Origin of the sequence: Paenibacillus sp. SSG-1, from assembly GCF_002224835.1 — a bacterium.
Classification (GTDB): Bacteria; Bacillota; Bacilli; order Paenibacillales; family Paenibacillaceae; genus Paenibacillus_AQ; species Paenibacillus_AQ favisporus.
The window spans coordinates 1,098,689-1,288,814 of record NZ_MBRK01000001.1 but is presented as its reverse complement, the minus strand read 5'-3'; the positions used below and the strand labels follow the sequence as shown (position 1 = coordinate 1,288,814).

The window sequence follows — 190,126 nt, the reverse complement described above, 5'->3', positions numbered from 1 at the left end:
GACGAGGTTTTCAACCCCGCCGTAATGGGCCGGTATTCCTTTGGAACCGATAATGAACACATGGGTTGTCATCTGACCTACCTCTTTTACAAAAAAATTTATCGGGATAAAAAAAAGGACCCGCTGGGGTCCCTCTAGCATCGTCCATCCTAGAAATTTCTCGATATCTCCATGATCTGAGACCCGTATACCAGCAGCGTCATACTGGAATCAGCCGGAAAAGATACATAAGATCCCGAGCCTTTCAGCTTCACGCCAGGAATTTGGCGCGAAATTCTTAAATTACTCGTATAGGAATAAATAACGATCATCCGCGGCAGGGATTGCGACAGATTTTCTTTCGTCAACTGCGTGACAACGGTGGGTTTGCTGCACGCGAAGACCGCCAACGTCAGATTGGACAGATCAACCGCCGTTTCGTTATTGGTAAAAGCCCGATATTCCTCGGACAAGACCCCTTTTAGGGGCACGGCTGGCAAGCCCTCGGTGTTTCCGCTGAGATAGTTCGTACTGACCGGTGTATCCGAGTAGTATCCCTGATTGAGCGTTCCCTGCGGATAATTCGTAAATTGGTTGGACGTTACGCTGACGGAGGTGCATGTCGCCGGGCTGTTGATGAGTAGCGGCTGGTTTTTCCCATACTGGCTGCGGGCATTATTGCCGGTTATATTGATAAACGAGCTGTCCTTGATTTGGATAGCATATATGCCGGGGAAAAACAGGTTGTTATTCGATATATTTCCGATAAAATAGGGGCTGTTCTCAATATAGACACCGGTCGATGCAATGTCTTCACCGGATTTCCAGGTAAGGTTATTTCCGTTGATCACGCCGCCGACAATGGCGGAGAGGAATATGCCGTATTTTTGGGCCCATGCCACATTGTTGTTCGCAACGACGAGATTAAATCCGTCACGTGCGATCACCGCGCTGTCGACCGCTTCAAAGAGATGGTTTCCTTCGATAACCACCCAGTTGAAGTTTTCAATATATATATTGCTTTTCTCCATTCCAGTATGGCCGAAGAAGAAGGTGTTCCCTTTGCAAATGAGGCCGTCAATGCCTTTAGCCCAAATATGATACATATTTCCGAAAGCGCCACGGACGTTCGTTCTAGATTCATACATATTGTTGGAGAAATTCACGTCCCCCACGACATGGTTTCCACCGTCATCCGGAGGCGAATAATCCACATACAGGCCGTAATTGCAATCGATCAGTTGATTGCTCGTAATTGTGTATCGGGAGGAATGTTGGGTTTTGTTCACCTTTTCAAAATAGATCGCTTTCAGACATTGAATAAATCGGACATTGGTAATCAGCACACCGTAATACCATCTGATATTAACCCCGTTGCGGACTTTGTCCCCCAGAATGGTAATGCCGTCGATCTTCACGTTGCCAGTCCCGGTGAACCGGTCGTTTGTCGTCGGGGTCCCATACAGATTAATGCAGCCGTTAAGAGTGCCGGTGCCCGTAATATAAATATTGGACGTTCTGATCGTGATGTTGGCCTTATACACTCCATCGGGAATAAGGATCGTTCCCCCGGTCTGCGAAATGCTGCTGATCGCCTGCTGGATCGCCGGTGTGTCATCCGTCACGCCGTCGCCTTTGGCTCCGAATAGCCTGACATTGATTCCCGCCCCCAGGGAAGGATCAGCGAATGAAGCGGACAATGGCTTGCTTGGATCCCCGTTTTCTCCTCCGGACATCATAAACGCCTCCCTGATCGATGATGGTTATACCCCCTCGTTCACTAGCATTATATTGGCGGCCGGATTTCTTTGATTCGGGCAGTTTGACGCCTCCATTGGTCCATTTTGTCTGCGGTTAATGCCCCTCCTGGCAAAAACGAAGCCGAAGGCGATGATAAAAAAGGTATAAACGCAGAGGCTGTAATATTGATTCGGATTAAAATTGGCGACGATAAAATTTCCGATAAACAAACAAAGTGGAAACCACCTCTCCCCTTTATACAAGCGAAGGCTCCACAAGAAGAGCAAGACGTATGTGGTGAAAAATAGAATCCCGCCAATCGTTCCGAGTTCTACAAAGGCATTCAAAAACTGGGAGTGCAGGGCGATGTCGTTAACCCCATGATGAATCTGCATATACGGGATATATTGACCTGCGCCAAGGCCGATTCCCATGTGCTCCTTCATGATCCCAAACGCTTCGTAAAACTGGACAAAACGGTGCGATTCGGTATTGCCCCGGTCGAGAAACAAGATCTGATTCAGCTGGTCGAAATACATCTGATAGATGATCAACCCGGCCAAAGCCGCAAACATCACAATACCGAGCTTCTTCAGTAGCTGATACTGCACGCCGATTTTACCGGTAAGTAAAAAGACTAGGAACTGCACGCACACAGACAAGTAACCGATCCTTGTGAATGTAAGGAATAAAAAGAGCAGATTCAGGAGAAGTGCGGCCGCACCGAAAAACGTTCTCTTGTTCAGAAAATACATCAATAGGACCGGAAACAACACCGCTGCCAGGTTCCCTGCGCCGTTGCTTGCTCCGACAAACCCGACGACCCGCTTCGCGACCTTGACGCCTTCATAGTAATTGATCGAATCTTCGGCTGCGAACAGCAAATATGAACGGTTCGTAACATATTGAAGAATGCCGAGCAGGGAGTTGGCCAGGGAATAGACGACGATGAGCTGCAGCAGCCAAGAAGCGTTCAGCTGCATCCTTGCCAACATATACAGCAGGGATGCCATCAGGAGTATATTTACATACACATTCAGATGATACACGTACAGTCCGGATTCGTAGATTTCCGAAACAAACCCTTGGAATACGAGCACCAGCAGAAGGAGCACGATGAAGATGGATACGGTCTGCAGTCTGGCGAGGCCGGAACTATCGTTTCCCAAGCGATGAATTCGCCTGCGGAGCATGAGATGCACTATCAGGGACAAATCCGCTGCCATCAAGACGAAAAAAGTCAGATCCACGTGAACGTCACGGAAGCCTGCACTCAGTTGAATCCCGCTGACCGCGGCCAGAAGCACCATGCCGATGGCCAGTGCGATCATCCCTTTTGCCGGAATAATGTGGACCGCTACCAGAAAGCCTAATACCAGAACGGGAATGATAAGCAAGAGCACCATCATGGCAACGGTCTCGGGGCCCGAAAAGTCCGTTCCCCTTGTGCGACCCGGCTGATGTCCCCAATAAAATCAAGCAGGCATTGGGCCTGCCGGCTTCTGGAATACCTTCCCCGATCCGAAAAGTCATAGTGACCGTCGATCACTCGGTTCATCCCCGAAGCCACTGCTTCTGCATCATGGGCACAGCATTCGCCATAACGCCCGTCTACGAGGGAGATCAGCTCCGGATCCCGGGTGACCGCCAGGATAGGCTTGCATGCCCCGATATATTCGAAGGTCTTTCCCGGAATCGCATAATCACTCCCCCGAGGGTGCGTGAGGATCACGGCAATATCGGCCTCCTTCAGACGCTGGACTGCCTTCTCGTGATCCATGCTGCCGAGTACCCGGACATTCACCCCGATGCCGGTAAGGTCTACGCTATGAAGGTCCTCATACGCCTGCTGATCGAGCAGTCCGATCAAATCGAAGCGGATCCGTACGCCGGACTGCAGGTGATACGCCCGGAGACCCTCAATCAAACTTTTCAAATTTCTTCCTTTATAAATAGATCCGAGATGAACCAGACTCAATGACTCGGGCGGTCCGCTTGTAAAAGGCAAGTACCGGCAGTCTGTGAATTGCGTATCGTCAAAACCGTTTTTGATCAGCACTACTGGAATTCTGTCCGTACCGGATTGATAATGACGCACAATCCCTTGAGAGACGGCCACTACACCGTCAGCCAGCCTGGCCAGCTTCGCCTCCGCGAGGCGGTAAGTCAGGCGGGGATGGCCTTCGCCGATACTGTGATTAATAATGTCGCGAATTTCAATAATCGCCGGAACCCCGGGGCACTTGGCCTTAATGTAGTCCAGAATATAAAGACCGTAAACGTCAGGCACCGTGACAAACACCGCCTGGATCTCTTGCTGCTCCATAAGTTGGTCCAGCTGCCTGAACAAGGCGGGATTGATTCGGACGAATTTGAACCGGCTGTACCTGTAATTTCTCCAGGCCGACAATACCCACTTGTTCCGCAGCAGTTTCTCTGCCCGATCTTTCAAAGGATGCTTGCGGACGGCGTTCTCGCCGTCCTTCAATGTCTGGGTGAACGAGCTGACCGGCGATGCGTACGCCAAGTGGATATTGGAGAACCGGCTTGGCCGGGCTCCGTGCTTGCCGTCGCTGATCACGACCAGCCGGTATTGCTCTTGAAAGTGGCGCATTAGCCCCTCAAACCGGACCGACGCCACTACTGGTTCTCCCTCTGTATAATCGGAAATGACGATCATGGTGTTCTTCATCCTCTGTTTACCTCCCGCACACGTTATCCTAACAGCTGACGGTATCCTTCCACCGTTTTCTCCGCCGCCTTCTCCCAAGTATAGTGAGCAGCAATTCTACGCTGAAGCTGCTCATTTCCGGGCGATTGGAAAGCCTGCATGACGGCACGCTGAATACTCTCGACACTGCCCGGTTCACAGTAGAAGGCGTCATCCCGAAAGTATTCCCGAGTCGTTCCCCTCGTCGTCGCAACGATATTGCAACCGCTGACAGCCGCTTCCAGGGAAACAAGCCCGGGCGTGTCGTACCAGCTGGGTAGAACATGAACTTTGGCTCTTCGGTACCATGCTTTTAAATCATCATGTTCCATTTCGGGAACGATCTGCACGTTGCTGTTTCCAATGGCTTTTTTCATCGCGTCAAAATATTTCTGCTGCGTTCTGTGCGCCGTTCCTGCAAGCACCAGCTTGTAAGGAAGGCCGCGAAACGCCTTGATCAGGTTCAGCTGATTTTTGCGCGGCTCGAACCGGCCGACGCAGAGCACCAGATCCCGATCCGGCAGCGGCTCACACCAAAACAAACCGGCGTCAATGGCATTCGGCACAACCAGATATCGGATCGGTTTGCCGGGCTTCAGCACGTTCCGGATGAGCTCAATCTCGCCTTCTCCATTGGGAAGCAGAAGATCGACCTGATCGAGAATGTCCCTTTGCAGACGGGTGTATCCCCGGCGGATCAACTGCTTTGTGCCATCGTGCTTCTCGCCGTCGAGGTAGTACCTGTACAAAGCTCTGATTTTTTCCATTCCGTCGTAATCGATCAGCCGGTTGATCATCCTCCTCAATCCGAATTGGCCCTGCTTCTCAAACTCGGGGCTCCGCCAATAGATCGTAGATAGAACCGTTTTTTTGTTTTGGGCTTTGGCATTTTGCACGAACAGGCTTGTTTCCTGCGGACGGAGTAAATTGAAAATATGGACCAGGTCGTAACCCGATACGTCCACCGATGGATCGCTGTTAATATCAATCCGGATGTCCGGATATTTTCGTTCAATAAACTCTTTGGTCTTGACGATTTGGACGGTGTCCCCGCCTTTTCGGGTGAACAGATTGAATCTTGTCTGGAACAGCACCTTCACTGGCTCTTCCCCTTTCCGGGCTCTCCTCGCCCAATGGTGTCATGACGGTATACTCTCCCGGGAGTACCGGAATATTAACGACGCCGTTTACAGCCTGCACCGATGTTCCATCGGGTAGCCGCAGCCGGAAGGAAGGCAGATCCCGGGACCTGAGCGACAATGTCCGTCCCCGGTGTTCCATTTCATGCCTTAGCTTAAAACGGCCGTCCGCCATATGTTCGATGACGGAATGGTCTCTGGTATTCACGTAATCCGCCAGCTCCGAACCGGTGCAGTACCAGACATTTTTGCCCTTCAAATAGCTGAACAGCTGGATCAGGCTCGCACTGTCGTCGAAAATGTTGGGACTCTGCCGTTTACCGTCATCACGCGAAGGGGCGATATGCTCCTGGATGCTGATAACCAATTGGTGCTCCATAAGCGCATCCACGCTGCGCAGCTTCTGCCGGATATAGGTCTTCCTGAGCATACGCTTCACCGCTCCTTTAGGGGACCGGACCGATCCGAACGCACCGTTCAGCAGCGCGCCATTCACGGTGGATGGAATGTCAATAACTCCGCGGCTCCCAAAACGCTTGATATCGTAATTGGTCAGGGGATCGGGGTCCGTCCCGAAAGTCGGATCGGAGATGCCGGACTCCAATCCGCGGTTCCAGTATCTGCACCACCAGGTGAAGCCGGAGCTGTTAATACTTTCGTCGGAAAATTCGTTGCTGGTATATCCGCAGTATTTTCCCCCTAGAGGTCTTGCGCCCGCCGCATCTTCAAAGATGTGCAATCCCTCACCTATACGTTGCAGGGCCTCGTCCAGACTGCCGAAAGAAGCCCATTCCTGGCGGAAATCCGCAGCAAGCCTTCCAGGAACTCCATGAGTTGTTCCATGATATGCGAGCTCGTAGTTCGGATGGTGGTGAATGAACCTAAAAAACGCCCTGCTGTCTTCCGTCGCATTGATGGGTTCGGAAACCATGGTTAGCTGAGGTTCAATCACCATCCCCACTCTGCAGCCGACCGGAACAAAAAAGGTCACCTTGACGTCCGGATATTCGCGTAATATCCGCTCCTCCAAAAAGCGGAACGAGGATTGGTCTTCATTTCTGAAAAAACCCCAATCCTCGCCCCATTCCACTTTTCCGTTGCTATTCGTATCCACCCAGGCGTTCGCAAGATCATCAATCATGAACAATACCGGCGAAGCCGCACCGTTATACCATTTGCACAGTTCGATTCGCATCATTTTGTCTCCTTACCGATAATCCTGCGCTCCCGTTTCCCCTCGAACAAGGATTTGATTTGTTCCTTGTTGACCTGCAATAAACTAAGTGCCCTTAGCAGGCTGCTGCGCCGGTCCCGTTTGACCAAACGGTATTGGTAATGGATTCTGGCCGAGTCAGACCAATAAAATTTGTATTCCTGCACGCCATGCATAAAATCGATCTCCCTAATGCCCTCACGGGAATAATGTTTCATCATCCGGTTGACCAGGATGAGACCGGCGCCGTACTCGGCGTAAGCCTTAGAGAACGCGGTCAAATACATATATACCTTACTGTTATAGCGAACCGTCATCCAGGCCGAAGCCATGCATCCTTCCACTTCCAGATAAGAGAAGTTAACCCGGTCCGTACCCTGGTATTTTGATATGATGTCCCGATAGAAGGCCATCATCTTATTTTCATGAAACATGCTGTCCGTCCACCTCTGCTTGTGCAGCGCCGTGAAACGATCCCAGACAGCGGAATCAAACGGTACATCAATCACGATTCGTGCTTCGCGGTCCTGATGAAGTTTTCGCTCTTTCCGTTCAATCGCCTTGATTCGGCTGTTCTCCAGCTTGTGCGGGTTGTACAGTTTTAAATTGATATAAGGAGCCACGGATCTCGGCTTTATGTACAGCTCTGCCCAGTCTCCGAAAGCCTGGCCCAGCAGCCCAGCCACTGGATGATGGGCGTGAAGATTGTATAAGTCCATACAATCCCATTCGTGCCGGTGCTCCCGTAAACACTCCGATATTTCCTTCATCATCCTGGCGTAATTATACTCCTTATGTAATAGGATGCTTCCGGATTCACCGGTTCCGTGTATGATAAAGCGAAGAGATCTCATTCGCATCCCATGCCATTTTTGCCCTAGGATATACAGCGGTGCAATCGCAATGCATTGGTCCCGATCGGTTACGGCCACAATAAACAGCTCCTGATCCGGTTTGGACAAATGCCGTATGTACGCCTCCAGCCACTCCCAGGTATCATACACCTCGGCAGCTTCCATATGGTTCACGAGCTCCCGCCAGCGCCCTTCCCATGCCGGAAGCTCTTCTCTGCTTCGAATCACCTGCGTCTTCATGCTAGTTCACTCCATCTTCATTGGCTTAGTGGGCGTTTCTGATTTGCTTGACGGCCCGAAGAAGCTCCCGGTAACGTACCAGCATGCGCAGCAGCCTCGATTGGCGGCTGGACTCGTTCCACATGGCGAAGGTATAGCTGACTGAAAACTGGTTTGTCCAGCGGAATTTCCAGGGATAGGTACCGGCACCAAAGTCAATCTGGTCGGCCCGGTCATCCTCAAAGAGACTTCGGATCATTTCCATCAAAAGCACGTCGGAAATACCATGGTAATGGGAAAATTTAGGCGAATAACCGGTGTTCCATCCATACAAAACCCCTTGATATAGGTAACAGCATTTATAAATGATGATTTCACCGTCTCCCGACTCCAGGTAAAACAACAAAATGTGGTCGTTATCCTCAAATAAGCGCCGAAGAAACCGCTCCATACCTCTATCCTCGAACAGGCTGCGGCGTTCCTTCCTCCCCTTCATTTCCTGTAGATACTTTTTTTCCAATTGATGCACTTGGGCAATTTGTTCATAGATGTCCCGGGTTTGGCCACCGCTAACGCAGCGGAATCTGTATCCTGTTTCCCTGAGCAGCTTGATGCGCTTATGTTTCATTTTGGTATCGACCATTTCTTTTTCAAATTGTTCATACGAGTCAAATCCGTCGCGATTGATCCTCGAACAGGAGGTCAGATATTCGGTATATTGGCTGTACCGGTCGTGCCGCAGCAAATAGCGCAGCAGCTTGGTATCCATCTGCAAATGTGTCAGCTCGATTTTGTCCCATTTGGAGGAATGCTGCTCGATGGTACGGAACAGCTCCTTCATTAGAATGGAAGATTTAAACCGGCTGGAATCGGTGATAAAGCTGAAATAATCGCCTTTCCCCAAAAAACACAGCACGTTGCACTTAGCGATCTTTTTATCGATTTGCCGGATCATGAGAGGGGCGATCGCGACGAGCTCCCGATCCCGGTAATGACAGACGATGAACAGCTCCTTGCCTGGGTCCTGACCAAAAGTCAGCCACCACGTATAATTAAATTCAAATGTACTGTAATACGTTGCATCCGGATCAATTTTCGTCAGCTTCTCCCAATCTTCACGGAGTTTGAGAAAACCGTCCGTGTCAGTCACAATTTTGGTCATCATGTTTCAGACTGAACCCCTTCCATGATGATGGTTTCGGATCTGCGCCGTACAAACCTGCGCCAATCCCCCATCAGCTCTTTGCGGGTCATAAACTTAAAAAGCATGCTCAAAACGATGAATCCGGTAATGAGCAGCGTATTCAGCGCAATTTCAACCCAAATGGCATCCACAAACGGCATGTAGGCCCTGTAAATACCATATATTGGCAAGTAGATGATCAGGTATTTGTAGGGAAACCAGACACCGAGATGGAGCGGATAATATTTGGAACCGTAATGATGAAAAACGATGTTGGTCACCGCGTAGGAGATCACCGTTGCCAGGGCCGAGCCGTATATCCCGAACCATGGTATCAAAACGATATTGCATGCGACATTCAGTACGGCGGCCAGCATCGTGATCAAATAATTGATCCGCATTTTGTTCGCGATGTGCAGTCCAAGGGAGTAAAATGCGATGCTCCCTGACAGGAAGTAAGAAAATGAAATGATGGGAATGACATCGGCCGCCGCCTCATAATTCCCGGGGGCGACCAGTTGAACCGCCACATTGGCAAACAGGGACAGGCCGAGAACGCACAGCCAGCCGAGAAAATTATACATGCGGAACATGCCGCGAATCTTCTCCGCTCCGTCCGCCTCCTTATAAGCCCTGAATTTAAATGCCGTAAACACGGACATAAACGGATTGATAAAAACCGGGTTCATCAGCATGCCAATCTTATAGCCGATCGAGTACACCGCAACCGAAGAAAGATTCATATATCCCTTTATCAGGAACCGGTCGCTCAGTCCGAGCACCCAAGCCGAAATATCCCCAAGCAGCAGGCCGGTCCCATAATTCAGCATCCGGCGAAGCGGTTCAGGACGGAGCATAAACCGGAAACGCCGGATATTAACGCAGAATAGTACGGCGAGGACTAGCGCGTTGGCTAACAACTGCGCCCGCAAAATGCCGATCACGCCCATGTCCAGCCGAATAAACAGAAGCAAGACAAACAGCAGCGTTAAGATGAGGACTGCAAACGGAATGCTGCTTGACCGCAGCGCTTTAAACTGCATGGAGTAGTAACTGGAGTAGATCAAGTTCAGGCAGCTGAAGACCGAAATCATGACTACATAAGGAATGTACTGGCTAGCAGTGTCCGCCTGCCCGAAAATCAGGCCGGACACCCACGGGCTAACGCCCCAAGCCGCCGCGATACAGAGGCCGCCCCATAGCAACCCGAACGTAAGCGCGGTGTTCCGAAGCCCTTCTTTATCGTCGAACTCGTTAAAAAAGCGGATCATACCCGAGTGGACGCCGAGAGCGATCATTAGAGACAGCAGCAACTGCATGCTGAGGATCAAATCGTACTGGCCGTACATTTCCTGTGATAAGTGATGGGTATATAAAGGAATCAGCAGCAGATTGACGAGCTGGGTCATCAGGGAAGATGCAAAGTAGACAAACCCGCTCGACAACATTTTCCGGTTATCCGTTGACATGCGGGATCACTTGGCTTTCTTCTGGAATGTCCTTCACAATCCTTCGGTACCATTCAATCAGATCCGGGCCGTAGTCAACGGGCTTCAACTTTGCGGTCTCTTCTTTATACGACCTGTAGCGGTTCATGATATCCAGAACTTTATCCGTCAGCTCACCGACATTTCCGGAGTTGAACAGTACGGTCCCCTCCGGCCGCCTGCACACGTTACTTGCGACCGCGGGGATCTGAAACCGCAGCGCTTCGGCTATGGAAACGCCGTATCCGTCCGTAAGGGTCGGCCGGATGAATAAATGGCTTTTCTTCAAGATCGGATACAGCTCGGTTTGCTCAGCCTCATACCAGGAGAAGGAGTCGTCCAGTCCATATCCACGGACCCTGTTCCGCAATTGTTCATAGTAAAGACGCTCTTCGGCGCTCTGTCCGGCAGATCCCAGGACGGCGAACAGGCAGCGCACCGCGAGTCCCCGAGACTTCAGCTCCCGCATCACCTCGATAAGAAGATTCACGCCGTACGCATCCCCTTCGGGAAGCTGCCGAATAAATCCGTTAGCGCTGATCACAAACCCCCTACCGTCCAGGAAAGCATGCACCTCCGCGGGAATGGCCCGAGCATCCTCCTCACAGTCTTCAGGATGGATGTAAGCCGGTATCGTCTTGACTCGATCAGAATGGAATCCCTGATCCAGAAGCATCTGCGTAGTCGCTGGATTGACGCATACAATCCCGTTTAGAGACTTCAAGCTGCGAAGCAGCATGCGCCTCATGAGCGGGCTCGACTCTTTCAGCTGCTGCGCCAGGCTTTCGCCGTGAACCGTCAGCATGATTTTTTTGCCAAGCAGCCTGTATACTCCCAAGAGCAGCCGCAGGCGCTTATCAATCGTATGAAAATGAATCAAATCACCCTGGATAAAAGGAATCTGCAGCAAAAAACGTCTATAGCTCAACATCGGCACTACATTCAAGCTATCTCCCCGGTGACCGGACTCATTGTAAACAATGCACTCCATGCCCTGGCGTTGCAGCAGCCGGGACAACCTGCGGATATGGACGGAGATTCCGCCGATTGGGGGAGGCAGCGGCCCAACAATGACAATTTTCATAACGTCACCTGTCCCTCTCCGATCCGGACCTCGACATTCTTGAACTTGCCCGTTGCCGACCTTGGAATATAAGTCACGATCGAGCTTGTAAAATGCATATCCGGAGTAAACAGAGATTGAAGCTTGCCGATCATCATAGCGATGTCCGGGCGTACAGCTTCCTCGGGCAGACTCGATTCGACGAGGATCTCGATGTGGTCGTAGTTGTGCTGGATCAGCTTGCATGCGCTGAAGGTCGTCGTCCCCCTCAAGGCGATGGCCATCAGCGGAGAGGGAAGCATGTCGCCATTAGGCTTATACATGATCTCTCCCATCCTTCCGTCGATCGTATCGATCACCGGAAACAGATGATCTGCCCCGCTGCGCGGCTCTTCGATCAGCGGCGACGCCGCATCGGTCAGTTCATACCGGATGAGAGGCATCACGTCATTCAGCAGCGAGGTTCCGATGATGGCACCGTTATCCGGGTTCTGCTCTACATAGCTGTACAAGGGGAGAAAATAGTAGGCTCTCGTCTCATCCAGCCATCCGGCTAGGGCGGCCTTTTCGGTCTGACCGTAGTGGGCAAACAGCTGCGCTTCATGAAATACGTTGTGTATAAAATGAACCTGATAATCATGAACCATTTCGCAGGCGAGCAGGATGGCTTTGGGCTTCACTTCATGCTGCTTCCCAGCCTGAACGGCCAGTTTTGCAAACAAGGCGATGGCCGATGGAAAGCCATACAGGTACCGATACCCCGTATCCCGGATGGCCTGGACGATTTCCGGCACATTTCGCTCATGGATCGCCGTCGTATTGATTTTAAGCGTTCGGGAATACCTATCCAGCCGGTATACCTGATGATCCGGCAATGCTCCCCTAAACTCCACGCGTCCCTCGCCGGGCTTATAACCGACCCTTGCCCATTGAAAGCAGATGGCCGCCCATTCCCTTTGCTCCACCGTACGATTTGAATACAGCGTCAAGGAGACTCCCGTCGTCCCGCTCGTTCCAAGCTTCTTCAGCTTCCGCCCGCGGTAGCGGTTGACGATCATATCCTCTCCGTGGCTGCGGATGTCTTCCTTGCGGATCACCGGTATCCGAGCAATATCACCTGCATCTTGGAGCATGGACGGATGGAATCCCTGCTTGTCGTATAACTGCTTATAGAACACCGTCTCTTCATAGGCGAGCGTTACCATTCGCTTTAGTGTTTCCAACTGGGCGGCGCGGATCTCTCCGGGGCTCATTTGCATCGTCTGCTCGAACTTGTACAGCCACAGATGAAATTCCCTGCCGACATTCACGTATCGGTACGGTAAATAGGACAAAATGCGCTTTGCAACCTCTCTGGTCATCCCCATTGGCTATTCATTCCCCCGGTTAAAAATCCCTCTACCTCCAGTGCCATGTCCGTGGCCTGCACCTGCTGCCACAGCGGTATCGGCCAGGTTCCGCCTTTCTGGATTGCATGGGCGAATCGCTCCAACGCTTCCCGCTGTCCCTTGTCGCTGATCTTGGTCTCCAGACCTTTGGCACGGCTGCCGGCAACCACCAATTTCCGGTAGTCGTCCAAAAAAATGTTCTTCCCATCCACGTAGATGTCCATCTGTTCTTTGGCGTATTCCTTGGAACCTAATGATGTATAGGTGACGGAAGCCACGGACCCGTCGGCAAAATGAAACGTAGCCACGAAATTATCGGTATGCGAATAATAGTTCGTCGCCGGCTTCAAATGATTCACCTGGGTATCAATCACCCGACTGCCTGTCAAATAAGTAAACAAATCATAAATATGGCAGCATTCGCCCAGGTTCCGGCCGCCGCCTTCTTCCGTCTGCGTCCAATGATCCAGAGGTAAATAGCCAGCGTTCATGCGGTAATTGATTATCATCGGATTGCTCCGGTCATGAACTATTTCCTTGATGCGTGAGCCGTATTTGGAGAATCTCCGGTTAAAACCGGTCATCAAAAGCGGCGCAGATTGTCCCGCCTCTTCGTGTTCCTGATAAAACTGCTTAATGAACAGCAGCTCATCTGCCGTCAATGCCAGAGGCTTCTCTACAAACACATGCTTGCCTGCCATCAAAGCATCAAGCACCATCGGACCATGTGTGTCGTGACGGGTTGTAATCAGTACGGCGTCTATATCGGGATCTTCCAGGATCACCGGGAGACTGGTGGCTGCATAAACTGCTCCGAATTGCCTAGCCGTCGCGGCAGCGTTATGACCTGTCTGGCTCATCACTGCTTGAAGCGTAAACTGATCGGACAGCGACTTCAGATTGGGCAAATGCATGGTTTTCGCAAAGTCGCCCGCTCCTACCAGCCCCACTCGGATCCGCACTTGTTTCCGCTTCGGCGGCTGAACCTCGGGCTGGATGATCACTTTATGGATGGGCTTCATGCCGGCGGCACTTTGCGGGTATGACAGAAGTACCATCATCGGTTTGGTATTCTGCTGGATATAAGCATAAGCTTCGGGGGCTTCGTCAAGCCGGTATACCCGAGAGATCAGCGGTTTAACGTTTACTCGTTCTTCAGCCAGCAATTTCAGGTATTCGCCCATGTTGCGGTTCTCAGTCCACCTGACATAGCCGACAGGGTAATCCCTGCCTTTCTCCTCGTAGTTGTAGTCATACCTTCCGGGTCCATAGGAAGTGGAAATATAGAAGTCCAGTTCCTTTTCATAGATATCCGCACGGTTGATATGAAGACCGACATCGCCGACCACCACAACCCTTCCTTTTTTTCGGGTCATCTTGAACGCCTCCGAGAGGATCGTGTTGGATTTGGCCGCTGCCGTAATGATGACACCGTCCGCGCCGATGCCGTCTGTCAACCGGTGTACCACATCCATCGCGCTGCCCCCGGACGGATCGATTGCATCGTCCATCCCGAGCTGACGGGCGAGGGTGATCCGGCCCGGGTCCAGGTCTGTTCCAATGACGCGGCAACCGTTTGTTTTCAGAAATTGAACCGTCAGCTGGCCGAGTATACCCAGACCGATGACGACAAAGGTCTCTCCTAATGTCGGCTGAGCCCTGCGTACGCCCTGCATGGCAATAGCGCCCAGCGTAACTGTGCTTGCCTCAGCAAGGTCCAGCCCGTCCGGGACCGGCACCACCAAGTTCCTCGGCACGCGAATGACCTCCGCGTGATGGGCAAATTGCGCTCCGGCACACGCCACTCGGTCGCCTGGTCTAATATCCGTGACTTCTTCACCCACCTCAATCACTGTACCCGCGGCGGAATAACCTGTCGGTTCAGCCGTTCCGACTTTGACCTGAAGCAAGGCCCGTGTGCGAGATATTCCCTGCGCGGCAACCATCCGCATAACCTTTTTCACCTTGTCGGGCTGCTGCACCGCACGCTTCCAGAGAGGAACGCCGCTTGAACGCAGTCCGCTGATTTCGGTCCCGCTTGAAATGCAGGAGTGGTCTACCCGCACCAGGACGGTCCCTTTCAAAACCACCGGCTCCGGAATGTTCTCCACCACCGCCGCGCCCTGTCTGATTAACACTTGATTCATACTGTTCCTCCATTCTATGTCCAGCGAAACAAGGCGCGCAGTCCTTGTCCGCTTCCCCGAACGCATAATTTCAAACTTGACTCGCGTACGCCGTATCGGGGTGATACCCAGGCTTCCTGGAGCCCGGCTTCATCCGCTCCCTGTAAGATCAGTTCCAACCGGACAGCTCCGCATTGAAGCTCCCAGGTTCCTCCCATGGAAACGGCCAGAGTACCCGGCGGAAGCACAAAACAAGCCGTGTAATCCACGGCGGCTGCTGACTCTTGACCCGACAGCTCCAGCCTGTCCACGACCTCCAGCTCGCCGCTTCGCAGATAGAAATCACGCCTGTGGATCACACCGCACTTCTCTGTGTAGCCGAAGTGACTGCCAGAGAAATATTCCCCCGTGAAGGCGTCGCATTTGGCAAACGTCTGTTCGCGCATAAGAAACAGTTCGTGCTCGCCAAAGTCATTCTGTTCATGTCTTCCTACCTTTATGGTGCTGTGCATTCCGGTGCTCCGGAAAAGGTTCCGCTGATGAAAGTCCGCAGAATATACATAAGTTCCGGGATCAACGATAACATCCTGCCCTTCCACCTGAAGCTCAAAGCTCAGCTGATCATTGTGGCTGTGAGCTCCATGCCCGTGAAAGGACAGCTCGCCGCAGCGAATCAAGCAGTACGCCTTATGATTCCGCATCACATAAAATCCGCCGTGCGGGAACGCGGCCGGATCGGTATTCCGCGCGTCTAGCAACTGTACCATCGATGGTGGACCTGTCAACCATAGGGCATCCTCACACATGGAACGACCAGCCTGCCGGAAATCCTCTCGTCCGAAAAATTCGCCTGCTGCCGCGAGCAGAAAGCGAAAATCGCAACGTTCCCAACTGCCATAACGGGCCGTGATCAAATACCTTCCGTCGTCCGCATCGCCGAACATGGGTGTCCTTCCGTCCGGCTTCATCACGGACAGCATGAAATCATGCATCTCCTCGAGCCGCTTCATGAATCGGGCAGAGAAGAAAATGCCGTTGCGGGCACACCATATGGCACTGACAAGCAGCAGTTCCGCTACAAGCCGGTGGTACGAGGTAGACGCCTCATAGCTAGCACCATCCTCGTGAACCTGGACAAACATCTCCTTCTCCATTTCACGGACACCGAAATCCAGCCATTCCTTCGGTCCACTCCGGCATTTACCAGGAGCAGTGACTACAAATTCCCCGAAGTACAAACCTAATCCAATCAATCCGGCGAGATTGGACATGTAATGATTTCCCGTATGTTCATCCGTATTTTCTAAATTGTTCATAATGAACTGGCCATGCAAATACAGAGAAGCGTTAAGACGATTCCAGAATGCATTGTCAAGCAAAGGGCTATCCCGGAAGAAATAAACCGCCGAGATCCAGTTGACGGCACGAATAGCCACATCCATTGCGCATGTCCAGTTGACCGACATCGCAGGAGGGTTCTCCCGGAGCCAATCCTCTGCCTGGGCTTGAAATTCTAAGGCATACTTCTCGTTGCCGGTCAGCCAGTACGCCTTCCCGAGCGTGAAGGCATGCTGAAAACGCGAAAGCTCCCAGGGAACCTTCACGTCAGCTCTACTGAATAGATCCACAGTCCGGATCTTTTTGTAATATCGGGGCTCCCACCGGTATCCCGACTTAAAATCAACATGCCAAGGTAGGTTTGCCCCCAAATCGGTCATTCCTGAGCCCAGCAGATCAAACTGATGGGCGCAGACGATATCCGCCTGCCGTATGATTTCCGCATCCAGGCCTTCATTTCGCAGAAACGCGATATACCGATCCTTATTCATTGAATCGAACAGAAATCGACCAGCCACAGTAAATCCTTCGAAGTGGAATGGATCCAGTACAATCGGGGCGAAACGTATCCGAAGGCTCATGTACGTATTACGCGTTTCATCCAGGACTTTAGACGCCACTTTCAGTACTGCTTCATGCGGTGTCATCCGCCTGAGCTTCTTAACTTTCATAAGCAGGGAGGACATATCTACACGCCTACCTGGACACGGGGCGATTCGCTGAAGAAGCCGCGCGTATCCATTACGATTTTTTCCTGAAGCAGATTCCGATCAATCGGGTAAAAAGCATCATGGTTCACGAGAAGCAGCACGATATCCGCCTTGCGTACAGCTTCCTCAATCCCCATTAATTGGACCCCCGCCTGCTGCAGAGACTCAGGCAGAACCCGAATATGCGGCTCAACAGCAAGGAGGGTTCCGATTTCCAATTTGGACAGGTGCTCAACGATCGCAGCGGCAGGGCTCTCACGCAAATCGTCTATGTTTGCCTTGAAAGACAGTCCCAAGCAGGCAATTATCGGCGATTTGAGCCGTTTGGCCCGCTCCGCCACTTTTTCTACGACATAACCCGGCTTAAAGTCATTGACCACTCTGGCAGTATGAATGAGTTTTGCCTGCTCGGGGGCGGCATCGACAAGGAACCAAGGATCCACAGCGATACAGTGACCCCCAACTCCCGGACCAGGCTGCAAGATGTTAACTCGTGGATGATGGTTCGCAAGACGGATCAACTCCCATACGTTGATACCCAAATGGTCACAAATCAAAGAAAGCTCATTAGCAAACGCGATATTGACATCCCGGAACGAGTTTTCCGCCAGTTTGGCCATCTCAGCCGTTTTGGCATTCGTCTCCAATATTTTTCCGCTAACGAATTGTCTGTAAAAGGCTACGGCCCGTTGAGTGGATTCCAAATCAATGCCACCAATAATCCTGTCGTTCTCAACCAGCTCCCTTAGAATCTGTCCTGGCATGACCCTCTCGGGACAATGGGCTACATAAATCCGCCGGGAGGCCTGATGAACCGAACCAGATACGCTCAAATCGGTCCTTGCTTCCATTAACCATTCTGTGGCCGTCTCCGTGGTCCCAACGGGACTCGTGGATTCGAGGATTACGATATTGCCAGGACGTAAATAGGGAACAACGGCGAGGACAGCCTGCTTAACATAGGATAAATCCGGTTTCTGATTCTCCTGAAAAGGAGTCGGTACCGCCAAGATAAAGACGTCAGCTTCCTCCGGCTCCTCCGACACGTGCAGTCTTCCGCTCTGCACAGCAGCCTTCACCATAATGTCCAGATCGGGTTCCACAATATGAACCTCGCCTTGGTTGATTAGATCTATAGTCTGCCTATTTACGTCAACGCCATGAACATCGAATCCCTTAATCGCCAGCAGGCTCGCTGTCGGAAGCCCAATATAACCGAGCCCGATGACACATACCTTATTAACCATATTCGCCCCTACCTTGCTTTTATATTTGAATTAATTAGCGCTTCCTTAATTAACGGGGAATTGCATTCTTACGACCTGGGTTCAACTCTTTCCAGCTTCATGATCCGCTCCAACTCCTCAAGAAGCGGAAGTTTCAGCTCGCTCTGCTGCAAAGCAAACTGAACGGATGTCAGAATATAGCCCAGCTTTTCTCCGACATCAAACCGCTCGCCTTGAAATTCATAACCAAGGCATCCCTGCTTCGCGATCAGCTGCGAAATGGCGTCGGTTAGCTGGATTTCTCCGCCATAGCCCGCCTTCTGATATTCCAGGATACCGAATATGTCCGGTGTAAGGACGTAACGCCCCATAATCCCCAGATGAGACGGAGCTTCCCCCGGAGCCGGCTTTTCCACCACGCCGCGCAGCTCATAGGCCCGGGGGTTTGTATCCAATCTGGAGCTTGGATCAATAATGCCGTAACGCTGCGTTTGGTCGGGAGCTACCGGACCTACGCCCACTATCGGTCGTCCATATTTTTCGTACTGCTGCACAAGCTGTCCGATGCATGGAGTTTCCGCTCTAACGATGTCATCACCGAGAAGAACGGCAAAAGGCTCATTGCCGATAAAATTGCGTGCGCACCAAATTGCATGTCCCAGGCCCTTGGCCTCCTTTTGGCGGATGTAATGAATTTCAACCACCGAGGAACGCCTGACCATTTCAAGCACATCCAGTTTTCCTCTTTCAAGTAGGTTCAGCTCTAATTCGAATGAGTAGTCGAAGTGGTCCTCAATGGCCCGCTTCCCCTTGCCGGTTACAATGATGATATCTTCGATTCCTGCCTCGATCGCTTCCTCCACAATGTATTGGATGGTTGGCTTGTCGACGATCGGCAGCATCTCCTTGGGCATCGCTTTGGTCGCCGGCAGGAACCGGGTACCAAGTCCCGCCGCTGGGATAATTGCCTTCTTTACTTTTTTCATTGTACTGCCCCCATTTCTAATCCTTCTATCCCTGGTGTCATACCAGCTTCTGTCTCTCTGGATGAAAGTATGAGCTATATTGTCATTAACAACATAGCTCATACTTCGATCACGAAGCATGAATAAAATCGGGCATTTAACCCGGCCTCACGTCACACTTTCGACGATAAACGTCTAAGGTACTCTCATACCCACAGCATGACCGAGTGCCTACCATGATAAAGGTACAGTAGACATAACCTTTGGGACCGGACTCATTCAAGCCCTGGCTCAGACTTGATTTATTGGTGATAATAGCGGTACTGATTCGCTTCTGATTTGCTGTACTTTTTTTGATTTAACACGACTCCCAGAATTGACGCCTTTGCATGCTCTAACTTCTCTTTCGCTTTCTGGATATATTCCCGCTTTACTTTTCCGGCCAGAATCACGATGACGGCACCATCAGCCAAAGAAGACACAATTAATCCGTCAGCTACAGCCATCACTGGTGCGGTATCAAGCAGAATAATGTCATAGCATTCTTTCCAAGCCGCAATCACTTCCGGTAATTTGTCTGATGACAATAGCTCGGTCGGATTAGGCGGGACAGGACCTGCCGTTACGAGTGACAGGTTTTCAACCACTGTACTATGGACGATATCCCCATAAGAGCATTGGTCGGCAAGCAGATTTGATAAGCCTACACGGTTCGATAAGTTAAAAATACTATGCTGGGAAGGGTGTCTCAGATCTGCATCGATTATAAGTACGTTCTTCCCTTCCTGAGCATAAGCAACGGCCAAATTGCTGATTGTGGTCGATTTGCCTTCACCCGCCTGTGTTGACGTTACAGCGATAACCCGAAGATTTTGATTCCAACCAGAAAACTGGATATTAGTGCGAATGTTCCTATAACCTTCGGAAATCGAGGATCTTCGGTTTACATTCATGATCAACTTGTTCCTATTGGCTGACTGACGCATATTTTTCACCTGCCTGCTTTTTGGATCGGTCTGTGGAACGCGAACGCAAATCCTTTTTCTTCATTTTCCGGACTGAGCCCAGCGTTGTCAGTTCCAGGTACCGCTCCACATCCTCTTCGGATTTGATCGTGTCGTCCAAATATTCCAGAAACAACACAAGGCATACAGCTGCCATCAACGAAATCACGAAAGCTGTAGCGGTGTACAGTTTTACATTCGGAACCACCGGCTTAGGCGAACTTTTCGGCGCGGCGTTGTCCAGAATGGAGATGTTGTCTACCTTCATGATTAAAGGGATTTCATCCTTGAACACCCTCGATACGGCATTTACAATGTTCATCGCCTGTTCATATGAGGCGTCCCTGACTTTGAGTTCGATAATTTGGGAGTTTTGGGCGGTTTCAACACTGACCCGATCCCTCAAATCCTGGGTGGTCACGTTTAGAGAGGGGTATTGACGAACAACTTTGTCCATGACGGATGCCGATGTGATAATGACCTTATAGGAGTTGATCAGCATAATGTTAGAATTGATTTCATTAATATCGAGCGTCGGTTTTCCCTCGCTGTCCAAATTGGACTTATTGACGATCATCGTGCTGCTTGCTTCATAAACCGGCTTCATGACATAGATGCTGTAGGCACCGGTGCCGGCCGAGCACAAAACGACCACCAATACGATCAGCCAAAGACGCTTTCTTAACATTTGCAGCAGCAGCTTGAATTCCATAATCCTTCCCCCCAATTTCATCGAATGGTTGCCTCCGCTCTAGACGGTGGGCTGATGAAACGTTCCGATCTCCTTTCCGCTGATGAGCTGCACCGCATGTTCCTCCAGGCTCCTCCGAAAGCCTGCTCCACACAGCTTGTCGATGATGCCAAGCCCTTCCTGTGCGTAAAATTTCCGCCGGACCGTGTTGTGCGCATCCGTTCCTATCAAATGGACCAACCGGTGTTTGCACAAGTAAGCAGCTGTGCTCTGTACCGATTCCCCAAAAAATCCGGCAAGAGATTGGGTCGTCACCTGCAGCAGGACGCCGAAGTCCCGAATCCATCCCGCCACTTGATCGGGCTGATCGATAATCCCCAAATTCCGTTCCGGATGGGCAATGACGACCCGAAGATCGGCCCGCTTCATGAAGGCAAGAAAATCTGTAAAATACCCGGGCACCTTGCGGGAGGGAAGCTCTACGAGTAAATAGCGGCTGCCGGCAAGCGTCTGGATCCGGCCGCGCCGGAATTCGGTGGGATAACGTTCGGTAAGGTGGTACTCCTGTCCAGGGAGCACCTTCAGGGGGATCCCGGCGCGTTTGAGCCTGGCGTTAAACAGCTTCACGCGGCGGTTGATTTTTTTGGCGGAGTTCAAATAATGTCTCTCTCGGTGGTGCGGGGTGGCGATGATCGTCGTAATCCCTTCTTCCACTGCAGCCGCAGCCAAGCGAAGTGCTCCATCGATCGTTTTCGGCCCGTCGTCCACAGCCGGCAGGATATGGCAGTGTGTATCGATCATACGTATCAGCATCCATCCCTTTGATTTTTGAAAAACAGCGCAACATTATGTATCATTAAATACGGAAGCTCGACAGAATATGCACTGGTTCCGGCTTCCTGGTGTAACAGATGGTGACGAATTGCGTCTTTATTCCTGGTATTGGATTAATCTATGAATAAAGATTGACTTTCCAAGAGGAGAATGAACCTGTTTTTTTGGGTAAATCGGTTCAAAAACAGCTTGCACTATTGACGACACTGTTAATTTACGATACATTTTGTATCATGTCAAGCGTTATTTAGCAGGTCCAATTGCTCACGCATACCCGGGTATCCAAGGGGGGAAAGAAATGAATTACGGCAACCGAATATCAGAGCTTAGGGAGCAGAAGAAATTGACTCAAGAGGCATTGTCCATAACCCTTGGGATCAGCCGGGCGGCCTTGTCCCACTATGAGAAGAACCGCAGGAAACCGGATTTTGATACGCTGTCGAAACTGGCTGATTATTTTCAAGTCTCCATAGATTATTTGCTTGGACGGACAGAGGCAGCCGCGGCGGACGAAAATTCGGATACAGCCAATCCGGCTGATTAACGGACCTGATGGTAACACGAACTTTAGTCCTATCCTCTCTGACAGGCATATACACGTGACACCAAAACGTGTATAATACGATAGCAAACATATGTTTGCCTGCAATCATCCTGATGTCAGTCAGAGGAGGAGAAATGAAGGGTTCGACACATCTCGCTATAGGCGTAGTGATCGGTGCTGCCGCCGCAGCCCATTATCCGTTTACGCTGAAGCATGCAGCGATGTACATCGCGGTTTCCGCCTTATCAGCGCTCAGCGCAGACCTCGACGGCCCCAGCATGCTCAGTTCTACCCTCGGCCGGTTCTCGAAATGGCTCAGAGAATGGCTGTACTGGTCCGGGCTGCTGCTCGTGATCGTCCTGGGGTACCTGTATATTGCTAAGGGGAGCTTTTATCTCGAATATTCCATTTTGGCGCTCGTCCTGTTTCTGCTCGGACTGATCATTAAAGACGGCATGATTCGTAACGTGCTCGTCAGCCTGATTGGCTGCATATTGATTTACGCCGGAATACATAACGCCATGGTCTGGATGTCCGGACTGGGTGGATTTGTGGGTATCGCCCCTTGGCTCAAACACCGCGGCATGACCCATACCGTCTGGGCGGTTTGGCTCTGGGCATGGATCAGTTCCGGACTGGAGGCATACCTCAATCTGGAAGGGATCATGCTCGTATCCACCGCCGGGTACTTGTCCCATCTGATCGCCGATTCGATGACGCCAAGCGGTGTAAAGTGGCTGTATCCGCTCTACAGGAAATCCTTTAAACTTCCGTTTAAATAGCCTCCGCAGTTAGACGATCCAGCCTTGTACCGGAAAGCTTCTGTTTCATCAACCAAGCAGCGTCAATTTAGGCCTCATAGCCGTCATAAAGCCTCCTGTTATTTGTCCGCCTCCTGCACCTCTTTTTATGCGGGTAAGACAAATGTCACGGGAGGCTTTTGTTCTGTCGCTTGAGCCGGAAAGTGGGAATATGATGTATACGATTCCACCTTTTTCCGAATACTTTTAACTCGGAGGACTCCCGAGGCGCGATATTGTCGTGTCATGCGGGGGTTATCTTTGTCCGCGAGGCATGTTTTGGCGTAATAAGAAATGTTTATTTTTGGTTATATAAAAAGAAATAAACCCAAGAATAGAGCGAGGAGACTGGAGTCCGTGGCCAGCAAATCAATATTGGCGGTATGGGTCAGCCTCATCAGCAACGTCTTGCTGACCCTTCTCAAAATCATCGTCGGGCTGTTATTCGGCAGTAAGGTTCTCGTAGCCGACGGGATTCATAATGCAGGCGATGTCGTGGCGACGATCGCGGCACTTACCTCGGCCATGGTATCCCGCAAGCCGGCGGATGAAGATCATCCCTACGGGCATGGGAAAGCCGAAGCGATCGCATCGGGCATCGTGGCGATCATTCTCGTCATGGCGGCGCTGCTGATGGTGTATAAATCAATCGAATCGCTGTTCGTTCCTCCAGCTGAAGCCAGCTGGATCGCGCTTGCGGCCGCGCTGGTTTCCCTGATCTGGAAGCAGATCCTGTACATGTACTGCATCCGGATCGGTAAGGCCGAGAACAGCCGCAGCCTGATCGCCACGGCCTATGACCATATCGCGGACGTCTACGCTTCCGCAGCCGCGTCCATCGGGATCGGCATTTCGCTGATTGGCGAAGCCTATCATATCCCCTATACGGAATACGGCGACCCGGTGGCCGGGATTATCGTATCGTACCTGGTGATCCGGCTCGGGTACAAAATGGGACGGGAGTCCGTCGACATTCTGATGGACAAAAACATCACGAACGAGCAGCTCGCCATGCTGAGCTCGATCATCTACTCCGTTCCCAACGTGAAGCGCGTCGACAGCATTCGAGCCCGGGAGCTCGGCAACGCCATCATCGTCGACGTCAAGGTCAGCGTCCCCAACCATCTCACCGTACAGGAAGGGCATGACGTCAGCCGGGAAGTGAAAAAAACGATCATGGAGCGCATGAAGCAGGTGGCCGACGTCATGGTGCACCTGAACCCATGGTACGATGACGGACAAGAGGCTGTCCCCGCCAGGCCGAAGTAGCCTGGGGGACAGCCTCTTGGTTTGTGACAACCACGGTTCCGTCATCCCGTGCTTAATGTCCAAGCGCATGGTCGATTCGGCCATGCCCGCCGCTCCAAATCCGCTTGGACGTCCACTCGGCTTCGCCCTGCCAGAACGGATCGTTCTCCGGCAGCGCGAGAGGCAGCAGGACGGTCGCGCATAGATACAAGCTGCCCGTAGAAATATAACCCTCGCCCAGCTCCGGCTGATGACCACTGAGGCCAATGCGCAGCCAGCCTTCGGCGTCGTACGTTCCGGCCGGCTCAAAGCAGCGCTTCATGACGGCCGTCAGCGCGCCGCGCACCTGCGCCGCGTCCAGCCCTTCCGGCAGCCGCCGCTGCCAGGCCAATTGGGCCAGCAGATGGAAGGCGCCCGTCCGGTAGCTGATGGACCGGCCGACCACCGGAAAGCTGCCGTCCGGGGCGATCATGCGCTCCAGCTGCTCCGCGTAACGCTGCGCCCGGACGAGCGCAAGTCCCTTGTGCGCCTCCCAGTCCGGCTGCAGCGCGCCGGCGTGATCCAGCACGTCCAGCAGCATCGGGTGGATGACAAAGCTGTTGTAGTAGTCGGCGTGGTACGCCGGCCCGTCGCCGTACACTCCGTCACCGGCGTACCACTGTTCCAGTTGCTTCAAGGCGTAATCGATCCGCATCGGATCCCAGTCCCGGTCGCCAAACCGGGCCAGAGCCGTCTCGATGACCGCCGAGAACAGCAGCCAGTTGTTGAAGAACGGCTTGCGCGTGCGGGTCAGCTTCCAGGTGGATAGCCATCTCTGCTTTTGCTCGTCCGTTAACGGATCCCATAAAACATGGGGCGCACGGAGAAAAGCTTGGCACAAGAAGGCCGTGTCCACGATGGGCTGATGCCCTTCGCCAAAATTCAGCACGTCCGGGGAGGCCGGGTCGCTGGCCTGCTCCAGCGCTTGATGCGTCAGCCCCAGCAGCTCTGTGCGCAGCCGCTGCTCCTCCGCGCTTCCACCCTCGGCTCCGAGCCAAGGGGCGATGCCGTCCAGCAGGCGGCCAAAGGCCTCCAGATGGGTGTAAGCCTCCCGGCCATCCCCGCTGCTCTCCACCGGCATCTCTGCGCGCAGCCTTCCCTCCGCAAGCCGCGTCAGCACCGGACGCGCCCAGCGTTCCAAATGATGAAGCCAATACAGCCGCTCTTCCCTGCCAGCATGTTCTGTTCGTTCCGACATTACTCTGTCTCCTCTCCCGGCTTCACGGCCGGCCCTAAGTTGAATGAAATCGCCGCATTCGCGCAGGCTTACATAAGCCCCCTCCACTCGTTACTGGCAGCGGTTCATGAACTCCACCATGCGGGTGTATGCGATTTTTTCGTTGGCCTTTTTGGTCATGCCATGACCCTCGTCCTCGAACACGATATACTCAACGTCGCGGCCCTTGGCCTGGAGCGCTTCCACGATCTGGTCGGACTCCGCCTTGACCACCCGCGGATCGTTGGCCCCTTGAATGATCAGCATCGGGTTGACCATCTGATCCAGATACGTTATCGGCGAATCCTTGACGAACCGTTCGCGGTCGCGTTCCGGATCGCCGAGCCAGCGCTCCATGATCGACTTCCAGTGGTCCGGCACGGAATGGTAGAACGTAAACAGATTGCTTACGCCGAAAATATCCACGGCCGCCCGGAAATACTCGGGATTGCGACCGGCCAAGAGCAGGGTCATATATCCGCCGTAGCTGCCACCGACCACGAACAGCTTATCCCTTGAGGAAATGCCTTGCTCAAACATCCACTCCATCCCTGCCAGGCAGTCCTTGCGCGGCCCTTCGCCCCAGTCCTGCTCCACCAGCTTCACAAACGAGCTGCCATAGCCTGTGCTGCCGCGGAAGTTCGGGCAGAATATATTGTAGCCCTGCGCGATGATATATTGGAACATCGACCGGAACTGCTTCCGCTCCGCGGCCTGCGGCCCGCCGTGCGGCCAGAATACCGTATACCCGTTGGCCGCGTCCGCCTTCGCCCGGTACAAGAGCGCCTCGATCTTCATCCCGTCAAAAGAGGAATAGGACACCACTTCGGGCGCGGACAAATCCTCCTCGGTCAGTCCCGTCAGCACGTTTTTCGTCAGCATCGTCCACTGTCCGTCCGCGTAACGGTACACATTCAGCGGCTTGACAGCGCCGCGCGCAAGCACGTACAGGTTCCCTGACCGGGTTACGGTCAGCTGGTGTACGATATCGGCGGGCAGCGGAATCGGCGTCAGCTCGCCAGTGTCCAGCGCATACGCGTACAGCCGGTCCTCGACCCCGCGGTCCGTCACCAGATACGCCGTCCGCGATTCCCGGTGCAGACGGATCAGCTCCACACTTTCCCGCTCGATGTGCAGCCGTTGTTCAAACGTGCCGGTTGCCAGATCGAAGGAAGCCAAATAAGCAAATTCAGCATCATAATCGGTGGCAAAGACCACCTCCCCATCATTTAGAAAATGAACCTCACCGGCATTATGGACCCGCCCGGGATCCGGCGTCAGGCACTGATCCGCCTCGTCCCCTACCCAGCGTAAATAACTGACGTTGTATGTATTGGCGTAGCTCTTGGTGTATGCGAAGGTCTGCTCATCCGGGCTGACGGCTGTAAGACTGGTCGTCGTTTCTTCGCCCTGCAGGAGCAGCCGGTCCTCTCCCGTATCCAGGCGGTACACCCGGGAATTCAGAAACATCGGGTTATCCCGGGAGGTGCTGTAATACAGGCGGTTGCCATCTTCGGACAGATGGACAAAGTAATGCTTTTCATCCGGAGAACTCTCAGGAAACAGCGGCAGCGGCTGTCCGCCGTTCCACTTCAGCGCATGGAATTGGTAGTTTTCGTCGCCGTCGCGGTCAAACGCCGTCAGCAAATGCCTTCCCTCCGGGTCCGGCTTAACGAAGCTGGCCATTTGATCGTTGTACGTCAGCGGGTAAGGATACGATGTATCCCCTTTCAAATCCATGGCCCACACATTGAATTTCCCGCTCAGGCTGGCGCTGAACACAAGCCTCGACTCGTCGGCGCTCACTCCGAAGCTGCTGATGACATAGCTCTGAAAAAACTGCTCCACATCCGGTTTTGGAAATGATATCATGCCTTCGCCTCCTTTGATTAGGTGTGATTAGGCGCTTATATACTTGCTGCTGCAGTGCTGCTTCGTGTTGGCTGCGCCTGTACGCTTTCTTACCCATTATATCGAAAAAACGGCCTGCGGAAGGGCGATCATCCCTACTTTTTTTCCGCCAAAAAACCAAAAAAGCCGCACTCCCAAGGCCCATGCATCCCATTGCATTCCTTCCTTGAGCGTACAGCTTTTTCCCGTTACAGCTTTCCAGCTTCATTAAATGTTCGTATCCCTTGAATCATGCTTTACGGAGCAGTTGTCTCCCGCCAAGATGGCCCAGCATATCCTTCGTCATGGCATCCAGGTCGTAACGCGCCCGGAATCCCCATTCGGCCTTCGCCGCCGAAGCGTCGATGGAGTGCGGCCAGCTGTCTGCAATCGCCTGCCGCTTCGGATCGACATCGTAGTCCAGCGTGAAGCCTGGGATTTCTTTGCGGATCGCCGCGGCGATCGCTTCGGGATCTACGCTCATCGCCGTTACGTTAAAGGAATTGCGGTGCGTCAGCCGCGACGAGTCGGCTTCCATCAGATCAATAATGGCGGTCAGGGCGTCCGGCATGTACATCATATCCATGTTGGTGCCCTTAGCGATATAAGACGTGTACTTGCCTTGAGTGACGGCCGCATAATAAATCTCCACCGCATAATCCGTCGTTCCTCCGCCGGGAGGCGTCACATAGGAAATCAGCCCGGGAAAACGGAGGCCCCGCGTATCGAGCCCATATTTATGGAAATAGTAATCGCACAGCAGCTCACCGGACACCTTATTCACACCGTACATCGTGTTGGGGCGCTGAATCGTGTCCTGCGGCGTGTTGTCCTTCGGCGTCGACGGCCCGAACGCCCCGATGGAGCTTGGCGTAAAGAACTGGCATTTCAGCTCTCTGGCCACTTCCAGCGCATTCATCAGCCCGCCCATGTTCAGATTCCAGGCCAGGAGCGGCTTCTCCTCGGCTGTTGCCGACAGCAGCGCCGCCAAATGAATGATCGTATCGACCTGATATCGCTTGGCAATTTCGTGCATCGCCTTGTCATTGGTTACGTCCAGCAGCTCGAAAGGACCCGTCCGGGTAATTTCGTGGGCGGATGAACGCAGATCTGTCGCAACGACCGCGTCGTTGCCGTATATTTCACGCAGCTTGGCAACCAGCTCGGAGCCGATTTGCCCAAGCGCCCCTGTCACCAGAATCCTTTTCACGCGTCATTCCTCCTTGGAAAATTCACTAAAAATTTACCCGATCAGGTTCATTTCTTTGCCGACCTTTTCGTATACACCGATGACCTGCTCCAGCATTTCCTTCGTATGAGCGGCTGTCGGCATGTTGCGAATCCGGCCCGTTCCCTTCGGCACCGTAGGGAATACGATTGATTTTGCATAGACGCCTTCCTCAATCAGCCGCTTGCTGAACTGCTGCGTCTTCACTTCGTCCCCGATGATGCAAGGGGTGATCGGCGTTTCGCTGTGCCCGATGTCATATCCGAGCGCGCGCAGACCGTCTTTCAGGAAACGGCCGTTCTCCCACAGCTTGTCGATGAGATCTTTGTCGTTCATCAGAATGTCCACCGCCGCGATGCAGGCTGCAATGACCGCCGGCGGCTGGGAGGTCGAGAACAGGAACGGACGGCTTCTCAGCTTCAGCCACTCGATCAGCTGCTTCGAACCGGCGACATAGCCCCCTACAACGCCAATCGCTTTCGATAACGTACCGATTTGAAAATCGATCCGGTCGGACAGGCCGAAATGCTTGACGGTTCCCGCTCCTTCGCCCAAAACGCCGGAGCCGTGAGCATCGTCAACATACGTAATGAGGTCGAATTCCTCGGCAATCTTTACGATTTCCGGCAGCTTGGCGATATCGCCGTCCATCGAGAACACGCCGTCCGTGATCACCATAATTTTGTTGTACAAGCCGGATTCCTTGGCTGCTTTCGCCTGGCTTCTCAGATCTTCCATGTCCGAATGCTTGTAGCGGATCACTTTCGCCTTCGAAAGACGGCAGCCGTCGATAATGGAAGCGTGGTTCAGCTCATCGGACAAGATGGCGTCGTTTGCGTCCATTACCGCAGAAATGGCGGCCATGTTGCAGTTAAAGCCCGATTGGTACACGATGACGGCTTCCGTGTGCTTGAACCCGGCCAGCTTCTCCTCCAGCTGGTTATGCAAATCCAGCGTTCCGTTGATCGTTCTGACGGCGCCGGCACCCGCACCGTGCGTCTTGGCTGCCTGCACCGCCGCGTCGACCAGCCGGGAATCGGTGGCAAGACCCAGGTAGTTGTTGGAGGAAAGGTTAATCAAGGACTTTCCGTCAATTTGGATCACCGGGCCGTTCGGTCCCTGCACCGTATCAATCACGTTATACAATCCCTTGGCTTTCAGATCCTCAATGTTCGTGCTTAGAAACAAGTCCAATGCCTGACTTGCCATATCAATCCCTCCTCAATATACATATGTCCTCTCATGATAGACATTTAAAATCCGTTATATCCCTTGTCATTAAAGGATTTATTTAATTTTTAATGTATCACCTTTTATTCGATTTGTACATCCACTGAGGACAAAAATATTTTGGATTTTTTACGGGGCACAGCACCTTCCGGGCTGATGAACAGCGGAAATGAAAAACAACTAAACCCGAGGCATTCGGAGTTTAGTTGTTTTCTGGGCGTGCCGTTCCACTGGCAAACAGGACAGCGACGTCTTGTTTGCGCCCGCTCGCTTCATCGCCCTATTTCGGCTGCTCGGCCGTTTGCTTCCTGGTCGTCCATGCTTTTGCAAATTCATTCAAATCGATCGATTTTCCTTGATGAAGCCGCGATTCCTCTGCCGCAAACGCCATCAGATGGCTGCGCACCGATGCGCTTGCCGACGTCAGGCTTTCCTGGCCGTTGTAGCCGCGGACTTCCTTAAGGAAGCTGCGGACGATGCCGCTGTCCCCGCCGCCGTGGCCGCTCGCCTGGGACGGGATGGCGATTTCCGTCTGCTGATGGGTCAGAAAATCGAATACGGTGACCTTTCCTTCCTCGCCGCGAAGCTCGCCGCGCGTGCCCATGATCTGAATCCGGCGCTCCTGTTCAAAGGTAAAGCCGCACATGCTGAACATCGCCGTAGCTCCGCCTTCAAATTCCATGTTGACCACCTGGTGGTCAACGACGTTGTTGTCGCTGCGGTAGACGCAGCGGCCGTAGTCCGTCTCGCGCAGGCCCTGGATGATTCTCGCCTTCGTCAGCTCCGGCGTGAAATGTCCAGCCCAGCCTTTGTATTGGTCGCTGAGGTAGAACCTCGGCGCTGAATACGGGCAGTCCGGCTCGACGGCACAGTCCAAGCAGCGATCCGCTGAGCCTTCCGGCGCACGGCCTTCATGGAAGTGCATCAGCGAGCCGTACGAGCTCACCCGCATGCATTGTTTATCCATAAGCCAGGACAGCACATCCATGTCGTGGCAGGATTTGGCCAGAATCATCGGGCTGGCCTTGTCCGAGTGATTCCAGTTGCCGCGGACGAAGCTGTGGGCGATATGCCAGTAGCCCACGTTCTCGTTCAGCTGGATCGACGCGATTTCGCCGATCGCCCCGCTGTCGATCACCCGCTTGATCGTGCTCCAGAACGGCGTGTACCGCAGTACATGGCAGATCGTCAACAGCCGGTCATGGTCCCTGGCCGCCTGCTCCATGTCCAGGCATTCGCCGGGATCCGGGGACATCGGCTTCTCCAGCAGGACATGATACTTTTGCCTCAATGCCTGCATGGTGGGGCCGTAATGCATCCGGTCCTGCGTGCAGATGACGGCGATGTCCGCCATCCGCTCCGCGGCGAGCAGCGGCTCCCAGGATTCGTAGCACTGCTCCGGCTCAATGCCGTGCTTCTCGGCAAAACGGAGCCGCCGCACCGGGTCCGCCTCGGCCACGGCCACGAATTCCAGCTCATGCGGATAGTCCAGCGCGTATGGGGCATAACCTCCGGCTCCGCGGGCGCCAGCGCCGATCAGAATCGCTTTCAGTTGCGTCATATCTTGTTCGCTCCTTTGAAGTCTCTATATAAGTTGAACAATTGAACTGGGTTCAACCTATACATTGCAATTATTTGGAATAACGGTCCGCCGCCGACTGATAGATGGCGATGTAGCGGTCCAGGCCCATTTTTTGCAGCGTGGACACGTACGCATCCCACTCGTCAAAGGAGGCGTTGCCGGATATGAATTTGTCGCGCATTTCGTCGACATAGGTCGTAATATCCGTCTGGATGCCCGTCAGGTCGGCCTGCTCCTCAGCAGTGAAGTTGAACGGCGGCCAGATTTGATCCTGCGGAACGACATGTGACTCCGCTTTTTTGGCATTGTCCACGGACGTCGGCAGTCCTTCGGCTCCTTTGAAGTACTTCTGAGTGACGAAGCCGGGATAATAACCGCCTGGCCAAATCAGGTACTGCCCCACCGCCTGGTCCAGATTCAGGCCGTTCGGGTTGTTTTTGATGTCGTCTACGTAATCCACGCTGCCGTCCGCGTTTTCTTTATAGGTCTCATCTTTCCAGCCCATGAAGAACATCTTGATGCCTTCGTCGCCGTAAAAATAGTCCATCCAGCGCATCAACGCCTCCGGATTTTTCGCTTTATCGGTCAGTACAAACATCCCGATGTTGCCGAGCGGCGATCCGGTCGCGCTGAACATTTGGTCGCCATGCGGCCCTTTAAGCACCGGCAGCCCGACATAGCCCTTCTGGTTGTAAATCGCCACCGGGTCAACGTTATCCACTACCCCGATCAGCCCTTCCATCCCTTTTGCATCGACTTCGGTGCTCTTGACCGACATGATGTCCTGTTCCAGCAGGCCGTCCTTGTAGAGCTTGTTGACGTACTGCAGCAGCTCTTTGTAGCGCGGATCGGTCGGGATAAATCGGACTTTGCCGCTGTCTGGATCGGTATCGACATAAATATTTGACGTTCCGTGGTTGTTCAGGCCGAAAGAGCCGCGCAGGTAGTTGACCAGGCCAGCCGCTCCGACCGCACCCCATGCGATTTCGTCCTTCTGTCCGTTACCGTTCGGATCATTCTCCTTAAACGCCTTCAGCATGTTATAAAACTCATCCAGCGTCTGCGGCTCCTTCAAGCCCAGCTTGGTGAGCCACTCGCTTTTCACCCATGGCGTCCCGTACAGCACGGACTTGAATTCCGGATCGTACAGCGTCGGCAGACCGTAAATGTTGCCGTCCGGCATCGTGATGCCTTTTTCGATGATCGGGTACTTCTCCATCAGCGCTTTAAAGTTGGGCGCATATTTGTCGATCAGGTCGTTCAGCGGAAGAAATGCGCCCTGTTTGCCGTATTTGAGCAGGTCGGCCCGGGGAAACGCGGAAGCGTAGAACATTTCCGGGTAATCGCCGCCAGCCAGCAGCAGATTGCGCTTCTCCGCCAGATTATCCTTCTGGACCGTGTCCCACTGGACGTGAATGTTGGTCATTTTCTCGTATTCCTGCCACAGCTTGATGTTGTTCCAGTCGGCATTGGCGAAAAACTTGCCGGCAAAAGCGTTCACCGTCAGCTTGTCGGTTACAATCGGCATCCCGGTCTCATTAACCTGTCCCCCGGCCGATCCCCCGCCCTTCGATTCCGCGGCTGCGCCGCCTTCCTTGTCCCCCGAGCTGCAGCCCGCCGCCAGCGATACCGTCAGCACGCAGGTCAGCAGCAGACTCCCCCATTGCTTCAGCTTCATCCAAGATTCCTCCCTTTGTTCTGATTCCAACCACGATTCCATCATTTATCCATGCAAGGAATTATCCTTTGATGGCTCCGATCATGACGCCTTTGACAAAATAACGCTGCAAAAAAGGGTACAGCACGAGCACCGGAATGTTGGCCACCACCAGCACGGCGTATTTGATGCCTTCCACCTCGCGCTGCTGCTTGATCGCCGATTCGGTCGACATTTTGACCATGTCGTTCGTCTGCCCCTGGATCAAAATTTCGCGGAGCACCAGCTGCAGCGGGAACTTGTCCTTGTCCGTCAGGTAGAGCAGCGCGTTAAAAAACGCGTTCCAATGGCCAACCGCATAAAACAAGATCGTAACCGCGATGATCGGCATCGAGAGCGGCAGTATAATGCGCGTCAGAATCTGAATGTTGGAGCAGCCGTCGATCGTCGCCGCCTCCTGCAGCTCATGCGGGATGGACTGCTGGAAGAAGGTCCGCATAATGATGATGTTCCAAATGGAGACGGCGTTCGGAATGATCATGACCCAGAGGGTGTTCAGCATGCCGAGGTTTTTGATCAGCAGGTATGTAGGGATCAGGCCGCCGCTGAAAAACATCGTGAACACCAGCAGCGCCATAATGCCGTTTCGTCCCACAAAGTCTCGCCGGGACAACGGATAGGCCGCCAAAATCGTCATGACGAGATTGATCGCCGTCCCCAGCGTCGTGTAAATAAGCGTGTTGGTAAAGCCGCTGATGATGTCCTTGTTCTGGAAAATTTTCTCGTATGAGTTCAGGTTGATGCCCTTGGGCCACAGCAGCATTTCGCCGCGCAGCACCGTCTGCGGGTCGCTGAACGAAGCGCTGAGCACAAACACGAGCGGGTACAGCACCACCAGCGTAACCAGGATCAGAACGACGTAGTTGATGAAGTTAAAAATGCGGTCTCCCTTGGATTCGATAAGCATGCCTCATGCCTCCCCTACCATAGACTTGTCTCGCTGATGCGCCGGGAAATCTGATTCACGACGACCAGCAGCACGAAGTTGATGACGGAATTGAACAAACCGATCGCGGCGGAAAAGCTGTATTCGGCATTCTGGATCCCGCTGCGGTACACATAGGTGGCGATGATGTCGGAGGACTCCAGATTCAGATTGTTCTGCATCAGCAGCACCTTCTCAAACCCGACGCCCATGATGCTGCCGATGTTCAAAATGAGCAGGATGACGATCGTCGGCATAATGCCGGGGATGTTGATATGCCAGATCCGCTGGAGCCGGGTGGCGCCATCGACGCGGGCCGCTTCATGCAGCTGGTTGTCAATCCCGGCCAGGGCGGCCAAATAAATGATCGAGCTCCAGCCCATCGTCTGCCATACGTCGGAGAGCACATACAGCGATTTGAACCAGGCGGGCTCGGTCATGAAATTGATCGACTGGCCCCCGAACAGCTGAATGGCATGGTTGACCATCCCGTAGCGCGGCGACAGAAAAATCATCATCATGCCGACGACGACGACGGTAGACAGGAAATGCGGCGCGTAGGTAACGGTCTGTACGAATTTTTTGAATTTCTCGGCCCTTACCTCGTTCATCAGGAGAGCGAGGATGATCGGGATCGGAAAACCGACGGCCAGGCTGTACAGGCCGATGCCCAGCGTATTTTTCATCAGCCGCCAGAAAAAGTAGCTGTGAAAGAAACGCTCAAAGTGGTCAAAACCGACCCATGGGCTGCCCCAAATGCCTTTGGTCGCAATAAAGTCCTTGAAGGCGATTTGGATGCCGTACATCGGAACGTATTGGAACAGGATGTAATAAGCGATCACCGGGGAAATCAGCAAATAGAGCTGCCAGTTCCGGTAGATCCGGTTCCACTTCAACGCCTTGCGTTTTTTGCCGGCTGCCGCCTGCACGGCGGGTTGTACTTGAATGTCAGCCATACGACATCACCTCGAATGAAGGATAGGATAAGCGCAAACCCTGTCATGACTGGGGATCGCAAACAAACGGCCCCGTTTATATGTAATATAAAATGACATAACAACAATGGGAACTGAGTTTGGAGATGTGTCGCTTACTGGAATAGAGTGGTTTGGATTATTTTTGGATAAAAATTCGGATTTTATTTGGATTAATTTTGGATATAAACAATCATCTATAGGACAAAACCGGGATATCCCGGGAAGTTATCGTTAATGGGAGGAATGACCTCATTTTCATAATTCCTTTATTTAAAGTAAATGAAAACGCAATCATATAGCATATGGTTCGCGGAAAATTTGGATATCGATTACTCCAAAAGGATGAAAACCAATCCAAATGTTGTTTAATTTTTCCTCATCATAATATAGCTTTTTGGGGATGTCAAACATTATTTTGGATTGTTTTGGTTTCAAAACCGCTCAAATTTTGCTTAAAAATGCAAAAAAGCATCCGCCGGAACCTGCTCCCAGCCGATGCTGCTCACAAAAACGCGTTATTATTATGTAACATTATCGAACATAAAAAGTCATTTTCTGCTATAACTGGACGACTCTCTGACGATCAATGAACAGGACAGCAAAATCTTGGTCCCTGCCGGATAGTGCCCGTCCAAATAGTCGACAATCGATTTGGCGGCAACCCGGCCGATTTCGTGCTTGGGCACCGAAACTGAAGTTAACGGAGGCGTTGTATATTGGGCGACATCAATATTGTCCATGCCTACGATAGCGATATCCTGCGGGATCCGGCCTTCACGCTCCACAACGGCCCGCATCGCCGGGATCGCCAGCATGTCGCTGGCGCAGAAGATCGCCGTCGGCCATTCCGCTTTCGGAAGCCGGCTCAGCAAATCGCTCACCCCGCTGTAGCTGCGGTCCACGTTCCAGTCCGTATTGATCAGCCAGTCCTGGCGCAGGGCAAGTCCCTCCTCCAGCATGGCGAATTTATACCCGACAAAACGCTCCTCGCTCTCCATCTGCCTGGAATAGGCAGGACCACCAACAAATCCGATCCGCGTATGTCCCTGTTCGATCAAGTGGCGCACGGCCGCCCGTGAGGAGAAGATCCGGTCACAGTCCACGACAGGCACCGACAGTCTATCGTCGTTCAGGCTCACACCCAGGATGGCGATCCCTTCCTTCTGAATCAGCCCGAACAGCTCCTCGTCATACCAGCTGATGGCCACGACGCCCTGCGCCCCGGTTTCCCTCAGCATCTGCTTCAGCCTCTCGGCATCTGACATTTCCTCCGATGTGCGGACCATCGCCGGCGGCTGTCCCATCTCTTCCATCTTTTCATGGAAGCCGGCCAGCACCTTGGAGAAATACGGATGATCGTCCATCAGATGCTGGGGAACGATACAGGCGATCCGCTTGGTCTCGACAACCTGCTGCGGCGCGCCTTTCTGCGATCCGTGCCATTTGTACCCCAGCTCTTGGGCCGCTTCCCGGATTTTCTGCTTCGTTTCCTCACTGACCGGCCGGCTGGTGTCATTGCTGATCGCCCGGGAGACGGTGGAAATGGACACGCCCACCCGTTCGGCGATATCTTTTAGCTTCGCCAATCCAAGTCCCTCCTCTGCAAATTTTGGCTCCAAATTTTACAACTGCAAACTGATCATATCATAAACCTGCAAATGCGTGGCGTCAAAATTCTACGCGGCGGTGGCTCCCCCAAAAATGAACCAAATGCAAAAAAGCTGTTCCGAAAAACGGATGAATCCGCTTCGAGAACAGCCCGTAATGCCGCTACCTGTCGTAGGTGACCACATAATTTTGAAGGCCGGTATGATAGTAACCGATGCTGTATTCGATCACCTGGCCCAGCTCGTCATAGGAGTAACGCAGCCTTTTGAGAACCGGGGTACCCCCGTCCAGGCCGAGCGTCTTCTGCACATGTTCCGGCGGGACGGCCACCGTAAACTCATCCCGCAAATTGCCGAGGGGAATATCCCGCCCTTCGAGCCATTCGTACAGGGACATAGCGTTTAGATCGTCCATATCCACCTCGCCGGCATCCGGGGTCACATAATGCGTGTAATAAATGTACGGCCGGTCATCCAGGAAATACACCCGTTCCAGCAGCAGGCTGGTCTCTCCCAGCAGCCGCCAAGCTTCCGACGATTCGTCATTGGTCACGCGCTTGACCTGAAGCCACAGCTTCCGGATCTGATGCCCTTCCTCCACCAGCACTTCCGTGAAATGCTTCCACTTGGCCAGCTTGGATACCGAGGTATTGCGGATCACCTTCGTCCCCCGGCCGCTGCCCTTCTCCAGAAAGCCCTCGCTGACCAGCTCCGAAACGGCGGCCCGGATCGTAATTTTGCTGACCGCAAATTCCTTCTCCAGCTGCGGCTCCGAAGGGATATTTTCGCCTTTGGGGTACACGCCGTGCAAAATCCGTTCCTTCAAAATATGCTTGATTTGTATGTACAACGGCCTATCTTTGCGGGATAAGCTCACAGCAGCTCCACTACCTTTCTACGTCACCTGCGGATGCCGTCATCGCCTTGAGAATGTCCTGTGCGGTGGACATCGGCGTATCGCCCGCCACCGTATGGGCCAGCATGCCGGCGGCCGCCGCATAACGCACCGTCGTCTCCGGCGGCAGGCCTTCCAGCTCGCCATGGATGATTCCGCTGGCAAAAGCATCTCCTGCCCCTATTCTATCATAGACGGCGAACGTCAGCAGGTCCGAATACGCAAATTGTCCGCTGGTGAACATAAATCCTTGCAGCGAATGGGAATTGTCACCGTTCACGAAGCGGTGGGTCCCGGCGACGGTGCGAATCCCGAACGTCCGCGCGGCCTGCGGGATCAGCTCTTCCAGCTGCTCCCGGCGGGTTTCCTTCTCCGTACGGAAGCCAAGCGTCAGCATGGCGTCCCGCTCGTTCATCAGGACGACGTCCGCCAGGCGGAGCATCTCTTCATAATGCGGCCTTGCCCGGTCATATCCGTCTTCCCCCCACAGGGATGGACGGTAGTTGCAGTCAAATATGACCGTGCCGCCCTGCTGCTTCACCGCCCGGGCGAGCGCCTTCATATGGGCGCGCACCCCGTCGTTCATAGCCAGGGCGATCCCGCAGAAGTGAACGGCGTCCACCCGGCCCGCAATGCCGGTGAAGTCGTACGTTCCCTCCGGAGCGGTGTTAAAGCTGCTCTCCAGCCGGTTCGTATATGTGACCCGGCTCGGGCGGACGCCGAAGCCGTTCTCGAGAAAGTACATCCCGAGGTACTTTCCGCCGCGGCCGGCAAAGGAGAGGTCGATGCCGAGCTTACGGAGATAGGCTGCCGCCGCATCGCCCAGCGGATTGTCCGGCAGGCGGGTCACGAGCATCCCTTCGTGGCCCATGCGTGACAGTGCGGAAGCCACGTTGACTCCTGTGCCGGAGAACGTGTAATGCAGCGTCCCGGACTGGGACAGCAGTTCAACCCCCGGAACCGTCAGGCGCATCATCACTTCCCCGAAAGCCGCGATGCGCTTAGGCATAATCGTCCGCCAGCTTCTTCATGATTCCGGTCAGCGTCCGGACGTGCATGATGTTGGTATTGCCCGTATCTTTGTCGATGATGGAAGAATACACATGCGGAATAACCTGAGGCACACCGCCTTCCAGCGCGATGCGGAGAATGGCTTCGAAATTGTCCATGTCGATGCCGCCGGTCGGCTCCAGGGCAAAGCCTTCCGCAGCGCATGCCTTCACGACTTCACGGTACTCATCCTCGCGCGAAAGCCCCTGCATCGGGAAATACTTGAGCGCATTCCCGCCCATATCGCGCACCAGCGCAATCGCTGCCGCTACAGGAATGATGGCAGGATCGGACTGCGCCGCGCTGAATGGGCCGGTCGAAATGTTAACATAGCCCGGACGGCCGCATGGCGATACAAGGCTGTTGATCCAGCTGTCCTTCGCCCCGAGGTTCGCCCGGGTCGCGCCGACCGCCGGGAAAACCTGATTGATGTGGCTTCCGGGGTAATGCTTGGCGATTTCCGCCACCACTGCGGCCTGGCGGTTGTCCCCGGCCCCAAGCCCGATCGACACCGCCTCGTCGATCGCCTCGCCGTACTGCTTCATCGCCGCCACAGCTTCTTCCACGCTGGCGTAGTCCTTCGACAGGACGCCGACAAGCACATGGCCTTCGGCCGCTTCAAAAATCTCCTTGGCGTTCGCGATATCCTTCGCCAGCACGTTCAGGGCGACGCGGCCCTTATACCATCTCTTCTCTATGTGGGACATATTATTTTCCTCCTGTCAATTCACGGATTCGCGATTCAATCACCGTCATGTCATCGCCCATCAACGGCCTTGGATCGATGTCAAAATACCCCTGTCTTACGCCGTAATCCCGGGTATATATCGCAATGGCGCCCTGTCTCAAGCCGTCGTTCACATCCTTGGCGGTCGTTCCCGCCTGCTGCGGATCGATCTGCACCCGCGCCCGGTAAATGGCCCGGCCGGCCTCATCCTGCACGATCGTTACCCGGACCCCGGGAATGTCGTTCAGCGGCATCAGCGCCTGCAGCGATGCCTTCTCCTCCTCGCTCCGATCGACTTTGACCATATATTCGTCCAGCGCCTGCAGCAGGCCGAACGACGTTTCCTTGCCCACCTTCATGCTTCGTCCGATACCATGCAGCTGGACCTTCACCCACTCGATATATTCCCGTTTGCCCGCCACAATGCCGGAGGTCGGTCCTTCGATCGCCTTGGAGCCGCTGTAGATGGCCAGATCCGAGCACTTCACGTACTTCTGGAGGTCTTCTTCCGCCGCAGCGTCGACGATCAGCGGTACGCCTACCCGCTTGGCAGCTTCCCACGCTTCTTCAACGGAGATCATGTTCTTTTGTACGGCATGATGTGATTTCACGTACAAGATGGCAGCCGTCTTGTCTGTGACCGCGTCTTCGATATGCTCCGTGCGCCCCTCATTGGCATATCCGACCTCGACCAGCTTTCCGCCGCCGAGGTAGACCATCGTTTCCACCGGAGCGCCGTACTGCACGTTATGACCTTTAAGAATGATAATTTCGTTTTTCGCGATCGGCTCTTTATGCAGCTGTTCGCTCCGGCGGCGGTTTCCCTGCGTAACGATACCGGCCACCGACAAGGCGATGCCGCTGGACGCCGAGTTGACGATGACCGCCGCCTCCGAGCCGAGAACTCCGGCAATGTAATCGCCCGCCTTATCCACCAGGTCGGCGATTTCCACATAGCTCTGCCCGCCCTGCTTCATCGCTTCCATGACCGTGTCCGTCGGCGCGGAAACGCCGAGAATGCTCATCCGTCCGCTGGCATTGATGACCCGCTTGAGCCCATACTTAGAAAACAATGAATTCCCCATGAATGACCACTCCTTTGGTAGTAATGACTTGCCCGGCCGTTCTGTGCACACCCTCGGAATCTACAAGCTGCGCGGATTCGCCGCTCACCGTAAAGAGGCTCAAATTCGCCGCATCCCCGACCTGTATCCGCCCGAGCTCGGGTCTGCCAAGCCACTGCGCCGCACGGACCGTGACTCTGCTGATCGTTTCCTCTAGAGAATACCCCAGGCTGAGGAACTTGGAAAGTACATTTGCCAAGCTGTACACGGGACCGTTCAGCCGGTTGCCCCGGTAAATATCCGTACTGATCGTATCCGGATGAATGCCGTGCCGTTTCGCGTCTTCAGCCACCCGGAAGGAAAAGCTTGCCGTCCCATGCCCAACGTCCAGATGGACGCCGCGCCGCACGGCATCGGTGAGCACTTTCAGCGGACGGCCGTCTGCATCAAACAGATTGTTGCTCTTGCCGTTTAAATAGTGTGTGATGATGTCGCCCTTCTCCAGAAGGGGAATCACGTCCCGGATATCCGGCGGCGCCGAACCGATATGCACCATCAGCGGCAGGCCGGTATCGGCCGACAAACCCCGGGCAAGGCGCAGCGGCTCGAGCCCGCTCTCCTTGACGACGCTCCGGCTGATGCGCGCCTTCAGCCCAACGATCAGCTCCGGATACGTCTGCGCCGCCTCGATCGCTTTGCCGCGGTCGATCCATTCCAGCCGGGACAGCTCATCCACCCGTTGCAAGCCGATCCGCGAAATGTTCATGAAGGCGAGCAGATTCGTCTTGGCTGCACGTCCGCTGGCGGCCAGATCGGCAATCCGGTCGGCCCCGCAGCTTCCCGCGTCGACGATCGTCGTGACGCCCTGCTTGACGCCGATTTCGTCAATGTCATCGCCGTAAGGGTCAAATTCGGGAAAGGCGTGGACGTGCATATCGATCCAGCCGCTCGACACGTAAGTGCCCCGGCCGTCCCATACGGCGTCGCCCTTCCCCTCGCCGGCAGCCGTTATGCCGGAGATGACACCCTTGGTTATGACGATGTCGATTTCTTCTCCGCTCACAAGCTTCACTTGGCGGAGTACGGTCGTTTGCTCCATGTCATCACCTGTCTTTTTATTATAACGTTATAATGTTTAAGATAGCACGGAACTACCCGCAAGTAAATATAACGTTATAATGTTTCAAGGAAGCAGCGTTATCAAAAAATCAGAATGAAAGGTTATAGTTCCGCAGCCCGCCGTCATAGATAATAGGATTAGACATACGACGATCGATGACGTGCATTCTAAGAAGCAGCCCCCGATATGTAGGTATTTTTTATTACTATACAAGGTAGCCAGTCATAAAACGAAGCAATTCCGATGAAACCGCCGTAATAAACTCCGTACGATACGGAAAGGGGTAACGGCCATGAAGCTGACCTTGGTAAGACTTACCGCCTACGGGCTGGATTTTATTATGCTTGCGCTTGTGCTCGTCGGTCTGCAGCTGGCGGCCTATCATCTGACCGGGGGATTCCCGTTTGACAGACTGGACAAGGGCTATCAGATCGAATGCTGGGTGCTCGCCACGATGTCCTTCCCCGTCTGGTTGTATTTTATCGTGTCGGAGTATTTTTTTGGCGCGACGTTAGGCAAAAAGCTGCTGCGGCTCTCGGTGACCCGCAGGGACGGAGGGCGTATTTCCTTCATCCAGGCCGCCGGCCGGACCTGCCTCAAGCTGCTGCCGTGGGAGCTGACCCATCTGATCGTCTTGGTGCCGGACCCATGGTGGAGCATCCAGGAGCCGCCGTATCCCGCATTGGTTCTGATTCCGAACGGGATGTTGCTGCTGTACATCTTGTTCCTGCTGTTTAACCGGGGAAAGCGCTCGCTTCATGATATTCCCGCAGGCACTTCCGTCCGCCACCGATGATAGAACTGCACGGCTCCACCGAATCGTTAATAATCTCAAAAAAAAAAACGGACCACGCCCATCGGCATGATCCGTCTTCCTTAATCGTTATATTTTTGCCGGCGTGCCTGCAATCGTTCGGCCCACTTGCGTCAAGATGTCGGACATGGACCGCTCGTCGTGCACATCATAATCCTCGATGTTCAGGCGCAGCACCGGGCAGGCATGAAATCCGTTAATCCAGTCGGTATATCGTTCATGCATTTCCTCCCAATAAGACACGTCGGTCTGGATTTCCATCTCGCGGCCGCGTTCCCGGATTCGGGACAGAATGGACGGCAGGCTCCCTTCGATATAAATCAGGACGTCCGGATGCGGAAAATAAGGCGTCATTACCATCGCCTCGAAGAGGCTGGTATATGTACGGAAGTCCGTTTCCGACATCGTCCCTTTATCCGCATGCATTTTGGCGAAAATCCCGGTATCCTCATAGATGGAACGGTCCTGGATAAAGCCACCGCCGAGTTCGAACATGCGCTTCTGCTCTTTAAACCGCTCGGCCAGGAAATAGATTTGAAGATGGAAACTCCAGCGCTCAAAATCGTGATAGAACTTCTCCAGGTATGGATTGTCGTCCACCTGCTCCAGCGAGGTTTTAAAGCCGAGCGAACCGGCCAGCGCCGCCGTCAGCGTCGATTTGCCGACACCCACCGTGCCCGCCACCGTAATGACCGCATTATCCGGGATATTATATGGATTCATACACAAGCTCCTTTATTTGCGAGGCTATCGTTTCAAATTGTTCCTCATTCTTGACGAAATCAACTTCGTCCCCATTAATCGTCAGCAGTACCGTCGATGTGCCGTCTGTGCCGTCACTGAGCTTGCCCATCGCGGCATCATAGTCCTCGATCAGCTGTTTGAGATAGGCGGGATCCATTCCTTCTTCAAAAGGGCGGCCCCGCCGGGCGATCCGTTGCAGCAGCGTATCCATGCTGGCCCGGATATAGATAATGATGTTCGGCTTCGGCAGATCGCCGGTCAGCACCTGATAGATTTGCCGGTACTTCTCCCGCTCGACGCCATGCAGCGTTCTTTCGCTGAAAATTAAATTTTTATACATATGATAATCGGAGATAACCGGCTGTCCCTTGCCGATGTAACCGTTCACCGTATGGGTGAGCTGCTTGTACCGGCTGCACAAAAAGAACATTTCGAGCTGAAAGCTCCAGTCCTCCATATTCTCGTAAAATGACTCGATGAACGGATTTTCCTCCACAATTTCCTTCACCACCGGAAAGCCCAGTCTGTTAGCCAGCATCGCAGCCAGCGTGGTTTTCCCCGCTCCAATGGGCCCTTCCACGGCGATAAACGGCACCTGTTTCATGAATGGTGTGACTCCCTCCCTACGGTATGCCAAAAAAAACGACTTACCTATTGTATCACAGCATCGTCCGTTTGCTAGAAGAACTTTTCTTGAAATCATATCCTTTAGCTGCGCAGGTTATGCAGGCGTTGAAGGCCTGAAGAGCCAGTGCTCCGGTCCTGGTTGACGGGCATACCGACATAACACTATAATTTGTAGTGTAAAGGGAGTGCGCTGTATGAAGATGAATAAGTTCAATTATCAAGGACGGGGATTGGAGCGATTCTTCGGCCCGCTTGAAGCCAAGGTCATGGACGTGATCTGGAGCCGCCTGGAGGCGGTGACCATCAAGGAAGTGAACGCCAAGATCAGCGAGGACAAGCCCATGAGCTTCAACACGATCATGACGGTCATGAACAGGCTTGTTGACAAGGGAATTCTGCAGAAGAAGCTTCAGGGGAAATCTTACGTGTACAGCCCCGTTCTGACGAAGGAACAGTTTCTGGAGGAACAATCGAAAGAGCTGTCCTACGATCTGGTTAAGGAGTTCGGTTCCCGGGCCGTCGCCCATATGATCGATGCGATGGAACAGGTGGACCCCGACCTGCTCGACCAGCTGGAGAAGCAAATCAAACAATGGAAAAAGGATCGGTAAGCCATGTGGGAAAAGCGATCGAAAGGGATGCTCGCCTTTGTCATGCTGACGGCCGGCTTGGTCTACGTGCAGATGACGCTGTTTGTGGTTCAGTTTATTTTCCATGTCCATATGCCGGCGAACCTCTTTAATGTCTGCATTGAATTTTTGCGATTCATCGGGTTCCCGGTCCGGATCAATGTCATGCTGTTTTTGCTGCTTACCTCGCTCCTGCTGTCGCTTGCCGTCTGGCTCCGGGAAGGCATCGCTTCGTTCCGCTGGAGGAAGCTTCTGCACCGCTGCCTGGATCCCGACTTATCGCAGGCGATCGGCGAAGAACACGGTCTTGGTCCCCAGGCTTTAACTGTGATCGATCATCCGGATCAGGTCGCCATGACGGTGGGACTGCTGCGGCCCCGCATCGTCCTGTCGACAGGCCTCATATGCGAGCTGAGCGAGAGCGAACTCGCCGCCGTCATGGCTCACGAGAAGTACCATTTGAGCGAGAGGCATCCGCTTAAAATTTTTCTGCTGACGCTGGTCGGCACCACGTTCTGGTACATACCGATCTACCGCTGGCTGATCGGCAAATACAAAATGCTGATCGAGCTGATGGCCGACCGGCAGGCCGTTCGCGCCACCGGGAGCGTTGCCGATCTCGGCAGTGCCCTGCTCGTGATGCTGAAGCGGGGGACATCCGCCACGCTGGTACCAAGCAGCGCGCCGTTTGCCGACAATGCGATCAATCTGCGCTTGAAGCTGCTGGTGGATCCGCACTTTAAGCCGCCGCTGCGTCCGCCGCTTATCCCCTGCATCGTCTCACTGATCGCATTCGTATTCGTCGTATTTGGCATTGGATAATGCGGTAAAACAACGCCTTGCCGTTTCATATCAGGCAGCGGCGTTTTTTCGGAAACTAAAAACTACGTTATGTAGTGTTAATTGAACTTGAGGAGGAATAGTGATGAATTATTTATGGGATAACAAGCATTTTATCATTACGCATTTTCCGATCGTGCTCCTGCTGTTCAGTTTGCTGTTTGATCTGGCTGCACTGATCTGGAAAAAACGGGAGTGGAATTCCGCAGCCCTCATCTGCCTCATCATCGGCACGGTCAGCACGGCCGCTGCGGTACTGACCGGACCGAAAATGATGCGTAATCCGAACGTAGAAACTCATGCCATGTACGGCGTCTATACGATGTATTTGGCGATCGCGCTGTGCATCGTCCGCGGAGCGATTGGGCTCTGGAAGAAGCGGGATATCGGCAGAAACCCGCTGTACCTCGTGGTGACCCTCGCAGCCGTCGTCCTGGTGATGTACACCGCTCACCTCGGAGGAGAGATGGTGCACCGTCCATTCGAGCCCGGGCAGTTCCCTCAAGGACAGATGGGCGGCGGTCAGGGCCAAGGCGCCTCAGCCGGGATGCCAGGCGGGCAGGGTGTGCCCGGGGACCAGGGCGGCCAGCCGCCGGCAGACGGAAGCGCCGGCGCTTCCGGTACGGATTCGGCGGAGTAAGTTCCTATTAACGCCAGGCTGCACTCCCCTTAACGGCAAAACAGCGGTCCCCTGTGCATCCGTTGGGGCCGCTGTTTTTTGGTATGACGATCCATGCCGTTGAAAGGTCCGCTTACCGTGCCGGATGATCCGCTGCAGGCTGCTTGATGCGCTCTTTGCTTCCGTCCTTCCCCGCTTTTCCGTTTGGACTCGGCTTGGCACGGGGGCCGGCTGGCCCATCATTGCCCGCCTGCTTTTCACCCGGCTTTGCTCCCGGCCCGGTTTCCGCTTTAGGCGGCGCTTTGGCCCCCGCAGGCTCCTGCTTCGACTGGGATTCCAGCTTGACGCCGGGTCTGGCGGGCAGACGCTTCACGTACCGGTCCGACAGCCCCATCCGCTTTTGAATAAATTCAAAGTCCGGTCGATACCGCTCGACGTTCTGCACCGGCAGCAGCGTTCGGAGATCGTATGCTTTTCCGTCCTCAAATCCGTTTTTTCCAGCGACAAACACGATGTCGTCATTAAAAAAGGAGCCGGCCGGCATGTAATACCGCGATCCGACAATATTGTGACCGACGTTGGCCAAATCGTGGCCGAATGCGGTAAATTTCTCCTGTTTCAAATCAATGCCCATCACATTGGCCACTGTGGGCAAAATATCGATCTGCCCTCCGGTCCGCTCGATCCTCTTGCCTTCGTGCTGGCCTGGCAGGTGGATGATCAGCGGCACGTTGTACGTGCTGATGTGCTTATGGTACGGAATGCCGAGCGCTTTGCTGACGGTGGCGGGGCGATGATACCTTTTATGAAGGCCGAAATGGTCTCCATAGATCACGACTACGCTGGTATCCCAGAGCCCCGATCTTTTCAGCTTGTCGATAAAGGTTCCCAAGGCATAATCGGTATAGTTGACGGCCGTCAAGTAGTCCCCGAGGCGCCCATCGGCGAAGTCGTCAGGAAGGTGAAGACGCTTGTCGGCTTCTTTGATTTTATAGGGAGAATGGCTCGTCACGGTAACGAATTGGGCGTAGAACCGCTTGTCCAGCTTTCGCATCGTTTTCATTTTACGGATACCGACCCGGAACAATTCCTCATCCGACGCCCCGAACCGACTGAATTTGACCTTGCTGAAATAGGGCTTGTCATAATACGCGTGAAACCCCAGCGCCGGATACATTTGGTCCCGGTTCCAGAAGGTCACGTCATTGACATGAAACGTCGCCGTAACGTAATTATTCCTGCCCAACAGCTTGGCAAGGCTCGGCAGCTTTCGGTCGGCATACGTAGTAGACATGGCTGAAAACCCGATGGGGTAGATCGACGTGCTGGCGGCAAACTCGGCGTCTGACGTATTGCCTACTCCGATTTGCTGGAATATGTATGGAAAATACAAGCTTTCTTTGGACAACTGTTTCAATACCGGCGCTACCTGCTGCCCCTGAACCGATGCATTCAGCACAAAATTTTGAAAGGATTCCAGCTGAACGACAATGAGATTTTTGCCCTTTCCGGCCCCCCAATAGGTTCTGGCACTGCCCTCGGGAGGCTCCCCAAACGGATAAGTCCGGTCGAGCTCTTCAAGTTTTTCGGGAATCGTTTTTTCGCGCTGGGGCTTAACCTCTTTTTTTGTCAACGAATGCGGCTTGGTTTCGGGCTGCAGCTTGGCCGGAAGGTTCCGGTAGAGCAGGACCGCGCCTGCAATCAATGCAGTCGACAGGGCGGCGGCAATATAACGGGCATAACGAGACTTGAATCGGTTCATCAGCTCTTTAACCACTCCAAGAAGCATAATATGGCGGTCAATCCTGGACCTGTTATAGGGTGTCCCATCCTGCCCGAATGATTCCCGGTTCTGCGAAAAAAAGCAAAAAAACCCTTGGCATTCAAGGGTTTGGATTTCCATATCGCGTCGATTCTAAAGATAACATTTACAGCGTTTCGGCAGCCTGGCTGAGCCAAGCCGACAACTGGCCGGCATCACACGAGTCCCCTTTGCGCAGCTTCATCGTTTTTCTTTCCGCCGGTCCCTCAAACATGCCTTCCGGAAGGTCCAGCCCGTCCGCATTAAAGATCGTAAAGCTGACCGCATCCTTCGAGGCGGAGATGACGGCAGCGTATTTTCCGTTTTTCAAAAAATGGGGTTTCTTGTACTGGATGCGCTCGCTCACGTCCGGCAGGGCCTGATGGACCACTTCACGCAGACGGGTGGACAGCTCGTTTTGCCACGGTTCTTTCAACGCCTCAATATAATCGACGACTTCCTGACTCATTTATGATTCGCTCCTTTGTCAACGATGAATGGGTTGCTTATAAAAATTTCTGCATCTGATCCAGCATACGGACCTGCTCCTGCAGGTCCGCTTCCAGGGCCAACACCCTTGGATTTCGGTCTTCCTGTGCCCATTCCCTGAGCTCGCGGACATCTACTTCGCTGCCCTCACAGCCTTCGGGTACCGGCATCTTCATAGCCCATTCCACCGCCTCGTCCGCCGTTGCCGACTCGATGACTACGTATCCCGCGATGAGCCGATGATCCAACGGGAATGGACCGGGGCAGACTTCCGGACTAGAGTTCCGGCCGGTAAGCCGGATTCGGACCCCGCTTGAACTGGGCTGGAGCTCCTCGGCAGCAAGGAGCTTGCCTGCCTGTGCCAACACCTTGCGATATTCGGCCATCCCTTCTTCGAACCGGCGCGTGTGTAAAATACCTGCTTCCGACAACCTGTTTGCCCTGACGATCAACATAAATCTCATGAACGTTTCCCTCCTTGTTGGAGGAAGACCGAAGGCTGCGATTTCCTGCCCTTCTTATTCTTCCACCTGCTATGACGACGAATGGGAACGTCCTTCATCGACATGCAGGAGCAAAATAATTAATTTGTTGAACCGCCGCACTCCGCGGCCCGCTTCAAGAGCAGCTGCTGCTCACGGCTGTTGCGGGTCATGGCGGCCGCCCGTTCGAATTCGGAGCGGGCTTCGTCCATCCTTCCGAGCTTGGCCAAAAGGTCGCCGCGGACGCTCGGCAGCAGGTGATACTCTTTCAGGGCGGGTTCGCGCATCAGCTCATCGACGAGCTGCAGTCCGAATGCCGGACCGAAGGCCATCGAAATGGCCACCGCCCGGTTCAGCTCGACGATCGGGGAGGGCGCCACCCTGGACAGCGCCTCGTAGAGGGCAGCGATGCGGGCCCAATCCGTATCCGCTGCAGTTGGCGCCTGCGCATGACAGGCGGATATCGCCGCCTGAAGCGCGTAAGGACCGAGCGGGCGGCCCAGCTTCCGGCACCGTTCCAGCGCCGCCAGCCCGCGGCGGATAAGCAGCCTGTCCCACTGCGCCCGATTCTGGTCCATCAGCAGCACCGGCTCGCCGGAAGCGCTGACCCGGGTCTTGAAACGGGAGGACTGGATTTCCATCAAAGCCACCAATCCGTGAACCTCCGGCTCCTCCGGGGCAATCTCGGCCAGAACGCGTCCAAGCCGCAGCGCTTCTTGGCAGAGCTGCGGGCGGAGCCAATGGTCTCCGGTCGTCGCCGAGTATCCTTCATTAAACATCAAATAGATGACTTCAAGCACGGCGCTCAAGCGCTCCTGCAGCTCCTCTCCTTCCGGAACCTCAAAAGGAACCTTCCGGCTGCTTAAGGTTCGTTTGGCGCGGACGATCCGCTGGGCGATGGTCGATTCTGCCGTCAGAAAGGAACGGGCGATTTCATCCGTGGTCAGGCCGCATAACAGGCGAAGCGTCAGCGCAACCCTGGCATCCTGCGACAGCACCGGATGGCAGGTCATAAAGATCAGACGGAGGAGATCGTCGCCGATCTCCCCGTCCATATTCCGCTCCAGGTCATCTTCGGTATACAATTCCGTTGTCTGTGCCATCTCCGCGTATTTCTCATCCCGAAGCTTGTTTCTGCGGAGCAGGTCGATGGCCCGCCGTTTGGCCGCCGTCATCAGCCAGGCGCCGGGATTGTCAGGAATACCGGTTTCCGGCCACCGCTGAAGAGCGATCACCAGCGCGTCCTGGGCCAAATCTTCAGCCAGGCCCACATCCCGGACCATTCGCGTAAGGCCGGCGATCAGCTTCGGGGATTCAATCCGCCAGATGGCGTCAATGGTCCGGTGCGTTTGGGATAAAGTCACGCTTTTCTTTGCTCCTCCAGCTGTTGTCTGAGCGCGTTCTCCTTGGCGATCGCCTCCGGATTATCCGTCAGGTCTTCCACCTCAAACACCTGTCTCAGCTCAATTTGACCCTGGCCAAAACCGTGGGGATCCGGCATCCGCAGCGCCCACTCGATCGCTTCCTCTCTTGATTTGACTTCGATCAGGGTGTATCCCGCGATCATCTCCTTGGCTTCGGTGAACGGCCCGTCGACCACTTTCGGTTTGCCGCCGGGCTCCGGATAAGAAATGCGGATTGCACTGGAGCTCGGATGAAGGCCATCGCCTCCCAGCAGGACGCCGGCTCTGGCCAGCTCCTCGTTGTAGCGGTGCATAGCTTCGATGAGCTCAGGACTTGGCAAAACTCCCGCCTCGGAATCCGTTGTAGCTTTGACGATCATCATAAATCTCATGTTTTATTCCTCCTTGGATTGGATGAAGCCGCCGCCGTGCTCTTCACAGCTTCCCTAATTCAGCTTCTATCATTTCGACGAACGGGGAGAGACTGAAATCGACATTCGCGCTTCATTTTTTAAAATTTTTTTTATTTCTTTTGGTCTGGATCGTTCAAACATGCCTTTACAAGCCGGATGCCTGCGCCTTGTCTGAAAAAAATGCGGACAGCTCCGCCGCAATTTTGGGAGCGTCCAGCTTTTTCGTATGGCCGAGCCCCTTCTTACTCAGCAGGATGGCGTTAGGCAGCCCTTGAGCCAGCGCACCGGCAGCATGGCGGAGGGAGACCGGACTATCCGGCCCTTCCAGAACAAGCGTCGGCATCGTCACGCGGCTCCACTGTTCAACAGGCAGCGGCTTTCCGTCCCAGTAACCGTCAAGCAGCGCGGCATCATAGGGCAGCGTGTGGGCCACCGCCATCAGGTTCGCCCACACCTTCGGCATCATTCGCATCATGCTGACGACGAACCCGGGGGCTCCCATCCCTTTGGTCATAAAATACTTGATCGCCTCGGCGCGCCGCCCGCTGCGGATCAGCTCCGTCACCTGCGGTAAAAAGTCCTGCGGCGGCTTCCGGTCCGAGGCATCGACCACAAACGGCGGTTCATGGAGGGCAAGCTTCGTGATAGCCGCCCCTCCGGCGGCTGCCTGAAGAGCCAGTACGGCTCCCGAGGACAGCCCCCAGACATGCGCGGAGCCTCCTGCGGCTTCGATGACCGCTTCCAAATCCTCGATCTCGCGTTCCACGGCGTAAGGCTGGGAATCCCCGCTGTCTCCCCGCCCGCGGCGGTCGTAGTTATATACGGTAAACTGACTGGACAGCAGCTGGGCCAGCTGGACCTGCGCCGGAAATTTGCGGTAGCTGAACGCTCCCGCCACCAGGACGAGCGCAGGCCCCTTCCCGGTCCGGTCGTAAGCGATCTTGGTTCCGTCTTTTGAAAGGACAGTGTGCATGAGAATAATCTCCTTTTTCATGGTTTCTATATAGACGACGAACGGACGAAACCCGGATCGACATATCTTAAAAAAAGTTTTCAACAAGCTGTTCAGTGCTTCCTTCCCTTTCCGGATGTAATCAGCCATCGGTTGGTTCTTGGACGCCTAATTGTTTTCGGCAGCGAATGCCCGATTTCCTCCCTGTTTTCGGAGTGCTGCCGATTCCTAGAACCTTAGGGAATCTTTTTTTGTGCACGCTAAAGCGGCCGCCGGGAAAATCCCTTGAGCCGCTTTTTTGATCCATATTTGCAAAACGATCTGGTGTGGTTTGGTTCCTTAAACAACTAGGAGGATGAAAATTCGATGTCGAATAACAAAATCATAGAAACTGAATGAGGGGGGAAGTGAACATGGCAGAGGACAATACCCGGTACGAACAGGTGAAAATGATTTGTGCAGAAGATTGCGGAAACGCACCCAAAAAAGAGTTCCTCAGAGCGTTTAATGCTGCCTTTGTTTGCAACGATATTGACTTTATTAATGAGAAGACGATAGAAGATATCCAATGGAATATTGTCGGCCATAATACATTGCAAGGTAAGGATCAGGTTTTCGAAATGCTCAGAAAGCTGATGGACAAAACGCCAACGGAGTTAATCATTAGCAATATCATCACGCACGGATATTCCGGTTCTTTAAATGGCATACTCAACCTCGAAAATAATATGAGCTGCGCTTTCTGTAATATTTATCGTTTCAACAGCAGTTTAAACAAAACAAAAATTAAGGAAATTACTTCTTATATCATCGACATTTCAAAATAACAAACGACAAATAAGCCGCCTTTAATCCTCTCAGGCGGCTTTTGTTCATTTAACTGCGAACCTTCAAACCATTTGCGGCAGTGCCAGCGGTTCTAACGCATGGGTTTCATGGATAAAGACGAATGCATCGTAACGCATCGGCATACGCGAGGGAACGTAATTCCCAAGCTCATACCCGGGGTCATAGACGACGCCGATCGCCCGGTGACCGAATACTTCCCGCAGCTCCGGCTGGGCATCGGCGTCGAACAGCAATAGCATGTTCTCGCCTCCGCCTGCACGGGCCAGCAGGTCTTCCCAACTGCCCCGGATGGCGGCCGGAACTTCCATGACCTCCACGGGGGCACCCCAGGCCGAGCCTGCCAGCACATGCCCGTGATGGGTGCCGAAGCCGACGCTGAACGTCTGGGCCGGTCGGTAATATTCGCGGACGAGCTGACCGACGTTGACCATGCCGTCAGCCGCCATGTCCGTTGCGCGGGCGTCCCCGATATGGGTATTATGCTCCCACAGCACAGCCTGGGCATCCGGCCCGTGATAATCGAGCAGCTGCCGGAGCGCCCGAACCATATGACGGTCCCGGACGTTCCAGGAATCGGGTCCTCCGCGAACCATGGTCCGGTAATAGTGCTCCGCGTCGGCGGCCGCCATCGTATTCATCATGGCGTTCAGCTCCGATTCGCTCTGCGGATAGCCAAGCCTCGTGCGCTGCATTTCATGCAGCAGCGCCACGATCTCCTCCTCACAGCCTTCCCCGATCAGTCCGGCAGAAATGCCATAGGACTGTGAGTCGTCCCCATAAGGCTCAAAGCAGCCGAACGCCTGCAGCGCCGTATCCAGGAGCGGCGACTCCGTTTGCTTCAAATAATCGACGATATACTGCATGGATTCCCACAGGCTGTATACGTCGAGGCCGTAAAAGCCGATCCGTTCCCCGGCGGGCCGCCCCAAGTTATAGCTTCTGAACCATTCGATGAACGCTTCCATTTCCCGGTTGGCCCACATCCAGGACGGCCATCTGTGAAATGCCCGCAGCGCCTCTGCCGCCGATTTGGCTTCGTTATCCTCCAAATCCTTGACGTACTTGTTGACTTCGTAGCAGGAAGGCCAGTCCCCTTCCACAGCTATAAACCGGATCGCCTTGCTTGCGATCAGCCTTTTCGTTATTTCGGCGCGGGTCGTATAAAATTCGGACGTCCCATGCGAAGCCTCGCCGAGCAATACTAACCTCGCATCCTTGGCGGCTTCGACCACCCGGTTTAAATCTTCCGGGCTGTGGTAAGGCATGGCCTCGCGGCGGATTCGCCGGGCTGAAGATTCCGATTGCAGCAGTTGTTCCATATTTCATCCCCCTTTAGGACAGATACGGATAGGGTCTCCACCTCCGCAGCGGGATTATGTGCATATCCCAATGAAATCTTCGCCTAGGCCGGCTTCCGCTTCTTTTTGCCAATCAGCATCGCAATGACCAGGATCCCGGGAATCACCAGCTGCGTAATCGGCATCAGCTGCTCTACGGTCAGCTTGAGACCTGCCCTGAAATATTCCGTAAACGTGGGTGATAAATACGTGAGGCCAAATACGATCAATCCCAGCGGGATGATCCACAGCTTGTAGCGGATTCCGGTGAGGCGCTGAAGGCCGATGCCGGCCCCAATCAGTAAGAAATTAGCCTTCATGCCGATGCCCATGAACAAGAGCAGGACAAACAGCGCGTCGGCTCTCTCAATCACGTTGGCCACCTCCATCATCTGTACGACCATAAACAGCGGATACGTGCCGATGGTGGCAATCTCGGGCCCGAGAACGAGAATAACCAGCTGGTTTAGAACGGTCAAAAAAACAGCTGTAGTCAGAAAGGATACGATGGTGAGCCTGCCGAGATGTTTGCCCCTCTGAGCATATTTAAAATAAACCAGAAACAGGACGGTTTGCCCGAAAGGAAACGATACGATGTTAGGCATGGCCGCCCGCCACACTGGAGCGAATCCGTTCTCCAGGACAGGAAACATGAATTTAGTGTGCAGCAGCCCCGTCAAAGGGACCATGACTAAGATCAATACATATCCGAACGCCATGACATAGGCATAAATCACGCTCAGTCTGAAAGCCGCCCGTGGCCCAAGATAGGTGATGTACGACCCGATAAGCACCGAAATGAAAATAATGATCGACATCGGTGTCCGGTTCAGCATCGTTTGAACGGCCAATTCGCCGATATCGCGAAAATTCCGGGAGGCTTCATAAGCAAAATAAGCGGTAAGCGCAAACGCTGCAATCCAGCCGAATATGCTGCCCAAGTAATGCCGACACATCTCGAACAGATCCCTTTCCGCATCCAGGCGGTACATCAGCAAATAAACCAGAAGCAGCATCAGCCCTGCCCCGGCGCCAAGAAGCATGGCGATCCAGGCGTCCTGCTTCGCCTCTCCCCCTAACAGGAACAGGGTAGTGCTTCCTACTTCAAACAGTGATAACGATATGGCAATTTCAGAAGCACGGGTCGTTCGGATCATAGGATACTCCTTCATCGTACTCAGTTCTCTTGGGCTGCCCGGAGACAACTATTACTTCATCAGCTGTATCGTCTTCTGGATAAGTCCCGGCCGGCGGATCGTTGCCTTGACCTGGACCTGAATATCCATGCGTTTAAATTGTTCCGGCCATGTGGCCTGCATCTTCCTCCACTCTTTGGGAAAACTGCGGTGAATGATGTCGGCGTAACCGGTCACGTCAATTCCCATCTGACGCACGGCATCCCAACCGGTAGACATCTGATCACGGACTTCCGCTTCGATACTCTTCTCCATTTCACGGATGACCTCCGGTTTGGACAAGTCCTTGCTGCACGTGGATTCCATTAAATTCCCATTCAGTTTGACGTTAACCAGCATCGTATAGTGCGTGCCGGCATGGACGGGCCTGAGCTTCGTTTTCGCAGAGGTGATGATGATCGAATTATGCTTGTTTTTCGCTTGGGGACAAGGAAAAGATAACTCGGTCCCCTTCACTTGATCGGTCAGCCACGACAGCCCCATGCTTTCTCTGCCGCTCAGATATCCGGTCAATCGGTCCCCGCTGAATACGCCAAGCCGGGTCAGCCTCAAGGAAAGCGGAGGTGAGGTTTCTTTTAGGACATCGAGCGAATGCAGCTTCTCCTTATTCTCCTCCGTGTCCTCACCCACAAATGTAGCTACCGGTATACCGATACTTTTGGCATCCGAATGCAGGCTGAGCGCCAAATCAAAGATCGTTTTTTTCGGAAAAATCGATATGAATCTTGACTCTTTTCCCATAATATCGCTGTAGCTTGAACCTGGCAGCTTTTCAGGAGGAACCATTTTCTTCAACAGATCCTTCGCCGTTCCGTCGGTGAGCAGCAGCTCTACGGTTTCACGGGATTCCGAATTGCGCAGAAACAAATCAACCAGCTCGCCAAGCCCCCGCTCTGCCGCTTCCCTGCCGACCACAATCACTTTGGCGTGTGCGACATACAGCTTCCGGGAGGCTTCCAAATTACTCTTCATTCGGGCCCCGAAAATAGTATCGGAAACCATGGAAAACACATAAATGGCCGGCTGTGAGCTCATCCCGGCCGAGCCGCCCGTCCCGGAGGCCATGGAGGACGGGATGATCGTCTGATAGCTGATTTCCCATTTGTCCCCTACTCGGTCGATGCCGCCGGCTACCGTAATTCTCAGATCGTTCAGCTCAGCCCGGTTCCAGCAGCCTGTCGTAAGCAGTAGGCAAGCCAACAGCACCAAGCAGGCAATCCCTCTCTTCATCTCCATCCCCCTTCCTAGGCCAATGGATCCCTTGGACGCCCGACCTCACGTTCTGCGAACGACTTCTTGTCTTTCGGCTGGCGCATCCGGTTCTGGTACCCGATGCCTATTGGACGCGTGCGCAGCTTCCACCAGGGCGCCCGAATCATCTGGTCCTTTTGGTTCGTTTTGTTAAAAGGCGATGACGGCATGAGATAAGGTACGCCAAACGATTCGAGTGAGGCCAGATGCGCCATCAGCGGAATCAATACCCCAAGCACCCCAACCAGCCCGAAGCTTCCGGAAAATATCATCAGTACAAATCGGAGAAGGCGGACGGACGAAGCAAAATTAATCGCCGGAAGTGCAAAATTGGAAATCGCTGTAAAGGAGACGACAATCACGACGGCTGCCGATACCAGTCCCGCCTGGACCGCGGCTTGACCGAGCACTAATGCGCCCACGATAGAAATGGCCGGGCCGATCGCTCTCGGCATCCGGACGCCTGCTTCACGAATGACTTCAAAGGTCAGCTCCATCAGCAGCGCTTCGACCAGCGTCGGCAGCGGCGTAATTTCCCGCTGTGCGGCCAATGAAATCAAAAGCGGCATGGGAAGCAGTTCCTGATGGAAGGTGGTTAAGGAAATAAAAATCGATGGGAGAAGCAGGGCGGTGAAAAACGAGATCATCCGGACAATGCGAAGAAAGGAAGAAATATCGAATCGTTGATAATAATCTTCGCTGGAGGTCAGGAAACGGTAAAAAGTGACGGGAGCCACTAAAACAAAAGGCGTGCCGTCCACAAAGACGGCGACCAGTCCCTCCAGCAGCCCGCCTGCGACCGTGTCGGGCCGCTCGGTATTATATATGGTTGGGAATGGCGACTGAACGCCGTCCTGTATCATTTCCTCAATGTACCCGCTCTCCAGAATCCCGTCGATTTCAATACTTTGGATCCGCGATGTCATTTCCTTGACGACCTCCGGGTTTGCGATCCCTTCGATATAGGCGATGGATACGTTGGTGCGCGTATAGGTTCCGATAACATACGATTCAATGGTCAAATGCGGCGATTTGATTTTTCGCCGGAGCAGGGCGATATTGGTCGTGATATCTTCCGTAAACCCTTCTTTCGGACCCCGGATCACCGTCTGGGAAGAAGGCTCCTCTACTGATCGCCGGGAACCTCCATCGATATATACGGCGAAGGCTTCCCGCATGCCTTGAACGACAATAACGGCCCTACCGTCTAGGACCGAATGGATTAAATCTTCCTGCGTGCAGATGACCCGAACATTCCCTATGGCCAGCTGGTTTTTGAGCCAATCGGCAGATGCCTTGTCCGCCCGAAGCAAATTATCCAACTTCAAGCGATTCAGGTTTTCCAGCAATTTGGAAAGGAGCAGCGGATCTACCAGGCCGTCGATAAAGCTGACGATGACTTTATAGTCCGATTCTTGATCCGCTGCGAGATGATGGATGACAAAATCCGTATTTTTGCCCATGGATTGTTGGAGCAGCTCCAGACTGTCGGATAGTTCTTCGCTCAGGGGCTTCCCCTTAGGAGAATCCTGATGTTCTTGCTCCCGCTCAGGCCGGGGATAGGTATACAGAAACTTTTTCAGCCGCTGAATAAACAATGGGAAAACTCCTTCGAGAAATGATTACCATTATTTTGCTGTTTCCCCTGGTTTTTATGCATCGGGCTCCCTTGCCCGGTAACACCTCCGATATCCGAAAATGCAAAACCGCCCCCTAACGGGAGCGGTCACGGTCATTGTGTGCATTTTTACCTCGATGATTGGGGCCGACCCGAGTACGAATCATGCCCTGTGTTGTTAAATCTTAGAATCACGCTTCAGTTCTGTCGGTATGTAAGCAAAGATCCGGTCAGAGCCCAAGAACGATTTCTGCTTAAAATGCGGCTGTTGGCCCTGGGGGAACCGGCGGATTGTACAGCTGGTAAGTCGTCTTGCTGGAATAGCCCCAAACCATCCACAGAATCACATATACCGGGGACAGGAAAATGGCAAAAAGAACGTAGGCCCCGTTCTTGCCGAACGCGTTCAGCAGCTTCACCTGCCAGATAATGGCGAACACGATATTGGCAATCGGCACCAGTGTGATCAGGATCCACCATGCACTCTCCTTGATCAGCTTCAACTGGAGAATATAATTCAAAATCGGGACAAACGCAAACCACGCGATGTCGTCCCTGCCCGCCTTTTTGGCAAGCTGGAAATACGCGCCGCAAATGGCGATATATATGGCTAGGTACAGCACAATCATGACAACGATCATTAAACATCCTCCTGAAATTTGGGTATAGAGGTAAAAATGCACTTCTCTTTATTCGATGCGTTTCACCAAATCCCTTCTTTAATTGTGCTTTTTTCGACATAAAACTACGTCCCGGGACCGATGCGTTTTCGGAGCACTCCGATTTCAGCCGGGCCTTTTATAACTTATTGCCTGCCTGCGGTTTTATGACATCCAGCGATTCGCCGAAATAAATAAATTTCCTTCTCCCTGTCCGGCGGGATACGGAGCATGAGCTGGAACACATTGGAAAGATTCGTTACAATAAGGAATGGAGAACAGTACAGCGATAGGAGAAGAGGAACATGACGAGTGAGGTAACTCAGGAAGAACAAAGCTTTGGCTTCTCGCGGGTATATGCAGTCGAACTGAAATATCGGCACAAGCCGGAAATCGACCGAAGCCGTTTGTTTGCAAGCATGGAGCGTTACACCGGCTCCACCCAGCAAGCCGGAGAACGCGAACATGCCGGCCTTGCGGTGTGGGAGCCGGATGAGTCCGGTCCGGATGATCTGCTGCACTTTTTTCACCTGGATTATAAGGTTGCCTATTCGGAAGGCGAGATGCCGGCGCAAACCAGCCTGATGCCGGTCCAAAACCGCCCGGTAGACGAATATGCCACCGCCGTTCAGCAGTCCTGGCACTGGAGAGAAGCCGGAGAAGTCGTCAGCGGATGCGGTTATACGCTGCTGCTCACCGACCTGATGGCTTCGGGCCTTATGCCCCAAGACAGATTGCAGCTGATGACCGGCGCCCTGCGGGCCGTGCTGGAGGCGGCTCCATGCGACGCCGTCTATTTCCGGGCCAGCGACAAGCTTGTCGAGCCGCAGGCGTACCTGGCGGCGGTGGAACAAGGCGAGCTGCTGTACGGCGCGATGAACATCCGCTTTTATAACGTGGAAGGGACCGGGAGCGGGCGCAATGAAGGGCTGATGGATTCGCTTGGGCTGGCGGCGCTCGGGATTCCCGACGTCCAATGCCACTTCTTTGACCTCGACCCTTCCGAGCTGGCCGGCCAGATGATGGATGTGGCGTACTATTTATTCCGGCAGGGAGACGTGATCGAAGACGGCGAAACGATCGGCTTCACCGAAGAGATGCGCTGGCGCTGCGAGCATCAATATGCGCTGGCCGAGCCGCAGCGCGTCGTGCTCGACATCGATCCAGGCGCCCCCTACTACGCCGGACGGCAGGAGAACAGCCGCTAAATCTAAATGGCCCGAACCCGAGCGAATATGAACTTTTGATAACATCCGAATAACGCTTGATCATGCTTAACAGGCGGAGCGCAGAAGCACTCCGCCTGTCTTATTAGCGTGAAGAAGGAATTTGTTTGATGCGGGTTTTCCCGCCTTCCTGCACCACAATCAGTCTCCCTCCGCCCTTTCTGCGAGAAGCGGCGATCCGGTTCACCAGCAGGATGAGCACCGTCACGCCGGTCACCGCATAGAGCCCAATCACGGGAGCCTGCCGGCTGTCCGTTCCCAGCATGATCCCGTGGACCAGCGCCATCAAATAGGTGGGCATCGCCAGAAAGTGAATGAAGCGCCATACCTTTTTGCCGAGCTTCTTCATCAGATCCGAGCTGATGATCAGCAGCAGCATCAAGTACAGCGACACAATCCCCAGCCCCATCCATAACCGGTCGCCGCTCGCCTTAAAGGGGATCAAAAGATCCGCCAAGGAATACCCGACATACCGGTCGAACAGGAGAACGAGTCCGTGAACCATGCCAAATAACAGACCGACCCAGCCGCACCATTGATGCAGCATGTTCAGCTTCGCTTTCACCGGCCCTCTCGCCCACGCCCCTCCCTGCAGCAGTCCTGCCGCAACAGAAGCGAAGAGGAGCATATAAGAGGTCAGCCCCGCCGCCCTCGTCGTCACCCACACCGATAAAATTTGACTGATGCCGCTGCCGAAATGATGAAAGACCGCCATCATCCCGCCTCCTTTCCATTCTTCTGTCGATATGCTTCGATGAATCCCGCCGTACAGACGGAACCGTCTTCGCAGACGAGCACCGCCGCCGCGGCGGGATGTTTGCGTTCAAGCCATGCCGCCCCGGCCTGCAGGCCAAGGATCAGCAGGCATTTGGCATAGACCTCGGCCGCCGTCAGCGACGGATGGATGACCGTCGCCTGCACCACATCTGTCAAGCTAGGCATCATGGTGCGAGGATCGAGGATGTGATGCCGCTCCTGTCCCTCTCCGTCCAGCCATTTCCGCTTTAGCCGGCTGCTTGTGGCAACGCCCGCGTTCCTGCGGATGACGAGCGAATCCATGTCGCGGTCCAAAGCGAATGGATCCGCTATATTAACGTGCTGCGGACGGTCCTCCCCGCCCCACAGCATCATGTCCCCGCCGGCGCTGACCGCCCCGTGTGCAATACCCTTTCTGCGCATCATGCCCGCGAGCTTCTCGGCGCTCCAGCCCTTGGCGATGCCGCCGAGATCCACCGACCATGCCGGAGGCAGCTCGATGCTGCGAAGCAGCGGGTTCAGCTTGGCCCCGATCTCCGGGCCAAAAGCGCCCAGCAGCCTTGGATTAGCCTCCGTTCGGTCGGGTGCCTGTGAAGAAACCTCCTCTTCCGCGGCTGTCTCTCCGAAACTTCGGCCGTAGCCTAGATCAGTCAGGAGCTGTCCGAGAAAAGGGTTAAACAACCCGTCGGCCCTATGGTAATAATCCACCGCCACACTGACGGCTTCGAACAGGATCGGCGTCGCCATAAACGGCCTGCCTGCCGAACGATTCAGCCGGGACAGCTCGCTGCCCGGGTCGAAGCGGGTCAAATGCTTTTCTACAAAAGCAAACCAGGACTCCGCTTCCCTCTGCTCCGCCTCAGGCAGTCCCTGCGTGACGAATTCGGTGTTCATCGCTCTGAATGTATGCATCTTCAATCACCTCCGTCCAGCATCTGCCGCTAGGAAGCGTGGGTGCGCATGGAGCCTTCCCCGCTGCTGCTTTGCCCGGAGCCGAAGTCCATGCCCGACCGGGAGCGGCCGCCCATAAATCCGCGTTCCTGCCCGGAGAACCCTGCGTCCCCGCCGGAAGCTTCGTCCCGCCATTGGTTCTCGACGTCGCCGCTTGAGTCGTCTTGTCCCGCTCCGAAGATCGGGGAAGCGCTCGCCACATTCCCTGCAGCAGTGTCGGCCGGATTAAATTTGGAGATATATCCTACGAAACCTGTAAACATGACCACACCCGCCATGCCTGCCGTCCATTTGATCCATTTGGAATTTGCCATATACAGACCACCTTGTTTCAAGTATGTTCATTCCCGTTATGCTGTCATTGTACGGGGCGATGGTGAAAAGATGGTGAAAAGCCAATGTCTCACCATAAAGTCTAGCGTTCAGGCAGAAGATTGCTAAAAAAAAAGATGACCCCTGTCCTTGCAGGGATCATCGATGGCCGGCGGCTCTAAACCACCTCATATCCAAATGCTGATTGTCTCACGATATCGCACACCGCCTGTTCCGCGGTCAATTCCATACTTTCTCGGTCGTAACCGGCTCTAACCGGGCTTCAATGTCACCGCGCTGCGGTTCAAACCATTCCGGCAGCATCAGCTTGCGTCCCAGCGCATCCGGGGCTTCGTCCCGGGCGAATCCGGGAGGATCCGTCGCAATCTCAAACAGGATTCCGCCGTGTTCCCTGAAATAGATGGCTATAAAATACTGGCGATCCTTAATCGGAGTGACGTCAAAGCCATTGACCGACACGCGTTCCCTCCACGCTTCATGCTCCGCGTTATCACTTGCCCGCCAGGCGATGTGATGTACGGTTCCGGCAGTGCCATGTCCCGCTTCCATGTCCTCCATACGGACATCGATCAGGTTGCCGATCTCAGCCGTCGCTTGAAAACGGGCGTATCCGGCGTCTTCCCCGATTTTGGCCAGTCCGAGAAGGTTCTCCAGCACGTCGATCGTGTCGGCATAAGCCTCGCTGAACAGAACCGCACCGCCTAATCCCTTGATGGCCTGGTCATCCGGAATGCTTTCAAGCGGGCTTGCGCCCCCGGCTCCGTCTTCCCGCTCCACCAGTTCCAGGCGCAGTCCGTCCGGATCCGAGAACTGCAGATAGCTCTCGCCAAACCGCTTGCTGCTTGCTGCATCCCGTCCGAACCAAGCCAGCCGTTCCTGCCAAAAATCGATGGAGCCGGGCGGAATGACAAAGGTCACGATGCCCACCTGACCGCCCCCAATCTGCCCTTGCCGGGCCCGTGGATAAGGAAAAAAGGTCAGAATCGTTCCCGGAGACCCCGCCGGGTCACCGAAATACAGGTGATACACCGTAGGATCATCGAAGTTGACCGTCTTCTTCACTAAGCTGAGTCCGAGGATGCCGCTGTAGAAATCAATCGTTTCCTGGGGATTTCTTGAAAATGCCGTAATGTGATGAATACCTGCCGTGCGTGTGAACATCTGTATCGCTCCTTTAGGATTTTTGGATCCGGATTTTTATTTCGAATTTATTTATCTTAAATTAAAGATAAATGATGTTCTTCTCCTTGTCAATCCATTTTTTCGGAGCGAATCCGACCCTTCCCTTTCTCAAGCAAATTAGGGCCGCCGGCACTCACCGGCAGCCCCTGTCCTTTTGTATCTGCAATCCTATTTCATCCTATTTCCCTGCCAAATAAGCAGCAACTTCCGCCAATCTGGAGGCATAACCCCATTCGTTATCGTACCAGGTGGCGACGGACAGCATTTCCCCCTGCACCTGGGTTAACGGCAGGTCGATAATCGAGGAATGCGGATCGGCAACGATGCGTGACGATGCCCATTCCCCTTCCAAAACGTCGAGCACACCCTTCAGATCGCCTTCGCTTGCGGCCCGCCGGAACATATCATTGATCTCCTGAACGGTACAAGGCTTCTCCGTGATCAGGTTCAGCTCGGCAATGCTGCCTGTACGCGTCGGAATGCGGTACGCTTTGCCGGTAATCTGCAGATCGTTCCAGATGAACTTGAGCGCTTTGGCGGCGCCGGAAGACGACGGAATGATGTTTTCGGCCGCAGCCCAGGAATCCCGGCGGTCCTTCATCGGCTGATCGGTTAACGATTGCGTGTTCGTATACGAGTGTACCGTGGAGAATAAGCCGTATTTGATACCGTAGTTTTCCCGGACCAATTTGACGACCGGTGCCAGCGCATTCGTCGTGCAGCTCGCCATACTGATGATTTTATGCTTTTCCGGATCGAAGCTGTCGAGGTTGATTCCTTTCAGCAGAACGGCGTCGCAGTCATCAAGCGTTTTGCTTGGTCCGCTGACCAGCACCCGTTTGGCTCCCCGCTCCAGGTGCTGTTCGGCCACAGGCCGCGTCACGGCCCGCCCGGTGCAGTCGACGACCAGGTCGACGCCGAGCTCACCCCAATGAGGCACTTCCTTGGCCGAATTCAAATAACGGATATCCCGGCCGCCGATCACGATCGCGCCCTCGCCGCCCGATACGTTCTCAGGCCAGCGCTTGTAGTTGGTGTCCACTTCAAACAGCGCCGCCAGCGTCGCTTCATCTTTGATATCGGAGATGGAATAAGGAACAAACAAACTTTGTTCCAACGCCGCCCGAAGCAGCTGTCTTCCGATCCGACCGAATCCATAAATTGCTATGTTACCCATAATAGCCTCAGCTCCTGATTAAGATGGTTATTGCCCGTTCATCTGCTGTACCTGATCGACCCATTGGATGAACGACCGCACGTAACGCTGTACATACCTGCGGGTCGTTTCATCGGTCAGCTTACCGCTCTCCGGATCAACCTTCTCCATCGCCTGCGATATATACATTTTTTGAAACGGCATCACATAAGACTGAACGGCGTCCAAGGTTTGCCGGATTTGCTGCTGCGACAAAATCGTCCCTTTAACGCCCGGCGTCGCACCGATGACCCCGGCCGGTTTATGAATGAGAACCGCGGTTTTGGTCGGGGTTGAGGCCCAGTCCAGCGCATTTTTGAGCACACCCGGGATGCCCGAGTTATATTCCGGGCTCACGATGATGATTCCGTCCACCTGTTGAACCGCTTCGCGGTAGCGTTTGACCGGCTCCGGGCTTTCCTCCAGGTCCAAATCCGCGTTGTACAAGGGAAGATCCGCAATCGAGATGAATTCATATTGTGCGGAATCTACAAGCTCCGGGATCGTATCCGCAATCATCCGGTTATACGAATGCTCCCTTAAACTCCCCACCATAATGCCTATGGTTGTCGCCATTTGCTATTTTCACCGCCCCTGCTATTCTTTGAGCCAAGCGTTCGCCAGCGCGATCGCGCCTCTAGCCGCTGCGGTATCCGCAAGAGCATTCAGCATGACGAAGTCATGAATGGCCCCCTGGAAACGGGCAGCGGTCACCCGGACGCCGGCTTCGCGCAGTTTGTTGGCATAAGCTTCGCCTTCATCGCGAAGAACGTCCGCTTCAGCAGTAATGACCAGTGCAGGAGGCAAGCCTTCGAGCTGCTCGCGCGTTGCCCGCAGCGGGGAAGCATAGATCTCCTCTTTATCGCTCGGCTTCGCAATATACTGCTCCCAGAACCAGGCCATGGCGTCCCGGCGCAGGAAATAACCTTCCGCAAACTGATGATAGGACTCCGTGTCGTTGCCCGAGTCCGTCACCGGGTAGAACAGCAACTGTTTATGAATGGCGGGTCCCTTACGTTCTTTCGCCATCAGCGTAATCGCAGCGGTCATATTTCCCCCAACGCTGTCCCCAGCCACGGTAAGGCGGTCCGCATCCAGACCGTATGCCTCGCCATGTTCCGCAATCCAGGTCAGAACCGCGTAGATTTCTTCGATCGCCGTCGGATATTTTGCTTCCGGAGACAGGCTGTAATTCGGGAAAACGACGCAGGCCTCGGCACCGACCGCAAGCTCCCGGATCAGGCGATCATGGGTATGCGCATTTCCGAACACCCAGCCGGCGCCATGGATATAAAGAATGACCGGCAGCTTATTTGTAACGTTTTCGGGACGAAGCAGTCTGACCGAAACCTGTCCGCTCGGCCCTCCCTCAACGGTGATATCCTGAATTTCAACCGGGAGCTTCGGGACGTCGCCCGATTGAACCTCGTCTACGGCTTCGCGCCCTTTTTCCGGTCCAAGATCAAACAAATACGGCGGATTGGCGGTATCTTGTGCAAATTTCAAAGCAGCGGGTTCCAAAACAACCTTCTTTGTCATATGTATTCCCTCCCATAATTTATACTACAATGCGTAGTTTCAAAAAGCATGAAATCACCCGGTAAGGGCCACGGCATCCCATGATGCCCGTCCATCAGGCTAAGGACCTTCCAATGTTGATCCGGTGCTCCGTGCAGCCAAGAAGCGTAGTGGGAATCGACAAACATGCTTGACGCATAACATCCCTTTGGCAACGTTAGAATAGCACATAATGTTTTTCGTGTATATAAAATTATATTAACTATGTTTTTCTCTCTAATGTACAAAAAATCAGTAAAAAAGGCCGTTGCATTTACCCCTGCTTAACAATCCGGGACTTCGGTTACAGTCAGCAGTCCTATTTCCGAAAATGTAGTAGACCGGGATTTGAAAATTGATATAATAAATTGATTCTTCGGATGAGCGGCGGATTCGCTTGTGACTCATTTGACGGCATTCATCACATCAAGGAGGAGATCTATAAGGCTATGATTGAAAAAAAGGTGACTTGGCTGGAGCTGTTTTACGATCTTCTCTTAGTCGCAGCCGTGTCCAAAGCAACGCATGTCCTGCTGCATGCGGAACACGGGACCATTCCCTTGGAGTACCTGAGCAAATTCGTGTTGATTTTTATCCCGATCTGGTGGGGTTGGGTAGGACAAACACTCTTTGTGAACCGGTTCGGCCAGGATATTTTAATTCACAGGATCTTCATGATCCTTCAGCTGTTGTTCGTTCTCGTCATGACGGCGAGTTTGTCGCCTGACTTTGACCAATACTATGTTCCCTTCTTCGTAGGATACATAGGCTCCAGGGCGCTGACGGCTCTGCAGTATCTTCTGGTCCATCGGGCCAAAGCGGCGCATCAGCAAGTGACCGCCTCCTATTTGGGCACCCACTTTTTGATCGGCATCCTGATCTCGGCCTGCTCGCTGTTCTTCGACTCCTGGATCCGGTATGCCGTCTTGTACGCGGGAATCGCCGTAGATATTCTGCTTCCCTTATTGGGGCGCCGGCATTTGGTCAAAACGCCCATCAATACGCACCACTTGCTCGAACGCTTCGCCCTGTTTACCTTGATTCTTCTAGGCGAATCGGTCGTCAGTATCCTGGCCGTGCTGCAATTTAATCACTGGGACCTGCCGTCCGTCCTGTTCGTAGCCTTTACCAGCCTGCTGGTCATCGCCATGTGGTGGCAGTACTTTGATAACATCGACAAAAAGGTAAGCCGGGAAATCCACACCGCCGGCCAAATGATTATTTACGGTCACTTATTCGTGTATTTGTCGATGAGTATGATCGCGGCAGCCATTCAGCTGTTATACAAAGACCAGATGGATTACTCCTTCATGCTGGCATTCGTGTTTGGGTCTGTGCTCCTGTATTTCTTATCGACCTCTGTGGTGTTCCACCGGTACAGACACAAACATTTGCGGCTGAAGCCCTATCATCTGGCTATTATGCTGGGGATTCTTGCCTGCTGCTTCGTGATTGACCTGATCTTCCCCGTCCCCAATTACGCCATCGTCGGAGAAGTCATGATTTTCTTCATCGTCTACGCGAAGTTAACGACATGACCCGTTTTATCAAAAAGGCACATCTCCCAGTTATATTACGGGGTATGCCGCTTCTTCATCAGCCCCAAACCTTCAAGAGCTCCAAAGCCTTGGGTTTTGGGGCTTTTGTGATATACGTAGTCCTCAACATCGTGCGCAGCCGCCAAACGATTGCTTGTACCACGCTGAAAAGAAAGGTTGGAGCATTGGCCTGCCCTGATTCTTGACTCGGTTTGTCCGCCGGAAGTATGCTCTTATTAAACTTGAACTCCGGCACTATTACAGGAGCTAGATCGAATGAACTAAAGAAATTAACGGATAAGCTGTATTAGGCTTTTATAACAGGAAGCTCGATGCAATTTATATAGATGCGGGAAAGGATCGGATATGGATGAAAATATTGCTGGCAGAAGACGATATGCGGCTTGGGGAGTTGGTTGTGCACATGCTGAAGAAAAAAGGCGGCCATACCGCGGATTGGGTCACTACCGGCAGGGAAGCCTGCGAGTATGCCGAGGCCACCAATTACGACGTCCTGATTCTCGATTGGATGATGCCGGAAGGTGACGGCGTCTGGGCTTGCCGGCAGCTGCGGAAGGAAGGATACATGGGCGCCATCCTGATGCTGACCGCCAAGGACGGACTGCAGGACCGGATCAATGGACTGGACGCGGGCGCAGACGACTATTTGGTCAAGCCGTTTGAAATCGAGGAGCTGCTCGCCCGGCTCCGCGCCCTGTCGCGGCGGAATTTTGCGCCCATTCAAGGTGAGGAAGTTCAGGTCCCCGGCCTCATCCTGAACCGGACCAACCAGACGGCAAGCATCGCGGGAGAGCTCGTCCAGCTGACGCCGCGGGAGTTTCAGCTGCTGGACCTGCTGATCCAGAACAAGGGCATCGCTTTGACCCGGGAAGTCATTTTGGACCGGATTTGGGGACTCGACGCCGATGTCGGCCCCAAAGCGATCGACGCCATGATCAAGCTGCTCCGCAAGAAGCTCAGCGGACTGAATCAAGAGCTGATTCAGAGCATCCGGGGGGTCGGCTATAAAATTGAAGCCTAAATGGAAAGTTCCCTTCGCCTGGCCCCGGCAGGGGAGTGACCTGTTCAAAAGAACCCAGAACCGGTTGACGCTGCAGTATACCGCAGTGCTTATCGCTTTCCTCGCCCTGTTCATCGGAACGGTGTACGGGCTGCTGTATTTTCTGCTGATCAACGACCAGAAAAATCAGCTGAACGACTGGATTCAAGATATGTCCTATGCGTTTCATGAATCGATGGAGCATACCGGCTCCTATAATATTGAAGGCAATCTCGGCAGCAGCTATCCATCGTTAGCGAACCAGACGGTGGGCTGCTTCAAGGACCCTCAAGGGAATTTTCTGTACGAAGCACAGCAGCGGATGGGACTGAGCGCAGCGGTCGGCAGCGCGGTGGCGGAGTGGACGCCCGAAGGCGATCAGACGGAGTACAAGACCGTTACGATCAAGGAAACCGGCCGGGATGGAGGGCCGCCAAGACACGGAAACGATCCCCGCAAGGCGGCTCCCGGAAATGTCCGCATGCTTCTTGCCGGCAAGGCCGTTTACGATAACGGGGTCTTTATAGGCACGCTGTACGTGGCCAAGGAGGTAGGCAGCCAGTACCGGCTGTTCGGCTGGCTCCTGCTCGTGCTGATCGGGCTCGCGCTGCTGTTCTGCGTCCTGGCCGTGTTTCTCAGCCGGAACATGTCGGTCAAGGCGATGGTTCCGATCGCCCGCTCGTATACGAGGCAGCGCGAGTTCGTCGCGGACGCCTCGCATGAGCTGCGCACGCCGCTCAGCGTCATCCTGTCCTCCATTGAGGTGCTCGAAATGGAAAACAGCCTGAAGGACGATCCGTTCAGCCGGAGGGTGCTGGACAACATGCGGGAAGAAGCTAAGCGGATGACCGACCTTTCCAGCCACCTTCTGACGCTGGCACGCTCCGACTCGGATGAGGTTCAGCTGATCATGACCGACTTTGATCTGGCGGCCGAAGCCTCGCGGACGATAGCATCCCTGCTTTCTTTGGCGCAGGCCAAGCAAATTACACTGAAGCTGCATGCGGAAGACGGCATGACGGTTCATGGCGATGCCCAGCGCCTGCAGCAGCTGATGGTCATCCTACTGGACAATGCCATCAAATATACGCCGGTGGGCGGCACCGTCTCCCTTGCCCTGAAGATCCGGGAGGACAAACGGAGAATGCTGCACATGACCGTCAGCGATAACGGAATCGGCATACCGCTGGAGGAACAGCCGCACATCTTCGAACGTTTTTACCGCGTGGACAAATCCCGCGCCCGGGAGCTGGGCGGCCACGGCCTTGGGCTGTCCATCGGCAGATGGATTGCCGAAGCCCACGGCGGCACTTTGAGCGTGCAAAGCACGCCCGGCCAAGGCAGCACCTTCACCGCTGTCATTCCTTGCTAAGTCTTCCGTCATATGAAAAAAGGACATGCTCAACCTGTCGATGACAGGGAGCATGTCCTTTTTTCACATCAACTTCCGCATATTTAGGTTACAGCTCTCGGGTCATAAAAGTACTGTAGGGATCGAGCGTATAGTCCGCAAATGGGTCGCACTCCTCAAATCCGAAGGCTGCGTACAGCCGTCTGGCCGGCTCGAACGACGCCATTGAGCCTGTCTCCAGGCTCAGCCGCCGGTATCCCCGCCTACGGGCCTCCTCAATGATGTGCGCCAGGATGGATCGGGCCACGCCTTTACGCAAGTGGGCGGATGCGGTCCGCATCGACTTGATCTCGCCGTGGCCGGGATCAAGCTCCTTCAGCGCCCCGCAGCCTAGCAGCTCTCCCTGTTCCCATGCGCTCCAGAATGTCACATCCGGACGCCGCAGCCCGTCCAGATCTAGGGCGTGTATGCTCTCCGGCGGCGACTCCTCTGCCATGCCTTGAAGATGCTCGCGGATCAACGCGGCTATTTCCGCCCCGCTTAAATCGTCCAGCATAATTTTCATACCGTTCACCTTCACTCCGTTGGTAAGTTTATCTCATGTACTACTGTGATCATTGTACAGCCGGGCGAGCCCTTAGAAAAAGGTAATCTTTACGGGAATCCTTTCCCCTTTGGTCAGATGTCATGTTTTCCCGTACCGTAATCGCGGTTGATCTCCTGCTGTTAACCTTCCCCTTTAAACCAGATGTCTTTAAAATCCACCCACCCGGCGGCATTCAACCGAACGCCCTGCTGGGCCGGATGGGACAGCACCCGGGCTTCGTTGTAGGTCAAATAGACGGCCGTGCTGCGGTCGATCAACCAGGATTCCAGCCGCTGAAACGCCTCGTCCCGGACTTCCGGTTCCGCCTCTTGAAGGAGCTGCCCCACAAGCCGGTCTACTTCCGCCTGCGTTCCGGGATCCAGCATGCTGCGAATGAAGCTGTACCGGGACAGCAAATATTCGATCTGCCGGAGCAGCCCCTCGCTCAGCAGCGCCTCAAACAGGATCAGGTCCGCCTCCTGGATCCGCTCTTCCTTCATTAATTCCTCCCAGGGCAGAATATGAACATCCAGCCGGATTCCGGCCTGGCCATATTGCTGCTGAAGCCAGTAAGCCGCCTGCTCATGGCGACGGTACGCATACAGCTTCAGCGCCTCTCCGCCGTACCCGGACCGTTTCAATTCCCTGGATGCCTCTTCCGGATCATACAGCGGATCAGCGGCAGCCGGCTGCGGCTCAAGATGAAAACCGAGGCAAGGGGAAGCATGCGGGTAGCCCAGCTCCCGGACCATACGGCTCCGGTCAACCGCAAGTGCAAGCGCCCTGCGGAAGGAACCGGTTTGCAAAATCCCCGGTTTTGCAAGGTTTATCGTCAGCATACTGCATCCGGTGACGAGACGGCTGCGCCGCCATGTCTTCAGCTCTTGACGGCGCGCTTCTCCCGTCTCGACGACCAGTACGCCCGGATTGGTCTCCACCGCCCATTCTCCGCCGGTGTCCGGGATGATCATCACTTCGATTCGATCGATCAGGCCCCGGGCTGCATAATAATCCGGGAAAACCTCCAGCACGCACATTCCCGGCGTAAGCTTAGCGATCCGGTAAGGCCCTGTCCCGACGGGCAGGCTGCCTGGAATCGTTCCGGCCCCGGACTCCCCGCTGGCGCGGGAAAGGATGGCTGCCGCCGTATGCGACATAAATAACGCAAACAGGACGTTAGGCTGACGCAGCTCCATGCGGATGGTGTAACGCGATTCCACGCAGATTTCAACGATGTTCCTGCACAGCCAGGAATGATTGTTGGATTCCTGCTGCACGCGCAGCAGGCTGTATTTGACGTCATCGGCCGTAAGCTCCGCGCCGTCGTGAAATGTCACGCCTTTTCGCAAATAAAACGTCCAACAACAGGCATCAGCACTAGATTCCCAATGATGTGCGACGCCCGGGATAACCTTGCCGGTGTCCATTTCCAGCTGGACCAGCGTCGCATGGATTTGGCGGATCAGATGGGTATCGAAAGCATACATTGCGTCCACCGGGTCCAGCGTCACGATCGGCCGGTATACCGGCAGGCGGAGCGTCTCCACCATACGTCCCTCCCCGGTCGTTTCCGTCCGGTATCCGAAATAGCCGGTGAGCCAGTCCACAAACCGCTGCATCACTTCGGGTTCGCCCGCCTGCTCTTTTACCCATAGAAGCGCGCCCTGCACGTCTCCCTGCTTCACGTACTGCTGCGCTTCCCGGATGACGAGCTCCCGCTTGTCCGCCAGAAACGTCAGCTCCGACCGATGGCCTCTGCCCTGCCCGGCTGCATAGCGGATCAGGCCGGCGTCCGTCATTTTGCGCAGGATCAGCCTGGCGTTACGGGGCGTGCAGTACAGGGCCTCGGCCAGCCCGTCGATCGTCACCCGGAACGGCTCCCTTTCCTTTTCACCGGAATAAGCGCTGCGCAGCCGAAGGTAATCTTCTGCCAATTTCACCGGACATAGCCCCTTTTGTTCAGTTGAAAAAATGGTATGCATCCAACATACAAATTTTGCTGGCGCATTTCAATCCCACTGGCCGGGCTTTTCTGAAGGGAACAAAAAGGCAGCCTTCGGGCCCCTTCAGCCTTCAGACTGCCTGTCTGTATATTTTTCGGTTGTACGCGTTTGTTACGCCAACTACTTCAGCAGCTCCACCGCCTGCGTATCCTGAATCGGCATCCATATCTGCTTCACCTTAATGGTCAGCGGCTGCGGATAGTCTACCGCATCCTTGCCGAAGTTGTAATCGTAATCGTCTCCCATCGTGTCTTTCTTGTTGGACCAGCTATGTCCACCTTGGGAATATCCTTCAGGAGACTGCCTTTTGTGGACGTTGCCGTCGGCATCGGTGAAGCTGTCCTCCAGCGACAACGACAGGCTCTCGCCGGCATAGGCGTGTTCGAGCTCGCGGTGAATCAGCACCTCGCCGGGGCCAGCCGTCCGGGTGTATGAAATCAGGGTAAACCGGTCGTCCGGCGCTTCCACAATCTGCTTCTTCTTCAGGTCGATCACGATTTGCAGCTGGTCCTTGTCCACCGCAGCCGTGCCCTCCGTCTTGAGCCTGATGGAATCATACTCAGCGTATTTCTGGCCGCTGCCGTACATCAGCATCGCGTCCGTCCCCTCCGTGAGGGACTCCGAATTGTCCCGAGAGTACCACTTCGGATAATACAGCTTTTCGATTTCGTCCCCGACTTTCCCGATGAGCACCGGACTGAGCAGCCGGAATACTTGTTTCCCATTCGCCTGATCATAGTCCAGGTCGACATACGTGTGCAGCGGCGTATAGATGACCTGAGTCACACGAACCCTCTGGCCGTCTACTGTCAGGGTCCGGTCTGGGTGCAGCACCCGCTCTTTGTCCTTGAACATGGCGGGATCGAGCTCAAACGAAATGTCGAACGCCGTGCGGTATTTATTGGAGCTGGACATCAGCGCTTCATTTGACGTTTCCGTCAAGGTCACATGAAACTTGGCATCCTTGGTATATTGAACGGACGGGTTCAGGGGCACGGTGTAAATAAAATGATTGGCTCCATTCGCCGAAATTCTGTTGGTGTTGCTTCCCGCCAATTCCACCGACGCCCCTTTGGACGGGGCTTCCACGCCGCCAAGTTCAAGGGCTACGTCCGCGTTGATGACCTCTTTATCCGTTTGGTTCCGGACACCGAACAGCACATAAGCCATCCGGCCATCCGTGACGGCACCGTCCACCTCTACGCGATACCCTTTTTGTTCGACGCTTTCGGCAATCGGCTTGACGAGCCCCCGGTCCATTGCGCTCGCTAGACCCTCCAGATAGGTAGAGCGGTACGGATCTAAGGCGGACTGACTTGGTATCCCCGCCGTCTGCTTCGGCGCCGGCTCCGCCCGATGGGCCAAGCTGCCGATCGAGTAATTGATAATTAGCAGGGCCGCCGCTAGCGCCATAACCGTCCCCGTACTCCAAAAATAGAAACGCCGCTTCTCACGCATTTTTCCTCTCTCCATTCCTTTGCGCATAGCCAAAGTCAATTTCATCTCAGGCAACGTTTCCGCATGCTTGTTTACTTCATAGGCATCCTGCAACAGGATGCGCTGTTCTTTTTCGGGCATAACCTGTCCCTCCCTTCTGCTCAGCCTCTACATATATTTCCGGAGCTGCTTCAGGCCTTCCCGCAGCCATGTCTTGATCGTTCCTTCCGGCTTGCCCAGCACCTTCGCGATTTCAACGGACGTCATGTCCTGGTAATATTTCAGCATGACGACATGCCGGTACTTCGGCTTCATCCGCTCCAGCGCGCGCTGCAGGTCGATCCGCTCGCTGCTTTTCATCTCCTGCACGGCCCCTTCCTGCGGCACCTCCACCGGAAACACCCGTTTCTTCCGCCGCAGCTCGTCCATGCAGCAGTTGATCGTGATGCGGATGAGCCACGGGGTGAAGGACTGCGGGTCCTTCAGCTTCTTCCGCTTCACCCACGCCCGGTATGACGCCTCCTGCACAGCTTCCAGCGCGTCGGCTTCACTGCGCAAATAGCTGTAGGCGATGGAATACAATTTTCGCTGCTCGGCGGTCAGACGCTCAAAAAACGCTTCTGCTTCCGTCAGCGTGGTTCTATTCATATGGATCTCGCTCCATGTACTATCAGCATTCAGCGTCCCCACTCCCCCCTCTGTATCTCTACAACCCGTTCACCGACGGGCCTCTTGGCGGCCGCTCTATAATATAGACGCGCGAGATCGGAAAATCGATTGAAATATTTTTTAAGTAACGGAATTCTCGTAAGCATGTCCCGCTCCAGTACGACGAAGTCTTGGCTCGAATGAAGCATGCGCGTCCGTTACGTACGATTTCTTTTCAAAAAACAGTTGCTCATTACGTAACGTCATGTGATGTAATGAGTATGGAGGTGTGATGCATGCATAATGACGACACAACTTATTGGGTCGGAGAAATATCCGCAGCTACCGGCGTAACGGTACGGACCCTTCAGCACTATGACAATATCGGGCTGCTGCCCACAACCGGCCGTACGGCAGGCGGACGGCGGTATTATACGAAGGATGACCTCCTCTGCTTGGAGCAGATCATTTTTTACAAATCTCTAGGGCTCTCTCTTCAAGAAATCCGCGACAAAGTCATCCAGCGTCCCGACTCATCGCAGATCGAACAAATTCTGCAAGAGCAGGAACTGGCGCTTTACCGAAAAATAGAAGAAGCACATGCAGGCATTGCCGCGATCGAAGCCCACCGAACGGCGGTCGCGGCCGGGAATGATGCGCCGTGGCAGCTTTTGGCCTTTTTTATCCGGTGTTTCAACAACAGCAGCTTGGTCGATTGGAAACAATATGCTTTTAGCGAAACCCAAAAAGAAATTTTCGGCAGACGATTTGCCAAGGAACAAAGTGCATTCGATTTGTATCATACCTGGAGACGGCTGGCTTTAAAAGCCGTTACGCTGGAGCTGGCAGGCGCAGGGCCGGAAGAGTCCGCTGCACAAGAGGTGGCCAAGGCTTGGTGCACCATGGTGCAAGAGGCAACCGGCGGAGAAAGCGAACAAGCGGATGCGTTTGTACAAATGCAAGGTGAACGGGCATCCTGGCCGGAGGGCGACCGGGAACTTTTCGAGGTATCCCAAGCTTTTATCGACAAGGCGGTAAATCATTATTTATCGGGTCAATCATCAGGCGACAAGGACGGTGGAAACAGCCGTGAATCATAAAAATTACGAGCCCACCCGGGAATCCCTCAACGGTCACCCGCTTCCGCAATGGTTTGACGAAGCAAAATTCGGCATCTTTATACACTGGGGTCCCTATTCCGTACCTGGTTTTGCACCCGTAGGTAACTTTGCGGATACTTTAAAGTCCGATTATGAACGGGCAATGCTCGTCTACCCGTACGCTGAAGGCTACTGGAATGCGATCAAAGACCAGACCACACCGTCTGCGCGTTATCATCAAGCCGTATATGGCAGCATGCCCTACCAAGGATTTAAACCGCTGTTCATGGACGGAGTGAAACAATGGGACCCCATAGCTTGGGCCAAAATTTTCAGGAATGCCGGTGCAAAATACGTCGTGATCGTCTCGAAGCACCATGACGGATTTTGCCTATGGCCAACGAAGGTGACCAACCCGCATGAGCCGCACTGGTTTAGCGAGCGCGACATCATCGGCGAATTAGCAGACGCTGTACGCAGCGAAGGCCTGCGCTTTGGCATCTACTATTCGGGTGGGATCGACTGGACTTTTCGGAGAAGGATTTCAAGAACGTTTATGGACTACTCCTTTTCCACACCCGGGGGCGGTTATGCAGCATACGCCGACGCCCAGATCCGCGAACTGATTTCCCGGTACCGCCCTGATATTCTGTGGAACGATATATGCTGGCCAGGGAACGAAGACTCCCTTTTTCGATTGTTCGCCTACTATTATAACGCTGTACCCGAAGGCGTGGTCAATGACCGCTGGAAGCATTCAACTTCCGCTAACAAGTTGTTAAGTCTCAAACCTGTACGCGCAGTGATGGACATAATGATCAAACGGATGATCATGAACGATCCGGATATTCATTCTGCCCTGGCGCAGCCTGCGATCCCCCATAGCGATTTTTTGACTCCGGAATATACCAAATACAAGGAAATACAACCTGGAAAATGGGAGATGACACGCGGAATCGGCCATTCATTCGGCTACAACCGCAATGAGCAGGATGCAGACTATTCATCCTTTGAAACATTGCTTTACGATTTTATAGATGCCCTGTCTAAAAACGGAAACCTGCTGCTGAATGTAGGTCCGCGCGGCGAGGATGCTCAAATTCCTCCCGAGCAGTTAAGCCGGTTGTCCAAATTCGGGGATTGGTTACAACGGAATGGGGAGGCCGTATATGGTACGCGTCCCTGGATCCGTGCGGAATCGGAAACAGAGACCGGTGAAACGATCCGGTTTACGCGAAAGGACAACCGGCTGTACCTGATCATTTTGGGGCGACCTAACGGAATAACCGTCAAGGTAAAGAAATTTTTCTGTGAAGGCACAGCAAATCTGCTAACGGATGGCAGTCCTGTTCAACTGAAGCGGGAAGGCGAGGATATGAGCCTCATTTTCAAACATCGGCTTGAACATATTTTCGTTCCTGTCATCGTAATAGAAGGAGAGCATGACGATGGAACGCAATGATTGCGCTTGTTGGTGCTGCGGGCGCGGACCTTGCAGGCAGTGTGGGATGAATGGAAACGAATCTGCGTTTTAGAAATATCCTTTTAGCTGAACGTGTGTCAACAAGTTTAAGTTTTAAAAGTAGCAGACGAGTGTTTGAATTGGTGAGCCACTTTGGCTTTGCGCGCAGCGCAAAACAAGAGAGCGAAGCAAGTCAAACAGGAGTTGGTAAAGTCCAACTCACAAATAAGCAACTCTTTATGAGTGCGTAAGGCTGTCGGGAACATGCCCAACAGCCTTTTCAACCATATTATTAAAAGCGACACTCCCTCATATTCTTCAAAACAAACATATCATCAATCACTCGTAACCTCATTACCTCTCTTCATCCATTCCACCATCTCCAAATAGTGCCGGTTATACATAATCCCCAGCACGTTACCGAAAGGGTCCGTCACCGAAGCCGTAACAAATCCCTCGCCACGCGGCGTAATTGGTTCGTATTGCTTCGCGCCCATCTCCAGCAATTTCGTAAACGCGGCTTCCACATCATCAACATGCCAGTACATGATGGCACCGCCTGGACCCGGCACCGCTTGCGAAGGAGCATAACGGCGGCTGATCAGACCCAGCTCATGCTGGTAGTCCCCAACGCGGAACTCGGCATAGGCAAGCTCGCCAGACGGTCCGGTGCGTTTGAAGTACGGGGAGATGCAGAGCACCTCCGAATACCACGACACCGCTGCCTCCATATCGTCTGCCCAATAATTAATCGTCGCCATGCCTCTTAACGTTTGTTTTTCGCTCATATTCATTTTCCTCCTTCGTTTGTTCCCTCATCTTCTAAGGCCATTATAGGAGGCAAAAGCTGACAACTGTACGTCATGGTTTTAATAAAGCAAAAAACACCTCCAGGTGATGTCCATATCTCACGACATGGCTGTCATCACGTGAAGGTGTCACGCTGCGCCTCGGGGATTCTCATAAAAACCCGGTCAGCTTTTCATAGATTTTCAGCAGCTGCTGCCTTTCTTCCTCGGTCAATTTTTCAAAAAGATTTCTGCGCAAAATTTGCCCGTCCTGATTCGCCTTTTGAACGATGTCGAGACCCTTGTCCGTAATCCCCAAATAGATGATACGGCGATCCTTCTCATCGACGATTCGAACGGCTAACTGCTTCTGCACGAGTTTTTCCGATAGATGGGTCAGCGTCGGCGGGGTCAGCCCCAGAGCCTTGGCGATATCCGAAGGCCGGCTGTTCCCATGGTGCTGCAGGTGAGCCAGAACGAGAATATGGGAAATTCCAAGATCCTCGTTGAACAATTTCCCCCACTGGATGATGAGGTTGTTCGTCACTTTATCCATATTGTGAATGATTTCAAAAATCGTCTGTTCTTCCATCAGGCAAATCCCCGCTTTCTGCAAGTCAAAGCCTCTAATCTGCATTAGAGGCCTTCATTATCATACATGCTTTTCAGCCGGGAATCCACTGTTCCTGGCAGCCCGTGAAGCCTGCGGCGCAGGACGAATCCCACTTTTAACGCAATTTAATGGAGCCCCCGTCCACCATAAAGGTTTGACCTGTGATATAGTCGGCGTCGCTGCTGGCCAGAAACACCGCGACACGGCCGATGTCCTGCTCGGGATCGCCGAGCCGGCGCAGAGGAATTTTATTCAGCATCGCCTCGTATAGCTCCGGAGCATTCTCGCGCCACTGTTCCACGCCCGGCGTCAGTGCGATCGGGGAGATCAGATTGACGTTAATTCCTTCCGGACCCCATTCATTGGCCGCAACACGCGACACGCCCCGGATCGCTTCTTTAGCGGCAGCATACGACGTCTGCGTGACCTGCCCGTCAATGCCCGCACCGGATGCAAAGTTGATGACCTTGCCTTTCGTTTTCTTCAGTTCCGGATACGCCGCCTGCATGAAATGAACGGTAGGATAAAAGCCTGTTCCAAAGGATAAATCAAAAAGCTCCTGCGTTGTTTCCATAAAAGGGGCCTGTCTCGATACATGTGCATTATTCACCAGAATATCCAGCTTGCCGAAGCGCTTGACCACGTCGGCCACGATTTCATGCGCGCTCTCCTGCTTGGAAATATCCTTGATGAACAGCATTCCCTCTGTATATTGGTTGATCTCGGCGCGCGTCTCCTTCCCTTTCGCCTCATTCACGTCGACGATCGCGATATGCGCGCCTTCCTTAGCCATAGCCAGCGCCATGCCTTTGCCGATGCCTGATGCACTGCCGGTAATGATACCGACCTTCCCTTGTAATTTCATCCTGCTTCCTCTTTTCATTATATATTTAGTCATCTAAATATTTCATATCTAAATAATAACAAACCTCAGAGTGGCCTGCAAGTTGGTAGAAACTGCATCGCTTATAAAAAAGTCTATCGCGTAATGTCATAGAAGGCTGACCGCCTTTTATCAGGAGTTATTGTGGCGGTTATAGAATGTTTCCCTCTGCTGAAAATCTATTAATCTAGAGAACAAAGCAACCGCACCCCGTACAACGGGTTGCGGTTGCTAGATGGAACATCAGCTCAGCGTTGCCTCTATTTGCGCTGTCTGTTCAGCGGGCATCCAGAAGCCCTTTTGCTGCATTTTATTTTTCCGGATGAAGATCGGCATCCGGCTGGACCTTCCAGCGCTGCCGCGGCTCGCCAGCAGCCGGGTCGCCCAGCTGCAGCTTTGTCCCATCGGCTGATACCTCCAGCGCCTGTCCGTTATGCACGGAGAATACCGTGACGACAGCGTCTTCTTGGTACTCCACTCGCCAGCGCTGGTTGTTGTAGCCGAGGTAGTCGTACAGCTGCAGCCGGCCCTGCCCCGTGTCGAGGTCCAGCGCTTTGCCCGCTTGGGTCCGGATAGACCATGTCCCGTCCCCGTTAGGAACGAAAATCCACGCCTGCGGAGAAGTCCCTTCAGGGCCGCCCACCGTTACCGGTTCGCCATTTTTCGATTCCGCAGCAAACAGTGCAAGGCCGGAGGCTGCATTCACCAGCGTCGTTTCGGCCAGCTTGGCATCAGCCATTCCGCTGACCGTCACCTGCTGGTAAAACGCCTGCCCGCCGAACACGTTCACGCCGAAGTGCCCCTCAGCAAACGTGCCGTCCTTCACGTCGAAGACTTGCACCCCGTCCACTTCCGCCCGGATCTGCGGCCCCTTCGCCTCAATGCGGATATGGTACGTCCTCCCCGGCTGGATGAACCTGGGGACCTTGGCCAGCACCTGCCTGTCCTCAAACCGCCCGTCTACTTTATAGAAGAGTCGAATGGCCTTCAGGTTCGGATCGAGATTGAAATAATACCCGCTGCGGCCGTCAGCGCTCGCCCGGAACAGGATCGAGCCCGCGCCTCCTGTCTCGCTCAGCGTCATGTCGGCTTCCAAGGCAAAATCCCCAGCCTGCTCCTGCGCCATGTAGTTCGCATCGCTTGTATAGCTGCCCCGGATGCCGCGTTCGGTCACGACCCACCGCGATGCCGACAGATCCGGCTTCCAGCCTGTCAGATTCGTCGTAAACGTCCCGTCGGTGACATTTACCACACAGCGGGCCGAAGCCTTCCCGTTCGGCGACACGGCCGTAATGACGGCCGTTCCCGCCTTATTCGCCCAAAGCACCGCTATCCCCGGAGATTCCCCCTGATTGGAGGAAGTCACCTGCACGATGCCGGGATTGCTGGACTTCCATACCAGCGGCGGATGGCTTGCTCCAGAGGATTCCAAGTAAGATGCATACAATTTCTCCTCATCCCCCTTAGACAATTCCAGCTCTTTCCGGTCCAGGATGATCGAGGAGCCCGTTTTCCGCCCTTCACGCCATACATTGTCCAGCGCATGCACCTGCAAGGACGCGAGCTTCACTTTACCTCCCTTGGTATAGAAGCTCATGCCCCGCCGGGCCGGATCCGGAAAAATCAAGTCGGAAAAGACGACCCTGCCGTCATTGCCGAACACTTCCACCGAGGATTCATCCACAAGGATCCGCAGGCGGATGCGGCTGCCGTCCGGCTGGAGCGCGGCCTCATGCCTCGTTTGCAGCAGGCTTGAGTAATCGGTAACGCCGGATGACGAGCGGTCCACAAATAGTTTCTGCTCGGCAGTCTTGTACCCGATCATCGTCTTCTGCCCGCCGCCTTCGCGGACCGTAAATCCGAATTCAGCTGCGGCTCCGCTTTGCGGCAGCTCGATATCGGCTTCAATTTCATAGGCGCCTGCTGAAATTCCTCCAAGCACGTTCGCTGCCGATTCGCTAACCTCACGGTTTTTCACGCTGAACAAGGTGCTGCGCAGCCCGGCAAGCTCCCGGACCGGCGACTGGAACAGCCGGATGCCGTTGCCCGTCGTATGCAGCGTGACCTCCCGCGGTACGGTCATTTGCCCCTTCCAGCCTTCCGTCGGGAAGCTGAACGGATAATCCCAGTTCGTCATCCAGGCCAGCAGAATCCGCCGCCCGTCCGGCGTGCCGGAGAAAGACATGGAGGCATAAAATTCTTTGCCCCAATCCGTCTTCAGCACGGTTCCCGCCGGATTGTCGTTCATGAATTTCCCTTCCGGTGTCAGCTCCCCGATAAAATACTCCGCGTCCGAGCCCTGCGTTTTCGGATTCGCGCCGGTGCTGATCATCAGCACCCATTTGCGCCGGTCCGTGCCGTCTACCGGAAGCTGAAACAGGTCCGGGCACTCCCACACCCCGCCGCGTACGTACTCCCCGTATCCGAAATTGTCGGTCAGCGTCCAGTCGATCAAATTGCGGGAGGTAAAAAAACGGATGTGATCGCCGCCGGAGACGACCATCACCCAGCGGCCGTTCGCCTCATCCCGGACGACCTTCGGATCGCGGAAGTCCCAGCCGCCCGGGTCGGCGCCGTTTTTGCCGGGATTATCGATCACGACCGGGTGCTCCGCCGAGTACTGCCAGGTCCGTCCCTGATCGGTGCTGTAGGCCAGCCCGATCTTTTGGTTGCCGTTCGGCAGATCCGGCGAATAGGAAGTATAGTATGCGATCAGCCCCTTGCCGCCTGAGCTTCCGAACAATCCGGAAGCGTTCGTCGTGTCCGCCACGGCCGAGCCTGACCAGACATGCCCCAGATCGTTCCAGGGCAGGGCGATCGGCAGCTGCTTCCAGTGCAGCAGGTCACGGCTGACGGCATGCGCCCACTGTCCTCCATCCTGATGGAACAGATGGTATTCTCCTTCAAAATAAACGAGACCGTTCGGGTCGCTTGCCGACCCCCGGATCGGGCTGTAATGGTACTCCGGCCGATACGTTTCCGTATAGTATTCGGAGTCAAGCGTGACATAGGCATCCTGGACGTATGCCGTGCCTTCTCTTACAACCAGTCCGGTATATCCGGCCGAATAACTGTCGTCTGTCACGTCTACGGCGGCGGGAGCATATCCGTCCACAAACACCTGAATCCTCGGCCCGACGGCCTGAATCTCCAAATGATGCTTGGCGTTTGGCGAATCGGGGTAAACGCTAGTCGAGGCGCTGATGAGAGATCCGTCCATTTTCCGCAGCAGTACTTGTACCCCGCTTCCTTGGTGCCGCAGCACAGCTTCATATCCTGCGGTTCCCTCCGCATTTGTCCGAATCAGCAGGCCCGCGGATGAGGCTTCACCCAGTGTAACGTTGCCTTCATAGACGGCGTCCGCAGCAATGTTCCGGTATACCCGTAACGCGGCTTGTCCGGTCGTTCCCGTTCCTTTAAGCCCTTTGAGATCGGGCTGCCAGCTTCCGGTTGAAGCGAGCATGCCGTCCAGATTGCCTGCAAGGCTTCCGACCTTCACATTCTGAAATACGGCGGAACCGTTCCACACATGAAGCCCAAGATATCCGGAAGCATAGGCGGTATCGACTGCACGGATGACCGGCTGATATTGGCTGCCCCAATACACCTGCAAGCTCGTTCCCTCAGCCTTCACTTTCAGGTGATAGATTTCGCCGACCTTCAGCGGCACCTGCCGTTCTTCCTGGAAACCTCCTTCAGCTGCGTTTTTCAAGCGGATGATGCCCGACGACGGCACGATTTGCAGCATGTATGAAAACCAGCCGTCGCTGCTAGCGCGGAAAAGCAGCGAAGCATCGGCCTCGGCGTTTTGGATCATGACATCGGCTTCGTAGATAAAATCGTCCGCCTTCGTGCTGGAGACCGCCATCACGTTCTCCTGCGGATCGGAAGCCAGCTTCAGCCCCTCCGCCGTCTGCTCAAGCTCGCCCTTGCCCTGGACCTGCCAGCCTTCCAGGTTCGTATTGACGCTCGCTGCCATCCTGTCCGCCTCCTTCGTTAATGTAGCTGCCGCGCCGTTAACTTTAACTTCGGAATCTGCAGGCATCGCCCATCCCCGGCCTTCGTCAGACCCATACAGCAGGATGGACGCACATGCCAAAATTCCGGCCAGGCACGCGGACAGCATCTTTTTTGCTGATCTCATCAACACTCCTCCTTATCATCAGAACAATGTAAGAATGACATATAAACGAAGACAAGCTTATACATGAAACAAATCTGTGCATGAAAACAAATCTGCTCATGAAAATAAACCTGTGCATGAAGACAAGCCTGATACATGAAAAAACAAAACATTATTGTAACCGCTTACACAATGCGGCGTTAAACTGGCGTTTTCCTTATAAACAAACAGTGCAATGCACTCAAATCGAACATGAACGATGTCTGAACTGAGCTAGGCTGGACTTAGGTTAGAGAGAAACCGAACAGGATATGCCGAGTAAATTCAAGGTTAGCCCTTGGCTTGTCCTTGGCTTGTCCTTGGCTTGTCCTTGGCTTGTCCTTGGCTTGTCCTTGGCTTGTCCTTGGCTTGTCCTTGTCCCTGTCTCACCAAACCCTGTCCAGCATCATCTCAGTTGTTCCTCCCAGCCTAATTCGGCTCAGCACGAGATATGTACCGTTTGTACCCTCGCCCGCTTTCGGGCAGCCGGCCTGTACTGCGGCTGGCTGCCCCCAAGCGAAGGCGGGATTGAACCAAAGTTTTGCTGCAGGCTTCTACACCTTCTGCCCGGATGCCTCCAGCGCCTGAAGCCCCAGCGCAAGTGCGCCGTATAATCCGGCTTGGCCGCCGAGTCCGGGCGGAACGATGTAACCATCGATTCCGACCGTAAGCTCCAAGGCGTCCACGTAGCCGTTCAGGCTCCGCTGGACCTCTTGGCGGATCAGCGGGAAGAGCTGCGGCTGCTGCATGACGCCCCCGCCCAGGATGACCTTCTCCGGCGAGAGCATCAGGACCGCCGCCGTGACCGCCTGGGCGACATAATACGCCTCAAAGGTCCAGGCTGCGTGATCTGCGGGCAGCTGCGGCCCCTTCACTCCCCACCGCGCTTCCAGCGCCGGCCCGGCGGCCATCCCCTCCAGGCAGTCCCCGTGATACGGGCACGCGCCCGGGAAGCCGTCCTCCGGATGACGGCGGACCGGAATATGCCCGCCTTCCGGATGGACGAGCCCGTGAACGGGCCGGCCGCCAGCATACACGCCGACACCGACGCCGGTGCCGATCGTGAAGTACGCGCAGCTGCCCAGCCCGCGGGCCGCTCCCCACAGCGCCTCGCCGCAGGCGGCGGCATTCACGTCCGTGTCCCATCCATAGGGGACGTCGAAGTGCCGCTTCATCTCCGCGAGCAAGGGATAATGCGCCCATCCCGGCTTAGGGGTGGTCGTGATGCTTCCATACCCCGGGCTGCCGGGGTGAAGGTCGATCGGGCCAAACGATCCGATCCCGATCGCTTCCGGCTGGCGATCTTTGAAATAAGCGATGACCCGGGGCATCGTTTCCTCAGGCCGTTCCGTCGGAAAGCTGATGCTCTCGCTGATTTGCCCGTGTTCGTTTCCGATGCCGCAGACGAATTTCGTCCCGCCCGCTTCAATGGCTCCGATGCGCATGATGATGTGCCTCTCTTTTCCAATTTTTTATCGGTCGATGAATTAGGGTTCTCCATTGGATCAAGGTTCGTATTTAAAAGTAGTTATTAAAAGGTTGTTATTTAAATAGAAAGATCGTAAATGTCGAGCGATTCGACGAGCGCATCCTCATCGTCTGCCATGAGGGACAACCCGGTGGATGCCTGATCCGGATAGATCAGGTCGGTAAGAACCGCACGGCCGCCGCCCGCGAACACTTCCACTGAAGACCGGTCGATCAGGATTCGCAGTTCCACCGTTCCGTCCGCCGCATCGAGAGCTGCCGCATGCCTGCCGGCAAACAGCGGATGAAAGTCCGCCGCTCCTGCCCGGGTCCGGTCTATATAAACTTCGCCTGCCTCACCACTGTAACCGATCACCGTCTCCTGCCCGCGGCCTGCCCGCACCTTCAGCTCCAGCGATTGGCCGGATCCTAAGCGGATCCGAATCTCTCCGCTCTCCAGCTGTAAATCGGCCAGCTGCGCGGAGGCCTGAGCAGCCGCTACCCGCTTCAGGGACAGAAGCTCCTTGCGGTATCCCTCCAATTCCCGGGCAGGCTGCTGGATCAGCTCGGCCGAACCTTGGCGCAGCTCCAGCTTGAGCTCCCGCGGCACGGTCATCGCGCCCCGCCACACGCCGGTCGGCGTCTGATTGGCATATTTCCAGTTGCTCATCCAGCCGACGAACAGGCGCCTGCCGTCCTCGGCCGGCACGTCCGACCAGCTGACGCCGGCGTAGTTGTCGCGGCCATAATCGATCCATCTCACGCGGGTCTGCGATACGGCATCCGGCGTAAAGCGTTCCCCGTCGAAGTCTCCGGTAAAATATTGCGTGCGCGACCCCTCCGCCAACTCCGGATGGTCGCCGATGCTGACGAGCATCACCCACTTCGTCAGGCCCGGGTCCCCGTCCACCGGCAGCGGAAACAGGTCGGGACACTCCCACACGCCGTCATGGCTGCCGATGCCTTCCCCGAATTCGCTGGACAGCGTCCAGTCGATCAGGTTCGGCGAACGGTACAGACAGACGGTCTGGCCGCAGGCAACAATCATCACCCACTGTGAGGAAGCCTCATGCCAGAATACTTTCGGATCGCGGAAGTCCACGAAGGTGTCATGCGACAGCACCGGGTTGCCGGCATACTTCGTCCAGGTCCGTCCCGCATCCGTGCTGTATGCCAGGCTCTGGCGCTGCACCGGCGCTTCGCCCTCCGGTCCTTCGGCATGCTGCGTAAAAATGGCGACAAGCCCCGGCTCCCCGCCGAAAAAGCCGGTCGTGTTATTCCAGTCGACCACGGCGCTGCCGGAGAAAATCGTGCCAAACTCGTCCGGCGCCAAGGCGATCGGAAGTTCTTCCCAGACGACCAGGTCCCGGCTGACCGCGTGTCCCCAATGCATCGGTCCCCAGGTGTTCCCGAAGGGATGATGCTGGTAAAACAGGTGGTATTCCCCCTGGAAATAGACCATTCCGTTGGGGTCGTTCATCCAGTGCTCTTTCGGGGAAAAGTGATACCCCCCGCGGTAGTTGTGCGATATGAATGTGGACATTAGCTGTGCTCCTTTGAATTACAAGTTTTATTTGCAGCGGACCCGGCCGCATTTTTGCCCAAAGGCATCTGGCGGCCGCATCCGGATTCTGCACTGCTAACGTTTATGCGCCAAGCAAGTGCGGATATGTTGTTTTTGATGTTTTATTCAACCTTTATTGCGCGCTGCGGTCATACCCCGCCTGCTTGATCTTCAGCCAATCCTGCAGCCCCAGCCGGTTCAGCTCTTTGAGGTAGGCATCCCACTCCTGATCGACTTTGCCGTTCTGGTACCACTCGGTGCGCTTCCGCTCGAGATAGGCGAACATGTCGGTCTGGATGGTGGACAGCCGGTCCAGCTCATCGATGGAGAAGAAGACGTTCGGATACGTATTTTTCGCCTTCATGTGCGGCACCATCACATCCTTCAGCAGTTTAAGACGCCATGCCGCGTCGTCCGGCATCGTCGTATACTTGCCGTAATACTCGTCGAGGATGGCCAACGGACCGGCGATGCTCGTCTTTTGCCGGAGCTCCACAGGGGCTGTGCCTTCCAGCGGCAGATGCTTCAGCATGCCCTTGGCTTCGTCGAATTCGAAAATGTTCTGCTGCGTCTGATCCCCGTACGTCCCCCAGTTATCCTGGACGGACTGCAGCGGATCGTAGAGCTGATCGACCCATTTGGCTGTCTCCTCCAAATGTTTGTTGCTGCTTGTGATGACCATGCGCCCGCGGTCCAGGCCGATGCCGTTCGTGCGGGTCACGTTGACTTCGCCGCTTGGTCCTGCCAGCGGAGGCATCACGTCATACGTATCGTTCATGCCGGTGATGTTGGCCTTATCCCATGTAAAATACAGTCCGTACCGGTTATCCTTGCCTTTCGCCAAATAGGTGTTCCAGTCCTGCTGGAAGGACTCGATATCGATCAGCCCCTCCTGGTACAGCTCGTGAATGTACTTGATCGCTTCCTTATAACCTTCTTCCGCTGCGGTGAAGACAACCTTGCCGTCATCAGTTACCACGGTGTGGTCCCAGTTCTCCCCGAGCCCGAAAGAACCGAACAGGAAGGCCAGGTCTTCCCCGCCCGGCTTGTTGATAAAGGAGAGCGGAATTTCGTCCGCCTTGCCGTTGCCGTTCGGGTCCTGCGTTTTGAAGGCGATCAGCACCTTCTTCAGCTCCTCGGTGGTCTTCGGCATGGACAGTCCCAGCTTTTTCAGCCACTCCACATTGATCCACGGCAGGTCGTCCACGGACTGAATCCGTTCCTTGCCGGAGCCCAGCTCTTCAATCCAAGGGAAAGAATAGATGTGGCCGTCAGGCGCGGTAATCATCTTTTTATATTCCGGCGCCTGCTCCAGCACCTTTTTGAAGTTCGGCATATGCTGCTCGATCAGATCGTCGAGGGGAATGATGACCCCGTCTTTGGCCAGCTTCAGCAGATCATAGTCGCCATACCCGGCGTCAAAAATCGCATCCGGCAGATCGCCGCTCGCCACGGCCAGGTTTCTTTTCTCCGCAAAAACGTCGTTCGTGTAATTTTTCCAATTGATATGAATGCCGGTCTTCTCTTCCAGCCGCTTATTGATGAGCTTGTCGTTCGGGTCCGCGGGTGCCAGCGGCGAGCTCTGCGTCAGAAAATTGAGGGTGACTTTCCCGTCAGGCGACTCCTTGGCGTCTCCGCCGCTTCCTCCGCAGCCGGACAGGAGCAGCAGCGCCGCGAGCGCTGAGACGGATGCCGTCATGGCGGCAGCCTTGCGATTTCTCTTTTTGTTCATCGTTATGACCTCCAAAGGATTAGAATGGATCAGTGCCATGTATGTTCAGGCCGTCCTATTTCAGGGAACCGACCATCACACCTTTTTCGAAATACTTTTGGAAAAACGGATACATTACGAGCAGCGGCAGACTGGAAATGACGATCGCCGAGTATTTGATCATTTCCGAGAGCCGCTTGAGCTCGTTCATCGCCAGCTGGTCGCTTATCATGCCCGGCGCCGCCTGGTTCTGGATCAGGATCGAGCGCAGCACGAGCTGCAGCGGATGAAGCTTTGCATCCTCGAGGTAAATCATCGCGTCGAAATAGGAATTCCACTGCCCGACAAAAGCATAGAGAGCCAGCACAAAAACAATCGGTTTGGAGAGCGGCAGCACGATCCGGAAAAAAATGCCCGCCTCCGTCGCGCCGTCGACGTTGGCCGCCTCCCTCAGCTCATTCGGCACGCCTTTGAAAAAGGTCCGGGACAGGATGATGTTCCAGACATTGACCGCACCCGGAATGATGATGGCCCACACCGTATCCAGCATGCCAAGCTGCTTGACGAGCAGATATGTAGGAATCAGGCCCCCGCCGAAAAACATCGTGATCACAAACAGCGTCATAAAAATTTTCCGGCCCGCCAGCCGCGAATCAGACAAGGCATAGCCTGCGCATACCGATACAGTCACGGTAACGAGGGCAAATGCAGCGGAGTAAAATACGGAATTGCCGAAGCCCCGCAGCATAGCCGGGTTGGACAATATTTTCCGGTAGCCCTCCAGGCTCCAGTCCGAAATGCGAAACGACAGGCCCTGATTCAGCAGCACGGTCGGATCCATAAATGACGCCACGACGACGTAAACGAGCGGCACGACGATCAGCAGCACCGCCACCGTCAGGAACAGGCCGTTCAGAATCAGCAGAAACCGGTCGAACGGCGAATGTTTAACAGCCATAGTTGATAAGCTCCTTCCTAATAAAGTCCTTCGCCCTCATTAAGCCTCTTGACGATAAAGTTGACCGTGAGCAGCAGCACGACGTTGATCACCGAGTTGAACAGGCCGACCGCCGCGGAATACGCATAGTCGCCGGACTGCAAACCGACCTTGTACACATAGGTGGCGATGATCTCGGAAGCCGGAAGGTTCATCGAGGTCTGCATCAGGTACGCTTTTTCAAACCCGATCGACATGATGCCTCCCGCCGCCAGAATGAACACGATGGCCATGATCGGCCGGATCGTCGGCAAGTCGATGTGGCGGATGCGCTGAAGCAGGTTCGCCCCGTCCAGGCTTGCCGCATTGTGAAGCTCCGGGTCGACGTTCGCCAGCGCAGCTACGTAAATGATCGATGCCCAGCCGGCGCCCTGCCAGATGTCGGAGAGGATGTAGATCCAGCGGAAATATTTCGGCTCGGACATAAACATCAGCGGCTCTCCCGTGATCCATGTCAACAGATGGTTGACCGGTCCCGTCGGGGACAAAAAGATAAACAGCATGCCCACGATGACAACCGCCGAAATGAAGTTCGGCGCGTACAGAAACAGCTGAACGTTCTTCTTCACGCCCGCCCTCCGGACCTGATTGAGCATGAGCGCCAGCAGGATCGGCACGGGAAAGCTGAAAATCAGGCCGAAGAAACTGAGTTTAAGCGTATTCATAAATATCACGTCGAAATTAGGCGAGGAGAGAAACTTCTCAAAATGCTTCAGTCCGGCCCATTCGCTGCCCATGATGCCCTTGATCGGGCTGAAATCCTTAAAGGCGATAATCGCCCCGTACATCGGGACATATTTGAAAATCAGGGTCAGAATAAGCGCCGGAGCCAACAGCACGTACAGAAAATAATGCTTTCTGACCGTCTGCAACACCCGCCCCGCAGAGCTCTTCCTCCTCACTGCCGCCGCCCTTGGATCCACTTCTACCGTATTTTCCAAAACCGTGACCTCCGTTCTTTGCACAAAAAGTTTACACGCCGGATACCGTAAGGGCTTACATTCGCACCTGCACCGTATCGCTGCTTTTACAATTTAGCAGACGATGTAATGTTCGTCAATAACTTTTGTAAATATTTATTTGTGCAATTGACCAATATAATTTGTTCATAGAGGTTCATTATTTTGCTAAAATGTCACTTTTTCCGTCCATTTAGGACCAACTATATCTTTTCAAAGCGTGGTCTGTCGGTTCGGATTCTGCTGTGTGTATAATAATTGCCTATGTAAAGTCATCCATCTGTGTTGCATGTCATTTTGCACAATGAAGGCATTATATATTTGTGCATTTGTAAAGTTAACATTGCTATTTGAAGCAATCTGGTATACATTGGTCATAGGATACCTGAGATCGAATGCATGCAGGTTTATGAGGAGGAACTTGCTTCCGTACTAATAATCGTTAGAGGTGAACATCGAATACATGGGGAAAGAGAAAGTCACCATTCAAGATATCGCCGATGCGCTGGGCATTTCCCGGAACACGGCGTCTAAAGCGTTGAACGGCAGCGACAGCATACCGGGCGAGACCCGCAACCGGGTGATCAAGAAAGCAATCGAGCTGAAGTACAAGCAGTTCGCATATATGGAAACCGAAAGCCTGATGCCGAAAAACCCCGGCAATATCGCCCTGCTGACGCAAAACATGCCCAGCATGTCGCATTTCGGGGCCAAGCTGATCAGCGGACTGGAGAAACGCATCAGCGGCGAAGGCTACAATTTGTCTATCCATATCGTAAGGGACATCGAGCGAAGCTCCCTCCAGCTTCCGAACAATTTTGAAGCGTCCAAGGTGGACGGTATCATCTGCATCGAACTGTTCGACATGGAATACACCAAGCTCATCACGAGCCTGGGGCTCCCGACCATATTCATTGACTGCGCGGCGGACATGTCTTATCCCGACCTTGAAGCCGACCTGCTTCTGATGGAAAACGAACACAGCACCTATTTCATGACCAAACGGCTTATCGAGGACGGCTGCGGCTCGCTCGGTTTTATCGGCGACTACAACCACTGTAAAAGCTTCAACGAGCGCTGGGCCGGCTTTAATCGGGCCCTTGTAGAAGCGGGAATTCCGCTGGACCGCAGGCAGTGCGTTCTGGAACCGGACCGCGAATTTTTCTCGGAGTCCGACTGGATGGAGCAGCGCTTGGACAAGATGCAAGGCACGCCCTCGGGCTTTGTATGCGCGAATGACTTTATCGCGGTCAACGTGATGAAGGCTTTGAAGAACCGCCAGATCGCCATTCCGGAGGACATCGTCGTGGCCGGATTCGACGACGCGCCCGAGTCGCGCATTGTCGAGCCTCGTTTGACGACCGTGCACATCTATAGTGACGAGATGGGCATCACCGCCGCCAATATGCTGCTCTCCCGCATCAAGGAGCCGGAGCAGCCTTACCAGGTCACGCATATCCAGACCAAGCCGCTGTTCCGGGAGTCGACGCAAGCCGCCCGATAATCCAGGCTCCAGGCAGCATGGCATAAGAACGGGCCAAGAGAGCAGTCTGTTTCTCCTGAATGCCGCAATCGAAGAACCAATCCGGTTACATCATACGAATATCCGCAGTCCGGCGCTTTGCAGTACAGCAGCCGGGCTTTTTTTTCGGTGAAAGCCATTCATTTGATCCTACCGGCAGCTGGGCTATCCAAAGACCGCACAAAAGAACAGGCGGAACGGACTCGATTGAGATAACGTAACAGGTGAAGGATTTTTCAAACATGAATTCATGAAAAGGAGACACTAATATGGTTAAAGAAACGAAACCGTTTTGGTTTAAGCGGCTGCCGGTCCTTGCATCGCATCCTGCGGTATGGGCTTCCCATATCGCCCAGCACTGGAATTTGGATGCATTCCGTCCCCAGAACCCCATGGATCCCGAGAAAGTACGGCTTGCTCTTCGTCATTTCATGCCCGAACTGCTCCCCGAATACGAGGCCTTGCTGTCCGTTTCACCAGACCGTCCCGGCGAAGCACAACTACTAGCCATGTATATCCTCCCTCCCTTCTTCTCCGGCTGCAGCAACTCGATCTCCCACCGATTAGGCCATCATACTTTAATCCGAAATTACGACTTCAGCTTGGACGGGTTCAGCGGCGTATTCCGTTACGAGCCATTGCCTGATGGAGGGTGGATCATAGGTTCCGCCGAAGGCGGCTGGGGCTATCTCGATGGCCTGAACCATCACGGTCTCGCAGCGGCTATTACGTTTGGCGGGGACTTCTCGGTAGGCAACGGTTTCAGCATTCCGCTCATTGTCCGCTATCTCTTGGCCACTTCGGCAACGGTTCCTGAGGCAGTGGAACGGCTGTACTCGATCCCCCACAGGCTTGTTCAAAACATCTCACTTTTGGATCGAGAAGGCCGTTTCAGCGTCGTCTACACCTCGCCGGAAGGCGTGAGCGAAGCTGACGGTCTCATTTGCTGCACGAATCATCAGAGACAAGTTCAGAATTCCGCTCACGACGAACACCGGACCGTGGAGCGGTTCGACCATCTTCTCAGAATGGGCCGTGCCGTATCGCCTCAGGATTTTCATAAAGAGCCGTTGTATCATCGCAAGTTTTCGAATCATTTCGGCACGCTTTATACCGTCGAAATCGATCCTTTAACGGAAACGGTTCATTATCACTGGCCTGAAGGACAGCAGCTTCTCGCCACGCCGGCGTCGCCGGAGACTGAGATTAACATACTATTGTCCGAGAATTAGACGGGTAGGATATAGCATTTCTCTCAAGGAGGTATATAAGCGAAACTAAATAGCCAGCCGCCGATTCATGATCGACGACTGGCTGCTTAAACGTGAAAGGTGTTTTGATCCCTGCCTTAAACGGGGTCATTCCCCTTGTATGGTTGCTTTTTTGAGAAATCTACCAGCGATCTTCCGGATGATACCAAACTTGTTATTTCGCTTCCCTTTTCTCCGTTAAGAAGTAGAGCAAAGCCAGCACCGGAAAAAGAACGCCAAGCCATATGGCCGCTTCCCATCCACCTTGTGCATACGCCCATCCGCCTACTGCGGAACCAATAGCCCCGCCGGCGAAAAAGATAGCCATGAACAAGCCGTTCAGCCGGCTGCGCAGCTCTGCACCCAGTGCGAAAATGGAGCGCTGCCCGAGCACCAGATTGGCGGAAACGGCCATATCCAGTACAATGGCGGCCACGACCAGGCTGATGATCGATAGCAGGGAACCGCCATGGATCACAATAGGCAGGAGCATGGAAACGACCGCGAGTCCAAGGGCGATCCCTGTACCGGGGCGGATCCACCCTTTATCGGCAAGGCGGCCAGCAACCGGTGCAGCCGCTGCTCCGGCTACCCCTACCAAGGCGAACAGGGCGACCCCTGTCTGGGAAAAATGAAATGCCGGGCTGACCAGGAGCATAGGAACCGTTGTCCAAAACAGGCTGAAGGAAGCAAACAGAAACGCGTGGTAAAGTGCTCTGCGCCGCAAAATCGGCGTCGTCTTCAGCAGCTTCAGCATCGACGAAAGGATCTCCGGGTAGCTGATGGATGTTTGCGGGCGTCTTGCCGGAAGCGCCTTGGCCAGCACCAGCGCAAGCACCAGAATCAGAACGGCGGACAGAATAAAGATGGCGTGCCATCCAAGGAAGTCTTCCACCAAGCTGGCAGCCGGACGGGCGAGCATAATGCCAAGGAGCAGGCCGCTCATGACATTCCCCACATTGCGTCCCCGCGTTGCCTCAGGAGACAGATGAGCTGCGTACGGAACCAGGATCTGGGCGGCAACGGACCCTACGCCGATAAACAGCGATGCCGCAAGAAACAAAGCCGCGTTACGGACTTCAGCAGCGAGGAGAAGCACGACCACGTTAAAGATCAGCAGGGTAACCACCAGCTTGCGGTTTTCAAGCAAATCCCCTAGAGGCACGATCAATAATAGGCCGATTCCGTAACCGATTTGTGTTAAGGTGACGATCAATCCCGCAGCTCCGGAGGATAATCCCAGAGCTGAGCTGATCGATCCTACGAGAGGCTGGGCATAATACAGGTTGGCCGCGATGATGCCGCAAGCGACGGCAAGGATCAGGTTGATCCAGGATGAAACGGCAGCGGCGTGAGGCTTTTCTTTTGCGATGGTACTCATAACATTTCTCCTTTGTTTGTAAGGCATCCCTTTTTCCGGAACAATCGTTCCAGTTTAGGAACAGTCCGCCTATTGTTTTTTAACATAAAATATTTTTTCTCAGAAATTCATTTTTCGGAACAGTCGTTCCAGTATGACTAAAAAAGATGCCTGCCGACGTTTCTTCGCAGAAGTCAGACCGCTAGCGGAAGTTTTTGTTGCCGAATCAGGAGCGGAGGCTCGTTACAGCATGCCCAGCACCATTTCCATCATCTCCCGCGCCTTGGTGCTGTCCTGCTGAATTTTCGCCATCACGTTAACGCTGTGGTTGAGATTGAGCAGCATGAACGATAGGAGACGAATGTCTTTGTCGGGAGAAATTTCTCCGGTCTCTTGTCCTCGCTTTAATTTTTCGTAAAACAGCCGTTCCAGTTCATCAAAGCTCTTCTTGACTATGTTCTGCAGCGGTTCGTCCATGGCGTCGATACTAAGAGCTGCGTTCGTAATCATGCATCCATTGGGAAGGACTTCCTCCTGCGCGGCAAAAGCGCTCGTGATATGGATCTCGAAATACTGCCGGATGCCCTCAATGGTGGTAGGAGCGGCGATTAACACATCCCGCTTTCTTTGCGACATCTTTTTGTAGTGCTGGATCGCCTCGTAATACAGGGACTGCTTATCCTGGAACGTTTCATACAAACTGGAACGGCTAAGACCCATCGCTTCCAGCAAATCCGGTATGCTCGTCGCTTCGTAACCTTTCTCCCAGAACACCGTCATCGCTTTGCGGAGCACTTGATCCCGGTCAAATTCTTTGGTGCGGCCCATCGGCGCCACCTCCCTTTGAGCACAAGTATATACGAACTGGAACGAGTAGTCCAGTATTTTTTATTTGTGTCCATAAAACATACAGCAGGCCGCCGGTGCTTCGGCGGCCTGCTGCATTCTACAGGTCATTTTTCCAAGGGATCTGCGATGCGGACCCCCTGGATGATGTATTTTTACGGCTGCTTAACCGTCTCCGCAGCCCACTCTTCCCCGCCTGCTACTCTTGCCTTCACCGGATGATCCAGCGAGGCTTCTGCGATATCCTTATATGCCCAAATATTCAGCAGGCACATCGCTCCAAGGCAGCGCCGCCGTTCCATAGAGCGGTCCGCGGCCGAGCGCGCGGTTCAGTGCCGTTACTGCCTCCGCGCGCGTCAGCGCGTTGGAAGGGCGGAATAAGCCGTCCGGGTAGCCGTTCAGAATGCCGGCTCCCTGCGCCTTCGCGATAGCGCTCTCCGCCCAGTGGCCCGCGGTATCGCGGAAGCCGCTGCCCGCCGCGGAAGGACCCAACTTCAGCCGGCTGGCCAGCGTGGCCATTTCGGCGCGCGTGATGGCCTGATCCGGCTTGAAGGTGCCGTCTTCATAGCCCTTCATCAGGCCCGCCGCCGTTACGGCAGCGATAGCCTTCCCGGCCCAGAAGCCGTCCTTCACGTCGCGAAACGCGCTGGCTGCCGTACCGGCCGTATCGCCTGCCGCTTGTGGAGCCGCCTTGGACAGAATAACCGCCATCTCGGCACGCGTAACTGGCTTATCCGGCCGGAAGGTGCCGTCCGGATATCCCTGAATATATACGGGATGCCGCTCATTCAGAGTATCGTCCTGAGCTCCGGGTTCAGGTGTGGACGGAGGTGCTGCCGCTCCTGACGATGATCCCCCCGCGCTTGATCCCGGGCCAGGTGCTGTTGGACCGGACGGCCCTGTTGGCGGGTTCGGCGCGCCGGGATCTACCGGGCCTGTGCCCGCCGCAGGCACGGTGAATTTCAGCTGGTCCACGAGCATCAGATCTCCCGATTTTTTCATCGCCCTCAACGTATGTGTTCCGTCACTCAAACCGGAAATACGGTATAAAGGCTGTGATACGAGGCGCTGATCGCTGTGGGCACTGACGGTCTTCTTCAGCACGCCATCCACGTACACGTCGATGTCTCCCAGAGCCGGCCCAACGGGACCCACCAGCTCCACGCCCGTCCCTTTGAACGTATAGGCGAGTTCATCACCATTCGCTGCCGTATAATGCACGTCGTTCTGATAATCCCCGCTGAACCCGAACGCCAGCTGCAGCGTTCCGGCCGGCTGGGCGGCCAGATAAGCTTTGCTTAGAATCACCCGGCTGCCTTCAACCGTATAATCGGTTCCTTCGACGAGCCGGTTCTTTCCGTTCGCTATGCCGCTGAACAATTGCGGCTGCTGCAGCAAGGTGACCGCCACATCCTCCTGGTTAACCGCTGACTTGTCAAACACGGCCGATACCGGGCTGATCAAGTCGGGGATTTCGACCTTGAGCATATCCACCAGCATGAAGCGGCCGGATTTCTTCACAACTTTCAGCGTATGAAACCCTTCCTTCAGCCCGCTCACGCTGTACAGCTTCTGCTGCGGCTGGCGCTGCTCGCTGTATGAGCTGACGGTTTTCTGAAACTCGCCGTCCAGGTAAATATCCATGTCTCCCTGCGACGGGTCGATCTCGGTAAAAAACTGGATGCCCGTTCCCCGGAACGTATGCTCAAAGGAATCGCCGTTGGCTTCCGTATAGTGCACATCGTCCTTGTAGTCACCGAAATTCCTTCCGGTGCTGCGGTTCCAGGCTCCATGATAAACAATACCCGGATCGTCATCGTTCAGAGCCGTATAGCGCACCGTCTCTGCCCCGGTCATATGGACGGTCAGCGTTTGGGGATCGCCAGCGCTGAACATAAATTTGAGCATGATGTCGCCGTCCGGCAGCCCCGCCAAAAATTCCTTTTTGATCGTCACCGTGTCCTGATCGACGGCATACTCATTCTCCGTCAAAGGCTGCCCCTCGTATTCTACGGCGGTCAAGGTGTTGCCGTTAAGCCCCAGCTTCACGGACAAGTCCTGCTGCTGGCCGGCGCTTTTGTCGAAGCTGGCCTCCTTCGGGTCAATCGAGCTGTTCTGCGCCGCTTTGCCGCGGATGTCCACGCTCAGCACCTCGCTGTCTCCACCTTCAAACATAAAGCTCAGCGACGCCGGACCCTCCGGCTGCTTGGCAAGATAAGCTTTGCTGATGGTTACCGTGCCGCCGCTTACCGTATAATCGCTGCCGTTCTTCAGCACATCGGCGCCGTTCCGAATGCCCGTAAGCGAACCGCTCCCGAGCGTCAAATTCACGGTCAGGTCGGACGGATTGGCGCTCTCCCTGTCATAGCTGGCGGATACCGGGTCGATCAGATGGCTTGCCGTCACCTTCAGCGCGTCCAGCAGCATATATTTGCCCGTTTTTTTGACCGCCTTGATGGTATGCGGACCTTCCGGAAGTCCCGATACGGTGTACACCACCTGCTGCGCCTGTTTGCTGCCTTCCGTATACGTGCTGACCGTTTCCGGTTCAGCCGCTCCGTCCAAGTAGACGTCTACCTCCCCTTGCTCCGGATCCTTTTCCGTAATCAGGTCAATGCCGCTGCCGTTAAAGGCATACTCGAAGAAGTCGCCGTCCGTTTCGGTAAAATGAACATCCCCTTTATAATCACCCGCAGACCGGCCTCCCTGTGACGACCAGCTGCCGCTGTATGTAATTCCAGGATCATTATCGTTGATATACACCGAATGAGTGACCGTCGCTTCTGCGGAAGCAGGGACATCCGCTGCGCTCTTGTCCGCGGAGCTGGAAATCGCCTCGCCGGAGTCAGAAGTCTGGCTGCCCGCAGCTGCATCAGGCTGCTCGGCAACGGATTGGCCGAAGCCATCCGGCTGAATATCACTCGCTGCATCCAACTGAACGCCGCCTGTGTCTTGCTCGGACCCTGCGCCCTGTATAGATGCGGAGTCTTTAATCGTCACAGCCAGATTTTGTACGGCAGGCGTCTGCTCGTAGCCGCCGTTCCGCTGCCAGTCCCCGGTATATCGGATGCCCGTATCGTCGTCATTGACCGCCGACGTTCCTTGGACAGCCGTTACCTTGAACATTCGGGAAGCATGCGGCTCCAATACGGCTGCGTATCCGTCATCAAAAGTTCCCAGCTCCGAATGGCTCCACAAGTCCCTTACCTTGGCCGAGCCGGTCAGACCGATGTCCTTCCAGTTGACCTTGACTTCAGCACTGCGGCTGCCCAGGTTGAACAAGGCGACGCTGTAGGTACCGTCACCGTTGTTGGCGTACCACACCTGCTGCTGGGTGTCCATCGACACCGGGTGAGCCGGGCGGCCCGCCTGATTGACGGCGATTACCTCGTCGTTGGTCAGCAGCTTGAGCCCGTAGTCATCAAGCCGGGTCATATCGTTGCCGATATAGAGCGGCGCCGCCGATATCGCCCAGAAGGTCATGGCCGTCTGGCGTTCGTCTTTGGTCAAGCCGTCCATCGAGCCGTTGCCGACGTTCAGGGAGTCAAAGTCGTTCCAGCCGGTGGCCGGCCCGGCGTCCCTCCACCATACGGCCGCATCCGGGAACAGGCGGGCGATATTGGCCCACTGCGTCAGCCCGACATTGCTGTCATAGGCTTCCACATCCCATTGAATGCGCCAGCCGTTGGCATACTTTTTCCAAAAGTCCACGTAGTTGTGGTCCAGCGCCCACGAGATCTCGAACCAAATGTCGTGGCGTGCCAGCGCCTCGGACCAGGCCTTCACGTCCCCGCGGGAGTCGAGGTTCAGGTTGTTGTTGCCCGATCCCGGCGTGACGCTGTCGAATTTGACGAAATCGATCCCCCAATCCCCCAGCATGTCGGCAATGGAGTCTACATACTTTTGTGCACACGGGTTGCTGAAGTCGATTTTGTACGTGTACGAGTTCCAGGCATCGACGATCTTGAGCGGCTGTGCCGCAATGTCGCGCACCCGGCAGGCACCGCCCGTCCCATAAACTTCGAGATCCTTTTTATAGGCATCAATCGACAGGCCGGGGATCAGATAAATACCGATTTTCTGCCCGTTATGATGCACGTAATCGATGACTTCCTGAAATCCGTTCGGATACAGTTTCGTGCTTGGAATCGGCCTGCCGTATTCGTCCATGTCTCCGTTCCAGCCCGCATCAATATTGATGTAGTTGTATCCGTGGGACTGCAGCTTGTCGCGCATCGCGTCGGACTGCTTCTTAATGCTCTCCGCCGACGTCCAGTTGCCCGCAGAATCATACACCTGCATACTGTAGCTGCTCCAGCCCATGTACGGCTTTTGGGCCAGCTCCTTGTTAGCCGCTTCGGCTACGTTCAGCTTTTGTCCAGCCCATCCGGTCTGCACCAGTACCAGCATCACCAGCAGGATAAGCCCCATCTTCCTTCCCAACCGCTTCATCATGATTCCATCATCTCCTCCCAGCATGAAAAACTTAGAGGCGCCTTCGCGTTTTACGGATGACCTTATTTCGGACCGCTTGACGGATGCTGGCTTCCAGGACGCTGACGCCACAGACGGCCGGCCATCGAACACAAAATGATAGCGCTTTCTATACTGCTGATGATAGGGACTTCCTCATTTTCTGAACAGGTACATCTGGGTGTTCCGGCGTACACTTTTCCCAAAAAACTGGTGTTTTGTCCGGCAAGCAAAGGATTTTTTCAGTTATGGGTATTCAAAAAAAACAGCACTTTCCCAATTCTTCACAGGGTACAGGGTACCGGCTGCCTCGAACCAAAGGGGAGTCCCCCCGGTTTCCATGGCACCTGCATTTAAATTGTCCAGTGACCGATTTATTTAGAAACGATTAACGGGAAGTATATCCAAAGCCGATGGGGATCGTCGTTCCCTGTTTGAGCATCTGCTGACGCCCATCCTTCATGCACAAAGCTGTGCCCGTCAAATCTACTGAGATCAGCCGGTCCCAGTATGACTCGTCAAAATCGGCGGCCGGCTTGTCATCCGCTGGATTAAGGAAGATTTTCCGGAGTCTCCGGATTAAACGTCCAAGCAAATCGTCGAGATTACGGTGACGTCTACCGAAGTGTTTTATGTAAAAAACAAGCATGCTCCCAAGAAACCTTGAAGCGGCCGCTGGTCTTTAAGGTTTTTTGGTATACGCTCATTCGCTGAACTCAAGTTAATTCTATTATGAAATAAAGTCGAGCAGTTCGCTTGGTTTAAATCCTTTTTTTGGAACCTCACTCAAACTTGATACAAAAAAGAAAAAACCCACTAAATTCCTCGACATTACAATGGCCTAGCAAACATTCTGCGGCCGATATCCCAATCCCCGGTTACTACCCGCTTCACTTTCATTTCGATATCTTCCAGCCTATTTTCAAATAAGTTAATTTCATTTTGGATAAAAGATGTTATAATACAGTCAGAATTTAACTCGAGGTGACGTGTTGTGCAAACTGACAAGACATCGAAAGCGTACCTGCTGCTTCAATTGTTTTGGATTTTTTTCAAAATCGGTCCGGCGACATTTGGCGGCGGATACGCCATGATGCCGATGATCGAGAAGGAATTCGTCGATAAACGCAAATGGATGGACCGCCAGGAAATGAGCGATTTAATGTCGCTCGCGGGCTCGGCGCCCGGCGGCGTCGGGGTGAACGCTTCGGCCTTTCTGGGTTATCGGCTTGGCAAAATCCCCGGCGCCCTTGCGGCCACGCTGGGCATAACGCTCCCTACGTTTATCATCGTTTTTCTGCTGAGCGTGTTCTACTCGATGTTCCGCGAGGAGCCCAAAGTCCAGGCCGCCTTCAAAGGCATTCACGGCGCTGTCATCGGACTGATCGCAGTCGCCGCGTTCAAAATGGGCAAAAATGCGCTGTTTGACCGGACGACCGTCATCACCGCCGCAGGCTCCCTGGCCCTGCTTTTGCTGACCGGACTGAACCCCATGGTTCTGATAGCGGTCGGGCTGGTGCTCGGCATCACCGTCATCCGGCTGAAGAAGCGGCTGGGGCTTCCGGTTCACACCGAGAGGGCACGCGAGGAGAACGAGTCCGTCATCGAATATTACATCTAGGAGGCGTCCCATGCTGTTCTGGCAGTTATTTGTCTCATTTTTAAAAATCGGGTTCCTCTCCTTCGGCGGCGGTTATGCGGTTATCCCGATGATCCAGTACGAAGTACAGCAGCACGGGTGGCTGAGCACCGGGGAATTTCAGCGGACGGTATCGATCGCGGGCATGTCGCCCGGCCCGATCGCCACCAACAGCGCGACACTGATCGGTTACCAGACCGCGGGCCTGGCTGGAGCCGTTACCGCTACCGCCGGTATCGTTCTGCCTTCCCTGCTCATTGTGATCCTGATTGCGGCTTTCTTTTATCGAATGAATGCTAACCCCTGGGTCAAATCCTCCTTTTACGGCCTTCGGCCGATCATTACCGGACTTATCGTCTATGCGGCCATCCACTTCGGTTTCCCCAATCCGTCGGAAGCCATCTATCACTGGACGACCTTCGCCACGCTGCTGATCGGCGTGCTGGCGTTTATCGCGATCACCAGATACAAACTGCATCCGGTGACCGTCATCGTATGCTCGGGCGTTGCGGGAATCGTGCTGTTTTAATTGGGTGAAATTAAATTTCCTATGCCTTTACGGGGACGTTAAATTATAATAGAATGAACTTTCAAAAATAAACTGGGGGAACTTCTATGACTACACCACCTAAAAACCCAGCGGCATCAGGAAAAAAAGACCAGTTTTCATCCGCAGGCTTTATCCTGGCCGCCATCGGGAGCTCTGTGGGTCTCGGGAATATGTGGAAATTTCCGTACATCACCGGACAAAACGGCGGCGCAGCCTTCTTTCTGCTCTTTATCGTGTGCTTGATCGTCATTGGTTTACCTGTTTTGCTCGCTGAGCTTGCCATCGGACGCGCAGGCAGAGGCAGTGCGGCCACTTCGTTTGTGAAAGCGGGCGGCAGCAAAGTGTTCGGCCGTCTCGGCCTGCTGCAGGTTATCGCGCCTTTTCTGATTCTGACCTTCTACGTCATCGTCGCAGGTTGGACGCTGCATTACGCCGTGCAGTCTTTCAGCGGACACCTGTACAGCAATCCGGATTTCAAAGGACAGTTCAATTCGTTTATCGGCGGCTACATGCCGATCGTATGGCAAGCTGTCGCCATCCTGATTACCGGCTTTGTCGTGGTCAAAGGGATTTCCGGCGGCATCGAAAAGTTCAACAAAGTGCTGATCCCGGGATTGATCATCCTGCTCATCGTCCTGATGATTCGTGCCGTATCCCTGCCTGGCGCGGGGGAAGGCGTATCGTTTTTCTTGAATCCCGACTTCTCCAAGCTGACCCCGGAATCGGCGCTAGTCGCTTTGGGACATGCCTTTTTCTCCCTTTCGTTGGGGATGGGCATTCTGCTTACGTATGGTGCTTATGTGGACAAGCGCCAGTCTCTGGGGTCTGCCACGATCGCCATCGGCGTCGGTGACCTGATCTATGCGTTCGTTGCTGGGCTGATCATTTTCCCGACGACCGCTTCGTTCGGGATCGAGCCCGACTCCGGGCCAAGTCTGGTATTCATCGCCCTGCCGGCCGCCTTCTCGGCCATGCCGTTTGGTGCGTTCTTCGGCGGGCTGTTCTTCGTCCTGCTGGCAATCGCCGCCTTGACGTCGGCGGTATCGCTGCTGGAAGTGCCGGTAACATACCTGATGGACCGCTGGAAGTGGGGCCGTACGAAATCGGTTGTCATCATCAGCGTGCTCGTGCTGCTGATCGGCCTTCCGTCTGCGCTCTCCTTCGGCATCGTGCCGGGGCTGTCGGAAATGGGCAGCAAAAACTTCTTTGACTGGCTCGACTTCATTACATCCAACATTTTGCTGCCGGTCGGCGGGCTGATCACCACCATTTTCGCCGGGTACTTCTGGAAAGGCGCTGCCGAAGCGGCCGGCCTCAAATCGGGATGGTTCCGGGTATGGCTGTTCATGCTCCGCTACGTGGCGCCGATTCTGGTACTGCTCGTGCTGCTTGACACAACGGGCATTCTGAAGCTGAAATAACGACGAAACTACAACAAAAGCAATCTCCGGGGCTGTTCACGACAGCGCTGTGGAGATTGCTTTTTTATTATTCCAACACGAACCACGGCTGCCGGGACGGCCCGTCATACATCAGCCTGACCTGCCCGGGGGGCCTGCCTTCCTCATCGAACAGAAGCAGCTCATTTTCTTCCCGCAGCCACTCCGCCGGAACTTTGTAATCCTCCTGGGGACCGATCTGCCAGAAGCGTCCCAGATCATGCCCGTTTAGTACGATAAGCCCCTTGCTCATGCCCGTTAACCTCAGCTTCAAGCGAATGTTGTATCCGCTTGGCCACAACGGTCGGCGGAATCGCCACCGGTACCAACCCGGCCCTCCTGCCGTAGCCATTTCCGCGTCTGCATCGCCCGCCTTCCAGGCACCCGGTCCAAGCAAGCCGGCTCCGGCCATGAACCAGTCCTCCAAGCGTTCCGCATTCCGGAACATGATCAGTTCCAAACGGTTCAACGGAGAGGATGCATAAGGCATCTCGATCACATTGACTTCCCCCGGCTTTACATACTTGGAGATGTCGACGGTGCAAAACGCGAACCAGTCATGGTAACCTTCCAGCTCAACCAGCGTACCGTTGATGCGCAGCCCTTGGCTGACCGCGCCGACAATGATGGCCCGGTCCATGGCGCCGGGCTCGAATTCCTTCCGCAGCAGGGGGGCGCCGGACGGATGGCTCACTTCGTCCAGGTGGACGGCTGCCCCGTCTTCGCCGCGCCAATCCCGGCGAAGGTCAAATACGCGGCCGCCCCGATACACCGGGCCGGTGAGCCCTTTAGTCTCGCCCAGATAAGGCGAGAAGTTTAGCCGTCCCATGTGCTGCACCAGAATCTGCAGCCGGTTGGTCCCTTGAACCGTCTTCAACGGGACGGCCGCAGCCCCGACCTGGCGGACCAACGCCTGTTCCGCGCCGTTGATGTACACCCGCGCCGTGTCCTGAAGGTCCGGCAGGATCAGGCAGTCTTCGCCGGCCTGTTCGCTGTCAAAATCGCAGGCATACAGCAGGTACCCGTAATCCTGCCCAAACCGTCCAAAATCCTGCGGATCTCCCGTAAGGACAGCGCCCTCCCCCGCCATCACCGCCTGCAGCTCAATCGGCGAACTCTCCCATACAGCAGCAGGGAGCCGGGGTAGCCCGGGCCCGGACGGCTCCCGCGTCTGGAGCTCACCGGCGGTGACGCAGCGCTCGCCTCCGGTCCAATGCCCCAGCAGCAGCACGCTGCGGTCCGGATCGGCAGCAGTGCCTTGAACCCGGCCGTCCTTGCCAACATCGATATCGTCAAGTCCAACGGCATAACGAACACCTTCGCCGGAAAGCCCCTCGATCCGCCACGTCCGGTTGAGTGCATCGCCGGTCAACACGACAAAGCGGATGCTTTGTTCCCCCGCCGAGATGCGGATGATGCCAGGCTCTTCGAAATGGCACATATCGAGCCGCAGCCCTCTGCCGTCGGCAGTGCTTTCGCTAAGGGCGTTAGCACCGTTATCCGTGATAGCGACGGGTTCGGCCGCCTCAATCACGACACAGGAGCGCTGCCCCCGGTCCGCCGCAACGAATAACGTCAGCTCTTTCCCTACGATTTCGTTTCCTATGAGGAGGGAACCCGACGTGAGTTGAATCCCCTCGCCAATCGGGATCCGGTCAAGCACCGGGGCGATTTCTCCGGGATGGACCGCAACCGGGACAGTGACGCCTCCATCCAGCGTCATATGTACCGTTTCCCGCTCTACCTGATGGCTTTCCACAAACCACATGTTCCCCTTGCCGGAGCCCCGTCCCCGAACCGAATACCCGCCGGGATGCCGCGGAAACGGAACCTCCTGTTCCGTCAATGCTTCGGCCTGCAGCAGAAATGCGCGGAAGGCGTGCAAAAAGTAAGACAGCTTTTTGACCGAGGCATACTTCTCCGTGATTCTACCGTACTCATTCAGCGAAGCGTCATAGTCGTACGAAGTGACCATATAAATATCGCTGGCGCCTACCGTTCTTCCGCCATATCCGCCGAAGTTGGTTCCGCCGAAAAACATGTAATGGCTGATTCCAGTAAAGCCGGCACGGATAATTTCCATCATCCGCCTTTCGAGCAGCGGCGCGGTTTTTTGCGTGGCCGACGGCCCGCCCCAATGCTCGAACCAGCCTGTCCAAAACTCCGTCACCAGCTTCGGTGTATCGGGCTGCTTGGCCCGCAGTTCCGCATAATGCCGGTCCGCTCCCGACCAGAAATTGGCTCCCTCGATTGTGCCTTCCGCCCCGCCCACGCAGGTGATCAGCGGTACGTCTATGCCCCGTTTGAGCAGGCCATTGCGCAAATACTGCATGTATCCCCCAGCCTGCTCATCGTCCGCCAGGTAGCCGTATTCATTCTCCACCTGCACCAGAATCACCGTTCCGCCGCGGCTGATCTGACGGTCCCGGATGACCGGTACGATGCGGTCGAAGTACAGGTCGGTGTAGTGCAAATAGGTTTCGTTAACCTGGCGGAACCTTATCCCTTCCTTCGTGCCGAGCCACCACGGATATCCGCCGAAGTCCCATTCGGCGCAAATAAAAGGACCCGGCCGTGCAATGACCCACAGTCCAAGCTCGGCGCACAGGTCCAAAAACGCCCCGCAGTCGCGGTCGCCCGCAAAATCCCATACCCCTTCCTGCGGCTCGTGCACATTCCAGGCGAAATACGTATCGATGCAGTTCATGCCGGCGAGCTTTGCCTTCATTAGCACCTCCCGCCATTCGCTGCGGGGCATGCGGAAATAATGCACGGACGCGCTGTTTAGAAAAATCCTCTCTCTGTTCAGAATAAAACTGCGGCGGTCATACGCCAGCTCCGGCGCGGCCGCTTCGCGGCGAGCATCGGTTAACCATGCGCTTGATTGTTCTGCCACCATAAACCCCTTCTTTCTTCTAGCTTCTCTTCTATAGATGCTGTTGCTGTTCTGACGCTAGCCGGGTCTCTTTTCGCATGACGAAGGCCCCCGGCATCCTCCGCGGCAAATTCGTTCGGGCCGGAAATATCCGTTACGGGTTCAGCTTGGGTGAAACGCCGTCGATCACGACGGTGGTGACGGAATTATCCGCTGCGGTGATTTCCAGACCGGCGGCTGATGTCTTCAGGTCATCAAGCCGCTCCAAATTTCGGTCCGCCGAGGTTTGGTATACTTCCGCCACCGCTGATGCCGGATAGGAGTATCCGCTCAAGTCAAACGCTACTTTCTTCTCCGAAAGCTCGTTGCGGATAACAAGCACCAGCCTGCCGCGCTCAGCGTCGTAGGCAGCCAGCGTCCGGCCGTCATCCGTCGGAATGATCGTTGCCCCCGGCCGGATAAACTTGCTGAATTGGGCCATGCCATAATACTGCTTGGTCATGGCATACTGCTCTTCGCCGGTGAAGCCCGCATGGATAAATCCCCAGTTGTTGCCCGCCCCTTCGTCTTCGACCGCCTGCCAATACACCCAGGCCGCAGGCTTCATCACTTTCAAGTCGAACATGATGCGCTCCGCCAGCTCCTGCACCGAAGACATATCCTCATGGTTGTGCGGCTCGCTGCCCCCGGTCCCGTATTCGGACATCCATAGCGGTTTGCCCAGCTTGCCGGCAAGCTCCCGCAGCTCCTCCATCCGGCTCCCGTTATAGGAATGGGTGTTGATCTGCGAGATGGCGTCCAGCGTCTCATGATCATAGGCCAGCAGATTCTCTACCGTTTCGTCGATGCTGTTGTCATCGGCGGCGCTGACGCCGGTCCCGGTCAGCCCTTTGCTTGCCAGGGACGCTGCGACTTTGACGATGAGCAGCGCGTGCTTGTCGGTTGAGAAATGGGCGCCTTCCTGAATATTTCCTTTTTTCCACCAGTTCGAGGATGGCTCGTTCAGCGGATCGAGCGTCCGGAACGTAATGCCCCACTCGTCGCGGTACCTTTTCACCACTTCGGTCAGATAGTCCGCAAAGGCGTCGTACTGATCATCCTTCAGATTATTGCCCCCGTCGACGGCTCCGGTCACCGATCCGCTGACCGTCATCCAGTAAGGCGGCGAATTGGAGAACGCCTCGGCGATGGTCACCCCGCGCTTCAGCGCTCCCTGCAGCACCGATCGCTGGTTGGCGTCGGCCTCCCAGTCCCACCGCCCCTTTTCCGGCTGAAAACCGGGCACGTCGCCCCCGGGGCGGAGCTCCTTCAGTTCAGGGTTCTCTCCGCCGCCGATGTTATAACGAACGATTGTGAGGCCAAGCCCCCGATTCGGATCGAAGAGCAGGTCCATCACCTCGTTCTCCTTCTGTTTGTCCTTCCAGCCGCCGAGCACGTTGGCCCACCAGGCCAGCGACGTTCCCCAGCCTTCAAAACCTTCGTATGCTTCCTCCGGCATCAGATGCACCGGCTCGCTTTCAAACGCTGCCGGCTGCGTGCCGCCGATTTCCTTAGCCGACTTCATCAGCATGCCTCCTCCCGCGATGACAGCCAGCACCAGGCCGGCGGCTGCCAATCCTATCATTCGTTTACTTTTCCTGCCGGGCTGTGGCACACGCCTTCCCCCTTACTTGATGCCGCTGCTGCCGCCGCTGATGTTGGCCTCGTACACGAACCGCTGGCCGAACAAGTACACCAGCACCATCGGAATCGTCAGAAACAGCGAGGCGACCATGACCAGGTTCCACGGCGGCATCTGCCCGCCGCCAACCGTCGTCAGCAGCTGCACGCCCAGCGCGAGCGGCATTTTTTCCGGATCGTTGATATAAATGAGCGGACCCATGAAATTTCCCCAGTTCCAGGAGAAAGAGAAAATGGCGATGGCCGCCAGAATCGGGTAGGTCAGCGGCATAATGATTTTCCAGTAGATGCCCGGATGGCCCATACCGTCGATCATCGCCGCTTCGTCCAGCGATTTGGGAATGCCCATCACGAACTGCCGGATCAGGAACACATTAAACGCCCCGGCGAAAAAGCTCGGTACGATCAGCGGATAGAACGTGTTGACCCAGCCCAGGTTGCGGAAAATGATAAACTGCGGAACCATCGTCACTTCTCCCGGAATCATCATCGTGCTCAGCAGCACCACGAACAGGATTTTACTGCCCTTCGCCTTGATCCGCGCAAAGCCGTAAGACACGACCGAGGCGGACAGCACCGAGCCGATGATCGTAATGACCGTAATGATGAGGGAGTTTTTCAGATACAGGCCCAGATTGTTATTGGAAAAGATCGTCACGAAGTTCGACCATTCGAACTCGGCCGGAACGAACGTAAAAGCCGATTTGACCGTCGTCTCGTCACTCGCCAGCGCAATCGAGATCATGTACAGAAACGGAGAGGCCAGCAGCACGCCCACAACGATCAGAAAAACGTAGGCTATCGCTTTTTCAACATGGGATGTCTTACTCATTGGCTTTCCCCTCCTCGTAATGCACCCACAGCGCCGATGAGCGGAAAACGAGCAGCGTCAGCGCCATGATCATAATAAACAGCACCCAGGCGATGGACGAAGCGTAGCCCATTTTGTAGAACTGAAAGGCGTTCTGGAACAGGTACGGCACCACCATTTGGCTTGAGTTGTCCGGTCCCCCGGCGGTCGTGATAAACACCTGGGCAAAGGTCTGCAGCGCCCCGATGATCCCGGTCACCAGGTTGAAGAAAATCACCGGCGTCAGCATGGGGAACGTAATGTGGAAAAAGGACTGCGTGCTGCGCGCCCCGTCGATCGCGGCCGCCTCGTACAGCTCCTGGGGCACTCCTTTCATGCCAGCCAGCAGCAGCACCACGCCGCCGCCCACGCCCCACAGCGACATCACGATCAGCGCGGGCTTAACCCAATGCGGATCCAGCAGCCAAGCCGGTCCGTGGATGCCGAAGATCGCCAGCCCTTTGTTGATCAACCCTTCGGTCGGCGCAAGCAGATGAATGAAGAGCAGCGAGCTCGCTACCACCGGCACGACGGACGGGAGATAGAACAAGATGCGGAAGAACGTAATGCCTTTCAGCTTTTTGTTGAGGTAATAAGCAATCCACAGCGAGATGGCCATCCCGACCGGAATCGAGATCAGCGCATAGAAGAAGGTGTTCCCTACCGATTTCCAGAACAGCGGATCGTCGGTCAGCAGCGTCTTGTAGTTGCCGAAACCGATAAAATGCGGCGACTGGAACAGGTCCCAATCCGTGAAGCTCATGTAAATGGAAAATAAAATCGGGCCCAAGGTAAGTCCGATGAACCCGATCAGCCATGGCGAAATGAACAGGTAAAACCATTTTCCTTCCCGTTTTCCCACGTCAAGCCCTCCTGTGATGAAGGGAGAAGGCCGCCCCGGCGGCTGCCGGAACTTGCCTGCTCCCCAGCTGTCTTCCTACTTGTAAATTTTCTCAAGGCCGCTTTGAATTGAGGTCACCGTGTCGTCCAGCGAAGCTTTGTCGTTGAAGTACACGCCCAGCTTGTCGTTAATGACCTTCATCATTTCGTTCCACTGCGGATTGAGAGGCTCCGCATAAATTTTGGATTCACTGAAGGCCGCCATGTTGATCTTCTTGCCGCCGTATTCGGCGTTCAGGAATTTGTCGCTGGACAGTCCCGCCTTCGTAGCCGGAGCATCCTGGCCTTTTTCGATCATCGGCATTTGCGCGTCGAGCGTGGTCAGCGCCTCGATTACTTTGAAGGCTTCTTCCTTATGCTTGGATGCGTTCGTGATCGTAAAGCCATTGAAGAAGGCGTTGGTCTCGCCCCAGATCGGCGCGATATCCCAGTTGATGCCCTGCACCTTGGCAAGGGAGCCGATGTTCCAGAACCCGGTCGTTTCCATGGCGATTTTGCCTTGAGCGAATAGCGGGTCTGCACCGATGTTGCCCATGTCAGCGATCTCGGTCGGCGTCGGGCCGGCGCCGTACTTGAAGGTCAGGTCATTCAGGAATTGCAGCGCCTTGCGTACCGGTTCGGTGTCAAAGGTCGGCTTGTTTTCGGCATCCAGCAGCGAGCCTCCATTCTGGTAAATCAGCTGCATCCACTGCGGCCACCAGGAGCCCGGGTAGTAGCCCCACTGCACGGTTTTGCCGTTTTCCTTGATGGTCAGCTTCTGGGCGGCATTCAGGAGGTCTTCCTGTTTCCAATCCTTCGTTGGATAAGAGACGCCGGCTTTATCAAACATGTCTTTGTTGTAAAAGAGAACCATGGCCCCTGCCCGGTCCGGCATGCCGTACTGCTTGCCGTCGTATTTCATCAGGTTCGCAATATCGTCCGTGTACCGCTCGGACATATTGACGTTGTTTTTCTGAATCAGCTCATCCAGAGGAATGATTTGATTCTTGGAGGCATAGGCCTGGTAGTTCTCCGCGATCATCATGATGTCCGGTGCGGTTCCGCCCGCAATCATCGTCTGCACCTTCTGGTCGTAATCCCCGGCCACGAGGTTCAGCTTGACGTTAATGTCGGGATAGGTTTTCTTCACGATATCGAGGCGTTCCTGATAAATCTTCTTCTCATCCTCGGAGCCCCAGATCGTCATGGACAGATCGACCTTCTTGCCGCTTGTCCCAGCCCCGCCCTCCGCCGAAGTCCCGCTGTCCTTGCTTCCGCACGCGGTCAGACCGATCAGCATCGACAACACCAGTAAAGAAATGATTCCAAAGCTTCTTCTTTTCACCCGTTACTCCCCCTCAAATAAAGTTCAACGACAACAGACGAAACAAATGATCATATTGAAACCCATTTCATGAAATGGGTTTCATAAAGCCGGAATAGAAAACCCGATCCATTTAATGAAAGGGGTTTCATTCCTCGATCATTATATTCCAGCATTTCCCCGAATGTCAACGCTTTCTTTTTGAGGGCCATGCGCAAGCGTTACCGGCGGGCCGGCCCGGTGCTTTGTCTGACGATCAGTTCCGGCTGAAGCGCTGTCTGCTTTTTGGTCTTACCTCCGCCTATGAGGTCATGAAGCACATCGACCGCCAGCTTGCCCAGCTGATACGTGTTTTGGGAGACGGTTGTCAGCTCGGGGATGACGGCGCTCGCCAGCGGCGTGTCGTCATATCCGACGATGGATATGTCGTTCGGGATGGACAGCCCGTGCTCAATCGTCGCCTTGATCGCCCCGATCGCTGTATAGTCGTTGACGCAAATGACCGCCGTCGGCGGATTTTGCTGCTCCAGCAGCCTGGCCATTTGCTCTTTTCCCGAATCGATGGAAAAGTCGCCCAGCAGCAGCCGCTCTTTCGGGATTTCCAGCCCGTGCTCCTTCAGCTTTTTCTGGATAGCCTTCACTTTGACCATGGTGGTGGCCATTTCCTTCAGCCCGCCCACAAAGGCGATTTCCCGGTGCCCGAGGTCAAGCAGGTGCTGGGTGGCCAGGACGGCTCCAGCCGCTTCGTCGGTGTATATACGGTGCAGGCCGCTCTTGGCAATGTTTCCGTTCACGAGCACGATCGGCAGATGCTTGCCGGCTTCGATCAATTCCTGCGCCATCTCTTCAGGACAGTGCTGCAAATTGATCCTGCCGCCGAGAAAGATAATGCCGTCGACCCGCTTTTCCCGGAGAATCGTCAAATACTCAGATTCCCTGCTGTGATCCCCGCCGGTATTGCACAGGAAGAACGTATACCCCTTGTCCCGCGCCTCGTTCTCCGCTCCCCAGAACACTTCCGGAAAAAACGGGTTCGTGATGTCTGGCAGGATGATCGCAATCGTTCCGGTCTCTTTCTTGATCAAGCTGCGGGCAAGCGCGTTCGGCTGAAACTGATGCTTCTCGATGATCGCCATCACCTTTTCCCGTGTGCTGGCACGCACCGGCGCGGTATCGTTAAGCACCCGGGATACGGTGGATACCGATACGTTGGCTTCTTTGGCGATATCGTAAATGGTGATAGGTGTCATATGCGAACCTTCCTCTTTCTGAAATAGTCAATGCTAGATAGAATGAACTAAAGAAATGAATGATTATTGTCCGTAATGGTCAGTTACCAAAGGGAAGCTCAATGCTTAACTTTAGTTCAATCTATGTAATCATAACAGATCCATGACACCGATGAAACGGATTTCATCAACATCCCTGAACCCGACCGCCAGGGCTCCCTGCAATGCAAAAAAGGCCGAATCTCCGAACCTATCGGGAATATCGGCCTTGATTTTAATCTTGAATGTCGTTATTGGTCCGTCTTGGACCCTATATTCGCAGCAAGCCCAAAGCAGACTTTCTTAGACCAGTTCGAGCACAGTCACCGACTTGGAAGGCAGCTCGACGACCAGGTGTGTCCCATCCGTCTTGAACGCATCGAACGGCTTCGGCGCGATCCGGTCGGGCTGTTCAAACGTGTTATGCGCATCCAGCTCCTCCGAGGTCAGCGTCGTTCCGGTCACCGTCAGCGATGCCGCCGAAATGCCGCGCAGATCGATCGTTACGGTCGAAGCGCTCTCGTCGTTCAAATTGCACAAGCTGATATGGATTTTTCCTTCGGCGTCCCGCGAGGCGGTTCCCGTCACTTCCGGAATGGACCGGCCGAAGGCGCTGTATGTACCGCTTTCCAGATTCAGATCCAGCAGCTCCGCATCCTGATGCACTTTATACATATCAAACACATGGTACGTCGGGGTCAGGGCGATTTTTTCGCCTTCGGTCAAAATGACTGCCTGCAGCACGTTGATCGTCTGGGCGATGTTGGCCATCCGCACCCGGTTGCAGTGCTTATGGAAAATGTTCAGGGTCAATCCCGCCACGAGCGCGTCCCGCAGCGAGTTTTGCTGATACAGGAATCCCGGATTGGTTCCCGGTTCCACGTCATACCACGTTCCCCATTCGTCGACGATCAGTCCGATCCGTTGGTCAGGGTCATATTTGTCCATAATCGTGCTGTGCTTGGTGATGAGCTCATCCATAAACAGCGCCTTTTCCAGCGTGGTGAACCATTCTTCGCGGCTGAATCCGGTAGCCGGCCCCTTGTTCCCCCATGTTCCCGGGACGGTATAATAGTGCAGCGTAATGGAATCCATATACCGTGCGGCCTCACGCATCAGCACGTCCATCCAGTTGTAATCGTCCGAGTTCGGGCCGCAGGCGATGCGGTGAATCCGGTTGTCCCCGTAGTTGCGGACATACGTCTGGTACTGGCGGTACAAATCCGCATAGTATTCCGGCCGCATGTTGCCGCCGCAGCCCCAGTTTTCATTGCCTACGCCAAAATAGGTGACCGACCAAGGCTGTTCGCGCCCGTTCTCTTCGCGCAGCTCTGCCATCGGCGATACGCCTCCGAAGGTCAGGTACTCCACCCATTCCGACATTTCCTGCACGGTACCGCTTCCAACATTGCCGTTAATATAAGGCTCACAGCCGATTTGGGCACATAATTCCATGAATTCATGCGTACCGAAGTGATTGTTCTCCACCACGCCGCCCCAGTGGGTATTAATCATCCGTTTGCGGTTTTCCCGCGGTCCGATGCCGTCCTTCCAATGGTACTCGTCCGCAAAACAGCCGCCCGGCCAGCGCAGCACCGGTACCCGGATTTGCTTTAGCGCCTCCACGACGTCATTGCGAATGCCGTTCGTGTTCGGAATCGGCGAATCCTCCCCGACCCAGATGCCTTCGTAAATGCACCGCCCCAAATGCTCCGAGAAGTGTCCGTAAATGTTTTTATTGATTTTGCCTTTAATCGTATCCGCGTTTAATACGCTGCTCATCCAATAGCCTCCTCTTTCCCGGTTTTCTCCCACACAGTATAGTAGCTTGTACGTTATGCCACAATGATTTATACTGGCCAAAAACTGACCTATCGTGCTTTTTATGGAGGAGGAATTTATGATTCAATTAGTCAGCTGCGGGCACAACTTCGTTCACTCGGACGGGATCCGGATCGACCGCAGCAGCGGGGCCGGGAATTACGCTTTTGTCCTTTTTCGGAGCAAGGCGGAAGTGGTGATTGACGGCACGGCTTACACCGTTGATAACAATGCCTACATCTTGATGCAGCCCAGCACGCCTTACATGTACCGGGACTTGGAGAAGCCCTTCGTCAACGACTGGTTCCATTGTGAAGGAACGGAGCTTGGCGCATATCTGCAGCAGCTTCAGCTTCCGCTTGACCGTCCGGCCGAAGCGGCTTACCCGGCGTCCGTGTCCCGGGGCATCATGGAGCTTCAAAACGTGAACTGGCTGGGCGGGCCCCACCGTTTGGAAATTATCGACCTGGACCTGCGCAGCCTGCTGATGAAGCTCGCCAATTGGCGGCACCTGCCCCCTGCCCAGGGAAATGCCGGCCGGTATTTGCACCAGCTGTCGGAAATCCGCAGCGAGCTGTACCGTTCACCGCAGGCCTCCTACTCCCTGGACGAGCTCGCGGCAAGCGTCAACCTGAGCAAATCTTATTTTCAGCATCTGTACAAGGATTTGTTCGGATGCTCGGTCTCGTCAGATATGATCAACAGCAGGCTGGAGTACGCGAAGTATTTGCTGGATAACAGCTCCCTCTCCATCGGCGGCATCGCCAAGATGTGCGGATATGAGAACGAAACCCACTTCATGCGGCAGTTCAAAAAATTCGTATCGGCCACCCCGAGCGGCTACCGAAAAAGAAAGTAGCGCACCTGCCTTGCGAGTTTACTCCCCTGATTCCATGGGAACAATAGCAGCAACAATAAGTAAATTGGGGCTGCACAACGAATGAGTGACAATCTATGGAATACGATCAAAAACAGCGGTGTCGTCTGGAAAATGCCGCTGGCTGCGGCGCTGTCATGGGAGGCTGCGAAGTGGGCGGGCTCATCACATCCTTATCTCGCCCCGCTGACCGCGATATTGTCCGTACAGGCCACGGTCAGTCAATCGATGCAGTTCGCCTGGCAGCGTGTCTTGGGAACGGTTGCCGGCGTCCTCCTGACGCTCTGTGTAACGCCCTGGCTCCCCCTGAACGGATGGAGCATCGGAGCGTGCCTGTTGGTCGCCACCTTTGCCATCCAGCGCCTGAAGCTGGACCACACCATGGTGACACAGGTGGCCCTCAGCATTCTGCTCGTGCTGTTCTTTCAGCACAAAATGCCCAGCTATTCGCTCGACCGGATCCGGGATACAATCATCGGCGCCGTATTAGCGGTACTGGTGCAGTCGCTGCTGTTCCCGCCGGATTCCATCCCATCCGCCAAGCAAAAAATGACCCGCTTCGCGGACCATTTGGCAAGTCATTTTATCAAGGCCGGGCAATGGGTGGAGCAGGGATGTCCTCCAAGTGAAGCGCAAACGCTGAAATGGACTTGGCAGGCGCTGTTTCAGGAGCTGCACCAAGCGACCACCGAGCTGGACAAGGCGGCCCAGAGCTTACGGTACCACCCTTTTGCCGCCAAGAAGCGCGATCTGCTGAACCGCCTGACCCGGCAGATGGAGCAGCTGCGTTCGGGCTACGCCAATTTGTCGGATATGATCCGGGTGCTGGGGCAGTGGTCGCAGACCGGCCATTTTACCCGGGAACAGCAGCAGCAATGGGCCGACCACCTGCAAGAACTCGCCCAGGTGATCAAGCGGTGGCATACCGGCCCCGGCATCTCCACAGAAGTCAGCGCCGGCAAGTTCAGCCTGAGCCTTCACGCTCCGGCGCATTGGGAGCAGGAGCAGTACCCTCTCGCCTTGTATATGAATGCCGGGCAGCTGCTTCAGGATTTTGGCGGGGAATCCGCGTTCTCCTTGTCCCGCAGCAGCCCGTAGTCCTCCGGTGTGTCCACGTCGAGGAACAGATCCGGCGATTCGAAAGGGACAGAGATTCCCGGCCTTCCGTGACGGATCAGCTGCCGGGCTCCCTGGTCCCCTTGCAGCCGGAGCAGCTCCGGAAACATCCGCCGGTGGCAAATGACCGGCGGTCTCGCCAGACCGCCGAACTCCGCGGCGGCGAAATGAATCTTTTCCCGTTCCGATGCCTGATAGTAGCGGCAGAGCAGTTCGTTGATCATTGCAGATGTGACGCCGGGCTGGTCGGCGAGCAAAATCATGACCGCTTCGGCCCCCGCGGTCATCGCCGCCTCCACCCCGCACCGGATCGAATGCGCCTGTCCTGAATGCGCATCCGGACAGCGGACAAGCGTCCACTTTGGTCTAAAGCGGTCGCTGCCAAGGGCTGCGTCCATCCAATCCGCCTTCCCTTCGGTGGTCACGATCCATATATGCGCCAGTCCGGCTTCCAGAGCGGCAAGCAGAGCATGATTGCCAAGCGCAATTCCCCTCAGCGGCAGACCAAGCTTATTCGTTCCCATCCGGCTGCTTTGTCCCGCCGCCAAATAAATGCCATGGACACTATGTCGCTTCATAAGATAAGCGCCTCTTTCGGGAAGCTCGGTACACCTGGATTAATTCGGCCACGATGCTGAAGGCGATCTCCTCCGGACCTTCTGCTCCGATTGGCAAACCTACGGGGGCGTGCCAATGGTCCGGCAATGAGCCGCTTTCGAGAAGCCGCTGCGTTCTGCGTTTCGAGCCCAGGAGGCCGACATATGCCAGGTTATGGCCAGAGAGGATCCGGATGAGCTCCCGGTCCCTCCGGAAGTGATGCGTCATGATGACCACGTAATCGTTTGGCGTCCACCGCATCCGTCCGGCCGTTTCCTCCGGGAAGCCGTCAAGCAGCGTGTGGGCATCCGGAAAAAAGCTTCGGTCGCACAGGGCTGCCCTCCAATCGGCGACGGTAACCGTGAATCCGGCGGCGGCCGCAAAGGAGGCCAAAGGCCTGGCATCCGGCCCGGCACCGAACAGGGTCAGCCGGGGTTTAGGGAAATACGTGTGGACGAATACTTCTTCCGCCTCTCCCGGCACGATCTGCATCCCGCTCCGCCGCCCCATCCGGGCAGCAGCCCAATCCAGCAGTGCCTCGGGAAACGCTCCCGGCCATTCGCCAAACCGGAGCCTGGAACTGGTGACAAAGCTGTATCCGGCAGCCAGGGGGTCCGCGCTATTTTTTAGAATCAGCATGACTTCAGTCTGATCGTCCAAATAATCCTTCAGCATCAGCAGATGCCTCCGCAGCGAGTCGCCGACGCCCACAGCCGTAACCTGAATCACGCCTCCGCATCCCGGCCCTTCCCCCCAGGATAGCGGATCGGCAGCGTCCAGGTCGAAGGTAAAGGTGTGCGGAACCCCGGCTGCCAGCAGCTCCGGCACGCGGGCTGCGATATCCGCTTCCAGGCAGCCGGTGCTCAGCACGCCGACCTGCGTTCCGTCCTCGAACAGCAGCATGGATGCGCCCTCTTTACGGTAGGCGCTGCCCTCCACCCGGGTAATGGTCGCCAGCACGCTGCGCTGTCCGCACTGCTGAAGTGCTTCCAGAATCCGATGAATGTCTTCCAAGCGTGTTCCTCCTTTTAGCTGCTGCCGTCTGCCGGGCCGCCTTCCTTGTTCGCTGCCAGCGCCGCCATGATTGCCCCGTGAATTTCTTCATACGAGGTGCAGCGGCATATGTTCGATTCCAGCCACAGCCGGATCGTCTCCGGATCCGCGTCCGGATGCGCGCTCAGCAGCCCGTGACCGTTCATGATAAATCCCGACGTGCAGTAGCCGCATTGGAATGCCTGCTTCAAGACAAATTGTTCCTGGACCGGCGAATGCTTCAGCCCTTCAATCGTGGTGATGCGCTGTCCGTCCGCCTCTACGGCGAGCATCAGGCAGGACTTCATCGGCAGACCGTTCAGGATAACGGTACAGGCGCCGCAGTCCCCATTCTCGCAGCCGGGCTTGCACCCGGTTAAGCCAAGGTGGTCCCGGAGGGTATGCAGCAGCGTCTCCGCCGCCCGGACCCAGAGCCACCTGCGCTCCCCGTTGACCTCCAGCTCCAGCGGGTAGATCGCATTCGAGTTCGAGCTTGCGCTTTCCAGGACGTTCACCTTCCTTCCAAAGCATGAATGGCGTCTTTGATGGTTTGCTTAAATAAAAAGAGCCGGTAATCGGCCGTGCCTTCCGTATTGGTCAGCGGCGGTGCCGGGAGCCGTCCGGCTGCCTGGCGGGCCCGCTCTTCCGCCGATAGCCCGGGGGTATTCAGCACCTGCTCGATGGAGGCCGAACGGAACGGGAACCCGCAAATCCCGCTGAATGCCGCGCGGATGCGGCTTCCCTTTTTCACGGCAACCAAGGTCACCAACGGGTAACCGACATTACCGATCTGCCGCTTCTTCACATGAACGGACGGCAGAGATACGAATTCACGGTCCGTCACGGTCTGCAGCAGAAATTCTCCGGGTTCCAGACGGATCTGCCCGCGAAAGACTTCGTGGATCGCAGCCTCCCTGACGCCGCCTTTCCCTGCGATGACCAGGCGGCTGTCAGCCACAAGCAGCGGGAGAACCGCTTCCCTGTAATAGATTCGGCCGCACAGGTTGCCGCCGAGCGTAATTTTGTTGCGGGACGTCTGGTCGGCGACGCCTTGGGCCGCCCTGCCGAGCAGCGGGAAGAGGTTCGATCCGGTAATGGCGGACAACGTGACACAGCCGCCGATGATCAGGTCATTTTCGCGGTATTCCATGACATTGCATTCGGGGATCGCCTTTAAATCGACGACCGCACCCGGGCGATCCTCGTTCAGCCTGGCCATCGTAATGATTTCCGTCCCTCCGGACCAATACATCGGATGCTTGCCCTGGGCTTGCAGCGCCTGATAGGCATCGGCTGCCTCTTTCACCGAAGACGGCCGGTAATATTCAAAGTCAAAGGGTATCATGGGCCGTCCTCCAGATCCGCTCCGGGGTAAGCGGAAGCCGATTTAGCGCGATGCCCGTTGCTGCCGACAAAGCGTTGGCTAGTGCAGCAGGCATGCCGATAATGCCATGCTCGCCGATGCCCCGCAGGCCGAATGGCGCCTCCACATTCGGCGTTTCGACGAAATCGACGAAATACGCCGGCTGCTCTCCGTAACGCAACATGTGATAAGTCCGGAACTGCGGATTCAGCACCTGGGCCTCTTCATTGAGCGCAAAGGCCTCCCTGCTGGCAAGGCCCAGTCCCATGCTCATGCCTCCGGTGATTTGGCCGCGGGCGAAAACCGGATTGATCACCCTGCCGGCATCAATAACGGTTGCCGCCTGCAGGATCCGATAGCTATAATCCCTCGTATCCAGCTCCACCTCCACCATCTGTGCGCCGACCGTCCATTCCGGGCCCGGTTTTCCTTTGCCGGTCATCGGGTCCAGCTCCTTAATATCCCGCATCGCATAGCTGCCGCGTCCGATGACCTGGCTTCCAATCGTCCCCCCCTCCGGAAGTTTGTATCCAAGGGCAATCTTGGTGATCTCTATGCCGATCCCCGGATCCCGCTTACTGTAAACCCTTCCGCCTCCGATTTCCAGCTCGGCCGGCGGGAGCTGAAGTACACGGGCAGCCGTGTTCTTCAGCTGTACGATGGCATCGTGCGCCGCCGCCCGAATCGCGTTGCCGACCAGAAAAGTGCTGCGGCTTGCAACGGTTTTCCACAGCTGCGGCTCGGTCTCCGTATTGACGTCAGTGCTGATCGATACTTTATGCACATCCATTCGGAGCAGCTCGGCTACCATTTGGGTGAGGGACGTCCGCGTGCCCTGCCCGATCTCCACAGCACCGCAAAGCAAATTCACGCTGCCATCGGCATTAAAAATGATGACCGCCCCCGCACCGGCATCGGCGGGGGTATTGGAATTTTTCCACATACAGCATACGCCCCTGGCTTTGACAAAGTGGCCTTTTGCTTCAATCAAGGGCTGCTCATCCCATCGGATCATATCTTTCAGCTTGGCGATACACATCGGGAGATTGCCTACCGTACTCCGGTCCAGCAGCGTTTGCGTCGGCGTCGTGTCACCGGGCCCGATCGCATTCAGAAAGCGGAACTCCATCGGATCCATGCTGAGGCGTGCGGCCATGACATCCATTGCCCGCTCGATGGCAAACGTCAGCTCGGGATGTCCAAACCCGCGAAATGAAGTGGAATACGGGTGATTCGTATACATGCAGAGCGAGTCGCACTGCAGATTGTCGATTCGGTACGGACCCGAGCAGTCGCTGGCTCCGGCCTTGCTCATGATCGGTCCCCGGTCCGAGTAGGCTCCTCCGTCAAACCAGTGCGTAATTTCCGCGGCAGCGATTTTTCCATCGGCGGCACAGCCCAGCTTGACTCTCGATTCCAGCCCGATATGCACCGGGGAAGAGACCATGTCGCGCTCCCTTGAATTGACCAGCTTGACCGCTTTTCCCCCTACGGCCCTTGAAGCCAGAAAAGCGAGAAACTCCAGCTGAACGGCCGCCTTCCCGCCAAACCCACCGCCAACGAGCGGGGTGTGAACGATGATTTGCTGCAGCGGGATATGAAAGTATCTGTTGATTTGGCTGCGGATAATGTAGGGGGACTGCGAGGCGGAATGGATGACGGCTTTGCCGTTCGGCAGCAGCTCCGCCGTACTGCAGCGCGGTTCCATCGCGGCATGATCCGATTGCGGCATGCTCACCCGGACCTCGATCGTGTGGATGCTGCGGCTCCATCCTTCCTCCATGTTTCCTTTGCGGATCCGGTTGCGGCTTGCAACGTTGGTGCCGGGCCCCGGATACACCTCCTCATAATGCTTATACTCGGCCAAATTTTCATGTATGAGCGGCGCGTCCGGCTTATAGGCCTCCAGCGGGGACTGAACAAGCGGCAGCGTTTCGTATTCCACGCGGACCTGCAGCGCCGCCATTTCCGCGATATATTCCGCATCCGCCACCACCACGGCAACCGGCTCGCCGAAATACCTCACCTTGTCTATGGCCAGCGGCGGCCGGTCTTCCAGCGGAGAACCGGTGAGCACCGGGAAGTCCTCTCCTGTGATGACCGCACGGACGCCCGGAATACTCCGGGCCGCGGAGGTATCGATCGACAGCATCCGGGCATGGGCATGCGGGCTGACAGCCAAGGCGGCGTGCAGCAGGCCGGGTTTCGAGGTATCTCCCGTGTAACGGGCCGCCCCGGTTACTTTCTGCCCGGATTCTTTTCTCAGAACTTCTTTTCCGATGGACGAGGCGATATCGGCTCCCTCCTTTCATCCCCATCGTTGTGATAGATGCACATCCTCTACTGCCTATTTATATGGGAAATGCATTGTCCCTAGTATTCGGGTTTATACGCGAGCCCCATAAAAACGTCTATTGATGTACATTCAATGTAGACAATCGGTAGTTTCTCTGGGGAATTAAGGAAGCCAAGCCGCTAAAGCTTTTACCACTCTTATACCTAAAAAAACTGCCCGGCGGACATGTATCCTGTCCGTCGGGCAGCGGGTTCATTCCCATCCCTGTGTACCGTGACCTGCTTTCAGTTCAGAGCTCCGCCATCGAAGCCTTTTCATCCGCTCCAAGGCTTTTCTCGGCCCCAGCTATATTTGACGAATCGCCGTACTGATCATGCGGCACCGTGACGGTAACCGTACAGGCCGTTTGATTGCCCGCTTGATCGGACGCCGTGTACGTAACGGTATACATGCGTGACTTTTCGGCGCGCAGGCGGAATGACGTGGCTGCCGAGCCGATTTCGGCTTCGACAAGCTTAACGCCCGAGCGAGGACTGCACCGTGCCGTGCAGCCGCAGCTCCGCCATATTGCCAAACCAGGTGCCGGCGTTGTACATCCGGATGTAGCGGTAGGCTTCCTTTCCGTTGATCGGCAGCACCTGCCAGTCTGCGGTAGATTGCGCCGGCGATGTCAACGCCGTCCACTCCGTCAGATCGTTGGACCCTTGGACGACCGTCCCTTTGATCCGTGAAAAATAACTGTCCTGCCTTGCCATCAGCTCCACGCCTGTGAGCTGTGCTTGATGGCCCTCTTTCAAGTCAAAAACGATATATCCGCCGGCCCCGCCCCCGTTCAGGCGGAAGTCGGAAATGGTACCGGCATCGGCATCGAACAGATTCGCGACATTTTTAAGGGTGTCCGCCGCCGCCCGCCCGGTTGAATCGATGAAATCGGCCGCTTGCAGGACATCGATGACGTCATCGTTCCGGCTGACGAACAGCTTCGAGTTATCCGTCGTCAATACCTGCGGTGTTCCCGGCGTTCCGTCTGCCTTGGTATAGGTAATGTTAAACTTGACGTTCCCGGTGGGTGCGTCATCCGATAATACGGTGTCCGCCGTCCAATGACGCTGATCATCCGTACGGACTTCGGCCTCCTCACCCTGGATACTGACCCTCACTTGGCTGATCGTCTCCTTGGAAGTAAAAGATAGCTGAACCGGGTCGCCGGGAACGATCCGCTGCTTCAGGGCATGTTCCGATGCAATCGACACCGAGTCCAGATCGTTGTGGATTTCGTGGCGCTGTCCCTCGATCCGGAATTCGCTCACTTCAAGCATGGTGCTCTGCGGTACGATCATCTGCATCTTCAAATAGCGGAACGGCTCCTGCCGGTAAGCCTCGTCGACCTCTAGCCTTTGCATGTCCTCCGTGAGCCCGGTCGACCCGGACGTTAAGCGGGTCCAGGTCTCGCCGTCATTGGAACCGAACACCACGATGCCCGCAATCCGCTCCGGAAAGCTTCGCCGTCCCTGGATCTGGAAGGCGTCTGCGGACACTTTGAAGCTGCTGCCGAAATCGATCGTGTGGAACAGATCGGCAGCCAGTCCATAGGCCGCAAAAGTATTATCGTCCCCATCCGTCAGACTGCTCAGGTAATCACCGAAGGAGGAAGCCACCACGACCCCCGCCGTATAATCCAGGCTTCCGTCGGAAAGATGCGGGGTTAACGGCTCAAGTTCCTTCGCCGCCCGCAGAACGTCGGACAGCTTGCGGTCAAAGAGCTCGTCGCTTGCTTCCCCGATGGAAGCCAAGGCATCAGCATAGGTCTGCTTAAAGTGTTCCAGGGACGAAGACACGTAACCTGTGTTGGAGTCATAATTTGCTGCCGCGGCATCCACGGCAGACTTCCTGTCTTCTGTCACGTCGAAGCGGACGTTCCGTGTCGCGACGGTCGTTCCGTCGGTGGCTGTGACGGTGAAGGCGTAAGTGCCGGCCTGCTCAGGCTTATAACGGAACGCGCCGGTATCCGGATCCAGCTCGGCGCCCGCCGGCAGCCCCTCCGTCTCGTAGGTCACGCGATCGTTTGAACCCGGATCGGTGGCGGAAAAATCATAAGACGTTGCGGCACCCACAGAAGTGACCCGCTCCAGATCGCCGCTTCCCGCCTTAAATACCGGTGGCGTCAGCTGCTCCCCTGCCTTGACGTTCAGGCTGTCGATACTTACTTTTGTTCCGGGGCCGGTCACCTTCCAGTACACGATGCTGTGGTTGGGGTCGACCTGACTGTACGTCACATGATCGATGCCCATATCATAAGTGATGTACCTCCACTCGCCCTTGGTATCCGGCAGCGTCAGCGTATGATAAGGCGCGGAGCCCATCGCCCTGCTCATCGCTAGCTGCGCCGGGCCGTTCGTCCGGAACCTCAAGCCGACCAGGAGCGGCTTCGAGCGGTCGCCGTAAGCCACGTTCAGCGGCGCCAGCCAGCTGCCGTTCTCCGTGGCTTTGACCTCGATATACGAAACGTCCCCGTCCTTCCGTGTCGCTGCATTTTTGTCAAATGCCGTATAGCGCTCCTCAACGTCGATCCGCGCGCTGTCTTGCTGCGCTTTGGGAACAAGCTTATTCCCTTCGGCACCGGCCTTTTTCGGAATGTACAGCCAGAAGTCCCCGCCTCCGTCGACGTTGTCCCACGCCTGTTCCAGATTGCCTTTGTAATAATAGTTGGATGGCGGGCGCTTCTCGAACATTTCGGTCAGATAAGGAGCTTCCTTCTTCAGGTTCAAGCCCTCGGTGTACTTGTAATAGAAGTAGATGTCCCAAAAATTCGTCGTGACCATTCTCCCCCGGTACATTTCGGACAGCTGCTTGTAGATGATGAGCGGCTTGCCGTCCGGATCCGTACTCGCGGCCACCGGGGTCCACGGGGTATCGTAGCCCAGCATGTAACGGCTGAAATAATCGGCCGCGCTCAAGATCCGGTTATTCAAAAATTCATATGAGTTCACAGCGTTGTTGGCGGTTGAAACCGTGCCTTTGACAGGGTCCACCTTCGTTCCCTGTGCCAGCAGCAGCCGCGACAGAATGGCCGCATTGTTCAGATCGCCGCCGCCATGGGCTTGGTCCCTTCCCATTTCGACATGCTGTACGCGCGGGGTTGTGAGCTTTTCACCCGTCACGGCATCGGTATCCACCAAGCGAAAGAGCGCTTGGATGGAGCCGTTAATGCCCTGATTTACAGCGGTTTTGTTGACGGTGAACCATTCGACGCCCTCATTGTACCGATCACGGTTGTCAGTAAAAATATAGCCCGCCATCGCCCCGAGCAGTGGATACGTATGCTGATTCATGAAATGGTTGTTGTCATGCTGGAAGGTCTCGATCACCGGTGTGATCAGATGGTTCGTAAAATCGGCCGTATCCTGCTCCGTCCACTTCAGGCTCTCTGTACGGTAACTGGTATATCTCAGAATTTCCGCCGCGGTCACCATCCGGTTCAGCGGAATTCCCGTGTGGATGTGGGCATCCTGAAAATACTTGTATTTAGCCGGATCCATCTGGGACCAGATTCGGATGATGTGCAGCGCATTTCCGCGGTATGTCTCGTCTCCAGTAATATAGTACAGCAGCGCTTGCGTGTAAGCTTTCAGCCCGTCGGCAATAAATCTGGAGTTGATCCCCTGGCTGTCGAATGCGTCGCTGCCCGGCTTGGACGGATCGGCCGCACTCTGATTGCTGGAGGTGACATCCTTCGCTGCGGACGAGGAGATAAGCATCGCTTGGTAATAGGAATACCAGGGCTCCTTTTTTTCCAGGACCTGAGTCCGCACGTTCTCCAGAATCTCTTTCGTCAATCCGACGCCGGGGTGCTTGAATCCGCTGCTGACGGTTTCATGAATTTCCACCCTGTAGTCTGTCATTGCAGCATCCCCATTACCGGATGCAGTCTCTGCCGCCGCCCGGTTTGAAGGGAACAGCGGGATCAGCAGTGAGATCGTCAGCAGCACGATGCCCGCACGCCTCCAAACCTGACTGAACGGAGCCTTATGCTTCACTTCCATGATCATCTTCCTTTCCTTCTGAAAATGTACTGCCGTTTAAGTCAATCCGCTCTGCGAGCTTTCCTCCTCGGCTCCAGCACTTTCGGCTGGAATACTTGCCTGCATCCCTCCTTTTTATAAATGATTTGATTTGATGAATCCGCTTACAATTAACTCTTATAAAAAACGGTTCCCTATCTATCTTAGAAAATGACCGCCATGCCTGGTATGCAGTTTCTTTAGGCCGATGTGCCGCTTTTTTTGGCAGTTGAATAAAGACCCCGCCAACAGGTGGACAGGGTCTTTCGGTTTCTTATTTAGAGATCGGCATTCGGACTGGGTTCGCCCACCCGTTCACCAGATCAGGAAATCCATTCCTTTCAGACGGAGCACCGCTTCGATCAGAAAATAGTCCCCATAGATGATCGGCACGGCGTAATCCCCGTTGCGGCCGTGGTACGAACCGGTTCCGCCGCCCACGATGGCGTCTTCAGCCGGATTCCAATTGCAGAAGCGCTCGTCCGTGGCCTGCAGGATGCGAAGCGCTGCATTTACGTACAGTGGCTTCTCCAGGGCCGGCAGGGCCTCGGCGATTTCCAGCAAGCCACAGGCCGCGCACATGCCGGCGGTCGTGTCCCAAGCCACCGGCTCGTCCGGAGCCCGGAAGTCGACCAGCGGGACATAGCCCGTCGCCGCCACGTTCGCGATGAAATAATGCGCGACCCGCTTGGCCGCCTCGAGGTACCGGGCTTCACCCGTATGACGGTGGCTCAGCGCGAAGCCGTACAGCGCCCACGCCTGCCCGCGGGACCAGGCGGAGCCGGTCCCGTATCCCTGGCCTCCCGGCGCTTCCACAAACGAACCGTCCTCCGGGCTGAGGATGACGATGTGGTTGCACGAGCCGTCCGGACGGACGACGTTCGTCAGCGTCGTGTCGGCATGCTGCCGTGCGATAACATCGAAGCGCGGATCGCCCGTCTCGCGGCTTGCCCAATACAGCAGCGGGATGTTCATCATGCAGTCGACGATGATCCACCCGGTGCAGTCGTCGTTCCAGGCGCGGATGAACCGGCCCGCCGGGTTGTAGCGTCCGGCGAGCAAATTCGCTGCATGCATGCCGCGTGTTTTGGCGCGGGCGCTGCCGGTCAGGCGGTAATTGGCGACCGCCGAATGCAGCCACATAAAGCCGACGTCATGATGAAGGCCGTCGTAGCCCTCCAGCGCGGCGTCCAGCTTGCGCTCGACGCTTTCGGCCGCCGCCCGGTACTTCGCTTCCCCTGTGGCGTGATACATCTGCCAGAGCATCCCCGGCCAGAACCCGTTGGTCCACCAGTATATATCCGTCTCGGCCTTATCTTCGCGATATGCGCCGTTCTCCGGAATATACGGAATCCGGTCGCCGATCCGGTCCACTTCGGCCAACATTTTCACCTGCAGCTTATCCCATACGTCATCCAGCCACTGCCGCTCCTCCGCCGTCACTCCGGCCGGCGTCGCCGGCTTTTTCACATTGTTCTTAACCATCTATGACTCACCCCTTGATTGCGCCGGACACGAGGCCCTTTACAAAGTACTTTTGCAGGAAAATAAACACGATCAGCACCGGCACGATCGACATCGTCGTCCCGGCAAAAATCATATCCCAGCGCGACGAAAACTCGCCGACGTAATAGAAGATTTCCACGATCATCGTTTTAGGCTGTCCGGAAGGCAGCACCAGCATCGGCATCAGGAAGTCGTTCCAGATCCCCAGCCCCTGCAGCACGACCATGCTTGCAGTACACGGACCGAGCAGCGGGAAAACGATGCGCCAGAAGATGCCGTACCGCGAACACCCGTCGATGGCGGCGGACTCCTCAATTTCGCGCGGAACCCCTTTGAGGAAGCTGGTGTACAGCAGACAGCCGAAGCCCACCGAGCCGGACACATAAATGGCGATCGGCCCGATCAGGTTGCCGTACATGCCGAGCATTTTCAGTTCCTTAAAGAGCGGAATCATGTACGCCTGGAACGGAATCATCATCCCGGCCAGGTAGAAGACGAACACGAAACCCGTCCAGCGCTTGTTATGGCGCTCGATCGCATAGCCCGCCATCGGGATGATCAGCACCATGAACAGGATCGAGAGCACGGTCAGCAGAACGCTGTTGATCATCGCTTTCGGGTAGTCCGTTTCAGTCAGCAGGTACTTAAAGCTCTCCAAATAGAGCGACTTGGGAAAGGCGATGGCGTCCCGCATAATTTCCGGATTGCTCTTGAAGGCGGACATGAGGTTAAAGAAAATCGGAAAGAAAAAGATGACGGCCAGAATCAAGGTCACGATAAACATCAGCACGTCGTTCCATTTGCGCCGCTGTTCCATCATTACAGCTGCACCTCCCTTTTCCGCAAAAACTTCACCTGGATGACCGTAATAACCAGGATCAGCAGGAACAGCACCATCGCCATGGCGGTTCCGAATCCCTGCCGCATTTCGCCGAAACCGACTTTATAAATGATGTAGGTTAGCGTTTCGGTAGCAAATCCGGGCCCACCGTCGGTCATCACCGCGATTTGGTCGAAAATTTTCAGCGAGCTGATCATGGACAATACCGAGCATACGGTCATCGATCCGGCGAGCAGCGGAAACGTCACGTGCCGGAACTGCTGCCACCGGTTCGCCCCGTCTATGGAGGCGGCCTCCGTCAGATCGGCGGAAATGCTCTGCAGGCCGGCGAGGTAAATGATCATATAATAGCCTGCCGATTTCCAGACTGTGGACAAAATGATCGATACCATTGCGTATTTCGGACTTCCCAGCCAATCGACCATAAGCGAGGACAGTCCAATTTTATCCAATATTTGATTGAAGACGCCGAAATTGTAATTCAGTATGATCGTCCAGATAAACCCCATGACCACCCCGCTCATCAGGACGGGAAAATAAAAGATGCTGCGGAACAGATTGCGGAACCAGCGCACCTGATCCACCAGCACCGCCAGCAGCAGGGCGGCCACGTTCTCGAGGACGACGAGCGACACCGTCAGAATCAGCGTGTTCTTCAGCGCATTGTGCACCCGATCGCTGTGCCAGATCTCCACGAAGTTGGCCAATCCGATGTAGTGAACGTCACTGCTTACGCCATCCCAGGAGGTAAAGCTGAGATAGACGCTGCTTGCCGTCGGCACGATCACGAAGAGCGTATACAAGATGAGCGACGGCAGAATAAACAGCAGGGCGTAGAGCTGCACCTTTCGCTTTTTCTTCGGAATCGGCATGGTCTGAATCTGGTTATGGCTGTCGGGATAAGGCATTGCCATGCTGTGATCCTCCTTTGCTTGAGATGCGCCTTACTGCTTGTTGGCCGCGACTTCCGTATCGTACTCGGCGTCCGCCTTCTTCATATATTCCGCAACGTCGCCGTTCTTCAGAACCATTTCCTGCATCAGCTTGTAATACCAGTTGCGGAATTGCGGCGGGATCTGATTCTCTCCCCACCAATTGTTGATCGCCAGCGATTTGGTCACCGATTCGTCTTTCATCAGGTCAAGAACGGTTTGCATCTGCTCGGTCGCCTGGTATTCCACAGGTTCCTTAGTGGATGGAATGCCGTTGACCGTGGACAGATACTTCGCATACTGCTCTTTGGAGAAGAAAAACCGGATAAACGATTTCATGGCGTCCACTTTCGCCTGATCTTTGGCCGCATCAGCGGACAAGGTCCAGCCGGCCGGGGACGGCAGACCGATAACATTTCGTTTGCCTTCACGGTCCGGCAGTGCATAGAAGCCGAATGCAAAGTTCGGGTCCGCCTGCTGGATTTGTGTGAACATCCATGGACCCGAGAACAGCTGCGCGGCTTTGCCGGCCACCAAGATGGACGCCGTCTGGTTGTCGGCCGTGCTCAGCCAGCCCTTGTCCACATATTTGGAGAACAGCTCCTTATAATTGGTCATCGCCTGAACCACGTTGGCGTCGGTAAAGCTCACCTGTTTGGCCGTGCGTTTGGAGTTCCAGTCCGGGTCTTTGGCATACACATCATCGATCAGAAACTTGTTCAGCCAGAAGCCCATATGGAAAATATCCTTGCCGCCGACGACGATCGGGGTAATGCCGCTCGCCTTCAGCTTCTCCTGGTCGGCCAAAAACTCGTCGTACGTCTTCGGCTCTTCGGTAATGCCGGCCTTCTCGTACGCCTGCTTGCTGTAGATAATGCCCTGCGGGGCGTTCAGCGTCAGCGGAGCGTTATACACCTTGCCGCCGACTTCCGGCAGTGTGCTGAACAGATCGTGCAGGTCGGACGGGAGCTCCACGATTTTGCCGGCCTTCAGAAAGACCTCGGTATCGCGCATTTCCACCAGATCAGGAAATTCGCCGACCGCGTCCTTCGTCTTCAGCCAGTCGAGATAAGAGGAAGTCGTCCCTTCGCTGACGTCCTTGATTTCGACGTTCGGATTGGCTTCAGTAAACGCCTTAATTGCGTCGGATATCGCTTGCTTGGATGCCGGGTCGCCGGTGGCATAGCCGATCGTAAACGAGGTTTTCGCCGCCTGGCCTTCTCCGTCCGAAGCGCCTTCTCCGCTTGTTCCGGATGCGCCTGATTCCATGCCGCCATTGCCGCATGCGGACAGAACGAGCACGAGCGCCAGCAGCAGGCTGAGCATGTGAAATTTGGATTTGTGAGCCATCTGATGTGTTGCCTCCCTTTTTGTGAATGGTACGGTTCGAATCGTGCGGATCGGCGGGTTCCATGCCGCCCGGATGACTGCGCCGCGCGCGTCCGGCCCGATCCTTGGTCTTAGGTTATCAAAATGCGGAAACCTCTAGAATGAACTTTTTCGAGTTCGAGGTGAGGCATTTTCGAGTACTTCCTGAAGAAACATCCCCAAACTGGAGCCTATACTTCGGTGCACATTCCAAAATACTTTGCGGGGACTCCCAAAAGTTATAAATTCTATAATGCAGAAAAAAAAACGCCTGACGGCGTTTTAAACCGGCGGGCCGGAGGGTGGTCTGCATCTTATGGCAGGGTAGATGGATGACTTGGGCAGCTTTCGGTCAAGCTTTTCTTTTCTTGTCCTGACGGTAATCGTTCGGGAGGCTTCCGTACGTTTTGCGGAAAATGTCGCTGAAATGGCGGGCGTTGTTATATCCCACCGCCTCGGCAATTTCATACACCATCAGATCGGTATGCAGGAGCAGCCGCACCGCGTGTTTCATCCGGATGCCGGTCACGTACTGCTTGAAATTGATCCCGGTCTGCTTTTTGAAAAAAAAGCTGAAGTAGCTTGGATTCATGAACGTAATGCCGGCCGCCGACTCCAGCGTGATTTCCTCCGGATAGTGCTCCTCAATATACTGCTTCACCTTGGCCAACAGCGCTTTGTCCTTATTGCCGGATTCCGCTCCGGCCATCCGGAACAACCTCTCGACTGTCTCCGTTATGTCGCGCCGCAGTTCGGCGAACGAGCCGCACTGCTCCAGCTTCCGCTGAACATCATGCGCATCCAGGCTGGCTTCAGGCAGAGACAGGCCTGATTTCCCCAGTTCCTGCGCCAGCAAAAGGACGGACGAAAACGCCGTCGAAACCGCCAGCGACCGGCTCCCGTAGGCGCTGACGCTGATGTAGGAGAGCAAGCGGTCCAACCCTTCTGCAACCGCTTCCCAATTGTCGTCCGTAAAGCCGTTCACCACCGCCAGCTGACGCCGGTACAGCTCATCCTGCTTCGGCTTGTTGTCCATAACCCGGTAGGTATAAATCCGGTTCGGTCCGTCAAAATACTTCAGGCCAAGTGCCTGCTCCGCCTGCCGGCAAGCCTCCGGAAGGCTCCCGAAATCGGCCGCCGCCGGACTGGTCCCGATCGTCACGCTCAGCTTCAGATAGGTACGGATGCTGCGCTGCACGTCCTGTGCCAGTTCTAACGCTCCCTCGGGACCCTCATGGCAGGCGACGTAGCAGAACCGGCCGGATCGGACAAACCCATGGCCGGATCCCGACCGGCGGACGACTTCCTGCAAAATGTTGCCGACGGCAAACTCCACGAGCTTCGTCTCCCTGTCATTCCACTTATCGCTGTCGCCGGGAAGCTGCTCGGCCAAGACCACCCCGGTGCTGTACAACGGGCCAGGCAGCTCGCACGCAAGATGTCGGTAAGGCGCGGAACCGGGCTGGAGCGTTCCCTCCATCAGCTGCGCCAGCCACGACTCCAGCTCGCCCTGACGGATTTTGTGCTCAAGCTGCTGCAGCTTTCCTTTGCGGATCGCTTCCTCCTGATGCTCGTTGATGAGGGATGCCGCCTTGTATAGCACCGATTCGAGCTGCTGCTTGATAATGGGCTTCACCAAGTAATCGAGCGCCCCGTAAGCCACCGCATCCCGTGCGTAGGTAAACTCCTGGAAAGCACTGATAAAGATTACCTTGATCGGCAGCCCTTCTTCATGGATGCGGCGGATCATGTCGATCCCGGTAAAATGCGGCATGCTGATATCGCTGATGATCACGTCGGGCTTCAGGGCTTCCATGAGCTCCATTAACTCCCGGCCGTCGCAGGCATTTCCGATAATGTCAAAGCCAAGCGCATTCCAGTCGATCAATTTCCGCAATCCCTTGAGGATCATCGGCTCATCGTCCGCGAGCAGAACCCGAATCATCGTCATGCACCTCCTTGATAGGCAGTTCGATCGTTACGGATGTGCCGATATGGGGCCGGCTGGTCACCGACAGCCCGAATTCCGGACCGCACAGCGAACGGATCCGCTCCTGGACGTTTTTCATCCCCACGTGGCCGGATGGTGCGCCCTCCTCGGCAAGCCTGGCCGTGATCCGCTCGACCTCCTCTTTTTCCATTCCGACCCCGTCATCAACAATGACGATGGCCAAGCGGTCCTCCTGTTCGCGGATGGAAATACCGACCGTTCCTTTGCCCTGCGGCCGCAGGCCGTGCTGCACGGCATTTTCCACAAGCGGCTGCAGGGAGAGCTTCGGCACGCCCCATGACAGGCGCACATCGTCCGCAATGTGCGTCCGCAGCTCGTAACGGTACTCAAACCGGACTTCGATAATGTAAAAATAGTCCCGGAGATGATCGAGCTCCTGCTGCAGCGGTACCCATTCCTCACCGTAATCGATGACGTACTTAAGCTGGTTGGACAGCGACAGAATCATGTCGCCAACCTCCGGCACGTCGCTGTGCACGGCATTCATCCGGATCACCTCCAGCGTGTTATATAAATAGTGCGGGCGGATCTGGCTTTTGAGCGCATTCAGTTCGGTCTGCTTCTGCTTGATCTCGGCCACATAGGCTTCGTCGATAAAAGCCTGCAGCCGTTCGACCATCCGGTTAAAGCCATGGCCCAAACGGCCGATTTCATCCTGGCTCCGGACTTCAACATGCGTGTCCAGATTTCCCGATTCCACGGTGACCATCTTCTGAATCACCTGGCGGATCGGCGCCGCCAGCCGCCGTGAGAACCAGACGCCCATCACGATCAAAACAACCGCGCAAATCACGATCGCGATATACACGGCCGTGCGGGTCGTCGCGAGCTGACGGTACAGCTCCTCTTTGGACAGGCGGGTCACGATGCGGCCCTGCAGAGCGGTAATCGGTTCACTTAGAGCCAGCATCTGACCGTCGGATGGATCGGATACCGTGACGGTCTTCCCGGTGTTATTCCGATGACCGAAATAGACGCGCCCCTGTCCGTCCAGCACATACAGCTCGTCCTTCCCGTTTAATTTCATTTCGGAAAAAAATTGGTTAAACATGTCCGTACTTACGTCAAAAAACAGCGTTCCGACCACATGCGGCTCCTTCTCAAGCGGCAGCGAGATATCGATCAGGTTTCGCCCGATCGTGACGACTTGTTTGTCCGAACGGGCCAAATAGGTCTCGTCATGCGCAGCGAAATAGGCGATGTTCCGCGGACGCTCCTTCATAACGCTGAGCCAGTCTTGTAATGGCAGCGCTTCCGGAATCAGCACCGAATTGGTCCGCAGCTGGTAATACAGCTTCATGTCCGAGGACCTGACAAAATACACGTTGCGGATAAAGGGATCGCTGTACAAAATCGTTTTGAGAAAGCTTTCGATCGGGACCGAATTGATCTGCTCCAGTTCGTTGACTTTGCGGGTCTGGTTCTCGTCCGATCCTTCGACGTAACCGTCATACCGGCCGGTGTACATCAGCTTGGAAATGTCGTCGTATTTGGTCAGCGCCGAGTTGACGTTGTAGCTCATGTACAGCACCATCTGCCGAAGGTTGTTGGTCGTATACCGCTCCACATGCGACGTGAACGACTGCACGGCATAGTAGCTGAGCAGGGATAACGGCACAAGTCCCACCAGAATAAAGGAAGCCGAAAATTTAAAGAAAAGGCTTTGCGTTAGCTGTTTCCATCTGAGCATGAATGTCAGGTCCCTCCTCTTTCCCCTATATTAGCACAGACCGCAGGCACGTCAGGTGTACATTTTTCAAGCCGAAGGTGAGAGGTTTTCGAGGATATTGCTGCTGAAGAGATCCGGCCTGGAAGTCGTGCACGAATTCGGTATAAAATGGTTGATGTGTGCTTTTTGCACACAGTTACTGGTTGTTTTTTACATGTGGGAGGAGAATCGTTGTGAAGAATTGTGCGCTGTACAGCTCAACCTTCGATCTGGATCAGATCGTGGACCTGATGAAGGCGATCGACCCGAATGGAAAAATGAGCGTCAATGAGAGCAAAACCCGGATTGAAATCGTCAGCAAGGGCTGGCTTCGCCGAAAGGCTACCGCTTTTAACATCATGACCAGCAAAACGCACCCGGATGAGTTTGCAAGCATGCGAAGCGGCATGGAGCAATTTTTTGCCCAGATCCCGGCGGAGAACGAGCCGCTGCAGCAAAAGCTGCTGATCAAGATCAGCACGCTCAATATGGTCATCGGCGTCGAAACGGAGGACGACATTTCGGAGTCCTTGTTCACCCGGCTGCTGTCAATGATCAGGACGCTGGACGGGCTAATGTTCTGGGGCGGCGGGCAGCTGCTGAATCCGGAAGGACGGCTGCTGCTGGGTACGGACGGCCGCTCGGAAGTAGACGATTACACCGTCACCGCCCATACGAGCTTCCTCCATGGCGAGGAGCCGGAGACAGCTTCCGGTACGGAGCGCAAAGCGCGGTCCGAAGCGGTTCTGTCGGCGCAAGGCTTCCAGAAGATGCCTCCGATGCCCGGACGGCTCGGCGATGAAGCCGCGGGACGAATCCGGACGATTGCGGAAACCGCACAGCGCGCCGTCGCCCTCTGCATTACCGCCGTCAAGGGCGAATGCATCGGTGCGGGCGAAAGCCCCGAGGATACCCGGGAGCTGATCTCGAGAATTACGGCCCAGTACGGGGCGGACGGCTTCTTTTCCCCCGAGGAGAAGGCGTTTATCCAAAACGGTCAAGCGGATGAATCCGAAGCGGTCCCGTTCTCCTGGCGGTATGAAGGCTTTTGGGTGCTGCTGTGGGCCTTAGGCCATGTGGACGCCTTGGGGAGCCCGACAGATATTTGCGATGTCCCCGAAGCCGTCTCCAAGCTGCAGCAGTATGATTCGTTTGATGCCTTTTTAGCGGGCTCACGGCTGCGGAGCAGTAAGGAAATTCTCGACGCTGCCGATTTGATCTACCGCTACGACTGGCTCTGCGTCGACAGCCGGATTCAAGGACAGCCGGCTCCCGGCGGCCTCAACGCAGGCGTCGTGTATGAGCGTCACCGTGCCTTAAACTGGCTGACTGGATATATGGGCCAGGAATGGGACGATGTGCGGACGGATACGTAGGATGAAGGGAATATGGGTTACTACTTTCCGGAGGGTAAGCAGCGGGATCCGAACAACGGCATATTTGCCGAGGGTTAAGCAGAGGGACCGAACAATGACCTACTCGAGGAGGGTTCCGTAAAGAAGCGGCAAAGTTGCTTACGTGTACATACATGATGATATATGGAAGATCTTCGTTTTTTCAGATGGACGCAGGGGTGACCTGAGCATGGGCACTTAAAGGAGGATGCAAGTATGAGTAACGAACGGATTGTAGAGCTTCAAAGCGCCTTGCAGCGCACGGCGACCCTTTTTCAAACAGGTGGAAGCAGGCCTAGCCTCTCGGTGGAGCAGTGCTGGATCGGACAAGTCAACCTGGCATTGCCCGATGAGGAACTGCCCGTCGATGTGGACGGAGAGGCGATGGCTCCCATCCTTCAGCTATATCTGCCCGCGCTGCCCTATGTTCCGGACGAACTGAAGGAAACCGAACTGCTGACCGTATTTTTGTCACCTAACGTCCTGGATCACGATGATATGAGCGGATATATGTGCATCCGAGAGTACAGCGATACCGGGAAATTGGTCTCGAAAGACTTCGGGCCTGCTTTTATGTCGATCAAACCTTTCCCGCTGTTCCCAGAGCTTTGTCAAGATGACTCCCCGCAATGGGACAGCGATGATATACCCGAAGCGTACAGACAAGAGATTCTGCGACTGGAAGAGCTGGAAGGGCTGAATTATTTCGAGGATATTGCCGGGAAAATATATCGTGTTCACAAGCTTGGCGGATATGCCGCCTTCACCCAGCCTGGCATTGACTTTGGAGATGGATACGCTTTTGTCCTCCAAATCGCCTCAGACGCCAAAGCCGGGCTCAACATCGTGGATGACGGCAATTTTTATTTTGCCAAGCATAAAAAGGACGGCACCTGGCGCGGCTACTTCGATTTTTATTAAAGGATCTATAGGGAGTGAAACTTGATGGATGTGCTGGACCAAGCCATGGCATCTTTTCTAAAATGGCAGGATCAATATAACGAGGCATACGGACTTTTCAAAGAGCAGGACATCTGCCCGTTGGCGGAGTTGTGTGACCCCGGCGTGGATGATCGGATTCCGCTTTCGCCGGAACTGCAGCATTTTTACACCAGATATGAAATAAGAAGTGGTTCTGATCATATAACATCGCTCGGAATGAAAAGCGCCGCCGTGGAAATCGGAGATGCGGCCGTTCTTTTCTTTCCGAAGCCGGAGCATTTGTTTCGCCAGCAGTTGGGATACCGTTGGCTGGGAACGGGGGAGCCGTACCAAGCATCCCCTTCGTGGCCTCCGGAGCATGTGGTCATTGCCAATTACAACGATGACCCGCTGATCGTCGACACCGCCTCGCCGTCATCCCCGGTGTATGGGCGGATCGATGGATCCGGAGCATTTCCCCTTGCAGACTCGCTGGCCGACTTTTTTTCGGCCCTGGCGCTCTTGATCGAAGCCGCTGTCACAATGGAGGGGAATGTAACCAACGAAGAAACGTTTGAAATCGAGGCTGCTTTTGTGGAGGAAGTCAGGCCGAAGCTGATGCAGCTGCTGGGCGAGGAGAAGGCGGAGAATATAATGAAGTATTTGTCGTTTTACTAGAGAACATCCCGGATTCATCCGCTGAACACAGTCATTGAGAGTTAACCCTCAAGATATGAGTCTTGCAATAAAAAATGCGATTCCGGCGGCCGCTCCGCCTACAATGGTTGTTTGCCAGGCACTGCGGAACGGACGGGTACCGGTGAACCTTCCTTTAACGTAGCCAAACACGAATAAGGCAATCAGCGTGACGATCACCGAAACGGATAAAGCTGTGCCCGACTGCCTGATCAGCATGTAAGGGGACAGCGGAATGACACCCCCTATAATGTAGGACAGTCCGATCGTGAGCGAGCTGTTGCGCGCCCTCTTAGGCTCGGGTTCTTCGAGCCCGAGCTCATATTTCATCATAAATTGAACCCATCGGTCCGAGTCCCGGCAGATGGCATCCACCGCCGATTCCACAATTTCTTCGGGAAAATGCCACTCTCTCAGGATATCGGCCACTTCCTCCCTTTCCTGATCCGGTATTTCCCTGATTTCCTCCTGCTCCCGCACGAGTTCGGATGCATAATGCTCCCGGTCCGTCCGGGCGGCAAGATATCCGCCGAGCCCCATTGCGATAGCACCCGCAGCGATTTCAGCCATCCCCGCCACAACGACCAGGCTCGTATTCGGTACGGTCCCGGACAAGCCGGCGGCAAGGGCAAACGGAACCGTTAAACCGTCCGACATTCCGATCACAATATCCCTGATCAAATCCGATGCGTTAAAATGCTTTTCCTCATGCCTTTCCACAGTCATCATTCCCCCACCCTGCGAGCAGCTTCTGCCTTGATTCCCTTAATATGGGTGTTTTCCGTTAAAATATACCTGAATGAGCCTGCGCGGGCTGTGCTCCATTCGGGAGATATCAGCAAAAACTCCCGGCGTCATAGAACCGGCCGGGAGTTTGTTGCCGCTGGAAGTGTTCATTGTGATTCTCTGGAATGTGTAATCTGGGAGCAGCTTACAGAACGCTTCGATTTGAATGCGATGCCCCGGCAAAGCCTTGCCTCGTTACGTCCAATAACGTCGGGAGACGCAGTGCTCGTCAGCAAGCTTATACCCTTTCAGCGGAATCAGCTCCACCGAGCTGGCCGAATCCGGCGAATGGATCATGTGCCCGTCCCCGGCGTAGATGCCGACATGATGGACGCGTCCCTTGCCCTGCTCATAGGCAAAGAACAGAAGATCCCCCGGCTGCAGCTCCTCCGGCGGAATGCTGGCTCCGTGCAGCGCCTGGACAGAGGCGTCCCTTGGGATGACGATGCCGCAGGCGAGATGCATGGAGTGGGCAAACCCGGAGCAGTCGTAGCCCCAGGCCGACATGCCTCCCCACAAGTAAGGCAGTCCCAGAAAGCGCTTGGCCTGCGCCACGATGGCCTTGCCCCTATTCTGTTCATCCGCACGAGAGCCCGGGTATTCCCCTGGCTCAGCCACCACCTGTACGTCTGCCCGTCTGATCCGGGCAAGACCGTGCGGGGTCTGCACGACGACAAAAGCATCCCCACGATAATCTGCACCTGCCCCAACGCCATCTCTCGGAACACTCCCTGCTTGGGGAAAAGCTCCAGCAGCGGGTCCCGCTACCGTTTCGGCTTGTAAACCCTTTACGGCTTGAACTCCATCGCCGGGTTCTACCTCAGGCACCGTCCCCCGCTCCTCCTCGGTCGCCAGCGGCAGCCTTGTCAGGAAGCTGATACGCAGCTTCGCCGATGAGGACAACAGCTCCAAGTCCGTCGTAGGTGCCGTAACGATCGCAGAAGCTGGAGCAGCAGCGGCGCCGGGAACGTTTCCGCCGCTGTCCAGCAGCCGATGCGCTTTCTCCTCACTCAATGGCAGCAGCTGCTCCGTCGGAATCCAGCCGGGATATCCGTTCTCATCCTTGGGCGAGATCTGGCCCGGGATGGCGACCCGGCTCCATCCGTCCTGCTCCTCATAGACGAGGACGGGCGTGCCGTACAGCGCCTGGGTCTGCACGCGGTTGGCCGCGCACAGGTCGAGCTTATCCGGTACCGTCATGGCGGCGAGCCATGGCTCGATGCCGCTCCCCCGCGCAATCGCCGGATCGGTTTCCATCTCCAACGGGTTCCCTGAATCAGATGGATCCGTGGCCTCCCGTTTGCCACTCCCAGGTTCGCTAGGGGCGAACCCGGCCAGAGCCGGCGCATCCAGCGCCCGCGGAGAGGACGGACTGGTCCAGACGGTGGCTACCGGAACGCTGACCACCCGCCATGCCGGGAATACGGCCTGATCGTCTCGATCCGCCATCACCATACCCCCACTTCGTCCGTCGTGCGTACGTCGGTTATGCCCAGACCCGGCGCATCCGAGAAGGTCATCACCCGGCCGTCGTACATGACGCCGCCGACGACATCATCCTGGTGCAGCATCAGCGGCGCGTCGAAGTCGTAGCGGGTGACGTTCTTTTTGCTCGCGGCGAAATGGGCAGCGGCGGTCACCGCCAATCGGGATTCGATCATGCTGCCCACCATGCACTCGACGCCGTATTCTTCAGCCAGCTGGTTGATCAGCTGCGCCTTGTAAATGCCGCCCGCCTTCATCAGCTTGATGTTGATCAGGTCGGCCGCGTGCCGCTGCAGCACCTCCAGCGCCTGCACCGGAGAAAAGACGCTTTCGTCGGCCATAATCAGGGTGTCCACCGCGGCGGTCACCTGCTGCAGCCCGTAAATATCCCCGGCCCGGACCGGCTGCTCCACCAGTTCGATGTTCAGCCCCATGTCCTCCATCTTCCGGATGGAGCGAATCGCCTCCTTGGCCTGCCAACCCTGGTTGGCGTCCAGGCGGATCTTGACGTCGCTGCCGATGCGCTGCCGGATTTCCCGGATGCGGCGGATGTCATGCTCGATGTCATCCTTGCCGACCTTGATCTTCAGTACGGTAAATCCAGCCTGAACATATTGGGCCGCATCTTCTCCCATTTCCTCGGGCGAGTTGACGCTGACCGTAAAGTCCGTTTCGATCCGGTCGCGGTACCCGCCGAGAAATTGGTACAGCGGCATACGCCCGTGCTGGGCCACCAAGTCATAAACGGCCATGTCGATGGCCGCTTTGGCACTGGTACAGCCGACCATCGCCTGGTGGAGCGACTGCAGGATCTGCTCGTAGGCGAGCAGGCTTTGGCCGATCAGCAGCGGCTTGAACGTATGCTCAATGGCGGACTGGATCGCCTCAAGGCTGTCGCCTGTGATAACGACGGTGGCCGGCGCCTCGCCCCAGCCCACTTTTCCGTCGTCGGCCGTCATTTTCACCACAATCGATTCGGCTTGATGAACCGTGCGCAGCGCCGTCTTGAACGGTTTGGTCAGCGGCGTGTACTTGCGCAGCACTTCGATATCATGTATTCGCATTTGCCGGTTGCCTCCTCTATATAATGGCTGACTCCAGCGCTTCCACCTTTTTGTCAGCCGTGCTCAGCTCGGCTTCCATCCCGTGCGGAACGGCGACGTTGGGCGAGCCGTGCCCGATCCCAAAGCCCATCAGGGAAGGTCTGCCCGCTTCGGTCACATAATGCCGGATGACCTCCTCTAAGGTAAAGGAGACCGGGCGCTTGACCGGCTCGCAATCGCGAAAGTCGCCCACCAGGATACCGGCTGCCTGCTCCAGCTTGCCTGCCATCCGCAGCTGGTTCAGCATACGGTCGATCCGGTACGGCTCCTCCCCGATATCCTCGATAAACAGGAGGCAGCCCCGGGTATCGATCTCAAACGGCGTTCCGAGCGTACTCGTCAGCAAAGTCAGGTTGCCTCCGACGAGCGGGCCCTTAGCTTTGCCCTCCACCAAGGTATGCAGCGGGGTGATGTCCTCGGTGTAGCGGAACGGCTCGGGCCGGACCAGCTGGGCGAAGCTCTGCCGGGTCAACGGGTGGACATCCTTGTCTCCCAGGCAAATCATCATCGGCCCATGCACCGTGATCAATCCGGTCATCTTCCAGATGGCGGCATGCAAGAAGGTGATGTCGCTGTAGCCCCACAAAATTTTGGGATGCCGGCGGATCTGATCGTAATCGAGCTTCTCCGCAATCCTGGCGGTGCCATAGCCTCCACGGGCGCAAACGATGGCCTGAATGCCGGGATCCGCAAACATGGCGTTCAGCTCGGCGGCCCGCTCCGCGTCGGTTCCGGCGAGGTAGCCGTGGCCGCGGTTCAGCGAATCGCCAAACCGGACCTTCAGGCCAAGCTCTTCGAACACTTCGGCCGAACGGCGGATCGCCTCCGCGTCCCCGCGGCTCGCCGGGGCGGTGATGCCCACCGTGTCCCCCGGCTTCAACCGGGCCGGCCGGATCGGCCTTTTCCCGGCACCGGCCTGCACCCCTTCGATGCCCGAATCGGCAGCATGCATGAACGGTCTCAGCCTTCTCATTTCAAATCAGCCCACTTAAAGTCCATGTAGCCGTACGGATGGCGCACCACGTCGACGAGCTTGTCGCTTTGCAGATAAGCCGAATCATAGAAATACATCGGCATGATCGGCGCCTCGTCCATCAGGATTTTTTCGGCCTGATGCATCAGGTCATAGCGCTTCGCCTCGTCCGTCTCTTGGTAAGCGGCCTGGATCAGCTTGTCGTATTCGGCATTGCTCCAGCCCGTACGGTTGTTCGGACTTTTGCTTTCGAAAATATCCAGGAAGTTGATCGGATCGGCGAAATCCGGCAGCCAGGACGACCGGGAAAACTGCAGCTGAAGCTGCTTCTGTTCCGCGGTGAGGACTTTGCCTTCTTTGCCCGCGAGCTTGACGTCGACACCCAGGTTTTCCTTGAACATGGCCTGCAGCGTTTCGGCGATTTTCTGATGTAAATCGTTTGTATTGTAAGTCAGCGTCACTTCGGGAAGCGTGCTGTATCCCGCTTCCTTCATGCCTTCCGCAAGCAGGCTCTTGGCCTGCGCTGCGTCAAATGTAATCAGGTCGCCGCCCACCTCGCGGAAATCACGTCCGTCCGGCTCCTTGAGTCCGTAGGATACGAAACCCCCGGCCGGTTTTTGCTTCTGCTTGACCACCAGGTCCACGATTTTCTGACGGTCCACCGCGAGCGCAAAGGCTTTGCGGATTTTGGCGTTGTCAAACGGCTTCATGGTCGTATTGAAGCGGTAAAAATACGTACCTGCCGAATCCTGAACGTTCACCTTGCCTTCCGAGAACAGCTGGTCGCTCATATCGGCGGGAACGCCGGCAATGTGCAGCTCGCCGCTTTGGTACAGCTGGTATTCCGTGTTGGAATCGTTGATCATTTTGAACGTGACGCCGTCCAGCTTCACGTTCGCCGCATCCCAATATTTATCGTTTTTCACCATTTTCAGCTCGGAATCGTGATTCCACTGGGAGATGCGGAACGGGCCGTTGCTGACGAACGTATCGGCCTCCGCCGTCCAGTTCGGATTGGACTCCACAGTCTTTTGCGGCACCGGGAAGAAGGCCGGATTCGCCAGCATGCTCAGCAGCCAGGGGGCCGGCTGGGCCAGCGTCACTTCCAGCGTCTTGTCGTCAGTGGCTTTGACCTGCACGTCGTCCGCCGTCCCTTTGCCGGAGTTAAAAGCCTCCGCTCCTTTAAATACATAGGCCAGCGTCGCGGCAGAAGACGCCGTTTTCGGATCGAGCATTCTTTTCCAGGCAAACTCGAAGTCACTCGCCTTTACCGGCTCGCCATTGCTCCACTGTACGCCGTCGCGCAGCGTGAACGTGTATTTGAGTCCGTCTTCGGATACCTTCCACTCGGAAGCCATAGCCGGCTCCGGAGACTGGTCCTTGCCGAGACGCGTCATGCCCTCCATCGCATTGTTCAAAATGTCATAGGAAACCTGGTCGAAGCCGATCGGCGGATCGAGCGAAGTGGGCTCGCGAACGTTGTTGTACAGGAGAATTTTACTTCCGGTATCTCCTCCACCACCGCTTGCTCCTTCGGTTCCGCCGCCGCATGCGGCCAGCAGCAGACTGAGCAGCATGCACGTCAGCAGCGCCAGTATTAACCTTCTTTTCACAGCCTTGTTCACGACAGCCTTTTCCATGAGACCCTCTCCCTTAATCCCGAATTGGTTGGTTGCTGCAAATACAAGCTATTCCATTATTCATGAGCTTGCGCTATTCAAGACGCTGATCTATGGTCAAGTCCTAAGGCTTGCAGAGCAAACCTGAAGCAGGATCCTGTTCCCGCAAAATGATAAAACTGTGCTCTTCATGCCTTATCCCTGGCTGGCCGATGCGGTTTCAACCTGCGCCGGCCCTTGCGGCGGCATCGTTCTGGCCCGGGCGTCCTGCAGCCAGCAAGCTACGGTGTGCTCTCCGTCCAGCTTCACGCTGTCCGGCGGGAACAGGCCGCATACCTCCATCGCGTGAGGACACCGGGCGGCAAACGCACATCCCTTCGGAGGTGCGAACAGGTCCGGCGGCGTGCCCGGGATCGCGTCGAGCTTCGCCCCTCTTGGCCGGTCCAGGCGCGGGATGGAATCGAGCAGCCCCCGCGTATACGGATGCTGCGGATTCCGGAACAGCTCCTTGACCGGTGCGGATTCCACAACCTGCCCCGCATACATGACATTGACGCGGTCGGCGATGCTGGCGACGACGCCGAGGTCGTGCGTAATCATGATCAGCGAAGCCTGGGTCGTGCGCTGCAGCATGCGGAACAGATCCAGGATTTGCGCCTGGATCGTGACGTCCAGCGCGGTGGTCGGTTCGTCCGCGATCAGGACGGCGGGATTGCAGATCGCCGCCATCGCGATCATGATCCGCTGCCTCATGCCCCCGCTGAACTGATGCAGGTGCTGCTTCAGCCGGAGCTCCGGGTCGCGGATGCCCACAAACTGCAGCATCTCGACCGCCCGCTTCCTCGCCTCCGTCCGGGACAGCCGCTGGTGGCGGATGACGCCCTCCATCAGCTGCTCCCCGATCGTCATGGTCGGATTCAGCGCGGTCATCGCGTCCTGAAAGATGATCGCGATGTCCGAGCCGCGCACGTCACGCATCTGCTTTTCGCTCAAACGCGTCAGCTCGCGTCCGTTAAAACGGATGCTGCCCTCCGTAATTTTCGAGTTGTTCTTGGGCAGGAGCCGCATGATGCTGCGGGCGGTGACGCTTTTGCCGCAGCCGGATTCGCCGACGATCGCCAGCGTCTCTCCCCGGTGCAGGCGGAGGCTGACGCCCCTGACGGCCTTTACCTCCCCGCCGTAGGTGGAGAACGAAACATGCAAATTGTCCACTTCGAGCAGCGCGTCGTTGTTCATCTTCCGTTACCTCCTTTGCTTCGGATTAAAGGCGTTCAAGAGTCCATCTCCCAACAGGTTGAAGGCGAGCATCGTCACCGAAATGAAAAAGGCCGGGAAGAACAGCCGCCACCAGTTGCCGGACAGAATGGTCGGCAGGGCATCGTTGGCCATCGTTCCCCAGCTCGCCAGCGGCGGCTGGATGCCGAGACCGAGGAAGCTGAGGAAGGCTTCGGCGAAAATGGCCGAAGGCACGGAAAACGTCACCTGCACGATAATGACCCCGACGGCGTTGGGAAGCATATGCCTGCGGATGATGTACCACGACCCGGCCCCCAAGGTCCGGGCGGCCAGAACGTACTCCGACGATTTCAGCTGAAGCACCTGCCCGCGGACGATCCGCGCCATCCCGATCCACCCCGTCGCCGTCAATGCCAATATAATGGTCAGCAGCCCGGGGCCCATTACGACCATGAGCAGAATGACTACAAGCAGATAAGGAATGCCGTACAGCATATCGACGAAACGCATCATCGCGTTATCGACGCGCCCTCCGAAATATCCGGCGATGCCGCCGTAAATGATACCAATGAAAAAATCGATCAAGGCGGCGGCCAAACCGACCGTAAGCGAGATGCGCGAACCGTACAAAATCCGGGCGAAGACGTCCCGCCCAAGGTCATCCGTTCCGAACCAGTGCGCGCCGGACGGAGGTTGGTTCGCGCTGAGCAGATTCTGGCCGGAGTAGCTCTGATCCGTCAGCAGCGGGCCGAACACGGCCAGCAGTGCCAGCAGCACGATCAGGGCGAGTCCGCAGCAGGCCAGCTTGTTGCGGAGCAAACTGCGGACGGCCTGCTGCCATAACGACAGGCGCGGCCTGACGATCCGCTCCTGTTCTCCGGCCGTTCTGTACATTGGGGTAAACAAATGGTCCGGTACCTGCATGCGTCAGGCCCCCTTTCTATGCAGCTTGATACGGGGATCGATGAACCCGTACACGATATCCACAATAAACATCATGAAGATGAGGAGTGCGCTGTAAAAGACCGTCGTGCCCATGATGACGGCGTAATCCCGATTGTTGATGCCGTCCACGAAATATTTTCCCATGCCGGGGATCGCGAATATTTTTTCGATGACGAAGCTCCCCGTCAGCACGTTGGCCAGCAGCGCGCCGAGCAGCGTCACCACGGGTAGCACCGCATTGCGCAGCGCATGCTTGACGATCATCCTCGCCGGCGACAGCCCTTTGGAGCGGGCCGTCTCCATATAGTCCTGGGTCAGCACCTCAATCAGATTGGCCCTGGTCAGGCGCGCGATCGTGGCGATGGGCCCAACCGAGAGAGCGAAGGCCGGAAGCACGACATGCTTCCACGTTCCCCACGAAGCGACCGGCAGCAGCCCCCATTTGACGGCGACATATTTGATCAGGAGCGGAGCGATAACGAAGCTTGGCACCGCGATACCGATGACGGCCAGCACCATGGCGATATAGTCGATGATGCCGTTCTGCTTCAGGGCGGCCACCGTACCTAATGCTATTCCGGCTGCAATCGCCAGCAGAATGGCTGCCGCGCCGAGCTGGAAGGATACCGGGAAGCCGCGGTCGATCATCGTGTTCACCGTTGTCGGGTAATGGGATATCGATGGCCCGAGATCGAAGGTCAGCAGCGATTTGAGATACAGCAAATACTGGACGCCCAGCGGCTTGTCCAGATGGTAGAACGACATCATGTTCTGCACGACCGCTGCGCTTGCTTCCTTCCCGTCGCGGTCAAACGGAGAGCCGGGAATCGAGTGCATCAGGAAAAAGGTGACTGTGACGATCAGCCACAGCGTGACCAGCATGGATAAGAAACGCTTCAAAATGTATTGCGCCATGAATCTCACCCTCTCTTTACTCGGCATATGGTGCATTCTTTCAGGCCCATCCACCTCGGATAAACCTGACAGCGTATTTTCGGAAAACAGGCGGCCTTCGTCAGCAGAAGGATGTTCGCATAGCCAGTTCAGTCATGACCAGCATAGCCTGGTACGCTTCAAGAATATCTTTGGCCTGGAACGAGACGACAGGCGATCCCTGTTCGATCGTGGTGCCTGGCATCAGATGGGCCCATTCCGCCTGCCCGTAATTCGCGAATTCGATCGTCAGCTGCGGGCGTTCCGACGGAACGAGCGGCTTGACGCGGTCGCGCCCGGCAATCGCTTCAGCCATCTTCTGGCGGAGCAGCCGTCCGCTCTTCTCCGGTGACAGGCACAGCGCCGACGTGCGGGAAATACGCTCCTTGACGATCGCCGTCGTCACGCCGGGCAGCAGACTTTCGGCCTCGATAGCCGTCTCGTCGTCACCGGCCACCATCAGTACCGGCACGCCGTAATGTCCCGCCACGTAAGCGTTAAATCCCAATTCGCCTACGGAGACGTCGTTGATATACATGTTCCGGACGCCGAAAATCATCGTATGGCTGAGGACGCCCTTCCGGGCAGCCATCGCGTGATAGCCGAGAAAGACGGCTCCCGCATAACTTCCGTCAAGCCCCTGCATCATCGAAAACGGTTTGACGTCGCCGGAAATCAGTTTGCTGTCCGGGTGGAGATTTTCGATGATCAGATTGTTCATTTTCGAGTGGCTGTCGTTGACGATCACCTCGCTGAACCCTTCTTCAAAAGCGGTTTCGATGACGTGATTCGCCTCGGCCGTCATGATATGCTGGCCCCGGGTGTAGTTGTAGCGGCTGGAATCGACGAATGTCGCGTCCACCAGACCGGTAATGCCCTCCATATCAATGGATATGTACAATTTCATCTTCAAGTCCCTCCGATTGTCGTATTTGGGTAAAAGAAAAACGTCTATCGACGTACCTTCAAAGAAGACAGACCGCGTTTAAAGGTAATTTTTCTTGCAATATCAGGAGGCTATGGCTCTGGAGCTTATCCTTTCTGATATTATAAAAAAACCCGGCAAACGTCATATGCCTGCGCTGCCCGGGCGTGCATATGTCATTTGCTGGGTTTTATTTACGCGTATGTCGCCATACTGATAAACAAAGCAGCGGTATGCAATTGATGAATCACGGAAAAACACGGTTATAAATCGTTTCGAATAGCTGCTGCTCTTGAATCCGGCGAAGTTTCCCTCGACGAAAGCGCCGATTTGTACTTCTTCTGCGCATCCTTGAACGCCACGATGATCGCCTTCTGCGAAGAGCCGTAATACCTCGTCCGGATCTCTTCCGCCACCGGCTCCAGGGAGAGCATGCTCTTCCCCAGAAAAATAGAGCGTACAAACTGCGACGTGAGTGGAATCGTGGAGGAACAGGCGGCATCCACGATTTTGTGGCTGACGGTGTCCACGACCAGTCCGATAAAAAAAGCGCTGTACTGCTGGGTTATCGGATTATTCACCGAGGTTTGTGCATCGCCGACGATGTAGATCGTGTCCTTATCGTACAATTGACGCATCCCCTGTCTCCTCGCTTCTCCTGCTGAACCCATAGGGATGTTCGATGGGCGGCATCGGACGACCTATAAGCCGCAAGGACAAGCTGATTTGTTATTTATTCTAACAAGGGATTCGCGATTTTGTAAATACAAAGTTCATGCAAGCGCTTAATATTTTTCGACACGTCAGAAAACATCACATATACTAACCTTTCATATCTCCGGATCCCGACGCACTGGCCTTCCCGGCACGGTTCGAACCCAGCAGCCAAGGCCAGGAACGTCTAGCCAAATGCACCGACAACCCGAACAGCAGCAGCGCATCCACTGCATGAAGTGCACGCAGCGAACCTGTCACATTGTGAATGGTGATGTGCTGCAGCGCAGTCAAGGCGAACAGCGCGAGCGGCCACCATCTTAGACCACCCCGGATATCCCCCAAGAAGGACAGGACTAACATTACAATAGGAACGAACTCAAAAACGTTCGCAAAGACGCGATGCAGCTGCAAATCGCCGGGATCCACCAAAATGCCGAGGCCGGCTAAAAACACCTGCACAACAACACAGGCGAGGTAACCCGCCGCCAACAATCCGTAGATCCAACTTACGGTTCGGATCCGGACCGGCATCGTTGCAGCTCCTGCATCACCGGAGTTAAACTGCCGCCCAGGCTCCGATTTCGTACCGAAACCTCCTTTTACTTCATTTTTCCCCTGCTTTTCGTTCCTGCCACCCATTCCTTACCGCTCCCTTTCATCTTTTAACATGGAGTCTTGCTTTGTCCCGCCGTGCTCCCCACGGTTTGAATACCGAAATGATAAATAACCCTGCCAGCGAAACGATCTGCAGAATGATCCCGGTCCACAGCTGTACGTTGTTCACCGTAAATTCCGGGCTGAGGATACCCTGCATTCCCGGCTCGGAGACGTATTGGACCGCTTGCAGCGTCCAGTAATACATGCCGACGGGCCCGAGAATGACCAGAAGCAGCGTCAGGATTTCCTTGACGATGATCCAGTAATATTTGAACAATCCCCACGGCGTCCAGACCGACAGCATGATGCCGGTTACGAGCGTTGCGATCGTGGACACGCGCACCGTCTTTTCGGACAGCATATGCATGATGCTGTAGCATGCGCGAAATACGCCCTCATCCTCTGTGACGGCTGCCGTAATGCTCAAGAACAAGAAAATAACAGCCGTGCCCAGCATAACGGCAGAAAACAGCAAGTGCAGGGTCAGCAGCCATTTCCGCTGCTTCACCGTCATTTTTTTCATCCGATTCACCTCCTTCTTCAGCATAGATCCCGATTCTAAACCGGCTCTAAACCGAATCTAAAAAAAGTATAAAAACACGCTCGGGCCTCCAAGCTCCGAAAACGCAAAAAGGCCTTTACCGACAGTAAAGGCCTTCCCAAAAACGTTTATTAGGATCAAATGCGTATCTTCATCTATACATTAAAGCGGTAACCCACACCCCAGATCGTCTCGATATATTGCGGCTTGGAGGGGTTCGCTTCGATTTTCTCCCTTAATTTGCTGATATACACGGTGACGGTGGCGTTATCCCCCAAAGCATCGAGTCCCCAAATTCGTTCGAACAGGTCGTCCTTGCTGAACACCCGGTTCGGGTGCGTGCACAGGAACAGCAGCAGATCATACTCTTTGGAGGTCAGCAGCACCTCCTGTTCGTTCACGAACACCTTGCGGGACAGCTGGTCAATCCGGATTCCCCGCAGCCGCAGCTCGCTCTTCGGCTCCCGCCGATGCTCCGACGTCAGCCGGTCATAGCGGGACAGATGCGCTTTGACGCGTGCTACAAGCTCGCCTACGCTGAAGGGCTTCGTAATATAATCGTCCGCACCGAGGCCGAGTCCCCGGATTTTATCGATGTCCTCCTTGCGGGCGGTCACCATCAGGATCGGAATGTTCCTCGCCTCGCGGACCTGGCGGCAGATTTCGAATCCGTCCACCTTCGGCAGCATCAAATCGAGGATGATCAAATCGTACTCTTCTTCCAGCGCCTTCTTCAGGCCGGCATCCCCGCTTGCCGCGACGTCGACGGCATATCCGCCCGCCTCCAAATAATCCTTTTCCACTTCCGCAATGACCAGTTCATCCTCAATAATCAAAATGCGCTTCACGCCCGCTCACCGCCATCTCCTGTCATCTTTGGCAACGCAAAATAAATGCTCGTTCCTTCACCGGTACGGCTCTCCGCCCAGACTCTGCCTCCCATGCCCTCGATCATTTGCTTAACGATCGCAAGCCCGAGGCCGCTCCCGCCGGTATCCGTATTTCGCGACGGCTCAGCGCGGTAGAACCGGTCGAAAATATGCGGCAGCGCCGCCTCTTCAATCCCGGAGCCGTTATCCTTGATCCGGATCACAGCCTCATCCGGCCCGTCGCTCAGGTTTACGGTCAGTTCCTTGTCCGCCTTATCCAAATACTTCAGACTGTTGTCGATAATATTCAGGATCACTCTGCGCAGCTTCTCCCGGTCCGCCATCACCTGGACGCGCTCCCTATCAGGCAGTTCACACGCGATCTTCACGCCGGACATCCGGGGATCGAGCTGCAGCTCCTGAACACAGTCCGCTACATATCCCTTCAGATCGGTCGGCTCCATATGAAAAGGCAGCTTCTTCAAATCCAGCTTCGAGAACAGCAGCAGTTCTTCAATCAGCCGGTCCATATCCTCCGTCTTTTTCGCGATCATCCCCATATACTTATCCCGCATCGCCTCGGTATCGGCAATCCCGTCCTGAAGGCCCTCCACACAAGCCTTGATGCCGGTAATCGGCGTCTTGAGATCATGGGAAATGCTCGCGATCAGCTCCTTGCGGTTATCCTCGTACTGCAGCTGCAGGCGGATCGATTCGCTCAGGCGGCTCCGCATTTCTTCAAACGCCTCTCCCAGCTCCCCGATCTCATCCTTGCGCTTCAGCGCGATTTCGTGGCTCAGATCCCCGTCCTTGATCTGCTCTGCGGCATGCTTTAATGCATACAGCGGCTTGATCAGGCTCCGGGAGACCAGAAAGGTCAGTATTCCGTTGGTTAACCCGATGACCAGAAGCAGGGATAGTATCATCAGCGGGAATAACTTTTTGGCTTCCGCAAAAAATGTGCTCATATCCGTCAAGACGTAGACCGCCCCCGTATGCTGGCCGCTGAACGCGACATCGAATTTCTCCACGGAGAACCGGCCGCTTCCTTTCGCTCCCCAGCGGTGCCAGGACATCGCCGGCTGCCACTTCTGGATTTCCTTCTCCACATCGACGCCGCGGAGCAGATCGGAGGCATACGTGATCCGGCCGTCTTCCGTTACGACGATCCCCGCATCCAATCGGGTCAGCTGTTCGTCCGCTTTGGCCACGAAGGAGGGATCGGCGAACCGATCGGGTTCGGTCTGGATCATAAACTTGAGGCCGGCGGCCATTTCGCCGCGAAGGCTTGCTTTTTCCCAAATGGCAGGGGTGCCGCGGCCTTCCCCGATGTTTTTGAACAATACGGTATACAGCCCTCCGGCAATCACAGCGAACAGAACGACCGGGATGAAGGTCATCGCAATATAAGAAAGCAAAAGTCTTGTTTTGATGGACATGGGCCAATCTCCTTAGAGCTGTTTTCTCGCGAACATCATGAGTCCCGCCGCATAAGCCATTATAATATAAGACAGCAGCAGGAGAAACGTATTGAGCAGTGTACCCGCCGGCGCCCCGCTGCCGGTCCACAGCACATCCCAGCGTGTGTAGGAAAAGACGGACCAGGCAGACAGCTGCGGCAGCAGTAAAGGCAGCGCTTTGGCCGCGGCATAGATCAGCACGATGGTCATTAAGGCGCTGGTTCCGGACGAAAACAGCTGCGCAATAAATACGCACACCAGGCCGATGGCCATCATTGGCACTAAGGAAGCGGCGTACGCCTTCAGGCTGTCCGCCATGCCGCCTGCCGGTCCCCCGACCGCCCACGCCGATACGGTTGAGGCGATCCAGAGCACGCCAAGGCATAGGGCGGCAAACACCGCGATGGCGATCACTTTAGACGCGTATGCCCGGGCACGCGTAACCGGCCGCAGCAGAACCAGCTTCATCGTGCGGGCCGCCACTTCCCCGGCAAACGAGTGGGCTGCCGCAGCCGCCATGTAGAGCGGAATGATCGCAAAGGTGAACAAGTGAAGCATGGCCACCGGGAGGCTTCCCTCCAGTCCAAACAGCATGCCTGCCCTCATCTTCAGAAGGCTGGACAGCAGCACGGTAACGGCCGGAAGGATCAAAGCCAACAGCAGGAATCCCTTCGTCCGGCGCTGCCGCCAGAGCTTCTCTGTTTCATTCAGCAGATTGGCGTATAAGCTGTGCATCGCGCTCCCCCTCCTTGGACTCCAGCAATTTAAAAGTGACGTATTGTTCCAGCGACAGGCCTGCCCCGTTCCATTCGTCATCCCTTCCCAGGCTGATCAGACGACCCTCACGCATCACGCCGACGCGGTCCGCGATCAAGCTCAGATCGTGGATCAAGTGGCTGGAAATGAGGAAGGTGATTCCTTGGTCTGCTAGCTGCCGGACCGTGCTGCGAAAATCGGCCATCCCTTCGATATCCAGCCCGTTCGTCGGTTCGTCGAGAAGCACCAGCCGCGGAGCGGACAGCAGCGCCGAAGCCAGCCCCAGCCGCTGCTTCATTCCCAGCGAAAAGCCGCGCACCCGTTCATGGCGGTATGGCTTGAGACCGACCTTCTCCAATACTTCGTCAATCCGGCTTGCCGGCAGATCCTTGTAAAACCGTGCCGACAGCTTCAAATTATCGCGGGCGCTCATGTATTCATAAGCTTCCGGGGTCTCAATGATACACCCCGTATGGCTGATGGCCTGTTCAAAACGCTCCGCGATATCATGCCCCATGATCCGGACGTTTCCCCGATCCGGCCGGATTAAGCCCGTTATGATTTTGAGCACCGTCGTCTTGCCCGCGCCGTTGGGCCCAATGAATCCGAATACTTCGCCCTCCGAGGCGGTAAATGACACATCCTTGACCCCGCGGTGGTTACGGAATAGCTTGGTGATTCCCTCCACTTCAAGTACGCTGTTCATTTATTCTAGCCCTCCTTCTAAAAAAGGGCGGCCGGACCTTCTCCTGTCCGGCCGCCTTCCTGCTTAGTGACGATTCCAGCCGTTTCGTTCCCATCGGTTATCGACCTTCTCGGTCTGTTTACCCGCGAGATCGACCCGGTCGGGCGTCGTTGCGTCATACCCCGAGAAGCCGGCGTTCAGTTGGAAGGTAAGCTCATGCGCTGCTCCTGCCGCATCCTTCCCCGTAACCCGGATTTCCGCCGATTGGTTTTCCAAGGCAGCGTTTTTGCCGATTTTGGCATCCAGATCGACCTGCTCCACCTTGATCTCATCCGTCAGCTTCGGCAGACTCACCTTCCATTCCGAATGTCCGGCCGGCAGATGTCCCTGAACCGCCGCACCGTGATTCCAGCCATCCGCGCTGCCGGCCTTGGAAGCGATGAGTGAGCCTACAGCATTCACCACGGCCGGAATCTGGCTGCCCGATAGATGGAGCTCCGCCTCCTTCGTACCGTCGCTGCCCGTCTCCACTGTCGCCAAATCCTTGATGTTCCCCATCAGCGCTTCCATTACCTGCTCCGCGGCTTGCGGCATTTGGGCCGCTTTACCGTCATGCTGCCACTCTGGCGCCTGGTCCATCACCCGATATACTTCCGAATCACTGCTCTTTAGAATCATCTTGCCGTCCTGTCTATATGTCTGCATCGTATGTGTCCGTGTACCGTCGTCTACCACCGCCGTCATGCTCATCGCCTGTTTGGCGTGATTGACCTTCATGTCCGCCGTACCGGACAGCACCTTCTTACCGTTATCGCTCAAACTCCATACGACATGGGAAGCCATGCTGTCAGCGCCCTTCGTATGCGTAAACGCTGATTTGTAAGCTTCATATCCGGATGTGTTCGCCATGACGGAATACCCGCTTGCGAACAGCATAACCGCGCCCAGCCCGACAACCGCTCCTGCCGACAACCATTTTTTTCTCATCATATCCTCCATTGTTTCGTGAATTAGAAAGGCCGGGTCCCGGAATGGCAGCTGCCGTCCGCCTTCGGAGCGGACTCGCCCTGGCCCTCTAATCACCATCTTATCCCCCATCTCTAAAACGCCTCTAAACCAAATCTAAAAAAAGTATAAAAATGCGCCCGGTCATCGCTGTCCGGGCACGATGCGGGAAAACCTTCCCGGCCGGGCGTCCGTACGTTTCCAAACGCCTGCGTACCGCATTAAGCTGTATCATCGGTTATTTATGGCCAGATTCTATGAACGATGGAGGGAGTGCGCTGCGATGAACCGGCAAGTCATTATCAATGCCGACGATTTTGGCCTGTCACCTGCCGTGAACCGCGGCATTATTGAGGCATACCGGGCCGGTGGAATCACCAGCACCTCGATGATGGTCAATATGCCCGGTTTGGCGGACGCTGTGCATGCAGCACGCTCGCTGCCCGGTCTCGGCGTCGGGCTGCATTTTAACCTGACATATGGACGGCCCTTGTCGGACCCGGCTGCCGTCCCTTCGCTGGTGAGAGAGAACGGGGTATTTCTTGATGGTAAAATCAGACGCAGCCGGAATGCCGCCGATGTTGCCGCCGAGCTGGATGCCCAGTGGAACCGGTTCCTGGAGACCTCCCTGTTCCCCACACACCTGGATTCACATCAGCTGCTGCATCAGGACGACCCTGTGATCTACCGAGTGATGGCTGAGCTGGCGTGCAGGCACCGGATCCCGCTTCGGAGATCGCAGATTGAACATTCTCATCTTTCCCCGCCTGCTCTGAAAATGACAGACCGAGTCCTTCTGGACACCTATGGCGACAGCGAAGGCCTGCAGCGGCTGCTGCGCTATATCCGCTCTGCTCCGGATGGATTGACCGAGATTATGTGCCATCCCGGTTACGTGGATGACGTGCTGCGCGGCTTGTCTGAATGGACTGAGATCCGGGAGCGCGAGCTTCGGGTATTTACCAATCCCGAAATTGCTTGGACGATGCAAGCATGTTCCATTGAACCGGTGAACTTTAACGCCGTCAGGGAGCGCCCCGTTTTATCCGATGACGGAGTTTCATCCGCAGCCCCGCTTAAAAAAACCACCGTCCCGCGAAGCTCTTTAGCGAAAAGGAGATCGCGCTCGCCGATCACGCAAACCGGCAGGCACGCAAACCTTAAGCGCCGGCGCAGACGTTCCGTAACCCCCTCCGGGAAGCCTTCCCTGCCGTAACATGCCGAAAGCCCTCCGTGTGGAGGGCTTTCCATCGCATGATAAACTTCAGCGCCTTCGCAAAAGGATTCAGCAGTTCATTCCTGCATTCTCTTGGAACGACTCACTGCTGCGGGTGGACGTCCACCGTCACAAACGCGTCGTTTCCTGCGCTGAAGGTCAGCCGGAGCGGCTGCGGCCCGTCGGGAAGCTGCGACAGATAAGCCTTTTGCAGCACAAGGGTCGATCCTTCAAGTGTGTAATCCGTCTCTTTACGTAACTTCCCGGATTCATCCTGGACCGATACCAGCCGGTTGCCGTTCAGGCTCATCTGAAATTCAGTCTGGTCTCCGCCCCGGACGTAAGTCGCGGTCGCTGCCGATACAGCCGACTGCGCCGGAGGGAGGCCTGATGCCTGAAGCCCCATTTCGCCAAATGGAATGCCTTTAAGCTCCGGAATCCGGCTGAGCGCCTTGGCATTCCGCTTCAGCTGCAGGCCGCCTGCCGTTCCGTCCACCGGAACCAGTTCGGTCAGCTTGCCGACTGAGATGTTGTTCTCAAATGTTCCCAGTGCCATGTTCTGCTCGACCTCCCCCGTGATTGGACCGCTGCCCACAAAAACATTATTCCGCACCACGTTCCGCTTCGGAAGGAGCGGCTCGTCGTTCAAGATGTCCGGGAGCGTCGGGTAGCGTTTGCTCCAGATCTCGCCTTGATAAGGGACCTGATCGAACTTGCCCATCAACGAGTCGTAATTCTTTTCTCCCGGCTTATAGTTCCGTGCCATAAATGCAATCACATTTCCGGCATGGATGACAAGGTTGTTTTCGACGACGTTTTCCCGTCCATTGGCCAGCTTGAACGCCTGCTTGCCGATATCGGTGATGACGTTGCCGCGCATTTCCACACCGCTCATATAGTCGTCCAGATAAATAGCCGCGGTGGAGACCCGCAGATTGCTGGCCTTGATGTCGTGGATGTAATTGTAATTGATGGCATTGCCGCGCCATACGAAGCTTCTGCCCGAGTAAATGGCTGAGGCGTCGGCTGTTTCCTTGACCACATCGTAAATCTCGTTGTACGCGATCGTATGGTCGTTCCCCCGGAACTGAATGGCAAAATGGGGAGCATTATGCATCTTGTTATGCGTCACGCGGTTGCCGACTCCGTTGATTTCCACGGCCGAGGCGTACGTCAATTTGATCCGCGCATAGTTGCTGATGTCGTTGTTGTCCGCATAATTCCCGGCAGCCGTCAACGTTGCGGCATCTCCCCCGTTCAGGATCACACCCCCGTTCCCCATGCTGTAAATGCTGCAGCCGGATACGCCGTTGTTTTGTCCGCCGTCGATTTTGACCGCATAGCCGCCCATTTTGCTGATCTCCATATTGGAGATGAGGTTGCTGCCGCCGCCGGTCATCGTGATCGCGTTGCCCCGGCTTACTTCCAGGGCCATCCCTCTTAACGTCACGTTCGATACGTGATCCATCCGAATCATGTCCTGCGTGAAAGCGGATAGCTGGATTGTGATGCTATTCAGTGGGGCCGGAGGATACAGGTACAGCATGCCGTTCTCCCGGTTCAAATACCATTCGCCCGGCCGGTCGAGCTCTTCGAGGACGTTGTAGAAATAAAAACGCTGTCCGGCTTTCATCGCATAGCTGCTGCCCTTGAACGTTTCGATCCGCTTCTGCGCCTGGTCGATCGACTTGATCTGAAGGTCGTTGGTGAACCAGTCATTCCCCCAATACCCAAGCATCCAGGCATCCCGGAACGACTGCCAGGCATGCGGCATCTCATCCTTGAACGTAAAGGTGTAGCCCTTGCCGGCCGCTTCGTCCGCTTTGTCCACGACCTGATCGACTGTAGTGAAACCTGCGTTCGGCCACCGCGCCAGCGTCATGGCATTGCCGTTCACCCATAATTCCGGGGCGACGGCGAGGTTGTTCCCCAGCTCACCGTAGTCCGTAATGCCAAGGGACTTCAGGTCCAGCTGGACGATTTTGCCCCGGCCCTCCTGCGGAATTCTGCCCAGCACCTCAGGATCGGATACCGGGCGAAACTCCGACGGATTCAGCGTATCTCCGCCGACGAGGCTCACCTTCTCGCCATTGTAGGCCTGGTACGTAATCGGACCATCCTTCGTCCCCGAATCCTGCTCGTTCAGCTCGAATGTCCGGCTGAGACGGTATTCGCCGCCGCGGATCAGGACAGAAGCCCCGCCTGCGGGGAGCGTGTGATTCCGGATCATTCCGCGGATGACATCCCTGGCTTTTTCCAATGTTGCAAAAGGCTTCTGCTTCGATCCGTCATTGGCATCGCTGCCATTTTGGGCCACATACAGCATGGCCGGATGCTTCGCAGGAGCAGGGGCAGCTGCCGTATGTACCGAGGGAACAGACAAGCCGCTGCCGAACATCACGCCAATCGCCATCATCATTTTCAAGCCGGCGACCATTCTCATGAACTCCACCTCACATTTGCCCGGATTCCGCCGGTTGCCGGCGGTTCTCCTCATCATACAGCGCTTACAAGAGGGGCCGAAAGGGATTAGCCTAACCTGAATTGTTCTCAAACAAACAACTTGGTTCGAGCATAGGCTGTGCTTCAGGCATGAGGTTGGCATGGCCGTTCATCAGCAGATTCCGGTATTCGGAAGGGGAAGCGCCGTACTTTTTTTTGAAGGCCGCGGAAAAGTGGGACAAATCCTTAAAGCCGCTCTGGCCGGCGATTTCGGTAATCGCCAAATCCGGCGTCTCCAGCAGCTGCTGCGCATGCTCCAGCCTTCGCTCCTGAATATAACGCATCGGCGTCATGCCGAGATGCCTTTTGAACATCCGGATAAAATAGTTGGGGTGGAAATGCGCCTGCCGGGACAGCTCTTCGATCGTAAGATCCCCGGACAGATGCAGGTCGATAAAATGGAGCGTCTCCATCAGTTCCTTGGGTGAGACGGAAGCGTATTTCGCCCGTTGAAACCGCAGGGCCCGTTCGATAAAAAAGGCGATGATCGACAGCAGCGCGGATTGAATCCGGAGCGGTCCGGCGGGACCAGGATTCGCCCGGTGCTCTACCAGTTCTTGAAATCGGCTGCTCAGGTCGGCGGAATCCCCTGCCCAAACGGCATGCGGAAGGCCGTACAAATGGAACAAACGCCTCAAAGGGACATTGGAGCGAAAATGGCACCAATATTTCGTATACGGCGGTCCGGCGGTCACGGAATACGATTGCTCCAATCCGCCCGGGATCAGCACCAGCTCCCCCGCCTTGGGCCGAAGCTGCTTGTGGCCGACCTGCAACCATCCTTCCCCGTTGCATATGTAATACAGCTTGTCGTACGTTGGGGTAAACCGGAGCCGCTGCCAACCGGCATGGCAGACAGACCTCTTGGCGAGGAGCAGCTGAACGCGCAGCTGGGCCAGCTGCCGGCTCATGAATTGCTGGTGAATCGGATCCATGCTCATCCCCCTTCATCCGTAGGTTTAAGGTTCGTTTAATAGCATAAACCCGCTTCTGGGGACGATACAGGTGTTTTGTTATGGATTTGGAAGGAACGGCAAAAAAGGAGAAGAAAACAGCTTCTTCTCCTTAGTCCACGGCGGTAAACCGAACGAATCGGCAGTAGATATGCAATGAATCGGCTGCAATCGGTGCATGGTACTTCCCGTGCACCGATGCAGTGCCAAGCATGCCGGTGCAATGACGGCTAAGCTTCGTGGACTGCCTTGGCGAGGTTTTGAGCCGCGTACCGGTTGGCCGGGACCGGCAGCCCGAGATTCCCGCGCAGCGTATCGCTTTCGTACTCCGTCCGGTACAGGCCCCGCGCCTGAAGGATCGGCACCACGAGATCGACGAAATCGGCCAGACCGTTCGGCACCACGGTCCGGACATTGAAGCCGTCGGCCGCCCCTTCTTCAAACCATTCCTGAATCAGGTCAGAGACCCGCTCCGGCGTACCGATAAATGAGGTGCGCGGGGTCGAAGCCCGCAGCGCCACTTCGCGGAGCGTGAGCCCCTGCTCCCTGGCTTCCTGCTTGATTTTGTCCGTCGTGCTGCGGAAGCTGTTGCTGCCCAAATCACCGATGTCCGGGAACGGCTCGTCCAAGGGGAATTGCGAAAAGTCGAAATGGTCGAAATAACGTCCCAAGTAATTCAGCGCCTGATCGATCGAAACGAGCTCCGCAATCTCGCGGTATTTCCGCTCCGCCTCCTCCTCAGTGCGCCCGACGATCGGCCCGATTCCCGGGAAGATCAGCAGCTCCTCCGGCTTGCGGCCGTACGATGCGGCTCGCCCTTTGACGTCCTGGTAGAAAGCGCGTGCTTCCTCCAGCGTCTCGTGCGCGGTATAAATCGCGTCCGCGGTGCGGGCCGCCAAATCCCTGCCGGACTCGGAGGATCCGGCTTGAAAGATGACCGGATGCCCCTGCTTTGACCGTGCGATGTTGAGCGGCCCCTGCACGGAAAAGTGCTTGCCTTGATGGTGCAGCGTATGCAGCTTGGACGGGTCGAAAAATACCCCTGCCGCCTTATCCCCGACAAACGCGTCATCCTCCCAGGAATCCCACAGTCCTTTGACAACCTCCACATGTTCCTCGGCGATTTCGTACCGCAGGGAATGCTGGGGGTGCTCTCCCTTGCCGAAATTGAGCGCAGAGCCCTCCAGCGGCGAGGTGACCACATTCCAACCCGCTCTGCCCCCGCTTAATTTATCGATAGAAGCGAACTGCCGGGCCACGGTGAACGGCTCGCTGTAGGACGTGGACAGGGTGGCTACGAGGCCGATATTCGTCGTCACGGCCGACAGGGCGGACAACAGGGTCAGCGGCTCGAACCGGTTCAGAAAATGAGGATTGGACTTCTCGTTAATGTACAAACCGTCTGCGATGAACAGCAAATCGAATTTCCCCTCTTCCGCCTTCAGCGCCTGCTGCTTGTAAAACTCCAGGCTTACGCTAGCGTCGGTGGGAATAGAGGGATGCCTCCAGAAAGAAATGCTGTTGCCGACGCCATTGAGATTTGCACCCAGCTTTAATTGCCTTATGGTCATCGTACAGCCTCCTCCGGCCGGCTGAGGACCAGCTCGCCTTCGATCGCCTGGGGATCACGGAGCAAATTGAAAATCGGGCAGACCCGTTCGACAGCCTCGTGCAGCGCCTGCAGCGTCTCCTCGCTTTCGTCTGATTCAATGATCAGCCGGTAGCGGATGTCATGCGGGTAGATAGGAATATGCTCGTATCCGGGTCTTCCCGCCAGCGGATGCATCTGCGCCTCCACTTCAACTTCCAAGCTGTGCAGGGACACCTCGCGTTCCGCGGCTTGAATGAGCGTAATATGCGTCAGGCAGCTGCCGAGCACGCCGAGCTGAAGTTCAGGTGACGAAGGCCCCAGGTCATAGCCGGCAAAGTCAGGCGGACTATCGCTGATCACCCGGTAATCCCGGATCCGGATTTCGCGCACCCCGCTTCTTCCCTTGGCCGACACTTTGGCACGCAGCGTGTTGACGGCCTGCGCCGGCTCCGCTTCGGCCTTTGCTCGCCGGAGCAGCAGCGCATTCCTCTTTTGCTTCAAATACTCATTCAGATCAGCCATATTGGACTTCGCCTCCCACTGATTTTTTCCGCCATGCCACCAACGGAATTTTCTATAAATCCTATAAGAAAAGTAGTAATTATAAATATAGGGGAACTCCAGCGGCTTGTGTAATAGAAAAATCCAATTCGCGCATGCAAAATTTAAATCCAAACAAAAAAGGCCGCCGTAAACGACGACCCAATGATCTAGCCTATTTGGGACAAACCTTAATTTTGTAGCGATAGCTTTCTCACGGTGTTCACCCGCCATGCTCGGCCTAAAGTGCGTATTCCTTCAAAAGCTTTTCCGTCGTTTCCGCATCCGGCTGCTCTTCAACACCTGTATGCTGCGCCTTCCAGCAGGCCAGGCATTGCTCCTCGGTCGTGCACTCGTAAGCTTTCGGACAGGTATAGCAGCAGTGGATCATAAATGTCGTCAGGTCGCGGAGTTGATTGATCTCGGTCATCACCGTTCACCTCTTCTCGTGATAGGACTGCTCATCCAGGTCATGATGCGAAAGACTGCCAGAGTTGTGAAACACTTCACATCATCAGGCGGAAGAGGGCCGGGCCTCCAAAGTTATAATGCTTGAAAGTCCGGCATGCATGCTCTTTTCGGCTTCCCCCTGCAGTTTCATTATATATCCGAACACAAACTGAAACTGTGACCTATTTTACACTTGCGGCGTTCAAACGCTATTTTTCGAAAAATAACCGGATTTCCCTGCGCGCATGCTCCGGCGAATCGGATCCGTGGATGACATTCTCTTCAACGGCCAGCCCGAAGTCGCCACGGATCGTGCCGGGAGGCGCCTCAGCCGGATTGGTGGGACCGATGAGGGAACGCGCGTTAGCCACCGCTTCCTTCCCTTCCACGATCATGGCAAAAACCGGTCCGGACGTAATGTAATCGACCAGTTCTTCAAAGAACGGCTTGTCCTGAAGATGGCCGTAATGCACGCGCGCCGTTTCCCGGGAAATTTCCATGATCTCGCCGCGCAGCAGACGGAGTCCCTTCTTCTCAAAGCGGCTGACGATTTCGCCGACCAGCCCCCGCCGGACGCCGTCGGGTTTAATCATGACGAATGCTTTTTCGCTCATCGTTGTCATCTCCTTCTTGCCCCCATCTTACGGGTTAAGCCGGAAAAAAGAAGTGAGATTTCTCACAGTTTCGCCGTTGATTTCGGCAGCGTCAACGTTACTGTCGTTCCGCTTCCCGGCGCGGAGTCGATCCGGAGACGGCCGCCGGCTATCCGTGCCCGCTCCGCCATACTGAAGCGTCCCACTCCTTGGGTTGGCAGAGACGGCTCGAAACCGGCCCCCTGGTCGCTGATGCGCACGGCAACCTCCTCTTCTTGCTCCCAGATCTCCACCTCAGCCTCGGAAACGTCGGCATACTTGGCGATATTGGTCAGCGCCTCCTGAATGACCCGGTAGATCACGGTTTCCTTCTGGATATCCAGACGCTTGCGCAAATTGCATTCAAAAGCAACCTTGATCCCATAATGGGATGCATAGTTTTCGATATAAGTCCGGATCGCAGGGACGATGCCGAGGTCATCCAAAACGGACGGCCGCAGTTCCCAGGCGAGCCCCCGGACTTCCTCGATGACCCCCGCGACATGCTCGCGGATCCCGCGAAGATCCTCTTTCTCAGGCTCAGGGGAGGCAATGGCCCGGTCCAGCTGGATCAGCAGGGAAAACAAGCTCTGCCCGATGCCGTCATGGAGCTCGCGCGAAAATTTGCGCCGCTCTTCTTCCTGAATGGTCATGACCTTGGCCAGCGTTTCCTGCAGCTCTTCCTCCACCTTTTTCAGGCGGGTGACTTCGTTGCGGATGGCCAAATATTGATAAGGCGTCCCGTCCTCGCCTATGAACGGGACGATCGTCGTGTTCACCCAATAATAAGTCCCGTCTTTGGCCCGGTTCCGGATATCTCCGGTCCAGACCCGCCCGGAGGAGATGGTGCTCCACAAGTCGCGCATAAACGCTTTGGAATGCGTCCCCGAGTTGATGATCCGGTGGTCCTGGCCCAAGAGCTCGGAGCGGTCATATTTCGAGATTTCGCAAAATTTATCGTTGACGTATTGGATCCTCCCCCGGTGATCGGTCACCGCCACGATCGACGACTCGTCCAGGGCGAATTTGACGTCCGCCAGCTGTTTCAGCGATTCCCGCAAGTCCGTGCGGAACCGGGATTCCGGGAGCTGCTCATCGAGCTGGGACAGAAGCGACTCAACATGCTCGGCGATGATCTTACTGCCGGGTTCCGGTTGTTTATTCAAATTGCAGCAGCCCCTTCTTCATGGCGTATTTGATCAGCTCCGGCCGGGTTTTGAGCCCCAGCTTCTCCATCAGATTGCTCTTATGCGTCTCGACGGTCTTGACGCTGATCACGAGCTGCTCGGCGATTTCTTTGTTGGCATAGCCCATGGCCGTCAGCGACAAGACCTCCTTCTCGCGTTCCGAGAGGCCGTCGAACAGATCGGTGCTCTCGCCCCTCCGCATCTGCTCCACATACTCGTTCATCAGCCGCTTCGTCGCCGTCGGGTACAAATAGGCGTCGCCTCCGGCGACCGTGCGGATCGCGGTAAGCAGCTCTTCATGGGGCGCGCTCTTGAGCACATAGCCCGCGGCGCCGGCATGAATCGCCCGGAACAAGTATTCGTCGTCGTCATGCATGGTCAGAATGAGAACCGCCACGTCCGGCAGCTGCTGCTTCAGCTCGGTCGCCGCCGTTAACCCGTCCTTCCCGTGAGGCATGCTTAAGTCCATCAGGACAACGTTCGGCTGATGCTCAAGGGCCATGCGGATGCCTTCGTCCCCTTCGGATGCTTCAGCCGCCACTTCAATGTCGGGCGCCGCGCTCAGCAGCATGCGAAGCCCGGACCGGACCATGGCATGGTCGTCCACAATGATAATGTTGATCATAGCGTCCTCCTTTTGCTCTTATGATCTAATCATATCATTTCTTGCCGGGTTCACAGGAACTTCTTCCGGATAACGCGGACTTGATCCACGCCGTCTCCGTCTTGGCATATGCCCTGCCATCCCGTCTCCCTAGCAATAGAATACCGCTGCTGGCAGTGGAATGGCCAGTGGTTACCGGAAAAGCCATGCCGGAGAGCAGCTTTTCGGCGAGCATGACCGGACATTCTTCACGCATGAACGGATTCTCCTCTTCGTGAGCCGTATATACCGTCCCATGGCGCATCACCATGCCGCCCAAACCAACGCCGGGCTTGATCGTCATCTGCCGCACCCGGACATTGCTGCCCCCCAGGATGCGGTCCCATCCCATCCTGCGGGAGCTGCCGGCCGGCTGCGCGTAAGCGATGAAATCGCTTCCGCTTTTCAGGCGAATCCATTCCAGCCGGCGGTCAAATTCGTCGTCTGTCCCTGCCCTTTCCATGCATATCCCCCTCTATCGAGTCGTGCGCTTCATGAACATCGATATTCCTATTTTCCCAATAGTTCTAGTTCTATTGAAAATAGAAACGTCTAGCGACATACATTCTATGAATCCAGACCGTGTTTAGTTGAAGTTTTTTTGCGAGATCAGGATGCTTAGCCTCGTAAGTTTATATTTTCTGATTTCTAATAAAAAGCCCGCTTGTTTGTATGTAAGGGGACCCCCCGATTCCCGCTCAGGGAGCTGCCACCTACATATGCAAAACGGCCGGCCAGCTTGGTTTGTAATTGGCGCTCACTCCTTACGGAATGCCTGCTGTGCAGCAAAAGGAAGACCAGGCAGCAGCTGCCCGGTCTTCCCCACTCCGGTCCGGATTACATACGGCATATTTCTTTCGGACAGTTCTCGCACCGGCAAATATCCCGCAGATAGTGAAGGTCCTTGATGATAATATGGCCGTCCTCGGTTTCGATCACGTCTTCCTTTTTCAAATCGCTCAGCATCCGGTTCACGCTTTCGCGCGTGGCCCCGATCATGTCGGCCATTTCGGAATTGTTGATTTTCAAATCGATATAGACGCCTTCTTCCCGCTCTGTTCCATACGAATTCCCAAGCCGAATCAGCAGCGAACAGAGCGCTCCCGTCTTGCCGAACATCATTAGATCGCGGAATTTGGTTTGCGTCAAACGATGCATCAGACCCATCCATTTCATGAACTCAACGGCCAGATCGCCGTGCTGCCAGAGCAGAACCTCCAGGTCTTTACGCTGAATGACCCCGACTTTGGCATCCTCCATGACCTCGGCGCTGAAGCTATGCACCGAATCCTGGAACGGATCCATCTGTCCGACCAGATCCCCTTCATGATGAAGGTACAGCGTCAACGCCCGCCCGCTGTCCGAGGTCTTCGTCGTTCTCACCCGGCCCTCGATGATGAAATACAGCTTGCCGGCCGGATCGCCTTCCCAGAACAGGCAGCTGCCCTTTTCCACGCTGCGCTTATACATGATGCTTTCCAGCTTCTCGAAGCTCTCTTGCGACAGCAGCGGCTCCAAACCCTCCCGGCGATGCTTCGCCTGTGTCCCCGTCACGGTCTGCCCCATCGTTCATTTCCCCTTCCGCACATCTTTGCCTTTATCATAACCCGTCAGGATGGATTAACCTATCGGGGGATGCACTGATTTTTCATAGGGGTGACTCCCCTAGATCCTATGAGAAAAATCACAGCCTAACTCGGTAAGTCGCTTAGGGCAGCCCCGTCAACGGAACGTCGCAGCGCTGAGGAAATATCCGGACGGATTCGGATGGAACCGTGGGACAGAGAAGATTCCGGCGAACGATTCGGAAATAGGGCCGGGGCTAAGGGTTGCCGCATCCTGTTCCGGACTCTCTGCTCCCTATTATGGCCGGGACGCCGCAACCCTCCGCGCCGCCTCGATCAGCTCTCTTGCACGCTCCACCTCGCGGTCCGTTGGCGTAGGCACGCCGTCCAACGCGTACGGGCGGCCTAACTGCTGCCATTTGTATACGCCCATCCGGTGATAGGGCAGCAGCTCGACTTTCTCCACATTGCGCAGGTGTCCGATAAATTCCCCCAGCAGCGTCAGATCTCCTGCCTGATCGGTGATGCCCGGAATCAGAACATGTCTAATCCATACCGGTTTTCCGATGGCGGACAGCCATGCCGCAAATTTCAGGATCCGGTCATTCGGCTGGGAGGTCAGCCGCTCATGCTTCTCATTGTTCAGCTGCTTCAGATCGAGCAGGACCAGATCCGTATACTGCATCAGCTCGCCTGCATGAGACGGTTCGCAGAAACCCGAGCTGTCGAGCGCCGTATGCAGGCCGAACCGCTCCTTGCAAGCCTTGAACAGCTGCGCCACAAAAGGCGCCTGAAGCGTCGGTTCGCCTCCCGTCACCGTGATGCCGCCACCCGAGCTTTTATAGTAAGGCACATAGGGTTCGATTTCCCGGAGAATATCCTCGACGGTAACCTGGCGTCCTCCCTTCGTATCCCATGTATCGGGGTTATGGCAAAATTGGCACTGCAGCGCGCAGCCCTGCATGAACAGGACGAAGCGGATGCCCGGTCCGTCCACCGTACCGAAGGTGTCCATGGAATGTATTCTGCCTTTCATGCGGGCCACGCTCCTCTCTTGATGACAACTTTTGATTTCATTGCTTTATTGCTCTGCGAATCGTAACGGCCGTTCAGATCTCTCCGTGGAACGTCCGGCTGATGACATCCAGCTGCTGCTCCCGCGTCAGCTTGATGAAGTTGACCGCATACCCGGATACCCGGATGGTCAGCTGCGGATAGTTCTCCGGATGCTCCATTGCATCCAGCAGCTGCTCGCGGTTAAAGACGTTGACATTCAGATGATGTCCGCCGCTTGCGGTATAGCCGTCCAGCAGCGCCGCCAGGTTGCTGTGTCTGGCCGCGTCCTCTTTGCCGAGCGCCTTCGGAATGATCGAGAATGTATTGGAAATGCCGTCCAGGCTGTGCTCATAAGGGATTTTGGCGACCGAAGCCAGCGAAGCGAGCGCGCCTTTGCGGTCGCGTCCGTGCATCGGGTTCGCGCCCGGTGCAAACGGCTGTCCGGCCTTGCGGCCGTCCGGCGTGCTGCCTGTCTTCTTGCCGTATACGACGTTTGACGTAATCGTCAGAACCGACATGGTCGGAATCGCGCCGCGGTACGTCTTATGCTTGCGCAGCCGGTTCATGAACCCTTCCGCCAGCTCCACGGCGAGCTGGTCGACCCGGTCGTCGTTGTTGCCGTATTGCGGATACTCGCCTTCGATTTCAAAATCGACCGCGATCCCTTTTTCGTTGCGAATCGGGCGAACCTTCGCGTAACGAATGGCGCTCAGGCTGTCGGCCACGACCGACAGGCCGGCGATGCCGCAGGCCATCGTCCGGACAATATCCCGGTCATGAAGGGCCATTTCAATGCGCTCGTAGCAGTATTTGTCATGCATATAATGGATCACGTTCAGCGTGTTGATGTACAATTTCGCCAGCCAATCCTGGATGACGTCGAACTTTGCTTTCACTTCCTCATAGTCCAGCACCTCGGACGTGATCGGCGCGATGGCCGGTCCGACCTGGGCGCCGCTCTTCTCGTCGACGCCGCCGTTGACGGCATACAAGAGCGCCTTGGCCAGATTGGCCCGGGCTCCGAAGAACTGCATCTGCTTGCCGATCCGCATCGCGGATACGCAGCAGGCGATGCCGTAATCGTCGCCGAAGTGCGGACGCATCAGGTCGTCGTTTTCGTACTGGATCGAACTGGTCTCGGCCGACACTTTGGCGCAGAACTTCTTGAAGTTCTCCGGCAGCTGCGCCGACCACAGCACCGTCAAGTTCGGCTCGGGCGCAGGTCCCAGGTTGTAGAGGGTATGCAGGAAGCGGAAGGAGTTCCGCGTCACGCGCGTTTTGCCGTCAAGCCCCATGCCGCCGACCGACTCGGTCACCCATGTCGGATCGCCGCTGAACAGCTCGTTGTAATCCGGCGTGCGCAAAAATTTGACGATCCGCAGCTTCATGACGAAATGGTCGACGATCTCCTGCGCCAGGCTCTCCGTCAGCGTGCCTTCCGCGAGGTCGCGTTCGATATATATGTCCAGGAAGCTGGATACCCGGCCAAGGCTCATCGCCGCTCCGTTCTGCTCCTTAATGGCTGCCAGATAAGCGAAGTAGAGCCACTGCACCGCCTCTTTGGCGTTCATCGCGGGTCTCGAGATATCATGTCCGTAAGATGCGGCCATCGCCTTCAGCTCGCCGAGGCTTCGGATCTGTTCGGACAGCTCTTCGCGCAGCCGGATGACGTCTTCGCTCATCGCATCGACTTCGAGCTGGAGCAGCTCCTCCTTCTTGCCTTGGATGAGGCGGTCGACGCCATACAGCGCCACGCGGCGGTAGTCGCCGATAATCCGGCCCCGTCCGTAGGCATCCGGAAGGCCCGTGATAATGCCGGCCTTGCGGGCTGCGCGCATCTCGGACGTATAGGCGTCGAACACGCCTTGGTTATGCGTCTTGCGCAGATCGGTAAAAATACGCTCCAGTTCCGGGTTCAATTGATACCCGTACGCATTGCAGGCATCGACGACCATCCGGATGCCGCCGAACGGCTGAACGGCACGCTTAAGCGGTGCGTCGGTCTGCAATCCGACGATGGTTTCCTTGTCCTGGTCGATGTATCCCGCTGCATGCGAGGTTATGGTGGAGACCGTGTTCACGTCCACGTCGTGAATGCCGCCCCGCTCCCGCTCTTCCTTTAACAGCTGGCTGACCTGCTTCCACAGATCCAGCGTGTTCTCCGTTGGCGGCGCAAGGAACTGCTCATCGCCCTCATACGGTGTGAGATTGCGCCCGATAAATGAATTGACGTCAATATTTTTCTGCCAGCTGCCTCCCGCAAAACCGCGCCATGCCTCCTCGAATCCAGCCCGGTTCTTTACTTCGCTTTCTTTCATCGCCATGATCAAGCACCTCCGTTTTCTATGCTTTCATGTTACTTTTTTCACAGGTTAAAGACAGTGATTTTTCTCACTCTTTTTACTTTTCTCACCATCTTCGCTGCCGTTATTTTTATTTGAACGATCTAGATGCTTTCCCTTCGTCAGCCAAAAATTCGGTCAGCGCATCTCCCCAAGCATCTTCGAGTGTGCGAACAAAGCCGCCGTCCATGCCTTGATACCCGAAATCCGTTTCCGCAACCGTCAGATAACGAAGCTGGCGAACCAGACCATCAGCTTCCGTATGGCCGCTCTCCAGAAACTGCCCAAAATACACGGCGCAGGAGCGATCATAAATACCGTGAAGCGGATGGAGCCTGCCGCCGATCATCGGCAGGACGGCGTCGAGCCCGTCCTCCAGCCTCAGCGCCATCAGCTCAGCGGCGTCGGCCGAGGGATACGGCATGTGGCAGCCGATAATCCACACGGCCCGGTGTTTAGACAGGGAGAGGCCCGCGTGCATGCCGCCAAGCATTCCTTTTCCGACATAATAATCCGTAATGATCCGGATATCCCGGTCCACCTGGCGAAGCAGCGGCCGGGGATCGTCCGTCACGATCGTAATCTCGCCGCAGCACTTCCGCATTTCACGGATCTGCCGCTGCAGCAGCGTTTCTCCTTGAATCATCCGGAATAGGGTAGGTGCGCCTTTCGTAGAACCATGATTGCCGCCTGCCAAAATAACGCCGGACAGCATATGAATCACTCCTTTCCACTGCGATCAACGCACATCACGATTCTGAGACAAGAAGGCTGCCGACGCTTTCGGTCGGCAGCCGGCTGGATCATGCGGTGCAGCTCCTAGAATTTGCCGTAGAAGGCGTTCCGGTAAACGTCCGCCAGTTCACTGACCAGCGGCATCCGCGGGTTGGCCGTCGTGCACTGATCTTCGAACGCACGGTCGGCCAAATAATCCACTTTAGCCTCGAAATCGGCCGGGTCAAAGCCGAGATCCTGGAATTTCTCAGGAATGCCCAGCGACTGGTTCAACTTGCGCACCGCCTCGATCAGGCTGTTGACACCTTCCTCCGTATTCCGGGACGGCAGGCCGAGCATCCGGGCGATTTCCGCATAGCGCAGGTCGGCCACGAAATGGTTGTATTTCGGGAAGGACGCGAACTTCGTCGGTTTCTGCGCATTGTACCGGATGACATGCGGCATCAGGATCGCATTCGTCCGCCCGTGGGCCGTATGGTACTGGCCGCCCCACTTGTGGGCCAGGCTGTGGTTGATGCCGAGGAAGGCGTTGGCAAACGCCATGCCGGCAATCGTCGACGCGTTATGCATCTTCTCCCTGGCCAGCGGATCCGCCGTGTGGAAGGACTTTTCCAGATTTTCAAACACCAGCCGGATCGCATGAAGCGCAAGCCCGTCAGTGTAATCGCTCGCCATGACGGAAACGTACGCCTCGATGGCATGCGTGAGGACGTCCATGCCGGTGTCGGCCACCGCCGTTTTCGGCAGGCTGTACACGAATTGCGGGTCGATGATCGCCACGTCCGGCGTCAGCTCGTAATCGGCGAGCGGATACTTCGTATTCCCTTCCTTCTTGTCCGTGATGACCGCAAAAGAAGTCACTTCCGAGCCGGTGCCCGAAGTGGTCGGGATCGCGACAAACTGTGCCTTTTCGCCAAGCCGCGGATACTTATAGACCCGCTTGCGGATATCCATGAACTTCTGCTTCAGCGAGTGGAAGCTGGTGTCCGGATATTCGTAGAAGAGCCACATCGCCTTGGCCGCATCCATCGGGGAGCCGCCGCCAAGTGCGATAATGCAGTCGGGCTTAAAGCTCTCCATCAGTCTCGTGCCGCGCTCTACCGTCTCGACGGACGGATCTGGCTCCACGTCGGAGAACACTTCGATCGCTACCGGATTGACGCGTTTGCGCAGGTAGTACTCCACCTTCTCGACGTATCCCAGCTTGACCATCATCTCGTCGGTGACGACCAGCACACGGGAAATGTTCGGCATTTTCTCAAGGTACTGCGTCGCGCCCTTCTCAAAATAGACCTTCGGCGGAACCTTGAACCACTGCATGTTGACCGTCCGGTAAGCCACGCGTTTCACGTTGATCAGGTTCACCGACGTGACGTTGGACGTCGTCGAGTTGTGTCCGTACGAACCGCAGCCGAGCGTCAGGGACGGCAGGTTCGTGTTGTAGATGTCGCCGATCGCCCCGTGCGTCGAAGGCGAGTTGACGATCACGCGCCCGGTCTGCAGGCGGTTGGCGAACGCCTGGATGACGGCATCATCGTTCGAATGGATGACGGACGAGTGTCCCATGCCGCCGAATTGGACCACTTCGGCCGCGCGCTCGATGCCCTGCGCCGCCGTCTTGACCTTATAGCAGGCAAGCACCGGGCTCAGCTTCTCTGCGGACAGCGGGTAGGCCGGACCGACGCCTGCCAGCTCGGCCACGAGGATTTTGGTATCCTGCGGCACCTGAATGCCGGACATTTCAGCGATTTTTACCGCCGGCTGGCCGACGATGACCCCGTTTACCGCGCACTTCTCGCTGTTGATGACCAGCTTGGACACGGCCTCGGTTTCAGCCTTGTTCAGGAAGTAGCAGCCGCTGTCCTTCATCAGCTTCCGGACCTGGTCGTACACCGGCTCCTCGATAATGACGGCCTGCTCGGAAGCGCAGATCATGCCGTTGTCGAACGTCTTTGAGAGAATCAAGTCGGTGACGGCCTGCTTTAAATCCGCAGACTGCTCAATGAAGCAGGGAACGTTGCCCGGTCCGACGCCAAGCGCAGGTTTGCCCGTGCTGTATGCGGATTTCACCATCGCCGAGCCTCCGGTTGCCAGCACGAGCGCCACGTCGGGGTGGTTCATCAGCAGCTGCGTCGCTTCCAGGGACGGCGTTTCAATCCACTGCACGCAGTGCTCCGGCGCGCCGGCCGCGATTCCGGCGTCACGCAGCGTGCGGGCCGCTTCTGCGCTGCACTTTTGGGCGGAAGGGTGGAAGGCAAAGATGATCGGATTGCGCGTCTTCGTTGCGATCAGCGTCTTGAACATGGTCGTGGACGTCGGGTTCGTCACCGGGGTAACACCGGCGATGATGCCGACCGGCTCGGCGACCTTCTTGTAGCTCTCAAACGCGTTCTCCTCGATAACGCCGACCGTCTTGTCATGCTTGATGCTGTGATAGATGTATTCCGTCGCGAATATATTCTTGGTGATTTTGTCCTCGTAGACGCCCCGGCCGGTCTCCTCGACCGCCATCTTCGCGAGCGGCATGTGCCGGTCCAAACCGGCCAGCGCCATCGCCTGTACGATTTCGTCAATTTCCTCTTGATTCATGTTCAGGTACGCTTCCTGCGCCTTCCTGGCGCGGGCAACCAATCGGTTCACTTCTTCTTGGGCGGAGTTCTTTGTTTCCAGCTTGCTTTCTTTAACAGCCATCGTTTTCTCCTCCTTGGAGACCTTTGCCGGTCCCTCATCTCCTTGATGAGTTCATCCTACTGGAACCCCAGGGGGGCTAACTATGACATTACTCACATCGATCTATAAATTTTTTACGGCCCGAAAAATGCGGTGCTTAGGCGCTTTTCCCGAAATTCTATCGTCTAGACAAAAAAATACCGAATGGAGTTATGGCTCTCCATTCGGCGCAAAGGAATAGCAGTTAGGAGTCATCAATACTTGAAGACAACAAACCTGGCTTAATCAGCAAAGAGGTGCCCGTAAGTGCCGTCCGCCCTGCGGTAAACGACTTCCTCACGGTTGGTATCCCGGTTCAAGAACAGATGGAAGCTGTGGTCCAGCAAATTCATCTGCAGCACGGCCTCCTGCAGATCCACCGGCTTCATCACGAGCCGCTTTTCTTTTGCAATGACAAAGGCTTCCTCCGGCGCTTCCGGTTCCGGCTGTCCGCCGTCCTGAATGCCGGCGCCGACCGCGCGTCCGTGGCTGCGCAGTTTGCGGCGCGCCCGCTCCTTGTACTTGCGGAGCTTGCGGTCCAGCTTATCCGCGGCCTGGTCAATGGCGGCATACATGTCCGCATCCTTCACTTCGACCCGAAAGACCATGCCGTGATAGGGAATGGTAGCTTCAACGACATGCTCCTGTTTCCGGGCCTGCAGCAGCAGGGTGACGTGAATGGTCACCGTCTCGTCAAACCAGGATTGAGCCGAACCGATCTTCTGCTCGGTATACGCCTGGAGTGCCGGTGTCACTTCAAAATGTTTGCCATGAATGTGTGTAGCCATGGGATCTGCCTCCTTCAACGGGAAAGGACTCTTGCATGACTATATTGTAAAACGCCTGGGCACCCTGCGCTGTGAAAAATATCACACCAACACGGAAACGTCATGCGTCCCCGCGCATGACTGATCCATGACGCAAGTCGGCCATTTACACGTGCTTGGTCTGTTTTCGCGGCAGCCGGTGCATGTGCTGGTTTTTTTGCACTTTCTCCCTCACCATGAGCAGCGCAAACGAGCCGGCAAACCAGCCTATAAGTCCCAGCATCAGGCTGGGCCACCAGGCGCCGGTTATTTTCAGGGCATACCAGACCGTCACGACGCAGACAGCACAGCCGGTCATCCCGTATACCGAACCTCTGGCCACCGCGGCCGCCTTTTCCGAGCCCTGGCTGAGGCCCACCATCAGCACGGCGACGACCATCACCGCGGGAAACGCCGCAAAAATACCGCCAAGGGCCTTCCACGGCAGCAAGACCGACGCCACATAGCTCAATACGACCGCCAGGCCGCCCAACACGAACCGAAGCAGCAGCTCCCGTAATTTCATTTCCTGTTTCCCCCTTTACAAGCTGAATAGCACATAGGATATCGTGAACGAAACGAGCAGCCAGCCGCCTACGGACAAGGTCAGCCCCTTCTTCCATCCTTTGCTGGTGCACAAGTAGCCTGCCGCCGCGGCGCACGCCACATTAATCGCCATCCCGATTAAAGCGCCTTGGGACAGATCGATGGAATGGGCGACCAGTTCACGGGAACCGTAATCGAACCTCATCGTCAGCAGCGCTGCCAGAAAAACGGCGGGAAACGCGGCAAAAATGCCGCCGACAGCTCCTCCTGCGCGTTTGGCAATAAGCGATGCCGCCACCACGGCTGCACCTCCCAGAAGGAACCGCAGCAAAATGCCTATCAGCGATAGATGAGCCAGAGCCATGTCCAATCTCCCCCGTCTGTTTTTGTGAAAATAATCACTAACTCAACCGAACCCATCATAGCACAGGGCCGGATCAGGTTCTGTAATCTGCATCACAGCCATGCCCAGGACAGGAATAAAATGCATGTCCATGCCAGCAGCTCTTGAATACGGAAGCTGGCGCCGAAATCGCCGATGCTCTGCCGCGGATCTGCTTCGGGCTGCTCGAGACCGTAGGCCTCCCTTAGCCGCTTCGCTTCCTCATCCGAAAGCTTAGGGGATACAGCCGGACTTGTGACGACGGATATGGGGGGATGTTTCGTAAGTATCGCCCCTTCCCAGGACGATAAACCCGAAGCTAGAACTACACCCGAATTTGCCGGTAACCAAAGGGCGCAAATCAGCATCAAGGCAAAGATTTTTGGGATCATGACAACTCTCCATTTACACAAGGTTAACGTCAGCGACGGCTGCAAGCCGCCATCTTGAAACTATTATAATCGTAGACGAGCTCTGTGGCACACGGATTCTATGAAAAAAATCGAACCCATCAGCTTTACCCCCGAACGGCCGCCGTATTGCCGGCATAAGCACTAAAAAGATCCTTGGCATGATTGCCAGGATCTTTTTATCCACTGCTCCCACGGGGTTTCACAGGTTCAGCAGATTTTCGCTTGTTAAAGGCTTATCGAACTAGAGACAATCCTCATTTCATTGTGGTAACATTTAACAAAAATAGAATCGGAGGAACTCACTAATCTATGCTAAAGTACATCGCTTTACCTATCATCTTTGCCGTTTGTTTTGTTCTGATCCAAACCGGCATTCAGACAGGCCTCGGCATGTATATGACCCAAAAACATACGGCGAACATGATGGCCGCCTATGATCCAAACGGTGCGGAACCCCTGCCGTCCACGGTTGAATTCGGGTCCGACCGTCCGTGGATTACACCGCAAAAAATAACGGTATGGTTGATCTCTCTCGTGATTTCGGCCGCCGCTGTGTTCCTGTTTCACCGGCTTGTGTTCAAAACATGATGGCGGCCTCGGCCGCGCTGACGATCAGGATCGCGCAATAGAATCGGCAAGCTGATCCTTCATCAAACGCAGCTCTTCATCGTCCGGATCCAGCGCTAACGCCAAATCAACGATGGCCGCGGCTCCGTCCGGTTCGCTCTGATTACAGGCGAGCAGGAAACCGAATAACAACATCGATGCCATCGTTAATGGAAATTTCCTCATGTCGCTCTTTCCTGCTGCCGCCCGGCCGATTCTGAATCCGCCAATCCGTCATGTTCAACCGTAGATAACAGCTCTTCATTTCGGACCTCTAATAGATACTCCTTATACACGCGGTCCCTGCCGCCATGCTGGTCGTACCAGTTCTGTATCCGCTGTACGTGTTCCTTGTCGCTTCTTATTTTAGCCTCAATTTCTTCATACTGATCGCGGCTGTCATATTCCCAAATCGCAAAAATTTCGGTTGTGAATTCATCACGAGGCACCATCCATCTTCCGATCAGGCGGGTGCCGTGCTTCATTTGATTCGGTAAATTGGTTTCATTAAAATGGCGGTTGAAAACGTCCACAAATTCATTTTTCACAATGTAAAATTTTCTGCGGTAAAACATCCGTTCACTTCCTTCCAGATTATTCAACCCAAACTTTTCGATCCTCAAAATACTGAAATTCGATCCAAAGCCGATCATACTACTTTTTTAGCTCTTCTCGCTGCATACTGTCTCGTAATAAGGCCATTCTCTCGCCTCCTTCGACTCGTCTATGATTATAAACGCCTACCGGAGTGCAAACGTTATGTTTTTGCTGGGGCATGCCTTTTATTTATGGTAAAATAAAACATTATCGTTCAAGAAACGGAGGGCCAGGACTTATGGAAAAGCGGCTGGATAAGTTATAACGTGCCTCAGGCCGAGAGTGCTGTTCCCTTCGGATTCGCGGACCGCCTTCCTTCAAGGATGACAATGCAGAACTAGAATATAGGGGAGGTTGAGGGCAAAATGCGAAGTGAGCAAGAAATGATGAAGCTGCTTTTGGATTATGCAAAACACGATGACCGGGTTCGATTGGTGACCCTGGAAGGATCGCGCACCAACACAAATATCCCTTCGGATGCATTCCAGGATTACGACATTTCTTATTTTGTAACCGAGATGGATTCGTTCAAGGAGCATGACGGGTGGCTAGATTTTTTGGGAAACCGCATCATGATGCAAAAACCTGAGGATATGGAGCTGTTTCCGCCGGAACTGGGCAATTGGTTTTCCTATCTAATTCATCTGGAAGACGGCAATAAAGTCGACTTGACCCTGATTCCAATCAATGAGGTGGAGAACTATTTCACCCAAAGCGACGGTTTGGTCGAAGTGTTGCTGGATAAGGATGCTCTCATTACAAATGAGGTGATCGCGGATGACCGCCAGTATTGGATTAAGAAGCCTACGGCCAGGGAGTTCGATGATTGCTGCAATGAGTTCTGGATGGGATCAACTTACGTGGTCAAAGGATTGGCGCGAAAAGAAATCCTGTTTGCCATCGACCACTTGAACGAGATCGCCCGGCCCAATTTGCTGAGAATGATGGCTTGGCAAATTGGCTCAGAGCACGGGTTTACCTTTAGCGTAGGAAAAAATTATAAATTTATCGACCGTTACCTTCCCGATGAAGATTGGGAGACTCTGCTGTCAACCTACGCGGAGAACGGTTACGAGCACATGTGGAAGTCTTTATTCACTTGTTACGGGCTTTTCAGAAAATATTCCAAAGCGGTGGCTAGCCGTCTCGGATATCCGTATCCCGATTACGACGAAGCCATTTCAAAGTATACGGAAAATGTTTATTCTACAATAAAGTAAACGTACCCGTCCCTGATTCATTACACCCCTTCAAAGTATACGGAAAATGTTTATTCTGCATGGAAGTAAACGAAGACGAACCGCTATTAAAAAAGGCTGGCATCCGGGGGATGCCAGCCTTTTCCGTTAAGCCGCTTCCAAACGATCACTTCAGAAAAGTCACTTTCTTCTTATTATATATATCGAAGGCTACGGCCGCCAACAGGACAAGACCCTTAATCCCCTGCTGCCAGTCGACCCCCAGACCGATGAGCGACATCCCGTTGTTGAGCACGCCCATGACGAGGCCGCCGATAATGGCGCCGAAGACCGTTCCGATACCGCCCGTCGCCGATGCCCCACCGATGAAGCTTGCGGCGATCGCGTCCAGCTCAAAGTTGGTGCCGGCTCTAGGCGTGGCCGCGTTCAGGCGTGCCGCAAAGATGAGGCCCGAGATGGCGGCCAGCACGCCCATATTGACGAAGACCCAGAACGTCACCTTTTTTGTCTTCACGCCGGACAGGTCCGCCGCTTTCTCGTTGCCGCCGAGAGCGTAAATATGGCGTCCCATCACGGTTTTGTTCATGACGAACGAGTAGATAATAATGAGCACCAGCAGCAGAATCAGAATGTTCGGCAGCCCGGCGTAGATCGCAAGCATAAAGGTAAATGCGTTGATGATGGCCGCAATGACGACGAGCTTCAGGATGAACAGTCCGCCGGAAACCACTTCAAAGTTATACTTCTTTTGCGCTCTGCGGTCGCGGAGCTCGTTGACGATATAGATGACGGTGAATAGAATACCCGCCAGCACCGCCACGATATTCGTTCCGGCACTGCCGAAATCCGGAATGAAGCCGGAGCTGATCTTCTGAAATCCGTTCGGAAACGGCGCGATGGACTGCCCTTTCAGCACGATCATCGTCAGACCGCGGAACAGCAGCATGCCGGCCAGCGTAACGATAAACGCCGGGATTTTTACATAAGCGACCCAAAAGCCCTGCCAAGCGCCGATCAGCGCACCGACAACGAGGGAGGCGATCACGGCGACAACCGGATGCCAGTGCAGGTCAACCATCATAATGGCGGCCACCGCACCGACGAACGCGGCGATCGAGCCGACCGACAGGTCGATATGCCCGGTAATAATGACCAGCACCATCCCGATCGCCAGAACGAGAATGTAGCTGTTTTGCAAAATCAGATTGGTAATGTTAATCGGCTTGAGCAGCAGGCCGCCCGTAATGATTTCGAACAAAATCATGATGACGACAAGGGCGATGATCATCCCGTACTGCCGGATATTATTTTTAAACAATTTAACCAACGTTTCCATGCTTGGCCCCTCCAGTCTTGGTCATATATCTCATCAGCGTCTCCTGCGAAGCTTCTTCACGGCTCACTTCGCCCGTGATCCGGCCAGCGTTCATCACATAAATGCGGTCGCAGATCCCTAGAATTTCCGGGAGCTCGGAAGAAATAACGAGGACGCCTTTGCCCTCATCGGCCAGCTGATTGATAATCGTATAAATTTCGTATTTGGCCCCCACGTCGATTCCGCGCGTCGGTTCATCGAGAATGAGGATATCCGGCTCGGAAAAAATCCATTTGCTCAGCACCACCTTCTGCTGGTTTCCTCCACTGAGATTCCCCGTTTTCTGCAAAATGTTCGGCGTCTTAATCTTCAGCTTCTTCCGCATTTCCTCCGCCACCAGAACCTCCTGCTTATCGTCGATCACCGTGCCCTTGGCCAGCTTGGGCAGGCCCGTCAGCGAAATGTTGCGCTTGATATCGTCGATCAGGATCAGGCCGTAATGCTTGCGGTCCTCTGTCACGTACGCAAAGCCGTTGTTGATCGCCTGCGTGATCGTGTTGTTCTGGATCGGCTTTCCGTCCTTGATCAGCGTCCCGGAAATGTTGCGCCCATAAGCTTTGCCGAAAATGCTCATCGCCAGCTCCGTCCGCCCGGCCCCCATCAGCCCGGCAATGCCGACGATCTCCCCGCGCCGGATATGAAGATTGATCTGATCCAGCATTTTGCGGTCGCTCCGCTGTTCGTCGTACACGGTCCAGTCCTTGACCTCCAGAATCGTATCGCCGATCTTCGGCGTGCGCTCCGGATACCGGTTCGTCAAGTCCCGTCCGACCATGCCGCGGATAATCCGGTCCTCGTTCACGTCCCCGCCCTTCATGTCAAGCGTCTCGATCGTTTGGCCGTCCCGCAAAATCGTGATCGAATCGGATACTTTCGACACTTCGTTCAGCTTGTGGGAGATGAGAATGCAGGAGATGCCCTGCCGCTTGAATTCCAGCATCAGCTGGAGCAGGTTTTCGCTGTCGTCCTCGTTAAGGGCCGCGGTCGGCTCATCCAGGATGAGCAGCTTGACCTTTTTGGAGAGCGCTTTCGCAATTTCGACCAGCTGCTGCTTGCCGACCCCGATATTGCCCACGGGCGTGTTCGGGTTTTCCTTCAGTCCCACTTTGTCCAGCAGCTCTTTCGCTCCCGTGATCGTTTCATTCCAGTTCATGATGCCGCGGCTCGACCGTTCATTGCCGAGGAATATATTTTCTGCAATCGACAGATACGGGATCAGCGCGAGCTCCTGGTGGATGATAACGATGCCGAGCTCCTCGCTGTGCTTGATATTTTTAAATTCGCAGGTTTTCCCTTTGAATAAAATCTCTCCGTCATAGGTACCGTGCGGATAGACCCCGCTCAGCACCTTCATCAGCGTCGATTTGCCCGCCCCGTTCTCCCCGCACAGGGAGTGAATTTCGCCTTCCCGGATTTTAAGGTTCACGTTGCTCAGCGCCTTGACGCCGGGAAACTCCTTCGTAATGTTCCGCATTTCCAAAATGTATTCCGACATGTGAGCTTCACCTTCCCCTCGCTTCGCTTATGTTGATTCCGAACTTCGGACTACTTCAGGCCGATTTCCGCCTTGGTGTAGTAACCGGATTCCACCATCTCTTTCTCGACGTTCGTCGCATCGACCGATACCGGCGGCAGCAGATAAGCCGGCACGACTTGGATGCCGTTATCGTAAGACTTCGTATCGTTGACTTCCGCCTTCTGGCCCTTCAGGATGCTCTCAGCCATCTTGACCGCCTGCTCCGCCAGCTTGCGGGTGTCTTTGAACACCGTCTGCGTCTGCTCCCCGGCGACGATGGACTTGATGGAAGCAAGCTCGCCGTCCTGGCCGGTGATGATCGGCATCGGCTTTTTGGCCGTGCCGTAGCCGACGCCCTTCAGCGAAGAAATGATCCCGATGCTGATGCCGTCGTACGGCGACAGCACCGCGTCCAGGTTCGCGTTCGAGTAGTTCGCGCTGAGCAGGTTATCCATCCGGGATTGCGCCAAGGCGCCGTCCCAGCGGAGGGTCGCGATCTGCGCCATCGTCGTCTGCTTGCTGCGGACGACCAGCTTGCCGGAGTCGATATACGGCTTCAAAATGGACATCGCGCCGTCGTAGAAGAAATAGGAGTTGTTGTCGTCCGGCGACCCGCCGAACAGCTCAATATTGAAGGGGCCTTTGCCTTCTTTAAGACCGAGCTTCTGCTCGATGTAAGAAGCCTGAAGCACGCCGACTTTGAAATTGTCGAACGTCGCGTAGTAGGACAGATACGGCGTGTTCCGGATCAGCCGGTCATAGGAGATGACTTTAATCCCCTGATCATGCGCCTTCTTGATGACGTCGGTCAGCGTATTTCCGTCAATCGAGGCGACGACAATGACGTCAACCCCCTTGGTAATCATGTTCTCGATTTGCGAAATCTGGTTCTCGACCACATCCTCCGCAAACTGCAAATCGGTCTTGTAGCCTTTTTCCTGGAACAGCCGCTCCATGTTTTTGCCGTCGTTCACCCAGCGCTCGGACGATTTGGTCGGCATCGCCAGCCCGACATAGCCCTTGCTTTTATCACCGGCTCCGCTCTCGGCCAGATTGCAGGCCGTCAGGGCCATCAGCATCGCGACCATCAGGAGCGCTAACATCGCTTTCTTCATCGGTACGTTCTCCTTTCCGGTATGCCCAAGGTCGAGAGCGCTTACATCCAATGGATCGTAAAGCCTCTCTGTACTTCAAAGGATACATGCTGACCCGCGCCGGGGTCTTTCCACGGATCGAACCTTTTTTATAAATTTCAAACCTTTGTTGGGATCGTTGCCGGAGGTGCATGCCAGGGTAAGACGCGGGGGGATGGCTATAAGGGCAAATAAAAAACGACCGAAAAATTTCGGTCGTCGGTCGTTAGGTTTATTATGATGCCGCCTGTTCGCTCCTCCCGGGCCTCTACACTTCCTGATACGCGTCGCCGCGCCGGTACCGGTTGGGAGAGACGCCCATCACCTTCTTGAACGCTGTGCTGAAGTAATGCTGGCTGTCGTAGCCGACCTGCTCGGCAATTTCGTAGATGGTCAGGTTCGTCGCGTTCAGCAGTTGGATCGCTTTGCGGATCCTCGTCTGCGTCAGGAAGCCGACGAAGGAAGTCCCCAGCTCCTTTTTCAGCATCCGGCTCAAATAAACCGGCGATACCTGCAGGCTCTCCGCAAACGACTCCAGCGTAAGTTCGGGCCGGTCGTAATTGTCGTGGATGAGCTGCCGGGCCCGCCGCACCAGCGGGGACAGCTGCGCGTCCCGGAACACCGCCTCCCGGCAGGCGTCATACGCGGCCGCCATAGCACCCGGGCCTTCCGGCACCGCCTCGATCTGGCAGTGGACGGTGATTTTCAAATATTGCTGCACCGCCGATTCAATATTCGCTGCCATTTCCAGCGGCGCGTTATTCCACAAGCAGATGCCGATCAATTCCGTATGCTCGCGGAATACCTGATGGGGCGTATCCTGCAGCAGCTCCGAGACGATGTTCTCGATCGCGAACAAATACAGCTGTCTCTCGCTCTCTTTCATCAGCGTCTGGTTTGAGGCCGTCTCCGGCCATCTGACAATCCCCAGCTCTACCGGGAAACCGGCAGGCAGGCCGAGAAATTCCAGCTGCTCAAGCGCATTACCGTCATCCACCAGCCCCTGAATCCACTCCTGGCAGAAGCGCTGCCGCAGGAGGGGGATGTTCCGCTCAATCTGCTCAGAGGCCTGCTTCAGATAGTGGCTCTGCACCTGCTGCTCATCAAGCTCCTGCTTGACGCTCTGCAGCACCTCTTGCAAATGGCCGCTGTTGACCGGCTTCAAAATATAATCCTTGACGCCGAGGCGGATAGCTTCCTGCGCGTAGGCAAATTCGTCATGTCCGGTAATGATGACAAACCGGCACGCCGGGCGTTCGGCCTTCAGCCGCTTCATCAGCGTCAATCCATCCATGATCGGCATATTCATGTCGACCAGAACGATGTCGACCGCTTCGCGCAGGGCGAATTCAAGCGCTTCCTCCCCGTCCTCCGCTTCGCCGGCGACCTCCATGCCAAGCGTCTCCCAATCCACCGAATCCATGATGCCTTCCCGGATAATCGGTTCATCGTCCGCAATCAGCACTTGATATCGCTTCTTCATTAACGATCTCTCCCATCTTGTACACGTTGCGCCGGGACCGTATGCAGCAGCGGATGCTCGATCATCACGCTCGTGCCCGTGCCTTCCGTACTCTCGATGCTAATTCCGTATTTTTCCCCAAAAGTCAGCGCAAGCCGCGCCTGGACGTTCAGCATGCCGTAGCTGCGGCTGGCCGGTCCACCTTCTTCCGGTGGATGATCCATGGCCGCCAAAGGATCTTGAAGCTGGCGGCGGAGCGCATCCAGCCGCTCCTGGGACATCCCCGCCCCGTTGTCCTTAACAATGAGGCGCAGGACGCCGCCCTCCACCTCAGCGGATACCCGTATGATGCCCGGGCCTCGGCGTGCCTTAATGCCGTGATAGATGGCGTTTTCAACGATTGGCTGAAGCACAAGCTTTAGAACGTACAACCCTTCCGCTTCCTTGGGCAGATCCAGCTCGTAGGTGAGCCGGTCCCGGTAGCGCGTCTTTTGAATCTGCAAATAGCTGGAGATATGCGTCCATTCGTCGGTCATCGGAATGATGTCATCCCCTTTGCTGAGCCCGATCCGGAACAGCCTGGACAGCGACTCCACCATATCGGACACATCGTCGGCCCCTTTTTTCTTAGCCATCCAATGGATCGTATCCAGGGTATTGTATAAAAAATGCGGCTTGATATGCGCCTGCAGGCTGCGCAGCTCCGCTTCGCGCTTCTGCCGTTCCCGAAGCTCGCTCAGCTTCAGCAGCTTGCGGATTTCGGCCAGCATCCGGTTAAAGCTGCGGCCCAGCATACCAACCTCGTCCTGCCTTCCGCCCCAATACCGGATCGTCAAATCCCCGGATTCGGCCTTCTGCATAAAGGCCATCAGCTGGCGGATCGGCCGGGACACGGACTGCGACAGCGTATACGAGGCCGTCAGGCCGAACATGCAGACGACAAACAGGAAGCAGATGACGTAGAAGCGGATCTCCCGCACTTCGCGGACCGCTTCGCCGCTGTCGAATACGCCGATGGTCCGCCAGCCTGTAAAAGACGAGGTGCCGTAAATAAACTGCAGCCGCCTGCCGTCGACCTCATGCCTGAACATGCCGCTGTCTTCCCGGGGAATCCAGGATGAAGGAATGTCCCGAACCAACGGTTCGTCCGGGGTGTAAATGGCCGAGCCGCCGGCATCGGTTACCATCAAATACCCGTTTTTACCGAGGGTGACGTTCCGGACCGTGCTGGCCACCGCCCGCAGTTTCAGGTCGATCAGCACGGCTCCGGTGACTTTACGCGTATCCGGATCGACAAAGGACCGCACGACCGAGATCAGCTCATCGTTGGCATAATGCACATGCGTCGTGACGTTTCGCTCAGAAGGATGCCCCAGCACTGTAAAAATCCCTTCGTGTCCCGCGGCCTCCTCATACCACGTATCCCGGGTCAAATTGGCCGGCGTCCGGGCATACATTTCGTTGCTGATGTAATCGCCGTTTTGGTTCACGACCAGGATGGCGGCAATTTCCGGATACAGCGTCGTGAAGCCCTGCAGATACTTCTTCAAGGCGTACACTTCCCCGTTTTGGTCATTAATCTGCGGGCGCTGCGCTTGTCCGGCAACTCCTCCGGTGGCACCCGCCCCTTCAGCGGCGATCTGCCCATTCAGGAACCGGTTGATAGCCGGGTCAAAGCCGATCAAATACGTAATGTTCTGCAAGTTTTCGATATCGTTATCAAGCGTCTGATTGACTTTGCCGATGAGCTGCACCGTGTTCGCCGTGACCTGCCCGTCGACGATCCGGTTGACCGTCCAGTTGACCAATGCGCCGAGCGCAATCGACGGAAGGATGCCTACCATCAGAAAAAGGATAATCAGCTTGTACCGCAGAGGCAGATCGCCGAACCGGGTCCACTGCAGCAGACGCTGCCGCCAATTGTTACGCAGTTTATTTCGCATAATAATCCTTCACATTCTCGCGGGTAACGATCGTAATGCCGGTATCCACCCTCGGAGGCAGAGGGGATACGTCGTTGCCCAGCGTCGGTGCAGGAACGGTCAGTCCATGATGAAGATGGAATAAATACTGCAGCGACCAGTAGCCCATATTCCACGTCCCCTGTGCAATCGTCGCTGAAATCGTGCCGTCGGATATCCGGTCCAGCGTCTCTTTATTGGTATCAAACCCGATGATCTTCACCTTCCCGGTCCGATTCGCTGCGATCACCGCGTCGGCCGCTCCGGTGCCGCCGCTGGCTTCCGTCACGAAAATGCCTTTAAGGTCCGGATGCTTACCCAGCATGTCCGCGGCCGCAGCCTTGGCGATCATGGCGTCGCCTTTTCCTTCCTTCACCTCAACCACCGACATCGCCGGATACCGGCTCGCGATCGTTTCCTTGAAACCTGATGTGCGGTCGCTGTGGTTTTGCTGGCCGGACTGCGTGATGATGCCGACCTCGCCCTGCCGTCCGACGATTTGCGCCATTTTATCGGCAGCCGCCACACCCGCATCGTAGTTATTGGTCGCAAGAAAAGAGTACGCCTTGCTGTCCGGTGCGTCCGAGTCGAACAGGACGACAGGAATGCCCGCATCTACTGCCTTGTTGATCGTCGCGGTCAAAGCGTCGGAATCGATGGCCGACAGCGCGATGCCGGCAGGCTTTTTGGCAATGACCTGCTCAAGGACGGTGATCTGCTCCTGCACGTCGTACTGGGTGGCTCCGTGGTATTCGACGGACACGCCGAGGGCGTCGCCTCCATCCTCGAAGCCTTTCACAATATTTTTCCAATATTCCATTCCGGATTGGAAGGTCACCATCACATAGTTCTCCCCGATGCTGCCGTGAAGCCCGCCGTCCGGCCATGCAGAAGAACGCTTGTCATCCATCCGGTACATAAATACATAGACGCCAAACGCAATGATTAGTACCAGGTAAACCATCATCATCTTCTTCATCTGCGTTTCCCCTTGTCACAGTCTGCTGAACTCTATGGAATCGGTTACATTATAGCACAAGGCAAACTTTTGGGAAGCGCAAGAACTTGCCAATATCCGATTCACTCTCCTGCAGCACCACCTTTTACTGTCCATCGGCGAACCCTTGATGCTCCCCTGATTTCACCGGAATGGCCAATAGATATTGGGGGAAGCTCATGAGCTTTCCGTTGTTTTTTATCTCTAAAGTGAAACCGATCCGGGAAGCAACACGTAAAATCTTTAGGTACGGTTATAGAATCTTTAAGGTTTTCCTCAGGTTTGCTGTCTATAATGACCTTAGGCTGAAGATCTCACATACCCCATACCTGTTCACACAAATGACCCGTAACAAAATACATGAAAAGAGGATTTTTAACCATGAATATAAAGCGAGTGATGATTGTCGGAACGATGGTCGTGATCATGTCCTTTGGAAGCACCGCGTTAAGCGCCTCCATCACAAGCGCAAGCCCGGCCGCCAAATGGGCCGCTACCGGCGTAAAGGATAAAGACGAACTGCTGGAAGCTCTCCACCAGGACTCCGACGAGGAACTGTATGAAGCACTGTATGAGGGCAAGTCCCTGCATGACATCGCAGCTGACCAAGGAGCGGACATCCAGAGAGTCATCGATCTGCAAGTATCGCAGCTGACCCGCCAGCTGGATGAGCGCCTGCGCAAAGGGAGCATTAGCTCCGATCAATATGCGGCGCACAAGGCTGAACTAAGGGAAATCGTCGAACGAAGCGTCCATACTTCATTCGGGTAACTGGAGGTACATACGACCGTCCAACGTTTTGATGGTCATCCGGGCGCTCCGATACGGATCCGGCGTTCACACATGGAGGATAACATGATTCTCCCCGGCCAACGGAAACACAATGCTCGAACGAAGTTCAAACGAAAAGTGATAACGAAATTTGTAAACCAGCCTGGACGCGTTGTCCAGGCTGGTTTTTTGATAAGAAAAACGTCTATCGACGTACCTTCAAAGAAGACAGACCGCTTCTAGAGGAGGTTTTTCTTGCGAGATCAGGAAGCAGAAGCTCCGAAACTTATACGTTCTGATCTCTTAAGAAAAACGTCTATCGACGTACCTTCAAACAAGACAGACCGCTTCTAGAGGAAGTTTTTCTTGCGAGATCAGGAAGCAGAAGCTCCGAAACTTATACTTTTCTGATCTCTTAAGAAAAACGTCTATCGACGTACCTTCAAAGAAGACAGACCGCTTCTAGAGGATGTTTTTCTTGCGAGATCAGGAAGCAGAAGCTCCGAAACTTATACTTTCTGATCTCTTAAATAAAGACCCCGCCGGCGCCCGGCAGGGTCTTTCGTCTGTTTCCTCTTCCCTCAATGCATATGGAACTTCGAAAGCAGGGATCCTTCTAGAAAATCGCATGCGGGGCGGTGCCCACTCTCCAAAATTGCCCGACTTTCTCAAACTTGACCGTCACGTATGCCGGACCCTGAAGATGCTCCGGGTAAGGAACGCTCAGCTTATACACGCGCTGCGTATCCGTCATGCTGAGCAGTTTGGCCGTCGCCTTGTCGAATTCCAGAATGTTGCCGCCATCGGCGTTCAGCTGGGCCAAACGACCATCATGAGAAATGAAATATTTGTCCACAAAATAGGCCGCAGCCTTTTCCGTATATACGGACTTCAAATAGTTCATCAGCTTCTCCCGGGTTCCGATATCATCGGATAAGTACCGGTACTGCCGGCCATCCACCTCGAATGTGTCCCCTAATCCCTTGCCGCCGCCCAGGGCATAAAAATACCGCTTTTCGGCTTCTATGATTAATGGCGTCACGCTGGTATGGTTCAGCTTGCTGATCTTGGTCGCGTCGGTCACGACGACCTTCTCTACCGTTTGTGCCGGCACCTGCGCCGGAGCAGCCGTGCTCCCCGCCGGAGCCGCTCCGGCCGCAGCAGCCAGCAAGCTTGCTCCCATCAAACCGGTTGCTAGTGTAAATCCAATTTTTCGATTAAGTTTCATCTTGTATGATCGCCTCCACCCTGTTAAACGAATTCAGGATGGAAAAAGTTTCATCCAGGAAACGATAAGCTATGATTTGAAATGTTTAAACTGCGGCAAATATTCGCGATTGGCTTCAAACATCTCATCAACCATCGATTTGATCTCAGCCAGGCTGAGGACCGCGGAAGTCAGCGGATCGAAGCATACCGCATGGAATACTTTCCGCGGATCGCCCGTAAGCGCGCCTTCCACAGCCATTTCTTCGCAGCGGGCGCTTATATTGGTCAGGGCCGCCAGCTGATCCGGCAGCGCTCCCACATGAATCGGCTCCAGCCCTCGTTTCGAAGCCAATACCGGGACCTCAACGCAGCAGCCGTCAGGCAAATTATCGATCAAGCCATGATTACGGACGTTGCCATTGAATTTAAACAAAGTGCCATCCCCAATCGTGGCGTTAAAGATATACGCGGCGTACTCTTCGCCACGCTTCAATTCGACAGGCTCATTCATCCAGCGCTGCATCTGTTCCTTCCAGCTGCCCTGCCTCTGTTCGTAGCCTTTGATAATATACGCGTATTCACCGGGATTCCAGCCCGTGCCGTTCGTGCAGTACTTTTCAATCAAATCCGGACGCTTTCGGAACCAGGCATTGTATTCAGAGTTATGGCCGCTGGATTCTGTGACGTAATAATCCAGGTGAAGGAACATTTCATTTCGGACCTGCTCCTCGTTGTAAATGTCCGGATGATTCACCGCCTCCCGGATGAGCGGATACGCGTCTTGCCCGTTCCAGCGAAAATCCAGGTAGAACGCCTGATGATTGATGCCTGCACATAGATACGTAATCTCCTCTTTAGGCGCCCCGATCCACCTGGCCAGCATCGATGCCGTTCCCTGCACGCTGTGGCACAGACCTGTCACGGTCACGTTCGTTTCGCTCTGCATCGCCCTGCACAGCATCGCCATTGGATTCGTATAATTCAGAAATACCGCCTGCGGACAGTATCGCTCGATATCGCGGCAAATGTCCAGCATCACCGGAATCGTGCGGAGCGCCCTGAATATGCCGGATGGCCCGCGCGTATCTCCGACATTAATGTCCACGCCGTACTGTTTCGGAATTTCGATGTCTTTCCGCCATACGTCCAGGCTTCCCGCCAAGATCGTGCAGACGACTCCGTCCGCGCCGTCGAGCGCTCTGGTCCTGTCGGTATGCGCCTCAACTTTCGCCGGATAGCCTCCGGCCGAAATGATTTTCTCCACCGTCTTCTTCGCAAATCCGAGACGCTCCTCGTCAATGTCAACTAAAGGGATGATGCTGTCAGCGAGCGCAGGGAACGTAAGCAGGTCGCGAACGAGGTTTTTCGTGAACACGAGACTGCCTGCCCCGATAAATACGATCTTCTTCACTGCCGAATTCCTCCCTTTGATCAAGCTGCATGCGGCCAGAACCCCGGCCTGTCAGCTGTCAGCCTTTGATGCCTGTCGTCGAAATCCCCTGAATAAAGGTCTTTTGAGCAAAAAAGAACAAAATGATTATAGGCAGCGTCGCTACGGTGGAAGCCGCCATCAGCATCCCCCAGCGCGTGCCGTATTGACCGATAAACTGCTGCAGCCCAAGCGATACGGTGTACATTTTCTCGTCGCTCAAATAAATTAACGGTCCCATGAAGTCATTCCAGTTGTTCATGAACGTAAATAACGCCACTGTGGCGAATGCCGGACGGGCGAGCGGGAGGATAATCTGCCAGAAGGTCCGGAATTCCGAACAGCCGTCGATCTTGGCCGCCTCGGATAGTTCCTGCGGAATCGTCAGAAAAAACTGCCTCAGCAGAAAAATAAAAAACGCACCGCCTAAAAATGCCGGGATAATGAGCGGTTTGTAGCTTCCCACCCAGCCGATCTTTTTGAAAATGACGAAAATCGGAATCATCGTGACCTGGGAAGGCAGCATCATCGTGCTGAGCATAATCATGAACAGTACGTTCCGTCCCGGCCATTGGATTTTGGCAAACCCGTAAGCCACGAGAGCGGAGGAAACGCAGGTGCCGACCATTGTCCATATGCAAATCGTTAACGTATTGAGGACGTAAGTACCGAACGGGACAAACGTAAGCGCCTCCGGAAAGTTCGACCATAGGAACTGATCCGGAATCCACTCCGGCGGCCATTTGAAAATTTGCGCCTCCGGTTTGAGCGCGGTGGACAGCATCCAGACAAAAGGAAAAAGAAAGGTGATGCCCAGCAAGATCAAGCAAACGTGGGCGATCAGCTGTTGAAACACGCCTTTCTTTGTTCTGCTTAATTTCGTGGTAGATTGTGCCTTGATTTCAAGCATCTCGGGCCTCTCCTTTCACGGTTATGAAGGCAGGAGGAAGGGGTAACCCCGAATTGGATCCCTTTCCTCCCTGCCCTTATCCGTTATTTGCCTCCGGCTTTGGCGATCTCTTCTTCGACTTCTCTCTGCAAGGTTTCCAAGGCCTGCTTCGGATCTTTGTTTCCCGTCATGACGGACTCTTCGGCTTTTGCCGCCCGGTCCCAATAATACTGCTGCACCGGAATGACAGGGGTGATCTTCGCGTTGGGGCTGCTGAGCAGATCGACGAACGTTTTTCTGGCCGGAATTTCATTCATGAAGTCCTGGTAGGCCTGCTTCTCTGTAATCTTTGGCGATGGCGGGATCCATCCGCCCTTGGTCAGCATTTGCGCCGCCCAATCTTCGTTATGGTAGCCAGTCAGCCACAGGATGAATTCCCACGCCTCTTTCGGATGCTTGGCTTTTTCCGGAATGATGTTAAAGTTTCCATTGACCCAGGTCGCGTCCGGTTTTCCGGTTCCTTCCGGGTAGGGCAGCGTCATGACGCCGTACTGAAGGTCCGGTGCATAATTTTTCAGATCCTCCAGCCTCCACATGCCGTCCATCGCGAACACCTGCTTGCCGCTGAGGAAAGACCACGCCGAGTTCACGTTGGAAGACATGCTTTTGTTAAATGCGGCGACTTTGGTCGGATCGTATTTTTTCGCGTAAGACTGAAACCATTCCAATGTGGCCAGGTTGTTCGGATCGGTTGCCGTCGGCTTGCCATCCTCATCCGCCCATTTTCCGCCGAAAGCGGTGCTCCACTGGGTAAGCCCGCTCGGCATATAGCCGACCCGCTGGATGAATCCGCGTTTATCCAGCTTCCACAATTTGTCCTGCATTGCATCCAGCTCCTGGATCGTGGTGGGCGGTTTTTCCGGATCGAACCCTTCCTCTTTCAAAATATCCTTGTTGTAATACATCGCCAACGTATTCATCGAAAAGGGGATCGCATACATTTTTCCCTTGTAAGTTCCAATTTCCTTTACCGTAGGATACATCCATTCGCCCAAATCCGGCGCGTCGGCCTGGATGTACGGATCCAGTGAAGCGATGGCTCCCTTTTCCGCCCATGAGGGAATGATCTGGTTCCACTGCGTCATGACGTCGGGCGGATCCCCGCCGGCCTGTGCCGTCAAAAATTTAGCGTTGGCATCGCCGGTAATGGAGAGCGCGGTCACATGGATGCCGGGATGCGTCTGATTGAACTCATCGACCAGGCTGTCGATCAGCTTCTTCCAGTCACTCGTCCACATATGCCAATATGTAACTTCTACGGCTTTTCCGTCGCCTTTCTTCCCGGAATCGGAAGAAGGGGCGGACGTATCTTCCTTCTTGCCGTCCTGCCCGGCCGCCGGAGTACCCGGTGAGGAACATGCTATTAGACCGGCAAGCATCAGCATGATCAGCACTATCGATAAGAACGGTTTGAGCGTTGACTTCATTCCATGCACCTCCGATATCGTTTTACCTTTCCCCGCCATAGAAAACCCAGCGTGCCG

164 protein-coding genes and 1 pseudogene are annotated in these 190,126 nt (G+C 55.2%); 29 read left to right on the top strand and 136 right to left on the bottom strand.

Features of this window, described 5'->3' with window-relative positions:
* The 18 genes from BCV73_RS35685 to BCV73_RS05900 form a co-directional block, all read right to left on the bottom strand.
* Positions 1 to 72: DUF1972 domain-containing protein (locus tag BCV73_RS35685; protein WP_256993122.1), on the bottom strand; the 72-nt coding region annotated here is incomplete at its 3' end.
* Positions 73 to 149: 77 nt separating this feature from the next.
* Positions 150 to 1,715 carry a glycosyl hydrolase family 28-related protein gene (locus tag BCV73_RS05975; protein ID WP_218828110.1) on the bottom strand — a complete coding sequence of 522 codons (1,566 nt, stop codon included), beginning with the start codon at positions 1,713 to 1,715 and terminating at the stop codon, positions 150 to 152.
* A gap of 27 nt (positions 1,716 to 1,742) precedes the next feature.
* Positions 1,743 to 3,125, bottom strand: coding sequence for an O-antigen ligase family protein (locus BCV73_RS05970; RefSeq protein WP_218828109.1), 1,383 nt, complete (start codon positions 3,123 to 3,125; stop codon positions 1,743 to 1,745).
* Positions 3,125 to 4,411 (bottom strand): glycosyltransferase family protein, encoded by a 1,287-nt coding sequence (locus BCV73_RS05965; RefSeq protein ID WP_089546463.1) that lies wholly within the window; start codon positions 4,409 to 4,411, stop codon positions 3,125 to 3,127. The genes BCV73_RS05970 and BCV73_RS05965 overlap by 1 nt, the downstream gene beginning before the upstream one ends.
* Before the next feature lie 23 nt (positions 4,412 to 4,434).
* Positions 4,435 to 5,529 (bottom strand): glycosyltransferase, encoded by a 1,095-nt coding sequence (locus BCV73_RS05960; protein WP_089546462.1) that lies wholly within the window; start codon positions 5,527 to 5,529, stop codon positions 4,435 to 4,437.
* The gene (locus BCV73_RS05955; protein ID WP_218828108.1) at positions 5,441 to 6,763 is read right to left on the bottom strand and encodes a hypothetical protein; all 1,323 of its coding nucleotides are present in this window, start codon (positions 6,761 to 6,763) and stop codon (positions 5,441 to 5,443) included. The genes BCV73_RS05960 and BCV73_RS05955 overlap by 89 nt, the downstream gene beginning before the upstream one ends.
* Positions 6,763 to 7,875, bottom strand: a complete 1,113-nt coding sequence (locus BCV73_RS05950; protein ID WP_089546461.1) for a GNAT family N-acetyltransferase — start codon at positions 7,873 to 7,875, stop codon at positions 6,763 to 6,765. Before BCV73_RS05950 ends, BCV73_RS05955 begins: the two co-directional genes overlap by 1 nt.
* 25 nt (positions 7,876 to 7,900) lie before the next feature.
* Entirely contained in the window at positions 7,901 to 9,019 is a 1,119-nt protein-coding gene (locus tag BCV73_RS05945; RefSeq protein ID WP_089546460.1) for a GNAT family N-acetyltransferase, read from the bottom strand.
* Positions 9,016 to 10,506 (bottom strand): lipopolysaccharide biosynthesis protein, encoded by a 1,491-nt coding sequence (locus BCV73_RS05940; RefSeq protein ID WP_089546459.1) that lies wholly within the window; start codon positions 10,504 to 10,506, stop codon positions 9,016 to 9,018. The genes BCV73_RS05945 and BCV73_RS05940 overlap by 4 nt, the downstream gene beginning before the upstream one ends.
* Complete coding sequence (locus BCV73_RS05935) at positions 10,493 to 11,608, bottom strand: glycosyltransferase family 4 protein (protein ID WP_179231908.1); 1,116 nt, start codon at positions 11,606 to 11,608, stop codon at positions 10,493 to 10,495. The genes BCV73_RS05940 and BCV73_RS05935 overlap by 14 nt, the downstream gene beginning before the upstream one ends.
* A complete protein-coding gene (locus BCV73_RS34935; protein WP_218828107.1) occupies positions 11,605 to 12,948 on the bottom strand; it encodes a phenylacetate--CoA ligase family protein in 1,344 nt (447 codons plus the stop codon). Before BCV73_RS34935 ends, BCV73_RS05935 begins: the two co-directional genes overlap by 4 nt.
* Positions 12,945 to 15,122 carry a bi-domain-containing oxidoreductase gene (locus tag BCV73_RS05930; RefSeq protein ID WP_089546457.1) on the bottom strand — a complete coding sequence of 726 codons (2,178 nt, stop codon included), beginning with the start codon at positions 15,120 to 15,122 and terminating at the stop codon, positions 12,945 to 12,947. Before BCV73_RS05930 ends, BCV73_RS34935 begins: the two co-directional genes overlap by 4 nt.
* Before the next feature lie 14 nt (positions 15,123 to 15,136).
* Positions 15,137 to 16,930, bottom strand: a complete 1,794-nt coding sequence (locus BCV73_RS05925) for an alginate lyase family protein (RefSeq protein ID WP_218828106.1) — start codon at positions 16,928 to 16,930, stop codon at positions 15,137 to 15,139.
* 197 nt (positions 16,931 to 17,127) lie between these two features.
* Entirely contained in the window at positions 17,128 to 18,396 is a 1,269-nt protein-coding gene (gene wecC, locus BCV73_RS05920; protein ID WP_089546455.1) for a UDP-N-acetyl-D-mannosamine dehydrogenase, read from the bottom strand.
* A 68-nt stretch (positions 18,397 to 18,464) separates the two neighbouring features.
* Positions 18,465 to 19,361: a UTP--glucose-1-phosphate uridylyltransferase GalU gene (galU, locus tag BCV73_RS05915; protein WP_089546454.1), complete on the bottom strand. Its 897-nt coding sequence runs from the start codon at positions 19,359 to 19,361 to the stop codon at positions 18,465 to 18,467.
* A gap of 281 nt (positions 19,362 to 19,642) precedes the next feature.
* The gene (locus BCV73_RS05910) at positions 19,643 to 20,293 is read right to left on the bottom strand and encodes a CpsD/CapB family tyrosine-protein kinase (protein ID WP_306433647.1); all 651 of its coding nucleotides are present in this window, start codon (positions 20,291 to 20,293) and stop codon (positions 19,643 to 19,645) included.
* Between the two features lie 13 nt (positions 20,294 to 20,306).
* Positions 20,307 to 21,056: a YveK family protein gene (locus BCV73_RS05905; RefSeq protein WP_179231905.1), complete on the bottom strand. Its 750-nt coding sequence runs from the start codon at positions 21,054 to 21,056 to the stop codon at positions 20,307 to 20,309.
* 39 nt (positions 21,057 to 21,095) lie between these two features.
* Positions 21,096 to 21,836 carry a tyrosine-protein phosphatase gene (locus tag BCV73_RS05900; protein WP_076168530.1) on the bottom strand — a complete coding sequence of 247 codons (741 nt, stop codon included), beginning with the start codon at positions 21,834 to 21,836 and terminating at the stop codon, positions 21,096 to 21,098.
* A gap of 331 nt (positions 21,837 to 22,167) precedes the next feature.
* Here BCV73_RS05900 and BCV73_RS05895 point away from each other — a divergent pair.
* The 3 genes and pseudogenes from BCV73_RS05895 to BCV73_RS05885 form a co-directional block, all read left to right on the top strand.
* Positions 22,168 to 22,365: pseudogene (locus BCV73_RS05895) on the top strand (helix-turn-helix domain-containing protein); the annotation flags it as partial.
* Positions 22,366 to 22,547: 182 nt separating this feature from the next.
* Complete coding sequence (locus tag BCV73_RS05890) at positions 22,548 to 23,195, top strand: metal-dependent hydrolase (protein WP_089546450.1); 648 nt, start codon at positions 22,548 to 22,550, stop codon at positions 23,193 to 23,195.
* A gap of 366 nt (positions 23,196 to 23,561) precedes the next feature.
* A complete protein-coding gene (locus BCV73_RS05885; RefSeq protein ID WP_076169574.1) occupies positions 23,562 to 24,482 on the top strand; it encodes a cation diffusion facilitator family transporter in 921 nt (306 codons plus the stop codon).
* A gap of 52 nt (positions 24,483 to 24,534) precedes the next feature.
* Here BCV73_RS05885 and BCV73_RS05880 read toward each other — a convergent pair whose 3' ends face one another.
* The 14 genes from BCV73_RS05880 to BCV73_RS05810 form a co-directional block, all read right to left on the bottom strand.
* Complete coding sequence (locus BCV73_RS05880) at positions 24,535 to 25,698, bottom strand: DUF2264 domain-containing protein (protein WP_089546448.1); 1,164 nt, start codon at positions 25,696 to 25,698, stop codon at positions 24,535 to 24,537.
* A 90-nt stretch (positions 25,699 to 25,788) separates the two neighbouring features.
* Entirely contained in the window at positions 25,789 to 27,588 is a 1,800-nt protein-coding gene (locus tag BCV73_RS05875; RefSeq protein WP_089546447.1) for a S9 family peptidase, read from the bottom strand.
* Between the two features lie 268 nt (positions 27,589 to 27,856).
* Positions 27,857 to 28,816: an L-threonine 3-dehydrogenase gene (locus BCV73_RS05865; RefSeq protein WP_089546446.1), complete on the bottom strand. Its 960-nt coding sequence runs from the start codon at positions 28,814 to 28,816 to the stop codon at positions 27,857 to 27,859.
* Between the two features lie 33 nt (positions 28,817 to 28,849).
* Entirely contained in the window at positions 28,850 to 30,043 is a 1,194-nt protein-coding gene (locus tag BCV73_RS05860) for a glycine C-acetyltransferase (RefSeq protein WP_089546445.1), read from the bottom strand.
* Between the two features lie 301 nt (positions 30,044 to 30,344).
* Positions 30,345 to 31,625 carry a Gfo/Idh/MocA family protein gene (locus tag BCV73_RS05855; RefSeq protein ID WP_089546444.1) on the bottom strand — a complete coding sequence of 427 codons (1,281 nt, stop codon included), beginning with the start codon at positions 31,623 to 31,625 and terminating at the stop codon, positions 30,345 to 30,347.
* Between the two features lie 70 nt (positions 31,626 to 31,695).
* A complete protein-coding gene (locus BCV73_RS05850) occupies positions 31,696 to 33,324 on the bottom strand; it encodes an extracellular solute-binding protein (RefSeq protein WP_089546443.1) in 1,629 nt (542 codons plus the stop codon).
* A gap of 61 nt (positions 33,325 to 33,385) precedes the next feature.
* Positions 33,386 to 34,270, bottom strand: a complete 885-nt coding sequence (locus BCV73_RS05845; protein WP_089546442.1) for a carbohydrate ABC transporter permease — start codon at positions 34,268 to 34,270, stop codon at positions 33,386 to 33,388.
* A gap of 14 nt (positions 34,271 to 34,284) precedes the next feature.
* Complete coding sequence (locus tag BCV73_RS05840) at positions 34,285 to 35,244, bottom strand: ABC transporter permease (RefSeq protein ID WP_089546441.1); 960 nt, start codon at positions 35,242 to 35,244, stop codon at positions 34,285 to 34,287.
* A 569-nt stretch (positions 35,245 to 35,813) separates the two neighbouring features.
* Complete coding sequence (locus BCV73_RS05835) at positions 35,814 to 36,851, bottom strand: LacI family DNA-binding transcriptional regulator (protein ID WP_089546440.1); 1,038 nt, start codon at positions 36,849 to 36,851, stop codon at positions 35,814 to 35,816.
* Between the two features lie 184 nt (positions 36,852 to 37,035).
* A complete protein-coding gene (locus BCV73_RS05830) occupies positions 37,036 to 37,749 on the bottom strand; it encodes a GntR family transcriptional regulator (protein WP_076168559.1) in 714 nt (237 codons plus the stop codon).
* 10 nt (positions 37,750 to 37,759) lie between these two features.
* On the bottom strand, positions 37,760 to 38,776 hold the full coding sequence (locus BCV73_RS05825; protein ID WP_089546439.1) for a sugar kinase: 1,017 nt from the start codon (positions 38,774 to 38,776) through the stop codon (positions 37,760 to 37,762).
* Positions 38,769 to 39,524 carry a 2-dehydro-3-deoxy-phosphogluconate aldolase gene (gene dagF / locus BCV73_RS05820; protein WP_076168563.1) on the bottom strand — a complete coding sequence of 252 codons (756 nt, stop codon included), beginning with the start codon at positions 39,522 to 39,524 and terminating at the stop codon, positions 38,769 to 38,771. Before dagF ends, BCV73_RS05825 begins: the two co-directional genes overlap by 8 nt.
* Position 39,525: 1 nt before the next feature.
* Complete coding sequence (locus tag BCV73_RS05815; RefSeq protein ID WP_089546438.1) at positions 39,526 to 40,629, bottom strand: DgaE family pyridoxal phosphate-dependent ammonia lyase; 1,104 nt, start codon at positions 40,627 to 40,629, stop codon at positions 39,526 to 39,528.
* Entirely contained in the window at positions 40,607 to 41,707 is a 1,101-nt protein-coding gene (locus tag BCV73_RS05810; RefSeq protein ID WP_089546437.1) for an amidohydrolase/deacetylase family metallohydrolase, read from the bottom strand. Before BCV73_RS05810 ends, BCV73_RS05815 begins: the two co-directional genes overlap by 23 nt.
* Before the next feature lie 313 nt (positions 41,708 to 42,020).
* Here BCV73_RS05810 and BCV73_RS05805 point away from each other — a divergent pair, with 313 nt between their 5' ends.
* On the top strand, positions 42,021 to 42,524 hold the full coding sequence (locus BCV73_RS05805; protein WP_089546436.1) for an RDD family protein: 504 nt from the start codon (positions 42,021 to 42,023) through the stop codon (positions 42,522 to 42,524).
* An 87-nt stretch (positions 42,525 to 42,611) separates the two neighbouring features.
* Here the strand turns inward: BCV73_RS05805 and BCV73_RS05800 are convergent, their stop codons facing one another.
* Both BCV73_RS05800 and BCV73_RS05795 read right to left on the bottom strand, forming a co-directional pair.
* A complete protein-coding gene (locus BCV73_RS05800) occupies positions 42,612 to 43,265 on the bottom strand; it encodes a deoxynucleoside kinase (protein WP_089546435.1) in 654 nt (217 codons plus the stop codon).
* The gene (locus BCV73_RS05795) at positions 43,252 to 43,890 is read right to left on the bottom strand and encodes a deoxynucleoside kinase (RefSeq protein WP_089546434.1); all 639 of its coding nucleotides are present in this window, start codon (positions 43,888 to 43,890) and stop codon (positions 43,252 to 43,254) included. The genes BCV73_RS05800 and BCV73_RS05795 overlap by 14 nt, the downstream gene beginning before the upstream one ends.
* Before the next feature lie 217 nt (positions 43,891 to 44,107).
* On the opposite strand from BCV73_RS05795, the gene BCV73_RS05790 reads away from it, so the two are divergent.
* The 3 genes from BCV73_RS05790 (at position 44,108) to BCV73_RS05780 (ending at position 46,022) form a co-directional block, all read left to right on the top strand.
* Positions 44,108 to 44,524, top strand: a complete 417-nt coding sequence (locus BCV73_RS05790; protein WP_089546433.1) for a BlaI/MecI/CopY family transcriptional regulator — start codon at positions 44,108 to 44,110, stop codon at positions 44,522 to 44,524.
* Positions 44,525 to 44,527: 3 nt separating this feature from the next.
* Positions 44,528 to 45,364: a M56 family metallopeptidase gene (locus BCV73_RS05785; protein ID WP_089546432.1), complete on the top strand. Its 837-nt coding sequence runs from the start codon at positions 44,528 to 44,530 to the stop codon at positions 45,362 to 45,364.
* A gap of 103 nt (positions 45,365 to 45,467) precedes the next feature.
* Positions 45,468 to 46,022: a DUF2231 domain-containing protein gene (locus BCV73_RS05780; protein ID WP_089546431.1), complete on the top strand. Its 555-nt coding sequence runs from the start codon at positions 45,468 to 45,470 to the stop codon at positions 46,020 to 46,022.
* Positions 46,023 to 46,134: 112 nt separating this feature from the next.
* Here the strand turns inward: BCV73_RS05780 and BCV73_RS05775 are convergent, their stop codons facing one another.
* From BCV73_RS05775 to BCV73_RS05750, 6 genes are all read right to left on the bottom strand, one after another.
* Complete coding sequence (locus BCV73_RS05775) at positions 46,135 to 47,763, bottom strand: LTA synthase family protein (RefSeq protein ID WP_218828105.1); 1,629 nt, start codon at positions 47,761 to 47,763, stop codon at positions 46,135 to 46,137.
* 166 nt (positions 47,764 to 47,929) lie between these two features.
* On the bottom strand, positions 47,930 to 48,271 hold the full coding sequence (locus BCV73_RS05770) for a DUF1801 domain-containing protein (protein ID WP_089546429.1): 342 nt from the start codon (positions 48,269 to 48,271) through the stop codon (positions 47,930 to 47,932).
* A gap of 37 nt (positions 48,272 to 48,308) precedes the next feature.
* The gene (locus tag BCV73_RS05765) at positions 48,309 to 48,755 is read right to left on the bottom strand and encodes a YciI family protein (RefSeq protein WP_089546428.1); all 447 of its coding nucleotides are present in this window, start codon (positions 48,753 to 48,755) and stop codon (positions 48,309 to 48,311) included.
* A gap of 119 nt (positions 48,756 to 48,874) precedes the next feature.
* Positions 48,875 to 50,137 carry an RNA polymerase sigma factor gene (locus tag BCV73_RS05760; RefSeq protein WP_089546427.1) on the bottom strand — a complete coding sequence of 421 codons (1,263 nt, stop codon included), beginning with the start codon at positions 50,135 to 50,137 and terminating at the stop codon, positions 48,875 to 48,877.
* Positions 50,134 to 50,568 carry a YciI family protein gene (locus BCV73_RS05755; RefSeq protein ID WP_089546426.1) on the bottom strand — a complete coding sequence of 145 codons (435 nt, stop codon included), beginning with the start codon at positions 50,566 to 50,568 and terminating at the stop codon, positions 50,134 to 50,136. Before BCV73_RS05755 ends, BCV73_RS05760 begins: the two co-directional genes overlap by 4 nt.
* A gap of 166 nt (positions 50,569 to 50,734) precedes the next feature.
* A complete protein-coding gene (locus BCV73_RS05750; RefSeq protein ID WP_089550120.1) occupies positions 50,735 to 51,562 on the bottom strand; it encodes an alpha/beta fold hydrolase in 828 nt (275 codons plus the stop codon).
* A 392-nt stretch (positions 51,563 to 51,954) separates the two neighbouring features.
* Between BCV73_RS05750 and BCV73_RS05745 the strand changes: the two genes are divergently transcribed.
* Positions 51,955 to 52,368 carry a nuclear transport factor 2-like protein gene (locus tag BCV73_RS05745; RefSeq protein WP_089546425.1) on the top strand — a complete coding sequence of 138 codons (414 nt, stop codon included), beginning with the start codon at positions 51,955 to 51,957 and terminating at the stop codon, positions 52,366 to 52,368.
* Positions 52,369 to 52,431: 63 nt separating this feature from the next.
* Here the strand turns inward: BCV73_RS05745 and BCV73_RS05740 are convergent, their stop codons facing one another.
* From BCV73_RS05740 to BCV73_RS05720, 5 genes are all read right to left on the bottom strand, one after another.
* Entirely contained in the window at positions 52,432 to 53,709 is a 1,278-nt protein-coding gene (locus BCV73_RS05740) for an erythromycin esterase family protein (protein WP_089546424.1), read from the bottom strand.
* A gap of 83 nt (positions 53,710 to 53,792) precedes the next feature.
* On the bottom strand, positions 53,793 to 54,884 hold the full coding sequence (locus BCV73_RS05735; protein WP_089550119.1) for a GerAB/ArcD/ProY family transporter: 1,092 nt from the start codon (positions 54,882 to 54,884) through the stop codon (positions 53,793 to 53,795).
* Between the two features lie 51 nt (positions 54,885 to 54,935).
* Entirely contained in the window at positions 54,936 to 56,153 is a 1,218-nt protein-coding gene (locus BCV73_RS05730) for a Ger(x)C family spore germination protein (protein ID WP_179231903.1), read from the bottom strand.
* A gap of 14 nt (positions 56,154 to 56,167) precedes the next feature.
* Complete coding sequence (locus BCV73_RS05725; RefSeq protein WP_343219879.1) at positions 56,168 to 57,772, bottom strand: spore germination protein; 1,605 nt, start codon at positions 57,770 to 57,772, stop codon at positions 56,168 to 56,170.
* Positions 57,773 to 58,046: 274 nt separating this feature from the next.
* Complete coding sequence (locus BCV73_RS05720) at positions 58,047 to 58,433, bottom strand: DUF5684 domain-containing protein (RefSeq protein ID WP_076168600.1); 387 nt, start codon at positions 58,431 to 58,433, stop codon at positions 58,047 to 58,049.
* Between the two features lie 323 nt (positions 58,434 to 58,756).
* On the opposite strand from BCV73_RS05720, the gene BCV73_RS05715 reads away from it, so the two are divergent.
* Positions 58,757 to 59,659 carry a DUF4261 domain-containing protein gene (locus BCV73_RS05715; protein WP_089546422.1) on the top strand — a complete coding sequence of 301 codons (903 nt, stop codon included), beginning with the start codon at positions 58,757 to 58,759 and terminating at the stop codon, positions 59,657 to 59,659.
* Positions 59,660 to 59,762: 103 nt separating this feature from the next.
* On the opposite strand, the gene BCV73_RS05710 is transcribed toward BCV73_RS05715, so the two are convergent.
* From BCV73_RS05710 to BCV73_RS05680, 7 genes are all read right to left on the bottom strand, one after another.
* Positions 59,763 to 60,392: a ferric reductase-like transmembrane domain-containing protein gene (locus BCV73_RS05710; RefSeq protein ID WP_089546421.1), complete on the bottom strand. Its 630-nt coding sequence runs from the start codon at positions 60,390 to 60,392 to the stop codon at positions 59,763 to 59,765.
* Positions 60,392 to 61,345: an FAD:protein FMN transferase gene (locus BCV73_RS05705; protein WP_089546420.1), complete on the bottom strand. Its 954-nt coding sequence runs from the start codon at positions 61,343 to 61,345 to the stop codon at positions 60,392 to 60,394. The genes BCV73_RS05710 and BCV73_RS05705 overlap by 1 nt, the downstream gene beginning before the upstream one ends.
* A gap of 29 nt (positions 61,346 to 61,374) precedes the next feature.
* Entirely contained in the window at positions 61,375 to 61,698 is a 324-nt protein-coding gene (locus BCV73_RS05700) for a hypothetical protein (RefSeq protein ID WP_089546419.1), read from the bottom strand.
* Positions 61,699 to 61,936: 238 nt separating this feature from the next.
* Entirely contained in the window at positions 61,937 to 62,878 is a 942-nt protein-coding gene (locus BCV73_RS05695; protein ID WP_089546418.1) for a ring-cleaving dioxygenase, read from the bottom strand.
* 199 nt (positions 62,879 to 63,077) lie between these two features.
* A complete protein-coding gene (locus BCV73_RS05690; protein ID WP_089546417.1) occupies positions 63,078 to 64,076 on the bottom strand; it encodes a type I glyceraldehyde-3-phosphate dehydrogenase in 999 nt (332 codons plus the stop codon).
* A gap of 27 nt (positions 64,077 to 64,103) precedes the next feature.
* Positions 64,104 to 64,670 carry an NADPH-dependent FMN reductase gene (locus tag BCV73_RS05685; protein WP_089546416.1) on the bottom strand — a complete coding sequence of 189 codons (567 nt, stop codon included), beginning with the start codon at positions 64,668 to 64,670 and terminating at the stop codon, positions 64,104 to 64,106.
* A gap of 21 nt (positions 64,671 to 64,691) precedes the next feature.
* Positions 64,692 to 65,633 (bottom strand): alpha/beta hydrolase, encoded by a 942-nt coding sequence (locus tag BCV73_RS05680; protein ID WP_089546415.1) that lies wholly within the window; start codon positions 65,631 to 65,633, stop codon positions 64,692 to 64,694.
* A 467-nt stretch (positions 65,634 to 66,100) separates the two neighbouring features.
* On the opposite strand from BCV73_RS05680, the gene BCV73_RS05675 reads away from it, so the two are divergent.
* The 3 genes from BCV73_RS05675 (at position 66,101) to BCV73_RS05665 (ending at position 69,621) form a co-directional block, all read left to right on the top strand.
* On the top strand, positions 66,101 to 67,189 hold the full coding sequence (locus BCV73_RS05675) for a low temperature requirement protein A (protein WP_076168619.1): 1,089 nt from the start codon (positions 66,101 to 66,103) through the stop codon (positions 67,187 to 67,189).
* Between the two features lie 370 nt (positions 67,190 to 67,559).
* Positions 67,560 to 68,231 (top strand): response regulator transcription factor, encoded by a 672-nt coding sequence (locus BCV73_RS05670; protein WP_089546414.1) that lies wholly within the window; start codon positions 67,560 to 67,562, stop codon positions 68,229 to 68,231.
* Positions 68,221 to 69,621 carry a sensor histidine kinase gene (locus BCV73_RS05665; protein ID WP_089546413.1) on the top strand — a complete coding sequence of 467 codons (1,401 nt, stop codon included), beginning with the start codon at positions 68,221 to 68,223 and terminating at the stop codon, positions 69,619 to 69,621. The genes BCV73_RS05670 and BCV73_RS05665 overlap by 11 nt, the downstream gene beginning before the upstream one ends.
* An 88-nt stretch (positions 69,622 to 69,709) precedes the next feature.
* Here BCV73_RS05665 and BCV73_RS05660 read toward each other — a convergent pair whose 3' ends face one another.
* From BCV73_RS05660 to BCV73_RS05645, 4 genes are all read right to left on the bottom strand, one after another.
* Positions 69,710 to 70,165, bottom strand: coding sequence for a GNAT family N-acetyltransferase (locus BCV73_RS05660; protein ID WP_089546412.1), 456 nt, complete (start codon positions 70,163 to 70,165; stop codon positions 69,710 to 69,712).
* Positions 70,166 to 70,326: 161 nt separating this feature from the next.
* On the bottom strand, positions 70,327 to 72,126 hold the full coding sequence (locus BCV73_RS05655; protein ID WP_179231902.1) for an ABC transporter substrate-binding protein: 1,800 nt from the start codon (positions 72,124 to 72,126) through the stop codon (positions 70,327 to 70,329).
* Positions 72,127 to 72,309: 183 nt separating this feature from the next.
* Positions 72,310 to 73,767, bottom strand: a complete 1,458-nt coding sequence (locus BCV73_RS05650; protein WP_089546410.1) for a DUF4179 domain-containing protein — start codon at positions 73,765 to 73,767, stop codon at positions 72,310 to 72,312.
* A gap of 27 nt (positions 73,768 to 73,794) precedes the next feature.
* Complete coding sequence (locus BCV73_RS05645; RefSeq protein ID WP_089546409.1) at positions 73,795 to 74,274, bottom strand: sigma-70 family RNA polymerase sigma factor; 480 nt, start codon at positions 74,272 to 74,274, stop codon at positions 73,795 to 73,797.
* A gap of 296 nt (positions 74,275 to 74,570) precedes the next feature.
* Between BCV73_RS05645 and BCV73_RS05640 the strand changes: the two genes are divergently transcribed.
* Genes BCV73_RS05640 through BCV73_RS34740 form a run of 3 tightly spaced genes read left to right on the top strand, consistent with a single transcriptional unit; the run spans position 74,571 to position 77,087 of the window.
* Positions 74,571 to 75,374, top strand: a complete 804-nt coding sequence (locus tag BCV73_RS05640; RefSeq protein WP_089546408.1) for a MerR family transcriptional regulator — start codon at positions 74,571 to 74,573, stop codon at positions 75,372 to 75,374.
* Positions 75,364 to 76,836, top strand: coding sequence for an alpha-L-fucosidase (locus tag BCV73_RS05635; protein ID WP_179231901.1), 1,473 nt, complete (start codon positions 75,364 to 75,366; stop codon positions 76,834 to 76,836). Before BCV73_RS05640 ends, BCV73_RS05635 begins: the two co-directional genes overlap by 11 nt.
* A 50-nt stretch (positions 76,837 to 76,886) precedes the next feature.
* Positions 76,887 to 77,087, top strand: coding sequence for a hypothetical protein (locus BCV73_RS34740; protein WP_143811829.1), 201 nt, complete (start codon positions 76,887 to 76,889; stop codon positions 77,085 to 77,087).
* An 84-nt stretch (positions 77,088 to 77,171) separates the two neighbouring features.
* Here BCV73_RS34740 and BCV73_RS05630 read toward each other — a convergent pair whose 3' ends face one another.
* From BCV73_RS05630 to BCV73_RS05590, 9 genes are all read right to left on the bottom strand, one after another.
* A complete protein-coding gene (locus BCV73_RS05630; protein ID WP_089546406.1) occupies positions 77,172 to 77,624 on the bottom strand; it encodes a VOC family protein in 453 nt (150 codons plus the stop codon).
* Positions 77,625 to 77,796: 172 nt separating this feature from the next.
* Positions 77,797 to 78,261 (bottom strand): MarR family winged helix-turn-helix transcriptional regulator, encoded by a 465-nt coding sequence (locus BCV73_RS05625; protein WP_306433644.1) that lies wholly within the window; start codon positions 78,259 to 78,261, stop codon positions 77,797 to 77,799.
* Between the two features lie 91 nt (positions 78,262 to 78,352).
* Complete coding sequence (locus tag BCV73_RS05620; RefSeq protein WP_089546405.1) at positions 78,353 to 79,102, bottom strand: SDR family NAD(P)-dependent oxidoreductase; 750 nt, start codon at positions 79,100 to 79,102, stop codon at positions 78,353 to 78,355.
* Between the two features lie 328 nt (positions 79,103 to 79,430).
* The gene (locus BCV73_RS05615; protein WP_481855778.1) at positions 79,431 to 83,264 is read right to left on the bottom strand and encodes a GH32 C-terminal domain-containing protein; all 3,834 of its coding nucleotides are present in this window, start codon (positions 83,262 to 83,264) and stop codon (positions 79,431 to 79,433) included.
* 572 nt (positions 83,265 to 83,836) lie between these two features.
* Complete coding sequence (locus BCV73_RS05610) at positions 83,837 to 84,727, bottom strand: ROK family protein (RefSeq protein ID WP_089546404.1); 891 nt, start codon at positions 84,725 to 84,727, stop codon at positions 83,837 to 83,839.
* A gap of 101 nt (positions 84,728 to 84,828) precedes the next feature.
* Positions 84,829 to 86,292 carry a glycoside hydrolase family 32 protein gene (locus BCV73_RS05605; protein ID WP_089546403.1) on the bottom strand — a complete coding sequence of 488 codons (1,464 nt, stop codon included), beginning with the start codon at positions 86,290 to 86,292 and terminating at the stop codon, positions 84,829 to 84,831.
* A gap of 154 nt (positions 86,293 to 86,446) precedes the next feature.
* Positions 86,447 to 88,045: an ABC transporter substrate-binding protein gene (locus tag BCV73_RS05600; protein WP_089546402.1), complete on the bottom strand. Its 1,599-nt coding sequence runs from the start codon at positions 88,043 to 88,045 to the stop codon at positions 86,447 to 86,449.
* A gap of 55 nt (positions 88,046 to 88,100) precedes the next feature.
* Positions 88,101 to 88,982 carry a carbohydrate ABC transporter permease gene (locus BCV73_RS05595; RefSeq protein WP_089546401.1) on the bottom strand — a complete coding sequence of 294 codons (882 nt, stop codon included), beginning with the start codon at positions 88,980 to 88,982 and terminating at the stop codon, positions 88,101 to 88,103.
* 17 nt (positions 88,983 to 88,999) lie between these two features.
* Positions 89,000 to 89,923: an ABC transporter permease gene (locus tag BCV73_RS05590; RefSeq protein ID WP_256993119.1), complete on the bottom strand. Its 924-nt coding sequence runs from the start codon at positions 89,921 to 89,923 to the stop codon at positions 89,000 to 89,002.
* A 520-nt stretch (positions 89,924 to 90,443) separates the two neighbouring features.
* Between BCV73_RS05590 and BCV73_RS05585 the strand changes: the two genes are divergently transcribed.
* Together BCV73_RS05585 and BCV73_RS05580 are read left to right on the top strand one after the other, a co-directional pair.
* Positions 90,444 to 91,484 carry a LacI family DNA-binding transcriptional regulator gene (locus BCV73_RS05585; RefSeq protein ID WP_089550116.1) on the top strand — a complete coding sequence of 347 codons (1,041 nt, stop codon included), beginning with the start codon at positions 90,444 to 90,446 and terminating at the stop codon, positions 91,482 to 91,484.
* Between the two features lie 287 nt (positions 91,485 to 91,771).
* Positions 91,772 to 92,734: a C45 family autoproteolytic acyltransferase/hydrolase gene (locus BCV73_RS05580; protein WP_089546399.1), complete on the top strand. Its 963-nt coding sequence runs from the start codon at positions 91,772 to 91,774 to the stop codon at positions 92,732 to 92,734.
* Positions 92,735 to 92,927: 193 nt separating this feature from the next.
* Here the strand turns inward: BCV73_RS05580 and BCV73_RS05575 are convergent, their stop codons facing one another.
* From BCV73_RS05575 to BCV73_RS35680, 4 genes are all read right to left on the bottom strand, one after another.
* A complete protein-coding gene (locus BCV73_RS05575) occupies positions 92,928 to 94,133 on the bottom strand; it encodes an MFS transporter (protein ID WP_089546398.1) in 1,206 nt (401 codons plus the stop codon).
* A gap of 222 nt (positions 94,134 to 94,355) precedes the next feature.
* Positions 94,356 to 94,940 carry a TetR/AcrR family transcriptional regulator gene (locus BCV73_RS05570; protein ID WP_089546397.1) on the bottom strand — a complete coding sequence of 195 codons (585 nt, stop codon included), beginning with the start codon at positions 94,938 to 94,940 and terminating at the stop codon, positions 94,356 to 94,358.
* A 264-nt stretch (positions 94,941 to 95,204) separates the two neighbouring features.
* Positions 95,205 to 99,413 carry a X2-like carbohydrate binding domain-containing protein gene (locus BCV73_RS05565; RefSeq protein WP_089546396.1) on the bottom strand — a complete coding sequence of 1,403 codons (4,209 nt, stop codon included), beginning with the start codon at positions 99,411 to 99,413 and terminating at the stop codon, positions 95,205 to 95,207.
* 406 nt (positions 99,414 to 99,819) lie between these two features.
* Positions 99,820 to 100,080 carry a hypothetical protein gene (locus BCV73_RS35680; protein WP_089546395.1) on the bottom strand — a complete coding sequence of 87 codons (261 nt, stop codon included), beginning with the start codon at positions 100,078 to 100,080 and terminating at the stop codon, positions 99,820 to 99,822.
* Between the two features lie 345 nt (positions 100,081 to 100,425).
* Here BCV73_RS35680 and BCV73_RS05555 point away from each other — a divergent pair, with 345 nt between their 5' ends.
* The 3 genes from BCV73_RS05555 (at position 100,426) to BCV73_RS05545 (ending at position 103,041) form a co-directional block, all read left to right on the top strand.
* A complete protein-coding gene (locus tag BCV73_RS05555) occupies positions 100,426 to 101,052 on the top strand; it encodes a chromate transporter (protein ID WP_076168687.1) in 627 nt (208 codons plus the stop codon).
* 10 nt (positions 101,053 to 101,062) lie between these two features.
* Complete coding sequence (locus BCV73_RS05550) at positions 101,063 to 101,599, top strand: chromate transporter (RefSeq protein ID WP_089546394.1); 537 nt, start codon at positions 101,063 to 101,065, stop codon at positions 101,597 to 101,599.
* A gap of 86 nt (positions 101,600 to 101,685) precedes the next feature.
* Positions 101,686 to 103,041 (top strand): sodium-dependent transporter, encoded by a 1,356-nt coding sequence (locus tag BCV73_RS05545; protein WP_089546393.1) that lies wholly within the window; start codon positions 101,686 to 101,688, stop codon positions 103,039 to 103,041.
* Positions 103,042 to 103,108: 67 nt separating this feature from the next.
* Here BCV73_RS05545 and BCV73_RS05540 read toward each other — a convergent pair whose 3' ends face one another.
* From BCV73_RS05540 to BCV73_RS05510, 7 genes are all read right to left on the bottom strand, one after another.
* A complete protein-coding gene (locus BCV73_RS05540; protein ID WP_089546392.1) occupies positions 103,109 to 105,958 on the bottom strand; it encodes a beta-galactosidase in 2,850 nt (949 codons plus the stop codon).
* Between the two features lie 130 nt (positions 105,959 to 106,088).
* Entirely contained in the window at positions 106,089 to 107,558 is a 1,470-nt protein-coding gene (locus BCV73_RS05535) for a glycoside hydrolase family 30 protein (protein WP_089546391.1), read from the bottom strand.
* Between the two features lie 42 nt (positions 107,559 to 107,600).
* Entirely contained in the window at positions 107,601 to 108,446 is an 846-nt protein-coding gene (locus BCV73_RS05530) for a carbohydrate ABC transporter permease (protein WP_076168691.1), read from the bottom strand.
* On the bottom strand, positions 108,439 to 109,326 hold the full coding sequence (locus BCV73_RS05525) for a carbohydrate ABC transporter permease (RefSeq protein WP_089546390.1): 888 nt from the start codon (positions 109,324 to 109,326) through the stop codon (positions 108,439 to 108,441). Before BCV73_RS05525 ends, BCV73_RS05530 begins: the two co-directional genes overlap by 8 nt.
* A 75-nt stretch (positions 109,327 to 109,401) precedes the next feature.
* Entirely contained in the window at positions 109,402 to 110,688 is a 1,287-nt protein-coding gene (locus BCV73_RS05520) for an ABC transporter substrate-binding protein (protein ID WP_256992755.1), read from the bottom strand.
* Between the two features lie 200 nt (positions 110,689 to 110,888).
* Complete coding sequence (locus BCV73_RS05515; RefSeq protein ID WP_089546389.1) at positions 110,889 to 111,917, bottom strand: LacI family DNA-binding transcriptional regulator; 1,029 nt, start codon at positions 111,915 to 111,917, stop codon at positions 110,889 to 110,891.
* A 321-nt stretch (positions 111,918 to 112,238) separates the two neighbouring features.
* Complete coding sequence (locus tag BCV73_RS05510) at positions 112,239 to 113,717, bottom strand: alpha-N-arabinofuranosidase (RefSeq protein ID WP_089546388.1); 1,479 nt, start codon at positions 113,715 to 113,717, stop codon at positions 112,239 to 112,241.
* 118 nt (positions 113,718 to 113,835) lie between these two features.
* Here BCV73_RS05510 and BCV73_RS05505 point away from each other — a divergent pair, with 118 nt between their 5' ends.
* Together BCV73_RS05505 and BCV73_RS05500 are read left to right on the top strand one after the other, a co-directional pair.
* Complete coding sequence (locus BCV73_RS05505; protein ID WP_089546387.1) at positions 113,836 to 114,615, top strand: helix-turn-helix domain-containing protein; 780 nt, start codon at positions 113,836 to 113,838, stop codon at positions 114,613 to 114,615.
* An 81-nt stretch (positions 114,616 to 114,696) separates the two neighbouring features.
* Positions 114,697 to 115,731: an FUSC family protein gene (locus BCV73_RS05500; protein WP_089546386.1), complete on the top strand. Its 1,035-nt coding sequence runs from the start codon at positions 114,697 to 114,699 to the stop codon at positions 115,729 to 115,731.
* Here the strand turns inward: BCV73_RS05500 and BCV73_RS05495 are convergent.
* From BCV73_RS05495 to BCV73_RS05440, 13 genes are all read right to left on the bottom strand, one after another.
* The gene (locus BCV73_RS05495) at positions 115,680 to 116,327 is read right to left on the bottom strand and encodes a nucleotidyltransferase family protein (protein WP_089546385.1); all 648 of its coding nucleotides are present in this window, start codon (positions 116,325 to 116,327) and stop codon (positions 115,680 to 115,682) included. The genes BCV73_RS05500 and BCV73_RS05495 overlap by 52 nt on opposite strands.
* A complete protein-coding gene (locus tag BCV73_RS05490; RefSeq protein WP_089546384.1) occupies positions 116,314 to 117,360 on the bottom strand; it encodes an XdhC family protein in 1,047 nt (348 codons plus the stop codon). The genes BCV73_RS05495 and BCV73_RS05490 overlap by 14 nt, the downstream gene beginning before the upstream one ends.
* A gap of 14 nt (positions 117,361 to 117,374) precedes the next feature.
* Positions 117,375 to 117,893, bottom strand: coding sequence for a (2Fe-2S)-binding protein (locus tag BCV73_RS05485; RefSeq protein ID WP_275541915.1), 519 nt, complete (start codon positions 117,891 to 117,893; stop codon positions 117,375 to 117,377).
* Positions 117,890 to 118,723 carry an FAD binding domain-containing protein gene (locus BCV73_RS05480; RefSeq protein ID WP_089546383.1) on the bottom strand — a complete coding sequence of 278 codons (834 nt, stop codon included), beginning with the start codon at positions 118,721 to 118,723 and terminating at the stop codon, positions 117,890 to 117,892. The genes BCV73_RS05485 and BCV73_RS05480 overlap by 4 nt, the downstream gene beginning before the upstream one ends.
* The gene (locus BCV73_RS05475; RefSeq protein ID WP_089546382.1) at positions 118,710 to 121,034 is read right to left on the bottom strand and encodes a xanthine dehydrogenase family protein molybdopterin-binding subunit; all 2,325 of its coding nucleotides are present in this window, start codon (positions 121,032 to 121,034) and stop codon (positions 118,710 to 118,712) included. The genes BCV73_RS05480 and BCV73_RS05475 overlap by 14 nt, the downstream gene beginning before the upstream one ends.
* A gap of 292 nt (positions 121,035 to 121,326) precedes the next feature.
* Positions 121,327 to 121,488, bottom strand: a complete 162-nt coding sequence (locus BCV73_RS34730) for an HYR domain-containing protein (protein WP_143811828.1) — start codon at positions 121,486 to 121,488, stop codon at positions 121,327 to 121,329.
* A gap of 64 nt (positions 121,489 to 121,552) precedes the next feature.
* Positions 121,553 to 125,086, bottom strand: coding sequence for a putative Ig domain-containing protein (locus tag BCV73_RS05470; protein ID WP_256992754.1), 3,534 nt, complete (start codon positions 125,084 to 125,086; stop codon positions 121,553 to 121,555).
* Between the two features lie 327 nt (positions 125,087 to 125,413).
* A complete protein-coding gene (locus BCV73_RS05465) occupies positions 125,414 to 126,583 on the bottom strand; it encodes a glycoside hydrolase family 88 protein (protein WP_089546381.1) in 1,170 nt (389 codons plus the stop codon).
* A gap of 7 nt (positions 126,584 to 126,590) precedes the next feature.
* Positions 126,591 to 127,421 carry a carbohydrate ABC transporter permease gene (locus tag BCV73_RS05460; RefSeq protein ID WP_089550112.1) on the bottom strand — a complete coding sequence of 277 codons (831 nt, stop codon included), beginning with the start codon at positions 127,419 to 127,421 and terminating at the stop codon, positions 126,591 to 126,593.
* Between the two features lie 2 nt (positions 127,422 to 127,423).
* Positions 127,424 to 128,359 carry a carbohydrate ABC transporter permease gene (locus BCV73_RS05455; protein ID WP_076168716.1) on the bottom strand — a complete coding sequence of 312 codons (936 nt, stop codon included), beginning with the start codon at positions 128,357 to 128,359 and terminating at the stop codon, positions 127,424 to 127,426.
* 30 nt (positions 128,360 to 128,389) lie between these two features.
* A complete protein-coding gene (locus tag BCV73_RS05450) occupies positions 128,390 to 129,727 on the bottom strand; it encodes an ABC transporter substrate-binding protein (RefSeq protein ID WP_089546380.1) in 1,338 nt (445 codons plus the stop codon).
* Positions 129,728 to 130,097: 370 nt separating this feature from the next.
* Positions 130,098 to 131,690 (bottom strand): response regulator, encoded by a 1,593-nt coding sequence (locus BCV73_RS05445; RefSeq protein WP_179231900.1) that lies wholly within the window; start codon positions 131,688 to 131,690, stop codon positions 130,098 to 130,100.
* The gene (locus BCV73_RS05440) at positions 131,662 to 133,446 is read right to left on the bottom strand and encodes a cache domain-containing sensor histidine kinase (RefSeq protein ID WP_089546378.1); all 1,785 of its coding nucleotides are present in this window, start codon (positions 133,444 to 133,446) and stop codon (positions 131,662 to 131,664) included. The genes BCV73_RS05445 and BCV73_RS05440 overlap by 29 nt, the downstream gene beginning before the upstream one ends.
* Before the next feature lie 212 nt (positions 133,447 to 133,658).
* Between BCV73_RS05440 and BCV73_RS05435 the strand changes: the two genes are divergently transcribed.
* The 3 genes from BCV73_RS05435 to BCV73_RS05425 all read left to right on the top strand — a co-directional run bounded on the left by BCV73_RS05435 (position 133,659) and on the right by BCV73_RS05425 (position 136,457).
* Positions 133,659 to 134,840 (top strand): DUF4272 domain-containing protein, encoded by a 1,182-nt coding sequence (locus tag BCV73_RS05435; RefSeq protein ID WP_076168725.1) that lies wholly within the window; start codon positions 133,659 to 133,661, stop codon positions 134,838 to 134,840.
* A 234-nt stretch (positions 134,841 to 135,074) separates the two neighbouring features.
* On the top strand, positions 135,075 to 135,779 hold the full coding sequence (locus BCV73_RS05430; protein WP_089546377.1) for a YwqG family protein: 705 nt from the start codon (positions 135,075 to 135,077) through the stop codon (positions 135,777 to 135,779).
* 24 nt (positions 135,780 to 135,803) lie between these two features.
* Complete coding sequence (locus tag BCV73_RS05425) at positions 135,804 to 136,457, top strand: hypothetical protein (RefSeq protein ID WP_089546376.1); 654 nt, start codon at positions 135,804 to 135,806, stop codon at positions 136,455 to 136,457.
* A 48-nt stretch (positions 136,458 to 136,505) separates the two neighbouring features.
* Here the strand turns inward: BCV73_RS05425 and BCV73_RS05420 are convergent, their stop codons facing one another.
* The 17 genes from BCV73_RS05420 to BCV73_RS05340 all read right to left on the bottom strand — a co-directional run bounded on the left by BCV73_RS05420 (position 136,506) and on the right by BCV73_RS05340 (position 153,152).
* Positions 136,506 to 137,201: a VIT1/CCC1 transporter family protein gene (locus BCV73_RS05420; protein ID WP_089546375.1), complete on the bottom strand. Its 696-nt coding sequence runs from the start codon at positions 137,199 to 137,201 to the stop codon at positions 136,506 to 136,508.
* A 255-nt stretch (positions 137,202 to 137,456) separates the two neighbouring features.
* Positions 137,457 to 138,710 carry a C40 family peptidase gene (locus BCV73_RS35365; protein WP_256992753.1) on the bottom strand — a complete coding sequence of 418 codons (1,254 nt, stop codon included), beginning with the start codon at positions 138,708 to 138,710 and terminating at the stop codon, positions 137,457 to 137,459.
* The gene (locus tag BCV73_RS05410) at positions 138,710 to 139,810 is read right to left on the bottom strand and encodes a mandelate racemase/muconate lactonizing enzyme family protein (RefSeq protein WP_076168738.1); all 1,101 of its coding nucleotides are present in this window, start codon (positions 139,808 to 139,810) and stop codon (positions 138,710 to 138,712) included. Before BCV73_RS05410 ends, BCV73_RS35365 begins: the two co-directional genes overlap by 1 nt.
* A gap of 16 nt (positions 139,811 to 139,826) precedes the next feature.
* Positions 139,827 to 140,801: a S66 peptidase family protein gene (locus BCV73_RS05405; protein WP_089546374.1), complete on the bottom strand. Its 975-nt coding sequence runs from the start codon at positions 140,799 to 140,801 to the stop codon at positions 139,827 to 139,829.
* Positions 140,802 to 140,818: 17 nt separating this feature from the next.
* Positions 140,819 to 142,399 (bottom strand): peptide ABC transporter substrate-binding protein, encoded by a 1,581-nt coding sequence (locus BCV73_RS05400; RefSeq protein ID WP_481855831.1) that lies wholly within the window; start codon positions 142,397 to 142,399, stop codon positions 140,819 to 140,821.
* A 237-nt stretch (positions 142,400 to 142,636) separates the two neighbouring features.
* Positions 142,637 to 143,677, bottom strand: a complete 1,041-nt coding sequence (locus BCV73_RS05395; RefSeq protein ID WP_089546373.1) for an ABC transporter ATP-binding protein — start codon at positions 143,675 to 143,677, stop codon at positions 142,637 to 142,639.
* Between the two features lie 6 nt (positions 143,678 to 143,683).
* On the bottom strand, positions 143,684 to 144,601 hold the full coding sequence (locus BCV73_RS05390; RefSeq protein WP_089546372.1) for an ABC transporter permease: 918 nt from the start codon (positions 144,599 to 144,601) through the stop codon (positions 143,684 to 143,686).
* 3 nt (positions 144,602 to 144,604) lie between these two features.
* Complete coding sequence (locus BCV73_RS05385) at positions 144,605 to 145,537, bottom strand: ABC transporter permease (RefSeq protein ID WP_076168749.1); 933 nt, start codon at positions 145,535 to 145,537, stop codon at positions 144,605 to 144,607.
* Between the two features lie 100 nt (positions 145,538 to 145,637).
* The gene (locus tag BCV73_RS05380; protein WP_089546371.1) at positions 145,638 to 146,462 is read right to left on the bottom strand and encodes a M55 family metallopeptidase; all 825 of its coding nucleotides are present in this window, start codon (positions 146,460 to 146,462) and stop codon (positions 145,638 to 145,640) included.
* Positions 146,463 to 146,743: 281 nt separating this feature from the next.
* Positions 146,744 to 147,109, bottom strand: a complete 366-nt coding sequence (locus BCV73_RS05375) for a DUF3870 domain-containing protein (protein WP_089550109.1) — start codon at positions 147,107 to 147,109, stop codon at positions 146,744 to 146,746.
* 193 nt (positions 147,110 to 147,302) lie between these two features.
* Positions 147,303 to 147,836: a DUF6220 domain-containing protein gene (locus BCV73_RS05370; RefSeq protein ID WP_089546370.1), complete on the bottom strand. Its 534-nt coding sequence runs from the start codon at positions 147,834 to 147,836 to the stop codon at positions 147,303 to 147,305.
* A 16-nt stretch (positions 147,837 to 147,852) separates the two neighbouring features.
* Complete coding sequence (locus BCV73_RS05365; protein WP_089546369.1) at positions 147,853 to 148,377, bottom strand: DUF2269 family protein; 525 nt, start codon at positions 148,375 to 148,377, stop codon at positions 147,853 to 147,855.
* Between the two features lie 173 nt (positions 148,378 to 148,550).
* Positions 148,551 to 149,243 carry a response regulator transcription factor gene (locus tag BCV73_RS05360; RefSeq protein WP_089546368.1) on the bottom strand — a complete coding sequence of 231 codons (693 nt, stop codon included), beginning with the start codon at positions 149,241 to 149,243 and terminating at the stop codon, positions 148,551 to 148,553.
* A complete protein-coding gene (locus BCV73_RS05355; RefSeq protein WP_089546367.1) occupies positions 149,240 to 150,703 on the bottom strand; it encodes a sensor histidine kinase in 1,464 nt (487 codons plus the stop codon). Before BCV73_RS05355 ends, BCV73_RS05360 begins: the two co-directional genes overlap by 4 nt.
* 12 nt (positions 150,704 to 150,715) lie before the next feature.
* A complete protein-coding gene (locus tag BCV73_RS05350; RefSeq protein ID WP_179231898.1) occupies positions 150,716 to 151,459 on the bottom strand; it encodes an ABC transporter permease in 744 nt (247 codons plus the stop codon).
* The gene (locus BCV73_RS05345; protein WP_089546365.1) at positions 151,428 to 152,186 is read right to left on the bottom strand and encodes an ABC transporter ATP-binding protein; all 759 of its coding nucleotides are present in this window, start codon (positions 152,184 to 152,186) and stop codon (positions 151,428 to 151,430) included. Before BCV73_RS05345 ends, BCV73_RS05350 begins: the two co-directional genes overlap by 32 nt.
* Positions 152,187 to 152,249: 63 nt before the next feature.
* Entirely contained in the window at positions 152,250 to 153,152 is a 903-nt protein-coding gene (locus BCV73_RS05340) for a hypothetical protein (RefSeq protein ID WP_218828104.1), read from the bottom strand.
* A gap of 301 nt (positions 153,153 to 153,453) precedes the next feature.
* Between BCV73_RS05340 and BCV73_RS05335 the strand changes: the two genes are divergently transcribed.
* Positions 153,454 to 154,386 (top strand): carbohydrate deacetylase, encoded by a 933-nt coding sequence (locus BCV73_RS05335; RefSeq protein ID WP_179231897.1) that lies wholly within the window; start codon positions 153,454 to 153,456, stop codon positions 154,384 to 154,386.
* Positions 154,387 to 154,489: 103 nt separating this feature from the next.
* Here the strand turns inward: BCV73_RS05335 and BCV73_RS05330 are convergent, their stop codons facing one another.
* The 18 genes from BCV73_RS05330 to BCV73_RS05245 all read right to left on the bottom strand — a co-directional run bounded on the left by BCV73_RS05330 (position 154,490) and on the right by BCV73_RS05245 (position 173,417).
* Complete coding sequence (locus BCV73_RS05330) at positions 154,490 to 156,829, bottom strand: X2-like carbohydrate binding domain-containing protein (protein WP_179231896.1); 2,340 nt, start codon at positions 156,827 to 156,829, stop codon at positions 154,490 to 154,492.
* 91 nt (positions 156,830 to 156,920) lie between these two features.
* Entirely contained in the window at positions 156,921 to 157,823 is a 903-nt protein-coding gene (locus tag BCV73_RS05325; RefSeq protein ID WP_179231895.1) for a helix-turn-helix transcriptional regulator, read from the bottom strand.
* Between the two features lie 248 nt (positions 157,824 to 158,071).
* A complete protein-coding gene (locus BCV73_RS05320; protein ID WP_089546360.1) occupies positions 158,072 to 159,412 on the bottom strand; it encodes an LLM class flavin-dependent oxidoreductase in 1,341 nt (446 codons plus the stop codon).
* Positions 159,409 to 159,954, bottom strand: coding sequence for an OsmC family protein (locus BCV73_RS05315; protein WP_076168781.1), 546 nt, complete (start codon positions 159,952 to 159,954; stop codon positions 159,409 to 159,411). The genes BCV73_RS05320 and BCV73_RS05315 overlap by 4 nt, the downstream gene beginning before the upstream one ends.
* 259 nt (positions 159,955 to 160,213) lie before the next feature.
* Complete coding sequence (locus tag BCV73_RS05310) at positions 160,214 to 160,402, bottom strand: hypothetical protein (protein ID WP_076168783.1); 189 nt, start codon at positions 160,400 to 160,402, stop codon at positions 160,214 to 160,216.
* A gap of 229 nt (positions 160,403 to 160,631) precedes the next feature.
* Positions 160,632 to 161,036, bottom strand: coding sequence for a nucleoside-diphosphate kinase (gene ndk, locus BCV73_RS05305; RefSeq protein WP_089546359.1), 405 nt, complete (start codon positions 161,034 to 161,036; stop codon positions 160,632 to 160,634).
* 62 nt (positions 161,037 to 161,098) lie between these two features.
* Positions 161,099 to 162,220 carry a sensor histidine kinase gene (locus BCV73_RS05300; RefSeq protein WP_089546358.1) on the bottom strand — a complete coding sequence of 374 codons (1,122 nt, stop codon included), beginning with the start codon at positions 162,218 to 162,220 and terminating at the stop codon, positions 161,099 to 161,101.
* Positions 162,213 to 162,866: a response regulator transcription factor gene (locus BCV73_RS05295; RefSeq protein ID WP_076168789.1), complete on the bottom strand. Its 654-nt coding sequence runs from the start codon at positions 162,864 to 162,866 to the stop codon at positions 162,213 to 162,215. The genes BCV73_RS05300 and BCV73_RS05295 overlap by 8 nt, the downstream gene beginning before the upstream one ends.
* A 34-nt stretch (positions 162,867 to 162,900) precedes the next feature.
* A complete protein-coding gene (locus BCV73_RS05290) occupies positions 162,901 to 163,347 on the bottom strand; it encodes a hypothetical protein (protein WP_089546357.1) in 447 nt (148 codons plus the stop codon).
* Between the two features lie 374 nt (positions 163,348 to 163,721).
* Positions 163,722 to 164,450 carry a Crp/Fnr family transcriptional regulator gene (locus BCV73_RS05285; protein ID WP_089546356.1) on the bottom strand — a complete coding sequence of 243 codons (729 nt, stop codon included), beginning with the start codon at positions 164,448 to 164,450 and terminating at the stop codon, positions 163,722 to 163,724.
* Between the two features lie 297 nt (positions 164,451 to 164,747).
* Positions 164,748 to 165,485 (bottom strand): pyruvate formate-lyase-activating protein, encoded by a 738-nt coding sequence (pflA, locus tag BCV73_RS05280; RefSeq protein WP_089546355.1) that lies wholly within the window; start codon positions 165,483 to 165,485, stop codon positions 164,748 to 164,750.
* Positions 165,486 to 165,558: 73 nt separating this feature from the next.
* Positions 165,559 to 167,829: a formate C-acetyltransferase gene (gene pflB / locus BCV73_RS05275; RefSeq protein WP_089546354.1), complete on the bottom strand. Its 2,271-nt coding sequence runs from the start codon at positions 167,827 to 167,829 to the stop codon at positions 165,559 to 165,561.
* A gap of 109 nt (positions 167,830 to 167,938) precedes the next feature.
* On the bottom strand, positions 167,939 to 168,562 hold the full coding sequence (mobA, locus tag BCV73_RS05270; protein WP_089546353.1) for a molybdenum cofactor guanylyltransferase: 624 nt from the start codon (positions 168,560 to 168,562) through the stop codon (positions 167,939 to 167,941).
* Positions 168,563 to 168,666: 104 nt separating this feature from the next.
* Complete coding sequence (gene adhE / locus BCV73_RS05265; RefSeq protein WP_089546352.1) at positions 168,667 to 171,273, bottom strand: bifunctional acetaldehyde-CoA/alcohol dehydrogenase; 2,607 nt, start codon at positions 171,271 to 171,273, stop codon at positions 168,667 to 168,669.
* Positions 171,274 to 171,533: 260 nt separating this feature from the next.
* Entirely contained in the window at positions 171,534 to 172,079 is a 546-nt protein-coding gene (hpf, locus tag BCV73_RS05260; protein WP_089546351.1) for a ribosome hibernation-promoting factor, HPF/YfiA family, read from the bottom strand.
* Positions 172,080 to 172,224: 145 nt separating this feature from the next.
* Entirely contained in the window at positions 172,225 to 172,623 is a 399-nt protein-coding gene (locus tag BCV73_RS05255) for a DUF3147 family protein (RefSeq protein ID WP_089546350.1), read from the bottom strand.
* Positions 172,624 to 172,638: 15 nt separating this feature from the next.
* Positions 172,639 to 173,001, bottom strand: coding sequence for a DUF3147 family protein (locus BCV73_RS05250; RefSeq protein WP_089550108.1), 363 nt, complete (start codon positions 172,999 to 173,001; stop codon positions 172,639 to 172,641).
* Positions 173,002 to 173,099: 98 nt separating this feature from the next.
* Positions 173,100 to 173,417 (bottom strand): hypothetical protein, encoded by a 318-nt coding sequence (locus BCV73_RS05245; protein ID WP_089546349.1) that lies wholly within the window; start codon positions 173,415 to 173,417, stop codon positions 173,100 to 173,102.
* Positions 173,418 to 173,747: 330 nt separating this feature from the next.
* Here BCV73_RS05245 and BCV73_RS05240 point away from each other — a divergent pair, with 330 nt between their 5' ends.
* Positions 173,748 to 174,026, top strand: a complete 279-nt coding sequence (locus tag BCV73_RS05240; protein ID WP_089546348.1) for a hypothetical protein — start codon at positions 173,748 to 173,750, stop codon at positions 174,024 to 174,026.
* 24 nt (positions 174,027 to 174,050) lie between these two features.
* Here the strand turns inward: BCV73_RS05240 and BCV73_RS05235 are convergent, their stop codons facing one another.
* Both BCV73_RS05235 and BCV73_RS05230 read right to left on the bottom strand, forming a co-directional pair.
* Positions 174,051 to 174,230: a hypothetical protein gene (locus BCV73_RS05235; RefSeq protein ID WP_089546347.1), complete on the bottom strand. Its 180-nt coding sequence runs from the start codon at positions 174,228 to 174,230 to the stop codon at positions 174,051 to 174,053.
* The gene (locus BCV73_RS05230) at positions 174,227 to 174,619 is read right to left on the bottom strand and encodes an NIPSNAP family protein (RefSeq protein ID WP_089550107.1); all 393 of its coding nucleotides are present in this window, start codon (positions 174,617 to 174,619) and stop codon (positions 174,227 to 174,229) included. The genes BCV73_RS05235 and BCV73_RS05230 overlap by 4 nt, the downstream gene beginning before the upstream one ends.
* A gap of 387 nt (positions 174,620 to 175,006) precedes the next feature.
* Between BCV73_RS05230 and ant(6) the strand changes: the two genes are divergently transcribed.
* Positions 175,007 to 175,861, top strand: coding sequence for an aminoglycoside 6-adenylyltransferase (gene ant(6) / locus BCV73_RS05225; protein ID WP_089546346.1), 855 nt, complete (start codon positions 175,007 to 175,009; stop codon positions 175,859 to 175,861).
* A 145-nt stretch (positions 175,862 to 176,006) separates the two neighbouring features.
* Here the strand turns inward: ant(6) and mmsB are convergent, their stop codons facing one another.
* From mmsB to BCV73_RS05195, 6 genes are all read right to left on the bottom strand, one after another.
* Positions 176,007 to 177,176, bottom strand: coding sequence for a multiple monosaccharide ABC transporter permease (gene mmsB / locus BCV73_RS05220; protein WP_089546345.1), 1,170 nt, complete (start codon positions 177,174 to 177,176; stop codon positions 176,007 to 176,009).
* A complete protein-coding gene (mmsA, locus tag BCV73_RS05215) occupies positions 177,160 to 178,710 on the bottom strand; it encodes a multiple monosaccharide ABC transporter ATP-binding protein (RefSeq protein WP_089546344.1) in 1,551 nt (516 codons plus the stop codon). Before mmsA ends, mmsB begins: the two co-directional genes overlap by 17 nt.
* Before the next feature lie 50 nt (positions 178,711 to 178,760).
* On the bottom strand, positions 178,761 to 179,846 hold the full coding sequence (chvE, locus tag BCV73_RS05210; RefSeq protein ID WP_089546343.1) for a multiple monosaccharide ABC transporter substrate-binding protein: 1,086 nt from the start codon (positions 179,844 to 179,846) through the stop codon (positions 178,761 to 178,763).
* A gap of 286 nt (positions 179,847 to 180,132) precedes the next feature.
* Positions 180,133 to 181,347 (bottom strand): response regulator, encoded by a 1,215-nt coding sequence (locus tag BCV73_RS05205; RefSeq protein WP_089546342.1) that lies wholly within the window; start codon positions 181,345 to 181,347, stop codon positions 180,133 to 180,135.
* Positions 181,347 to 183,269, bottom strand: coding sequence for a cache domain-containing sensor histidine kinase (locus tag BCV73_RS05200; RefSeq protein WP_089546341.1), 1,923 nt, complete (start codon positions 183,267 to 183,269; stop codon positions 181,347 to 181,349). The genes BCV73_RS05205 and BCV73_RS05200 overlap by 1 nt, the downstream gene beginning before the upstream one ends.
* Positions 183,259 to 184,266, bottom strand: coding sequence for a substrate-binding domain-containing protein (locus tag BCV73_RS05195; RefSeq protein ID WP_076168841.1), 1,008 nt, complete (start codon positions 184,264 to 184,266; stop codon positions 183,259 to 183,261). The genes BCV73_RS05200 and BCV73_RS05195 overlap by 11 nt, the downstream gene beginning before the upstream one ends.
* Before the next feature lie 399 nt (positions 184,267 to 184,665).
* Between BCV73_RS05195 and BCV73_RS05190 the strand changes: the two genes are divergently transcribed.
* Positions 184,666 to 185,055, top strand: coding sequence for a hypothetical protein (locus BCV73_RS05190; RefSeq protein WP_089546340.1), 390 nt, complete (start codon positions 184,666 to 184,668; stop codon positions 185,053 to 185,055).
* A 616-nt stretch (positions 185,056 to 185,671) separates the two neighbouring features.
* Here BCV73_RS05190 and BCV73_RS05185 read toward each other — a convergent pair.
* From BCV73_RS05185 to BCV73_RS05170, 4 genes are all read right to left on the bottom strand, one after another.
* Entirely contained in the window at positions 185,672 to 186,283 is a 612-nt protein-coding gene (locus tag BCV73_RS05185) for a DL-endopeptidase inhibitor IseA family protein (RefSeq protein WP_089546339.1), read from the bottom strand.
* Positions 186,284 to 186,352: 69 nt separating this feature from the next.
* Positions 186,353 to 187,675, bottom strand: coding sequence for an alpha-galactosidase (melA, locus tag BCV73_RS05180; protein WP_089546338.1), 1,323 nt, complete (start codon positions 187,673 to 187,675; stop codon positions 186,353 to 186,355).
* 58 nt (positions 187,676 to 187,733) lie between these two features.
* The gene (locus tag BCV73_RS05175; RefSeq protein ID WP_089546337.1) at positions 187,734 to 188,603 is read right to left on the bottom strand and encodes a carbohydrate ABC transporter permease; all 870 of its coding nucleotides are present in this window, start codon (positions 188,601 to 188,603) and stop codon (positions 187,734 to 187,736) included.
* A gap of 83 nt (positions 188,604 to 188,686) precedes the next feature.
* Entirely contained in the window at positions 188,687 to 190,069 is a 1,383-nt protein-coding gene (locus tag BCV73_RS05170) for an ABC transporter substrate-binding protein (protein WP_179231894.1), read from the bottom strand.
* Positions 190,070 to 190,126: the final 57 nt, after the last annotated feature.

What these genes read in the sequence shown, in the direction of transcription:
- BCV73_RS05480 (WP_089546383.1), bottom strand. Translation starts at nt 118,723, where the DNA reads ATGATACCCTTTGACTTTGAATATTACCGGCCGTCTTCGGTGAAAGAG.
- BCV73_RS05370 (WP_089546370.1), bottom strand. Translation starts at nt 147,836, where the DNA reads ATGGGTGGCAGGAACGAAAAGCAGGGGAAAAATGAAGTAAAAGGAGGT.
- BCV73_RS05495 (WP_089546385.1), bottom strand. Translation starts at nt 116,327, where the DNA reads ATGAAGCGACATAGTGTCCATGGCATTTATTTGGCGGCGGGACAAAGC.
- BCV73_RS05345 (WP_089546365.1), bottom strand. Translation starts at nt 152,186, where the DNA reads ATGAACAGCGTACTTGAAGTGGAGGGAATCACCAAGCTATTCCGTAAC.
- BCV73_RS05545 (WP_089546393.1), top strand. Translation starts at nt 101,686, where the DNA reads ATGACTACACCACCTAAAAACCCAGCGGCATCAGGAAAAAAAGACCAG.
- hpf (WP_089546351.1), bottom strand. Translation starts at nt 172,079, where the DNA reads ATGGCTACACACATTCATGGCAAACATTTTGAAGTGACACCGGCACTC.
- BCV73_RS05185 (WP_089546339.1), bottom strand. Translation starts at nt 186,283, where the DNA reads ATGAAACTTAATCGAAAAATTGGATTTACACTAGCAACCGGTTTGATG.
- BCV73_RS05230 (WP_089550107.1), bottom strand. Translation starts at nt 174,619, where the DNA reads ATGTTTTACCGCAGAAAATTTTACATTGTGAAAAATGAATTTGTGGAC.
- BCV73_RS05515 (WP_089546389.1), bottom strand. Translation starts at nt 111,917, where the DNA reads ATGACACCTATCACCATTTACGATATCGCCAAAGAAGCCAACGTATCG.
- BCV73_RS05200 (WP_089546341.1), bottom strand. Translation starts at nt 183,269, where the DNA reads ATGCGAAATAAACTGCGTAACAATTGGCGGCAGCGTCTGCTGCAGTGG.
- BCV73_RS05510 (WP_089546388.1), bottom strand. Translation starts at nt 113,717, where the DNA reads ATGAGCAGCGTATTAAACGCGGATACGATTAAAGGCAAAATCAATAAA.
- BCV73_RS05690 (WP_089546417.1), bottom strand. Translation starts at nt 64,076, where the DNA reads ATGGGTAACATAGCAATTTATGGATTCGGTCGGATCGGAAGACAGCTG.
- BCV73_RS05800 (WP_089546435.1), bottom strand. Translation starts at nt 43,265, where the DNA reads ATGAATCCATATAATATCCCGGATAATGCGGTCATTACGGTGGCGGGC.
- BCV73_RS05645 (WP_089546409.1), bottom strand. Translation starts at nt 74,274, where the DNA reads ATGAATAGAACCACGCTGACGGAAGCAGAAGCGTTTTTTGAGCGTCTG.
- BCV73_RS05845 (WP_089546442.1), bottom strand. Translation starts at nt 34,270, where the DNA reads ATGCTTATCGAATCCAAGGGAGACCGCATTTTTAACTTCATCAACTAC.
- BCV73_RS05810 (WP_089546437.1), bottom strand. Translation starts at nt 41,707, where the DNA reads ATGGAGCAAACGACCGTACTCCGCCAAGTGAAGCTTGTGAGCGGAGAA.
- BCV73_RS05745 (WP_089546425.1), top strand. Translation starts at nt 51,955, where the DNA reads ATGGCAGAGGACAATACCCGGTACGAACAGGTGAAAATGATTTGTGCA.
- BCV73_RS05905 (WP_179231905.1), bottom strand. Translation starts at nt 21,056, where the DNA reads ATGGAATTCAAGCTGCTGCTGCAAATGTTAAGAAAGCGTCTTTGGCTG.
- BCV73_RS05595 (WP_089546401.1), bottom strand. Translation starts at nt 88,982, where the DNA reads ATGGCTGTTAAACATTCGCCGTTCGACCGGTTTCTGCTGATTCTGAAC.
- mobA (WP_089546353.1), bottom strand. Translation starts at nt 168,562, where the DNA reads ATGCTGTCCGGCGTTATTTTGGCAGGCGGCAATCATGGTTCTACGAAA.
- BCV73_RS05405 (WP_089546374.1), bottom strand. Translation starts at nt 140,801, where the DNA reads ATGCATGCTGCCGATTCGGGCATCGAAGGGGTGCAGGCCGGTGCCGGG.
- BCV73_RS05580 (WP_089546399.1), top strand. Translation starts at nt 91,772, where the DNA reads ATGGTTAAAGAAACGAAACCGTTTTGGTTTAAGCGGCTGCCGGTCCTT.
- BCV73_RS05170 (WP_179231894.1), bottom strand. Translation starts at nt 190,069, where the DNA reads ATGAAGTCAACGCTCAAACCGTTCTTATCGATAGTGCTGATCATGCTG.
- BCV73_RS05785 (WP_089546432.1), top strand. Translation starts at nt 44,528, where the DNA reads ATGTGGGAAAAGCGATCGAAAGGGATGCTCGCCTTTGTCATGCTGACG.
- BCV73_RS05445 (WP_179231900.1), bottom strand. Translation starts at nt 131,690, where the DNA reads ATGATTCGGGTTCTGCTCGCGGACGATGAGCCGATGATCCTCAAGGGA.
- BCV73_RS05935 (WP_179231908.1), bottom strand. Translation starts at nt 11,608, where the DNA reads ATGAAAATTGTCATTGTTGGGCCGCTGCCTCCCCCAATCGGCGGAATC.
- BCV73_RS05710 (WP_089546421.1), bottom strand. Translation starts at nt 60,392, where the DNA reads ATGGCGGTCTTTCATCATTTCGGCAGCGGCATCAGTCAAATTTTATCG.
- wecC (WP_089546455.1), bottom strand. Translation starts at nt 18,396, where the DNA reads ATGGTTAATAAGGTATGTGTCATCGGGCTCGGTTATATTGGGCTTCCG.
- BCV73_RS05765 (WP_089546428.1), bottom strand. Translation starts at nt 48,755, where the DNA reads ATGAGATTTATGTTGATCGTCAGGGCAAACAGGTTGTCGGAAGCAGGT.
- BCV73_RS05880 (WP_089546448.1), bottom strand. Translation starts at nt 25,698, where the DNA reads ATGTCGGAACGAACAGAACATGCTGGCAGGGAAGAGCGGCTGTATTGG.
- BCV73_RS05910 (WP_306433647.1), bottom strand. Translation starts at nt 20,293, where the DNA reads ATGAATGTAAACCGAAGATCCTCGATTTCCGAAGGTTATAGGAACATT.
- BCV73_RS05625 (WP_306433644.1), bottom strand. Translation starts at nt 78,261, where the DNA reads ATGCAGATTAGAGGCTTTGACTTGCAGAAAGCGGGGATTTGCCTGATG.
- BCV73_RS05740 (WP_089546424.1), bottom strand. Translation starts at nt 53,709, where the DNA reads ATGGAACAACTGCTGCAATCGGAATCTTCAGCCCGGCGAATCCGCCGC.
- BCV73_RS05240 (WP_089546348.1), top strand. Translation starts at nt 173,748, where the DNA reads ATGCTAAAGTACATCGCTTTACCTATCATCTTTGCCGTTTGTTTTGTT.
- BCV73_RS05950 (WP_089546461.1), bottom strand. Translation starts at nt 7,875, where the DNA reads ATGAAGACGCAGGTGATTCGAAGCAGAGAAGAGCTTCCGGCATGGGAA.
- BCV73_RS05570 (WP_089546397.1), bottom strand. Translation starts at nt 94,940, where the DNA reads ATGGGCCGCACCAAAGAATTTGACCGGGATCAAGTGCTCCGCAAAGCG.
- BCV73_RS05255 (WP_089546350.1), bottom strand. Translation starts at nt 172,623, where the DNA reads ATGAAATTACGGGAGCTGCTGCTTCGGTTCGTGTTGGGCGGCCTGGCG.
- ndk (WP_089546359.1), bottom strand. Translation starts at nt 161,036, where the DNA reads ATGAGCGAAAAAGCATTCGTCATGATTAAACCCGACGGCGTCCGGCGG.
- BCV73_RS05755 (WP_089546426.1), bottom strand. Translation starts at nt 50,568, where the DNA reads ATGAGATTTATGATGATCGTCAAAGCTACAACGGATTCCGAGGCGGGA.
- BCV73_RS05355 (WP_089546367.1), bottom strand. Translation starts at nt 150,703, where the DNA reads ATGTCCATCAAAACAAGACTTTTGCTTTCTTATATTGCGATGACCTTC.
- BCV73_RS05205 (WP_089546342.1), bottom strand. Translation starts at nt 181,347, where the DNA reads ATGAAGAAGCGATATCAAGTGCTGATTGCGGACGATGAACCGATTATC.
- BCV73_RS05325 (WP_179231895.1), bottom strand. Translation starts at nt 157,823, where the DNA reads ATGGATCCGATTCACCAGCAATTCATGAGCCGGCAGCTGGCCCAGCTG.
- BCV73_RS05420 (WP_089546375.1), bottom strand. Translation starts at nt 137,201, where the DNA reads ATGACTGTGGAAAGGCATGAGGAAAAGCATTTTAACGCATCGGATTTG.
- BCV73_RS05335 (WP_179231897.1), top strand. Translation starts at nt 153,454, where the DNA reads ATGAACCGGCAAGTCATTATCAATGCCGACGATTTTGGCCTGTCACCT.
- BCV73_RS05440 (WP_089546378.1), bottom strand. Translation starts at nt 133,446, where the DNA reads ATGCTCAGATGGAAACAGCTAACGCAAAGCCTTTTCTTTAAATTTTCG.
- BCV73_RS05750 (WP_089550120.1), bottom strand. Translation starts at nt 51,562, where the DNA reads ATGCACACTGTCCTTTCAAAAGACGGAACCAAGATCGCTTACGACCGG.
- BCV73_RS05825 (WP_089546439.1), bottom strand. Translation starts at nt 38,776, where the DNA reads ATGCCTAAGCGCATCGCGGCTTTCGGGGAAGTGATGATGCGCCTGACG.
- adhE (WP_089546352.1), bottom strand. Translation starts at nt 171,273, where the DNA reads ATGGCTGTTAAAGAAAGCAAGCTGGAAACAAAGAACTCCGCCCAAGAA.
- BCV73_RS05350 (WP_179231898.1), bottom strand. Translation starts at nt 151,459, where the DNA reads ATGCACAGCTTATACGCCAATCTGCTGAATGAAACAGAGAAGCTCTGG.
- BCV73_RS05425 (WP_089546376.1), top strand. Translation starts at nt 135,804, where the DNA reads ATGGATGTGCTGGACCAAGCCATGGCATCTTTTCTAAAATGGCAGGAT.
- BCV73_RS05410 (WP_076168738.1), bottom strand. Translation starts at nt 139,810, where the DNA reads ATGCGAATACATGATATCGAAGTGCTGCGCAAGTACACGCCGCTGACC.
- BCV73_RS05285 (WP_089546356.1), bottom strand. Translation starts at nt 164,450, where the DNA reads ATGGGGCAGACCGTGACGGGGACACAGGCGAAGCATCGCCGGGAGGGT.
- BCV73_RS05385 (WP_076168749.1), bottom strand. Translation starts at nt 145,537, where the DNA reads ATGGCGCAATACATTTTGAAGCGTTTCTTATCCATGCTGGTCACGCTG.
- mmsB (WP_089546345.1), bottom strand. Translation starts at nt 177,176, where the DNA reads ATGGAAACGTTGGTTAAATTGTTTAAAAATAATATCCGGCAGTACGGG.
- BCV73_RS05770 (WP_089546429.1), bottom strand. Translation starts at nt 48,271, where the DNA reads ATGAGTCAGGAAGTCGTCGATTATATTGAGGCGTTGAAAGAACCGTGG.
- BCV73_RS05695 (WP_089546418.1), bottom strand. Translation starts at nt 62,878, where the DNA reads ATGTTCACACGCACGGCAGGTATTCATCACATTACGGCATTTTCAAGA.
- BCV73_RS05500 (WP_089546386.1), top strand. Translation starts at nt 114,697, where the DNA reads ATGAGTGACAATCTATGGAATACGATCAAAAACAGCGGTGTCGTCTGG.
- BCV73_RS05320 (WP_089546360.1), bottom strand. Translation starts at nt 159,412, where the DNA reads ATGACCATAAGGCAATTAAAGCTGGGTGCAAATCTCAATGGCGTCGGC.
- BCV73_RS05945 (WP_089546460.1), bottom strand. Translation starts at nt 9,019, where the DNA reads ATGATGACCAAAATTGTGACTGACACGGACGGTTTTCTCAAACTCCGT.
- BCV73_RS05315 (WP_076168781.1), bottom strand. Translation starts at nt 159,954, where the DNA reads ATGGCTGATCTGAATGAGTATTTGAAGCAAAAGAGGAATGCGCTGCTG.
- BCV73_RS05600 (WP_089546402.1), bottom strand. Translation starts at nt 88,045, where the DNA reads ATGAACAAAAAGAGAAATCGCAAGGCTGCCGCCATGACGGCATCCGTC.
- BCV73_RS05735 (WP_089550119.1), bottom strand. Translation starts at nt 54,884, where the DNA reads ATGATCCGAACGACCCGTGCTTCTGAAATTGCCATATCGTTATCACTG.
- BCV73_RS05450 (WP_089546380.1), bottom strand. Translation starts at nt 129,727, where the DNA reads ATGGCTCACAAATCCAAATTTCACATGCTCAGCCTGCTGCTGGCGCTC.
- pflA (WP_089546355.1), bottom strand. Translation starts at nt 165,485, where the DNA reads ATGAAAGGCAGAATACATTCCATGGACACCTTCGGTACGGTGGACGGA.
- BCV73_RS35680 (WP_089546395.1), bottom strand. Translation starts at nt 100,080, where the DNA reads ATGCTTGTTTTTTACATAAAACACTTCGGTAGACGTCACCGTAATCTC.
- BCV73_RS05670 (WP_089546414.1), top strand. Translation starts at nt 67,560, where the DNA reads ATGAAAATATTGCTGGCAGAAGACGATATGCGGCTTGGGGAGTTGGTT.
- pflB (WP_089546354.1), bottom strand. Translation starts at nt 167,829, where the DNA reads ATGGCGATGAAAGAAAGCGAAGTAAAGAACCGGGCTGGATTCGAGGAG.
- BCV73_RS05290 (WP_089546357.1), bottom strand. Translation starts at nt 163,347, where the DNA reads ATGGAAAGGGCAGGGACAGACGACGAATTTGACCGCCGGCTGGAATGG.
- BCV73_RS05605 (WP_089546403.1), bottom strand. Translation starts at nt 86,292, where the DNA reads ATGTCCACATTCATATCGCACAACTACCGCGGGGGGTATCACTTTTCC.
- BCV73_RS34730 (WP_143811828.1), bottom strand. Translation starts at nt 121,488, where the DNA reads ATGTATACCGTTACGTACACGGCGTCCGATCAAGCGGGCAATCAAACG.
- BCV73_RS05565 (WP_089546396.1), bottom strand. Translation starts at nt 99,413, where the DNA reads ATGATGAAGCGGTTGGGAAGGAAGATGGGGCTTATCCTGCTGGTGATG.
- BCV73_RS05540 (WP_089546392.1), bottom strand. Translation starts at nt 105,958, where the DNA reads ATGGTGGCAGAACAATCAAGCGCATGGTTAACCGATGCTCGCCGCGAA.
- BCV73_RS05400 (WP_481855831.1), bottom strand. Translation starts at nt 142,399, where the DNA reads ATGCTGCTCAGTCTGCTGCTGGCCGCATGCGGCGGCGGAACCGAAGGA.
- BCV73_RS05455 (WP_076168716.1), bottom strand. Translation starts at nt 128,359, where the DNA reads ATGGCAATGCCTTATCCCGACAGCCATAACCAGATTCAGACCATGCCG.
- BCV73_RS35365 (WP_256992753.1), bottom strand. Translation starts at nt 138,710, where the DNA reads ATGGCGGATCGAGACGATCAGGCCGTATTCCCGGCATGGCGGGTGGTC.
- BCV73_RS05930 (WP_089546457.1), bottom strand. Translation starts at nt 15,122, where the DNA reads ATGAATCAAGTGTTAATCAGACAGGGCGCGGCGGTGGTGGAGAACATT.
- BCV73_RS05850 (WP_089546443.1), bottom strand. Translation starts at nt 33,324, where the DNA reads ATGAAGCTGAAGCAATGGGGGAGTCTGCTGCTGACCTGCGTGCTGACG.
- BCV73_RS05615 (WP_481855778.1), bottom strand. Translation starts at nt 83,264, where the DNA reads ATGAGATCAGCAAAAAAGATGCTGTCCGCGTGCCTGGCCGGAATTTTG.
- BCV73_RS05365 (WP_089546369.1), bottom strand. Translation starts at nt 148,377, where the DNA reads ATGAAAAAAATGACGGTGAAGCAGCGGAAATGGCTGCTGACCCTGCAC.
- BCV73_RS05730 (WP_179231903.1), bottom strand. Translation starts at nt 56,153, where the DNA reads ATGAAGAGAGGGATTGCCTGCTTGGTGCTGTTGGCTTGCCTACTGCTT.
- BCV73_RS05855 (WP_089546444.1), bottom strand. Translation starts at nt 31,625, where the DNA reads ATGACGCAACTGAAAGCGATTCTGATCGGCGCTGGCGCCCGCGGAGCC.
- BCV73_RS05195 (WP_076168841.1), bottom strand. Translation starts at nt 184,266, where the DNA reads ATGAAGAAGATGATGATGGTTTACCTGGTACTAATCATTGCGTTTGGC.
- BCV73_RS05550 (WP_089546394.1), top strand. Translation starts at nt 101,063, where the DNA reads ATGCTGTTCTGGCAGTTATTTGTCTCATTTTTAAAAATCGGGTTCCTC.
- BCV73_RS05660 (WP_089546412.1), bottom strand. Translation starts at nt 70,165, where the DNA reads ATGAAAATTATGCTGGACGATTTAAGCGGGGCGGAAATAGCCGCGTTG.
- BCV73_RS05380 (WP_089546371.1), bottom strand. Translation starts at nt 146,462, where the DNA reads ATGAAATTGTACATATCCATTGATATGGAGGGCATTACCGGTCTGGTG.
- BCV73_RS05680 (WP_089546415.1), bottom strand. Translation starts at nt 65,633, where the DNA reads ATGACAAAGAAGGTTGTTTTGGAACCCGCTGCTTTGAAATTTGCACAA.
- BCV73_RS05630 (WP_089546406.1), bottom strand. Translation starts at nt 77,624, where the DNA reads ATGAGCGAAAAACAAACGTTAAGAGGCATGGCGACGATTAATTATTGG.
- mmsA (WP_089546344.1), bottom strand. Translation starts at nt 178,710, where the DNA reads ATGTCGGAATACATTTTGGAAATGCGGAACATTACGAAGGAGTTTCCC.
- BCV73_RS05310 (WP_076168783.1), bottom strand. Translation starts at nt 160,402, where the DNA reads ATGACCGAGATCAATCAACTCCGCGACCTGACGACATTTATGATCCAC.
- BCV73_RS05235 (WP_089546347.1), bottom strand. Translation starts at nt 174,230, where the DNA reads ATGAGGAAATTTCCATTAACGATGGCATCGATGTTGTTATTCGGTTTC.
- BCV73_RS05900 (WP_076168530.1), bottom strand. Translation starts at nt 21,836, where the DNA reads ATGATCGATACACACTGCCATATCCTGCCGGCTGTGGACGACGGGCCG.
- BCV73_RS05860 (WP_089546445.1), bottom strand. Translation starts at nt 30,043, where the DNA reads ATGGCAAGTCAGGCATTGGACTTGTTTCTAAGCACGAACATTGAGGAT.
- BCV73_RS05890 (WP_089546450.1), top strand. Translation starts at nt 22,548, where the DNA reads ATGAAGGGTTCGACACATCTCGCTATAGGCGTAGTGATCGGTGCTGCC.
- BCV73_RS05430 (WP_089546377.1), top strand. Translation starts at nt 135,075, where the DNA reads ATGAGTAACGAACGGATTGTAGAGCTTCAAAGCGCCTTGCAGCGCACG.
- BCV73_RS05460 (WP_089550112.1), bottom strand. Translation starts at nt 127,421, where the DNA reads ATGGAACAGCGGCGCAAATGGAACGACGTGCTGATGTTTATCGTGACC.
- BCV73_RS05925 (WP_218828106.1), bottom strand. Translation starts at nt 16,930, where the DNA reads ATGAATAAGGATCGGTATATCGCGTTTCTGCGAAATGAAGGCCTGGAT.
- BCV73_RS05705 (WP_089546420.1), bottom strand. Translation starts at nt 61,345, where the DNA reads ATGCATACATTCAGAGCGATGAACACCGAATTCGTCACGCAGGGACTG.
- BCV73_RS05965 (WP_089546463.1), bottom strand. Translation starts at nt 4,411, where the DNA reads ATGAAGAACACCATGATCGTCATTTCCGATTATACAGAGGGAGAACCA.
- BCV73_RS05775 (WP_218828105.1), bottom strand. Translation starts at nt 47,763, where the DNA reads ATGAACCGATTCAAGTCTCGTTATGCCCGTTATATTGCCGCCGCCCTG.
- BCV73_RS05955 (WP_218828108.1), bottom strand. Translation starts at nt 6,763, where the DNA reads ATGCGAATCGAACTGTGCAAATGGTATAACGGTGCGGCTTCGCCGGTA.
- BCV73_RS05245 (WP_089546349.1), bottom strand. Translation starts at nt 173,417, where the DNA reads ATGATCCCAAAAATCTTTGCCTTGATGCTGATTTGCGCCCTTTGGTTA.
- BCV73_RS05505 (WP_089546387.1), top strand. Translation starts at nt 113,836, where the DNA reads ATGATTCAATTAGTCAGCTGCGGGCACAACTTCGTTCACTCGGACGGG.
- BCV73_RS05190 (WP_089546340.1), top strand. Translation starts at nt 184,666, where the DNA reads ATGAATATAAAGCGAGTGATGATTGTCGGAACGATGGTCGTGATCATG.
- BCV73_RS05675 (WP_076168619.1), top strand. Translation starts at nt 66,101, where the DNA reads ATGATTGAAAAAAAGGTGACTTGGCTGGAGCTGTTTTACGATCTTCTC.
- BCV73_RS05815 (WP_089546438.1), bottom strand. Translation starts at nt 40,629, where the DNA reads ATGGGGAATTCATTGTTTTCTAAGTATGGGCTCAAGCGGGTCATCAAT.
- BCV73_RS34740 (WP_143811829.1), top strand. Translation starts at nt 76,887, where the DNA reads ATGGAAACGAATCTGCGTTTTAGAAATATCCTTTTAGCTGAACGTGTG.
- BCV73_RS05790 (WP_089546433.1), top strand. Translation starts at nt 44,108, where the DNA reads ATGAAGATGAATAAGTTCAATTATCAAGGACGGGGATTGGAGCGATTC.
- BCV73_RS05530 (WP_076168691.1), bottom strand. Translation starts at nt 108,446, where the DNA reads ATGAGTAAGACATCCCATGTTGAAAAAGCGATAGCCTACGTTTTTCTG.
- BCV73_RS05805 (WP_089546436.1), top strand. Translation starts at nt 42,021, where the DNA reads ATGAAGCTGACCTTGGTAAGACTTACCGCCTACGGGCTGGATTTTATT.
- BCV73_RS05940 (WP_089546459.1), bottom strand. Translation starts at nt 10,506, where the DNA reads ATGTCAACGGATAACCGGAAAATGTTGTCGAGCGGGTTTGTCTACTTT.
- BCV73_RS05585 (WP_089550116.1), top strand. Translation starts at nt 90,444, where the DNA reads ATGGGGAAAGAGAAAGTCACCATTCAAGATATCGCCGATGCGCTGGGC.
- BCV73_RS05470 (WP_256992754.1), bottom strand. Translation starts at nt 125,086, where the DNA reads ATGATCATGGAAGTGAAGCATAAGGCTCCGTTCAGTCAGGTTTGGAGG.
- BCV73_RS05465 (WP_089546381.1), bottom strand. Translation starts at nt 126,583, where the DNA reads ATGGTTAAGAACAATGTGAAAAAGCCGGCGACGCCGGCCGGAGTGACG.
- BCV73_RS05575 (WP_089546398.1), bottom strand. Translation starts at nt 94,133, where the DNA reads ATGAGTACCATCGCAAAAGAAAAGCCTCACGCCGCTGCCGTTTCATCC.
- BCV73_RS05610 (WP_089546404.1), bottom strand. Translation starts at nt 84,727, where the DNA reads ATGCGCATCGGAGCCATTGAAGCGGGCGGGACGAAATTCGTCTGCGGC.
- chvE (WP_089546343.1), bottom strand. Translation starts at nt 179,846, where the DNA reads ATGAAGAAAGCGATGTTAGCGCTCCTGATGGTCGCGATGCTGATGGCC.
- BCV73_RS05175 (WP_089546337.1), bottom strand. Translation starts at nt 188,603, where the DNA reads ATGCTTGAAATCAAGGCACAATCTACCACGAAATTAAGCAGAACAAAG.
- BCV73_RS05970 (WP_218828109.1), bottom strand. Translation starts at nt 3,125, where the DNA reads ATGGTGCTCTTGCTTATCATTCCCGTTCTGGTATTAGGCTTTCTGGTA.
- BCV73_RS05795 (WP_089546434.1), bottom strand. Translation starts at nt 43,890, where the DNA reads ATGAAACAGGTGCCGTTTATCGCCGTGGAAGGGCCCATTGGAGCGGGG.
- BCV73_RS05395 (WP_089546373.1), bottom strand. Translation starts at nt 143,677, where the DNA reads ATGAACAACGACGCGCTGCTCGAAGTGGACAATTTGCATGTTTCGTTC.
- BCV73_RS05390 (WP_089546372.1), bottom strand. Translation starts at nt 144,601, where the DNA reads ATGCAGGTACCGGACCATTTGTTTACCCCAATGTACAGAACGGCCGGA.
- BCV73_RS05535 (WP_089546391.1), bottom strand. Translation starts at nt 107,558, where the DNA reads ATGATAGGATTGGCAGCCGCCGGCCTGGTGCTGGCTGTCATCGCGGGA.
- BCV73_RS05975 (WP_218828110.1), bottom strand. Translation starts at nt 1,715, where the DNA reads ATGTCCGGAGGAGAAAACGGGGATCCAAGCAAGCCATTGTCCGCTTCA.
- BCV73_RS05330 (WP_179231896.1), bottom strand. Translation starts at nt 156,829, where the DNA reads ATGAGAATGGTCGCCGGCTTGAAAATGATGATGGCGATTGGCGTGATG.
- BCV73_RS05715 (WP_089546422.1), top strand. Translation starts at nt 58,757, where the DNA reads ATGACGAGTGAGGTAACTCAGGAAGAACAAAGCTTTGGCTTCTCGCGG.
- BCV73_RS05620 (WP_089546405.1), bottom strand. Translation starts at nt 79,102, where the DNA reads ATGAAATTACAAGGGAAGGTCGGTATCATTACCGGCAGTGCATCAGGC.
- dagF (WP_076168563.1), bottom strand. Translation starts at nt 39,524, where the DNA reads ATGTCCCACATAGAGAAGAGATGGTATAAGGGCCGCGTCGCCCTGAAC.
- BCV73_RS05720 (WP_076168600.1), bottom strand. Translation starts at nt 58,433, where the DNA reads ATGATCGTTGTCATGATTGTGCTGTACCTAGCCATATATATCGCCATT.
- BCV73_RS34935 (WP_218828107.1), bottom strand. Translation starts at nt 12,948, where the DNA reads ATGACCAGAGAGGTTGCAAAGCGCATTTTGTCCTATTTACCGTACCGA.
- BCV73_RS05685 (WP_089546416.1), bottom strand. Translation starts at nt 64,670, where the DNA reads ATGGCGACAACCATAGGCATTATGGTGGGGAGTTTAAGGGAGCATTCG.
- BCV73_RS05640 (WP_089546408.1), top strand. Translation starts at nt 74,571, where the DNA reads ATGCATAATGACGACACAACTTATTGGGTCGGAGAAATATCCGCAGCT.
- galU (WP_089546454.1), bottom strand. Translation starts at nt 19,361, where the DNA reads ATGAAAAAAGTAAAGAAGGCAATTATCCCAGCGGCGGGACTTGGTACC.
- BCV73_RS05700 (WP_089546419.1), bottom strand. Translation starts at nt 61,698, where the DNA reads ATGGCAAATTCCAAATGGATCAAATGGACGGCAGGCATGGCGGGTGTG.
- BCV73_RS05840 (WP_089546441.1), bottom strand. Translation starts at nt 35,244, where the DNA reads ATGGCTGACATTCAAGTACAACCCGCCGTGCAGGCGGCAGCCGGCAAA.
- BCV73_RS05780 (WP_089546431.1), top strand. Translation starts at nt 45,468, where the DNA reads ATGAATTATTTATGGGATAACAAGCATTTTATCATTACGCATTTTCCG.
- BCV73_RS05340 (WP_218828104.1), bottom strand. Translation starts at nt 153,152, where the DNA reads ATGAGAAAAAAATGGTTGTCGGCAGGAGCGGTTGTCGGGCTGGGCGCG.
- BCV73_RS05875 (WP_089546447.1), bottom strand. Translation starts at nt 27,588, where the DNA reads ATGATATCATTTCCAAAACCGGATGTGGAGCAGTTTTTTCAGAGCTAT.
- BCV73_RS05650 (WP_089546410.1), bottom strand. Translation starts at nt 73,767, where the DNA reads ATGCCCGAAAAAGAACAGCGCATCCTGTTGCAGGATGCCTATGAAGTA.
- BCV73_RS05295 (WP_076168789.1), bottom strand. Translation starts at nt 162,866, where the DNA reads ATGATCAACATTATCATTGTGGACGACCATGCCATGGTCCGGTCCGGG.